The sequence below is a fragment of the Shewanella avicenniae genome (assembly GCF_017354945.1).
Taxonomy (GTDB): Bacteria; Pseudomonadota; Gammaproteobacteria; order Enterobacterales; family Shewanellaceae; genus Shewanella; species Shewanella avicenniae.
On the sequence record NZ_CP071503.1, the window covers coordinates 230,686 to 461,371 of the forward strand.

At 49.1% G+C, this 230,686-nt stretch carries 196 protein-coding genes, 4 tRNA genes, 4 rRNA genes, 1 other RNA gene and 1 riboswitch (2 of these 206 running past the window's edge); of the genes, 109 read left to right on the top strand and 96 right to left on the bottom strand.

Going from position 1 to position 230,686, the window contains the following annotated elements; all coding sequences use genetic code 11:
- The 3 genes from JYB87_RS01005 to JYB87_RS01015 form a co-directional block, all read left to right on the top strand.
- Positions 1 to 906 carry the 3' portion of a tannase/feruloyl esterase family alpha/beta hydrolase gene (locus tag JYB87_RS01005; RefSeq protein WP_207355072.1) on the top strand. Its footprint begins 840 nt before the window's first position, so 906 of the gene's 1,746 nt are visible here — the last part of the coding sequence; the start codon falls outside the window, past its left edge; it ends in the stop codon at positions 904 to 906.
- Between the two features lie 549 nt (positions 907 to 1,455).
- Positions 1,456 to 3,210 carry a tannase/feruloyl esterase family alpha/beta hydrolase gene (locus JYB87_RS01010; protein ID WP_207355073.1) on the top strand — a complete coding sequence of 585 codons (1,755 nt, stop codon included), beginning with the start codon at positions 1,456 to 1,458 and terminating at the stop codon, positions 3,208 to 3,210.
- Between the two features lie 132 nt (positions 3,211 to 3,342).
- A complete protein-coding gene (locus JYB87_RS01015; protein ID WP_207355074.1) occupies positions 3,343 to 3,621 on the top strand; it encodes a hypothetical protein in 279 nt (92 codons plus the stop codon).
- 14 nt (positions 3,622 to 3,635) lie between these two features.
- On the opposite strand, the gene JYB87_RS01020 is transcribed toward JYB87_RS01015, so the two are convergent.
- Both JYB87_RS01020 and JYB87_RS01025 read right to left on the bottom strand, forming a co-directional pair.
- A complete protein-coding gene (locus JYB87_RS01020; RefSeq protein ID WP_207355075.1) occupies positions 3,636 to 3,989 on the bottom strand; it encodes a GIY-YIG nuclease family protein in 354 nt (117 codons plus the stop codon).
- Positions 3,982 to 6,126: a S9 family peptidase gene (locus JYB87_RS01025; RefSeq protein WP_407695826.1), complete on the bottom strand. Its 2,145-nt coding sequence runs from the start codon at positions 6,124 to 6,126 to the stop codon at positions 3,982 to 3,984. Before JYB87_RS01025 ends, JYB87_RS01020 begins: the two co-directional genes overlap by 8 nt.
- A 201-nt stretch (positions 6,127 to 6,327) precedes the next feature.
- Positions 6,328 to 6,518: riboswitch (FMN riboswitch) on the top strand.
- A 125-nt stretch (positions 6,519 to 6,643) separates the two neighbouring features.
- Between JYB87_RS01025 and ribB the strand changes: the two genes are divergently transcribed.
- The 3 genes from ribB to moeB all read left to right on the top strand — a co-directional run bounded on the left by ribB (position 6,644) and on the right by moeB (position 9,557).
- The gene (gene ribB, locus JYB87_RS01030) at positions 6,644 to 7,297 is read left to right on the top strand and encodes a 3,4-dihydroxy-2-butanone-4-phosphate synthase (protein ID WP_207355076.1); all 654 of its coding nucleotides are present in this window, start codon (positions 6,644 to 6,646) and stop codon (positions 7,295 to 7,297) included.
- 243 nt (positions 7,298 to 7,540) lie between these two features.
- On the top strand, positions 7,541 to 8,785 hold the full coding sequence (moeA, locus tag JYB87_RS01035) for a molybdopterin molybdotransferase MoeA (protein ID WP_207355077.1): 1,245 nt from the start codon (positions 7,541 to 7,543) through the stop codon (positions 8,783 to 8,785).
- A 19-nt stretch (positions 8,786 to 8,804) separates the two neighbouring features.
- Complete coding sequence (moeB, locus tag JYB87_RS01040; RefSeq protein WP_207355078.1) at positions 8,805 to 9,557, top strand: molybdopterin-synthase adenylyltransferase MoeB; 753 nt, start codon at positions 8,805 to 8,807, stop codon at positions 9,555 to 9,557.
- Between the two features lie 123 nt (positions 9,558 to 9,680).
- Here the strand turns inward: moeB and JYB87_RS01045 are convergent, their stop codons facing one another.
- Positions 9,681 to 10,325, bottom strand: a complete 645-nt coding sequence (locus tag JYB87_RS01045) for a carboxymuconolactone decarboxylase family protein (RefSeq protein ID WP_207355079.1) — start codon at positions 10,323 to 10,325, stop codon at positions 9,681 to 9,683.
- 509 nt (positions 10,326 to 10,834) lie between these two features.
- Between JYB87_RS01045 and JYB87_RS01050 the strand changes: the two genes are divergently transcribed.
- Positions 10,835 to 11,758 (top strand): AraC family transcriptional regulator, encoded by a 924-nt coding sequence (locus JYB87_RS01050; protein WP_207355080.1) that lies wholly within the window; start codon positions 10,835 to 10,837, stop codon positions 11,756 to 11,758.
- Here JYB87_RS01050 and JYB87_RS01055 read toward each other — a convergent pair.
- Entirely contained in the window at positions 11,755 to 12,174 is a 420-nt protein-coding gene (locus JYB87_RS01055; RefSeq protein WP_207355081.1) for an Lrp/AsnC family transcriptional regulator, read from the bottom strand. The genes JYB87_RS01050 and JYB87_RS01055 overlap by 4 nt on opposite strands.
- A 141-nt stretch (positions 12,175 to 12,315) precedes the next feature.
- Here JYB87_RS01055 and yjeH point away from each other — a divergent pair, with 141 nt between their 5' ends.
- Positions 12,316 to 13,575: an L-methionine/branched-chain amino acid transporter gene (gene yjeH / locus JYB87_RS01060; RefSeq protein WP_207355082.1), complete on the top strand. Its 1,260-nt coding sequence runs from the start codon at positions 12,316 to 12,318 to the stop codon at positions 13,573 to 13,575.
- Between the two features lie 71 nt (positions 13,576 to 13,646).
- Positions 13,647 to 14,471 (top strand): HDOD domain-containing protein, encoded by an 825-nt coding sequence (locus tag JYB87_RS01065; protein ID WP_207355083.1) that lies wholly within the window; start codon positions 13,647 to 13,649, stop codon positions 14,469 to 14,471.
- Positions 14,472 to 14,513: 42 nt separating this feature from the next.
- Here the strand turns inward: JYB87_RS01065 and JYB87_RS01070 are convergent, their stop codons facing one another.
- Both JYB87_RS01070 and JYB87_RS01075 read right to left on the bottom strand, forming a co-directional pair.
- Positions 14,514 to 14,960, bottom strand: a complete 447-nt coding sequence (locus JYB87_RS01070; protein ID WP_207355084.1) for a tellurite resistance TerB family protein — start codon at positions 14,958 to 14,960, stop codon at positions 14,514 to 14,516.
- 65 nt (positions 14,961 to 15,025) lie between these two features.
- Positions 15,026 to 15,565 carry a DUF2780 domain-containing protein gene (locus JYB87_RS01075; protein ID WP_207355085.1) on the bottom strand — a complete coding sequence of 180 codons (540 nt, stop codon included), beginning with the start codon at positions 15,563 to 15,565 and terminating at the stop codon, positions 15,026 to 15,028.
- A 175-nt stretch (positions 15,566 to 15,740) separates the two neighbouring features.
- On the opposite strand from JYB87_RS01075, the gene JYB87_RS01080 reads away from it, so the two are divergent.
- Together JYB87_RS01080 and JYB87_RS01085 are read left to right on the top strand one after the other, a co-directional pair.
- Complete coding sequence (locus JYB87_RS01080) at positions 15,741 to 16,448, top strand: hypothetical protein (RefSeq protein WP_207355086.1); 708 nt, start codon at positions 15,741 to 15,743, stop codon at positions 16,446 to 16,448.
- 12 nt (positions 16,449 to 16,460) lie between these two features.
- A complete protein-coding gene (locus JYB87_RS01085; protein WP_207355087.1) occupies positions 16,461 to 17,861 on the top strand; it encodes a DUF4145 domain-containing protein in 1,401 nt (466 codons plus the stop codon).
- Between the two features lie 7 nt (positions 17,862 to 17,868).
- On the opposite strand, the gene JYB87_RS01090 is transcribed toward JYB87_RS01085, so the two are convergent.
- On the bottom strand, positions 17,869 to 18,171 hold the full coding sequence (locus JYB87_RS01090; protein ID WP_207355088.1) for a hypothetical protein: 303 nt from the start codon (positions 18,169 to 18,171) through the stop codon (positions 17,869 to 17,871).
- Positions 18,172 to 18,304: 133 nt separating this feature from the next.
- Between JYB87_RS01090 and JYB87_RS01095 the strand changes: the two genes are divergently transcribed.
- Positions 18,305 to 18,901, top strand: a complete 597-nt coding sequence (locus tag JYB87_RS01095; RefSeq protein WP_228729921.1) for a tRNA-uridine aminocarboxypropyltransferase — start codon at positions 18,305 to 18,307, stop codon at positions 18,899 to 18,901.
- A 6-nt stretch (positions 18,902 to 18,907) separates the two neighbouring features.
- On the opposite strand, the gene JYB87_RS01100 is transcribed toward JYB87_RS01095, so the two are convergent.
- Positions 18,908 to 21,037 carry a putative bifunctional diguanylate cyclase/phosphodiesterase gene (locus JYB87_RS01100; RefSeq protein ID WP_207355090.1) on the bottom strand — a complete coding sequence of 710 codons (2,130 nt, stop codon included), beginning with the start codon at positions 21,035 to 21,037 and terminating at the stop codon, positions 18,908 to 18,910.
- Positions 21,038 to 21,248: 211 nt separating this feature from the next.
- On the opposite strand from JYB87_RS01100, the gene JYB87_RS01105 reads away from it, so the two are divergent.
- The 3 genes from JYB87_RS01105 (at position 21,249) to JYB87_RS01115 (ending at position 24,604) form a co-directional block, all read left to right on the top strand.
- A complete protein-coding gene (locus tag JYB87_RS01105) occupies positions 21,249 to 21,611 on the top strand; it encodes a hypothetical protein (RefSeq protein ID WP_207355091.1) in 363 nt (120 codons plus the stop codon).
- Between the two features lie 228 nt (positions 21,612 to 21,839).
- Positions 21,840 to 23,168: a M16 family metallopeptidase gene (locus JYB87_RS01110; RefSeq protein ID WP_207355092.1), complete on the top strand. Its 1,329-nt coding sequence runs from the start codon at positions 21,840 to 21,842 to the stop codon at positions 23,166 to 23,168.
- Complete coding sequence (locus JYB87_RS01115) at positions 23,165 to 24,604, top strand: M16 family metallopeptidase (protein ID WP_207355093.1); 1,440 nt, start codon at positions 23,165 to 23,167, stop codon at positions 24,602 to 24,604. The genes JYB87_RS01110 and JYB87_RS01115 overlap by 4 nt, the downstream gene beginning before the upstream one ends.
- Positions 24,605 to 24,689: 85 nt before the next feature.
- On the opposite strand, the gene cowN is transcribed toward JYB87_RS01115, so the two are convergent.
- Positions 24,690 to 24,998, bottom strand: a complete 309-nt coding sequence (gene cowN / locus JYB87_RS01120; RefSeq protein ID WP_207355094.1) for a N(2)-fixation sustaining protein CowN — start codon at positions 24,996 to 24,998, stop codon at positions 24,690 to 24,692.
- 368 nt (positions 24,999 to 25,366) lie between these two features.
- Here cowN and JYB87_RS01125 point away from each other — a divergent pair, with 368 nt between their 5' ends.
- Both JYB87_RS01125 and JYB87_RS01130 read left to right on the top strand, forming a co-directional pair.
- Positions 25,367 to 26,212, top strand: coding sequence for a type 2 periplasmic-binding domain-containing protein (locus JYB87_RS01125; RefSeq protein WP_207355095.1), 846 nt, complete (start codon positions 25,367 to 25,369; stop codon positions 26,210 to 26,212).
- A gap of 226 nt (positions 26,213 to 26,438) precedes the next feature.
- On the top strand, positions 26,439 to 27,428 hold the full coding sequence (locus JYB87_RS01130; RefSeq protein WP_207355096.1) for a cytochrome-c peroxidase: 990 nt from the start codon (positions 26,439 to 26,441) through the stop codon (positions 27,426 to 27,428).
- A gap of 60 nt (positions 27,429 to 27,488) precedes the next feature.
- Here the strand turns inward: JYB87_RS01130 and JYB87_RS01135 are convergent, their stop codons facing one another.
- Both JYB87_RS01135 and JYB87_RS01140 read right to left on the bottom strand, forming a co-directional pair.
- Positions 27,489 to 29,891: a DUF2309 domain-containing protein gene (locus JYB87_RS01135; protein ID WP_207355097.1), complete on the bottom strand. Its 2,403-nt coding sequence runs from the start codon at positions 29,889 to 29,891 to the stop codon at positions 27,489 to 27,491.
- Positions 29,888 to 31,258, bottom strand: a complete 1,371-nt coding sequence (locus tag JYB87_RS01140) for an NADH-quinone oxidoreductase subunit L (RefSeq protein ID WP_207355098.1) — start codon at positions 31,256 to 31,258, stop codon at positions 29,888 to 29,890. Before JYB87_RS01140 ends, JYB87_RS01135 begins: the two co-directional genes overlap by 4 nt.
- Positions 31,259 to 31,386: 128 nt before the next feature.
- Here JYB87_RS01140 and JYB87_RS01145 point away from each other — a divergent pair, with 128 nt between their 5' ends.
- Positions 31,387 to 32,262, top strand: a complete 876-nt coding sequence (locus JYB87_RS01145; RefSeq protein WP_207355099.1) for a LysR family transcriptional regulator — start codon at positions 31,387 to 31,389, stop codon at positions 32,260 to 32,262.
- A 60-nt stretch (positions 32,263 to 32,322) separates the two neighbouring features.
- On the opposite strand, the gene JYB87_RS01150 is transcribed toward JYB87_RS01145, so the two are convergent.
- The 3 genes from JYB87_RS01150 to JYB87_RS01160 form a co-directional block, all read right to left on the bottom strand.
- Positions 32,323 to 32,787: a tRNA (cytidine(34)-2'-O)-methyltransferase gene (locus tag JYB87_RS01150; protein ID WP_207355100.1), complete on the bottom strand. Its 465-nt coding sequence runs from the start codon at positions 32,785 to 32,787 to the stop codon at positions 32,323 to 32,325.
- A gap of 67 nt (positions 32,788 to 32,854) precedes the next feature.
- Entirely contained in the window at positions 32,855 to 34,330 is a 1,476-nt protein-coding gene (locus JYB87_RS01155) for an ATP-binding protein (RefSeq protein ID WP_207355101.1), read from the bottom strand.
- Positions 34,330 to 35,016, bottom strand: coding sequence for a response regulator (locus tag JYB87_RS01160; RefSeq protein ID WP_207355102.1), 687 nt, complete (start codon positions 35,014 to 35,016; stop codon positions 34,330 to 34,332). The genes JYB87_RS01155 and JYB87_RS01160 overlap by 1 nt, the downstream gene beginning before the upstream one ends.
- A 211-nt stretch (positions 35,017 to 35,227) precedes the next feature.
- Between JYB87_RS01160 and JYB87_RS01165 the strand changes: the two genes are divergently transcribed.
- Together JYB87_RS01165 and fieF are read left to right on the top strand one after the other, a co-directional pair.
- Positions 35,228 to 35,797 carry a Spy/CpxP family protein refolding chaperone gene (locus JYB87_RS01165; protein ID WP_207355103.1) on the top strand — a complete coding sequence of 190 codons (570 nt, stop codon included), beginning with the start codon at positions 35,228 to 35,230 and terminating at the stop codon, positions 35,795 to 35,797.
- Between the two features lie 46 nt (positions 35,798 to 35,843).
- Positions 35,844 to 36,737 carry a cation efflux pump FieF gene (gene fieF / locus JYB87_RS01170; RefSeq protein ID WP_207355104.1) on the top strand — a complete coding sequence of 298 codons (894 nt, stop codon included), beginning with the start codon at positions 35,844 to 35,846 and terminating at the stop codon, positions 36,735 to 36,737.
- Between the two features lie 74 nt (positions 36,738 to 36,811).
- Here the strand turns inward: fieF and glnG are convergent, their stop codons facing one another.
- From glnG to JYB87_RS01205, 7 genes are all read right to left on the bottom strand, one after another.
- Positions 36,812 to 38,215, bottom strand: coding sequence for a nitrogen regulation protein NR(I) (glnG, locus tag JYB87_RS01175; protein WP_207355105.1), 1,404 nt, complete (start codon positions 38,213 to 38,215; stop codon positions 36,812 to 36,814).
- A gap of 15 nt (positions 38,216 to 38,230) precedes the next feature.
- Positions 38,231 to 39,301 (bottom strand): nitrogen regulation protein NR(II), encoded by a 1,071-nt coding sequence (glnL, locus tag JYB87_RS01180; RefSeq protein WP_207355106.1) that lies wholly within the window; start codon positions 39,299 to 39,301, stop codon positions 38,231 to 38,233.
- Positions 39,302 to 39,426: 125 nt separating this feature from the next.
- Positions 39,427 to 39,972: a DUF4124 domain-containing protein gene (locus tag JYB87_RS01185; RefSeq protein WP_207355107.1), complete on the bottom strand. Its 546-nt coding sequence runs from the start codon at positions 39,970 to 39,972 to the stop codon at positions 39,427 to 39,429.
- A gap of 61 nt (positions 39,973 to 40,033) precedes the next feature.
- Entirely contained in the window at positions 40,034 to 41,200 is a 1,167-nt protein-coding gene (locus JYB87_RS01190) for an iron-containing alcohol dehydrogenase (RefSeq protein ID WP_207355108.1), read from the bottom strand.
- 4 nt (positions 41,201 to 41,204) lie between these two features.
- Positions 41,205 to 43,163 carry an FUSC family protein gene (locus JYB87_RS01195; protein WP_207355109.1) on the bottom strand — a complete coding sequence of 653 codons (1,959 nt, stop codon included), beginning with the start codon at positions 43,161 to 43,163 and terminating at the stop codon, positions 41,205 to 41,207.
- A 225-nt stretch (positions 43,164 to 43,388) separates the two neighbouring features.
- On the bottom strand, positions 43,389 to 44,798 hold the full coding sequence (gene glnA / locus JYB87_RS01200; RefSeq protein WP_207355110.1) for a glutamate--ammonia ligase: 1,410 nt from the start codon (positions 44,796 to 44,798) through the stop codon (positions 43,389 to 43,391).
- Positions 44,799 to 45,383: 585 nt separating this feature from the next.
- Positions 45,384 to 47,306, bottom strand: a complete 1,923-nt coding sequence (locus JYB87_RS01205; protein WP_207355111.1) for a putative bifunctional diguanylate cyclase/phosphodiesterase — start codon at positions 47,304 to 47,306, stop codon at positions 45,384 to 45,386.
- Between the two features lie 352 nt (positions 47,307 to 47,658).
- Between JYB87_RS01205 and typA the strand changes: the two genes are divergently transcribed.
- Positions 47,659 to 49,479 (top strand): translational GTPase TypA, encoded by a 1,821-nt coding sequence (gene typA, locus JYB87_RS01210; RefSeq protein ID WP_207355112.1) that lies wholly within the window; start codon positions 47,659 to 47,661, stop codon positions 49,477 to 49,479.
- A gap of 103 nt (positions 49,480 to 49,582) precedes the next feature.
- Here typA and JYB87_RS01215 read toward each other — a convergent pair whose 3' ends face one another.
- Positions 49,583 to 49,861, bottom strand: a complete 279-nt coding sequence (locus tag JYB87_RS01215; protein WP_207355113.1) for a DUF134 domain-containing protein — start codon at positions 49,859 to 49,861, stop codon at positions 49,583 to 49,585.
- 145 nt (positions 49,862 to 50,006) lie between these two features.
- Positions 50,007 to 51,221, bottom strand: coding sequence for a 4Fe-4S binding protein (locus JYB87_RS01220; protein WP_207355114.1), 1,215 nt, complete (start codon positions 51,219 to 51,221; stop codon positions 50,007 to 50,009).
- 242 nt (positions 51,222 to 51,463) lie between these two features.
- Here JYB87_RS01220 and JYB87_RS01225 point away from each other — a divergent pair, with 242 nt between their 5' ends.
- Both JYB87_RS01225 and JYB87_RS01230 read left to right on the top strand, forming a co-directional pair.
- The gene (locus tag JYB87_RS01225) at positions 51,464 to 52,819 is read left to right on the top strand and encodes a diguanylate cyclase domain-containing protein (RefSeq protein WP_207355115.1); all 1,356 of its coding nucleotides are present in this window, start codon (positions 51,464 to 51,466) and stop codon (positions 52,817 to 52,819) included.
- Positions 52,820 to 53,056: 237 nt separating this feature from the next.
- Positions 53,057 to 54,412, top strand: a complete 1,356-nt coding sequence (locus tag JYB87_RS01230; RefSeq protein WP_207355116.1) for a diguanylate cyclase domain-containing protein — start codon at positions 53,057 to 53,059, stop codon at positions 54,410 to 54,412.
- Between the two features lie 4 nt (positions 54,413 to 54,416).
- Here the strand turns inward: JYB87_RS01230 and JYB87_RS01235 are convergent, their stop codons facing one another.
- The gene (locus JYB87_RS01235) at positions 54,417 to 55,061 is read right to left on the bottom strand and encodes a DUF2959 domain-containing protein (RefSeq protein WP_207355117.1); all 645 of its coding nucleotides are present in this window, start codon (positions 55,059 to 55,061) and stop codon (positions 54,417 to 54,419) included.
- Between the two features lie 12 nt (positions 55,062 to 55,073).
- Complete coding sequence (locus JYB87_RS01240; RefSeq protein WP_207355118.1) at positions 55,074 to 55,295, bottom strand: hypothetical protein; 222 nt, start codon at positions 55,293 to 55,295, stop codon at positions 55,074 to 55,076.
- A gap of 111 nt (positions 55,296 to 55,406) precedes the next feature.
- Here JYB87_RS01240 and JYB87_RS01245 point away from each other — a divergent pair, with 111 nt between their 5' ends.
- The 4 genes from JYB87_RS01245 (at position 55,407) to JYB87_RS01260 (ending at position 58,431) form a co-directional block, all read left to right on the top strand.
- Positions 55,407 to 56,294, top strand: a complete 888-nt coding sequence (locus JYB87_RS01245; protein ID WP_228729922.1) for a virulence factor BrkB family protein — start codon at positions 55,407 to 55,409, stop codon at positions 56,292 to 56,294.
- Positions 56,281 to 57,243, top strand: coding sequence for an alpha/beta fold hydrolase (locus JYB87_RS01250; protein ID WP_207355120.1), 963 nt, complete (start codon positions 56,281 to 56,283; stop codon positions 57,241 to 57,243). Before JYB87_RS01245 ends, JYB87_RS01250 begins: the two co-directional genes overlap by 14 nt.
- Positions 57,240 to 57,680 carry a D-aminoacyl-tRNA deacylase gene (dtd, locus tag JYB87_RS01255; RefSeq protein WP_207355121.1) on the top strand — a complete coding sequence of 147 codons (441 nt, stop codon included), beginning with the start codon at positions 57,240 to 57,242 and terminating at the stop codon, positions 57,678 to 57,680. The genes JYB87_RS01250 and dtd overlap by 4 nt, the downstream gene beginning before the upstream one ends.
- A gap of 157 nt (positions 57,681 to 57,837) precedes the next feature.
- Positions 57,838 to 58,431, top strand: a complete 594-nt coding sequence (locus tag JYB87_RS01260; protein WP_207355122.1) for an FMN-dependent NADH-azoreductase — start codon at positions 57,838 to 57,840, stop codon at positions 58,429 to 58,431.
- Between the two features lie 117 nt (positions 58,432 to 58,548).
- Here the strand turns inward: JYB87_RS01260 and JYB87_RS01265 are convergent, their stop codons facing one another.
- From JYB87_RS01265 to gmk, 26 genes are all read right to left on the bottom strand, one after another.
- Positions 58,549 to 58,902 carry a rhodanese-like domain-containing protein gene (locus JYB87_RS01265; protein WP_207355123.1) on the bottom strand — a complete coding sequence of 118 codons (354 nt, stop codon included), beginning with the start codon at positions 58,900 to 58,902 and terminating at the stop codon, positions 58,549 to 58,551.
- Positions 58,903 to 59,011: 109 nt separating this feature from the next.
- Complete coding sequence (locus JYB87_RS01270) at positions 59,012 to 60,241, bottom strand: beta-ketoacyl-ACP synthase (protein WP_207355124.1); 1,230 nt, start codon at positions 60,239 to 60,241, stop codon at positions 59,012 to 59,014.
- Positions 60,238 to 60,963: a 3-ketoacyl-ACP reductase FabG2 gene (locus tag JYB87_RS01275; RefSeq protein WP_207355125.1), complete on the bottom strand. Its 726-nt coding sequence runs from the start codon at positions 60,961 to 60,963 to the stop codon at positions 60,238 to 60,240. Before JYB87_RS01275 ends, JYB87_RS01270 begins: the two co-directional genes overlap by 4 nt.
- Before the next feature lie 12 nt (positions 60,964 to 60,975).
- Positions 60,976 to 61,452 carry an ApeP family dehydratase gene (locus JYB87_RS01280; protein WP_207355126.1) on the bottom strand — a complete coding sequence of 159 codons (477 nt, stop codon included), beginning with the start codon at positions 61,450 to 61,452 and terminating at the stop codon, positions 60,976 to 60,978.
- Positions 61,445 to 62,647 carry a beta-ketoacyl-[acyl-carrier-protein] synthase family protein gene (locus tag JYB87_RS01285; RefSeq protein ID WP_407695827.1) on the bottom strand — a complete coding sequence of 401 codons (1,203 nt, stop codon included), beginning with the start codon at positions 62,645 to 62,647 and terminating at the stop codon, positions 61,445 to 61,447. Before JYB87_RS01285 ends, JYB87_RS01280 begins: the two co-directional genes overlap by 8 nt.
- A gap of 21 nt (positions 62,648 to 62,668) precedes the next feature.
- Positions 62,669 to 63,247, bottom strand: coding sequence for a DUF3261 domain-containing protein (locus JYB87_RS01290; protein ID WP_207355127.1), 579 nt, complete (start codon positions 63,245 to 63,247; stop codon positions 62,669 to 62,671).
- Positions 63,247 to 65,574: an MMPL family transporter gene (locus tag JYB87_RS01295; RefSeq protein WP_207355128.1), complete on the bottom strand. Its 2,328-nt coding sequence runs from the start codon at positions 65,572 to 65,574 to the stop codon at positions 63,247 to 63,249. The genes JYB87_RS01290 and JYB87_RS01295 overlap by 1 nt, the downstream gene beginning before the upstream one ends.
- Positions 65,574 to 66,350, bottom strand: a complete 777-nt coding sequence (locus JYB87_RS01300) for an outer membrane lipoprotein carrier protein LolA (RefSeq protein WP_207355129.1) — start codon at positions 66,348 to 66,350, stop codon at positions 65,574 to 65,576. Before JYB87_RS01300 ends, JYB87_RS01295 begins: the two co-directional genes overlap by 1 nt.
- The gene (locus tag JYB87_RS01305; RefSeq protein ID WP_207355130.1) at positions 66,347 to 66,772 is read right to left on the bottom strand and encodes an acyl-CoA thioesterase; all 426 of its coding nucleotides are present in this window, start codon (positions 66,770 to 66,772) and stop codon (positions 66,347 to 66,349) included. Before JYB87_RS01305 ends, JYB87_RS01300 begins: the two co-directional genes overlap by 4 nt.
- On the bottom strand, positions 66,769 to 68,313 hold the full coding sequence (locus JYB87_RS01310) for an HAL/PAL/TAL family ammonia-lyase (RefSeq protein WP_207355131.1): 1,545 nt from the start codon (positions 68,311 to 68,313) through the stop codon (positions 66,769 to 66,771). Before JYB87_RS01310 ends, JYB87_RS01305 begins: the two co-directional genes overlap by 4 nt.
- Positions 68,310 to 70,013 (bottom strand): glycosyltransferase family 2 protein, encoded by a 1,704-nt coding sequence (locus JYB87_RS01315; protein ID WP_207355132.1) that lies wholly within the window; start codon positions 70,011 to 70,013, stop codon positions 68,310 to 68,312. The genes JYB87_RS01310 and JYB87_RS01315 overlap by 4 nt, the downstream gene beginning before the upstream one ends.
- Positions 70,010 to 70,372, bottom strand: coding sequence for a 3-hydroxyacyl-ACP dehydratase FabZ family protein (locus JYB87_RS01320; RefSeq protein ID WP_207355133.1), 363 nt, complete (start codon positions 70,370 to 70,372; stop codon positions 70,010 to 70,012). The genes JYB87_RS01315 and JYB87_RS01320 overlap by 4 nt, the downstream gene beginning before the upstream one ends.
- The gene (locus JYB87_RS01325) at positions 70,365 to 71,738 is read right to left on the bottom strand and encodes an AMP-binding protein (RefSeq protein ID WP_207355134.1); all 1,374 of its coding nucleotides are present in this window, start codon (positions 71,736 to 71,738) and stop codon (positions 70,365 to 70,367) included. Before JYB87_RS01325 ends, JYB87_RS01320 begins: the two co-directional genes overlap by 8 nt.
- Positions 71,739 to 71,747: 9 nt before the next feature.
- Positions 71,748 to 72,296 (bottom strand): COG4648 family protein, encoded by a 549-nt coding sequence (locus tag JYB87_RS01330; protein ID WP_207355135.1) that lies wholly within the window; start codon positions 72,294 to 72,296, stop codon positions 71,748 to 71,750.
- Positions 72,296 to 72,544 (bottom strand): acyl carrier protein, encoded by a 249-nt coding sequence (locus JYB87_RS01335; RefSeq protein WP_207356567.1) that lies wholly within the window; start codon positions 72,542 to 72,544, stop codon positions 72,296 to 72,298. The genes JYB87_RS01330 and JYB87_RS01335 overlap by 1 nt, the downstream gene beginning before the upstream one ends.
- Before the next feature lie 8 nt (positions 72,545 to 72,552).
- Complete coding sequence (locus JYB87_RS01340; RefSeq protein WP_207355136.1) at positions 72,553 to 72,807, bottom strand: phosphopantetheine-binding protein; 255 nt, start codon at positions 72,805 to 72,807, stop codon at positions 72,553 to 72,555.
- Positions 72,794 to 73,573: a lysophospholipid acyltransferase family protein gene (locus JYB87_RS01345; RefSeq protein WP_228729923.1), complete on the bottom strand. Its 780-nt coding sequence runs from the start codon at positions 73,571 to 73,573 to the stop codon at positions 72,794 to 72,796. The genes JYB87_RS01340 and JYB87_RS01345 overlap by 14 nt, the downstream gene beginning before the upstream one ends.
- Positions 73,566 to 74,300, bottom strand: coding sequence for a beta-ketoacyl synthase chain length factor (locus tag JYB87_RS01350; protein WP_207355138.1), 735 nt, complete (start codon positions 74,298 to 74,300; stop codon positions 73,566 to 73,568). Before JYB87_RS01350 ends, JYB87_RS01345 begins: the two co-directional genes overlap by 8 nt.
- A 223-nt stretch (positions 74,301 to 74,523) precedes the next feature.
- Positions 74,524 to 75,402 (bottom strand): DUF3014 domain-containing protein, encoded by an 879-nt coding sequence (locus tag JYB87_RS01355; RefSeq protein ID WP_207355139.1) that lies wholly within the window; start codon positions 75,400 to 75,402, stop codon positions 74,524 to 74,526.
- A 188-nt stretch (positions 75,403 to 75,590) separates the two neighbouring features.
- Positions 75,591 to 77,666: an ATP-dependent DNA helicase RecG gene (gene recG / locus JYB87_RS01360; RefSeq protein ID WP_207355140.1), complete on the bottom strand. Its 2,076-nt coding sequence runs from the start codon at positions 77,664 to 77,666 to the stop codon at positions 75,591 to 75,593.
- A gap of 108 nt (positions 77,667 to 77,774) precedes the next feature.
- Entirely contained in the window at positions 77,775 to 78,707 is a 933-nt protein-coding gene (locus JYB87_RS01365) for a calcium/sodium antiporter (protein ID WP_207355141.1), read from the bottom strand.
- Between the two features lie 141 nt (positions 78,708 to 78,848).
- Complete coding sequence (locus tag JYB87_RS01370; RefSeq protein ID WP_207355142.1) at positions 78,849 to 80,507, bottom strand: AMP-binding protein; 1,659 nt, start codon at positions 80,505 to 80,507, stop codon at positions 78,849 to 78,851.
- Between the two features lie 255 nt (positions 80,508 to 80,762).
- Positions 80,763 to 81,146: a RidA family protein gene (locus tag JYB87_RS01375; RefSeq protein ID WP_207355143.1), complete on the bottom strand. Its 384-nt coding sequence runs from the start codon at positions 81,144 to 81,146 to the stop codon at positions 80,763 to 80,765.
- 20 nt (positions 81,147 to 81,166) lie between these two features.
- Positions 81,167 to 83,275: a bifunctional GTP diphosphokinase/guanosine-3',5'-bis pyrophosphate 3'-pyrophosphohydrolase gene (gene spoT, locus JYB87_RS01380; protein ID WP_207355144.1), complete on the bottom strand. Its 2,109-nt coding sequence runs from the start codon at positions 83,273 to 83,275 to the stop codon at positions 81,167 to 81,169.
- A gap of 27 nt (positions 83,276 to 83,302) precedes the next feature.
- The gene (gene rpoZ / locus JYB87_RS01385) at positions 83,303 to 83,590 is read right to left on the bottom strand and encodes a DNA-directed RNA polymerase subunit omega (RefSeq protein WP_207355145.1); all 288 of its coding nucleotides are present in this window, start codon (positions 83,588 to 83,590) and stop codon (positions 83,303 to 83,305) included.
- A 58-nt stretch (positions 83,591 to 83,648) separates the two neighbouring features.
- Complete coding sequence (gene gmk, locus JYB87_RS01390; RefSeq protein WP_207355146.1) at positions 83,649 to 84,272, bottom strand: guanylate kinase; 624 nt, start codon at positions 84,270 to 84,272, stop codon at positions 83,649 to 83,651.
- Positions 84,273 to 84,437: 165 nt separating this feature from the next.
- Between gmk and JYB87_RS01395 the strand changes: the two genes are divergently transcribed.
- The 4 genes from JYB87_RS01395 to yjjG all read left to right on the top strand — a co-directional run bounded on the left by JYB87_RS01395 (position 84,438) and on the right by yjjG (position 88,873).
- Positions 84,438 to 85,523: a hypothetical protein gene (locus tag JYB87_RS01395; protein ID WP_207355147.1), complete on the top strand. Its 1,086-nt coding sequence runs from the start codon at positions 84,438 to 84,440 to the stop codon at positions 85,521 to 85,523.
- 15 nt (positions 85,524 to 85,538) lie between these two features.
- Entirely contained in the window at positions 85,539 to 86,627 is a 1,089-nt protein-coding gene (locus tag JYB87_RS01400; protein ID WP_207355148.1) for a phosphotransferase enzyme family protein, read from the top strand.
- A gap of 150 nt (positions 86,628 to 86,777) precedes the next feature.
- On the top strand, positions 86,778 to 88,148 hold the full coding sequence (locus JYB87_RS01405) for an alanine/glycine:cation symporter family protein (protein WP_207355149.1): 1,371 nt from the start codon (positions 86,778 to 86,780) through the stop codon (positions 88,146 to 88,148).
- 26 nt (positions 88,149 to 88,174) lie between these two features.
- Positions 88,175 to 88,873, top strand: a complete 699-nt coding sequence (gene yjjG / locus JYB87_RS01410; RefSeq protein ID WP_207355150.1) for a pyrimidine 5'-nucleotidase — start codon at positions 88,175 to 88,177, stop codon at positions 88,871 to 88,873.
- A 118-nt stretch (positions 88,874 to 88,991) separates the two neighbouring features.
- Here yjjG and ccmE read toward each other — a convergent pair whose 3' ends face one another.
- From ccmE to ccmA, 5 genes are read right to left on the bottom strand one after another with little or no spacing between them, the layout of a single operon-like run.
- A complete protein-coding gene (gene ccmE, locus JYB87_RS01415; RefSeq protein WP_207355151.1) occupies positions 88,992 to 89,477 on the bottom strand; it encodes a cytochrome c maturation protein CcmE in 486 nt (161 codons plus the stop codon).
- A complete protein-coding gene (ccmD, locus tag JYB87_RS01420; protein ID WP_228729924.1) occupies positions 89,474 to 89,683 on the bottom strand; it encodes a heme exporter protein CcmD in 210 nt (69 codons plus the stop codon). The genes ccmE and ccmD overlap by 4 nt, the downstream gene beginning before the upstream one ends.
- Complete coding sequence (locus JYB87_RS01425) at positions 89,680 to 90,423, bottom strand: heme ABC transporter permease (protein ID WP_207355152.1); 744 nt, start codon at positions 90,421 to 90,423, stop codon at positions 89,680 to 89,682. The genes ccmD and JYB87_RS01425 overlap by 4 nt, the downstream gene beginning before the upstream one ends.
- 1 nt (position 90,424) lies before the next feature.
- Positions 90,425 to 91,111 carry a heme exporter protein CcmB gene (ccmB, locus tag JYB87_RS01430; RefSeq protein WP_207355153.1) on the bottom strand — a complete coding sequence of 229 codons (687 nt, stop codon included), beginning with the start codon at positions 91,109 to 91,111 and terminating at the stop codon, positions 90,425 to 90,427.
- Positions 91,112 to 91,123: 12 nt separating this feature from the next.
- Positions 91,124 to 91,771, bottom strand: a complete 648-nt coding sequence (gene ccmA / locus JYB87_RS01435) for a cytochrome c biogenesis heme-transporting ATPase CcmA (protein WP_207355154.1) — start codon at positions 91,769 to 91,771, stop codon at positions 91,124 to 91,126.
- Between the two features lie 321 nt (positions 91,772 to 92,092).
- Here ccmA and JYB87_RS01440 point away from each other — a divergent pair, with 321 nt between their 5' ends.
- The 8 genes from JYB87_RS01440 (at position 92,093) to JYB87_RS01475 (ending at position 105,912) form a co-directional block, all read left to right on the top strand.
- Complete coding sequence (locus JYB87_RS01440) at positions 92,093 to 92,395, top strand: c-type cytochrome (protein WP_207355155.1); 303 nt, start codon at positions 92,093 to 92,095, stop codon at positions 92,393 to 92,395.
- A 520-nt stretch (positions 92,396 to 92,915) separates the two neighbouring features.
- On the top strand, positions 92,916 to 96,419 hold the full coding sequence (gene hsdR / locus JYB87_RS01445) for a type I restriction-modification system endonuclease (protein WP_207355156.1): 3,504 nt from the start codon (positions 92,916 to 92,918) through the stop codon (positions 96,417 to 96,419).
- Between the two features lie 139 nt (positions 96,420 to 96,558).
- Positions 96,559 to 97,674: a protein adenylyltransferase Fic gene (gene fic, locus JYB87_RS01450; RefSeq protein WP_207355157.1), complete on the top strand. Its 1,116-nt coding sequence runs from the start codon at positions 96,559 to 96,561 to the stop codon at positions 97,672 to 97,674.
- 27 nt (positions 97,675 to 97,701) lie between these two features.
- Positions 97,702 to 99,303 (top strand): class I SAM-dependent DNA methyltransferase, encoded by a 1,602-nt coding sequence (locus JYB87_RS01455; protein ID WP_207355158.1) that lies wholly within the window; start codon positions 97,702 to 97,704, stop codon positions 99,301 to 99,303.
- Positions 99,303 to 100,688 (top strand): restriction endonuclease subunit S, encoded by a 1,386-nt coding sequence (locus JYB87_RS01460; RefSeq protein ID WP_207355159.1) that lies wholly within the window; start codon positions 99,303 to 99,305, stop codon positions 100,686 to 100,688. The genes JYB87_RS01455 and JYB87_RS01460 overlap by 1 nt, the downstream gene beginning before the upstream one ends.
- A gap of 18 nt (positions 100,689 to 100,706) precedes the next feature.
- Complete coding sequence (locus tag JYB87_RS01465) at positions 100,707 to 102,137, top strand: hypothetical protein (RefSeq protein ID WP_207355160.1); 1,431 nt, start codon at positions 100,707 to 100,709, stop codon at positions 102,135 to 102,137.
- 32 nt (positions 102,138 to 102,169) lie between these two features.
- Complete coding sequence (locus tag JYB87_RS01470; protein ID WP_228729925.1) at positions 102,170 to 105,001, top strand: helicase-related protein; 2,832 nt, start codon at positions 102,170 to 102,172, stop codon at positions 104,999 to 105,001.
- Between the two features lie 56 nt (positions 105,002 to 105,057).
- Positions 105,058 to 105,912 (top strand): hypothetical protein, encoded by an 855-nt coding sequence (locus tag JYB87_RS01475; RefSeq protein WP_207355161.1) that lies wholly within the window; start codon positions 105,058 to 105,060, stop codon positions 105,910 to 105,912.
- Positions 105,913 to 106,122: 210 nt separating this feature from the next.
- Here the strand turns inward: JYB87_RS01475 and JYB87_RS01480 are convergent, their stop codons facing one another.
- Complete coding sequence (locus JYB87_RS01480; protein WP_207355162.1) at positions 106,123 to 106,827, bottom strand: hypothetical protein; 705 nt, start codon at positions 106,825 to 106,827, stop codon at positions 106,123 to 106,125.
- Between the two features lie 277 nt (positions 106,828 to 107,104).
- On the opposite strand from JYB87_RS01480, the gene JYB87_RS01485 reads away from it, so the two are divergent.
- A complete protein-coding gene (locus JYB87_RS01485; protein ID WP_207355163.1) occupies positions 107,105 to 107,770 on the top strand; it encodes a hypothetical protein in 666 nt (221 codons plus the stop codon).
- Positions 107,771 to 108,043: 273 nt separating this feature from the next.
- Here JYB87_RS01485 and JYB87_RS01490 read toward each other — a convergent pair whose 3' ends face one another.
- The 7 genes from JYB87_RS01490 to JYB87_RS01520 all read right to left on the bottom strand — a co-directional run bounded on the left by JYB87_RS01490 (position 108,044) and on the right by JYB87_RS01520 (position 113,751).
- Entirely contained in the window at positions 108,044 to 108,694 is a 651-nt protein-coding gene (locus JYB87_RS01490; RefSeq protein WP_207355164.1) for an HGGxSTG domain-containing protein, read from the bottom strand.
- Positions 108,695 to 108,919: 225 nt separating this feature from the next.
- A complete protein-coding gene (locus JYB87_RS01495; protein WP_207355165.1) occupies positions 108,920 to 109,843 on the bottom strand; it encodes a YagK/YfjJ domain-containing protein in 924 nt (307 codons plus the stop codon).
- 217 nt (positions 109,844 to 110,060) lie between these two features.
- The gene (locus JYB87_RS01500; protein WP_207355166.1) at positions 110,061 to 110,270 is read right to left on the bottom strand and encodes a helix-turn-helix transcriptional regulator; all 210 of its coding nucleotides are present in this window, start codon (positions 110,268 to 110,270) and stop codon (positions 110,061 to 110,063) included.
- Positions 110,263 to 110,490, bottom strand: a complete 228-nt coding sequence (locus tag JYB87_RS01505) for a helix-turn-helix transcriptional regulator (protein WP_207355167.1) — start codon at positions 110,488 to 110,490, stop codon at positions 110,263 to 110,265. The genes JYB87_RS01500 and JYB87_RS01505 overlap by 8 nt, the downstream gene beginning before the upstream one ends.
- Positions 110,491 to 110,640: 150 nt before the next feature.
- Complete coding sequence (locus JYB87_RS01510) at positions 110,641 to 111,456, bottom strand: hypothetical protein (protein ID WP_207355168.1); 816 nt, start codon at positions 111,454 to 111,456, stop codon at positions 110,641 to 110,643.
- Positions 111,457 to 111,472: 16 nt separating this feature from the next.
- The gene (locus JYB87_RS01515) at positions 111,473 to 112,693 is read right to left on the bottom strand and encodes a tyrosine-type recombinase/integrase (protein ID WP_207355169.1); all 1,221 of its coding nucleotides are present in this window, start codon (positions 112,691 to 112,693) and stop codon (positions 111,473 to 111,475) included.
- Between the two features lie 194 nt (positions 112,694 to 112,887).
- Entirely contained in the window at positions 112,888 to 113,751 is an 864-nt protein-coding gene (locus JYB87_RS01520) for a YicC/YloC family endoribonuclease (RefSeq protein ID WP_207355170.1), read from the bottom strand.
- A gap of 144 nt (positions 113,752 to 113,895) precedes the next feature.
- Between JYB87_RS01520 and rph the strand changes: the two genes are divergently transcribed.
- Both rph and pyrE read left to right on the top strand, forming a co-directional pair.
- The gene (rph, locus tag JYB87_RS01525) at positions 113,896 to 114,609 is read left to right on the top strand and encodes a ribonuclease PH (RefSeq protein WP_207355171.1); all 714 of its coding nucleotides are present in this window, start codon (positions 113,896 to 113,898) and stop codon (positions 114,607 to 114,609) included.
- A 27-nt stretch (positions 114,610 to 114,636) separates the two neighbouring features.
- Entirely contained in the window at positions 114,637 to 115,278 is a 642-nt protein-coding gene (gene pyrE / locus JYB87_RS01530; RefSeq protein WP_207355172.1) for an orotate phosphoribosyltransferase, read from the top strand.
- 70 nt (positions 115,279 to 115,348) lie between these two features.
- Here pyrE and folE read toward each other — a convergent pair whose 3' ends face one another.
- The 5 genes from folE to coaBC all read right to left on the bottom strand — a co-directional run bounded on the left by folE (position 115,349) and on the right by coaBC (position 120,595).
- Entirely contained in the window at positions 115,349 to 115,999 is a 651-nt protein-coding gene (gene folE, locus JYB87_RS01535; RefSeq protein ID WP_207355173.1) for a GTP cyclohydrolase I FolE, read from the bottom strand.
- A gap of 162 nt (positions 116,000 to 116,161) precedes the next feature.
- Entirely contained in the window at positions 116,162 to 118,117 is a 1,956-nt protein-coding gene (locus tag JYB87_RS01540; RefSeq protein WP_207355174.1) for an alpha/beta hydrolase family protein, read from the bottom strand.
- Between the two features lie 207 nt (positions 118,118 to 118,324).
- Positions 118,325 to 118,918, bottom strand: a complete 594-nt coding sequence (gene slmA / locus JYB87_RS01545; protein WP_207355175.1) for a nucleoid occlusion factor SlmA — start codon at positions 118,916 to 118,918, stop codon at positions 118,325 to 118,327.
- A 17-nt stretch (positions 118,919 to 118,935) separates the two neighbouring features.
- Positions 118,936 to 119,397 carry a dUTP diphosphatase gene (gene dut / locus JYB87_RS01550; protein ID WP_207355176.1) on the bottom strand — a complete coding sequence of 154 codons (462 nt, stop codon included), beginning with the start codon at positions 119,395 to 119,397 and terminating at the stop codon, positions 118,936 to 118,938.
- The gene (gene coaBC / locus JYB87_RS01555; RefSeq protein ID WP_207355177.1) at positions 119,381 to 120,595 is read right to left on the bottom strand and encodes a bifunctional phosphopantothenoylcysteine decarboxylase/phosphopantothenate--cysteine ligase CoaBC; all 1,215 of its coding nucleotides are present in this window, start codon (positions 120,593 to 120,595) and stop codon (positions 119,381 to 119,383) included. The genes dut and coaBC overlap by 17 nt, the downstream gene beginning before the upstream one ends.
- 136 nt (positions 120,596 to 120,731) lie before the next feature.
- Here coaBC and radC point away from each other — a divergent pair, with 136 nt between their 5' ends.
- From radC to JYB87_RS01580, 5 genes are all read left to right on the top strand, one after another.
- Positions 120,732 to 121,409, top strand: a complete 678-nt coding sequence (gene radC, locus JYB87_RS01560; RefSeq protein WP_207355178.1) for a RadC family protein — start codon at positions 120,732 to 120,734, stop codon at positions 121,407 to 121,409.
- Between the two features lie 122 nt (positions 121,410 to 121,531).
- Positions 121,532 to 121,768, top strand: coding sequence for a 50S ribosomal protein L28 (rpmB, locus tag JYB87_RS01565; protein WP_028769274.1), 237 nt, complete (start codon positions 121,532 to 121,534; stop codon positions 121,766 to 121,768).
- A 6-nt stretch (positions 121,769 to 121,774) separates the two neighbouring features.
- Complete coding sequence (gene rpmG / locus JYB87_RS01570) at positions 121,775 to 121,948, top strand: 50S ribosomal protein L33 (RefSeq protein ID WP_006079871.1); 174 nt, start codon at positions 121,775 to 121,777, stop codon at positions 121,946 to 121,948.
- A gap of 247 nt (positions 121,949 to 122,195) precedes the next feature.
- Positions 122,196 to 123,512 carry an amino-acid N-acetyltransferase gene (gene argA / locus JYB87_RS01575; protein ID WP_207355179.1) on the top strand — a complete coding sequence of 439 codons (1,317 nt, stop codon included), beginning with the start codon at positions 122,196 to 122,198 and terminating at the stop codon, positions 123,510 to 123,512.
- Positions 123,513 to 123,594: 82 nt separating this feature from the next.
- Positions 123,595 to 124,131, top strand: coding sequence for a PH domain-containing protein (locus JYB87_RS01580; RefSeq protein WP_207355180.1), 537 nt, complete (start codon positions 123,595 to 123,597; stop codon positions 124,129 to 124,131).
- Here JYB87_RS01580 and rarD read toward each other — a convergent pair.
- Entirely contained in the window at positions 124,102 to 124,992 is an 891-nt protein-coding gene (gene rarD, locus JYB87_RS01585) for an EamA family transporter RarD (protein ID WP_207355181.1), read from the bottom strand. The two genes, JYB87_RS01580 and rarD, sit on opposite strands and share 30 nt — an antisense overlap.
- Before the next feature lie 261 nt (positions 124,993 to 125,253).
- Here rarD and recQ point away from each other — a divergent pair, with 261 nt between their 5' ends.
- Positions 125,254 to 127,044 (top strand): DNA helicase RecQ, encoded by a 1,791-nt coding sequence (gene recQ / locus JYB87_RS01590; RefSeq protein ID WP_228729982.1) that lies wholly within the window; start codon positions 125,254 to 125,256, stop codon positions 127,042 to 127,044.
- Here recQ and JYB87_RS01595 read toward each other — a convergent pair.
- Complete coding sequence (locus tag JYB87_RS01595; protein WP_207355183.1) at positions 127,026 to 128,777, bottom strand: hypothetical protein; 1,752 nt, start codon at positions 128,775 to 128,777, stop codon at positions 127,026 to 127,028. The two genes, recQ and JYB87_RS01595, sit on opposite strands and share 19 nt — an antisense overlap.
- Before the next feature lie 484 nt (positions 128,778 to 129,261).
- Between JYB87_RS01595 and leuA the strand changes: the two genes are divergently transcribed.
- The 5 genes from leuA to JYB87_RS01620 all read left to right on the top strand — a co-directional run bounded on the left by leuA (position 129,262) and on the right by JYB87_RS01620 (position 135,830).
- Positions 129,262 to 130,830, top strand: a complete 1,569-nt coding sequence (gene leuA, locus JYB87_RS01600) for a 2-isopropylmalate synthase (protein ID WP_207355184.1) — start codon at positions 129,262 to 129,264, stop codon at positions 130,828 to 130,830.
- Positions 130,827 to 131,921, top strand: a complete 1,095-nt coding sequence (gene leuB / locus JYB87_RS01605) for a 3-isopropylmalate dehydrogenase (protein WP_207355185.1) — start codon at positions 130,827 to 130,829, stop codon at positions 131,919 to 131,921. The genes leuA and leuB overlap by 4 nt, the downstream gene beginning before the upstream one ends.
- On the top strand, positions 131,921 to 133,330 hold the full coding sequence (gene leuC, locus JYB87_RS01610) for a 3-isopropylmalate dehydratase large subunit (RefSeq protein ID WP_207355186.1): 1,410 nt from the start codon (positions 131,921 to 131,923) through the stop codon (positions 133,328 to 133,330). The genes leuB and leuC overlap by 1 nt, the downstream gene beginning before the upstream one ends.
- Before the next feature lies 1 nt (position 133,331).
- On the top strand, positions 133,332 to 133,937 hold the full coding sequence (gene leuD / locus JYB87_RS01615) for a 3-isopropylmalate dehydratase small subunit (protein ID WP_207355187.1): 606 nt from the start codon (positions 133,332 to 133,334) through the stop codon (positions 133,935 to 133,937).
- 540 nt (positions 133,938 to 134,477) lie between these two features.
- Entirely contained in the window at positions 134,478 to 135,830 is a 1,353-nt protein-coding gene (locus JYB87_RS01620) for an outer membrane protein transport protein (RefSeq protein WP_207355188.1), read from the top strand.
- Between the two features lie 90 nt (positions 135,831 to 135,920).
- Here JYB87_RS01620 and JYB87_RS01625 read toward each other — a convergent pair whose 3' ends face one another.
- The gene (locus JYB87_RS01625; RefSeq protein WP_207355189.1) at positions 135,921 to 136,211 is read right to left on the bottom strand and encodes a hypothetical protein; all 291 of its coding nucleotides are present in this window, start codon (positions 136,209 to 136,211) and stop codon (positions 135,921 to 135,923) included.
- Between the two features lie 422 nt (positions 136,212 to 136,633).
- Here JYB87_RS01625 and mraZ point away from each other — a divergent pair, with 422 nt between their 5' ends.
- The 15 genes from mraZ (at position 136,634) to lpxC (ending at position 153,549) form a co-directional block, all read left to right on the top strand.
- Positions 136,634 to 137,092: a division/cell wall cluster transcriptional repressor MraZ gene (mraZ, locus tag JYB87_RS01630; protein WP_207355190.1), complete on the top strand. Its 459-nt coding sequence runs from the start codon at positions 136,634 to 136,636 to the stop codon at positions 137,090 to 137,092.
- A 27-nt stretch (positions 137,093 to 137,119) separates the two neighbouring features.
- Positions 137,120 to 138,061, top strand: a complete 942-nt coding sequence (gene rsmH / locus JYB87_RS01635) for a 16S rRNA (cytosine(1402)-N(4))-methyltransferase RsmH (RefSeq protein ID WP_207355191.1) — start codon at positions 137,120 to 137,122, stop codon at positions 138,059 to 138,061.
- Between the two features lie 6 nt (positions 138,062 to 138,067).
- Positions 138,068 to 138,382, top strand: coding sequence for a cell division protein FtsL (ftsL, locus tag JYB87_RS01640; RefSeq protein ID WP_207355192.1), 315 nt, complete (start codon positions 138,068 to 138,070; stop codon positions 138,380 to 138,382).
- The gene (locus JYB87_RS01645) at positions 138,379 to 140,115 is read left to right on the top strand and encodes a penicillin-binding transpeptidase domain-containing protein (RefSeq protein WP_207355193.1); all 1,737 of its coding nucleotides are present in this window, start codon (positions 138,379 to 138,381) and stop codon (positions 140,113 to 140,115) included. The genes ftsL and JYB87_RS01645 overlap by 4 nt, the downstream gene beginning before the upstream one ends.
- Positions 140,112 to 141,578, top strand: a complete 1,467-nt coding sequence (murE, locus tag JYB87_RS01650) for a UDP-N-acetylmuramoyl-L-alanyl-D-glutamate--2,6-diaminopimelate ligase (protein ID WP_207355194.1) — start codon at positions 140,112 to 140,114, stop codon at positions 141,576 to 141,578. Before JYB87_RS01645 ends, murE begins: the two co-directional genes overlap by 4 nt.
- Positions 141,575 to 142,948, top strand: coding sequence for a UDP-N-acetylmuramoyl-tripeptide--D-alanyl-D-alanine ligase (locus JYB87_RS01655; RefSeq protein WP_207355195.1), 1,374 nt, complete (start codon positions 141,575 to 141,577; stop codon positions 142,946 to 142,948). Before murE ends, JYB87_RS01655 begins: the two co-directional genes overlap by 4 nt.
- Entirely contained in the window at positions 142,949 to 144,031 is a 1,083-nt protein-coding gene (mraY, locus tag JYB87_RS01660; protein WP_207355196.1) for a phospho-N-acetylmuramoyl-pentapeptide-transferase, read from the top strand.
- 4 nt (positions 144,032 to 144,035) lie between these two features.
- Entirely contained in the window at positions 144,036 to 145,355 is a 1,320-nt protein-coding gene (murD, locus tag JYB87_RS01665; RefSeq protein WP_207355197.1) for a UDP-N-acetylmuramoyl-L-alanine--D-glutamate ligase, read from the top strand.
- The gene (ftsW, locus tag JYB87_RS01670; protein ID WP_207355198.1) at positions 145,345 to 146,559 is read left to right on the top strand and encodes a cell division protein FtsW; all 1,215 of its coding nucleotides are present in this window, start codon (positions 145,345 to 145,347) and stop codon (positions 146,557 to 146,559) included. Before murD ends, ftsW begins: the two co-directional genes overlap by 11 nt.
- The gene (gene murG, locus JYB87_RS01675) at positions 146,559 to 147,650 is read left to right on the top strand and encodes an undecaprenyldiphospho-muramoylpentapeptide beta-N-acetylglucosaminyltransferase (RefSeq protein ID WP_207355199.1); all 1,092 of its coding nucleotides are present in this window, start codon (positions 146,559 to 146,561) and stop codon (positions 147,648 to 147,650) included. Before ftsW ends, murG begins: the two co-directional genes overlap by 1 nt.
- Positions 147,651 to 147,664: 14 nt before the next feature.
- Positions 147,665 to 149,128, top strand: a complete 1,464-nt coding sequence (gene murC / locus JYB87_RS01680) for a UDP-N-acetylmuramate--L-alanine ligase (protein ID WP_207355200.1) — start codon at positions 147,665 to 147,667, stop codon at positions 149,126 to 149,128.
- A gap of 99 nt (positions 149,129 to 149,227) precedes the next feature.
- Positions 149,228 to 149,992, top strand: a complete 765-nt coding sequence (locus JYB87_RS01685) for a cell division protein FtsQ/DivIB (RefSeq protein WP_207355201.1) — start codon at positions 149,228 to 149,230, stop codon at positions 149,990 to 149,992.
- Between the two features lie 3 nt (positions 149,993 to 149,995).
- Positions 149,996 to 151,231: a cell division protein FtsA gene (gene ftsA / locus JYB87_RS01690; RefSeq protein ID WP_207355202.1), complete on the top strand. Its 1,236-nt coding sequence runs from the start codon at positions 149,996 to 149,998 to the stop codon at positions 151,229 to 151,231.
- Between the two features lie 35 nt (positions 151,232 to 151,266).
- Positions 151,267 to 152,457: a cell division protein FtsZ gene (gene ftsZ, locus JYB87_RS01695; protein ID WP_207355203.1), complete on the top strand. Its 1,191-nt coding sequence runs from the start codon at positions 151,267 to 151,269 to the stop codon at positions 152,455 to 152,457.
- A 171-nt stretch (positions 152,458 to 152,628) separates the two neighbouring features.
- Positions 152,629 to 153,549: a UDP-3-O-acyl-N-acetylglucosamine deacetylase gene (gene lpxC / locus JYB87_RS01700; RefSeq protein WP_207355204.1), complete on the top strand. Its 921-nt coding sequence runs from the start codon at positions 152,629 to 152,631 to the stop codon at positions 153,547 to 153,549.
- Here the strand turns inward: lpxC and JYB87_RS01705 are convergent.
- A complete protein-coding gene (locus JYB87_RS01705) occupies positions 153,546 to 154,007 on the bottom strand; it encodes a DUF721 domain-containing protein (RefSeq protein WP_207355205.1) in 462 nt (153 codons plus the stop codon). The two genes, lpxC and JYB87_RS01705, sit on opposite strands and share 4 nt — an antisense overlap.
- A gap of 27 nt (positions 154,008 to 154,034) precedes the next feature.
- On the opposite strand from JYB87_RS01705, the gene JYB87_RS01710 reads away from it, so the two are divergent.
- From JYB87_RS01710 to JYB87_RS01760, 11 genes are all read left to right on the top strand, one after another.
- Positions 154,035 to 154,934: a M23 family metallopeptidase gene (locus JYB87_RS01710; protein ID WP_207355206.1), complete on the top strand. Its 900-nt coding sequence runs from the start codon at positions 154,035 to 154,037 to the stop codon at positions 154,932 to 154,934.
- 58 nt (positions 154,935 to 154,992) lie between these two features.
- A complete protein-coding gene (gene secA, locus JYB87_RS01715) occupies positions 154,993 to 157,716 on the top strand; it encodes a preprotein translocase subunit SecA (RefSeq protein WP_207355207.1) in 2,724 nt (907 codons plus the stop codon).
- A 578-nt stretch (positions 157,717 to 158,294) separates the two neighbouring features.
- Positions 158,295 to 159,837: ribosomal RNA gene (locus tag JYB87_RS01720) — 16S ribosomal RNA — on the top strand.
- Between the two features lie 81 nt (positions 159,838 to 159,918).
- Positions 159,919 to 159,995 (top strand) — tRNA-Ile (locus JYB87_RS01725).
- 14 nt (positions 159,996 to 160,009) lie between these two features.
- Positions 160,010 to 160,085: transfer RNA gene (locus JYB87_RS01730), tRNA-Ala, on the top strand.
- Positions 160,086 to 160,352: 267 nt separating this feature from the next.
- Positions 160,353 to 163,242 (top strand): 23S ribosomal RNA (locus tag JYB87_RS01735).
- An 89-nt stretch (positions 163,243 to 163,331) separates the two neighbouring features.
- Positions 163,332 to 163,407 (top strand) — tRNA-Val (locus JYB87_RS01740).
- 76 nt (positions 163,408 to 163,483) lie between these two features.
- A 5S ribosomal RNA gene (gene rrf / locus JYB87_RS01745) occupies positions 163,484 to 163,599 on the top strand.
- Positions 163,600 to 163,677: 78 nt separating this feature from the next.
- A tRNA-Thr gene (locus tag JYB87_RS01750) sits at positions 163,678 to 163,753 on the top strand.
- Positions 163,754 to 163,759: 6 nt separating this feature from the next.
- Positions 163,760 to 163,875, top strand: a 5S ribosomal RNA gene (gene rrf, locus JYB87_RS01755).
- Together the 16S, 23S and 5S rRNA genes with 4 tRNA genes alongside form the textbook arrangement of a ribosomal RNA operon.
- A gap of 264 nt (positions 163,876 to 164,139) precedes the next feature.
- The gene (locus JYB87_RS01760; protein WP_207355208.1) at positions 164,140 to 165,867 is read left to right on the top strand and encodes a PglL family O-oligosaccharyltransferase; all 1,728 of its coding nucleotides are present in this window, start codon (positions 164,140 to 164,142) and stop codon (positions 165,865 to 165,867) included.
- Positions 165,868 to 165,947: 80 nt separating this feature from the next.
- Here JYB87_RS01760 and mutT read toward each other — a convergent pair whose 3' ends face one another.
- The 9 genes from mutT to nadC all read right to left on the bottom strand — a co-directional run bounded on the left by mutT (position 165,948) and on the right by nadC (position 174,144).
- Positions 165,948 to 166,358: an 8-oxo-dGTP diphosphatase MutT gene (gene mutT / locus JYB87_RS01765; RefSeq protein WP_207355209.1), complete on the bottom strand. Its 411-nt coding sequence runs from the start codon at positions 166,356 to 166,358 to the stop codon at positions 165,948 to 165,950.
- Between the two features lie 26 nt (positions 166,359 to 166,384).
- Positions 166,385 to 166,594, bottom strand: coding sequence for a DNA gyrase inhibitor YacG (yacG, locus tag JYB87_RS01770; protein ID WP_207355210.1), 210 nt, complete (start codon positions 166,592 to 166,594; stop codon positions 166,385 to 166,387).
- Positions 166,595 to 166,643: 49 nt separating this feature from the next.
- On the bottom strand, positions 166,644 to 167,360 hold the full coding sequence (zapD, locus tag JYB87_RS01775; RefSeq protein ID WP_207355211.1) for a cell division protein ZapD: 717 nt from the start codon (positions 167,358 to 167,360) through the stop codon (positions 166,644 to 166,646).
- Complete coding sequence (coaE, locus tag JYB87_RS01780; RefSeq protein WP_207355212.1) at positions 167,353 to 167,973, bottom strand: dephospho-CoA kinase; 621 nt, start codon at positions 167,971 to 167,973, stop codon at positions 167,353 to 167,355. Before coaE ends, zapD begins: the two co-directional genes overlap by 8 nt.
- Positions 167,973 to 168,887 carry a prepilin peptidase gene (locus JYB87_RS01785; RefSeq protein WP_207355213.1) on the bottom strand — a complete coding sequence of 305 codons (915 nt, stop codon included), beginning with the start codon at positions 168,885 to 168,887 and terminating at the stop codon, positions 167,973 to 167,975. Before JYB87_RS01785 ends, coaE begins: the two co-directional genes overlap by 1 nt.
- 47 nt (positions 168,888 to 168,934) lie before the next feature.
- Positions 168,935 to 170,206, bottom strand: a complete 1,272-nt coding sequence (locus JYB87_RS01790; protein WP_207355214.1) for a type II secretion system F family protein — start codon at positions 170,204 to 170,206, stop codon at positions 168,935 to 168,937.
- A gap of 123 nt (positions 170,207 to 170,329) precedes the next feature.
- Positions 170,330 to 172,036 (bottom strand): type IV-A pilus assembly ATPase PilB, encoded by a 1,707-nt coding sequence (gene pilB, locus JYB87_RS01795; RefSeq protein WP_207355215.1) that lies wholly within the window; start codon positions 172,034 to 172,036, stop codon positions 170,330 to 170,332.
- A gap of 67 nt (positions 172,037 to 172,103) precedes the next feature.
- Positions 172,104 to 172,475, bottom strand: coding sequence for a type IV pilin protein (locus JYB87_RS18805; RefSeq protein WP_207355216.1), 372 nt, complete (start codon positions 172,473 to 172,475; stop codon positions 172,104 to 172,106).
- Between the two features lie 808 nt (positions 172,476 to 173,283).
- A complete protein-coding gene (nadC, locus tag JYB87_RS01805) occupies positions 173,284 to 174,144 on the bottom strand; it encodes a carboxylating nicotinate-nucleotide diphosphorylase (protein WP_207355217.1) in 861 nt (286 codons plus the stop codon).
- A 273-nt stretch (positions 174,145 to 174,417) separates the two neighbouring features.
- Here nadC and ampD point away from each other — a divergent pair, with 273 nt between their 5' ends.
- From ampD to JYB87_RS01850, 9 genes are all read left to right on the top strand, one after another.
- Positions 174,418 to 175,011, top strand: coding sequence for a 1,6-anhydro-N-acetylmuramyl-L-alanine amidase AmpD (gene ampD / locus JYB87_RS01810; RefSeq protein ID WP_207355218.1), 594 nt, complete (start codon positions 174,418 to 174,420; stop codon positions 175,009 to 175,011).
- A 28-nt stretch (positions 175,012 to 175,039) separates the two neighbouring features.
- Positions 175,040 to 175,885: a beta-lactamase regulator AmpE gene (gene ampE, locus JYB87_RS01815; RefSeq protein WP_207355219.1), complete on the top strand. Its 846-nt coding sequence runs from the start codon at positions 175,040 to 175,042 to the stop codon at positions 175,883 to 175,885.
- A 261-nt stretch (positions 175,886 to 176,146) separates the two neighbouring features.
- Positions 176,147 to 176,899, top strand: coding sequence for a pyruvate dehydrogenase complex transcriptional repressor PdhR (pdhR, locus tag JYB87_RS01820; RefSeq protein ID WP_207355220.1), 753 nt, complete (start codon positions 176,147 to 176,149; stop codon positions 176,897 to 176,899).
- A gap of 63 nt (positions 176,900 to 176,962) precedes the next feature.
- Positions 176,963 to 179,629: a pyruvate dehydrogenase (acetyl-transferring), homodimeric type gene (gene aceE / locus JYB87_RS01825; RefSeq protein ID WP_207355221.1), complete on the top strand. Its 2,667-nt coding sequence runs from the start codon at positions 176,963 to 176,965 to the stop codon at positions 179,627 to 179,629.
- A gap of 12 nt (positions 179,630 to 179,641) precedes the next feature.
- A complete protein-coding gene (gene aceF / locus JYB87_RS01830; protein WP_207355222.1) occupies positions 179,642 to 181,639 on the top strand; it encodes a dihydrolipoyllysine-residue acetyltransferase in 1,998 nt (665 codons plus the stop codon).
- A 149-nt stretch (positions 181,640 to 181,788) separates the two neighbouring features.
- Positions 181,789 to 183,219, top strand: a complete 1,431-nt coding sequence (gene lpdA, locus JYB87_RS01835) for a dihydrolipoyl dehydrogenase (protein ID WP_207355223.1) — start codon at positions 181,789 to 181,791, stop codon at positions 183,217 to 183,219.
- Between the two features lie 172 nt (positions 183,220 to 183,391).
- Entirely contained in the window at positions 183,392 to 187,834 is a 4,443-nt protein-coding gene (locus tag JYB87_RS01840; protein ID WP_207355224.1) for an EAL domain-containing protein, read from the top strand.
- A gap of 164 nt (positions 187,835 to 187,998) precedes the next feature.
- On the top strand, positions 187,999 to 190,221 hold the full coding sequence (locus JYB87_RS01845; protein WP_207355225.1) for a patatin-like phospholipase family protein: 2,223 nt from the start codon (positions 187,999 to 188,001) through the stop codon (positions 190,219 to 190,221).
- A 104-nt stretch (positions 190,222 to 190,325) separates the two neighbouring features.
- On the top strand, positions 190,326 to 192,383 hold the full coding sequence (locus tag JYB87_RS01850; protein ID WP_207355226.1) for a M13 family metallopeptidase: 2,058 nt from the start codon (positions 190,326 to 190,328) through the stop codon (positions 192,381 to 192,383).
- An 87-nt stretch (positions 192,384 to 192,470) separates the two neighbouring features.
- On the opposite strand, the gene hxpB is transcribed toward JYB87_RS01850, so the two are convergent.
- Positions 192,471 to 193,151, bottom strand: coding sequence for a hexitol phosphatase HxpB (hxpB, locus tag JYB87_RS01855; protein ID WP_207355227.1), 681 nt, complete (start codon positions 193,149 to 193,151; stop codon positions 192,471 to 192,473).
- A 355-nt stretch (positions 193,152 to 193,506) separates the two neighbouring features.
- On the opposite strand from hxpB, the gene acnB reads away from it, so the two are divergent.
- Positions 193,507 to 196,104: a bifunctional aconitate hydratase 2/2-methylisocitrate dehydratase gene (gene acnB / locus JYB87_RS01860; RefSeq protein WP_207355228.1), complete on the top strand. Its 2,598-nt coding sequence runs from the start codon at positions 193,507 to 193,509 to the stop codon at positions 196,102 to 196,104.
- A gap of 88 nt (positions 196,105 to 196,192) precedes the next feature.
- Here acnB and rsd read toward each other — a convergent pair whose 3' ends face one another.
- The gene (gene rsd, locus JYB87_RS01865) at positions 196,193 to 196,684 is read right to left on the bottom strand and encodes a sigma D regulator (RefSeq protein WP_207355229.1); all 492 of its coding nucleotides are present in this window, start codon (positions 196,682 to 196,684) and stop codon (positions 196,193 to 196,195) included.
- 495 nt (positions 196,685 to 197,179) lie between these two features.
- Here rsd and hemE point away from each other — a divergent pair, with 495 nt between their 5' ends.
- Both hemE and JYB87_RS01875 read left to right on the top strand, forming a co-directional pair.
- A complete protein-coding gene (hemE, locus tag JYB87_RS01870) occupies positions 197,180 to 198,244 on the top strand; it encodes a uroporphyrinogen decarboxylase (RefSeq protein ID WP_207355230.1) in 1,065 nt (354 codons plus the stop codon).
- Positions 198,245 to 198,491: 247 nt separating this feature from the next.
- Positions 198,492 to 201,077, top strand: coding sequence for a putative bifunctional diguanylate cyclase/phosphodiesterase (locus JYB87_RS01875; protein WP_207355231.1), 2,586 nt, complete (start codon positions 198,492 to 198,494; stop codon positions 201,075 to 201,077).
- A gap of 143 nt (positions 201,078 to 201,220) precedes the next feature.
- Here JYB87_RS01875 and purD read toward each other — a convergent pair whose 3' ends face one another.
- Complete coding sequence (purD, locus tag JYB87_RS01880; RefSeq protein ID WP_207355232.1) at positions 201,221 to 202,522, bottom strand: phosphoribosylamine--glycine ligase; 1,302 nt, start codon at positions 202,520 to 202,522, stop codon at positions 201,221 to 201,223.
- Between the two features lie 63 nt (positions 202,523 to 202,585).
- A complete protein-coding gene (gene purH, locus JYB87_RS01885) occupies positions 202,586 to 204,175 on the bottom strand; it encodes a bifunctional phosphoribosylaminoimidazolecarboxamide formyltransferase/IMP cyclohydrolase (protein ID WP_207355233.1) in 1,590 nt (529 codons plus the stop codon).
- A gap of 323 nt (positions 204,176 to 204,498) precedes the next feature.
- Between purH and zntR the strand changes: the two genes are divergently transcribed.
- Together zntR and JYB87_RS01895 are read left to right on the top strand one after the other, a co-directional pair.
- Positions 204,499 to 204,918, top strand: a complete 420-nt coding sequence (zntR, locus tag JYB87_RS01890) for a Zn(2+)-responsive transcriptional regulator (protein ID WP_207355234.1) — start codon at positions 204,499 to 204,501, stop codon at positions 204,916 to 204,918.
- Positions 204,919 to 204,959: 41 nt separating this feature from the next.
- Entirely contained in the window at positions 204,960 to 206,357 is a 1,398-nt protein-coding gene (locus JYB87_RS01895) for an SO_0444 family Cu/Zn efflux transporter (RefSeq protein ID WP_207355235.1), read from the top strand.
- 81 nt (positions 206,358 to 206,438) lie between these two features.
- Here the strand turns inward: JYB87_RS01895 and JYB87_RS18770 are convergent, their stop codons facing one another.
- Positions 206,439 to 206,573, bottom strand: a complete 135-nt coding sequence (locus JYB87_RS18770; RefSeq protein WP_267459559.1) for a hypothetical protein — start codon at positions 206,571 to 206,573, stop codon at positions 206,439 to 206,441.
- 606 nt (positions 206,574 to 207,179) lie between these two features.
- Here JYB87_RS18770 and JYB87_RS01900 point away from each other — a divergent pair.
- Positions 207,180 to 207,635: a GNAT family N-acetyltransferase gene (locus JYB87_RS01900; RefSeq protein WP_207355236.1), complete on the top strand. Its 456-nt coding sequence runs from the start codon at positions 207,180 to 207,182 to the stop codon at positions 207,633 to 207,635.
- Between the two features lie 46 nt (positions 207,636 to 207,681).
- On the opposite strand, the gene JYB87_RS01905 is transcribed toward JYB87_RS01900, so the two are convergent.
- Entirely contained in the window at positions 207,682 to 210,243 is a 2,562-nt protein-coding gene (locus tag JYB87_RS01905) for a penicillin-binding protein 1A (protein ID WP_207355237.1), read from the bottom strand.
- A gap of 178 nt (positions 210,244 to 210,421) precedes the next feature.
- On the opposite strand from JYB87_RS01905, the gene JYB87_RS01910 reads away from it, so the two are divergent.
- The 9 genes from JYB87_RS01910 (at position 210,422) to JYB87_RS01950 (ending at position 219,516) form a co-directional block, all read left to right on the top strand.
- Positions 210,422 to 211,504 carry a pilus assembly protein PilM gene (locus JYB87_RS01910; protein ID WP_207355238.1) on the top strand — a complete coding sequence of 361 codons (1,083 nt, stop codon included), beginning with the start codon at positions 210,422 to 210,424 and terminating at the stop codon, positions 211,502 to 211,504.
- Positions 211,492 to 212,076, top strand: a complete 585-nt coding sequence (locus JYB87_RS01915) for a PilN domain-containing protein (protein WP_207355239.1) — start codon at positions 211,492 to 211,494, stop codon at positions 212,074 to 212,076. The genes JYB87_RS01910 and JYB87_RS01915 overlap by 13 nt, the downstream gene beginning before the upstream one ends.
- Entirely contained in the window at positions 212,073 to 212,702 is a 630-nt protein-coding gene (locus JYB87_RS01920; RefSeq protein WP_207355240.1) for a type IV pilus inner membrane component PilO, read from the top strand. Before JYB87_RS01915 ends, JYB87_RS01920 begins: the two co-directional genes overlap by 4 nt.
- Complete coding sequence (locus tag JYB87_RS01925) at positions 212,699 to 213,214, top strand: pilus assembly protein PilP (protein ID WP_207355241.1); 516 nt, start codon at positions 212,699 to 212,701, stop codon at positions 213,212 to 213,214. The genes JYB87_RS01920 and JYB87_RS01925 overlap by 4 nt, the downstream gene beginning before the upstream one ends.
- Positions 213,215 to 213,235: 21 nt before the next feature.
- Entirely contained in the window at positions 213,236 to 215,287 is a 2,052-nt protein-coding gene (locus JYB87_RS01930) for a type IV pilus secretin PilQ (protein WP_207355242.1), read from the top strand.
- A gap of 208 nt (positions 215,288 to 215,495) precedes the next feature.
- On the top strand, positions 215,496 to 216,011 hold the full coding sequence (gene aroK, locus JYB87_RS01935; RefSeq protein ID WP_207355243.1) for a shikimate kinase AroK: 516 nt from the start codon (positions 215,496 to 215,498) through the stop codon (positions 216,009 to 216,011).
- A complete protein-coding gene (gene aroB / locus JYB87_RS01940) occupies positions 216,011 to 217,090 on the top strand; it encodes a 3-dehydroquinate synthase (protein WP_207355244.1) in 1,080 nt (359 codons plus the stop codon). The genes aroK and aroB overlap by 1 nt, the downstream gene beginning before the upstream one ends.
- Positions 217,091 to 217,109: 19 nt before the next feature.
- On the top strand, positions 217,110 to 218,618 hold the full coding sequence (locus JYB87_RS01945; protein ID WP_207355245.1) for an AAA family ATPase: 1,509 nt from the start codon (positions 217,110 to 217,112) through the stop codon (positions 218,616 to 218,618).
- 46 nt (positions 218,619 to 218,664) lie between these two features.
- Positions 218,665 to 219,516 carry a Dam family site-specific DNA-(adenine-N6)-methyltransferase gene (locus JYB87_RS01950; protein WP_207355246.1) on the top strand — a complete coding sequence of 284 codons (852 nt, stop codon included), beginning with the start codon at positions 218,665 to 218,667 and terminating at the stop codon, positions 219,514 to 219,516.
- Between the two features lie 35 nt (positions 219,517 to 219,551).
- On the opposite strand, the gene JYB87_RS01955 is transcribed toward JYB87_RS01950, so the two are convergent.
- Complete coding sequence (locus JYB87_RS01955) at positions 219,552 to 219,908, bottom strand: hypothetical protein (RefSeq protein WP_207355247.1); 357 nt, start codon at positions 219,906 to 219,908, stop codon at positions 219,552 to 219,554.
- 188 nt (positions 219,909 to 220,096) lie between these two features.
- On the opposite strand from JYB87_RS01955, the gene rpe reads away from it, so the two are divergent.
- From rpe to trpS, 3 genes are read left to right on the top strand one after another with little or no spacing between them, the layout of a single operon-like run.
- Entirely contained in the window at positions 220,097 to 220,771 is a 675-nt protein-coding gene (gene rpe / locus JYB87_RS01960) for a ribulose-phosphate 3-epimerase (RefSeq protein WP_207355248.1), read from the top strand.
- A complete protein-coding gene (locus JYB87_RS01965; protein WP_207355249.1) occupies positions 220,768 to 221,451 on the top strand; it encodes a phosphoglycolate phosphatase in 684 nt (227 codons plus the stop codon). Before rpe ends, JYB87_RS01965 begins: the two co-directional genes overlap by 4 nt.
- 17 nt (positions 221,452 to 221,468) lie before the next feature.
- On the top strand, positions 221,469 to 222,476 hold the full coding sequence (gene trpS, locus JYB87_RS01970; RefSeq protein WP_207355250.1) for a tryptophan--tRNA ligase: 1,008 nt from the start codon (positions 221,469 to 221,471) through the stop codon (positions 222,474 to 222,476).
- A 78-nt stretch (positions 222,477 to 222,554) separates the two neighbouring features.
- Here trpS and JYB87_RS01975 read toward each other — a convergent pair whose 3' ends face one another.
- The 4 genes from JYB87_RS01975 to JYB87_RS01990 form a co-directional block, all read right to left on the bottom strand.
- The gene (locus JYB87_RS01975) at positions 222,555 to 223,136 is read right to left on the bottom strand and encodes a BON domain-containing protein (RefSeq protein ID WP_207355251.1); all 582 of its coding nucleotides are present in this window, start codon (positions 223,134 to 223,136) and stop codon (positions 222,555 to 222,557) included.
- Positions 223,133 to 223,726: a phosphoheptose isomerase gene (locus JYB87_RS01980; RefSeq protein ID WP_207355252.1), complete on the bottom strand. Its 594-nt coding sequence runs from the start codon at positions 223,724 to 223,726 to the stop codon at positions 223,133 to 223,135. Before JYB87_RS01980 ends, JYB87_RS01975 begins: the two co-directional genes overlap by 4 nt.
- Positions 223,727 to 223,789: 63 nt before the next feature.
- Entirely contained in the window at positions 223,790 to 224,116 is a 327-nt protein-coding gene (locus JYB87_RS01985; protein ID WP_207355253.1) for a YraN family protein, read from the bottom strand.
- A 12-nt stretch (positions 224,117 to 224,128) separates the two neighbouring features.
- Positions 224,129 to 226,021 carry a penicillin-binding protein activator gene (locus JYB87_RS01990; RefSeq protein ID WP_228729926.1) on the bottom strand — a complete coding sequence of 631 codons (1,893 nt, stop codon included), beginning with the start codon at positions 226,019 to 226,021 and terminating at the stop codon, positions 224,129 to 224,131.
- Positions 226,022 to 226,109: 88 nt separating this feature from the next.
- Between JYB87_RS01990 and rsmI the strand changes: the two genes are divergently transcribed.
- Together rsmI and rnpB are read left to right on the top strand one after the other, a co-directional pair.
- A complete protein-coding gene (gene rsmI / locus JYB87_RS01995; RefSeq protein ID WP_207355254.1) occupies positions 226,110 to 226,952 on the top strand; it encodes a 16S rRNA (cytidine(1402)-2'-O)-methyltransferase in 843 nt (280 codons plus the stop codon).
- 41 nt (positions 226,953 to 226,993) lie between these two features.
- An RNA gene (gene rnpB, locus JYB87_RS02000) (RNase P RNA component class A) lies at positions 226,994 to 227,349 on the top strand.
- A gap of 134 nt (positions 227,350 to 227,483) precedes the next feature.
- On the opposite strand, the gene JYB87_RS02005 is transcribed toward rnpB, so the two are convergent.
- The 3 genes from JYB87_RS02005 to JYB87_RS02015 all read right to left on the bottom strand — a co-directional run bounded on the left by JYB87_RS02005 (position 227,484) and on the right by JYB87_RS02015 (position 229,779).
- Positions 227,484 to 228,455, bottom strand: coding sequence for an MBL fold metallo-hydrolase (locus JYB87_RS02005; RefSeq protein WP_207355255.1), 972 nt, complete (start codon positions 228,453 to 228,455; stop codon positions 227,484 to 227,486).
- 98 nt (positions 228,456 to 228,553) lie between these two features.
- A complete protein-coding gene (locus tag JYB87_RS02010; protein WP_207355256.1) occupies positions 228,554 to 228,844 on the bottom strand; it encodes a hypothetical protein in 291 nt (96 codons plus the stop codon).
- Positions 228,845 to 229,029: 185 nt separating this feature from the next.
- The gene (locus tag JYB87_RS02015) at positions 229,030 to 229,779 is read right to left on the bottom strand and encodes a phosphatase PAP2 family protein (protein ID WP_207355257.1); all 750 of its coding nucleotides are present in this window, start codon (positions 229,777 to 229,779) and stop codon (positions 229,030 to 229,032) included.
- A 422-nt stretch (positions 229,780 to 230,201) separates the two neighbouring features.
- Here JYB87_RS02015 and JYB87_RS02020 point away from each other — a divergent pair, with 422 nt between their 5' ends.
- On the top strand, positions 230,202 to 230,686 hold the 5' end (the start) of the coding sequence (locus tag JYB87_RS02020; protein ID WP_207355258.1) for an MFS transporter. It continues 664 nt past the right edge of the window; 485 of the gene's 1,149 nt are visible here — the first part of the coding sequence; its start codon is at positions 230,202 to 230,204; its stop codon lies beyond the right edge, outside the window.

Genomic DNA, 230,686 nt, shown 5'->3' on the forward strand with positions numbered 1-230,686 from the left:
AAAGAAGAGTTTGGTGTGGTATCTAAGGCGGTCGTCGCACAATGTGACGCGCTAGATGGTGCAGCAGATGGCATGATCAACGCCTTAGAAGCTTGCCAAATTGCCTTTGACTTTGATCGCGATGTCCCTGTGTGTTCTGGGGAACGTGATGGTACTTGTTTGACCCAAGCACAAAAAGAAGTGCTGGCAAACATTGCGGCTGGCGCGCATAACAGCGCAGGTGAAGAAATCTACACTAACTTCCCATATGATGCTGGTATGGGCACAGATGATTACTTCAACTGGGAATACTTCATGGCCATGATGCGTGACCCAGGTGCCGTCGCTTATATCTTCACAACGCCAGCAACCGTGCTGGGTAACACTGAAGCTGATGCGTATAACTTTATCATGAACTTCAGCATGGATAACGATGCGCCAAAAATCTATGCCACTGATGCCGCTAACGGTTTCACCGAAGCAGGTATGGACTTTATGCCACCGGTTGACCCAAGCGATATGAGCACTCTGCGTGCCCGCGGCGCAAAAATTCTGGCAGTACATGGTACTTCAGACCCAGTATTCTCAGTGCAAGACACCATCAACTGGTACAACGCACTGCAAGCTGAACACAGCAATCAAGCAGATGAATTTGCACGTTTGTACTTGGTGCCTGGCATGAACCACTGTGGTCGCGGTCCAACCACTGACAAATTTGATGCGTTAGATAAGTTGGTAACCTGGGTTGAAGACGGCACTGCGCCAGAAGAAATCGTGGCTTCAGTTCGTGCTAATAACGCCGAATTGCCAGCTGATTGGTCAACCTCACGTACTCGCCCATTGTGTCCATACCCACAAGTGGCAACTTACAACGGTACGGGCAGCATTGAAGATGCAGCCAACTTCAGCTGTAAAGTACCTGAGTAATCGCTGTTTGTTCTGATTGATTCTCTGCTAGTGAACAACCCTTTGGCAGCCTATTATTAGGCTGCCTTTTTTATTTTCCTGCAACAACCCTGCTAAATTACCGGCGATGAAATATTTCATAGGAATAATCAGCATTGTATTTTTATCAATTTATTTGTTGCTAATTTGTTATTTAGACTTAAGTTGACTTGTCATTTTAAATTTAATTTTCAGTTTTATATCTTTATGCAAAAGATTTTTTTAATTAATCATAAGATATATTTTTTAATTAGTTTATTTTGAATTTGATAAACATCACCTTTAACTCTTTAATATATTTTTCAGTTTGAAACTAACATTCTCAATTAGCGATGTTGATAAAAGTTGTTTTGATTTTATCTTGTTATTAATCAGTGTGTTAAAGTATTAGCCATGCTTGGCATGGTCCCTGCTATTACATCGATAAGGGAGAGGCGAGTCATTCAATGACTGCTGACTATCCCATAACAATAATAATGCTGTTGACTGGGGAAATAGCATTAATAGATAAGCAGATAAAGGACTATAGTCATGAAACACAAACATTTACTTTTGCCATTTGTTGTTACGCCATTATGTCTTGCTATGTGGGGCTGTAATGACAGCGATAATGACAAAACGGTTGAACAAAAAACTTTGCCAGTATTAACTGCGGCGCAACCTGCATCAATTAAAAGCTGTGAAGACCTAGCTGAGCAATTTAAATTCAATGAGACTTACATCACTGGCGCGACCACTGTAGCAGCTGGTGAAGTCTCTGCAGGCTTTAATGCGCCCGCTCACTGTTTAATCACAGGTTACATGAACCCTCGTAAAGGCCGTGGTGTTGATGACAAAGGCAACATCATTGAAGATGCAGACTACCAAATCGGGTTCGAAATGCGTCTGCCAGTGGATTGGAATGGCCGCTTCTATTACCAAGCCAACGGCGGTATGGACGGTTCAGTTGTGCCTGCAACCGGTAACTTTATGACCCCTAATGGCTCAGACGCTACCGCACTGCACAAAGGTTTTGCTGTTATCAGCTCTGACGCAGGTCACTCTGCAGCCCATGGTGCCGCTTTTGGTTTAGACCCTCAAGCACGCCGTGACTATGGCTACAACGCCGTTGCTGAACTGACACCAATGGCGAAATCGTTGATCGAAGCGGCTTATGGTAAGGCTCCCGATCGCTCTTACTTCGGTGGTTGCTCTAACGGTGGCCGTCACACTATGGTGGCCGCGACTCGTTATGCCGACCTATATGATGGTTTCTTAGTGGGTGACCCAGGTTTCCATCTGCCACAAGCGGCGGTATCGCAAGTGCTGGGTATTCAAAAATTCCTGACCCTGCTCGACAATGTAGATGAATCCAATGTTGAAGGTTCGTTGGCGACAGCCATCAACCGACAAGAATTGGGTGCGGTATCGAAAGCTGTTCTGCAACAATGTGATGCGTTAGATGGTGCAGCTGACGGCATGGTCAACGCGATTGAAGCGTGCCAAGTCGCCTTTGATTTGCAACGTGATGTACCAACCTGCAGCGGCGAACGTGATGGCACTTGCCTGACCACGGCTCAAAAAGATGTGCTGGCTGACTTTATGGCTGGTCCACACAACAGCGCTGGTGAAGCCTTATATACCAACATGCAGTACGATGCGGGTTTAGGTACTAACAATGTTATGGCGTGGTTCTATGGCGCAGCTTTCCACTTGTCAGTACCGTCAGTGTCAAGTGTATTTACCACGCCACCAACTTGGTTAAATGGCACGACGGCAGAGCTGTACGACTATGTTACTCACTTCTCTGCCGATACTGATGCCGCCACCATTTATGCCGAAGATGGCGATTACACCGAAGCGTCTATGACCTTTATGCCACCGGTTGATCCAAGCGATATGGGCACACTGCGTGACCGTGGCGCTAAACTGATCGCCGTACATGGCACCTCTGATCCTGTGTTCTACGCACAAGACACCATTAACTGGTACAACGATCTGCAAAAAGCTAACACCAACGAAGCGGGTGAGTTTGCGCGCTTGTACTTGGTGCCAGGCATGAACCACTGTGGTTACGGCCCTGCAACCGATAAGTTCGATGCATTAGATAAGCTGGTCACTTGGGTTGAAGAAGGTAAAGCACCAGAAGAAATTGTGGCTTCCGCCCGTGAAAACAACGCAGAACTGCCTGCGGATTGGTCGACTACACGTACTCGCCCATTGTGCCCATACCCAGAAATCGCAACTTACAACGGTACTGGCAGCATCGAAGATGCGGCGAGCTTCAGCTGTAAAGCGGCTGAGTAAGCAGCTAAGTAAGTACTTAGGTAAGTAGTAAAGTAAATTCCATCATTGTGAGTTGATGCTCCTTGGCAGTCCGCGTGCGGGCTGCCTTTTTATTTTTTCGATTTGGCCAAGTGATGCTGCTAAGTGGTGGATTTGGCTATCGCCGTTAGCGAAAGGGTTGATTTAGTGGTGGATTTGCTCGTTGCTGACCAACTGCTAATGGATAAATTGTTTAAAATCAGTAAATTAAATTTTGGCCTGATTTCTGCTTTACTCGGTGGGACTTGGTGCTTGTTCCTGAACGCAAGCAAGTGCCAAGGCTTCCCGACCGCAGGGCTCAATTTGAGCCCTGCACCTTTTCTGGCTCTCTGCCGAGTTGCTGCATTTTTCTTAGCTTCGCTTGCTGTTTTCTATCGCTTGGCTGCTTTCTAACGTTTGGCCAATTTTTAACAATTGGCTTGCTGCGCTGCAATTAATGAGAGCTTTTGTGCCCGCGTCAGCTGTTTCACCTGCCACTCACGTTGATGGGCGGTGCGTTTATCACCAATACATTCTTGATAGGCTAACTGCAGCGGCGCTCGGCCACGCAGATATTTTGCCGCCTTGGCGCCACCGGCTTGATGCTCGCTAACGCGCCGCGCCACATCGGTCGTTACTCCGGTATATAACTCGCCATCGCGGCAGCGGATCATATACAGATACCATACTTGGGTCGTTTGGCTGACGGACTGAGACGCCATGCTGTCACTCTTGCCTGCATTGTTATCAGCCACCTCAACCGTGTTTACCGCTTCAGTCATTAATGCCCAACAGTTTTAAGAAGAAGGCATATTCCAACGCGGTATCTTCATAACGGCGATAACGGCCACTCTTGCCGCCGTGGCCTGCTTCCATATCCATATTGAGTAGCAGCAGATTGTCATCGGTTTTGTAATCGCGCAGTTTCGCTACCCACTTGGCCGGTTCAAAGTACTGCACTTGTGAGTCGTGCAGGCCACTAGTCACCAACAAGTTGGGGTAGGCTTGGCGCTTAACATTGTCGTATGGAGAGTAACTCAGCATGTAATCAAAATAGCTTTGCTGATTTGGATTACCCCACTCGTCATACTCATTGGTGGTGAGCGGAATTGACTCATCCAGCATGGTGGTCACCACATCCACAAATGGTACATGGGCAGCGATGGCGAGATACAGCTCGGGCGCTTGGTTGGCGACTGCGCCCATCAACAAGCCACCGGCACTGCCACCTGCTGCCACAACTTTGCCTGCCGCAGCGTATTTCTCAGCCACTAAGCCACGGGTGACATCTTCAAAGTCATTGAAGGTGTTTTGCTTGTGCAGCAGCTTGCCGTCTTCATACCACGCCCGGCCAAGGGTTTCGCTGCCACGCACATGAGCAATCGCGTACACCACACCGCGGTCGAGCAAACTGATGACTGCATCATCAAAGTCGGGGTCGATGACGATGCCGTAAGAACCATAACCGTAGACATAGAGTGGGTTAGTGCCATCGTGGCGGAATTTATCTTTGCGATACACCAGAGTGACCGGGACTAACGTGCCATCGCGGGCGGTAATCCGCAGCCGCTCGCTTTGATAATTGCGGCGATCAAAGCCGCCCAGCACTTGGCGTTGTTTGATCAGCGTGCGTTTGCCCGGCTGGTCTAAATCGTACAGATAGGTTGAGTCTGGCGTGGTAGGGCTGGAGTAGCGCACGCGCAACTCGCGCGCATGTTGATTGAGGTTCACGCCAAGGCCGACCACATACGCTGGATCGTCAAACCGCAGTTCATAACCATTGTTCGGGTTCGCGGCAGGGTAGACCACCACATGGGTGAGGCCATTTTCGCGCGTTTGCAGAATGAGGAAGTTATCCAGCACCAGCACTTCTTCAAGCAGCACATCAGGATTGTGCGGGATCACCTCTTGCCACTTGCGCTTGTCGCTGGCATACGCGGTGTTGACCTTCATCAAGCGGAAGTTGTCCGCCTGCCAGTTGGTTAAAATATAGTAGTCATTCCCGTGCTTAACGATTTGATATTCAATTCCTTCTTCACGAGGGGTGACTACCTGAAAATTGCCGAGCGGCGCGCTGCTATCGAGCACCAGCACTTCGCTGGTGGTGGTACTTTCACAGGACAGTACGATGCGGCTTTCATCTAAACTGCTGCCAAGGCTGATGTAATAGGTATCATCTTTTTCTTCATACACCAGTTGGTCTTGGGTTTGCGGTGTGCCCAACTTGTGGCGGAACACTTGATAGCCGAGTAAGGTTTGCGGATCTTTGGCGATGTAGAACAGATAGCGATTATCTTTGCTCCATGCCAAGCCGGCTCCATCGACATTTTGCAGCACGTCGTCCAGCAACTTGCCGGAGTTCAGGTCTTTAATCTGCACTGTGTAGATGCGGCGACTGAGGGTATCTTCAGCAAAGGCCATCAGCTGTTCATTTGGGCTGAGAGTGACATCGCCTAAGGTGTAAAACTCGTGGCCTTGGGCGCGCTCATTACTGTCGAGAAGCAGTTGCGCCGGGCCATTGAGTGAATCTGCCCGTTCTAATAAGGGGTATTCTTTACCGGCTTCATAGCGACGTGAATACCAATGGCTATGCCACTTATAAGGCGCTGAACTTTCGGCCGGATTGAGCCGTGCGGTCATCTCGTCAAACAGCTTCGCTTTCAGCCCATTAAAAGGTTTGAGCTTTTCTGCGGTGTAGTTGTTTTCCTGCTTCAGGTACTCCAGCACCTTAGGATCTGAACGGCTATCATCACGCAGCCAATAGTAGTCATCAGTACGGGTCACGCCGTGAATCGTCAGCTGATGGGGAATTTTGTTGGCCACAGGTGGGACAACCGGTTGCTCTGCTTTCATGGTATTTGCACATCCACACAGCCATAAAGATAAGGCTATCAGTCCAAAGGGGCGTATCTGTTTCATGAGTTCCTTTCCGCTATCAGTGCCGATGATGTTGGCGTTTGACCGTTAGCAATTAGGCCTCTTGAACCAGACATCAGGCCATTAATCTCTATAGTGACAAGAAGCGCTACTGCATCGCAAGTGTTGCGTAATAATTGTGATTCAAGCTGTTGTTATTTATCTGCTTAAGGCGCATGATCTTCATCGAGCTGAGCTATCAGCCACTATTCTCAGGGCGGGGTGCAATTCCCCACCGGCGGTAAATTATGCGGTCAAAAAACCGCATAAAAGCCCGCGAGCGCTCGGCGTTGCCGAGGACAGCAGATCTGGTGCCATCAATTCTTGTTGATTATTCCAGAGCCGACGGTGTTGCCAATCTTTGATTGGTTCAGTCCGGATGAGAGAGAATATGACCATTGATACGCAAGTGCTGCTTGAGCCTTGCACGATCAAGGTGCTGCGATTTTGTCGCGGCATCGTGCCATCTCTTTTTAGCCCTGATTCTGTAAAAACCATGTATTTTATAAGGACTTTTACCATGAATCAGTCTCTACTTACAGCTTTTGGTAACCCGCTTGAACGGGTAGAAAACGCGCTTGCCGCATTACGTGACGGTAATGGGGTGCTGGTGGTCGACGATGAAGACCGCGAAAACGAAGGCGATATGATTTTTGCCGCCGAAACCCTGACGACCAGCCAAATGGCACTGTTAATCCGCGAAGGCAGCGGCATTGTTTGTTTGTGTTTAACCGATGAACGCGCCAACCAACTCAACTTAGCCCCGATGGTACAAGATAACTCCAGCCAATTTGGCACCCCGTTTACCGTAAGCATTGAAGCCAAACATGGGGTGACGACTGGCGTTTCTGCCACCGATCGGGTCTCCACCATCAAAACCGCGATTGCTGATAACGCCAAACCCGACGACTTAGCCCGTCCAGGCCATGTGTTCCCACTGCGCGCTCAAGCCAACGGTGTATTTGCTCGCCGTGGTCATACTGAAGCCACCATCGATTTGATGAAACTGGCGGGGCTCAAACCTGCTGGCGTACTGTGTGAAGTTACCAATGAAGATGGCACGATGGCGCGTCTGCCCGGCATTATCGCCTTTGGTGAACGCCACAATATGCCGGTACTGAGCATTGAAGATATTGTGGCTTACCGCCAATCGCTATTGGCTGCCGCTGTTTAGCTTTGTTGATTGTTATTGGTTGATTGTCATTGGCTGATGGCTATTTGATATTCGTCAGCTGCAGATAGGCTGTTATTGAGGGCGATTGAGGTTTTAGTCGCCCTCGCTCACATTGGCTTGCACGACATCAGGTTAGAAACAAACCTGATCCCAAACGAACAAATTCCTCGGGTTGTATGCGCGTTTCCGTTCAGCGTGGCATAATAGCCCGCAATTCGTCCTTCAAGCACACTGAGGTTGTTTATGTCCAAACCACAGGACCCTTGCGCTCAACCGACTTTGCTTCATCCAGATGAAGCCCTGCCAAAACTGTTACAACAAGTGACGCCGATTGAAGACACAGAAGCGGTGGCGCTGGCTGATGCTCTCGGTCGCGTACTGGCTGAAGATCTCACCAGCAGCATTGAAATGCCGCCGTTTGATAACTCAGGTATGGATGGTTACGCCTACCGCTTTGCTGATCTGCCTGAAGCGGGCACGTTAAAATTGATTGGCCGCTCGTTTGCAGGGCATCCGTTTAGCGGCGAATTTGAGCCGGGCAGTTGTATTCGCATCATGACTGGTGCTGAAGTGCCGGCAGGCTATGATACGGTGCAGATGCAGGAATATGCACAAGTTGACGGTGACCTCATCACCCTTGATCCCTGTAAGCAACGTGGTGAAAACGTGCGTCTTCGTGCCGGTGAATTGGCGATGGGTCAAAAAGTGCTGACCGCGGGCAGCTTGATCCGCGCCGCCGAAATGGGCGTTATCGCCACAATCGGTTTACCGGCGGTCAGTGTCTATCGTCGAGTTAAAGTGGCCTTTTTTAGCACCGGTGATGAGTTGCGGCCACTGGGCAGTGAGCTGCAACCGGGGCAGATTTATGATTCCAACCGCTATGCCATCAAAGGGCTATTAGAGCGTTTAGGTGTGGAGTGGATTGATCTCGGCGTGATTAAAGACGACCGCGAATCGATTCGTGATGCCTTCCGTGAAGCAGCAGCGCGGGCAGATATGGTGCTGACCTCGGGCGGCGTCTCTGTGGGGGAAGCCGACTTTACCAAGCAAGTGTTGGATGAAGAGGGCAAAATCACCTTCTGGAAGCTGGCGATGAAGCCGGGCAAACCGTTTGCAATGGGGCATATTGGTAACGCGATTTTCTGCGGCTTACCGGGTAACCCAGTGTCGACCATGGTGACTTTCTACAAATTGGTGTTGCCAATTCTGCATAAACTGCAAGGAATGCAGGCGGTAACGCCGTTGCAACTGCAAGCCACCCTCACCAGCGCCATTGGCAAAAAGCCTGGCCGTGTTGAATATCAACGGGGCATTTTAAGCCGCGCAGCGGACGGCAGTTTGAGTGTTTGTACCACAGGTTCACAAGACTCGTCGCAACTCAGTTCGATGCATTCTGCCAACTGCTTTATCGTATTGGAGCAGATGCAGGGCAGTGTTGCCGCAGGCAGTGTGGTGACGGTTGAACCCTTCACCTCCGTATTGTGTTAATCGCCAAAGGTAAAAGCGAATGGATGAGATCCTGTCTGACAGTGAACTGATGCGCTACAGCCGTCAGATCTCCCTCAAAGGAATGGACATTGACGGGCAGGAGTTGCTCAAACAGGCGCGAGTATTGATGATCGGTGCCGGTGGTCTAGGATGTACTGCGGCCTTGTATCTGACCGTTGCGGGCATCGGCCACCTTACCTTGGTAGATTTTGATACGGTTGATGTGTCTAACTTGCAACGGCAAGTGCTGCATACCGACGCGAATGTCGGTCAGGCCAAGGTGGATTCTGCCAAAGCCAGTTTGCTGCAGCATAATCCTCATTTGAGCATCGACACTATTAACGCGGTACTTGATGACCCCGAGATCGATGCCTTAGTGGCGCAGCACACTATCGTGGTGGATTGCACCGACAACCTGATGGTACGCAACCAGCTAAATCAGGCCTGCTTTAATCACAAGGTGCCGTTAGTCTCGGCGGCGGCGATCCGCATGGAAGGCTTAATCACTGTATTCAACTATCAAGCCGAACAACCTTGTTATCACTGTTTCTCCAGCTTGTTTGGTGAGCAGCAGTTAAGCTGCGTTGAAGCGGGGATTCTCGCCCCCGTGGTTGGCATGATGGGCTGCCTCGAAGCGACGGAAGCTATCAAGGTGATCACTGGCATGGGCAAACCGCTGTATGGCCGGATTTTGATGGTTGATGCGATGACTATGGAGTTTCGCGAGATGAAGCTGCCCAAGCAGCCAAATTGCGCGGTGTGTAGTCAGTAGAACGCGCGTCAGTAAATATGGATTGAACCTTGAAGGTCGCGCTCGCGGCCTTTTTGATTTGCGGTAATCGCCCAAAAACAACAGCTCCCGCAGGAGCTGTTGTTATTCGTGGCGCCAGACCGGTTATTTTTTAGCGATTGCGGCCAGTACCTGATCCAATACTGCGGCAGCATTATTGGCAACGTCGTCACCACAAGCTTTACGCATCTGCTCAACGAAGGTTTTCAGTTGTGCTGGCGTAATGCCGTTGTTCATGCTGATAAAGTAGTGGGAGCCCAATTGGCTGTTCAGGCCTTTCACGTTCGCCAGTGCGGCAATGGTGGCAATTTCACGGTCTTGCCATGACAACACACCACGCTCAAAAATATCACCGAACAGGTGCGCTTTAAGGTATTCATCAATGGCAGGAGCGAAATCAAACAGCGCGCCTTTCACTTCTTGACCGATCAATTTGGTTTGGTTGGCGCCACCAATTTCTAGGCTAGATTTACCCGTCGGGATTGGGGTGCCGGCTGTGCCTTCAGTATCGTTAATCCCTTTGCTTTTACGTTCTTCGAGCACTTTCATAAAGGTGCCGAGCGCATTTAAGCTGCGTGGAAAACCGGTGTAGGCATACATTTGTACCAACACTTCTTTAATTTCATTAACGGTCAGCCCTGCATCTAGGCCAGCATTTAAGCTCGCTTGCAGCTGTTCAATTTCCCCGTTGGCTGTGTGAGCGGCAATAGGAATAATCGCTTGTTCTCTTGGGGTAAAATCAGATTTCATGGCGTGCGCCTCCGTTACGCTGAATATGGTAATGAATAGCAAAATCAAACTGCTAAGCAACTTAGGCATCTTCATAAAATTTCCTTTTACTGCGTGGTAAACGCTGTCATGGAGACAGCCTGAGTGAAGTCTTGTCAGAGGTATCACTATACTGCGTTCACGACGACAGCGTTAGCCTATTGATGGCGAATACTTGCCTAAATTTCCAGCTGGTAAGAATGTTTGTTTTGCTGGTGGGGTTTAGTTTAAGGGAACGATAATTTTCATATATTGAATTAATCCAATGTTTTATAACAATTAAAATTTATTAATCTCAAGTTCAGTTAAAAATCACCGAACGATAACAGAATTGTAACTGAATGAAGCATGGTCAATGGATTGCTTAATAATCTTTACATCGGCTTGGGGAATATTGGACACTGATGTCATACTAAGCTGGCGTAGCAGCGGTGATTCGCCGTGGCTATGGTTGGTGTTGAACGTGATTTTAGAGTTGGGTGACTGAACAGATGGCAACTGAAACACTCGCATTTACTGCCCATAATGACAGTGCGCACACACTGGCAAACCTGATTGCGCAGCACAGCGTGGATCGGCACAACATTGAGACGCCAATTGATGGACTGTTTCTTGGCCGCTGGAGTACACCCACACCGCCAGTAAGTTATACCCACCGCTCTTGCATCTGTTTGATTGCCCAAGGCAGCAAGCAGGTGGTGCTCGGCGAACAAAGCTATGTGTATGATCCGCTGCATTGCTTGGTCTCGTCAGTCGAGTTACCCGTGGTGGCCAATATTATCGAGGCCAGTGAAGCGAAACCCTATTTGGGCTTGTCGCTCGATCTGGATCTGGCCGAGATTTCACAGCTGATCAGCGCTGGTGAATTTAGCTTTAATCACAATAAACAACCACATGCTGGCTTGTCGCTGGGCAAAATTTCCCCCGCGTTAATGGATGCCTTTATTCGCTTGGTGTCATTACTGAATGAACCCGACAGCATCAAGGTGCTTGGGCCGATGATTAAACGGGAAATCTATTTTCGGCTGTTGAACAGCGAGCAGGGCGCACGTATCAGTCAGATTGTGGCGACTGAAAGCCACAGCCATCAAATCACTCATGCGATTAACTGGCTCAAACGTCATTATTCACAACCGTTGAATATTGGCGAATTGGCGGCAGATTCCGGTATGAGCAAGTCGGCGTTTTATACCCACTTTCGCGCCATCACCTCGATGACACCGTTGCAGTTTCAGAAGAAGTTACGCCTCAGCGAAGCGCGGCGGTTGATGCTGACCGAAAACCTCGATGCGATGTCGACCAGTTTTCAGGTTGGCTATGAAAGCCCATCACAGTTCAGCCGTGAATATCGGCGTCAATTTGGTGCGCCGCCGCTGACCGATATTCGCAAACTTAAAGAAAGCGACGCGGCTTAAACAATCCACTCGCTCATCACCACATGGGTTTTGATTTTGCTAATGGCAGGATGGGCGTCGATCTGCTCGCGAATTTGATGAAGCCGCTGCATGGTTGGGGTTTTGACAAACACCAATAAATCCATCTCGCCAGAAATGCCATGACAGGTGAGTACTTCTGGCAAGGCGCGGAATAGATGGGCGATTTCAGCGCAGCTCTTGCATTGGTGTTGGATCTCGAAATAGGCACTGACGCCGTCTTTTTGCGATTCACTCAACATCACTTGATAGCCACGAATAACGCCAGTTTGTTCCAACTTTTTGATCCGTTCCGACACGGCGCTGCGAGACAAACCCACTTCGTCCGCTATGGTCGAAACGCTGCTACGCGCGTTTTGGCGGAGCGCGGCAATAATCGCTTGATCAAATTTATCCATTTGCAATCAGCATCCACTGGCAAGTTAGCTAAGGCCGACAAATCGTCGGCGTGAAGCGCAATATTCACGGCAAATTCACACGGATCGCGCTGCGCGAAACCGTTATACTGCCGGTAATTGTTATCGCACTTAATGTATCAAATGACTGCAACTTCAGGAACCATCGGCCGCTGGCAGGGCGCCGGACTTATGGCCACCACGCTCTTGGGCACAGGTGTATTTATTCTGCCGCAGATGACCATTGATATCGCGGGCGCAGGGGCGCTATTGGCCTGGGGCTTATTAACCTTGGCCATTATTCCCATCGCCCTAGTGTTTGCGCGCCTTGGCAGCAAATACGCCCATGCGGCTGGCCCAGCTTATTTTGTCGAACAGGCATTTGGCCGCTTACTTGGGCGAGCCATCGGACTGTGTTTTCTGTTGATTGTACCGATTGGCGCGCCCGCCGCTATTCTGATGACCATGCAGTTTATCAACGCCTTGGTGCCGATTTCCGGTTGGGTAGAAGTGAGTTGCGAGCTGGCAGTATTGCTGTTGCTGTTGGTGGTCAATTTGCGCGGTATTCAAGTGTCTGCTAAAGCGCAATTGCTGCTGACCTTGGCGATGGCGGCGGTGGTTATCGCCATGTGTCTATCTGGCATTATCCATCCGGCGCTTGATGGCGGTTTGCAACGCGCCGATGTTGAAATCCCGACCATGCTCAAGGCGTTTGGTATCGCCTTTTGGAGTTTTCTCGGGATTGAGGCGATGACCCATCTGTCGGCGGATTTTCGTCGTCCTGCGCAAGATCTGGTGCCGGCGATGATGACCGGCACTGTGCTGGTGGGCGCTATCTATTTGGCGTGTAGTTGGTTGCTGTTGCAAACCGACACCGATGCGCCAGTGGCGATGATGGGCGCGTTTGATACCTTGCTTGGGGGTTATGGTGCGGCAGTGATTGGCGGATTGGGGATTGCGTCTGGGCTGGCAACGGTTAACGTTTACAGCGCCAGTGTTGCGCGTTTGCTGTGCAGTTTTAGTGAGCAGGGTATTTTGCCCGGTTGGTTTAAACAGCGGAATCAATATCAAGTGCCGGTGCGCGCGTTGGCCATAGTCTTACTGGTGATGGCAGGCGTCATCGTGATCAACTATGTTGCTGATGTCAGCTTGGAGCAGCTGCTCTCATGGGCGAACGGTGTGTTTGTCGGTATCTATCTGTTGTCGATGTTAGCGGCGCTCAAGCTGCTTGATAAATCGGCTCGGCCATTAGCTTTATTCAGTAGCACTGTGTGTTTGTTGCTGGCCTATTCGCTTGGTAGTGCGATGATCTACGCCATAGTTTTGTTGGTGGTGCTGTTGGTTTTGCTGTGGTGGCAACAACGGATTAAACAACGCCGCGCCCCCACGCAACATCCTTGTTAGTGAGTTATTTTTAAACAGCGTAAAAAAGCTGACCTATAGTTAATTTCAGACCCTGCCATTGGAGAACAGTAATGGGAAGTGCGGAAATTATCAGTCGAATAGATCAGCTACCAAGATTACCAAAAGCCATTAGTGACCTGCTGGATGCGGTCAATGATGACAACGTGGAAATGGAATTGCTGGCGAAAAAGGTCTCTTGTGACGCGCTGATCAGCGCCAAAGTGTTGCGCATGGCCAACTCTGCGCGCTTTGGTCGCAGCCGTGAAATTGGCTCGATTGACGAGGCGGTGATCCGCTTAGGTCAGCAGCCAGTAAAAATTCTGGTGACCGCCTCAGCAATCTCCTCCTCCATTAAAGTGCCTGCAGGGGTCAACCCTATCGAGTTTTGGGGGCGTTCGTTTGAAGTGGCATTCTTTGCGCAAGAGCTCGCCAAGCGCGCCAAATTGCGTGCTGATACTGGCTTTACCTGCGGCTTGTTACACAACGTGGGTGAACTACTGTTGGCCTTGATGGAACCCGCGAAATGGCAACAGGTGCAAGCGGCTGTTGCTCAGGGGGCAGATTTACGTCAGCTTTGCTTACATTTGATTGGCACAGAGCCAGCGGAGGTTGCGGCCACTCTTGCGGCCGAGTGGCGCTTCTCTGATGAGTTGGTGGAAGGTTTACGCTACCAAAACAATCCAGTACTCGCTGAAAAACGCTCGCCTTACGGCAAAATAGTGTTTTTGGCGAAACTGATTATCGACAACTGGCCCGCAGGCCCTGAGCAGGAGCGTACCAGTTGGTTGGCCCAAATCTTTGATGAGTATGGTTTGCGGTTGCAGTTAGATGGCTTAGCGCTGAAATTGGAATCGCTAGTGGGTTCAGGTGAAGAGATGGCGCAGCAACTGGGATAGTTTGATCCCTGCTACCGCTGTCGTACCAAAGTTCAGGCAATGCTAGTGCGGCATTGCCTGATTTCTCAATTGGATCAGCTCTGAGTGCTTTAAGTAGAGCAGATCGGCACAGCGACGAATAATCTGATCTTCATAGCGACATAGCTCGCCATCGGCATAGGCAATTTGCCACATGGCCAATACTAATTGCTGCTTCTGTGCCACTGAAAAGTTATCGTTAATCACCGAGGTAAATTCAAATAACGAGGTTGCGTGTTGGCCACGCTGTGTTGCCTCATCCACTAAGGTTTGCGCTTCTGTGGCATCGATATCCAAAGTCTTTTGCAACAACGACGGCAATAACGCCGCTTCTGCGTTAGACATCTGCTCGTCAGCAAAGACCACTTCCATAAGCATACAGGCGGCGGCTAACTTGAGCTGCCGCGCTTCGGTTTCAGGGTCGGGTGTCGCTTGTAGTTCGCTTAAAAACTGCTTTAATTTGGCGATCATAGCGGTTCTTCCATCGCAACTCGGTGAGGTTTAGAAACACAACACCGCGTCAGAGTTCCATTAAATTACATTAATGCACTTAAGCCTTGGCCTAACAGGGCCGCAGTGCCTTCACCACTTTGTGATTGCAGATAGTTTTTCAAAATCTGCACCATCGGGGCGGCTAACTCCTTTGAAATCCCCAGTTTAGAAAAAGCGTCGTACACCATGGCGCTACCTTGCAGTGAGCTACCGAGGCTACCGGCTTTAGAGAGTAAACCGCTCATGCCTGAATTGCTGTCGAGGCTCGGCGCCGCTGCCAGCAAGCTATCAACATTAGGAATGGCATTAGAAATTTGGCCAAAGTCTGTGGTGTTCATGCTCGACTTTGCCATGGTCAACAAACTGCCTAAACCACCTTCCGCTTGCTGCTGATTCAGGTTCAGTTGCGACATGACGCTGCTGACCAGATCGCCAGAAACGGCGTCAGTGGTTGCCGTGGTTTGCGCTTGGGTTGGCGCTTGCGTAGTGGTTTGTTTCAGCTTCGATGACAGGGTATCTAACAGGCCAGCATTGGCCGCCATCGGTACAGTCAGTGCGGCCAGTAATACAACAGAGGCTTTCATTGGGGAAACTCCATTTATCCAAAAGTGGCTAATATTCTAGGCATACTTGGATTGTCGATGCACGAATTTCCTGTTAGGCCGCCACGCTAATCAATTTCAGCGATGCAATAACCACGGATTTTCGGTATTCTTGGGCTCGTCCAAAATTTACCTTTAACCACTGCTGGGAAGTTGAATGTCGCTCTCCTCCATCCTGACTGAAGCCTATTATTTTTTCCGTAATCACCTGTGGCAACTGGCCTCCTTTGCCGTACCCATTCTAGCGATAGAGATCGGCTTGCAGCTGTGGTTAGGTAACACAATTGAGCAGATGGATCAGCAAGCGCCTGAGTTTAACGGTACCCAAGTTGCCGTGGTGATGACCATTTTGCTGCTGTTTACCCTGTTGATTGCTGCGCTGACCTTGTTCATGGAACTGCGCACCGCGGGGCATCAGCCACCGGCACCGGCGCTGATCAAACACAGTTTACCTTACATTCCGGGGCTGTTATTGGCTGGAGTGTTGTCAGGGTTAGCCATCGCGGCACCCACTATGCTGCTCAGTGCTTTTGGCCCGGCGGTGGTGATTGGCTTAGGCATCAGTGCTTACCTCGGGGCGCGGCTTGCGTATGTGAATTTTATGCTGGTGGTTGAGCGCCTCTCGCCACTGCAAGCGATTCGCGAAAGCTTTATGTTCAGCCAAGCGTTTACCGGTAAAACCATCGCGGTATTGCTGTTGTATCTGCCATTTATGATGGTGGAGTCTTTGCTGGCCAGTGCCATGCCTGACGCACCCTTTATCTTCAATCTGGTGCTTAAAACCGTGATTGGATTCTTCAGCTTGTATGTCAACGTGGCCTTGTTCCGCTTGTATCGGGTCAATCGCTCGTTGAATCAGGCATAACGGAGCGCGCCGATGCTTGATGACGTGCAGTTTGTTGCGAATCTTGCGCCTGAGCTCGGCGACGAATATCGTAACACCAAGCGCTATGTGCATGATGTGCCTACCCAAGCGTTGCTGCATGTCCGCAGTTTTACCCATCGACTCACAGCATTGCTGGCCGCGCCGCATCAACTGCAGTTTGATAGTCCCAATCTGTATGACCGTATCGAGCAGTTAAACCGGCAGCGCCTGATAGACGTGCGTTTGACCCGTGCGCTGCACCGGTTACGCGCAGACGGTAACCGTGGCGCTCACCCAGAAAAATATCACCTCTCCAATGAAGCGCTGGCCAAGCTGGCGCATAAATCATTAAGCGGCTTGCTGAGTGTGGTGGCTATGGCCTATCCGCGGCTCATTGGCAGTGAAGCGCCTGAGTATCAACTGGCCGAGGCACGCGAGCTCGACAGCCGCGAATTAAGCTACCGTGCGGTAATGCAAGATGATCATCATGCGCAGTATCTGCTGGGGGTCGCCTTTAAAAACCGCGCCTTGATTCAGAAAACTGAGGGTGAGGGCGAGCTCGACGATGCCAACCGTCTGTTAGCCAAGGCGGCCTATTGGTTTGAGCAAGCCAGTGAAACCGAAGCCAGTGCTAAGTTTGAATATGGCGTGGCTTTGCTGCACGGTTATCGTGATGCGCCACAGCCGGAGCGTGGTGAGCAGTTGATTGCTGCCGCGGCCGAGCAGCAGGTGACCGATGCAATGGCGTTGCTGGGCTATTTCTATCTGGTCGGTAGTCACTGTTTCCCAGTTGATTTAGCCAAAGCCGAGCATTATCTGCATGCCGCAGCGGTGCAAGATCAAACCGAAGCGATGGCCAATCTTGGCGTGTTGTTCTATCAGCAACAGCAGCTTACTCAAGCATTTCAGTGGATTAAGCAAGCGGCGCAAAGTGGTTATCCGCATGCGCAGTATCATCTGTCATTAATGTTGGCGCGGGGTGAAGGCTGTGAGCTTGATATCGTCGCTAGTGAACAATGGTTGGCGGAAGCCGCTGAACAAGGCCAATTAGATGCCATGTTGGCGCGGGCACAGCACATGCTGAATGAGGAGCAATCCTTCGGCAGTGATCTGTCGCAAGCGGAGCATTATCTGCGAGAAGTGATCCGTTATGAGCAGCGCTCAGCAGCCATGATTGAGTTGGCGATTGCGCTGACAGATGGCAGTTTTGGCCGTATCGATGTGGTAGAAGCCGCAGCGTGGCTGAAAATGGCGAAAGGGCGAGCGAACAGCAACGAACTGGCGGTGGTCACGCCACTCATTGCCTCGCTAAAGCAGCAAACGCAAAATGTGTTGGCGGTGAGCGATAATGCAGCGGAGCGCAAGTCGCTCAGTCGAGCGCTAGAGTTGTTGAGCGAGGCAGAAGCGCAATAACCATGCGTTAATCTTGATGGTCAAATACCCGGCCGTTGCTGCGCCACTGACCATCGCGTTCAACGTGGGGTGAGTTACGGTAGATGTCGCTTTGGGATTGGCGTGGCCGATAGCTCTGCCACATCTGCTGTGCAAAACCACTCACGCGTTGGCGGCCAATAAAGAAAGAAATAGCGAACAAGGTTAAGCCAATCAGCAGGATGACTGGCAAGGCTAACAGTAAAAATCCCAAAAACAGCAGACTAAACAGCAGCCCGAGCGCGAACGTCCACAATGATGACTGATTTTGCCAAATCGAATAGCGTTGCATAAGCTTCTCTCGGGTTAACTGTTGCGGGTATCCTTGAATATGGACACCAAAGCTTAAAGTTCTATTAAACTACCCTGTTTCAGTGACTGCTAATTGTCTGTTCATCACAAAAATGCCATTAATGCCGAGCGATTTGTCAAAACGCACCTATTGCCATCATTGCGGTTACCCGCAGTCAGCCTGTGTTTGCGCGGCGGTAAAGCCGATTGCCGTGCCGCAACAACTGGTGGTGCTGCAACATCCTTCCGAGGTGAGCCACACCAAAAATAGTGTCAGATTACTGCAGTTGGCGATCCCGCAAACTCAAGTGATCGTCGGAGAAACTGCGGCGGATTTTGCTGCGTTGCGGCAGCAACTGCTGGCCACTCAGTGTGCCTTGGTCTATCCGCCAGATGATGCTCAAGCCGAAGTGACAGTGACGCAAACCTTCGCCCAAGCGATTGATACGCTGCTGTTATTGGATGGTACTTGGCGCAAAGTGCATCGGATGCTGTGTTTAAATCCGTGGCTGCTACAACTGCCGCGGCTTAGTTTGTCGTGTGACAATGGCAGTCAGTATCGGATCCGCAAAGCGAAGCGCAGCGACAGTTTGTCGACCTTAGAAGCCGCGGTGTTTGCGTTGCAGCAGTTGCAACCGAGTTTGGATATTTTGCCCTGTTTGGCCTTGTTGGATGAACTTGTCGCGCAGCGACTGGCACGGATGCCAGCCGAGGTGCGCAAGCGTTACTAATGCGGGCTAATTGCAGATTTGGGTGCTGGCCGCTGGATGGAAATGCGCCATAGCAAATTCGTTTGGATGCAGCGGGTAGCCAAACAGGAAACCTTGCGCTGAGCCTTCGCCCATTGCCAATAACATCTCTTTTTGCTTATTGGTTTCAATGCCTTCGGCAACGAAGTGTAATTCCAGTGCTTGGCTGAGCTGCACAATCGCTTGGCACAACTGTTGGCCACGACGATGGTAAAGCTCGCGGGCAAACTCGCCATCAATTTTTAGACTATCGATTGGCATATTGCCCAAGCGACTCAAGGATGAGAACCCAGTGCCAAAGTCATCAATGGCGACTTTAATCCCCATTTGGCGAATTTTGGCTAAGGTGGCGCGCGCTTGTTGCGGATGGTGCAGCAGTGCTGACTCGGTGATTTCCAGCATCAAGGCGGCTGGCGGCAGTTTGGTGTTCAACAGCACCTTTTCAATCTGCCCAATAAAATCGAGATGCTCAAGCTGCAACGGCGAGACGTTGACCGAAATAACAAAGTCCGGTGATTGTTGTTCGCGCCAGCGTGCTGCTTGAATACAGGCTTGCTCAAGCACCCAATTGCCCACCGTGACAATCAGACCGGCTTCTTCCAACAGCGGCACAAAGTCGACCGCTTCCAGCAGCTCATGGCGGGTCTTTTGCCAGCGCAGCAGCGCTTCTGCGCCCAAGAGTGTGCCGTCAGAAAGATTCACAATGGGCTGATAATACAGGCTAAACTGCCCCAGACTGAGGGCATGGCGCAGATCGCCCAACAGCTTGAGCCGATGCTCAGCCTCTTCACTCATGCTGGTATCGTAAAACATGATGTGATCGGCGCTTTGCTTGGCCACATACATGGCGGTATCGGCTTGGCTGAGCAACACAGTGGCGCTGATCGGTTCTTGGCCAAATAGGCTGATGCCGATACTGGTGCCGAGGTAAAACTTCTGCCCTTGTAGTTCAAACGGCGTATCAAACAGCGTCATGATCTGTTCGGCAAACCGCAGTACCTCTTTTTTATCATGGCAGTCGGTGATGATCAGGGTAAATTCATCGCCGCCCATACGGGCAATGTCGGCTTTTTCAATACAACCGGCTTCTAACCGCGCTGCTACCATCTGCAAAATCATGTCGCCCATGGAGTGGCCAAAGCAGTCGTTCACATGCTTAAAGCCGTTAAGATCCATAAACATCAAGGCGCCTAAGCGTGCATCGGTGCGTTGGGCGTGTTCATCGAGTGCTGCGCGTAACAGCTGCTTCATGTGGCGCCGATTTGGCAGGCCAGTGAGTGAGTCGTACATCGCCTGAGTGGTGAGGCGAGCTTCGAGCTGCTTACGGCTGCTGATATCGCTAAAGATGGTAACGAGGTAATTGCCGCCTTGTTCGTTGTTGAACCGACGACTGTTTTGCCACGCGGGAAACTGTTTGCCATCGGCACGTTGGCGCAGGACTTCGCCTTGCCAAAAATCGCGCTCAGCGAGCGCCAGTTGGCACTCCTTTAGGTGGATATCTCCTGCAACATCCAGCAATGACAGTGATTCACCCACCAGTTGCGCCGGGCTATAACCGGTTAAGCGGCACAGCGCTTTATTGACTGCGATGATATGGTGCTGTTCATCGGTAATGGCAACTGCTTCGGCGCTTTCTTCCAAAATATTGGCTAACACACTGCGCGGAATTGCATCAAACTCGCGGTTGCGTTCTTGCTCTTGTCTTGGGCGAGCGCGGCGGTTAAGCGGCTCAAAGCGGGCGAGGATCATCGGTTTGTTGTCTAAACTCACCGGATAGAGCGACAATCGGGTGGGAAGCTCTTTGCCGTTACGATGCAAGTGCAACCACTGTTGGGTTTGCGGAGCCAGTTCGGCTTCTTCAAATAGCTTGCGCGCCTGTTCGATACTGCTGTGGCCGTCGAGTTGCAGCCGGGGCGAAAAATCGTAAATGGCAGTGTCGATGATCTCGTTACTTAAACAGCCAAAGTAGGCTAAGGCGGCGTCATTGGCGGCCACAAATTTGAGGTCGTAGAACAGGGCTAATGGGATATCTTCGGCATGTTCATGCCACCAGTCCCATTGTGACTGCATCGCACTATCTATTTCTAGTCGCTGTAGTACTTTGGCCCAGTGCGCCATCAGGGGGATCTCCGTTATAGCCCCCAAGTAGGGCGAGCTCAAGCTGAGTGAAAATGGGTTAAAATATAACTAGCAAAAAATAACCAGATTTCAGGGCTATCTCAATCAAAAATTTGATTTAATGTAGAAAAATACGATTATCAACGAACTGCCACACGATTTGTGTGATTGTGCTTTGAATCTATTGATTCTTTTGTAAAAGGAACGCTAAATGAATCGATATTGGATACTGTCAATAGGGCTTGTTTTCGCTGTCGGCGTTAGCGCCGCCGAACTGGAACAAGTCGGCCGCGATGTGAGTGATAAAGCCGCAAAACAGGTCAAGCAAACGGAGCGTTTGCAACTGCTTAAAGCCAAGCAAGCCGCTGAACAAACCCAAGCACGTGAGCAAGATGTGCTCAAGCGGCAGTCCGCAAGCCCGTGGCAAGCACAGCAACAGCAAAAAGCCCATCAACAGTTTGATGAACGCAAGCAGCGCGAAGCTCAATATCTGCAAGAAGCCAAAGAGGCGGCCAACAAGCCACAGAAGATGGAAAAGCCGCAGATGAAAGTCATCAAACGCAAAACCGAGTAGCCATATTTGTTGCAAGCCTCGCTGCGTTTGTTGCACGAGTGGCGATGTTTGTGGTGCCCGCGAAAGTCTCGTTTTTGCCCGTTTAAGCGAAAAAACGGGCACAATTCTTCACATGAAACAATTTGCGTTACAAAATTCTTGCCCCAGAGCGCTGCTAAACGGTTGCCTAATCAAGTCTCACCTACCAAGATAAGCCGCAGACTTGGTCATCTTTTCAAGGAATACACGATGAAAAAGACGCTTATTGCGTTACTGGCCGCGGCTGCGCTGGCAAGCCCTTTGGCCGCGCAAGCAACGGATGCCAGTGATATTAAAAGCTTTACCCTGAACAACGGCATGAAGATTATGGTGCTGCCTGACAGCTCTATTCCTAACGCCAACATGTACCTGTTCTGGAAAGTGGGTTCACGTAACGAACATCCTGGTATTACTGGTATTTCGCACTTCTTCGAACACATGATGTTTAACGGCTCGAAAAAATTCGGTCCGAAAATGTTTGACCGCACTATGGAAGCCGCTGGTGGCGCCAACAACGCTTACACCACTGAAAACGTGACCGTATATACCGATTGGTTCCCATCAAACGCCTTGGAAACTATTTTCGATCTGGAAGCTGACCGTATCGCTCATCTTGATATCGACCCGAAAATGGTTGCCAGCGAACGTGGCGTGGTGGCATCTGAACGCACCACTGGCTTAGAAAACTCCAACTGGAGTGCGCTGCAACAGCAAGTCAAAGGGGTGGCGTTTTTAGCCCATCCTTACAGCTGGCCAGTGATTGGTCACGAGTCAGATATTCAAGCTTGGACGCAGCAAGACTTGGTGGATTACCACAAAACCTACTATGCGCCGAACAACGCAGTGGTGGTGATTTCCGGTGATGTGACCGAAGCCCAAGTGAAGCAACTTGCCGCGCAATATTTTGAGCCGATCCCCGCTCAAGCTCCGCCAGCAGCGATTCGCACCGTAGAACCTGAGCAAAAAGGCGAGCGCCGGATTTTTGTGAAGAAAGAGTCGGCCAGCACGCCAAACGTGATGTTAGCCTTCCACGTACCGGCCACCAAAGACCCAGATTATTACGCCTTAGATCTGCTGACGTCGATTCTGGGCGATGGCAACAGCTCGCGCTTATCCCGCGCTTTGGTTGATGAGCAGCTGGCCTTGGGTGTTGTGGCTTACATGCCAATGGCATTTGACCCGAACCTGTTTTACGTAATGGGCGTGGCTGCGCCAGAGGTGAGCGCCAATACCCTAACCGATGCCTTGATTGCGCAAGTGGATCTGATTGCCAAAGACGGCGTGACCCAACAAGAGTTGGATAAAGCGAAAAATATCAAGCTGATGAATTTCTATCGTGAGATGGAAACCATCAATGGCAAATCAAATACGGTCGGCACTTACGAGTTATTCTTTGGCAGCTACCAAAAGTTGTTTGATGCGCCTAAAGCCTACGACAAGGTGACCATCGCCGATATTCAACGGGTTGCACAAACCTATCTCAAACGTTCTAACCGAACTGTTGGTGTGTTAGCCGCTCAAGAGGAGTCAGATAAATGAAACACGCAACTTCCCTGAAAGCGTTAGCACTGACTATTACTGCGATCGTGGGTTTGTCTGGCTGCCAATTGACTGGCGAGCCCAAGGCACAGCAAGTGGTGGTATCGCAAGATACCGGTAAATTTGCCTTGCCAGCCTATGAAACCGTGACCTTAGCCAACGGCTTAACCCTGATGCTGATGCCGCAAAAAGAAGTGCCATTGGTCACTGTGCAAGCGGTGATTCGAGCGGGCGCTATCGATGACAGCATCGCTGGTATGGCGGAACTGACGGCGCAAGCGTCATTGCTTGGCGCTGGTGGCAAAAGCAAACAGCAACTGGAACAAGAGATCGATTTTCTCGGCGCCAGCCTTAACGGTGATGCCGGTAAAGATGGCAGCTATTTCAGTGCTGATTTTATGAATAAAGACGCCGACAGCATGCTCGGTTTGCTGGCGGATGTGATTCTGCGTCCTGCATTTGATGCGAGCGAGTATGACAAGCTGAAGCAGCGCACCATCGCGCAGTTGTCGCAAGCGAAAGAGAGCCCGAAATCGGTGATCAGTCGTTACTTTGCCAAGCAGATGTTTGCCGACAATCCCTACGGTAATGCGGCGGATAGCGATTCAGTCGCGAAAATCAGCTTGGCACAAGTGCAAACCTTCCATCGCCAAAACTACCAACCGGGCAACACCGCCATCGCGGTTGTGGGTGACTTTAACCCTGCGGAGATGAAGCAAAAACTAACCGCGCTATTTGGCAAGTGGCAAGGCGATTCAATGGGCGACACTGCGGTGCCGATGAAACCGGTTTATGGCCCAGCGAAAAACCGCGTGCTGTTGGTGAATAAATCGGATGCGATTGAAACCACCTTTTTGATCGGTGGCTTAGGTGTGCCGCGCAACAACGCCGATATGGTTGGCCTTTCGGTGGTGAATACCATTTTAGGCGGTCGTTTCACCTCATGGTTGAATGACGAACTGCGGGTCAACAGCGGCTTAACTTACGGTGCGCGCTCCGGTTTCGTGAGCTACAAAAATACGGGTTTGTTCCAAATCAGTACCTTCACCAAAGAAGCCACCACTGAGCAGGCGGTAGACTTAGCGCTGCAAACCTACCAACGTTTGTGGACCAAAGGCATTGATGAAACCACCTTGGCGTCAGCAAAAGCCTACGTAAAAGGTCAGTTCCCACCAAAGTACGAAACCAGCGGCAGCTTGGCCGGCTTGTTGGGTGACATGTACCTGTACGGCTTTGATGCGTCTTATATCAACGACTTTCAAAAGCGGGTGGATGGCTTAACTGTGGCCGAGACACAACGCTTGATTGCGCAGTATTTCCCGAAAGACAAACTGCAGTTTGTGCTGATTGGTAACGCCGCCCACATCGCGCCAATTGCGGCGAAATACGGTGACGTGACCCAAGTGGATATCAAAGACGTGGGCTTTGATGGCTAAGCTGTGTGCTTGATTGACATCACTCTAACGCCAGCAGCCTTGCTGGCGTTTTTTTAGATGTCGCCGTCATGTTTGCCAACACGCCTTAGAAAAAGTCTCGTTCCATATCGTCTAACAGCTCGATCGCCTCATAATCGTTGGCATCTTCGAGCAGGTCGCGCAGGTAGTACACATTGCTGTGCAGTAAAAATAGTGGGTCTTTCACAGGGCCAATACCAGCGCGCATTTCCTGTGCTTTTTTCTCGAAGTGCCGCCACAAGGCATTGGCTTCATTGCCATTGCGAATATGAGATAGCACCCGATCTAGCATGGCATCGCCAAGCGCCATACGGTCGCCTTCGGCGTTTTCCGAGTAGTATCGCTCAATATTATTGCTCACTTTTTCATTCATCATGACCATCCTCGTGGCTGCTGGATAAGGCTTGTGCTGAGTAGCTTGGTTGCCGAACACAGCATAAATAGTTAATAGGTCAGCAAATGCAATGCCAAGGCGGAACATTTATAACTAACTGAAAATAGGTTGCTTTAGTTTTATTGAATTGACGTAAAAAGTGCAGCTTGTCACAAAGGCAACAGCCAAATGTACGAAATAATGGCTGTGCCGCCGTACTCGGCTTAATGCTTTTTGAACGCTGCTTAGTGCTAATTAACAAATTGAAAATGAAGACATTAAAGCGTTGGTCTCTCGGCTTTTAACTGAGCTTGAGGATCTTCCGTCGATGGCACACTACACTTAGCACGCACACTCAACCGGATATGGACATGCTCAAGCCGTTAATCTTACTTATCACACTCGCCATTTGCAGTGGCGCTGCTGCTCGTGATATCCGTTATCCCAATGCGATGGGGTTGGGCGAATCGGCCTTGGGGTTTGCAGTGTTGAAGTTGGCATTGTCCAAAACCTCAGACGATTTTCAGTTGGTGTTAGAACCGCGGTTAGCCTCGGCCAAGCGGATTCTGATGATGTTAGAGCAGGGCGAGATAGATGTGGTCGACGGCGGTTTTTCTATTCGAACCATGACCCGTTTTGAACCCATCTACAAGCCGCTTGATATGGGGCTTACGGGCTGGCGCTTGCTGATTATCCATCGCGATAATGCCGAAGCCTTTGCCAAGGTGAACACCTTAGATGAGTTAAAAGCTTTTACCTTAGGGCAGGGCGATTCGTGGTTCGATACCGATATTCTCAAACATGCCGGCTTTCGGGTAATGACCAATGGCCAACTGATGAATCTGTTGCACATGGCGCGGATGAAACGGTTTGAGGCGCTGCCATTAGAAGCTCAAGGTGTGTATCGGTTTATTGATCGTCTGTCGGGCGACAGCAAACAGTTGATGGTTGAACCCAGATTGGCGCTGATCTATCCCTTTGGGCGCTTCTTCTCGGTGCGACATGAAGATAAACAGCTAAAACATGCCATTGAAGAGGGTATGGACAAGGCCTTGGCTGATGGCAGCTTGCTGGCGCTACTGAAATCTCACCCGCTGTCGCGCGATGCCTTTGAACGCGCCGACTTAGCCCACCGCATTCAGCTGCACATTGAAAACCCCAATCTCACCGACGGCTTTAAGGCCATTGACCCCAAATGGTGGTATCGGCCAGACTAGCAAGTCACTGACCAATAGGATCTTTGGATTGGATATTCGCTTGGTTAACTACGGTGCTAATCCAATCTGCCGCACAAAAGTTTGCTTGTCTGCTGGGTAAATCACAAAAAGCTTATCTAAATCAACGATAGAATCAATCGCTACTTATCGTTTAGCGTTTTATTTCATGCAGGTTAATATCGCCTTTAACCTTACAGGAAGTAAGTTTATTTAAGAGAGATGATGAATGAAAACGTCTGTGTTAATGCTTGCAATCTCGGCGCTGTGGGTAGGGTTTTCTGCCGCGGCAGAACCGATCCAAATTATCCAACCCGCTAAAATCACCGAGCCTGAAAAAGTCGAGTTGGGCAAAATGCTCTACTTTGAGCCTCGGTTGTCAAAGTCTGGCTTTATCTCCTGTAACTCCTGCCATAACTTGTCGATGGGCGGCGTGGATGCCATTCCTACCTCGATTGGTCATAACTGGCAAGAGGGGCCAATCAATGCGCCTACCGTGTTGAATGCGGATTTTATGCTGGCGCAGTTTTGGGATGGCCGTGCAAAAGACCTGCAAGAGCAAGCGGGTGGCCCGATCGCGAACCCGAAAGAGATGGGCTTTACCCACGAGTTAGCGGTGAAAACCATCGCATCCATGCCGGCCTATCGACAAAAATTTGCCAAAGTTTATGGCACTGAAACTGTTGATATCGACAAGATCACCGATGCCATTGCCGCATTTGAAAAGACCTTGGTCACCCCAAATAGCCCGTTTGATAAGTATCTTGCTGGCGATCAACAGGCAATCTCTGCCGATGCTAAAACCGGTTATGAATTGTTTAAATCTCATGGCTGCGTGGCGTGCCATAACGGCCCCGCGGTGGGCGGCACATCGTACATGAAGATGGGCTTGGTGAAGCCGTATCATACTGATAATCCAGCAGAAGGCCGCAAAGCGGTGACGGGCAAAGAGTCAGACAAAATGGTGTTCAAAGTGCCAACCCTGCGCAATATTGAGCTGACCTACCCCTACTTCCATGACGGCAGTGTTTGGTCACTGGCAGAAGCGGTCAACACCATGTCGGATCTGCAGATGGGGCAGCAGTTGACCGAGCAAGAAACCGCGCAAATGGTGGAGTTTTTGAAAACGCTGACCGGTGAGCAACCGCAGATAGTGTTGCCTATTTTGCCGCCGTCAAACGAGAGCACACCATTGCCACAACCGTTTAAACAAGGTTAATTGGCATCAAGTTGAACAGGGCTGCAAGTGCAGCCCTTTGTTGTTTGTAGCGCAGCAGCTTTAACGCGCTAACCACTCGCCGTGTTGGTATTGCCACACTTGCTGGTGCTGGTCGATTTGATAGATAAACAGCCAGCCGTTATTCACCAGCGATGCCACATCTTGATAGCGCTCGATAATGGCGGCAATGGCTGTCTGTGGCGCTTGAATGTAAGCGCTGAGTCGCAGCGGTTGATGGCGATACTGCTTGCCGTCATGTACCGATTGCTGTGACAAGCCAATGCGTAGATCGCCGCCGTTACCTTCAAACACGCCGATGTGGCCGCCCACTACATTGTGCAGCAACTTGTTACCGCTGCCGTATTTTTCCGGGGTGGTGACTGAGGCAAAATACTGCAGATTAATCCAGTTCATCACCAGCAAAGGGGCGGTCATGATTTTTGCCAATTGGCTAAATTCTGGATCTTCACTGACATGATATTCATGTAGGAAGGCGCGACCACCAAAGTCGAGTTTGCGCGTCAGTGCTCGCGGCGCGATAAATACCGCGGCGTTATTGCATAAGCCCCATTCCGGTCGCATTTGCGCCCAGTTATTAGCCCGTTGCTTAAAGAACCGTGTCGCTTCGGCGGCGTTGATATGTGGCGCATCAAATTGGGCACTGCGGTTCATACGTGCTTGTTGGCTGGCAGCATATAGCCATTCTTGCCACGGCGCAGTCGGCGCATCAAATACCGTCAGTTCGTCGGTCGTGGTGTTATGCATCGCCGCATAAAACTGGCTATCAGAAGGCACAGTTACACCATATTGCGGCATCAGCGCGCGGATGGCAGCATCGTTCAGTAACGAGGCTAACACTTTCACGTTGACCTCGCCGGTTTGGCCGCCGCAGGCACCGCAATCGAGTGATGAGGCGGTGTGGTTGTTACAGGTTTGGCTACCATGCCCAGTGAGTAAAATCGTTTTACCAAGGCGCTTGGCAATCCCCATCGCTTTGATAATGCCTGCAGCCAGCTCAGCTTTTTCATTGAGACTCAGTGGCTGTTGTTCGCGGCTTAACTGCCATTCGGCGTTGGGGCGCATATCTTGGTTAACTGGGTTGGCTGTGCCTTGCTGCAGAATGGCGCGTTTAAACAGGCTCACCAATTTCAAAAGCCCGCCTGCTTCCACCATGCCGAGGTTGGACGACGGTTTTTCTAAGCTATTTTGCCAGCCGAGTTTGGTCAGTCGTAAAATTCGTTCAGGGCGTTTGTGGGTCTGCCTGGCAATTAATGCTGGCGCCAATAAACCGGGCAATTGTGGCCGCAGTACACTGCCATCATAGGTTTGATAGGCAATCGGTACACCGAAGAAGCCAGCAAATCCTAAGGTTTCGACTTTGTCACTTTGCGATTCCAGCGCGCGGCGCATCGGCTCTGAGCGCACATCAATGCAGAAAATTGCCTGTAGTTCAGGTCGTGGCAGCTCGGTAGCTGGCGTGACAGACTTTAACTGCTTAATCCACGGCGTTTGCACGCTGAGCTCCAGCGCCCGTTGCCAAATCCACAACGGTGCAAGCTGTTGTTTCGCCAGTTGATAATATGCACTGATATGACTCGCTTGTTGCGCAATGGTGCTTTTTAGCTCCGCGGCAATCTGCGGTTGGCGTTGGCTGAGCCATTGGATCAGTACCGTATCCCACGCCAACAAAATTGCGGTTAAGCCTAGAGTATGTGGCACATCAATCGTCAGCTTGGCTAAGCCTGCTTGCCAGTCGAGCCACGCCTGCCAGCCCGCCCAACCCGAGAGTTGCTGCAGCGAGGCGCGCATAAAGGCATAGCTGCCCGCTTGGTTGCCCCAACAGCTTTGCCATTGGTGGCCAATCTGTTGCATCAAATCTTCGATATGGTGTGGCAATGCGCGAAAATACTGCAGCAGGTCAACCCCGAGTAAGGTCTTAATTCCCTTATCGCGAGCGACAACTTCCAACCAGCTTTGATAAAGGTGCTCACCGTTTTTGCCATCGGCATCAAAACGCTCTGGGTATTGGTGATACAGGGCGATAAATTGACTCACCTGCTGCACAATCTCCTGCGCCCAGCTATGACCTTGCGCGGAGGGAATGGCGTTATCCATCAGCATGGCCAGTGTTTGCCAGCGCACAGTAACGTGATGATTACCGGCCTGAATATCCTGCGCCAGCTGTGCCACCGTCAACGGCGAACGCAATTCGCTTAACGCTTGCTCAAGGTGTTGCGGCTTAATCTGCTTGCCCCATAACTCGCGAAAATAGCTTTTGCCCATTAAGCCCGTGGCGCCGGTCAGTACGGCTTGCTCGGCAAAGGTTTGCTGAATGCTGTCGTGGCGTTGCGGCCACCAAGGGTTAACCGCCACCGATTGGTCGAGCGGGAATGCGGGCGCAACGGATGCGGCAACCTGTTTTGCAATGGTGAGAAACGGCAATGACTCTTGTTTCAGCATCATAATTTTGCCTCGGCATTCAGGTGAATTTGTTCAGATTGCAATGCCAGCAGCGAGCTGCTTGGCCACAGTTTTAGAGTTAAACGCGTTGCCCATTCATCCACATAGGCACCGGCGTTAAGCCAGATAAATAGACTTTTCACCCAGCGCACATGGGGCCAGTATTGCAACGCCACCGACAGCGCAAACAAGCTGAAAAACAGTAAGGCGACCAGCGTGTCAGCATAGAGATTCAGCGGTGTATCTTGGCCAATCAAGGGCGCTAAGTGATGTTTGCTGAAGCTGTAAAGCGTGAGCAGAGCACAGGCAACCCCAAGGCTAAGGGCGATGCGTGGCAAACTGGCGATATCCCAGCGGCTCACGCTTGGCACGATCAGTGCTGCGAGGGCAAACCAGATCAGCACTGCCGCCGCCATGCTTGTCATCACGGCATATTGCCACTGTGCCAGCGCAATCAAGCCGATGGATAGCCCTAACGCCAAGCTCCAATTTCGTAGTTGAGGTTTGACTTCGCCGGCCAATTTGGCGGCGAGATAGTGATTCACCGTGTTGCCGCTATTGAGGAACGAAAAAGATTTGTAGAACGAGTGCGCGAACAGGTGCAGCAACGCCATTTCGTATAAACCAAGGGCGATTTCAACTAACATCAAGCCCATTTGTGAACTGGTGGACCAGGCCAGTTTTACTTTAATACTTATCCGAGTAGTGCTGACCAGACCGGCAATCACGGTACTGATCCCAGCAGTCACTATCAGCAGCCAGCTGGCAACTTGACTCAGTGCCAACACTGGGGCGAAGAATAACAGCAGAATGCCACCCAGATTGACAATCCCTGCATGCAGCAAGGCAGACACTGGGGTAGGCGCTTCGACTACTTGGATCAGCCAACCATGCATGGGCAACTGGGCGCATTTAATCAACGCCACCAAGGCTAACAGTACCGCGGCGATGGAGAGATTGATACTAGCGTCGCTCTGCGCAACTTGTACCAGCAGGGCGTGAATATCGCTGGTATGAAACTCGCGATAAAGCGCCAAAAACGCACCTGCTAAGAGCAATTCGCTTAAGCGAGCCAACAGGAATTTTTTGTGGGCGGCCAGTTGCGCGCGCGGGCGTTCTGGATAGAACAGAATCAAGCGATGCAAGCTCAGGCTAACACTGACCCACGCCGCCCAAAACAACAGTAAGTGGTTACTGATAATCACCAGTACCACTGCTGAAATCGTCAGTAGCAATGCTCGAATAAAGCGGCCGCGCTCGGTGTCACCCGCAAATGCTACCCAGCTATAGCGCACAACGGTAAAGCCGAGAATGGCGATGAGGCCGAGCAACATCAGTTTGAGAGGGGTCACTAAAAATAGCGAAAACATGACGAATCTCACTTGGGTGAATGTGCTGCTATTTTGAGAGCTTGTTCAAATTAAGTAAAATATATAATAAATTAGAAAACGTTCTTTTTTAGTGAATCAATTGGCCGTGTGAACTGAGGATTGGGGCAATGAGTCGACTTAACTACCATCATCTGTATTACTTCTGGCAGGTGGCGCGGCAGGGCAATTTGACCCAAACTGCCCAGCGGCTGCATATTTCCCAGTCGGCCTTGTCATCTCAAATCAAACAGTTAGAACAAGCGCTCAATGTACAGCTGTTTATTCGCGAAGGGCGCAAGCTGTCATTGACCGAAAGTGGCTATCACGCGCTCAGCTACGCCGAGGAGATTTTTAAGAACGGTGAAGAGTTAGAGCAACTGCTAAGTAGTGGCACGACCTTGCCTAGTGCGCCAATCCGTATCGGTATACTCTCGACCATCTCGCGTAACTTTATCGAGCAGTTTATTCAGCCGCTGATTAACCAAAATGACTGCAAATTCTCGCTGCAGTCGATGAGTCAAACCGGTTTGCTTAACGCCATGTCTGAATTGCAACTGGACATGGCGCTCACCAATATTCCGATCCGCAGTTCCACCTTAACCAGTTGGCAAAGCCGCGTATTAGCCCGGCAACCGGTGGCGATTATCGGCCCGCCAAACTTGGATCTGACCAATAAATTTGATGCGCGTTACCGCAAGCAGCGCTGGGTGTTGCCCTATGGCGAAAACCCATTACGTTCGGCGTTTGATGCCTTTGCGGCGCAGTATCAACTACAACCTGAAATCGTGGCTGAATCAGACGATATGGCGATGTTGCGTTTGTTGACCCGTGATACCGGCGCGTTAGCGGTAATGCCAGAGGTGGTGGTCAAAGATGAATTGGATAAAGGCGAACTGAAGAGTTATATGCTGTTGCCCAACGTATTTGAAATCTTCTATGCGGTTACCGCGGAGCGACGAGTGGTTCACCCCAAATTGGGCATGTTGTTGCGGCCGCTGATGTAATAAAACAGTGGGCGAGGCAGCGCGTTGTAAGCGCCGCCATTTGCTCAGCAACGCAGCGAGTTAGCGTGCGCCACCAAAATCTTGCTGGCGCCATGCTTCATAGCTGATGATCGCCACCGAGTTCGACAGGTTCAAACTGCGGCTGCTTTGCACCATTGGAATGCGAATACGCTGCTCTGCTGGCGTTGCTTCGATGATGTCCATCGGCAAACCGCGGGTTTCAGGGCCAAACAGCAGCACATCACCGGGTTGGTAGCTGGCTTCTGTATGGGGCCGACTGCCTTTGGTGGTACAAGCAAAAATCCGTCTGCCAGCCATCGCCGCTTGAAAGGCGTCAAAGTTGGGATAGCGTTGCACCGACGTTAGATCGCTATAATCGAGACCAGCGCGACGCAGCTTTTTTTCTTCCAAATCAAACCCTAAAGGCTCGATTAGATGCAGCTGACTGCCATTGTTGGCACAGAGTCGAATAATGTTGCCGGTATTCGGCGCGATTTCGGGTTCGTAAAGCGCGATATGAAACATGGATGATAGCCGTTGCAATTGAGGCCGCCGATTATAAAACCAAAGCGGCCTCGCTGTCAGGTCTCGATCAACGGATCGGCAGGACGATAGCGACTTCTAAGCCACCTTCAGGCTTATTGCGAGCGCTAATACGTCCATGGTGTGCGGCAACGGCCGCTTCGGTAATTGCCAATCCTAAGCCCCAACCGCCACTTTCACGATCACGCGCCGATTCAGGCCGATAGAAAGGTTTAAAAATCGCTTCCAGTTCCGCTTCATCAATGCCCTGACCATCGTCATCGATCAAGATGCACACCTCTTGACCAAGCTGCTGCGCACGAATATTGATGGTTTTATGGCTGTAACGGATGGCATTGCGCAGTAGGTTCTCAATGGCGCGGCTCAAGGGTTTAGGATGTACGGCACATTCTAAATCCTCCGGAATATCAATGTGTAACTCTTTACCACGTTGTGATGCTTCAAACTCGCCGTCGTCGAGCACTTGGCTCAGCAGTTCCTCTAGCGGCAGGGTGACTTTATTGCCATGTTGCTTGAGTTTCACCCGCGACAGCTCCAGCAGCTCGGCAATCATCTGTTCCAGTTGATCCGCTTCATAGGCGATGCGGTCAGTTTCTTCGGTGACATTGCCTTTCTTCCGCGCCAGTGCCAGCGCTAATTGCAGTCGGGTCAGTGGTGTGCGCAGTTCATGGGAGATATCGCCAATCAAGCGCTGCTGACTTTTGACCATCTGCTCCACCGCTTCCGCCATCGAGTTAAAGGCGTTGGCCAGCTGTCCCAGCTCATCATGGCGATTGGCGGTGCTGGTGGGCACGCGGCTGCTCAAGTCGCCTTTGGCCAGCGCATTGGCACTGAATTGCAGCGATTGCAGTGGTTTACCCAGATGCCAAGCTAACACGGCGCAGAGTAAACCCGAGGTGATAATCGCCAAAAATAGCGTCAGCAGCTTGTGGTCAATAAAGAAGAAAAACCACGGAATATGCCGCGGCACATGCAGCGCCCCAAACAAGCGATATTCACCATCGGGCAGGCTCACCAACACCGGGCCAAAATAGGCTTGATTGTTGATGTGCACGCTTTGCGGTTCAGTGAGTTCCAGCGAATCTTGATAGACCTGAGCCAGCATTGACGGTTGCCGCTTGGCGTTGACCACCTCGCCATTGGCATTGATGGCAAAAATGTAAAACGGCACTTTGGTTAAATCGGCACGACGCGCATCGAGCATGCTACTGGCTGGTTCGAGCAAACTGGCGTCATCGATTTCACCCTCACGAAACGCTTGGCGCATCTCTTTGCGCATCTCTTGGCGAAACCTATGTCGCTCTTTAAAAGGATTAAAGCGTTGATGCACCATCTCGGGATGTTGTTGTAGCCGTTCAGCATAGCTAAATACCGACTCTTTTATCGGCAATGGCATATCGAACTCTTCATGCAACTGTTGCAGCAGCGGCAGTGCGCCAACGCAGGCAATAATCAAGCTACTGCAAAGCCAAAAGCCGAGTAGCAATTTGATAAACAAGCGATTTGGCAAGAAAAATGCGGACATTAGGGGATCCAGATATAGCCTTTGCCACGAATGGTTTTCACCCGAGGGCGACCATCGCTGCGTTCGGGCAATTTCTTACGCAAATTAGACAGGTGCATATCTAGGCTGCGGTCGAATGGCATCAGCTTTTTGCCCAATACGGTTTCGCTGAGTTCCTCTTTGGATACCAGCTCTCCCGCTTGTTGTGCTAACGCATGCAACAGGCCAAATTCGGTGCCGGTCAACATCAGCAGTTGTTCATTACAAAAGGCCTCTTGGCGGGCAGGATCGAGTTTGAGATCGCCAAATTCTACCGCGGCGGTTTGGTGCGCGTCTTGTGGCGCGAGATTGGCGCGGCGAATAATGGCGCGAATTCGTGCCAGCAGCTCGCGGTCGTTAAACGGTTTCGGCAAGTAGTCATCGGCGCCAATTTCTAGCCCGACGACGCGATCGATCTCATCACCGCGGGCTGTGAGCATCAGTACCGGCGTGTGCTTCTTCGCCCGTAACTCCTTCAGTACTGCAAAACCGCTCAGTTTGGGCAGCATGACGTCCAGCAAAATGATGTCGAAGTCTTTTGCTAAGGCGAGATCGAGGCCGGTTTGACCATCGTGCGCCAGCGTTAATTCAAAGCCTTCGAGTTCTAGCAACTGCGCTAGCAGTTCGGCTAGTCCAAGATCATCATCAATCAATAAAATTCGACTCATTTTCGTGGCTCTCAATATTCGCTAATAGCTACAGCATAGGAGTATACCCGCTTTAGGGTCAACTGCCGTTAGCGTTTGTAAGTCTAAGTAAAGAATCGTTTTTTCATCTTGGCTATCAACTTTTACAGTGATTTACCTTGCCGATGACTTTCCTTACGTAGGGAGGATTAGACTAGATATTGAACTCACTGCTTTGCAAAAGGAGAACACTATGACACAGCAATTTAAAGCAGGGTTATTGGCACTGATGACTGCAAGCAGTTTATGGGCTGCAGCCGCGATTGCGGCACCTGAAGATGATGCACCTGCGGTGCCTTGTCAATGCCCACAGATGCAAGGACAAGGCTTTCATAAAGGCATGATGGGCAAAGGCTTTGACGGCGACGCCTATCGTGATCAGCACTTCAAAGGCCAGCACTTTAACGGCCCACACGGTATGCGCGGTGAAGGCCGTGGTGATTTTATGTCGCTGCGTGGCATCGAGTTGACCGACGAACAGCAAGCGGCGATCAGTAAACTCAAAGACGCCCACTTTGCCAAAATGAGCGAAGAGCGCAGCAAGCAACGTGACGCGATGCAAGCGCTGATGGCGGAGAAAACCTTTGATGAAGCCAAGGCGAAAAAACTGCTGGTGGCACGCGATAAGCAGCGTGAAGCGCATCAGCTGGAGCGGATGAAATTACGCCATGACGTGCTGCAACTGTTAACTGACGAACAGAAACAACAAATGCAGCAATGTTCGCAGGTGAAACGTGGACCAAAAGCGGCACAAAAACCATAATATTTGTTAACATGTCGAGCATTGATGTAACGAGAGAGCGTTCGACGTGCCACAGAAAGATTATGCGTTTTGGGTGAAGCTCGCCAGCCGAGCCGCAGTTGCAACAGCATCAACGCTGATTGTCATTAAATTAGCGGCTTGGCTGTGGTCAGGTTCGGCCAGTATGTTGGCGTCAGTGACTGATTCGGTTGCTGATGTGATGGCATCTTTGGTGAACTTTTTTGCGGTGCGCTATGCCTTAGTTCCGGCCGATGATGACCATCGCTATGGTCATGGTAAAGCAGAGCATCTAGCCTCGTTGGCGCAAGCGGCGTTTATTCTGGGAAGTGCCTTTTTCCTGTTGCTGCACGGCGGTGATCGCCTGTTAGTGCCTGAGCCAGTACAGCATGCCACCGTGGGGATTGTCGTCTCGATAGTCGCTATCGTGCTAACGCTAGCGTTGGTTATGGTGCAGAAAAAGGCGCTGGATGCGACCGATAGCAGCGTGGTGGAAGCGGATTCGCTGCACTATAAGTCAGATCTGTTTTTAAACGCCGCAGTGCTGTTTGCGCTGGTGTTGGCGGGTTATGGCTTATGGTGGGCTGATGGCCTGTTTGCGATTTTGATTGCGCTGTACATCGGTTACCAAGCGGTTGATTTGGGCTATCGCTCGATACAAGCCTTGCTTGACCGAGAGCTCGACGAAGCAACGCGGCAGCAGATTATCGATATTGCCACTGAGTGCGAGCAAGTTTACGGCGTGCATGATCTGAGGACTCGTCAGTCAGGGCAAACCCTGTTTATTCAGCTCCATTTGGAACTCAATGGCGATCTGCCCCTGAGACAAGCGCACCGAATCGCAGTTGACGCTGAAAATCGTATTGCCAAGGCATTTCCGCATGCGGAGGTGATTATTCACCAAGATCCTGAAGATGAAGTGCCAGCAACTGCGACAGCTTGAGCAGGTTTACGCCAAATAACAAAGGGATGCCATTGAGCATCCCTTTTGCTGTTAGACGTTTGAGCGCCGCAGGCTTAATCCATCGATAACTCTTTCAATTTACGCGTGAGCGTGTTGCGCCCCCAACCCAAACGTTTGGCCGCTTCCTGCTTGTGGCCTTGGGTATGTTCAAGGGCGGTTTCCAACAAGATGCGCTCAAACGCTGGTTGGATTTCCGTCAGCAGGTTACTTTCGCCCAACGACAAACGCTGATCGAGCCACAAGCGTAGCGCACTTTGCCAATCCAAGCTGTTGTTGCCTGCCACCGCAGGTGTGCTTGGCTCTTTAAACAACTCAGGGGGGAGGTCTTGCGGCAAAATCTCTTGCCCTGAAGCCATGACCGTCAACCAACGACAGGTGTTTTCTAACTGGCGTACGTTGCCGGGCCACGGCAGTTGCTGCAGTTTCACCGCAGTTTCTTTGGTCAGCACTTTGGCTTCTACACCAATCTCTTTGGCCGCAGATGCCAAAAAGTGGCGCACCAACTGGGGAATATCTTCACGGCGTTGCGACAACGGTGGCAAGTGGATGCGAATCACGTTGAGACGATGGAATAAGTCTTCTCGGAATTGGCCTTTTTGCACCAGTGTTTCTAAATCTTGGTGCGTCGCGGCAATGATCCTTACATCGACCCGCACGGGCAGATGACCGCCTACCCGATAAAATTGACCATCGGCCAACACCCGCAGTAAACGGGTTTGCACGTCGAGCGGCATATCGCCGATTTCGTCCAAAAATAGCGTGCCACCGTTGGCTTGTTCGAACCGCCCTTGGCGCACGTTGGCGGCACCGGTAAACGCGCCTTTTTCGTGGCCGAATAGCTCAGATTCAATCAAATCTTTTGGAATTGCCGCCATGTTCAAGGCGATAAATGGCTGCTCGCGGCGCGGGCTGTGTTTATGTAATGCACCGGCAACCAACTCTTTACCCGTACCGGATTGGCCGTTGATCAGCACACTGATTGACGAGCGTGACAGACGACCAATGGCGCGAAACACCTCTTGCATTGCTGGCGCTTCACCAATGATTTCAGGAGCTTTAACCTGAGATTCATCAATTTTGGGAGAATGTTCAGTTGCATGAGTCAAGGCGCGATCGACTAAGGTTATCGCTTCATCAATATCAAACGGTTTAGGCAGGTACTCAAATGCACCAGCCTGATAAGCACTGACGGCGCTGTCGAGATCTGAATGTGCCGTCATGATAATCACTGGAATATGCGGGAAATGGCTATTAATGCGTTCCAGTAAGGTCAAGCCATCGGTGCCCGGCATGCGAATGTCGGACACAATGACGCGCGGTTGTGAAATCTGTAAAGCATCCCAAAGGGATTCTGCTGCGGCAAAAGTGGCGCAGCTAATTTTGGCGCCTCGTAACGCGCGCTCTAATACCCAACGGATAGAGCTGTCGTCATCGAGAATCCACACTTGTTCACTCATTTTGCTTCCTCTCTGTTAGCCCTGTGATGCTTCCTGCTCACGATTAATTGGTAGGGTGATAGTGAATTCGGTATGACCTGGGGCTGAATTGCAATCGATGCGGCCACCGTGCAAACGCGCGATGTTATGTGCGATCGACAATCCCAAACCATTACCGTCTTTTCTGCCTGTCACCATCGGATAAAACAGGGTGTCCACCAATTCTGGCGCAATCCCTGGGCCATCATCGATGATGGATAGCACCAAGGCTAACTTGTGGCGTACGGCGCCGATGGTCACCTGATGTGCGGTACGGGTGCGGATCAAAATGTCCCCCGAGCTGCGCTGCTCCAGCGCTTGTACCGCGTTTTGCACTATGTTCAATATCGCTTGTTGCATCTGATCTTCATCGATTGGTAGATCGGGGATCGACGGATCATAATCCTGCCGCAGATGTATATGGTTCGGCAGGGTTAAATTCAGCAGGTTAATCACCTTCTGAATCACCATATGGATGTTGAGTACCTTATGTTGCGACGGCTTTTGCGGCCCGAGCAGGCGGTCAACCAAGCTGCGCAACCGATCGGCTTGCTCAATAATTAAGGTGGTAAATTCTTTTAGCTGCGCATCGGCTAACTCGCGTGAAAGCAATTGCGCAGCCCCGCGTAACCCACCCAGGGGATTTTTAATTTCATGGGCGAGGTTGCGTACCAAAAACTGGGCTGCTTGCTGTTGCGCATCTAAGGTCAGTTGTTGATGAATACGGCGTTGTTGATCTACCTGACGAAATTCCAAAATACTGCGGGCACCGCGCTCAGTAACATCGAGTGGTACCAGGGTTAAATCCACTGTGTGATGCTGCCCATCAAGGGTCATCAGTTGAGTGGTATTCACCGTTAACCCCTGATGCTCTTGAATAGCACTGCGCAGCACTTTAGCGTCAATGGCCAAAGACTGAATAAGGTCTGTCAGCGGTTGCTCGATAAGCTTGTGGCTCGACACCCCTAGCAATTGCTCTGCCGCCGCATTGGCATAGTTTGCTTGAAGATCGCTGTCGATAACCAACACTGCTGTGACCAGATGATTAAGCAGGGTATTAGTGTCCATCTGTCGTTCCTGAATCAGTTGCACCGTAATGGTGCACTAATCTGGTGCAACCCGCAAGCAGCCTTCTAGCACATATACTTTAGTCGAAATCTATATATGGTATTGATTTTTATAATATTAGATTTCTATTTTTTTACGCTAGGTGCCGCAAATGCCGGTTTTATCAGTCCAGCTTGGTGCATATAAATGGTAATAGCAGAGCTAGATGCAAGGACTTTGCCGTTTTGTTGGATTACCTTAGCTTCAATCTGGTGCTGGCCGCGCTCAATTCCATGCAATTGAAATACGGGACTGGCTTGGGCTTCGGTGGTGGCAACCCCGTCAATGTAGACTTGCAGGTAATGGCCACTGGCGAGGTTAGGGGATACCGCTACAGACACCACCATCTCGCCAGGATTGCTGCGAATAGTGGCATCATGCTCGGGGGAGGTGATTTGCACTTGATACTGGGTGGCTTCCTGCTCTGTTTTGACGCTGGTGTTGCCTAAATTGAGCGGCTTAGCTGGCGGCAGCGCGACACTGTTTTGGGTCTTTTCATTGAGCTCAACAATTTCAGCATTCGGGTGGGGCTGATCACTAAAGTGTACCTTGCCATCTTTATCCACCCATTTGTAGATGGCGGCCTGAGCACTGATCGTGATTAATGCCAACATTATCCATAAGTAACGCATTATCGAGCCCCTAGAGCGATAGCAAGTTGTTGTTCAATATAGCGCAGTTTTTCAGCAGTCCCTAGTCTGGCGCGACACTATTGAGCAGGATTTGGCGGCTGATATCGAGACTGATATTTTTGTGCTCACCCAGTGCGGTCATGCCGCTGCGTTCAAGATTGTCTACCACGGCCTGTAGCTCTGCGGCGCTAATGCCGTAATCCTGCAGATAGGTGCGAATGCCCATCTGTTCAAAGAACGCCCGCGTGCGTTCAATGGCGGCGTTGACCCGCTGCTGCTCAGTGCCTGTGGTGATCTGCCACACGCGCTCGGCATATTGCAGCAGCTTAGCGTGCTTCTGCTCGCGGAACATCTGCAACAGCGCTGGCAGGACGATGGCGAGCGTTATCGCATGGTCTAAGCCAAAGATGGCCGTCAGCTCATGGCCGATTTTGTGGGTTGCCCAATCCTGGGGCACACCGGAGCAAATTAAACCGTTATGGCACAAAGTGCAGGCCAGCATTAGGTTAGCGCGTACATCGTAATTTTCCGGTGTCGCCAAGGCTTTGGGCCCAGTATCTTTAAGCGTGGTGAGTAAGCTTTCGGCAAAGCGGTCTTGGACATCAGCGTTGACTGGAAAGGTCAGATACTGCTCGCACACATGAATAAAGGCATCAACCACACCATTGGCCAGTTGCTGCGGCGGTAAGCTGTAGGAGATCTCTGGGTCAAGAATGGCAAATTGTGGAAACACATGCGGATTACGAAACGAACGCTTGGCCTGAATACTATAGCGGCTGATCACGCTGCCGTTGTTATTCTCCGAGCTGGTCGCCGGAAAGGTCTGTACCACGCCCACAGGCAAAGCAGCCTGAATATGCTTACCGTAGGTTTCAAGAATTTCCCAAGGGTCACCGTCATAGCGGGCTGCTGCAGCGACAAATTTCGTACCATCAATCACAGAACCTCCGCCGATCGCCAGCAAAAAATCGATGTTATGCTGACGAATAAGCGTGACGGCTGGCATAAGTTGGTCATAGTCAGGATTCGCCTGAATGCCACTGAATTCATGCAGTTTGCATTGACTTAATATCTGGCGCACTTTAGCCAAGGTGCCATTCCGTTCGGCACTCTGGCCACCGTACATCAGCAGCACTCTGCTGCTTGGCGCGATCAGTTTACTCAGCTCATTCAGGCTGTCTTTGCCAAATACCAACCGTGTTGGGTTGTAGAATTGAAAGTTGTACATACTGCTATTCCGTTGGGTGTTGACGGCTGTCCGGCTCCTTTGCAAGTGAAAAAGGACGTTGCCAATTTAGCCACTGATAAAGATCGGCAATATCTTGCATCAGCCACTGATGGAGTTGATCTGTGTCGAGCTGCATCGGCGCAATGATTGACCAATGCGGATGCATCCGCTGTCTGAACAGTGGCATCCACGCGCCCAACTGTTGCGCTGCAGCGCTGAGATCGCCCCGTTGCTGCTGACGTGCGACAACGACCAGCGTACAGTGAAGTGTCAACCCAAGCCAGAGGAAACTCTGCCAATCGGCTAACTCGCGCTGCGACATATTCGGTTCGAGGCGCATGTAGCTTACTTCTTGCCCCAGTTGCCGCAGCGCGCGGTGGGCTTGCCAACGTAACGCACGATTGCGTTGTCCTTGTGCCAATTGTTGCAGCCACTGATGTTCGAGCGTAACAAAGTTGTCGACATAGCTGTCGATCCAGCGCCGTGTCCAACTTGGAATAAACAGGTGCATGGCAAGGAAGGCGATCAGCGCGCCAGTGAGCGTATCAATGGTGCGGTACAGCGCAATCAAGGGATCCGAAGGCAGTAGCAAGGTAATCGCAAACACCATCAGCACGGTCACCCAAAACACGTGGATTTCGTAGCGCGCTTTGTAATAGGTAGCAAATGCCAGAAATACCACAACGCAGGTGGCGGGCAGTAACCAAAATCCAGTGCCCAAATACCACACCAGCCCCAGCGACACTAGCGAACCAATCAAGGTGCCATAGAGCCGCCCCCAGATCCGCGCTTGCAGTTGGCCGAGGGGGGCAACCATCAGCACGATAAAGGCGGTTAAGGTGACCCAAAAGCCTTGCGGCAGTTGCAGAATCTCCACCACCAATTGGCAAATCGCCAAGGTGAACAGGATACGTAAGCCATGGTGCCATTCCCGTGAGCCTTTCTTTAGCGCTAAGCGCCATTGGCTCATAATGCTTTCGTGATCCGATGGCCAGATTAACGATAGCAGCTGGCGCCAATCACCATCGAGCGGTTTATCCAGGTCTTGAGCGCGTTGCATCTGCTGCGCGACCGTTTGCAAAATCTGCTGATACTCGGCAATCAGCGGCACTTCTGGCAGCTCGGTCCCGTCTGCGAGATAAGTGCGCCAGTGCTCGGCAAATTTCAGCAGGTATTGTTGCAGCTGAAATTTGGTCTCATCGCTAGTCATCTGCTGCACGCGGCCAATCTCTTCCATCGCTTCAATCAGCTGCAGTACAGTGCGTAATTGTTTCGCAATCTGCTCTACTTCTTCCGTATCGGGCATTTCTAGCAGCCAGTGTGATAACACTGCGATGCTGTCGTCGAGCTGTTCGCGCCTTGCTAAGCGCTGGCCGACATTACTGGCCACCGAGTGATGCAGGATGTCGCTCCAATAACCAAAGGCGATTTGCACCTTGCTCAGCAGCTGTTGGCCTTGGCGGACACTGAGCCATGGCCCCGCGATAACGGCAGAGATCATTGCCAGCCAGCTACCTACGGCGGTGGACAGTAACACCATTTGCCAGCTACTGTCGCTATCTAGCAGATGTAGCGCACAGATAAGCGAAAAGCCGGCGTTGTAAGTGAGCAGCTGAATGTAACGGCGTTGGTTAGAACACAGCCCGTACAGCAAACCAATGGCACAAAGCAATGCTACGCCCACTAAGTGGTGATATAGACTGAGTAAGGATAACACCGCGGTAACACAGCATACGGTGGCAGATTTACTGAGCAATTCGAGCCGCTTCGGATAGGCAAGGTTACGCCCTTGCACGCCGACTAACCATGCCGACACCATCGCATTAACCCCAGCGGTGGTATTTCCAATAAATGCAAAAAATAGTAGCCCGACCATTATAGGTAGGCCAATGCGCAGTCCTTCTGGCAGATCGGCGCGATCTGGCAGCCACTGGGCTAAGCGATGAAGTTTTTGTGCAAACATGTAATAGAGATGCTGAGGGCGCAAAAAGTAAGGACCACAATGGTAAGGCCTTGGCGGTTGCGGAACATTGTCACCACCAAGAAGATTTGAACTTGCTCACAGTTTTTCATTGGCAGAGCTGCCGCTTTTGCCGTTGCAAAAGTAGAGCCCCAGACCTAAATCTGGGGCTCTTTTCTTTTTATAGTCACCGGTGGCTTGACTCACCGGCGATTGCAGGGCAATCGATTACAGGCTGTAGTACAGTTCAAACTCAAGTGGGTGAACTGTGCGGTTGATTTTTTCAGCTTCTGCAGTCTTCAGTGCGATGTAAGAATCGATGAAGTCATCAGTGAAAACGCCGCCTTTGGTCAGGAACTCTCGGTCTGCATCCAGTGCAGCCAGTGCTACGTCCAGAGACTCTGCCACTTGTGGGATTGCTGCAGCTTCTTCAGCTGGCAGATCGTACAAGTCTTTGTCCATTGCATCGCCTGGGTGGATCTTGTTTTGGATACCATCCAAACCAGCCATCATCAGCGCAGAGAACGCCAAGTATGGGTTAGCCATTGGATCTGGGAAGCGAGTTTCGATACGACGTGCTTTTGGTGATGGTACCACTGGGATACGAATAGAAGCACTACGGTTACGTGCAGAGTAAGCCAACATTACTGGCGCTTCGAAGTGAGGAACCAGACGCTTGTATGAGTTGGTGCTTGGGTTGGTGAATGCGTTCAGCGCGCGAGCGTGCTTGATGATACCACCGATGTAGTACAAACAAGTTTCTGACAGACCAGCATATTTGTCACCAGCGAACAGGTTCACACCGTCTTTCGCCAGCGATTGGTGAACGTGCATACCTGAACCGTTGTCACCCATGATAGGTTTTGGCATGAAGGTAGCAGTTTTACCATATGCGTGAGCCATGTTGTGTACAACATATTTCAGGGTCAGGATTTCGTCTGCTTTAGCAGTCAGGGTGTTAAAACGAGTTGCGATTTCGTTTTGACCAGCAGTTGCCACTTCGTGGTGGTGAGCTTCAACCACTTGACCCATCTCTTCCAATACCAGACAGGTTGCACTACGCCAATCTTGTGAAGAATCAACTGGTGGTACTGGGAAGTAACCGCCTTTCACCATTGGACGGTGACCGGTGTTGCCATCTTCGTATTCGTTAGAAGAGCTCCACGCAGCTTCTTTAGCGCCAATTTTGTAAAAGTTGCCTGACATGTCTGAGCCGAAGCGTACATCGTCAAACAGGAAGAATTCTGGCTCTGGGCCAATCAATACGGTGTCAGCAATACCAGTAGATTTCAGGTATTCTTCTGCTTTTTTAGCGATAGAACGTGGATCACGCTCGTAGCCAGACATAGTTGCTGGTTCGAGGATGTCACAACGGATGATCGCAGTGGTTTCTTCGAAGAATGGGTCCAGAACAAAAGTGTTTACGTCAGGCATCAGCACCATGTCTGATTCGTTAATGCCTTTCCAGCCAGCGATTGAAGAGCCGTCAAACATTTTGCCATCTTCGAAGAAGTCGGCGTCTACTTGGTGTGCAGGTACAGATACGTGCTGTTCTTTACCTTTGGTATCGCAAAAACGCAGGTCAACAAATTTTACTTCCAACTCTTTAAGTTGTTTCAGTACCGATTCAACTGACATTCTAAAGCCTCCGGATAGGGTATAGATTCGGCCCATAGTTTACATGGTGTAAGTCTAACGACTGGCGCTATCTTCAATTTCTAGCTCTACTATGAGCCAGAATCGTGCCAGCTTTTTAACACGCTGAAATACAAGGGCATGTTCAAATTTGGGGCAGGTTTATCAACCTTATTTGCACTTCTTTGGTGCAATGATGCATCTAAATGGTGCGAAGAATGCGGTGTTGGGCTATTTTTCCGGCTGAGTGATGTTCCATCAAAACGCCAGTGTCCCTGTCATCCCCCCGTTGGCTAGAGTAGAATGGCGCGGTTACTAAATCAACAGGATCGGCAACGTAAGTTAAAATTCATTGTGGATTCTGGATCAAAACTGCCTTTTCAATTTTATGGGATATAGATCAAAGTTTTTTCGGCTGAAACGGCAGCACGCAAAAGCTATGCATTCGAGCGAGGGCGAACAGCGCCATTTTAGGGTGAAAATGGCAGCGTAGTTTGAATTGTATTACCTATCATTGCCCCAGATTGGTGATTAATGCTCCGAAAACGGCTGATATTTGCGCCGAAACAGCAAGCAGCTTGATTGCGGTTAGCTGTGAGCCTCATCTAGATATTGCAGTAAGTTAGGCCATGTCATCGGTTTCGCGTAGAGATAGCCTTGGATCAAATGTACACCCATCTGCTTGAGGGTGTCTGCTTGCCATTGATATTCAACCCCTTCAGCTACCACGTGCTGACCGAGTCGGTTGGCGATTTGAATTACGGCTTCGATGATAATCTCGCCCTTGGTATCGAGATTATCGACAAAGGATTTATCAATCTTGATGGCGTTGGTGGTCAACTCCAAAATGGAGGCGAGCGAGGAATAGCCGGTGCCGAAGTCATCAATTGACACCATAAAGCCCATCTCTTGCAGCTGTTTGATTTTGGTCAGTAGCAGATGCTTCTCTAAGCTAAAGGCGGACTCTGTGATTTCTAAATTGATGTATTCAGGTTGCGCATCAACGCTGTGCAGCAATGAGCTAATCATTTGAGTGAAATGTTCATCTTGAAACTGCAGCAGTGAGACGTTGATCCCCATGATCATCCCTGGATGGGTTTCGTTGAGTTTTTTCGAGGCAATAAACGCTTGCTGCAACACCCAAGCGCCAATCGACTTTATCAGGCCGTTCTGCTCGGCGATGGGAATGAATTCATCGGGTGGTATCAAATTGCCATCTACTCGCCAACGCAGCAGGGCTTCAAGCGACACGGGACGCCCAGTTTTGGTGGAGATTAATGGTTGATACATCAAAAACAGCTCTTGATGCTCAATCGCCCGCGCCAATTTGTTGCGCAGCCATACTTCGCGCCCCAGTTTCTCTGCGAGGGTATCGTTATAAAAGGTAACGCCTCCCGGATCGCTATGCTTGCGTTCATACATGGCGATATCAGCATGTTGAATTAACTGCTCAGCTTCTTCCCCGTGTTGTGGATAGAGAGCAATACCAACCGAGGCGCTGACATTGAGTTCACCGTCGTTCAACGGGTAGGGTTTGCCGATCATGGCGATCAGCTGTTGGGCGTATTCCGCAAGCTGCCATAACTCACGAAACGGCACTGCGATAAGAAATTCATCGCCGCCCCAGCGGCAGATACTTTTGGCATCGTAGCAAAAATCACTGATCCGTTTGGCCACCTCAATCAACACCTGATCTCCGGTACGATGGCCGATGTTGTCATTAATATCTTTAAAATGATCCAAATCGAGAAATAACAGCGCGAAATTGTTTTGCACCTTGGATTGTTTGCGGACAAGCGCGTCATTCAGTTGCACCAAAAAAGCGCTGCGATTTAACAAGCCGGTGAGTGGGTCAAGATTGGACAGCTCGTAAATCTTTTGTGTCCGTTGCTGCACTTGCTGCTCCATATCTTCGAGCAGCAGCTTATTTTCATTTTTGAAATGGATGGCATCAATGGTGAACTGGTGTGCACGCTGGCTATTCACCACAGTGGTTAGGCAAAACGCTAGCCCGACAAAACCGCTAATAAACTGCAATTGCTCGCCTTCGCTGATTAACAGCAGCGAATAGGGGACGATCAAGATAATGGGGTATGCAATAGCTGCTCGGCGGTTAGCACACAAACTAAAGGAAGCGCCGGAGGCCATCATCAGTACTATGATGGTCATCGCCGACAGTTCGTATATATCAGCGCCACGATAAAAGTAGAGGGTATAAAAACTCCACAGGCAAGCGTTAACTACAACACCCACACAAAAAAGGCGGTGCTTTCTAGACCCATGTAGCTCTTTTTGTTGATTCCAACGCAGTAAATCTATCAAGCGGATTACTGTGATGAGCACAATGGCGGCAAACCAAGCGAGCTTAGCATTTTGTACTTCTTCCCGTGCAAACCCTAAGACTAAGCAGGTGGCCGCGATCAGGTTCATAAACAACCCGGATGAAAGGCTACGGTAGAGTAATGTAGAAGTATCGAGACGAGATAGAGCCTGTAGCCGAGGGCTATTCATTCATGCATCATCCATGAAGTACAACAGAAAAGTATCTGTTACAAGCTAGCGGCTTGATGACTGAAATTCAAGAAAAGATTCATCATGCTGTTTTATAAAAGAATTATTGTAGCGCGTGCTCACGCAATTGTTATCGCTTAAGCTAAAAATCTCGTCAAATTGTCCCACAGTAAATGAGTTCTAACAGCAATTAATTGGCTAAGCAATAGACAAAGTCATATCAATGCAGCATTCCGCAGTGTATAATCGCGCGCTTTCTTCAAGAAACTCTACAACCACACGGGTTCCTCGCTCGAAGTAATCGCACTTAGCCCCCAATTTGGCTCGGTGCAACAATAGGCGTCAAGATAAAATGTCAAGTGAAATTAAGAAGTTAAGAAATATTGCGATTATCGCGCACGTCGACCACGGTAAAACTACTCTGGTTGACAAACTGCTGTCTCAATCTGGCACCCTGGAAACCAGAGGTGAAATGGCTGAGCGCGTTATGGATTCCAATGACTTGGAAAAAGAGCGTGGAATTACCATTCTGGCGAAAAACACTGCGATTCGCTGGAATGATTACCGTATTAACATCGTAGACACCCCAGGACACGCGGACTTCGGCGGCGAAGTAGAGCGTGTTATGTCTATGGTGGACTGCGTATTGCTGCTGGTTGACGCGGTTGATGGCCCAATGCCACAAACTCGTTTCGTAACCAAAAAAGCGTTCGCACAAGGCCTTAAGCCTATCGTTGTCATTAACAAGATTGACCGTCCAGGTGCTCGTCCTGACTGGGTTATCGATCAAGTATTCGATCTGTTCGACAACTTGGGTGCAACTGATGAACAGCTGGACTTCCCAATTGTTTACACCTCTGCGTTGAATGGTTTCGCGACAATGGACCCTGAAAATCAGGGCGGTGATATGACACCACTGTTTGAAACCATCATCGAAAAAGTATCGCCACCGGATGCAGATGCGAACGGCACGTTCCAAATGCAGATTTCGCAGTTGGACTACAGCTCTTACGTAGGTGTTATCGGTGTTGGCCGTATCAAGCGTGGTACCGTAAAACCGAACCAACAGGTGACTGTGGTTGGTGCTGACGGTAAAACTCGTAACGGTAAAGTTGGCCAAGTATTGGGTTACCTCGGTCTGGAACGTATCGAAACTGATGAAGGCAATGCCGGTGACATCGTGGCGATCACTGGTCTCGGTGAACTGAAAATCTCTGATACTGTTTGTGCTGTGGGTGCTGTAGATGCACTGCCACCACTAAGCGTTGATGAGCCAACCATGACCATGACCTTCCAAGTAAACACCTCTCCGTTTGCTGGTAAAGAAGGTAAGTACGTTACTTCACGTAACATTCTGGAACGTCTGCAAACTGAATTGGTTCACAACGTTGCATTGCGCGTTGAAGAAACTGACAGCCCAGACCGTTTCAAAGTATCTGGTCGCGGTGAACTGCACTTGTCGATTCTGATCGAAAACATGCGTCGTGAAGGCTACGAGCTTGCGGTATCACGTCCAGAAGTTATCGTGAAAGAGATCGACGGTGTTAAGTGTGAACCATTTGAACAGTTGACTGTTGACGTGGAAGAAGAGCACCAAGGCACAGTGATTGAAAAACTGGGTATGCGTAAAGCAGACATGCGTGACATGAACCCAGATGGCAAAGGTCGTGTCCGTATCGACTTTGTGATTCCTAGCCGTGGTCTGATTGGTTTCCAAACTGACTTCTTAACCGCGACTTCAGGTACCGGTCTGCTATACCACACATTTGACCATTATGGTCCAGTGAAGGAAGGCGACATTGGTCAACGCGCAAATGGTGTATTGATCTCTAACGCAACCGGTAAGGCACTGACTTACTCACTGTTTAACCTGCAGGACCGCGGTCGTCTGTTCGTGGGTCACGCAGCGGAAGTGTATGAAGGTCAAATCGTGGGTATTCACAGCCGCTCTAACGACCTGACAGTAAACTGTCTGAAAGGTAAGCAGCTGACCAACGTTCGTGCATCAGGTACTGACGAAGCACAAACCCTGACGCCACACATCCAGTTAACTCTGGAACAAGCGTTGGAATTTATCGATAACGATGAATTGGTTGAAGTCACGCCGAAGAGCATTCGTTTGCGTAAAAAGCATCTGACTGAAAACGACCGTAAACGCGCTAACCGCGCTTAATCGTTTACCTTCGATGAAAAACCCCAGCATGCTGGGGTTTTTTTATCCCAGCTGAAAAACGGTTATCGATTGAGACATCAAAGACACAGTTATTGGGGAACGTTTAACTTTTATGGGTCATCAGTGCTTTGCCGTTGGCGAGGCAGTCGACCATCTTTTTCCGACCAGATTTCACCAGATTCGCTAAGGTTTGCCGCGATACTTGCATCTCTACTGCGGCTTGCTGTTGTTGCATGCCTTGTAAGTCAACTAAGCGTAATGCCTCAAATTCATCAGGATGCAGTAACACTTGCTCTAGCTGTGTCATCGGAATTCCGTTGGGCTTAAAACAGCGATCGGCGGGTTGACCACAGATGATACGGGGGATTTTCGGCCGTCCCATCAACACTCCAAATTAATAGCATATGCAAACTGCAGTCAGAAATATCACAGGGTCAGGATGGGGGCAAGTGTCTGACGCCATTGAATTAGGTACTGCTATGCAACACCTAATAGCAATGGCGACAGGGTGTATTTCTACACCAAGCTTAGTGGCCGATGCGATTTACCATTTGGATCAGTTGCATACGGATCATCTCAGGGGTTTGACTATCCCAGTAACCGGCTAGATAGGCCGCAAACGGCAGCACAAACAACAGCGTCAGCGTCAGCAACATCACTGAACGTGCGCTAATGCTGCGGTTGCTGCTGATGCCAAAACCGAGCGCCTGTTTTTTCGGGCAGGCGGCAACACAACGCATACAGGCCTGGCATTCATCGCTTCGAACCGTGGTTTTGGTGTGCACAATAATGTTGGCGGGGCAGGCGCGAGTACACTTGTCGCACTTCATGCCACGGCTTTCAATCAGGCAGTGCTCACGGTTGCGGCGGATTTTCAGCGGGCTGGCAAAACTCAACAATCCTAAAATGGCGCCGTAAGGACACAGATAGCGGCAAAAGCCCTGTCTACGCCACGCCACAATCAGCAAAATTAATGCAAACGCAGCTAAAGTAACTAATCCTGGGGTGATGAAAAACAGTGCCATCTTTACATCGGCAATTTTGTGGTAGTTGCCGTTGAGATAACCGGGTATTGCCATGGTCGGCATACTAAAACAGACCAGATAGATAAACGCAGCTAACAGCAGGTATTTCACCATTCGTAATGGCCAATCAAGCCATGCTGGCGGCATCAATTCCTCTTTTATTAGCCGCTTGCGCAGCCGATAAAGCTTGTCGCCCACTAAGCCAATCGGGCACGCCCAACCACAAAATGCGCGTTTGCAGATTAATCCTGTGAGCAATACGACTGCGAGCATCACCGCGGCGGCAGGATGGTTTTGATCCCAAATGCCGGCGCTGATGCCTTTTAACTCAATGCCGCCGGCAATCGGCAAAAAGGCATCGACTACATTGGGGCGTGCTAACCAAGGCGTCATGCCCGCCTTTAGCATCAAGGTGTTGATCGTGTATTGCAGCGCTACCAACAATAGCGCTAAAAACAGCAGATGTTGAAAACCATCGCGCAGTTGGTTTATTCGCACCTCGCCTGTAATCCAAGCCGGTTTGCGCCAATAAACTAGGCTCAAGCCCACGGCGGCAACTAAGGTTGCGATCAATAAAGTGCTGCTGGCTGCAATGGCAAGCGCCACGGCGATAGAGCCAAGGGTAGCGACAAAGCCGTAATGCTTTCCAGCCCACCAAAGCTGACTGGCACCATACAGCAGCGCCAACATCAAGGTCAGAGATTCGGTAATGGTCATACAATGTAAACATGCAAAAGGAATGTGACTATTTTGAACCCAGAGTCGCAGAACCGTTTCCAGCGATAAAAGTGTTTTGTGCTCCAGATCCCTATCTGGACGGGTGCATGTTTGTAACCGTGCGGCACATCACAAGATTAAGTTTAGCTTGTCGTTTGGATCGGTCATAATTGAGCGACTTATCGCCTAAAGGCTAAGAATGTCGGTTATCGAAAGCGTATCCAAGGAGTGTGAGTTCGCTGATGAAGAGTTTGCGTCGTGCTGGAGCGGATCTGTTGTTTGGGGTGTTTGTAGTTGTCTACATCAGCACCGCTTTTTATCTGGTTGAGTATCTGCAAAAGAGCTATAGCCGCGACGTGGTTGCTGAACGCACTTATTCTCTCACTCAACAACTGGCACTGGTTCGCTCACGCTTGGAAGCGATGGTCACTTCAGAAATATTTCGCACCACCGGAATCGTTTCTTATATCGCCGTCGCGCCTAACTCTTCCGCCCAGCAATGGCTACCAATGGCAGAACAACTGCTAGCGAACGCACCACATATTCGCAATATCGCCGTTGCCCCGAATAACGTGGTTTCCTTTGTTTATCCGCAAGCAGGCAATGAGCAAGCATTTGGCTTGGATTATCGGCAGTACCCCAATCAACTGCGCACCGTGGAGGTCGCGCGTCAAACTAAACAGATCTTTGTTGCTGGCCCATTAGCGTTAGTGCAAGGCGGCATGGGGGTGATCGCGCGTATGCCCATTTTTACCGACCCGCCGCAAAACAGCCAATATTGGGGCGTCGCCAGCGTGGTATTGGATTGGGAACAGCTGCTGGAAGACTCAGGCGCATTAGCATTTCCTGCCGGTGTGCAGTTAGCTATTCGCGGCGTTGATGGCACCGGTGATTTGGGTCCGGTGTTTTACGGCAAGCTGGATACCTTTAGAACGCCGTTGCTCACCGAAAATATCAGTATGATCAGTGGTCGCTGGACCATTGCCATCAAAGCCGATGAATCACAGCTGGTGGCGTTAGGCACCAAATATCAGTTAGTTCGGCTGTTTGGTTATTCGCTGTCAGTTCTGATTTTTATCAGCATCATGGTGGTGTTGAATGCCTATCGTAATGCGCAACGTTATTCCTATCAGGATGTGCTAACCAAGCTTGGCAATCGCCGTTTTATCACCCAAGTGCTAAAGAAATTGATCAGTCGCCGCAGCCGATTTGCGATTATCAATATAGATTTAAACCAGTTCAAAATGGTCAATGACAGCTTTGGTCATCCGGTGGGCGATGCATTGCTGGTAGAAGTGGCGCATCGCTTGGAAAGTTCGTTGCGCAGTTATGATGCGCTGGCGCGTGTGGGGGGCGATGAGTTTTTATTGGTGCTGCCACGGATAACGCGACAACAAGATTTGCAAGCCATTGTGGATAAAATTCGTGAGCAAGTCTGCGGTACGCCGTTTGAGCATCAGGGGGTAACCTTGGTGGTCAGCTTGAGTATCGGTGTCGCCATCTATCCAGACGATGGTGAGGACTTAGAAGAGTTGTTTCATCGTGCAGACAGCGCCATGTATCAAGATAAGCATCGCCATCATCGCCGAACTGCCTAAGCGGTGGGAGTGTTTCAAAAAGCCGTGCGCGCCACGCTACTCAATGTCATTCATGTAAGCTAATTGGGCCACATTCTGTGCCGCTTTGCTAAAACTATTCACATCAGCTTCGCTGCGGAGAGTGCCAACTTCTATACTCAGGTAAACACGTAGTACAAGCATTACGTGTTGATCTGGCGGTCGTCGTGCTCACTGACTCGCCCGCTTCGACTGGCGTAAGGTGTTTATGTGGTGGTGATGAACTTCTCTGCAATCAAATATCTTTTGCTGCTCTGCCTGACCTGTTTTATTTTGCTGGTGACCGTTGTTGTTGAATATGTGCAGCAACAGTTGAACGACAACATCGATACAGAGGCGCATTTAGCGGCACAGCAACAGCTACAACTGGTGCGCTATCATCTGGAATCGTTATTGAGCCTAAAAGTGATTGAGGCTGGCAGTCTTGCCACGTTCATTTCGGTTAGCCCTGATTCCACTGAACCACAGTGGCGCCAAATTGCTGAAAAAATGACCGCGGATAGTCGTTATATTCGTAACATCACAGTAGCACCTAATGATGTCATTCGCTTTGTGCACCCGTTAGCCTCCAATGCGGCGGTGATTGGTTTAGATTACCGCAGCTTGCCCAATCAATGGCAAGGGGTTGAACGGGCACGACTAACCCAAACCATGCAGATTATTGGGCCATTAACCCTAATTCAGGGCGGTGAAGGTTTGATCTTACGTCTGCCAGTGTTTGCCGACCCACCTCATAACCTCGTCTATTGGGGCGGTTGCAGCGTGGTGTTTGATTGGCCCAACATGCTGGCCGACAGTGGCATTACTGCATTAGCGCAGCAATATTCGCTGGCATTGCGACGGGTTGATGATCGCGGCAATCCAAGCGACTACTTTTGGGGCGACGGCACCGCATTTGATGAGCCGTTAGCATTAGAGGTGATTAATTTCTTCTCAGGTCATTGGCAACTCGCCATGGGCGCAGCAAAACAACCACCGCTGCAGAAACGCGGCCAACAACTGGTGCGACTATTTGGCTACAGCTTAATTGCGCTGACTGTGGTGAGTGCGCTGCTGCTGTATCAGTATTTTAATAGTGTGCACCGTTACTCTTATGAAGATGTGTTGACTAAGGTGGGCAATCGCCGCCAAGCCATGATGGCGCTGCGCCAGTTGGCAGCTAGCCGCGGTCGCTTTGGGATAATTAGTGTTGATCTCAATGATTTTAAAAAGATTAACGATAATTTTGGCCATGCCGCGGGCGATCTTTTTTTACAGCAGGTGGCACAGCGCCTCAAGCAACAGCTGCGAGGAACGGATTTGGTGACCCGTTTAGGCGGCGATGAATTTTTGCTTATTATCTCGCGTTTGAAGGACTCAGAGGATCTGCAACGGGTACAGGAAAAAATTCGCCAATATGCCTGCCAAACCCCAGTGATGTGGCAGCAACATCCGCTCAACGTCTCCTTGGCCATGGGCTCAGCGCGCTATCCGACCGATGCTTCGTCAATCAATCAGTTACTGCAGTTTGCGGATAGTGCCATGTATCAAGATAAACAGCGGGTGAAACAGGCTGCGTCACCCGCGCAAAGCTAACGGTTTACTGCTCCATCGATGAGATGAATTTGTTCGATTCGGCAATCGAGCGATTCATCTCGTTAATCAAGCTAGAAATATCCGCTTGCAAGCTGCTAAATTCGCCTTTGATTGAGGCAATGGTCTGGGCATTAAGGTTGTGCTTCAGATAAAGCATATTGTCTTTCATGGCGGTTAACACGGGCGCCATTTTGCTTTCGGCGCGGCGCATGCTTTTCACCATCTGCTGATAGGCGCGTTGGGTTTGGTTCAGTTTGTTCTGGCTTTTTTGGCGCAGTGTGGCTTTGCTGATTTCGCCGATTTCGTCTTGCCACTCATCAAATAGCGCTTCCGCCACTGATTCCACTTTATCGATACGGCCACTCACATCGCTCGCCGCAGTTGACGCTGCGTCATACTCATCTTTGGCTTTGTCATAAGCGGCTTCCAGCTCACCACCATCATGATTGAGTAAGGCTTGCATCTCTTCGAGAGCTGAGCTGAATTGCTTTTGCGCGTCTTGCTGTGATTCTTTCGCGGCTTTAACCCGATCCACCATAATATCGCGTTTGTGAATGCCGACTTTCTCCATCGCGCCATAGTAGGCGGATTGACAGCCGGTCAGCATCAGCATGCAACTGATGCAGAGGGCGGTAACTATCTTTTTCATGTGAACTCCCTGTTAGGCGGCGCGGAATTTCGCCGCATCGATAATGCTCCATAGGTGGGCAATCCCCGCGATAATGGCAGGAACGACCAGCCACCACGTGGCATACCCAGCAACAGTAATGACGAAAAAAAGAATAGCGGCCAGAATACGGCCTTGTACCAGTTGGCCCAATCCCGGAATAAAAACGTTGCAGATAGCGGCAATCACGTTACCGGCAGATCCTTGTTGTGACATGAAATTCTCCTCTTTGGCAGCATTCGAACTTGACGTACCAGTATCACCTTTGTCAACAGAATGTTATTGTACGCAGATATCGACATTAGGCACAAAGGACAATGCTGCAAAGTGCACGATAATATTGATTTCAGTAAATTACGCCCGTTTCTTTTCGCCAGTTGGCGCTTTGTTCGTCATCTGCGGCTGCGGTTGCAGCGCGACCAGATCAACATCCGCGCCGGACACTTGGCGTACGTGACCTTACTGTCGCTGGTGCCTATGGTGGCAGTGATGATGTCAACGCTGTCTGCCTTCCCAGTGTTTAAAGGGGTACGCACGCAGATTGAGTCTTTCATTTACGAAAACTTTCTGCCCGCAGCCGGTGATACGGTGCAGGTCTATATCAACCAGTTTGTTGGCAATGCCTCCAAAGGTACTGCCATCGGGATTGGCGCGCTGATGGTGGTTGCGCTGCTGTTGATCAGCGCGATTGATAAGGCACTTAATTATATTTGGCGCACCACAGCGAAACGCCCCAAAGTGTTGTCGTTTTCCATGTATTGGATGATTTTGACGCTTGGGCCGATTTTGATGGGGGCCAGTCTTGCAGCTACCTCTTATGTGGTGTCCTTGCAGGTGTTTAATGATGCGGACACCTATGGCATTGGCGCCTTCTTTGTGGCGCGTTTGCCATTTATCTTTTCAGTGGCGGCATTTTTGCTGCTCTACACTGTGGTTCCCATTCAAAAAGTGCAATTTTTGCATGCGCTATTAGGCGCCGTTGTGGCGGCGTTACTGTTTGAGGCAGGCAAAAAAGCCTTCGCCTTTTACGTGACTAACTTTCCGTCCTACGAAGCCATTTATGGTGCCATGGCAACGGTGCCGATTTTGTTTGTGTGGGTGTATCTCTCTTGGATGATTGTGCTTCTTGGGGCGGAAATCACTGCGGCGATGCCAGAGTTTCTGGGCGAAAAACAACGTCCAGCCTTAGCTGAGGAGCAAGATGGCGCTAACTGAGCCGTTCGCCGAAACTTGGCTAGACACAGATGAAGGCCACATACTGCATTTGACTCAGTATGGTAATCCCGATGGTGTGCCCGTGTTGTATTTGCACGGCGGGCCGGGGGCAGGCTGTTCCGCCAATGAGGGGCAGCTGTTCGATCTCAGCAAAACTCGGCTGATTTTATTGGATCAGCGCGGTTCCGGTGACTCATTACCCCACGGCGGCCTGCAAGATAACAATCTATTGGCACTGTTGACCGATATTGAACGGATCCGCCAGTGGCTCAAGATTGAGGCTTGGTGTTTGGCGGGGGGCTCGTTTGGTGCAACCCTCGGCTTAATTTATTCAGGATTGTGTCCCAAGCGGGTCTTAGCGCAAGTTTATTGGGGGCTGTTTATTCCGTCCGATCAAGGGCGCGATTGGCTCTACGGTGGCAATGGCGCAGCGAAGCGTTTTCCTATCGATTACTTAGGCTTTGTTGGTACAGCTAAAGCGGATAACTTGTCGTTTAATACGCTGATGGCGCGTTACTATCGCGCGCTCAATGGCGGTAACCGCATGCAACAATGTATTGCTGCGTGGAATCGATGGGAGCGGGTACTGGCGCAACCTTGGGGCGTACCTTTACCCGTCGAACCAATGAAACGTGAAGAAGCTACCGCGCGTATTGAAAGCCATTACGCCATCAACCGTTACTTTGACGCCTATACCTTGATGAAAGCAGGGCGCGGTAAGTGGCCAGCACACACTGAAATCATCCAAGGCAGTCAAGATTGGGTCTGCCCAGACCATTTATTACGAGAGTTTCTGGCGCCGGTCGCCAAAGACAGTTTCAGCTACACCCATGTGTCGGGTGGATTTCATTCCATTGATGACGTTAAGATGCACACCGCCGTGTATAGCGGTTGCGCTCGCATGATTGCCAGCGCTGCCGCTCAGTTGCAGTTAGGAGAACCCCGTTGATTGCCCTAATCCAAAGAGTCAGTGAAGCCAGCGTGACGGTGGACAATGCTATTATTGGTGAAATTGGCCGTGGATTGTTGGTGTTGCTGGGGGTTGAGCAAACTGATACGGCGGAGATTGCCGAGAAGTTGGCTGCCAAGGTGATGAAGTACCGCATCTTTGGCGATGAGAACGACAAGATGAATCTTAATGTGCAGCAGGTGGATGGCCAGTTGTTAGTGGTGTCGCAATTTACCTTAGCGGCAGACACCAGCCGTGGCTTGCGTCCCAGTTTTTCCAACGGTGCTGGTCATGCACAGGCCAATGCCCTCTACCAACATTTCGTGAGTTATTGTCGCCAAGCCGGCATGACCACCGAAACAGGCCAATTTGCCGCAGACATGAAAGTGGCCTTGGTCAACGATGGCCCGGTGACTTTCTCATTGCAGGTCAATTAACCACCAATACCGCCACTTAGTTGCTCGTCATTTCTAAAAATTCGAATACATTAGCTTGTTTATTGCGCTATAAGTCCGATTAAACTGAAGTTAGACTAGCTTCATTCAGTGGCCAATCCCCCTGTACCGAATTAACTTAATCGCATTGGAGTGAATTATGAGCAACGTATTGTTAGTGAAATCCAGTATCCTCGGTGAATATTCTCAATCAGGTCTGTTGTTAGATTACTTGGCCGCTTCTTGGAAAGAGCAGGGTGCTGAGATTGCAGTACGTGATGTTGCTGCTGAACCACTGCCAATTTTAGATGGCGAGTTAGCTGGCGGTATGCGTGGTGGTGACAACCTAAACCCACGTCAACAACAAGCGTTGGCACTGTCTGACAAGCTGATCCAAGAGCTGAAAGACAACGACACCATCGTGATTGCGGCGCCAATGTACAACTTCACCATTCCGGCACAGCTGAAAACTTGGGTTGACTTGGTTGCTCGTGCTGGCGTGACATTCCGCTACACTGCAGCGGGCGCAGAAGGCCTGATCACCGGTAAAAAAGCGGTTATCGTGGCAACCTTTGGTGGTCTGCATAAAGACACTGACGAAGACTTTGTAGTGCCTTACCTGAAACGTTTCTTGAGCTTTATCGGTATTGATGCCGTTGAAGTGGTTTATGCCGAAGGCTTGAACATCAGCCCAGAGCTGAAAGAGAAAGGCATCGCTGACGCCAAACTGGCTATCGATGCGCTTGCTATCTAAGGCAAGTAACCTGCTAATCGTTTGTTTTTCATCTCACCTAAGATCAATAGGCGCGTAGATGAGTCCCCTACTCGCCTAATGGTGTTTTGCCCCGTACCCTTCGGGGCTTTTTTATGCCTAATGAATTGAAAGGCTAAAGTTTTTTGCGCAGTCGGCTGGAATGGTGCTCATCAAATCGTTCAGTGACCCGCCGTTAATCACGCAATCAAAACCATTGGCTTTTAGCTGTTCACAGGCTTGTCTTGAGCGGATCCCCGCGCCGCAATACAGCACGATCACTTCGGATTTATCTTGCACAGGCATCCAAGATTTAAAGGTTTCTAACGGCACATTTTCCGCTTGTGGCAGATGCATGACGGCATATTCAATGGCAGAGCGCACATCAATCACTCGAGCACCTTGAGTGATTAACTCCCAACAGGTTTCACTGCTGATAGGATTGGATAGTCGTGACAGTAGTGGCAACAACATAAGCACTCCATGAATAATCCTAGGTAGGGAGATGCATCATAGGATGTCGCCAGCTGTTCAGAAATTAGCCTTTGGTCGCAGCAAAAGGCGCAGTCAATGCGCCTTATGTTTAAGGCCAGCGGCGGAAGATGAGTGAGGTGTTAATGCCACCAAAAGCAAAGTTATTACTCATCACCCATTCCGTGGCTAAGTTGCGCCCATCGCCGGTGAGATAATCGAGCTCGGCACAATCATCGGCAAGGTTGTCGAGATTAAGCGTCGGCGCGAACCAGTTGTGGCGCATCATCTCAATGCTCCACCAAGCTTCTAATGCCCCGCAGGCACCTAAGGTATGGCCGGTGTAACTCTTGAGCGATGAGATCGGTGTTTGCTGACCAAATACCGCATGGGTGGCGGCCGATTCAGCTGCATCGCCGCGGTCGGTTGCCGTACCATGTGCATTCACATAACCGATAGCTTCTGCCGCTAAGTTGGCATCTTGCAGCGCGAGTCGAATCGCTTGCTCCATGGTGCTGGCATTCGGTTGAGTAATGTGGGCGCCGTCAGAGTTCGTTCCAAAACCGACAATTTCAGCATAGATATTCGCGCCGCGAGCTTTGGCGTGTTCGAGTTCTTCCAACACGAGGGTACAGGCGCCTTCACCGATCACCAAACCATCACGGTCGCGATCAAAGGGGCGCGGCGTTAATGAGGGTGCGTCATTGCGGGTGGACGTGGCAAACAGGGTGTCGAACACCACGGCTTCGGTAGCACATAGCTCCTCGGCGCCACCGGCCAGCATCAGTTGCTGTTGGCCGTATTTAATTGCTTCATAGGCGTAGCCGATTCCTTGGCTCCCCGACGTACATGCGCTGCTGGTGGGCATGATTCGCCCTTTCAGCCCGAGAAACACGCCAATATTGACCGCGGTGGTGTGGTTCATCATACGAATATAGCTGGTGGCGTCAATGCCGCTCATATCGGCGTGTTGCAGCATGTTGCCAAAGCCGACAATCGGCTGTGGACTGCCAGCAGACGAGCCATAAGCCACGCCCATGCGGCCATCTTGAATACAGCTGTCGCCCAGCAAACCCGCATCTTGCAGTGCGCGCTCACTGGCCACAGTGGCCATCTGCGCAACGCGTCCCATCGCCCGTACTTTTTTGCGTGAATAATGGCTGGGCAATTCAAAGTCGGTCACTGGTGCGGCTAAGCGGGTGTTGAGCCCTTGATAGCGATCCCATTCGGGCATTCGCTGTACCGCATTTTGTTTGGCTTGCAGTCTGGCCTGCACGCTCGGCCAGTCATGGCCTAACGAGGAGACACCGGCAATGCCGGTGATGACAACGCGGCGGCTCATAACATGCCACCGTTAACTGAGATCACTTGGCGGGTGATATAAGCCGCTTCATCTGACAGTAAAAAGTTGGCCAAACCGGCAATCTCTTCAGGTTTACCCATGCGCCGCAGTGGCACCATCTGCTTTACTAATTCGTCGGTAAAATTTTCCACCATCTCAGTGTCGATAATGCCGGGCGCAATGCAGTTGACGGTGATTTTGCGTTTTGCCACTTCCAGCGCCAACGCTTTGGTGGCACCGATAATCCCCGCTTTTGACGCGCTGTAATTCACTTGGCCACGGTTGCCCGCAAGTCCTGAAACGGATGAAAGGGTGACAATGCGGCCGCCTTGGCGGGTTTGGATCATCGGCATCAAGGCAGGATGTACCACGTTATAAAAACCATCGAGATTGGTATGGATGACGCTATCCCATTCGTCAGCGGTCATGGCAGGAAAGGCGGTGTCTTGGGCAATACCCGCGTTCAGCACCAGCCCGTAGTAGGCGCCATGATCCGCGATATTTTGCTCAATTGCGGCACGACAAGCGGCGCGGTCGGCAACATCAAAACGCAACAGGCTAACCTGTACCCCTAGGGCTTGGATTTCGGCAGCGGTTTGCTCAGCGGCATCCTGACGTGAACGGTAATGCAGGGCAATATCATGGCCAGACTGCGCTAAACGCAGTGCGATGGCTTTGCCAATACCGCGACTCGCGCCAGTGACTAAAACTCGCTTAGTCATAACTTCTCCAGATTAAAGCGACAGCTCACCGGCCAAATAGGCATCGGTTTGCTGAGGTTGAAATACATTAACGTTGGCGCTGGCAATCAGCTGTTGCTGGGCATCATGAATGCTGCAATCAAATACCGCGAGACCGGAATCCTCTTGATACAGCCGTTGCACGCTAATGTGGTAGCGTTGCCCTAAGTTATAGCCAGCCTGTGAAAAACTCAGCTTACGAGTGCCAAGCAGAAAGCCCGTGCGGATAGGCTCACCTCGTTGCTCAGCTTCAATGCCCGCCAAGGCTGCCACTGTTTGCGCCATATATTCAATACCGACATAATTCGGTACATGCCTACTGGCGCTATCGACAAAGGGCGTTTGCTCGCTGATTTCGACGCTGGCAATTAAAAAGTCAGCGCGGTACTGCTCAATGCGATCGATCAGCACCATCGGCGGCCGATGCGGAATAAAATCGCAAATGTTACGCGCCGTGTAATTGTTATTCATGTGATAAACCACGACTAAAGATCAGGCTGGCATTACTGCCGCCAAAGGCAAAAGAGTTACTCATAAGATGCTGCAGCGGCTTGGGCTGATAATCCTGGCTCACCAATGGTAATGCGGGCAGCTCGGGATCGAACTCAGCATCCCAACAATGCAGTGGTAAGCCGTTGCTGTGGTTAAATTCCGATAACAGCAACCAGCAAAATCCCGCTTCCAATGCGCCCGCGGCACCAAGGGTATGGCCAGTAAGCGGTTTGGTTGAGCTGCATGGCGGCAGTGTGCCGCCAAAAACGCGCAGCATCGCCCGAGATTCCATCGTGTCATTTTGTTGGGTCGCTGTGCCGTGCAGATTCACATAATCAATCTGATTTGCAGCTAACCCCGCTTGGGTCAGTGCTTGCTGCATGGCGTTGACGGCACCATCGCCCTGCGGATGTGGCGCTGAGATATGGTGTGCGTCGGCAGATTCTCCGCAGCCCGCTAACATTACTGGGCCGGTGCCACGCTCAAGGGTAAACAGTACCGCACCTTCACCAATATTGATGCCGCAACGATGCAGACTGAAAGGGTTACAGCGTTGATCGGCGATGGACTCTAAGGCATCAAAGCCGTTCAGCGTCAGCTGGCTCAAACTATCGACGCCGCCCACAATCACCATATCGCACAGGCCGCTATTGAGCAGACGTTGACCACTGGCAAACACTTTAGCGCTGGAAGAGCAAGCGGTAGATACCGTGTAAGCTGGTCCGGTTAACTGCAAATAATCGCGTAAAAACAGCGCACTGCTGCCCAGTTCTTGCTGCACATAGTGGTAATCATCAGGAAACTGGCCATGTTGACGATGATATTTCAGCGCCTGCTCACCTTTGGCGATGCCCGAGGTGCTGGTGCCAATCACCACCCCAATCCGCGCTGTACCGTAACGCTGTTTTGCGGTCTCAACAGCACTGGCTATTGCGGCTAATGCCTTGAGCATCAGAGCATTATTACGGCAGTCGTATTGGGCGAAACCATCGGGAAATGCGGGCAGTTCGGCGCTGACTTCGCCGACTAACGCACTGCGCCCGAACAGCAAATGGTCACGCTGCACCATATGAGAGGTGTCACCGCCGAGGAGCGCCTGCAAAATAGTGTGCGGTTCTATGCCTAGTGGCGTACAGAATCCGGCATGGGTAATCGCAATGGTCATATCCGTCATGTCTATTCTTGTTAGCCCACACTAAAGGGGAGTAATGGTCAGCATGATGTTGGCAGCTGGTAATTGCAATACCGCTTCACTGTGCCAATGATCTGCTTGCTGATAGGTCACTAGAGCGATGAGTTTACCATCTCGGTGCAGCTGCCGACACTGGCTTTGGCCACAGGGAACTTCGGTTAATTCAGCGCCGTTAATCGATGCCTGCAACAGTTCAGTTGGCCAATAGACCAACTGCAGCATTGCCAAGAGATAATCGGCACGAAACTGATTACCGAGCAACATACTCTGCTCGCTGCTCAAGCTATGGCCGTCAAAGGTTAAGCTAAACAGGGCTTGCCCCAGCGGTGCCAATCCTACAACCGTCATTGCTTGCGTTGTAAAACTAAGTGATACCGTCAGCTCTTGCTGGCTTTCGGCTCGGTTAAAGCGCACTAATTGCACGAGGTCATCCGGCGGCAAGGCGTTGGACTGCTGCCACGGCAGTGGCGCCAAACATTGTGATACTTCAGCGGTTAATGACACACAGCTGGCCGGTGCATGTCGCAGTTGTTGGCAACCTGCCAGTAGGGTGAAGGCGAACATCAATAACCAACGATGCATCATGACTCCTTAGCCGAGTGCGGCAGAGCTAATTGCAGTGCGAGCACTAAGGTAAACAAAATTCCGAGGGTCAAGGTTTGGCCAAAGGCGGCGATGGCATGGGTTTGGCTGAACCCGAGCAGCCCAAATGCGAGCAGCGTTGAGATCGCCGACAGCAATACGGCTAACAAGACTGCCGCGGTTTGCTGCTTGGCGTTAGCAAAAAACAAGCTGTAATCCACACCAATCCCAAATACGAGGATCAGCGCCAAGCTGTGGAACAAGGTCAACTCTGCCCCGAGCCAGCCTAAGCTGCCCAAGGTCATTAGCGCCGCCAATATCGGCACTAATGCAATTTTAACACCTTGGGCTGTGCCATAACGCCCGATAAATAACAGTGCGGCAACGGCTAAGGTGGCGGCCAATAGCACTAAGGTCAATACGCGGAAATGTGCCATGGTACGGGAGATATCGGCGACTTTATCCACCAGTTGCAGCTGTGAATCCTGCGCTGCTAATTGAGTCAGCGCAGGCAGATGTTGAATCCCGCCCAAGAGCACAATTGCCGCATAGCTGGGTTGATTATCTAACCATAACTGCGCCAAACCGCTTTGCTTCGCAGCTTCAGTCGCGCGCCACGCGTCAATGGTGAGGGTTGGATTGGTGCGATATTGCTGCAGCAAAGCATTTGCAAGGCTGTCATCCAAGTCCAACTGCGGCAGGATTTGCGGCAGCTGCAGATAGATTTGCCCTTGCAGTTGATGTTGCAGCTGTTGGGTTTGCGCACTCGGCACAAACCGCGACAGCGACACAAAGCTGCCCAGTTGTTGCTGCTGAACCAGTTGCTGCAGTTGGCTACTTAACCGCTCCAACTTTTGCAGCAGTTGTTCTGGCGTATCGCCACTGACCAATAAAAACTGATTGTCGGTGCCACCACTTAACAGCTGACGTAATTGCTGCTCTGGCTCGATGACACTGGCTGGGCTTTGCTGCAATTGGCGCACATCGTCGTTGCTGACTAAGCGTAAATTGCCAGCGACAAGCACCACGGCGATGATTGCCAACAGTTGCAATGGTAGTCGGCGTTGCAGCAGTTGCTGACTTAAACGCTGCGCCCAAGCTAACGCCTGACTGTGTGCGGCAAGTGGTTGATTGGCCAGTAGCGGATAGGCCAGCAGCAGTGTCAGCCAAGTAAAAATCAGACCCGAGGCGCAAAACAGTGCCACTTGGCGCATGCCCGGAAATGGCGTGAACGCCAGCGCCACATAGGCAATCACGCTGCTCAACAACGCCAAACTCAAGGTCGGCATGATCTGCGTTAAACTGCGCTGTGCTGAATTTGTTCCTGTGTCGCCATCATCTTTGGCATGTTGCAGCCGTTCGCAATAGAAGTGAAAACTGTAGTCGATGGCGATGCCGACCAAGCTGGTGCCAAACACCAGCGTAAGCAGATGTAGCTGGTGGAAGACGCTGAGGGTTACCGCGGTGGCCACCACAAAGCTGCTGGCTAAGGTTAGCAACGCAATCGACAGTGGCATCAGCGAGCGAAAACACCACAACACTAACAGCACCACGCCGAGCAGGGAAATACCGCCAATCCAACTGATCTCTTGGGTTGCGGTCTCGGTGGCTGCTGCCGCATGAAACAACGCGCCCGCCTTGAGCACGGTGATGTCAGGCAATACTGTGGCTAAGGCATGGTTTAACGCCTGCAGCTGTTGCTGCTGCGCCGCTGGATTAAACGCTGAACCAACGCCTTGAGCGCTGATAATGGCCGCCACACCGGTCGTGGTTGGTCGCAGCAAAATGCCGTCTTGTTGCTGGTATTGCTGTCCAGCCGCCAACGAGTGCAACCAGTCGGGGAATAGCAACAGTGGGTCATTCGCCAGCAGCGCGCTATTAGCCGCGCCAAACGGGTTAAACAGTTGCTGCTGCGCCTTAGCAACTAACTGATCAACATCCTGTTGTTGCAATAGTTGCTGCTGCTCTGCGGTCAACAACTGCATGCGATAGGGAAAATAGAAACTGGCCAGCGATTGCAACTGTTGCGGCGCACTGCTGACGTTGTCAAACGCGGCGCTTTGTTTGAGCGCGGCCAGCACTGGTTTGGCGGCATTTACCGCGGCAGTTTGATTGTCCGCGACCAAGGCGAGGTAGATGCGATTGGCAAACTGCTGTTCAACCCGCTCTTGAGCACGTTTGATAAGCGGGTCTTGGCTGATAGTGGGCAGCATCGCCAGAATATCTGTTTCAATGCGTGCGCCTTGCTGCCATTGCCAAATACCCACGGCGCTGATACTGCTGAGCAGCATCAGCCAAAGTGCAAAACTCAGCCGCAGCCGCAGCATTAATTCTGCGCTCCAACAGGGGGAAACAGCGCTTGTTCTGCTGTCGTCAGCGTACCTTGTTGCACGTTGAACAGTGCGATTTCACTGACGTCTTGTTGCTGCCCTAGCAGCAGAATCCGCCGTAACTCGCTGTCACCTGACAGTACTATGTGTGGCAGCAAGGCCATAAGTTGGGGATCTTGCGCGACGAGCCCCAACTGCCAATGGCTCTGGTCGCTAGGGTGTTGCAAATGCAGGCTAAAATGCTGCTGCAGAAAGTCGATGTCCGCACTGAGCAAGGCACGCATCAATTGCGGCATTAACTGACTCAATTCTGCGGGTGCTGCACTGGTGGCTTGTTGGCTGCGGTTGCCCTGACTGTCGATTTGGGTCAGCGAGTTTTGCTGCAATATCAGCGTGGTAGCAAATGGTTTGAGCTGCTGCCAATACAAACCTTGTGCAGCGGAAAACACGAACTTGCCTTGGCTTTGCAGCGGGCGTTTGAGCACCTTGAGCCAGCGAGTTTGTTGAAATTCACCGCGACTGGCGTTGCCAAGTGCGAGCGATTGCATCAATTGGCTCAGTTCATTTTGAGTGGCGGGTGCGCTAAACAGCGCTTGAAAGTCGTCTGCGTTGGTGCGAATGAGAGGGCTGTCGTCGGCAACTGCCATATTGAACAGCAATGCGCTGAGCATGCCCGTTAGCAGGTATGTCATTGCACCGAGATGCAGCAGTCGCGTGGTTCGTTCAACCAACCACTGGCGCACTACTGAGTTTGCCCTACTGCAGCGACTCATTGCGCCTCCAAGTAAGGCTGTAACCGCTCACGAAATGCCGCTGGAGTTTCAAAACACAGCTCTTTGCTTTGCATGTCGACCGCCGCCTGAATGCTGTAGCCTTTGGTGGTGCGTTCGCCGCTGGCGCAATCAAAAATCTGGTATTGGATTTTTAGTCGATTTTCCCACTCGACCAAGCTGGCTTCGACGCGAATTTTTTGCTCAAAGGTAGTCGGTTTTACATATTTGACTTGGGTATCGACAATCGGCCACATATAGCCAGACGCTTGCATCTGCCGGTAGCCATAATTGATCTGTTCCAACAGCTTACAGCGGGCGACTTCAAAATATTTGAGATAATTGCCATGCCAAGTGATCCCCATTGAGTCGACATCAAAAAAGGGCACTTCCATTTCAACTGCTACCTGCAATATGGCTTTCACTGAGGTACCTCCCATACCGCTTGTTGGATTTTGGCCAATGTATCACGCAGTGTCTGCTCTAACGGTCGGTCTTCGTCGACGAGCGGCAGTTGTTCGGCTAACTGGGTGAGTAGACTGTTAAGCGCCGGGCTCAAACTCTCGTAACTCAACTGTTGTTGCCGTACTCGCAATCGCACCCCTTGGCTCACGGCTAACAAAGCGGCGCTGGCGACTTGCTCGGTCAGAGTGAGCACGCGCAGTGCATCCCGTGCAGCAATGGTGCCCATGCTCACTTTATCTTGGTTGTGGCATTCCGTTGAGCGTGAGAACACGCTGGCGGGCATGGTCAGTTTTAGCGCTTCGGCGGTCCATGCAGAACAACCGATTTGCACCGCTTTAAAGCCGTGGTTAATCACTCGTCGAGGCCCTTCGCTGCCCGATAGATTGGCCGGCAGCCCGTGGTTGAATTTAGGGTCCATCATTAACGCCATCTGCCGATCCAATAGATCAGCCAAGTTCGCCACCGCGTTTTTCAGCGAATCCATCACAAAGGCGATATGACCACCGTAAAAATGGCCGCCATGCAGAATATGCTCACCTTCAGCATCGACAATCGGATTGTCGTTGGCGCTGTTTAATTCGATTTCAATAAACTGCCGCATAAACGGCTGAGCATCCACCAGAACCCCGATGATGTGCGGTGCGCAGCGAATCGAATATCGATCCTGCAAGCGCTCACTGTTGCGCGGATGGGTATGGTGTTGCAGGTCGTCGCGGATCCATTTGGCCACTTGCATCTGCCCCGGATGCGGTTTGGCATTAAACAGGATTTCATCAAAATGATGGCTGTTGCCTTGCAACGTAATCGACGCCAGCGCGGTAATGCGGGCACAAAGGCGCGCTAAATAATCCGCCCGTTGAAAGGCCAAGCAGGCCAGTGCGGTCATGACCGCAGTGCCGTTCATCAGCGCTAATCCCTCTTTCGGGCGTAGCACTAATGGTGTGATATCTAACTGCTGAAACACGGTCGCAGCATCTTGTTGTTCGCCATTAAACAGCACTTGTCGTTCGCCTTGCAGTACTGCTGCAAGGTAAGACAGCGGGGTGAGATCGCCACTGGCACCCACCGAACCCTCTTCGGGAATGAGTGGCACTATGTTGCGATTAAGCAGTTCCGCAAGGCGTTGCAATAAGCGATAACTGACCCCAGATTTCCCCAATGCCAGCGAATTTAAGCGGCACACCATCACGGCGCGTGCTTGCTGCTCAGTTAGGTATTGCCCCATACCGCAGCCATGAAAGCGGGTCAGATGCAGCGGCAGCTCTGCGACTAAGGCTTCATTCACCGCAACGGTGCAGGAGTCGCCATAGCCGGTGGTAACACCATAGACCACCCCCTCTTCAGCAAGCAGGCTATCAATAAATTGGGCGCCCCGCTCAATGCTGGCGATGTAGTCGGGCGCATCATTGAGCTGCACCTGCGCACCGGCGGCAACCGCCGCCACTTGGGCAATGGTTAGTGGTTGTTGGCCAACAATAATCGGGTCAGCAACACGGCTCATGCATCTTCCTCACGGCTAAGCGCACTGTCTTGGCGCCAAAAGTCATAAAAATTAAACCATTGCAGTGGCGCGCGCAGCGCCATTTGCTCTAAACGTTCAGCATAAACGCGACTGGCTTGCTGTAACCTTGCTGCACGTTCAGCGCGAGGCCCGGCTAATGGCGTATCAAACGGCTGTACTTCAACGATATAGCGGCCATGTTCGCGAATACAAAACAGGGTATACACAGGGCAATCTAACAAACCTGCCAGAATAAATGGCCCTTCAGGAAAGGCGGCAGGTTGGCCTAAAAATGGTTGATATTGCACACGGCCAATGCTGTGGCGCGAAGTGCGATCGGCGGCAATCACCACCAGTTCGCCGTTGTCTATCTTTTGCTGCAGCAACATGGCGGTCGCCGGGTTTAACTCCGACACTTGCAGCAGATCGAGTTGGCTATCGGGGTTAAGCTGCTTGATCAGCTTATTGAAATTAGCGCTGTTATCACTCATCACCATCACGTTCACCTTGATCTGGCGTTGATGGATGGAGATGGCGCGGCACAGCTCAATGTTGCCAATATGAGACACTAACAACACCGCGCCACGGCCGCGCTCAAGTTGGGCTGCAAGTTGGTCTTTACCCGGAAAATCCACTTGGCTCAGGGTAATGCGGTCACACCACGCATCAACCCGATCCAGCGCTGCGTTACCAAAACTGATGAAGTGTTTCAGACCATCGCGCCAACTGAGTTGTTGGATTAGCTGTGGATGTTGCGGCCGCAACTGTTTTACCCGGCGCAAAAAATCCATGGAGGCCTGGCGTGCATGTTTACCACTAATAAAGAAATAGCCAATCACAGGGTACATGATCAGTCGTGCCAACCAATGTCCGCCAAGACGGTAGCAGCCGAGCAAAATCTTTAGCCCGAGCAAGCTGCCGCGTTCGCTGATGCTTGACCAATGCTGCTGATTGCTGCTGGCTTTGGCGGCGCGCGCAAAACGCTGACCGGTTAACTTGCGCCATAACATGCCGAAAAACAGCCGTGTATGCATTTTGCTGATCAGCCAGTTGTCGGCAACGCCGCGAAAGTGGCTGACGCCGTTATCGGGGTAGATGACTTTTGTTGGCAGATGCACGGTGGGCACTCCGCGCCAAAACAACCGCACCATGATTTCGGTGTCGAAATCCATACGTTCACCTATGGTTTCACCACTTTGCATCAGCACATGACAGGCGGCTAACGGATAGATACGAAAGCCGCACATCGAATCTTGGATCTGCAGGCTGAGGGTTTCAATCCACACCCAAAAGTGAGTGATATAGCGGCCATATAGGCGCGCTTTGGGAATCGACTCATCGTATTGCGGTAGGCCACTGATTAACGCGTGTGGCTGCTGCTCAGCTTGTTCCATCATCAACGGAATATCTGCCAAGTTATGCTGGCCGTCAGCATCCACTTGCAGCGCATGGCTGAAGCCTGCCTGCCATGCGGCGTTTAAACCGGTCAATACAGCCGCACCTTTGCCGCGATTATAGGGATGGGTAATCAAGGTCACCCACGTATGTTGCTGCGCTAACTCGGTCAGCAAGTAGCGGGTGCTGTCGTTGGAGCCATCATCAATCAGAAAACAGTGCAAGCCCAACGGCGCCAACGCTTCTAGGGTTGCGGCGATGTAGTGGGTATGGTTGTAGTTGGGGATGACCAGCGCTAACTTCATCCGTTGGCTCCCTCACTCAAGAGGATGCGCCCCGATGCAAAGCGGCGTTCACCAGCGGTGACGCTAAACAGCAGTTTGCGCTTGGCTGCATCATGGTTGATGGTGAGGGTAAACTGGGTGTTAGGCAAAATAAGTTGCTGAAACTTCAGCACTTCAATTTGGGCTACAGCAGCGGAATAGCCAAAATGAGCACAGCCTAAGCTGACCGCCCAATCCAGCTGCACCACGCCGGGCACAATGGGGTGCTCAGGAAAGTGACCGGCAAAAGCAGGATGTTCGGCGTCGATCTGCATCAGCCAAGTGGCGCAGCTCGGTTCGCTGTGATGTTCAATTACTGTCGGAAGTGGTGGTTTAGTCATTATCAAACAGCTGCAGCATCTCTTGCAGACGAATCTTTCCTTGTGGGTCTTGCGGCAGTCGCTCGGGATAACGCCAGCGCCGCGGCAAAGTCACACGCTCAAATTGGCTAAGGAGATGACTTTTAAGCGTGTTGTTAATATGAAGTTTACCATTGTGCAGCAGTTCGGCATGACCAACATCCGACAGTTCCACCACAGCGCCTAACTGTTGGCGTTGGCCATCAAGTAGGATAAGACTGCTTTGTGCCACCCACGGATGCGCGTTGAGTAAGGCTTCCATTTGCACCAGCGATAAGCGCTTCTCTTCGATTTTTACCACGCGGTCGAGCCGACCTTCTAGGCGAAATAAGCCATCACCGAGCAAGGTAATGCTGTCATCGCAGCGTAGCTGCGCATCATCCACCAGATACGGTGAGTTCAGCAACAGTGCGCCATCGCTATCATCACGAGCGATTCGCATAGGAGCAAAGGCCTTCCACGCCGTTTCTGCACTGTGCTGGCGCCGATAAGCAATGCCGCCGGTTTCGGTGCTGCCGTAGACTTCAATCGGCAAGCTGGCAAACACTTGGCGAATGCCAAGCGCCGCTTCTAACGGCAGAGGGCCGCCGGAGCTGAAAATAAGGCTGGGTACTTGATGTTGCCGCTCAAAATTAAGCGCCTTGGGTAATCGAGTTAACTGCGCTGGGCTGCTGATCAAACACAGCTTGGGAAATAGCGCCATGTAATATCCCAGCGTTTCAGGATATTCGACGAGGTCACTCAAAAATGGCCGACTAGCCGCTAATGGCCATAGAATTTTAAACAGCAGGCCATAGATGTGCTGGTGGGTGACCGTGGCTACTACACTGCAATGTGGCAAGTGTTTGGCAAAGGTGTTTTCCAGTACCGTAACTTCGGCATCGAGCTGGCGTAGCGTTTTGCGTACTGCCTTAGGTTGGCCGCTTGAGCCTGAGGTAAATAGCAACAGCTCACCAAATTGCTGGCCTTCAGCAAGTTGCGGCCAGGGGCGATTACCTGTGCTCAGCTGTTTGCGTAGCGGCAGGTATTCGCCGTGATCACTCAAAGGTTGCTCAGCTAGCACGCCATCAAACTCGGCACTAAGTTGGCTGATACTGCCCGGTTGAGTGTTGGCTGGCAGGATGATCTGCTTTCCGGCAATCAATGCGGCACAGAGACCAACCGCAAACAGATTACTTGAATCGCTGGCCAGTAACCAACGTTTAGCGGGTGATTGCTGCAGTTTTTGGTACACGGCATCCACCTGATTGGTAAACAGGGCGCCGGTCACTATGTCATGGTGGTTAAAGCTGATCAGCTGTTGCGGCGTTGGGCCTTGCGCCAACCATGTTTTCAATAACTGTGTCATAACCGTCTCTTACGAACTTTTCAGGTAAAAGTGGCGGTACAACCATTCGCCGCCGGCCAATGTACCTATCAGCAGATAAGCAATTAAGCCATTGTAAAGTGTCCAAGTCTCAATGCTGCTCCATAACGCAGTGTACAGCGCTGCAGCGCCATTGAGCACAAATAAACCGCACCACAGCAGGGTCACCTTGCATAAATAGGGGCGGGCGCTGTCGGGCAAATCGGGTTCAGTGATACGCGCCAACCGCTCGACCATACAAGGCGTGCGCCACAACGAACCGCCAAACAGCACCAGCATGGCACCGTTGATCACCAGCGGATAAAACAGCAGCCAATCTTGCTGTTTGGCGATAGCGCTGCCAAGCGTTAGTGCTAAGCCGAGCACGATAGGTGCAATCAGCGCCTTCACCTGTTGTTTTTGCAGCATTAACCGCAGTAACAGTAAGGCGGCTAACAGCATGGCGACACTATTGGCTGGCAGATACTGCAAGCCAAAATACACTGCAAACGGATAACCCAGCAGTACGACTATGGTCAGCGTTTGCAGTATAGCGGCCATTATTCCTGAACCAATTGCTCGATGGCGTTGACGACATCGCCAACCGTACGCACGCTCTTAAAGGCTTCTGGTTGGATCTTTTTGCCGGTAATCTGCTGCAACTTGATCACCAAGTCGACCGCGTCGATGCTGTCTAGATCCAGATCTTGGTACAAGGACGCTTCTTCGCTAATATCGTCGGCATCAATTTCAAATTCGTCTTGCAGAATACGACTCAGCATCTGCAGTATCTGTTCACGATTTTGCATCATGTCTCTCACGCACGTTGTGATTCAATAAACTTGGCTAAACTGGCCACGCTGTAAAAATAGTCGCGGGTCGCAGCGGAGTTGGCTTCCAGCTTGACGTCAAACTGCTTTTTAATCGCCAACCCCAATTCAAGGGCGTCGATAGAGTCCAACCCAAGGCCTTCACCAAACAGGGGTGCGTCAGTTTCGATGTCTTCAACCGTCACATCCTCGAGGTCGAGACTATCGATAATCAACTGCTTAATTTCGTTATGTAAGCTCATAGTGTTCATTTAGTTGTTGTCGGTAATAAAATTCAAGATCGCGCGTAAGTTGCCGCGCCTGCTTAGCGTGTGTGTCATCATCTGTTAAGCCAGCGGCAGTTACCGGCGCGCCGGTCAGCACCTGCATCTCAATGGTGCGGTGTGGAATGGCGTACCACGGATCTTGCTTGGTTAACCCTGCATTGTGCACTTTTAGCACCACGGGTAACACGGGCGCAGCGCAGCGTAGGGCGATATTAGCAGCACCGCGGGCAAAGTCATTAATTACTGTGCCTTTTTGTGTGCGCGTCCCCTCAGGGAAAATCACTAAATTGGTGCCGCGTTGTAGCACCTGTTGGCAGTCTTGGAGCAATAGCTCTGCCGCGCGATTAGGAATATAGCCAGCAGCGGATAGCACGCCGCGCATAAACGGATTACGCCAAAGCCCCTGTTTGACGATGCAGCCTGCGTTTGGCATCAGGCTGATAAGCACAACCACATCAATCAATGTCGGGTGATTAGCGATCACCACCATGCTCTCAGCATTGCGTAGTTGTTCGCGGCAGCGAGCACTAACCTTGACCACTTTGGCCGCGGTAAGCATTTTTACAAAACCGCGAAACATCACATGTACCGCTTTTTGTACCCGCTTAATCCGCTGTTCTGGCGTGCCAGGCCAGTATTTGAGCAGTGGCAGCACAGTGACTGAACTTAACAGTCCGCCCACGCCAAAGGCGATATAACAGGCAATTCCTGCTAACCAGCGCAATGGATAAAGGCTAACCATGCGTTGCTCCGGCTGATAGCTGCCAATGCTGCAAGCCGATTTGTCCTTGAATCGATTGTTGATCGGCGAGCGCCTGAAGCAGTTGGCCATAACAGAGTCGTGGTAGATCAGCGCCGGCTGTCGGTGTAGTTTCAATCGTCAGTGCTACCGAGTCTGCTGTGGCTCGTGGGCTGAGTAACAGCGCCAACGCCAATGGATATTCCAGCTCATCGGTATATTGGTCATAGATGGGGGGTACTGGGTCGTCGCCATAAACTAACAGTAACGGCGCATCCTTGGTTGCGAGTTGGCTGTAAGCTTCGACCATCGCTTGAGCGAGAGTTTCACGGCCAGCGGCAATCGAGGTGGAGGCTTGTTGGTTACCGCAGACAATGCCGAATAGGCCACTGGCTGTATTGTGCACGGATTGACTAAAAGCCGTGGGTGAAAGCGGCTGTTGAGCGATGATATCTTCGAGTAACCCTATGGTGCGGTTGAGTTCGCCATGACGCGAAGCGAACACTGAGCGACATTGTGCCGGGGCTTGAGTGTCAAATGCGACATGCAACATCATTTTGCTGAGTCGACTATAACGACGGCGCTGCATGGCGGGTACTTGAGTGAGTGCTGGCGCGCTGGCATCGAGCGATTCGGTCTCACTCGCTTTTTGCCAGTGTTGCCAATTTTCACGCTGTGGATAGGCGGGTGACCAAGCACTCCAAGATACAATATTGAACTGTAACAGCACTGCTAACCTCGTCGCTTAACATCATCCATGAGGACAAAAATTAACATCTCTTACGATGTTGTCACTGATATTTACGCTCAGTGAGTGTCAGCTCCCAATGGCTGCACGGTTCAGAAGGGTTATTCTACAATGGTTGGCAAGGCGGTTTGAAGCCATTTTGTTAACGGCGCGTGTGACCGTTAACAAAATGGACAATCGATTTGAATGAGCGATTAACCTGTTATCAATTCATCGTTTCTAGCAGTCGACGCAGCACTTTTTTGACCTTGCGGGTGTTGTCTGGCCCCATGCGGATCAACAGTTTTTGCGCGCTTGGTAGCGCTTCTAACTTGGGATCAACAAACTGATAATTGACGCTGATGGTATAAAGCTCAATCGGCTGCTCAATCACGGGGGTGGCCAACAACTCCTGCATTGCTTCTCGCAAGCGGGCGTCGAAGCTCATATCGGGATAGCCAAGTTCAGCAAAAGCTTGTTCAAGCAGTGGTGACAAGCGTTTGTAGGTAGTGAGCAGTTGCTTATCATCCAACTTGCTGAGGAATTCGGCATAGACATCATAGCGATGGTAACTATCTGGATTAAGATAGGTTTTATTGGTGATGTCGGTAACGCTAAAGCTTTGTTCAGGCGCTTTTAACGGGCTTGTTTTGCGGGCTAATTGGCCTTGAGCGATGTTATCCACAAACACCACAAATTGGCGCACCATGTCGCTGTCGTTCAGCAGCGCATTGATTGCCATACCGTTGGCGATTTCAATCACTTTATCATGCACATAGCTGTCGCTTTCGTTGAGTACCGGCAATGGTTCGGCCTTAGGGGCTTCAGCAACAGGTGCCTCGACAGGTGTCGCTTCAGGCGTTGGCGCAGGTGTCACTTCGGGCTCTGGCACATTGGCTTCGGTCACCAAAGGTTGCGCGGGGGCCGGTTCCGGCAATGCCACTTCAGTACGTGCGTGTGGCTCAGGTTCGGTATCGTCGCTACTCCAGAAATAGTAGCCAGCGCCAACAGCAATTAACAGCACCACGGTGACAACCCAACCAGTATTGGCTGGGCTATTAGACTGAGCTTGCGGTGCAATTCTGTCTTCTTCGTTGACTTGCATATATATCCTTTAATTAAACGCAATAAGCCTCGTGTGACACGAAGCTTCCATTCTGCAAATATTGATTTTGTTGTCTAGCGGCCTGCGGCCCATAGCCCATATTTATTTCTGATCTGGGAGCTTGCTTGGTCGATTATGGTTGTTTGATATTTAACCATGCCTGAACAAACTTGACGTGTTGCGACGGACTATGCCTGCACATATTGTTGCCTATCTCCCAACCAGCGCTCAATGATGGCATCGACATTTTCGGGTACCTGCTGCATCACATGTAGCGCCAGTTTTTGAATATGGGGGATCAGGGCTTGGTCGCGTACCAAATCGGCCACTTTCATATCGGCCAAGCCGGTTTGCCTTGTACCTAACACTTCACCTGGGCCGCGGATCTCCAAATCTTGTTGAGCGATAACAAAACCATCGTTGCTTTCGCGCAGTACCCCAAGCCGTTTCGTGGCTGTTTTGGACAGCGGCGCTTGGTAAAGCAACACGCAATGGCTGGCAACAGCGCCACGACCAACCCGACCCCGCAGTTGGTGCAATTGAGCAAGGCCGAGTCGTTCAGGGTTTTCGATAATCATCAAACTGGCGTTGGGCACATCTACGCCCACTTCAATCACAGTGGTGGCGACCAGCAGATTCAGCTCACCTTTTTTAAAGCGTTCCATCACCGCTTGTTTGTCGGCACTTTTCATACGGCCGTGCACCAAGCCAATGTTTAATTCGGGCAAGGCTTCGCTCAGCTCTTGATAGGTATCTTCCGCGGCTTGGCATTGCAGCACTTCTGATTCGTCAATCAAGGTGCACACCCAATAGGCTTGGCGGCCATCTTCTAAAGCGGCTGAACGCACCCGATCGATAATATCCTGCCGGCGCGAATTGGCGATGGCGACTGTGGTGACTGGGGTGCGCCCGGGCGGCAGTTCGTCAATGATCGAGGTATCGAGGTCTGCGTAAGCAGTCATGGCTAAAGTGCGTGGGATTGGCGTTGCGGTCATGATCAACTGATGCGGATAAAAACCTTGCTGAATGCCTTTCTCACGTAGCCCTAAACGTTGATGGACCCCGAATCTGTGTTGCTCGTCGATGATAATTAACGCCAGCCGGTGAAACTGCACTTGCTCTTGAAAAATTGCGTGAGTACCAATCACCATTTGGGCACGGCCTTCACGAATATCTTCGAGTGATTGTTCTCGCGCTTTGCCTTTGAGCTTGCCAGCAAGCCAACCCACTTTAAGCCCGAGCGGGGTAAACCAGTTGCTGAAATTCAACGCGTGCTGCTCGGCCAGTAGCTCCGTTGGCGCCATCATCGCTACTTGATAGCCATTTTCAATCGCTTGCAAGGCGGCCATTGCCGCCACCAAGGTTTTTCCTGAGCCTACATCACCTTGCACCAAGCGCATCATCGGATGCGGTTGGCTTATATCTTGGCCAATATCGGCCACAACCCGCTGCTGTGCACCAGTTGGGCTAAACGGCAGCGAGGCTAAAAATGGCGTCAGCAGTTGCCCAGTAGATTTAAGGCTCACTGCTTTATCGCGTTCACTACGTTGCCGCAGCTTTAACATGCTGAGGTTATGTGCCAGCAGTTCCTCTTGCACCAGCCGTTGCTGGGCAGGGTGAGTGCCTTGCAGTAATTCAAACTGGTCGATGCTCGCCGGAGGTCGATGCATGATGCGAATTGCTTGCGCCAAACTCAGTTGATTCGGGCGCAACGCCGGCGGCAACAGTTCGGTGAGCGCACCTTCTTGCAATAGTTTCAGCGCTTGTTCGGTCAACTTCATCCAGCTGGCTTGTCTAAGCCCTTCGGTAGTCGGATAAACCGGTGTCAACGAATCGGTCAATTTGGCTGGCTCATCTGCCTTTAAGATTTTGTACTCGGGATGGATGATCTCTGCATGCTGACTGCCGCGGCGGATTTCACCATAAGCGCGGATCTGCAACCCCTGCTGCATGCTGTTGCGCTGTGCAGCGGAGAAATTGAAAAAACGTAAGGTGAGCGTGCCAGTTGCATCACGCACATTGCACACCAACATACGTTTGCGACCATTGATGATTTGGGTTGATTGAATCTCAGCTTCAATGGTGCCGTAATCGCCTAAATTGAGTTCCGCAATCGGATAGATGCGGGTGCGGTCTTCGTAGCGCAGCGGTAGGTGGAACAGCAGATCCTGTACTGAATGAATCCCCAACTTGTTCAGCTTTTCTGCCATTTTGGCAGCGACGCCGGTCAGTTGGTTGATGGGAAGTTGATCCAGCCGTTGCAAGGTCTGATTACCGAATTACTGTGGATTTATACATATAGTAGCAGACCGAGCGGCTTTGACAATGGTGCATTTTTCAACCACCGTCAAAGCCTTAGCGAAAATTGGCTGTTAAGCCGCCGCGTGTGTGACGAGGTAAGCCATGTAGCCGATATAGCCAGCCAGCAATGCGCAGCCCTCTTTGCGGCCGATGCGCATATTGCTCATCGCAAAAGGCAGCACCAAGATGGCCAAAATTAGCATGACGGCAAAATCCAAGAGGCTAAAACCGCTAGCCGCAACTGGATGCACCAATGCGGTTACACCTAAAATACAAAGAATATTGAAGATATTTGAACCCACGACATTCCCAATGGCGATATCGCTTTGACCTTTAAGCGCTGCGACCACAGAAGTCACTAGCTCCGGCATGCTGGTGCCAATTGCAATAATGGTCAGGCCGATTACGGCTTCGCTTATGCCAAATGCGCGCGCCATTTCAACTGCGCCATCTACAAACAGCACTCCACCGCCAACTAAGCAGCCGATCCCCGCCACAATCAGCAGACCCGATAACCAAGGGTTGCTTGGACCTGCTTCAATCTCTTCAGCATCTTCATCACTAGAGATACGGTAGCTATGCCACAAGAATGCCAGCAGCAAGGCGAACAGCACCACGCCATCAATCCACCCCAAGCCGCCATCAATAAGCAGCAGCAATAGCAGCACTGACGAGCCAATCATCAGTGGGATATCACGTTTTACGGTTTGAGATTGCACGCCAATAGGGCGAATGATTGCGGTGAGCGCCAAAATCAGGCCGATGTTGGCGATGTTAGAGCCAATCACATTCCCTAGGGCAATCCCAGAATTGCCCGAGAGCGCCGATTTTACGCTTACCGCTAACTCTGGCGCACTGGTGCCAAAGGCAACAATGGTGAGACCGATGACCAGTGGGGTTACGCCAAGCTTTAAGGCGATTGCACTGGCACCGCGGACAAGTAATTCGGCACCTGCAGTTAAAATCACAAAGCCGCCGAGAATGGCCAAAATAATGAATGTCATAACAGCTTCCGCAAGTCTTATCAGGCTTGAATGGGATCTACTGCACTGCACCCATTGGCGAGCAGTAGCTGGTTAAAGTGCGCTATTGTGACATATTGTGTCAGAAAGATCCCAGTTTTAGCTGGGATCTTTTATGCGGGATTAGAGCTCATCTTCCCAAACGACTTTGGCACCGCGTACACCTTCAACTTTGCTGGCGTAGCGTTTTTCGAGCACGTGGCGTTTGATTTTAAGGGTCGGGGTTAACGCATCATTTTCGATGGTCCACGGCGCTGTTACTACCACAATGGCATCGACCGCTTCATGAGATTCAAGATTCGGGTTAATACTGTCGAGGGTCTCTTTGAGTGATGTTCTAACTTCCTCTCTGGCTTGCAATGCAGCGCCTTCGGCCAACTGCACTAAGGCAACCGGATGCGGTAGCCCCGAACCTATGACGCAAATCAGTTCAACATGAGGATCTTGTGCTAACTTGCGCTCAATCGGTACTGGCGCCACATATTTACCTTTCGCGGTTTTAAAGTTGTCTTTCACGCGGCCAGTAATGCTGACGCAGCCATCGCTATCCACCTCGCACAAATCGCCGGTTTTAAAGTAGCCTTCAGCATCAAACGCAGCGGCGGTGGCTTCGGGGGCTTGATAGTATTCCCGCATCAAGCCCGGGCTTTTCACCAGCAGTTCACCCTCGGGTGTTTGCTTGATTTGGCAACCGAGGATTGGTTTACCCACAGTTCCGATTTTACTGGCATCAAATGGATGGTTGATGATCGAATAGGCACAGTTTTCGGTCATGCCCCAAGCTTCACAAATATCGAGGCCGATGCTGTGATACCACTCCACCAACGAAGGCGGGATCGGTGCCGAACCTGAACCGAGCAGCCGTACTTTATCCAAGCCCAAACCTTGATGGATTTTGCGTTTGACCAGCCAACCCAGCAGTGGGATTTTGAGTAAGGTTTGCAGCTTTTTGTAGCTACCGACTTTCTCAATAATGTTTTTCTGGAATAGTGTCCACAGTCGCGGCACCGAGAAAAATACCGTTGGCCGCATCCGCTGCACATCGACTACAAAGGTTTCGAGACTTTCAACAAAGGCGACGGGGCAACCGGCGTAGAACGACGAGCCTTCAATCGCGACCCGTTCGGTGATATGTGCCAGTGGCAAATAGGAGATCAGCCGGTCATTGTGGTCGGCTTTGAGATCGCGCACCACCGCCTTGCAAGTCCAGCTATAAGCACCAAAGGTTTGCACCGCGCCTTTCGGCTTGCCGGTTGAGCCTGAGGTGTAGATCAGCGTCATGACCTGATCTTCTCTGGGCGATTCGACCTCTTTCAGTGGCGCGCCAAGATTCAGCAGTTGCAGCCATTGATATTGCGCGGGCATGGTCTCGTACGGCATCGCTAAGCGCAGAATATCGCCGCCGACACCGGGCTCTTGGTCGGGCCAATGATCTAACTTGCCAACAAAAATCGCTTTCGCGCCACTGTGTTCCAGCACGTAGCGAATGGTGTCGGAATTCGCCGTTGGGTAGATGGGCACACTGATGTAACCGCCGTACATCAGCGCTAAATCTGTGATAAACCATTCGGCGCAGTTTTTTGATAGCAGCGCGATTTTATCGCCGGCATTGTAACCGAGATGGCGTAATGCCCCAGCAATCTGCTGCACTGCGCTATACACCTGTTGAAAGGTGTAGTCTTTGTATTGACCTCGAACCGGCTGGCGGAGGTAGATCTCATTACCTTGAGTAGATGCCCATTGACTCAACATATCGACCGGACTGCGGTAACTAGATGCCATAGGCGAGCCCCTTTTTTAAATTGTTATTGAGAGAAGTTAGCTGACTGACAGCATTCCCCCACAGCATGCTATCCGCCAAGAACGTTCTGTTTTTAATCAACAAAAGTTCTTCACCAAGTATGGAAGCCCAGCGCTTAGGCTGCAAATATTTATCGTGGTTTGTTCAGCTTGGAAGAGATAAAGCGGTGGGTTTGGGGCTGGATAAAAACAAAAATGGACACCGAAGTGCCCATTCTTTATTGCATCGCGTGCAGCTTACAGTGCGGCAATCGCATCCATTTCAACCTGAACATCTTTTGGCAATTGCTTAACGCCAATCGCTGCGCGGGCTGGATATGGTTGGCTGAAGTAGCGGCCCATCACTTCGTTCACTTTGGCAAAGTTGGCCAAGTCGGTCATGAAGATATTTAACTTCACGATGTCGGCCAGCGAACCACCGGCAGCTTCACACACCGCTTTGAGGTTTTCAAACACTTGCACCACTTGGGTTTCAAAGTCTTCCCCGGCGACTTCCATAGTGGCGGGCACTAATGGGATTTGACCAGAGAGGTACAAGGTTGAGCCAACTTGCACCGCTTGTGAGTAGGTACCGATAGCGGCGGGGGCTTTGTCAGTGACGATAATTTTTTTGTCTGCCATAACGCACGATTTCCTTGTTATTACCTGTTTCGAGAGATGCGCAGCACTTCAGGCAATACCCGAATGCGACGCATCACATTAGCCAGATGTACACGGTCGCTTACTGAAATCCGCAAATGGATCAGATAGACACGGCCATCGCGTTCTTCTGTACTGATATTGGAAATGTTGGAGCCTTCAGCTGCAATGATGCTGGTGACTTTAGCCAATACCCCTTGATGGTTCACAATCTCGATGCGAATGTTGGCTTGGTATTCCGCGCCTTCAACAGTATCCCATTGCACCGGAATATATTTATCGGGCTCTGCTTGGTAACCACGAATGTTGGCGCAGTTTTCCATATGCACCACCAAGCCTTTACCAGGGCTGACATAGGCGACGACCGCATCACCGGGGATCGGGCGACAGCAGTTACCAAAGGTGACCAACATGCCTTCGGCACCGCGAATTGGCATCAGTTTGCTGTCATCATCGCTGTTACGCTTAGGATCGAGGTTTTCGCCTTTTAAACGCTGCGCAATTAACAAGCCCATGGCATTGCCGAGTCCGATATCTGCCAGCAGGCCATCAAAGGTCTCATGCTTGGTATCTTTCACCACGCGAGCAATCTGCTCTTCGGTAAAGCTTTCCAGTTTGGTGTCGCCTAATGCATGGTTGAGCAAGCGTCTGCCCAGTGCGACCGCTTCATCCTGCTTGAGGAACTTAAGCACTTGGCGGATTTTGCCGCGTGCTTTACCGGTAACCACAAAGTTAAGCCAAGCGGCATTCGGCTTAGCGCCTTTAGCAGTGATGATCTCAACGGTTTGGCCAGAAATTAGCGGTTGACTCAGTGGATACGCTTGACGATTTACCCTTGCTCCCACGCAGGTATTGCCGACATCGGTATGCACTTCATAAGCAAAGTCGACCGGTGTTGCGCCCACGGGCAATTCAAGAATACGGCCATCAGGCGTGAACACGTATATTTCATGCGGGAATAGCTCGGTTTTAACGCTTTCCACAAATTCAAATGATGACGAGGCGCTTTGTTGCAGCTCCAGCAAGCTTTGCATCCACTTACGGGCACGCACTTGGGTGGTGGTGCTACCTGAGGCTTCACCGTTTTTATACATCCAGTGTGCTGCCACCCCTTTATCCGCCATTTGATCCATATCTTCGGTACGGATTTGCACTTCAACAGGCACGCCGCGCGGCCCAATCAAAGATGTATGCAGTGACTGATAGCCGTTGGCTTTGGGAATGGCAATATAATCTTTAAACCGCAGTGGCCGCGGCTTATACAAACCGTGCATGATACCGAGCACGCGATAACAAGTATCTATGCTGTCCACTATGATGCGAAACGCGTAGATATCCAGCACATCTTCAAACTTCACGTCTTTCTGACGCATCTTGTTGTAGATGGAAAACAGGTTTTTCTCGCGCCCAGTAACTCGGCACGCCACTTTGGTTTCTTCTAAGCGACTGCGGATGCCGTTTTCAATGCTTTGAATAACTTCTTTGCGATTACCACTGGCGGTGCGCACTACCTCTTTGAGGACGCGATAACGCATGGGGTAATAGGCTTGAAAACCTAAGTCTTCCAGCTCAGTTTTGATATTGTGAATACCAAGACGGTTGGCAATCGGTGCGTAAATTTCCAGTGTCTCACGGGCAATCCGGCGACGTTTATCTGGACGCAAAGCGCCAAGGGTACGCATGTTATGGGTGCGGTCAGCCAGCTTGATCAAAATGACGCGAATATCTTGCGTCATGGCCAGCATCATTTTGCGAAAGTTTTCTGCTTGCGCTTCTTTCTTATCGCGAAACTTAATTTTATCGAGCTTAGATACCCCTTCCACCAACAAGGCCACTGATTCGCCAAACAGGTTGGCAAGGTCTTCTTGGGTAACATGGGTATCTTCAATGGTGTCGTGCAGCAGCGCTGCCATCAGCGTCTCATGATCGAGACGCATATCGGCAAGTATGTGTGCTACAGCTACCGGATGGGTGATATAGGGTTCACCACTCGTACGCATCTGCCCTTCATGGGCATCACGCGCCACCTGATAGGCCTGCTTGAGTAATTCAACCTGTTCCGGCGCTAAATAGGCGGTAGCGGCTTCTCTCAGACCTTCAAACAGATACAAGTGGTACTACTCCCGATATCGTGAACCTTATAGAGAAGAAGAGTTGTGGCCTTCAGCGATTGCCGCAACCGCTGCGATTTCAGCAGCTTCACGCTCACGAACGCTTTGGCGCTCATCAGCTTCTAAAGTCTGAGCGTTAACCAGACCCAGTTCGATTTCACGCAGTGCGATCACTGTTGGCTTGTCATTTTCTTCTTCAACAAGCGGATCTTTGCCTTGAACAGCGATCTGACGTGCGCGACGTGCTGCAACCATGATCATGTCAAAACGGTTGCCGATCTGTTTAACGGCGTCTTCTACAGTTACGCGAGCCATGTGTTGGAACTCCAATGTGTTCGGTGAAAAAATGACGCAAAAGTGTACACGATGACTGTCACTCTGCCAATAGACCCTTAAGCATATCACTGTGGGTGATTGTTTGACTAGCTTGTGTGAGTCGTTGACTGCGGATTATTGCCCGCAGATCAGTTAACGCGATTTCGAAATCGTCGTTAACGATCACGAAATCATATTCATTGTAATGTGACATCTCGGATACCGCCTTATCCATTCGGGCAGCAATTACTTCGGCGCTGTCCTGACCACGGCCAGTCAAACGGCGTTGTAGCTCGTCACGCGATGGTGGCAGGATAAAGATGCCAATGGCTTCTGGCATCTGCTGTTTAATCTGCTGGGCGCCTTGCCAGTCGATATCCAAAAACACATCAATCCCTTGTGCCAGCGTCTGTTCAATCACGCGGCGCGAGGTGCCATAGTAGTTGCCAAATACTTCGGCCCATTCAAAAAAGGCTTCGTCAGCAATCAACTGTTTGAATTCTTCCACGGCGACAAAGTGGTAATGTTGGCCGTTAACTTCGCCCGGACGAGGTTGGCGAGTGGTATGAGAGACCGATACCTGCATATCCGCAGGCTTATCGCCCAGCAGTGCCGAGATCAGCGAAGATTTTCCCGCGCCACTTGGAGCGGAGACAATAAACAGGTTTCCACGACTACTCATAGTTACTCAGTCTGCGTCAGCGGCCAGCAATGGCCAGAGCGAAAAATAGGGGCGATATTATAGTGCGCTGCGCAATAGTGCGCCAGTACCGCTGACAATTGCACGTAAATTCGTTAGGCTTGCCCAGATTTTCAAGCGAAGCAGAGTTACAGAGAGGACATCGTGTTGTTGAGATCGCTTATCTGTTTGAAAGGGTATGACCAAGGGCTGCGCCATCTGGCGATTAGTCTGGCAGTGTATTTGCTGATTATACTGCTTTGGGGCATTTCGATGAGTGGCGGCTTTGCGGCTGTGGTTGCGATAGTTCTTCTGCCGATTCTGCTTGCTTCTGCGTGGCGTCGTGTGCGCGATGCCGCCTGGCCACCGCTGATGACGGCGGTGGTGGTATTGCCGTGGCTGTTAATGTTGTCGGTCACATTGACCAGCACCACCGGCACTGTGCTTTACTGCGCGCTGATATTTGCTGCATTACTGCACGCTGGTTTGGCGTATCTTCCGAATGCGGTAGCCCAAGGCGCGCGTTCTCAACGCCATTATGTGCAGGGCTATTGCGGTCCGGTAGCGCTAGTTACTGCTAAAAGCATTCAACGCGTTGAACCGACGATTGGTGGTGCGAGTACAGTGGTAATCGATGATGACACTAATGTTAGCGGATTCAACCAAGCACATGTCTCGGTCGATATTGACCCTGCTGGCGATGATAGCGTCGCGCAGTTACAGCAAAATCTGCAAGCCCTGGGGCAATGGCTGATGCGCTATCGTATCGCTGCATTGGGTAGTGTGTTGCTGTTACTGGTGTTGAGCAGCATTGTGGGCTGGTGGTTAAGTCGTGAAGATGCCCCAGCAACACAATTGCCGGAGCAGCCAAGCGTTACCGCTGAAACACAGGTCGCGCGTGAAGTGGTCAAAATGCCTGATAATTTTAGTCTGATGCTTGAAGGCGATAAGTTGATCCTGCAGTGGCTGGGTGATACCGATCAGCAAGGTCAGATGTGGCAACTGGCGATAGCTGCCGGTGACAAGCGTTGCGCTGAAATTGTGTTTAATGACGGCTCCCGCTACCGACCGATGCAGGTTGATGTTGTGGCGAATGGCGCAGTAGAAGCCAGCTTTAGTCCGCTCGATACAACCGCGATTGTAAATGATGTGGCGATGCGTGGCAGCTTTACATTGTGTGGTTATGAGTTTGGCCTCAAAGGTAGCCAAGCTGCATTGCAGTCGAACGCCAGTTTTAGCCGATTATTGAAATAGAGTGATATATCCGCCATGTTGACCGATGTGCAGCAAATCCAACAAAAAATATTGCCACATTATCTGCCTGAGTCGCAGTTGGCTTGTGCTGCGTTGACGGTTGTACCGCTAGGTAATGGCCACATCAATCAGACGTGGTTAGTGCGCACCATGCAGCAGGCGTTTGTGCTGCAGCAGATTAATACCCAGGTCTTTCCAGCGCCTTGGGCGGTGGTCGAAAATGCGGATCTGATAGCACGTCATCTGCAGCAACAGCAGCAAGTAGGCAGCTACGCACTGCAAATCACCACGCCTGTTCGTACGCTGGACAATGCCCTAGCTGTCGACGATGCCGAACTTGGTTTTTGGCGCGCAATATCGTGTATCTCTGATAGTCACAGTATTGAGCAGATGCGCAATCCCGAACAAGCGCGGCAAACGGCGTTTGCTTTTGGCAGCTTTGCGGCGGCAATGGCGGAATTTGATGCCAAGCAACTGCAAGAAACCATTGGTGATTTTCGTAATTTAGCCGCGCGGATGCGGCTGCTAACGCAACAAATTCAGCGCGATAGCCATCATCGGGTGGCGGATTGTCAGCAATGGCTGGATTTTGCCTTTTCGCAGCAGCACGTGTTGGCTGAAGTGGCGGAGATAGAAGCCAAACTGCCGCTACGCACCTGCCATAACGACACCAAAATTAACAACTTGCTGTTTGATACTCGCCAGCAACCCAGAGCGGTGGTGGATTTAGATACCTGCATGTCAGGCTATTTAATGTATGACTTCGGCGATATGGTACGTAGCTGTTGTGCTTCGGTCGCCGAGGATTCTACCTGCCTCAACGATATCAACCTTTTGCCCGACTACTTTGCCGCCATCAGCCAAGGCTGGTTACAGGCGTTAGCGCCCATGATGACCCACGTAGAGCGCGACAGTCTGTGGTTGGGAGTGAAGGTGGTGACACTGATGTTGGCGGTGCGCTTTCTCACCGATTATCTTGCCGGAGATTGTTATTTTCGTATTAGCCATGATGGTCATAATCTCGAACGTGCCATTAATCAATTTACCCTCTACCAACGCTTGTTGGAGCAAGAGTCGCAACTGCAGACGCTCATTTGTAGTTGATGAGCGCGGATTGAAAAATCGCTAACGTAATCGCTGGTTGATAAGTTTTTATGCAAAACTGGCGATTAAAAAATCGTATAAACCGATAAAAGATTGAATAACTTGGTGTGATTGATAGTCTAGAGACAGATTTTACACGGAGTTAACAATATGACGTTTGCTGAAGCGACCTCCGCGTTCGCCGCTTATGCCTGGGGCCCACACATGCTGTTTTTGCTGGTGGGCGGCGGGCTTTTTTTCCTGTTTTATTCTGGTTTTGCGCCATTTCGTTACCTAAAACACGCTATCAATATTCTGCGGGGTAAATATGATGAACCCAATGCGGAAGGGCAGATCAGCCATCTCGGGGCTTTGTCGAGTGCCATGGCGGGTACGGTCGGGATGGGCAATATTGGCGGTGTAGCCTTGGCGATGGTTGCCGGCGGACCGGGCGCGATATTTTGGATGTGGGTCAGTGCGATTGTGGGCATGGCGACCAAATTCTTTACTTGTACCTTAGCGATTATGTATCGCGGTCATGACGATCAAGGCGTGGTACGCGGTGGCCCAATGTATATCATCACCGAAGGTTTAGGCCCAAAATGGAAACCACTGGCAGTGTTCTTTGCGGTGGTGGGGATGATGGGCAACTTTCCGTTATTCAACACCAATCAGCTGGTGACCATTGTAAAAGAGTGGGTGGTGTTAGGGCCTGATAACATGGGCACTGGTGGCGCGTCAGACCACTTTTGGCTGCAGCTCGGCCTTGGTGCCATCATCATGGTGGTAGTGGGCAGCGTGGTGCTTGGTGGTATTACGCGAATTGCGGCGGTTGCCACTAAAGCGGTGCCGACCATGATTGTGATTTATGTTGGCTGTGCTGTGTATGTAATCGGTTCGCATATCGAGCAAGTGCCCGGTTATTTAGCCCAGATTGTGACCGATGCTTTCTCGATGAAATCTGTCGCAGGTGGCATTCTCGGTACCTTATTGATTGGGGTAAAGCGCGCGGCATTTTCCAATGAAGCGGGGATCGGCACTGAAGTGATGGCGCACGGCAGTGCGAAAACTGCCCAGCCGGTCAAAGAGGGCTTGGTGGCCATGTTAGGCCCTGCGATTGATACCCTACTAGTGTGTACGGCAACGGCGCTGATTATTCTGATCTCTGGCGTATGGCAACAAGGTGGCGTCGATGGCATCAGCCTGTCGAGCCGCGCCTTTGAGGAAACTATGCCGGGTGTCGGCCCTTACCTGCTGCTGTTGTGCGTGGTGTTCTTTGCGATTACCACCATCATCACCCAAGCATTTTATGGCAGTCAGTGTTTCCGCTTCCTGTGTGGCAGCCGTTATGTGCCCTTGTATCAAAGCTTCTTTTTGCTAACAATTTTGTTTGCGGCAACGACCAGTTTGAACAATGTCGTCAATCTGATTGATGGGGCTTATGCCTTGATGGCGATACCGACGATGATTTCTGCGGTATTATTGGCTCCTAAGGTAAAAGTGGCCGCTAAGCAATATTTTGCCAGCTTGAAACAGCAATGAGCGATTAGCAAAGTTATGGAGGACGGGTGAACGCACATTACAGCCAGTTTGATTGGATCGTATTTGATGCTGATGAAACGCTGTTCCATTTTGATGCGCTACGTGGCTTGCAGCTGACCTTTGCTGCCTACGGTTTTGACTTCTCCCATGCTGAATTTGACCGCTATAAAGCGGTCAATATTGCCCTATGGCAGGCCTATGAACGGGGTGAGGTGGTTGCCGCAGAAGTGCAAGTGCAACGGTTTGAATATTGGGGAAATTTGCTGAACCAACCCCCAATGAGTTTGAATCAGCACTATCTACGCACCATGGGCGAAATCTGCGAGATGCTGCCTGGTGCCGCCTCGTTACTGACCCGTTTAGCCGGTAAAGTGAGACTTGGGATTATCACCAACGGTTTTGCTTCACTGCAGCCGGTGCGACTAGAGCGGATGGGCATTACCGATATTATTGATTTGCTGGTGGTGTCTGAGCTGGTTGGGGTGGCTAAACCGGAGCAGGGCATCTTCGACTACGCGCTAAAGCAAATGGGCGATGTCGCAGCCGAGCGCGTGTTAATGGTGGGCGATAATCTCTATACCGATATTAAAGGCGGCAACAATGCAGGGATGAAGACTTGCTGGCTCAATAATGGTAATTACCCGCTACCCGATGATGTAGCGCCGACTTGGGTTGTGCCGAGTATGCACCATCTCGAGCGGTTGCTGTTTCCGGTAGAAGATTGATACCGATTTGTGCCTCTTCCTTATGTAAAAAATCATGTAAAAAGTCATGCACAAAATCAAAAGCCCCATACATCTGATGGGGCTTTTGGTATTTGGCGCTAGCAGTTAGACAGCGATATTAGCCGCCAGACTTTTGTGCTTCAGTGTACTGCATTTTCTGATGGTCTTGACCCATCGCCGCAGCAACTTCTGGTGGCATGTAGTTTTCATCATGCTTTGCCAGTACTTCGGTCGCTTCCAGTTGGCCTGGACCCACCAAAACACCTTGTGCAACAACGCCTTGCCCTTCGCGGAACAAGTCTGGCAGCAAGTCATCAAAAGTCACCGTAACTTGGCCGCCTGCTGCATCATGTACATTAAAGCTAATGTGCAGACTCTTAGGATCGCGCACCAATGAACCTTCAGTCACCATACCGCCGATACGGATACGATCGCCCACTTTTGGCTTAACACCGGTATCCACTTTACCGTTAACGATTTCAGATGGGGTGTAAAACAGGTTCAAGTTAGAGTTCAGTGCGTACAGCAACAGTGAAGCCACTGCGGCAACCCCAACAACTAATGTGCTTGCGAGCACTAATCTCTTTTTGCGTCTTGCGTTCATTCTTTCGCACTCCGATGTTGTGCCAAACGTTGCTCACGCTTAGCTTTAGCCGCAATCTCTTTTAAGACTCGACCTTTGCGAGTCATGGTAAAACCGATCAAAATTGCCAGTGCGCCGTAGGCGACACCGTAAGACAGCCAGACATAAAAGCCATAGCCACCCATATTGAAAAAGTCAGAAACAGACTGAAATTGTGCTTGCATCATTTTGCTCCCTCAGCCAATGCCAGATCTCTAACCCATGGACGCATACCATTACGGGCTAAGATTTCAGCGCGGAAACGAATCAAACTTAACGCGCCAATCATGACGCCAAAGCCAAGAATGTTAATCACTAATGGCACTAACATATCCGGCGGCATGGCCGTTTTACCGGTCATCTTGATTGAGCCTTGATGCAGCGAATTCCACCAATCAACTGAATATTTGATAATTGGAATATTAATAACACCTACTATAGATAAAATACCAGCAGCGCGTGAGGCTAAAACCTTATCTTCGAACGAAGCATAGAGCGAGATCACACCTAGGTAGAGAAATAGCAGTACTAACTCAGATGTTAGGCGTGCATCCCACACCCACCAAGTGCCCCACATTGGCTTGCCCCAGGTAGAGCCAGTAACCAACGCAATGAAGGTAATCACTGCACCAACGGGCGCAATCGACGCTGCCATCCAGTCGGCTAATTTGATTTGCCACACCAAACCAATAAACGCCGCGATCGCCATGCCTACATAAGCTGACATTGACATAGACGCTGCTGGTACGTGCACAAAGATGATGCGATAACTATCACCTTGCTGATAATCGGTAGGTGAAAATACCATGCCCCAAGTTGTGCCAGTTAACAGCATAAGGATGGCAAGAATAGACAGCCAAGGAATAAATTTCCCTGCTAACCGATAAGCCCGTTGCGGCTCAGCATAAGGATGCAACCATTTCCACATATTAGTTAGTACTCACACGTAAAGAGGCACCAATTGCAAACGGTGCCAACACCAAAGAACCGACCAGTAGCGCAGCGATAATTGCCAACTGACCATCGTAAGGCTGATTCGACGCAGCAAATTCAATCGCACCAGTAGCGAAAATCAACACTGGAATATAAAGCGGCAGGATCAACAAACTCAGCAATACGCCGCCTTTGCGTAATCCCACGGTTAATGCCACCCCAATTGCACCCAATAAACTCAAAATGGGGGTACCGAGCAGCAGGGTTTGGATCAGCGCAGGATAGGCACTGTCTTCCATGTGCAGCAGCACCGCCAATAAAGGGGCAATGATAATCAGCGGTAAACCGGTTAACAGCCAATGTGCCAGCACCTTAGCTAACACCAGCAGCTGCAGCGGCTGCGGGCTAAGCAGCATTTGCTCTAGGCTGCCATCGTTATAATCGGCCTTAAATAGACGTTCAAGGGAGAGCATTGACGCTAACAGCGCCGCTACCCAAATCACCCCAGGTGCAACGCGGCTGAGGATTTTCGCCTCGGAGCCAATCCCCAGCGGGAATAGCGTTACTACGATGATAAAAAACAGCAATGGGTTAAAGATGTCGCCGCGATGACGCACGGCAATTTTTAAATCCCGCATGAGCAGGGTTAGGAATGCCTGGGTAAAACTGATGCCTCTTTTCATTCGTTCCCTGCTCTATACAAACCGATATTCCAAGCGGATTTTGCGTAACCGCTCTTCTGAAATAATGCCCATATCTTGGTGCGTGGTGACGATGACACAGCCACCATTATCGGCATGTTGCAAAAATAACTGTTCCAATTCGGCCACGCCGCGCTTATCGATAGCGGTAAAGGGCTCATCGAGGATCCAGATCCGGCTATTGGTATGCCACAGCCTTGCCAACGCCGTGCGACGATGCTGACCTGCAGACAAATGACCTGCTAACGCGTCCTCAAAACCGGTTAAATTGACGTTGCTGAGAATATCGCGCGCATCAAACTGGTCGTAACCGCTCACTCGTAGATTAAAGTAGAGGTTTTCTTCCGCAGTTAGTTCACTTTTTACGCCAGCTAAATGACCGAGATACAACAGATCTTCATTGAACTCATCACGACAGCGAGTGATCGCCTCATCGAGATAAAGCACCTCACCCGCATATGGACGGGACAGCCCTGCAAGAATACGCAATAAGCTGGTTTTACCGGCACCGTTCGGTCCTTCGATTTGTACTATGTCACCGCTGTTAATGGTAAAGCTCAGTTCATCAAACAGAATTCGCTCTTCACGAATACAGGTGAGACCACTGGCTGACAGCAATGCTATGGAGTCTTGTTTTGTCACTTAACCCTCGATAAAACACGCACTTTAGGAAACGCGATAATCCTAACATAAAGCTATTTTGCCGTTTACAAATATGGCCAACGAAGTTTCAGCAATGCGATGTGCTTCCAATAAAAAATAACTTTTCTGAACTTATTGTTAAGTTAATCATACATTAGACTCTTCTTTATCTTTAGATGGTAAGTGATAGCAGCATGAGAGCTGGCTCACAAAAAGATGTGTTGTCATGCGGAATTGTTGTACGCTAAAGCGGCAATGGAAGCGTTCTACACAATTTACTGTGTAGGTAAGCTATGTGAACTCAAGCTAGGAATAACAGTAATGAAAAAGATGTGCGTGATAGCCGTCGTCGCGGCCAGTTTATTCTCTCTCTCAAGTTACGCTGCCGACGGTCAGGCGGTGTACAACAAATCTTGTATGTTCTGCCATGCCAGTGGCGTTGGTGGCGCACCACGTGCCCATGACGAAGCTGCCTGGAAATCGCTGATGGACAAAGGTATGCCCGCGTTGCTCAAATCAGTAAAAGAAGGCAAAGGTAATATGCCGGCCAACGCCATGTGCAGCAGCTGCAGCGAAGACGACTTTAAAGCATCTATCGACTTTATGGCGAAAAAGAAAAGCTGATCTTTTTGATGGAGTGATGCTCATAAAGACAAAAACCGGCCAAGTGCCGGTTTTTGTTTGGGAGCTCTCAATTAGCGGAGTAAAGAGGGAAAATTACTCAACGTTTTGGATCTTCTTGTTGGATTTTTTATTTAAATTAAAATAATTCAGTTAGTTACGCTTTGTTGTGAAAGCGGTTTATAGGATTAGTAACCATTTTAGTAACCGTTTGGTGATGGTCTAGGCTCTTCACTATTCAAATCAACCGACGATAAGTATGCCGCTGTGTTGATTCCTTCTTTTTGACAACTAAGGTACTGTCATCAATAAACACGCTCGGTTCTGCTTCCAATTGTACAAACTAAGCAGAAATAATACCGACGTTGTTTCTCAAAATATTAGCTCTATCTTTGCCAAGCTGTAGCTATCTGATACTGTTGAGCCATTAAAATCAAGTCCATTAGTAGTTTAGGGTGTTTGTTAACGTTCACCACTAACATAAAAAATGGACCGTTTTAGCTGAAACGGAGATTCAGGGCTGATGGCATCATCTAATGAACCCTCAAATTTTGGTTTTCTTGTCGAGCACGACCAACTGTTCGTTGATCTAGCCAATGCGGCTGAAGCTGCATTTTCTAGCGACCCTAATACTACGTTGCTAAAACTCCGTCAATTAGGTGAAGCAATGGCGCAGCACATTGCTGTTCTTGCTGGTATTGAGTTTGATGAAAAAACAAAGCAGGCAGATTTACTCTACCGTATTAATCGTGACCTAAAACTCGAACCTATGGTGCGAGAGCTATTTCATACGTTACGTATTGAAGGAAACATAGCAAACCACCAGTTTCGCACTAAGCATAAAGAAGCGATAAATGGCCTCATTGTCGCCAGAAAACTAGCGATTTGGTTTCATCAAACGTTCAGTAAAAGTAGTAAGGCATTCAAGCCCGGTCCCTTCATTCCTCCTAAAGATCCAAGTACAGAACTTTTCGCCCTTCAAGCTGAAATCGATGGGCTAAAGGCTCAGTTACAAAATGCGAATATTGAGCTTGATTCTAGTCAGCAGCTAAATGAGCTGATTCAGAAAGAAAAAGACGACTATGAAGCATTGGCTTTGGCAATGGATGAAGAGTCTAAAGCGCTGGCACTGCAAGCTGCAAAGCATGAACAAGAGCTTGAGCAAGTTAGACAAGATTATGAAGCTAAGTTAAAAGCCCACCAGCAGCACACTAAACAACAAAACGAGCAAGCGCAGCGCTCTCAGCGTAACAAGATCAGTCGCAAAGCATTTCAGGCCAGTAAAACCATTGTTGTCGATGAGCAGCTAACTCGAATATTAATAGACCAACAATTAAATGATGCCGGTTGGAAAGCCAATACTGAGGTAATGTGCTACTCCGCAAACGTACGCCCAGAAAAAGGCGTAAACAAGGCGATTGCTGAGTGGCCAACGTCTACGGGTAATGCAGATTACGTATTGTTTGCAGGCCTTACCCCTATTGCCGTGGTTGAGGCAAAAAGAGAAAACATCAATGTTGCAGGTAAAATATCCCAAGCGGAAAGATATAGTCGAGGCTTCAAATTAGCGGGCAACTTTGAGTGTCCATGGGAGTTAGCAGGCAGAAGCGTTGCATGGGCAGATGAACAAGAAGGGCACTATAAGATTCCATTTGTTTATTCTTGTAATGGCCGACCTTATGTTCCCCAACTCGCAGAGCAATGCGGAACATGGTTTAGAGATGTTCGTGACCCTAGTAATTTAAAGCGCGCTTTACCTTCATTTCATACCCCGAGTGGTTTATTAGATCTGCTCAATCGAAGCAAAGAAGCAGCGCAAGCCAAGCTACAAAAAGAGCCGTTTGGCTACCTTAAACTTCGTGACTACCAAGAAAAGGCGATTCAAAAAGTAGAAACCGTTCTTAGCCAAAATGTGCGCTCTGCGCTACTCGCTATGGCAACCGGTACAGGCAAAACCCGAACTATTATCGGGTTAATCTATCGCTTTCTTAAAGCGGAACGTTTCAAGCGCATACTATTCTTGGTGGATCGTTTTGCACTTGGCGACCAAGCTTCAAACGATTTTAAAGAGGTTCCGCTAGAGCAAAACCTCTCACTCTCTGGCATCTATAATATTGCCGAGTTAGGCGATATGGCCTCAGAGGCAGAAACGCGCATTCAGGTTTCAACTGTGCAGGCCATGGTGAAGCGTGTCTTTATGAACGATAACCCGCCACCGCTGGATCAATTTGATTGCATTATCGTCGATGAGGCTCACCGCGGTTATACACTCGACCAAGAGATGACCGAAGGGGAAATCGCCACCCGCGATGCTTCACAATATCTTTCGAGCTATCGACGCGTGTTAGATTATTTTGATGCCGTAAAAATTGCCTTAACCGCCACACCAGCCAAACATACGTCTGAGATTTTCGGTAAACCGGTTTACACCTACTCATACCGTGAAGCAGTCGCTGAAGATTGGCTTATTGATCATGAGCCGCCAATTCGTTACGAAACACTGTTGACTCAAAAAGGCATTTCATTCGCTAAGGGTGAAACCGTTAGTTCCATTAATACACAAACAGGTGAGATCGAGTCTTCTGAACTGGAAGATGAACTCAATTTTGAGGTGGATGCGTTTAACCGGCGTGTCATCAATGAGCCGTTTAACAAAGTTATTTGCGAAGAATTGGTCAAAGAACTCGACCCGTTTGGTGATGAAAAGACGCTGATTTTTTGTGCCACAGACCTGCATGCTGACATGGTAAAGCGTCTGTTAGATGAAGCGTTTAAAGATATGTATAACGGCAAATATAACCAAGCTGCCGTTGCTAAAATCACCGGCGAAAGCGATAAAGTTAACCAACTCATTAGGCAGTACAAAAACGAGCGCTACCCCAATATCGCCATAACTGTCGATCTGCTCACAACCGGTATTGATGTGCCTAAGATTTGTAACCTCGTATTTATGCGTCGTGTCAAATCGCGCATTTTGTATGAGCAAATGATAGGTCGCGCGACTCGTCGCTGTGACGAAATCGGTAAAACCGTTTTTCGTATTTACGATCCCGTTGATATCTACGCTGCATTAAGCGAGGTCAACACCATGAAGCCCCTAGTGAAAGACCCGAATATCTCCATTGAACAATTGTTCGAAGAACTGACAAACCCTGAATCATTAGACCAAGCACTTAATGCGCCCGGTGAACAACAAGGTGAAACGCAAGCGGATGTCGTTTTGAGCCAACTGGGTCAAAAAGTCATGCGCATTCTACGTAAAGCGGAAAAGAAAGCGGAAGCCAAACCCGAGTTAAAGCAAAAGCTGAACGAACTCCAAGATTTGTGGGGTGTAGAGCCTAAAAACTTACATACACATCTTCGTAAACTCGGGCCAAAAGAGGCTTCAGTGTTCATCAATCAGCATGCGGGGTTACTGAAGCAATTAGCAGAGGTTAAGCAGTTGCTAGGCACCGAGTATCAGCCAATTATCTCTGAACATGACGACGAGTTAAAAGAACGCACTCAAAGCTATGGCGCCCACCAGCGGCCTGAAGATTACCTGCAAAGCTTTAAAGAATTCATTGATCAGCAAATTAACCTCAGTACAGCATTAGCGGTTGTGGTAAATCGCCCCCGTGACTTAACCCGTGAACAGCTAAAAGAGATCAAAATGCTGTTAGATGGGGCAGGTTACTCCGAGGCCACGCTGCAAACCGCAGTGCGTAACCAAAGCAACCAAGAGATTGCGGCCAGCATTGTAGGGCACATTCGCCGAGCCGCCTTGGGCGAAGCATTAATTCCGTTCGAGCAACGGGTCAATAATGCGATGCAGGCTATTTATGCGCTACATCAGTGGACGTCAGTGCAGCGTAAATGGCTCGAGAAGCTCGCCAAGCAACTTAAAAACGAAGTCGTGCTAGACCAGCAATTTATCAATCAGCGCTTTCGTGATGATGGTGGCGTAAAAGGGGTTAACAAGCGCTTGGATGATCAGCTAGATACGGTATTGGATGAACTTAAATCCCACCTTTGGGAAGCAAGCTAATATGTTGATGATATCGACACATGCTTATCATGTGTCGATGTTTTAATCTTTTTTCGACATTAAAGTTTGATATGTCGATAGCATCGACATAAACTTCATTCTAATCACATACGTGTCGAATTTTGTAAGGGATTTAAACATGACATGGTGTCCTGACCAACCACACAACGCACTGACAGCATTGCCACCAGCGCTTGAAAGCATTGAGACGCATGCCGTATTCAAAGCCTGTATTCCCGCGCGAGCAGCCCTTGCTGAACTAAAGCAAGCGGGGGAGTTATTACCCAATCAAGGCTTGCTCATCAATCTTTTGCCTCTGCTTGAAGCAAAGGACAGTTCTGAAATTGAAAACATCGTCACGACTACCGATAAACTGTTTCAGTATTCGCAAGAAGACACCGGAGCAGATCCCGCCACTAAAGAAGCACTGCGTTACCGTAGTGCGTTAAACCAAGGCTTTCGCCAGTTGTCGCAGCGCCCATTATGCGTAAGCACTGCTTTAGAAGTTTGTAGCACGCTTAAAGATAGCGAGATGGAAATTCGCCGCATTCCCGGCACAACCATTAGCAACCAGACGACAGGCGAAGTGATTTACACGCCACCAGCAGGAGAGGCGGTGATCCGCGACCTGTTGAGCAATTGGGAAAAGTTCATTCATAGCGAAGATGATATCGACCCGCTGATAAAGATGGCGATTGCCCATTATCAGTTTGAAGCAATCCATCCATTTTATGACGGCAATGGCAGAACTGGCCGCATTCTCAATGTACTGTTTTTGATTGAACAGCAATTGCTAACATTGCCGATTTTATACCTCAGCCGTTATATCGTGCAGCATAAAGCGGACTACTATCGCCTCCTCAATCAAGTGACCCGCGAAGGCGATTGGCAAGCGTGGTTGCTGTTTATGTTGAAGGGCGTTGAGCAAATGGCCTACTGGACCTGCGGCAAAATAGCAGCCGTGCGCGAGTTAATGGAATTGACCAGCGAGCATGTAAGAACCGCTTTGCCCAAGATATACAGCCACGAGCTGGTACAAGTCATTTTTGAGCAACCTTATTGCCGTATCAGTAACTTGGTTGAACGTGACATTGCTAAACGCCAAACCGCGTCAGTGTATTTAAAACAGTTGGCAGATATCGGCGTGTTAGAAGAACTCACCGTCGGTAAAGAAAAGCTATTTGTGCATCCCAAACTAATGCAATTGATGACCCGTGATAGCAACCAAATTACGCCGTACACCATGGCAGAATAAGCCACAGCAACAAAATTAGAGAACAACATGACCCAAAACGATATCGTTCAAAAACTCTGGAACCTCTGTGACATCCTCCGTGATGACGGCATTAACTATTCAGACTATGTCACTGAGCTTGTGTTGCTGCTGTTTATTAAAATGGTGCACGAGAATACTGAAGCCGAACTGCTAGACAAGCACATTTTGCCTGAGGGTTGTCGCTGGACCGATTTAAACGGCAAGTCAGGCATTACTCTGCTTAACGATTACAAAGCCATATTATTGGCGCTGTCTACCGGCAAACGCGTGGTGCTGGACCCAAACGACCCAGAAAAAACAAAAGAAGTTCAAGTGCATGACGATGCACTCATCAGTGCCATTTATGCCGATGCACAAACCCGTTTACGTGAACCACGCCATTTAGAACAGATCATTAAAACCCTCGACCAAATTGATTGGTTTAGCGCCCAGCGCGATGGCTTGGGTGATCTGTATGAAGGGCTGTTAGAGAAAAACGCCAGCGAGACCAAATCCGGTGCTGGTCAGTACTTTACTCCGCGGGTACTGATTAACAGCATGGTGCGTTGTATCAAACCGCAACCGGGCGAATACATTCAGGACCCAGCAGCAGGTACAGCAGGCTTTTTGATTGCCGCCCATGAATATATTAAAGCGCAGCCCGAATACGACGATTTAACAGTAAAGCAAACCGATTTTCAGCGTTACAACGCCTACGTCGGCGTGGAGTTAGTACCTAACACCCGACGCTTAGCCTTAATGAACTGTTTACTGCACGGTATGGAAGGCGATGATGAAGGTGTGGTGCATCTTGGCAACTCACTCGGCAATGTCGGCCAAAGCCTGAAACCAGCCGATGTGATTTTGGCAAATCCGCCGTTTGGTACCAGCAAAGGCGGCGAAGCCAGCATTACCCGTGACGATTTAACCTTTGATACCAGCAACAAGCAGTTGGCGTTCTTACAACACATTTACCGCAACCTTAAACCCGGTGGCCGCGCCGCAGTGGTGCTGCCAGACAACGTGTTGTTTGAAGCCGGTAAGGGCACCGATATTCGCCGTGACTTGATGGACAAGTGCAACCTGCATACGATTTTGCGTTTACCCACCGGCATTTTTTACGCCCAAGGCGTCAAAACCAATGTGCTCTTTTTCACCAAAGGCTCGGCCAGCGATAAACATCAGCACGAAAACTGCACCGAAAATGTCTGGGTCTATGACCTGCGCACCAATATGCCAAGCTTTGGCAAACGCACCCCGTTTAGTGACAATCACTTAGCACCTTTTGAGCAGGTTTATGGCGAACATGCTGGTGGACTCAGTCCGCGTAATGAAGGTGAATACAGCTTTAATGCCGCAGATATTGAGGTTGATGTTACTTCTGTGGAAGAAAACCAAAACCTCGCTAGTGACAAGTTGCTCAATAGCCGCTGGCGTTGCTTTAGCCGTGACTGGATCCGCGATAGCAAACAAGACTCGCTCGATATCAGTTGGCTAAAAGACAAAAACAGTGTGGATGCCTCAAGTTTGCCGGAGCCAGATGTGTTAGCGCGAGAGGCGAAAGAGGAATTGGAAGCCGCGCTTAGTGAGTTGGATGCGTTGTTGAAGGCTTTGGAAGGGGCTGTGTGATGGTTGAGGTTAATCTGTCCAAAGGCTGGGCTTTTACAACCATTGGGTCAGTAGCTAGAGTCTCAAGTGGCGTTGGCTTTCCAATTAAATATCAGGGTAAATCAGAAGGTTTATACCCAGTTTATAAAGTTGGAGATGTCTCGAAAGCTGTTACCACCAAAAATGGAAACTTGGCTGTTGCTGGTCATTACGTGGATGAAAGAGAAGTTGCTGAATTAAAAGGGGAAGTCTTCCCTGTTGGCGCTACTTTGTTCGCAAAAATCGGCGAGGCTGTAAAGTTAAATAGAAGGGCATTTGTAAGAAAGCCCGGTTTAGCTGATAACAATGTTATGGCTGTCATCCCCGACAAATCTGATAGCAATAGATTTTTATATCATTTTTTGCGAGTGATTGATTTAACTGAAACGTCTAGGTCCACGACAGTTCCTTCAATTCGAAAAGGTGATATAGAAGAAGTTGAGTTATACCTTCCCCCTCTAGCTGAACAAAAAGTCATCGCCGATAAACTAGATACGCTACTGGCACAGGTAGAAAGCACCAAAGCCCGCCTTGAGCGTATCTCTGACATTCTAAAACACTTCCGTCAATCCGTCCTCTCTGCGGCAGTCAGCGGAAAGTTGACGGAAGAATGGCGGAAAAGAAACATCTCTCAATTCCCTTATCCAAGACTTCAACTGGGTAAAATCATTCACGAGATGCGTAATGGTCTTTCGTCTAAGCCAAATGAGCTTGGCAATGGATATCCAATCTTGCGAATAAGTTCCGTTAGACCGCTCTCACTCGATCAAAATGATGTACGTCACCTAGACGTATCGGAAACGGAGAAAGAACGTTACGCCTTAAGACCGAGAGATTTGTTATTTACTCGCTATAACGGCAGTATCGAATTCGTTGGAGTATGTGCTCAAGTAAAGTCACTCGATCACGATGTTCTTTTGTATCCGGATAAACTGATTCGTGTCCGTGTGAATAATGAACACGTAACTTCAGAGTATCTTGAATTATTCTCTGCGTGCCAAGAAGCCCGTGATTACGTGCAATCTCTCGTGAAGTCAACATCAGGTCAGAAAGGGATTTCCGGCGCCGATTTTAAAAAAATGGACGTAGCTTTACCAGCAATTATCGAACAAATCGAGATCGCCCGCCGTGTTGAAGAACTATTCACCTTTGCTGATAGCATTGAACAAAAAGCTACAGCGGCATTAGGACGGGTCAATAATCTCACTCAGTCCATTCTTGCCAAAGCTTTCCGCGGTGAACTCACTGCCGACTGGCGTGCCGCCAACCCCGATCTTATCAGCGGTGAAAACAGCGCCGAAGCTTTGTTAGCAAAAATCCAGACTGAGCGTTCAAAACTAGTCCAGAGAAAGTCTCGGCGGGCATAGGAATAAGGAGATAGCGCAATGGATGGCAATAACCTCAACGATGAGATGTTAATCCGACAAGTCAAAAGCGCTATCGCTAGTCATGATTTTAAACGTGCGAGAAAGGTGTTAGAGCACTACTTGTACGAAGAGACCGGGACGCCGCGGATCTGGGAGTTTTACGGTAACGTTTTAAAAAAACTGGGTAAACTGAACAAAGCGAGAGACGCATTTTTACGGCGTGATGAATTACGCCGTGATGACTTTGTCTTTGAACCAATTGCTGATGAATACATTGATGTAACTGACCTCGATTATCTTGATAGCCAGCAAGTTAACTATACACATGAGCAATATGTTTACGGTATGGAGGAGCAATCAGCTCCTATTGTTAAACGTGAACATTATGAGCAAATCACAGAACAGCCTCCTACATCGTCCGTCCCTGCTAATAACGTATTAATCTCGCAGGAACTCGACTCTTCAGAAGTCGTATCGCCACACAGTGGAGAACAACTGGTTGAAGATGATGCTCAAGATGAAATTTCTACTGTAGCCGAAGTTGTCGTTGATGACTCTGCCGAAATCACCCCCGATAGTGTAGTAAATGATGTAATAACTACCGACACGTTCAGCGAAGTTAATGAACTTTCGGATATTTATGACGCTGGGACAGATCCTGCCGCAGAGTTGCTATTAGATGAAGTCATTGGGCTAAATGACACCTATTTTATTGATCCTGATGATCTAATCGAAAATGAAGTCGAATCATCAGATGTCTACTCTGAAGATCAAATCACGATAGAACAACGTGCAGTCCAGCTAGCTGCGGCGTTTATTGCTCGTCATAACTGGCCCCTATCAACACTGGATTTACTAACTCATATCTTCTCGGTGAAATCCTATGGTGCAGTTGTGAAGTTTCTTAACTTCTATGCTGATGCGGGGATGCAACCTGACGTATTAAGGGCAGCGAAGTTTTTGCGTGATGCTTGGCATCAACTGTCCAAATATTGGATTAATTTTTATCGTAATGGGGATAGTGATGCTAGTTACAGCAATTTCAGCTGGGCGCAAAGTTTGCGCTTTGTGACAATTATTTCGCAGTGTCAAAATGGTTTGTCTGATGATGATGTGTTGCTGGAGAACCTAGATGGTATTTATGACCGTTGGTTCAATAGCCCATCGCTGAGGCGTTCTTACCGCGCCTTTGCAAAATACCTTAATGCTACGCTCGACCAGTTAGAAAAAGATGATGTTTTATTAGAATATGAGGCTGGCTTTGGCTCAATGAGTGCGGCGCGTGAATTAAATTTTTCTGACATTGGTGATGTTGATTTCGATGACCAACAATTGATTCGAGAATTGGAATTATATGGCTATTCAATTGAACGTAGTGAATTCAGAAGTATGCGTTTTTGCCAAGATGTTATTTATGATGATGAATATTATCAGCTAAATCGAAATTAGACTGATGATATAGCTGACAGGGAATACAGAATATGAAAAGTTGCGCTCCATCTCCTGGGTGTTGGGTTAGTCAAAAATTACCTAATGGCACTATTCGAACTGGCATAGTAGAAAAGCAAACCGTAGATGGTGAGCTGATCACGCTAAAAGTTCTCTGGGTACCCGAACGTCATGCATCATTTGTACGTCCAGAAGAGGTCAATTCAGGCTTTAAACTGGGTATGGATGTAATGTTAGCAATTGATGACCTCTATTCGTTTGGTGAAGGGGTTATCGTTCAAAGTCGGAGCGCAAATGGTATTACTCAGCATTTGGTTGAATTTCCGGAAAGTAACGAGCGACGGTGGATTCCCTATTTTGCCTTGAGACAAATCAAAGGGGTAAAACATGCTTATATCGTTGGTTCTCAATCAGAAGGTAATGTAGCTGAACGGTTACGATTGAAAACTCTGGCCCATGCGTTGCGTAACTGGAATGAAAACACTGGTGCGCTTTCAAGTTTGGAGTTTAACCCGTTACCACATCAGATTCATTTAGTGCATCGAATCTTAAATTCCGGGAGTCTAAATTGGCTAATCGCTGATGATGTTGGTTTAGGGAAAACGATTGAAACAGGCATGCTGCTGTATGCATTGCAGCAGCGAGGACAAGCCAAAAGAATTTTGTTAATTACTCCTGCAGGTCTCACTCGCCAGTGGCAGGAGGAGATGTACGATAAGTTTAGATTGGGTGATTTTCAAATATATGGTCATCATTTTCAGATTCATGAGCCTAGAGAATGGAAGATGCACGATCATGTAATAGCATCCATTGATAAGTTGAAACAAGAGTCTCACCTCGAACTGCTCCTACAGGCGGACGCTTGGGATCTGGTGGTGTTTGATGAGGCGCATCGGCTTTCTCGTCGGCAATATGGTCTGCACTATGATACTTCTGAGCGTTTTAATTTGGCGCTTAGCTTGAGAAAATCGGAAAAGGCTCGTTCGATACTGTTACTGACAGCAACACCCCATCAGGGGATGCAGGATAAGTTTATCTCTTTACTTGAGTTACTAAGACCAGATAGAAAGAATGAATTTGCTTTACTTTCATTAAAACCAGTATTGCTTCATGACATGGTGATACGGAACTACAAGGCTGATGTTACTGACTCTGAAGGAAATTTTGTATTCCATGGAAAATCAACCATTGCTTTAGAAGTACCAGTTAATCAGCAGTCTATTGACTTTGATCAGTCACTCCAAGATTACTTACGAAAAGGTTATCAAGCGGGGAAAAATAAGGGCTATTCGGGGAATGCCATTGGCTTTGTAATGACTGTGTATCGCAAGCTTGCAGCTTCAAGTGTTGCGGCTATTAGAAGGGCGCTATATCGCCGACTTAGCCGCTTAGAAAACGATGTTTTAGATGAGATTATTCAATCTAATTTTGTCGAAGATGAACGTTTTCAAGGTGAATTAGAAGAGTTTACTGTGAGCTCAAATCAGGATAATCGTGAAGAGTTTTTTGACGGTGAGATTGAACTTCTGAAATTACTGATCACCAGAGTCGAGCAGTTAATAAATCATGATGACAAACTATCGCGCTTCATGGATACGTTGTTAAAACAGCTCCTCCAAGACAATCCTAACGAAAAAATTCTAATTTTCTCAGAATACAGGGCAACCCAAGAATATATCAAAGAGGCTATCACTGCTCAGTTTGGTGAGGATAAAGTCGTGCTGTTGCACGGTGGTTTGTCCCATGATGAACGACGAGACGTTATCGGGCAGTTCGATAATGATGCACAATTCTTAATATCAACTGAGGCTGGTGGTGAAGGTATTAACTTACAGCGACACTGCCACATCATGGTCAACTATGATTTGCCGTGGAATCCAATGCGGCTTGTCCAACGAATAGGTCGTTTGTATCGATACGGTCAGCAGAAGAAAGTCGTTGTGCTGAACGTAAATTCACCGGGGACTGTGGATGAACAAATTATCGCGTTGATGTATCAGCGAATTGAACAAGTCGTCAGTGATATGGCGGCAGTACAAGGTGACGAATTTAATGAAGCTTTGAAGGACGATATTCTAGGCGAAGTCTCTAACCTTTTAGATTTAGAGGAAATTCTTGAGCAAGCATCCGCTGGTGGAATTGAACGTACTGAAGAAAGGATTAAAGAAGCACTTGAACGTGCGAAAAACGCGACAAATTTACAACGTGACCTATTTAAATACGTTTCGCGTTATAACCCAGAAGATTTGGCAAGTGAATTGGTAATCACTACAGCTCACCAACTGACCTTTATTGAAGGAATGTGTAAGCAGTTAAATATTGAAATTGTTAAGCGGATACATGATGACAAGGTCCTTCAATTGAAAATGCCAGAAAAAGTCATGAATGAGCTAGGGACTCGGTCTAGTACACTCGATATTACTGTAGATCGCGATATGGCAAGAAGTCGTAAGAATACAGTAATGATGGATATGAATGCGTCATTAATGCAGCTATTCATTCGCACTGCATGTAGTTTTAGTTTCGGTGGTAAGACAGCATCTGTATGTGCTCGAGATTTAAGTGGTAACTCATTTATTACTGCAAATTTGAGATGGCAAGATATTTATGGAAGACGAATGAAGCAAGATTTTGCAGCCTTCTTCATTCAAGGGAATCGAGTCTATCAGAATCCTAAAGTTCTGGGCGATTGGCTTTTAGAAGAAGCTGAGACCAGCAGTATAATCCCTACCAAAGATAGCAATGAGCATTGGTTTCAATTGGTTGAACGAGAAGCTCAGAAAGTACTTAACGACTCAACTGAAATCAATGTGATACCCGATCACGTGGACTGGGTGAGCGGCGCGTGGCTGAATAATGAATAGATAATATTTGTTTAGCTAAATCAACTGAGGGCGTTGAATTAATTCAAGGAAGGATAATGATTGGATTTGGAGATGTGGACGCTTTGCTCAATCTGATTGAACGATATAAAAAGTGGCGAAGTCCTACTAGAAAACAAAGCAATACAGCTGAACGTTTTATCAAACTATTTGAAGCGCATGGCGTTGCAAAAGCCCAAATCCCGCGTTTCTTTGGGCATGAGTTGAGTCTCTATCAAGTCGAAAATGAACAGGAGCTATTAAAAGCGCTGAGCCACCCAATTCTGCGAGATGCTGCTGACTTGTTCGGCGTAAAAGTTGAATGGTTAGAGGGTGCATCAGATGAGCTATATGAGTTAAAGCATTTCTATAAACAACCTCATGAATTTGGTATTTGGCTCGATCAATGTCTGCCGAATGCGGTTAAACAAGATGTCGATGGCTGGCTACTGACAACGCATCTAAATAGTGACCGATATGATGCGCTGATCTTGATGCGGGAATGTATCGGAGAACTGTCTAAGCAACCCATTTACCGATACCACTTCTGTGAGCTGTGGATATACAGCTACTGGAAGTGTCGAGCCGATTTAACCGCCTGTATAGCACAGGGATGGAAACGAAATTGCTTTATCTATGGTCGTGAACTCACGCCCTCGGTATTTGAAAAAATCGCATCACTCACAACTGTGCCCAACTCTGAATTAGAAAATACATCCATCACGGGCAAACATTTTCATCCTGAAAATTTGACCACTGAACCTGAGAGTTTTGTTGAGGGAGTATCAGAAGGGCAATTCGGTAAAACTGCCGCATTACACCGCTGGCTGTACTGGCACGAAAAAGAGCTGATGGACGCAGGATTTGGTGATTGCGGACCTAAGTTTCAGAGTTACATGGTAGATGATGGTTGAGTTTTTACAACTTACTAGGCGTTTTTAACCTCTTGGCATTTTGCTAAAAGAGCTGTGAACTAAAAACGGCGGTTTTATTCGCACATGTTTGTTTTTTTAAAGTGTATTTTTTAGATAACTCATTGGTTTTGTATATTTTACCAGTGAGTTATCTAGTCTGTATGTGTCTATTCAACTAAAGCGTTCACACCTTAATTATTATTGCGTTAGTTAATTTAAGGGGGGATTACCACTTCTATTGGCTAAAGCTGTCCATTCTTTGTGTTTATAAATGCTTTTATCGTATTGAATTGTTTGCTCGTTAAACATAGCTACAAACCCCATCCAATCATTTTGGAAGGGTCTAAGGGAGCCATTTACCATTTCGTATGCCACCTCAATACAGGGCCTTGAGGCGGTTTCTGTTCTTCTTTGCGGGATATACCTGACCAAATGCAGTAAACCTAGTTTCTCAATAGTATAGAATACATTTAGCACTTCCAGTTCTCTTGGTGTGCGCTCAACAGTCATGAGCGTTTCATATAGTTGAGAACCTGATTCCGCAACGATTAATACATTTGTTGCCGAGCGATTTGAACGGCCAGCAGTAATCTGAAAAATAATGCGTTTTATTCCAAAAGATGACTTCAGTCCTGCTATAACTGCATCTTTCCCACTATAAGTAGTGAAGCCAGTATCGATTCGCTCTACATATGAAATAAACTGATCAAATCGGTACGATTCTGTATCTGAGTGTGGTTTCGTTGCGATCCCAACTAATGTATTAAAATTAGTGAAATCGAATAGTGTGGCAAGAATATGCTCAACTTTATGTTGATCTTTACCTAGGCGAAGACCTACTGCATCGCAGCCTTTTTGTAAGTTTTCTTTTAAGTGGTTTACATCATCTTTGGATAATAATTTTAATAGCAACATTATGTTTCCTTAATTTAATTATTCCGTACATGGTCTCCCTGTTACCACTACAGAATTAAATTAGGATTACATAATCTACCTGTAGGAATTTGTGTATCGCCATAAATTGGGAGGGCAAGCTCACAAAGCTTTTTTGGCAGAGCGCATCGACCAATTAGGTAGACCTTAACACCTAATGTTTTTTTTAATCAAGAGGCATGTTGATCAGCTTTCGGATATCTTTGTACTGTTGTTAACCTATGAGCTATTGAACTCGGTTTAGGTGCTAAAGTGAAAAATGGATTTTTTTGAATATTGGAAGCCCTGCCTAGCAATAGGACTGACTAAGCACCCTGACGATCTCGTGGTGCTTGATGAGCTTAATCATGAACTACAGAAGCCCATTGATAGCGAGTTTGAATTTGGCTTACCACCGGGGCCGTTCTTTGGCCCTTTGAAAACAGCGAAAATCGTGTTGTGTTACGCCAATCCTAGCCGTGATTCTAAAACCTCTGAAGTCGTAGCTGATGTAGCTCTAAAGGAACAACTATTTGCTCAACTGGATGGTTTGCACTCTTATCCGTATCAAATACCGGGGTGGGACAAGTGGTTTAAACCTGTTGCTAATAGTCTGTTTAATGGGAATTGTGAGCAAGCGGCAAAGCATATTAGCGTGTTTAATCTGGTGCCATATGCCTCTACAAACATGGACATCGTGCAAAGCTTTGCCACCAGCTTACCCAGCGTATGGGCTGCTCAAGAGTATTTGCGGTATACGCTTATTCCCAAAGCGAAACGGAAGGAGATCTTACTTGTGATGTGCCGTTCGTCCCAGCTATGGGGGCTTCAGACATCTCATGATGCAGAGAACATCATTATTAATCGGACTCGAGTTGGCTTTACCGATGACACCAAGATGAGAGTTAAGGCTTGGTGTCATCAACTAGCTCTTGAACAATGTTAGGGCTATATATTAAATGAACCATCCCTCTCAACGATCAATCCTTGGCGAAGTTTTGTATGGCAAGATGGGCATTCAGATGTCGTCATACGTTCAACATAGCTATCGTCAAAATCATCTAGCATGCGATTTATCGACCCTCTCCGTGTTGTCCGGTATTCATGCTGACATTTAGGGCAGCGAATAGTCACGAATTCGATTGGCATGGTCATAGTTACATCCTTTTCTAAAATATTACTCCTGATCTAGTGAATCCTATTATTACCTTGAATACGGCTATTTTGTTTGTGCAATATTGCGTTTTTTGATCATATTTTTCATTTTCTTATGTGTAGTGGTGTCAGCTGAAGGGGAATAAAACATGCCCTTTTTTGCATCAGCTTTAACTAATATTTGACCCATCTGCTTTAACTCAGAGACAGAACCTAACGACGTGTCAAAATATGGCGCAGGATATACTGGCGTATAGAGATGGAACTTGAGATGTTCCGTAGCATTATCTTTGTAGTAATGATCCAGCGCAGATTGAATTAGTACTAAAGCTTCTGGCCCTTCGTTTCCCTCGATATGGTATTTCATAGTTTCTAATTCCACTCGGTATTGACGAACAATTTCAGTTGCTTTCTTACCAGTGTCTGCTGTCTTCAACTTGGTTAGATCACATAGGAGAAGATAAGCAGAAATAGCCTTTTCAATATCGTCTTTTTTGATATCACGATAAAAATGTTTATCGAAATGCCATACGAAGGCGTTAAGTAAAGCATTAACACGCAGTGCGAGTTTTCCCTCTTTTGTTTTTGCTCCAGTTGAACGACCACCATGTAATTTACAGCGTCCATTCACTTTGTTGCCGTAGCGTTGGCATGTTCCGCCACTACGAGTTTTCGCACCACAACGGGGCAATTTATCTAAGTTGAATCTTGCCATTACGGTTTCCTGTACGTACATAGTGATCCATTAGAGTGGATCACTCTGATTGGATCTACTTCGGTTCATGGGCTTTGTTTTGCAGCATGATAATTACATTGCTGTATTTCGGCTTTTTTCGAATAAGAACCCCGGCGTAAGCGCTGAACGGTTGGGTTCGCATTTGTTCAGTCTATGAATAGCCACTAATTTTCAAGGCGTTATTTTCGTTATGAGGTGATCACTTCAGCTTATCTTGAGAGATCCATTTTTCGGTTCATGGGCTGCCACTGAGTGATCTGCATATTTGGAGTGATCTCTAGATAGATACAACGAGGCATTATTCGGTTGAGTTAAGAGCTCGTTGGTCCTTGATGCCAGACACTCTTTGAATTGCAGTTCATGAGCTAAGGTTTCAAACCAGCAATGTGGGCTGGAGTGACGTTTGCTGGTAATTGCCGTTCGGGCATTTTCATTTAGGTTCATAAAATCGATTTTCTTTTTGCGCTTCATGTAGGTGATATCTGGTGCTACCAGCATGAGATCGTTACGGTGGTCGAAGTGGGCTGCTGGTGGATATTTATTGCTGATAAAGCTTTTGACTGTGCCATTTCTTTCTTTGGAGTGCTCTTTTGCGAGGTAACTAGAACGATAAATTGCAGGCCTTAGAGATGATTTGTTACCGCGATACACTAGACAAAATGGATTGTGAACTTGTGCGGCATGCCCGCCAGAGTGTCGATTCCATGCAATTCCAAGCTGTGATAGTAGTTTGTGCGCATGGCGAATTTTGTGTCCGCTCAGCATTAGTTCCACGTGATAGTGCTCGCGAGATGAGGTTTCTTGTTCTCGAGCGCAGTGATAAATGACTTTACAGCCATATTGTTTACGCAACTTTTTAACCTGCTGGTCTAAGAACTGAGTAATTGCCTCGTTAGTTGGTGAGAATGACTTAGGGTGAAGATCTATTCTTGCCACAAAGACACGACTGTAGTGACTTAGCATGATCTCGTAGTCAGCAATGATTGCTTTGACGACTTTGTTGATTAAGCCTTTGTTCTTAGGTCGGTAGACTTCATAACAATGATCTTTGTATGCATAGAGTGTGTGATTGTGGTTATTTATGCAGAATCTCTTGTTAGATGATTTGCGCTTATTGTTTTTTTCCATTGTTAGAACCAGATGCTTGCTTATTCGGTGGTGTTGCGCGGGTATATCATTTAATATCCGCTGCTGGTTGAGTCTGTTTTAGGGCGCTATCCCTTGGTTTATATGCGTTTATGCTATTGCGGAGAGACATGTTTTCGTTTCTGACGTGTTTCAATGTGTTGCAGTCGCCGCTATAAAAAAAGCAGGACTTAGCCTGCTTTTTACCAAAGTGATTTCTCTACCGTTTAACTAAAAATTCATGAATATCTGCAAAGCGCCAATAGGAACGACCGCTTTGAGTTAAAGTTGGTTTAGGGAACTTGCCGTTCTTTATCCTACGCCATAGTGTTGTTCGCTTAATTCCTAATAAATGCTCGATCTCTGGCTTTCTCACCAGTCGATTATCCTCGATATACATCTCGTAATAGTTGGGCGCTTTATTAGTCATGAACTGCACCTCCATTCACTGGTTTGCGGGAGGCTATCCACTCATTGAGTTCTGATAACAGCCAACCCATAGCTGCACTATGCGGATATAGGTGTCGACGTTTCGGGAACAGTCCTCGACGTTCTAGCTGCCAAGCTGTTGTGCGTCCGATAGCAGTGAGCTGCTTACGTTCAGGTTCACGCACAATACGGTCTTGTGTGGTTTTAGTATTTGAACTCATAAATTACTCCCGTCTTTTTAGTTGAGGTTATTTGAGGCTGTTCGGCCTCGTTTGATGGGAGCGATTTTTACGGACTTGAGATTGATTAGTAAGTCAGTGTGCACTGAACACTGACTGTTTTTTTGATATAACTAACTGAATTTATTCAATTCATGAAATTAGTTTTTTAATCCTAGAATGAGGGAATCTTTTCTTAATCTCTTCTACTAAGCGATTCTTTGTCACTTTATCGTGATTAGTTTTTGAACGTTTACTTCTATCAGGCCGGTCATTAAACCAAAATTTAATCGTGGAATACTCTGGGTATCGATTGGTAAAGCCTTTTAGCTGCTCTATGGTCGCAGAATGGTTTTTAGCGAGAGCGAAGTCTCTAAGAACTTCAGCTAACGAATTGAATAATACTTCGTCAGAATAGTAGACATCGGTGAGTTCATTGGTTAACTCTTCATCAATCAGCATACATAACGATTTTACTTGTATAGTTTTTCGGGACTTAGCTTTCCCTGCTTTTTGAGGATGTATCACTGTTGCTATAAACCCGTCATCGGTATATTTTTCAGTATTAGTCTTGTAATCGTGAGCCCCGGAATAGTAGCCAGCTAGATACAGCGCAGTGGCTAGCTTACTAAGGGTTTCGACATCCAGTTGCTTGTGCAGCAGAAGGTGCTCAAGCAATTGTTTGCTTATTTCAAGGTTGTATTCCGCTTCATTTGCTTCTGTGTTGAACTCTTGCCCTTGAAAATCAACTTGCTTCTGTACTCCAGCTTTATAGATCTTGGAAAAACGACCTTGTACACCATCCAAAAACTCAAAATTGGAATTTTGATTTTCAATTAACCATAAAAGATTCTGCTCTGCTTTTGGAGGATTAATTCCAAGCGCTTTGAGTTTGGTGGGTAACAGTTCTGGAATGATAGTTTTCAGTATCTGTTCACGCTGCTCTGTAATTGTTTTTTTAGGAAACAAAACGATATCTCCAAGTTTAAAAGTTAACTATTGGCTCTAAAAGATTTGCGACAAGGTTGTGCGCGTCGCGGCGCTCATCAAGGTAGTCGTAGCGGTCATAGATCCCTTCGACTCCTTTTAATTTGTGGTTTAGGCAGCGTTCGGCTACATGGCCGGGAACACCAAGCTCAGCGAGTAAACTGCGAAAGCTGCGGCGTAAATCGTGGATGGTGAAATGTTCGATACCTGTTTCTTCGAACGCATTTTGATAGTCACGCGTGCCGCCATTAAGTGGCTTACCAAATAACTTAGATAGCGCATGATTTAAGGTATCGGCGGATATATGTGGCCGCTTGCCACCAGCTTTACGGGTAGGGAATAGATACTCAGAACCAAAGGCCCGTTGTTTAAGCTCTGCTAACCAAGGAATAATAGCGTCAGCCAGAGGAATAGTAATCGCTGCACCTGTTTTGCTACGGCTGGTGGACAATTGCCAAAGCTGCTTTTCAAAGTCGAACTCTTCCCATTTCGCCGCAATCAATTCGTTTTTACGCACACCAAGTGCGAGCAACAGCGCGACTGCGAGATAGTTGTCACGGGTAAAAGCCGCAGGATTAGCGCGCAGGATAGTAAACAGCTTGGCGATTTCTTCACGGCTCAATGCGCGTTCTCGGCTTTTCTCAATGCCACCAGCATCACTTACATTAAACGGGCTTGCAGGGTTACTTCTAGCTAGGTCGAGTTTGCAGGCATGGTTGAATAGCTGCTTGCAGTACATCAAAGTATCGTTAGCGGTGGTTGGGCGGTCACTTTGCTGGACTTTCTGAATAATGTCCCTGATATCTCTCGCGCTCACATCTTCAATCGGATACTTACCAATGAGCGGCTTAATCTCTTTCTCGTAAATGCGCTTGGGAATATTTGGGTACTTGAGCCGCTTGGCGAGATCTTGATACCAGTCTTCAAACAACTCGTTGATGGTGTTGATCGGCGCGCGCTGGTTTTTCTGTTTTTCTACCTGTGGGTCAATGCCGTTTTTCGCTTCAACCTTCACACGCAGCGCTTCGAGTTTTGCATCCGCGAGGCTCACTTGTGGGTATTGGCCGAGTGCATAGAACTTGCGTTTGCCATGAATGGTATAGCGCACTTCCCAAGACGCTTTCCCTGCCGTCTGTATACGGATATAAAGCCCATCCCCGACGGGTTTCCTAACTATCTCACCAGACTTTATCAGTGCTCTAATTTGTTTGTCATTCATATGGTTATGATTAAAGTGGTTACTAATTTTGAGTTTTTGAGGTGTTTTTATGGTTACTAAAGAGTCTAGTAACCGTTTTAGTAACCACTTTTATCTTAACAGTCATGAACAACTATAAACAGTGGTAAATAAAAAACCCTCTTAAATCGAGGGTTTGTGGTGGTTTTTAGAACTTGGGTGAACGCCAGAAAACATCACTCGACGTTTTGGATCTGCTCGCGCATCTGTTCGATGATAACTTTAAGTTCTACCGCGGCGGCGGTGATCTCGTTAGAGATCGATTTCGAGGCTAAGGTGTTCGATTCGCGGTTGAACTCTTGCATCATAAAGTCGAGGCGACGGCCTTCTGCACCACCTTTTTTCAAAATGCGGCGGGCTTCTTTTACATGAGTTTCTAAGCGGTCCATCTCTTCCGCAACATCAAGCTTTTGTGCTTGCAATACCATCTCTTGTTCAATACGTAATGGGTCGAGTTCACCTTGAATATCTGCCAAGCGAGAGGTCAGTTTTTCACGTTGCCATTCAATCACTTTTGGCATGTGTTCACGCACGATGGCGATTTGGGCTTCCACCGCATCTAGGCGAGTCGTGAGCATTTCGGTGATTGCTGCACCTTCGCGGCTACGGGCTTCAAGAAACTGATCCAAGGCTTGGTTGAAGGCGGTCAACATCTCGTTGCCAATGGCTTCCATATCTTGCTCGGCACCCGCAACAACGCCCGGCCAACGCAGTACATCAATGATATTCAGATGACCTTCGCGGGCTTCATCTTTCACCCACTGGGCTGCTTTGAGCAGTTGATGGGCTAAGTCTTGATTAATGGTCAGCTCACTTTGGCTGGCGTTGGCGAGGTCATAGCGCAGATTCACTTCGACTTTGCCGCGATTTAGGCGCTTACGCAGTGTTTCACGCAGTGTTGGCTCAAGAAAGCGTAACTGTTCAGGCAAGCGGAAATAGGTTTCGAGGTAACGTTGATTGACTGAGCGCAGTTCCCAGGATGCTGTGCCCCAGTCGGCTTTGTGTTCGATGCGGGCATAAGCGGTCATGCTATGGATCATAGGTAATTCCTGTTACTGGCAAATAGTTAATCTCAGATTATAAACCTGCAGTGGCAGTGATTAAAGCAAGATAGTCACTGGCATAGCACTTGCCTCGTTCAACCCCTATAATACACGCTAAATTTTGAAATGAAGGAAGTCACCATGCGCCCCAGTAATCGAGCTCCTGCTCAAATCCGTCCTGTTACTATCACTCGTCAGTACACTGCCCACGCAGAAGGTTCTGTCTTGGTGGAGTTTGGTGACACCAAAGTGCTTTGTACAGCTAGTTTTACCGAAGGCGTACCGCGCTTTTTGAAAGGACAGGGGCAAGGTTGGGTGACTGCTGAATATGGCATGTTGCCACGTTCTACCCATAGCCGGATGGATCGTGAAGCTGCGCGTGGTAAGCAATCGGGCCGTACCCAAGAGATCCAACGTTTGATTGGGCGTGCGCTGCGTGCTGCGGTAGATATGAAGTTGTTGGGCGAAAACACCATCGTGATCGACTGTGATGTGATTCAAGCCGACGGTGGTACGCGTACCGCATCGATTACCGGTGCTTGTGTGGCCTTGGCTGATGCGCTGAATTGGGCGCGTGCGAAAGGCATTATTAAAGCTAATCCACTGAAGTTTTTGATTGCTGCGGTTAGCGTGGGTGTTTACGAAGGTGAGCCGATTGCTGATCTGGAATATGTCGAAGATAGCGCCGCTGAAACCGATATGAACGTGGTGATGACCGAAACCGGTAAGCTGATTGAAGTGCAGGGCACTGCTGAAGGTGAGCCGTTTAGCCATGAAGAGTTGCTGGCGATGCTAGAGCTGGCCAAGCATGGCATTCGCGAAATTATCGACGTACAAAAAGCCGCCTTAAGTTAATCCGCTAAGTAGAATTTTGGAGCGAAAGTGAAAGCTTACCAACGTGAATTTATTGAATTTGCTCTTGAACGTAACGTGTTGCGTTTTGGCGAATTTACCCTGAAATCTGGCCGCAAGAGCCCTTATTTTTTTAACGCTGGCTTGTTCAACACTGGCCGCGATTTAGCACGTTTAGGCCGTTTCTATGCCTCGGCATTGGTTGATGCAGGCATTCAGTATGATGTGTTGTTTGGCCCTGCTTATAAAGGCATCCCAATCGCCACAACAACTGCGGTTGCGTTAGCCGATCATCACGGTATCGACACGCCATACTGCTTTAACCGTAAAGAGAAAAAAGATCACGGTGAAGGTGGTACTTTGGTGGGCAGTGAGCTGAAAGGCCGCATCATGTTGGTGGATGATGTGATCACTGCAGGTACGGCGATCCGCGAATCGATGGATATCATTCAGCAAGCGGGTGCGTCGTTAGCCGGTGTGTTGATTGCGCTCGACCGACAAGAGAAAGGCAAGGCTGAATTGTCTGCGATTCAAGAAGTTGAGCGCGACTTCGGTTGCCAAGTAGTGTCGATTATCAAGCTGGCAGATTTGATTGCCTATCTTGAACAAACAGCAGGTAAAGATGCTGAACTTGCGGCGGTAAAAGGTTATCGGGAGCAGTACGGCATCTAATCTCGCTCAGTGATAGAAATTGAAAAGCCTGACTATGTCAGGCTTTTTTTTGCGGGTCTTTTGCAGTCGATTAGCGGTGCTGATTAAGAAACTCTGCACGAGTGGCTGGGTTTGACTTAAAAATCCCACCCAAGGCGGTCGTGGTGGTTGAACTGGTTGAATCCATCACGCCACGGGATTTAACGCAGTAGTGAACCGCATCGATTTTTACTGCCACATCTTTGGTTTCTAGTAAGGCTTGTAACGCCACTAACACCTGTTGGGTTAAGCGTTCCTGTACCTGCGGCCGTTGAGCAAAGAAGCGCACGATACGGTTGATTTTCGACAAGCCAATAATGTTTTTACGTGGCAAATAGGCCACAGTTGCCATGCCATCAATGGTCACCAAATGATGCTCACAAGTGCTGGTGAGGCTGATATCTTGCACCCGTACCATCTCATCAACGCCCATCTTGTTTTCAATGACAGTGATTTTCGGGAAGTTGGCATAATCGAGGCCGGAGAAAATCTCATCGACATACATCTTGGCGATGCGCTTTGGGGTTTCTGCCAGACTATCATCCGACAGATCTAGCGACATTAACTGCATGATTTCAGTAAAATGTTGCTCAATTTTCAGCTTACGTTCTTCAGCAGTTAATTCACATGGCACCATCGGGGTTTCTAACCCTTTTGCTTCAAGGGCTGAACGAACGGTAATCGCGGCTTCACTTAATGACATATCGACTCCTCCGGCTGACGGCTCCGGACTACGCAACGAGCATTGTGACTGTAGTCACAGTATAACTTGGGTGCGCAAGGATAGCGCGATTTGGGGCAAATTCACATATAAAGCTAAAAAATAACCGCCAGTAACGGCGGTTATTTCTGTAATCATCGGCACTTAGTTAAGGTGTTTTTTCAAAAAATCTGCCATTTTTTGATACAAGATTGCGCGATGCTTCGTGTCATAAAACCCATGGCCTTCGTCATCCATGATCAACTCCTGATAGGGATAATCTATTTTCTTTAATGCGTCCTCTAACGCATATAGCTGCTCAATCGGCGCGCGTTCATCATTACCACCGTGCACCAAAAAAAGTTCAGCTTTTAGCTTTCCAACGTTTTGGGTTGGTGACATTGACAGTAGTGTCTGAGGATCTTCGCCAAGTACTTTCTTAAGATAGGATGTCCCATAGTCTGTATCTTGAACGTCGCCTTCATTAAACATCATAGGAAGGTTGTAAACTCCGGCTATGCCAACCGCACACTTAAACATATCAGGCGCTAATTCAGCGCTCATAAGCGCCGAATAACCGCCAAAACTAGTTCCAACAATACAGATTTTGTCTTTATCGACGATACCTTGGTCTATGAGGGATTGTGTCGCATCAATAATGTCATATTGAATGTCACTGCCCCATTTTTTATAGCCGGCATGTTCAAATGCCAAGCCAAATCCACCTGAACCGCGGTAATTCACTTGCAGCACTGCATAGCCTTGTGAGGCTAAGAATTGATTCTGCGGGTCGAATTCCCAGTAATCTCTTGGGCCATGAGGGCCTCCGTGAGGATTGACCACCAAGGGGAGTTTTTCAGCCTTTTTATCGTTAGGCAGTGTTAGATACGTTTGAATCTCCTTTCCATCACGTACTGTCACTGGCATAGGCTTTACCTCAGCCATGAGATCAGGGTTAATACCTTCCATCACGTCAAGCAGCAAACGTAACTGATTATTCTGGGTATTGAACAGGAAATATTTGCCTGGTGTTCGGTCATTAAAAGCGAAAATTATTTTCTTATTGCTATCACGTGTCTCACTGGCAATTCGCACTTGATATCCAGGAAGCGCTGCTAATAAATCTTTCAGCAACTTAGTGTTCTCATCATCAATATTGACGAAAGCGTAGTTTGGATAACCCTTTTCAAATTCTACAGCGTAGAGTGACTTAGTGTGTGGGTTAACCCAAAAAGCGAGAGGATCTACTATCGGGTCATTTACCACGAGTTGCCGTTCACCAGTTTTAATATCCAGCTTAAAAACTGATGTCGGTTCTCCATGCTCTGTCCCGGCTGCATATATCACATTGGGATCGTTGGTGAGTGAAATGGGGGTGTAACCGCCTAAGCCTATGGTTTCAAGGTTGACCCATTTATCATCTTTTTTGACAAATATTTGTTTATCATCGTGGCGATCTAAGCCACCAATGAATCTTACTTCGCCTTCATCATCGACCAAAAACTCAGGCATTGCTATGGGGGTAGTAAATAGCTGTTTGCGCTTTCCTCGATAAACATCGACCGAATAAACTTGTTGCAGGCGCTCGGTGTCTAGATTATTTCCACCCCCCCAAGGTAGCGCATGAATAAGCATTTTTTTATCATCGTTAACCAGAGGATCAAGAATCCACGCCGTAGCGCGAAGGGGTTCTGCACCTTTTTGGATACGACTTCCGGCATTGACGCCGCCATTAGCTTCGTAACCTACTAAATACAAAGGTTTACTACCATCAGCGTTAACGGCCATTAATTCACCGTAATAGAGCGGGTGATCACTCCATCCCTTAAGGTATTCTTTCGCCAACACTATTCGTTCATCGTTAACCCACTCGTAGTCCCCAACCTGCTTATTGCCACCAAATGAAACAGCATGACTCATTTTTAGCGTTTCAGTTTCTAAGATCAGCAGCTTTTGGCGACCATCATCATCTTTCAGCTTTACACTGATAAACTCGCCGTTTGGCGAAATTTTGAGCTGAGAAAACTTGGCCCCTTTGCTGTAAAGTTCAGCAGAAGTTAACGCTAATGCAGAGCTTGAAAGGAGAGAAAACAAAACCGGAACGAGCAGGTTAAATCTCATTGTACGTCCTTGTTTTTAGAATAAAGAAGACGGTTTTTTAACGTAAATGAAACAAGAACTCAAGAAGTATTACATGGACGAAGTTCTGCTTTACAGATTAAATCTAAATTAGGATGTATGAATTTGATGATGGCTCAGCGATACGGATAGATCACTATGCGTATATAGAGAAAAGAGCATACAAGATAATATGCTCTTCAGAGGGGCTTAGCTTTGCAGTAGTTGCTTTTGAATAAACTGCCACTGCTCTTCAAAGTGGTAGGTAGGCTTTAACTTGAACTCGCTGCGCACAAATTGGGTGATGCGGCCTTCGGCAATCGCCAGCAACATATTGGCAAGAATCGATTCGTCGATATTAAATTTTTGCCCTTCGCGCAGGGTCTTTTCCCGCAGAATTTGCTTTAAGTGCGTTTCAACTTTGGCAAACAGTTGATTAATGCGATCTCTCAGTCTTTCATGCTCGCCGAGCAGTGCGTCGCCATTAAGCAACCGCGATATTCCCGGGTTTTTCTCAGCAAATACCAGCAGCAGATGCAGCATCAAATGGCAGCGACGCATGGTGTCTTTTTCTTCCGCCATGATGAGATTAATCCGCGATAGCAACGACTCTTCAATAAATTCGATGAGCCCTTCATACATGCGGGTTTTGCTGGGGAAGTGGCGATAGAGCGCTGCTTCTGACACGCCAACTTCCGAGGCCAGTTTGGCCGTTGTTATCCGTTGCCCAGGATTGGTTTCCAGCATCTGCGCTAGACACTGTAAAATGTGCTCGCGCCGATTAAATTTTTCTTTGGTGGCCATACTGCTTTTACACCTGATTAGCGAGTGCCGGAATGGCCAAAACCACCTTCACCACGCTCACTGGAATTGAATTCTTCTACCACGTTAAATTGGGCTTGGACGACAGGTACAAACACCAGCTGGGCTAGACGATCACCCGCACTGAGCGTGAAGGGTTCACTGCTGCGGTTCCAGCAAGAGACCATCAGTGGACCTTGGTAATCAGAGTCGATTAAACCGACCAAGTTACCCAGCACTATGCCGTTTTTATGGCCTAAACCTGAACGCGGCAAAATCACCGCCGCCAGCGCAGGATCGGCTACGTGAATGGCAATACCTGTAGGAATTAGAATGGTTTGCCCCGGTGCAACCGTCATTGATTCAGCGTCAATCATGGCGCGTAAATCCATACCTGCGCTGCCGCTGGTGGCATAGGCTGGCAATGGAAACTCGTTACCGATACGTTGGTCGAGAATTTTGACTTCAATTGGAGTTTTCATGGTCGTTTATCTTGTCAGCGATAAGTTTTAATAGTTGTTTTGCGAGCGATAGTTTATCGGTTGCTGGCAATTCTTCACAGTGTGAATGTGTAAATACTTTCAAGGCATTACTGTCTGAGTTAAAGCCAAGTCCTTGCTTTGACACATCATTTGCGGCAATCATGTCGAGATTTTTACGTGCCATTTTTTGTTTGGCATACTGCTCAACATTTTCGGTTTCAGCGGCAAAACCGACGGTAAACGGCCGCACGTCAAGCGCTGCAACGCTGGCGAGAATATCGGGGTTTTGTACTAAGGTCAGCTGCAGTGTTTGCTCTGCTGAGATCTTTTTCAGCTTCTGCTCGGCGGCGGTTGCGGCTCGGTAATCCGCCACGGCGGCACAACCGATAAAGATATCTTGCTGATTGATATGCTGCATTACCACATCAAACATCTGCTGTGCCGATTCCACGTCGATGCGGGTGACGTCAGCAGGCGTGGCAAGGTTCACTGGGCCACTGACAAGGATGACTTCGGCGCCCATCGCCGCAGCGGCACTGGCAATGGCAAAGCCCATTTTGCCTGAGCTATGGTTGGAGATATAGCGTACCGGATCGAGCGCTTCGCGGGTCGGACCGGCGGTCAGTAGTAGTTTCTTACCTGCCAAGATAGGTGCTTCAAAAAACTGCTCGGCTAACTCGACGATTTCATCGGGTTGCAACATACGGCCTGGGCCGACTTCACCGCAGGCTTGGCTGCCGCTGGCTGGACCCCAAATCTGCACGCCGCGTTGCTTGAGTACGCTTAGGTTCTCTTGTGTCGCGGTGTTGAGATACATCTGTTGATTCATGGCTGGGCAGATTGCCATTGGTGCAGTAGTTGCCAGAGCCAGCGTTGTCAGCAGTTCATCTGCCATGCCGGCACGCACTCGTGCAATCACGTTCGCGGTCGCAGGCGCCACAATAAACAGATCCGCCCAACGCCCTAGTTCAATATGGCTCATACCCGCTTCTGCCGCCGGGTCGAGCAATTCACTGGCGACCGGATGGCCTGACACGGCTTGCAGTGTAAGCGGCGTAATAAACTCTTTGGCACTTTGCGTCATTACTACCCGCACCTCAGCGCCCTTGTCTTTTAGACGTCTGACCAACTCGGCGCATTTATAGGCCGCAATCCCACCGCCAATACCAACCAGTATTTTTTTATTGTTCAGACTCATAGCACATAAATTGAACGAGGAAATAATGCTAAACCTTAACACAAAGCGCTGAGCGCTGGGCAGTCTGCAACTCGCAAATTATCAGCCATACTTGATCGGCTTGGAAAAAATATTCATAACGCGAAAGGAGTCGCCGATGGGAATTAAAGATTGGCCAAGCGGCGAGGGGCCGCGAGAAAAACTGTTACGCGATGGCGCCGAGGTACTGAGCGATGCTGAGCTCATCGCTGTGCTGTTACGCAATGGTCTGCCAGGGCAAAATGCGGTTGAACTGGGCCGCGCACTGTTGGCAGAGTTTGGTTCATTGCGTCAAATCCTCTCTGCACCGTTACAGCAAATCAGTCGAATTCCCGGTTTAGGACCGGTGAAGTTCGCTCAATTGCAGTCAGCTGCTGAAATTTCGCGCAGAGTGTCACGAGAAAAGCTACAAAGAGGCACTGTTTTGACAAATCCTGATTTAACTCGTGACTATTTAATGAGACAATTGGGAGACCGTGCATATGAAGTGTTTGCAATGTTATTGCTGGACAGTCAGCACAGGGTGATTCAGTTCGTAGAATTATTTCGTGGGACGCTTGATGCCGCATCAGTGTATCCGCGAGAAGTTGTCCGCCTTGCTTTGGAAAAACAGGCTGGTGCCGTAATTATTTGTCACAACCATCCATCGGGTGTGGCAGAGCCCAGCATGGCGGATAGAAGAATAACTGAGCGATTAAAATGTGCGCTGGCCACCATTGATGTTCCCCTGTTGGATCACATGGTTGTAGGGGATTTAGAGATCGTCTCCTTTGCCGAACGCGGATGGTTGAATTGATCGATAGCTTGATCTTTCTTCAATTATCCTGTATAACATGCGCCCTCTTTGTGCCTCGGGCGACGGCCATATCGGGGTACATTAATGCTCGAGCGTTAAAACTGTTTTTGGAGAAGATTGACATGTCTAGAGTATGCCAAGTTACTGGCAAGCGTCCTATGGTTGGTAACAACCGTTCGCACGCGAAAAACGCAACTCGTCGTCGTTTCTTGCCTAACCTGCAAAACCACCGTTTCTGGTTGGAAGACGAAAAGCGTTTCGTACAACTGCGCGTTTCTACTAAGGGTATGCGCATTATCGACAAGAAAGGTATCGAAGTAGTTGTTGCTGAACTTCGTGCCCGTGGCGAGAAGGTGTAATAGAAAATGGCTAAAGCTAAAGGCAATCGTGAGAAGATCAAACTGGTATCTACTGCCAAAACTGGTCACTTCTACACTACCGAAAAGAACAAACGTAACATGCCTGAGAAAATGGAAATCAAAAAATTTGATCCAGTAATTCGTCAGCACGTTATCTACAAAGAAGCCAAAATCAAGTAATCGACCCGATTACCTTTGGATTCTGAAGAGCCTCTGTTTTTACAGAGGCTTTTTTATTGGCTTTTTCATCTATTAGTCGCAAACTAACGCTATTATTCGGTAACATTTAACCGCTAACTGTGTTGGAATTACTCGCAAAAGTGAAAATAAATGCTTTTGTAGTGAATGAAAATGCATTAGCATTGCGCCTGTTTAATCGGCCGTCGTCCGTAAACGTGCCGATCTCTGCTAGAAGGTGAATCTAACGGTGCGTACCACAGAATTGGTTGACGGTTTTCGTCACTCAGCTCCTTATCTAAATGCCCATCGCGGCAAAACATTCGTCGTCATGTTGGGCGGTGAAGCGATTGAGGATGGTAACTTTCGTTCAATCGTTAACGATATTTCTCTGTTACACAGCCTCGGCATCAAAGTGGTGCTGGTCTATGGTGCTCGCCCGCAAATTGATGCGGCGTTAGAAGCCAATGCCATTGAGCCTGCGTACCACAACGGGGTGCGTATCACTGACGAAAGTAGCCTAAAAGTGATTAAACAAGTGGCCGGCGCGCTGCAGTTTGATATCACTGCGCGGTTGTCGATGAATCTTTCTAATACCCCGATGCAAGGCGCACAAATTAACGTGGTTAGTGGCAATTTTGTGATTGCACAACCGCTTGGGGTGGAAGACGGTATCGATTTTTGCCTGTCAGGTAAGGTGCGTCGTATCGACACCCAAGGGCTGAAGCAGCAGTTGGAAAAGAACAGCATCATTCTGATGGGGCCGATTGCGGCATCCGTGACGGGTGAAAGTTTAAACCTGACGGCCGAAGAGGTTGCAACGCAAGTTGCCATCAAACTCAAAGCTGATAAGGTCATCGGGTTTAGTGCTAATCATGGTGTGCATGATGAAAGCGGTAATGTGATTGCCGAGTTGATGCCAAACGATGCACAGCGGATGTTGAGTTCGCTGGCTGAACAAGAGACTGATCGCGGCACCTTGGCGTTTTTGAAAGCGGCGATTGATGCTTGTCGTGCTGGTGTGCCACGTTGTCACTTGGTGAGCTATCAAGAAGATGGCGCGCTGCTGCAAGAGTTGTTTACCCGTGACGGTATCGGCACGCAGATTGTGACTGAAAGTGCTGAACGATTACGTCGCGCTTCGATCTCCGATATCGGCGGTATCATCAACCTGATTCGCCCACTGGAAGAGCAGGGGATTTTGGTGCGCCGTTCGCGTGAACAGCTGGAGATGGAGATCGAGCAATTTATGATTATCGAGCGTGATGCGCTGGTGATCGGTTGCGCGGCGCTGTATCCGTTTGAAGAAGACAACGCCGGTGAATTCGCCTGCCTAGTAGTTCATCCAGAGTATCGCGATATGGATCGTGGTAGTTTGCTGCTGAAAAACATTGTTAACCAAGCCAAAGTGCGTGGCTATTCACGCCTGTTTGCCTTGACCACACGCAGCATTCACTGGTTCTTAGAGCATGGTTTCCAAATGGTGGATGTGGATGCACTGCCGACCAAGAAAAAGCAGCTCTACAACTATCAACGCCGTTCAAAAATCCTCGCGTTAGATCTGTAACAGATATTTTCCCAAAGCGCGGTTGACATATTATGTCAACCGCGCTCATACTTTATCCATGTTCGCTATGAGGAATATGGATATGGAACATCAAACTTCGCTATTAGCACCGCTGTCCCCGTCAGCACACTGGAGTTTTGCTGGGCTAATTGTCTTTTTAATTGTCATCATGTGGTTCGTTTACCGTAAGCCAATGCCAGCCATGGCAATGTCGGTATCTGTCGGATTAGTGATTGCGTCTGTGGGCTTCTTTGGCTGGATGTATTGGCAGGCAAACAACGCCTCAGTGGACATAGCACAGCAAAAACTGCAGCTGCATTTACCGCTCTATGGCCGCAATATTGCCCTCAGCGATTTGGAGTTAAATGCTGCGAAAGTGGTCGATATGAACAGTGATGATGCGCCAGCATTATCATGGCGCACCAATGGTGTAGGCCTGCCCGGCTACCAGTTGGGCTGGTTTCAATTAAAGCAGGATGGTAAGGCGCTGGTGGCTGTATCCGACCCGCAGCGCGTACTTTATATTCCAACGAAACTGGGCTTTAGCTTATTACTAAGTTCACCTGAGGCCACGGCGCTACTGCGGCAGTTACGCGATAGTGCGGCGTCGACGTCGTAGCATATCGAAGGTGAATACTAAGAGCGCACTCCAGATAAAGCCAAAGGTGACGCTCTTTTCCATGTCAAACGGTTCGTGGAATACCGCCACCGCCATGATAAACATAATGCTAGGCCCAACATATTGGAAAAAGCCTAGCGTGCTCAGTGGAATACGCACGGCAGCACCTGCAAAACAGAGTAATGGAATCGTCGTGATGACGCCCGCTGCCATCAACAACAGATTAAGTTGCCAACCGTTGGTAAGGATATGTGACGCCTGCTCGCCATCCGCGAACCACATCACCAGTAACGCAGGGGGCAGTAAAATTGCCGTTTCAACCACCAGCCCGGTCATGGCATCAATATTGACTTTCTTTCTCAGCAAGGCGTAAACCCCGAACGTCCCTGCTAATGCCAGTGAGACTACGGGAATTGAGCCAAACGAGATTAACTGAATCGCAACCCCCGTGGTCGCTAATGCTACCGCAACCCATTGAAATTTAGTTAAACGTTCCGATAGAAACAGCAACCCCAATACCACGTTGAGCAGCGGGTTAATAAAATAACCTAGGCTGGCGTCGAGTAGATGGTCATTATTCACTGCCCAAATAAACAGTAGCCAATTGGCAGCGACCAAAAGTGAAGTGGTGGTTAGCACCATAAGTTGCTTCGGATTCTTGAGTACCTGGCGCACTCGGCCATAACCGCCCATCACCACAATTAACACGCCCATCAACACAAAAGACCAGACGATGCGATGTACCAAGATTTGTAGCGGCGCTACGGCACTGATAAGTTTGAAGTAAAGCGGTGCGAAGCCCCAAATAATATAGGCGCTAAGCGCGAGAATGATGCCTTTGCGATATTCTGAATCGGCCATGTTAACAGTGTGATCTTAGTGAGGGGTGACGATTGTGCGGGCTAACTGACGCTTATTCAAGCAAAAGATAATATTTACACATCAGCAGCTTATTGGATTTGCAGATAATTCAATTTGCTTGACCGATATTTTACGGATGCTTAATGCGCAGCGGTTAAGTACAATGGCCGCTCCCCAAGTTGTTGTGCTGTGTTAATGGAATCTAGTCTCGAAAATTCACCTACCTCAACGCTAATAGCCGATGTCTCTGCGACGGATGCTATGTTGCGCCAGGTGTTTGGTTATCGAGAATTCCGCCAAGGTCAGCAGCAGGTGATTGAACAACTGCTGTGTGGCCAAGATTGCCTGATTATCATGCCCACTGGCGGTGGCAAGAGTTTGTGTTATCAACTTCCGGCGCTGCTGTTGCCTGGGCTGACGATTGTGGTCTCACCGCTCATCTCCTTGATGAAAGATCAGGTCGATGCACTCACGCAGATGGGCGTTAATGCTGCGTTTCTCAACTCATCGTTAACTCGTGAGCAGCAAACTCAGACGCTGCGTGGCATTCATCAAGGTGAGATTAAGCTGCTGTATATCGCCCCTGAGCGCTTGATGAGTCAGGATTTTCTTGAGCGATTACATCATCTGCCGTTGTCGATGATTGCGGTGGATGAAGCACATTGTATTAGTCAGTGGGGTCATGATTTTCGCCCCGAATACGCTCAATTAGGGCGATTGAAACAGCTGTTTCCGCATATCCCTATCGCGGCACTAACCGCAACCGCGGATGAAGCGACCCGGCTTGATATTTGTCAGCGTCTTAACATTCAACCCTTTACGTTACTTTCCAGTTTTGACCGCCCCAATATCCGTTACACTGTCGCGGAAAAGCTTAATGCGCCCAATCAGTTACGGCAGTTTGTAAAAACGCAGCAGGGCGCTGCAGGGATTGTTTACTGTGGCAGCCGCCGCCGCGTGGATGAGGTTGCGGAGCGATTGCGACTGCAGGGCATACATGCCGAAGCTTATCACGCTGGCATGAGTACCGACGAGCGAGCCAGTGTGCAGGACCGGTTTTTGAAAGAGCAGCTCGAGATCGTGGTTGCCACAGTGGCATTTGGTATGGGGATTAATAAATCCAATGTCCGCTTTGTGGTGCATTACGACCTGCCGAAAAGTATTGAAGCGTATTACCAAGAAACGGGGCGAGCCGGTCGCGATGGCATGCCATCGGAAGCGTTAATGCTGTTTGACCCTGCAGATATTTCGCGGGTGCGTCATCTGATTGAGCAAAGTGAGCCTGGCCCTCAGCAGCAGGTTGAGTTGCATAAGCTCAATACCATGGTGGCGTTTGCTGAAGCCCAAACCTGCCGCCGCCAAGTACTATTACACTACTTTGGTGAAGCCGCAGCGCCTTGTGGTAACTGTGATATCTGCCTTGACCCGCCGAAACGTTACAACGGTACCGAAGATGCGCAGAAGGTATTGTCTTGTATCTACCGTTTGCAGCAAAAGTTTGGTTTGAATTACGTGATTGAAGTGCTGCGTGGTGGACGTTCAGCACCGCTCACTGAACGTGGCCACGATAAACTATCCACATGGGGCTTAGGCAAGGATAAAAGCGCCGAGTATTGGTTGAGTGTGACGCGGCAATTGATCCACCTTGGCTTGATCAACCAAGATATCTCACGCGGGTCTAGTTTACGGTTAACCGAACCGGCTCGCCCTGTGTTACGCGGTGAAGTGGCGTTGATGTTGGCAGAGCCACGGTTAACCTTATCGCATCTGACCCATAAGCCAATGGGGGCTAAATCGAGTCATCATCGTGCGCCGCTGAACTATGATCGCCGACTATTCGCCCGTCTAAAAACCTTACGTCGCAGTATTGCCGAAGAGTACGATGTGCCGCCGTACCTTGTGTTCAACGATGCAACGCTGGCTGAAATGGCCGCTACTATGCCAACCACTGAAATTGAGATGTTAGCCGTGAGTGGCGTTGGCGAGCGTAAATGGGCGCGCTTTGGCCAGCGCTTTATTGATGAAATTGGTGACTATTTAACGGACGCTTGAGGTGTGCCACGCTCACGAGTACGCGAGAGCTGATTGACGCTCGCGCGTTTAATCAGTGATTGCAGATTGTCAGGTTGTTTCATCTCTGCCAGACCGATAAGCGCGGGTTGAACGCTAAACATGTGCAATACCGGCTCTAATTGACGTACGACTCGGCTTGCACCTTCTGCGGATGTGTGCGGCAACAACACCAATAACTCATCTACAGAATGGCGAATAATCTTGTCTTGTTCTCTGAGTCTATGGGTCGCTTCTTCAATCAATACAGGCAAATCTATCTGCTTAATATGATTGATGTTTACGATAAGCAAACTTAATGGATAGCCTGCTGTTTTCGCCGTTTCAATCATGGCTTCAACCCACTGATCACTGTCATCTGTCGTCGCTTTATTGTGTTTCGGATACCAATTCTTATAGCGGCTGATAATCCAGAAAATAGTTACCAGCAAAATTAACAGCAGTGCATAAACTATGATGTAAGCCCGCTTGAGTTTCTGGGCACTGTCACTAGTGGTTGCTTTAATCTGCTGCTGCGCCAGCGACTGTTGCTGCTCTTGTAAACTCAACTTGGCCTTGTACTGCATGAATTGGGTGTTATTAAGCTCTTCTTGTGCAAGTTGTAAAGAGGTTATGGCCTGCTGCAGTGATTGATATGCATCGTCTAGCTTTCCTTGCTGATACAGAATTGTAGATTTGAGTTGCTCAGACGCGGCATCATCAAAAGGCTGTGCTAATGATCCAGATAAAGCGAGCGAAGCACTTAGGTACACCAGTGCCTCATCAAGCTTACCTTGTTTCATCTTTATTCTGGCGGCTAATCGACTAATCCCCATCTTTCCAGTGCTAATATCTAGCTTGTCGTAAATGTCTGCTGCTAGTTGGCAGTAGTAGTCTGCCTTTTGTTGATTATCTAACAGGAGGTAGATTGCTGCGATTTGGCCGTAAGAGGGCGCTCTTTCTACTTCAGATTGGACTAAATGTAGCGTGTCGATTGCTTTTTCTAATTGGTCTTGCCCGAGTTCGTAGTTTGCTTGGTCGATAGAAACACGAGATTGCATTAAATAAAGCACATGCTTGATTTTGCCTTTCGCACTGGGATCATCTAGCGCCAAATTCAGGTAATAATCTGCTTGTTGATAATCCCCGGTTGCCTGTAACACCGACGCCATATCGGCATATACATAAGACAATGGTGGTGTTAGCCAAGTTGGCTCTTGTTTGCTTACATCGTCATAAATGTCGAGTGCTAACCTGAGATCTTCGATTGCCGCCGCGAAGTTGCTTAACTCATTTTCGGTTTGGCCTCTAAGACGTAATACGGAAAACAATAACTGATAATCACTATGACGCTTAGCGTACAACGCAGTCGTGTCAAGGAGTGGCAATGCTTGTTTGAGGTGATCGAGGCTTTGATATGCTTCTGCTTCACAGAGGTCAAAATGTGGCACAGCAATATCTAACTTGGCTTGCTTAGCGGTGGCTTGGCCGTTATGGGCAATAGTTATGGCTGTTTGCTGCTCTCCTAGTTGAATCATCAACTGACATTTGAGCAGCTGTAGCCGTAATTGTGCTGATGTTGATTGAACGCCTTGTTGCTCCAATTGGGCGATTTTACTGGCGGCTTCGGTGGGGAATTGATAAATCTGCAGCGCAAGATTATCCATATCATCGGCATGAGCCACCACTGCCAAGCTGCAGAGAAACAGGCTCAGGATCCAACTGCGAAAGTCCATTTAATCTCCGTAGGGCATGAGTATCATGACGAAACAACCGTCAGATTATATCGTTTTTTTCTGCAAAAGTTGTTGGTTAAACATTGACGAATGCGGCATTTATTACAATTGATTGATATGCAATATAATCAGTAATTCGCAAAGTTTTATTGTCTTGGGTCGGTAATGTGCAACAAAAATGGAAGATTTGACGATTTATAGCAAATTGATGTTGACAGTGACGATTATCACGGTTATTTATTGAACCACTTTGATTTCGGTGATCCACGGTCACCGCGAAAATCCTGTAAGAATATTGGCTGATTGGCATGCAAACTAACGTAACTCTTTCTCTCCTCCTCCTTACTCTCGCAGGTGCTGCGCGGAGGAGTTAAGGCTGTTTGCCAGACAGCAAGTACAACTCAAAACCCCGCGCCCAAAATCGCGGGGTTTTTTGTTACCGAAATATTAATAAAGTGAAAGTGGACCCCTACGGAGAATCCAGATGTCTGATAAAGTATTTATTTTCGATACCACGCTGCGTGATGGTGAACAAGCGCTGGCCGCGAGTTTGTCGGTAAAAGACAAGTTACAAATCGCTCTGGCGCTCGAACGTCTGGGCGTAGACATCATGGAAGTGGGTTTCCCAGTTTCATCTCCTGGTGATTTCGAATCGGTGCAAACCATTGCGCGCACCATTAAAAATTCACGCGTGTGTGCCTTGTCGCGGGCGTTGGAGAAAGATATCGATGCCGCAGCACAAGCGTTGTCGGTGGCTGAGCAGTTCCGTATTCATACCTTTATCTCAACCTCTAGCATCCATGTTGAGAGCAAGCTGAAGCGTTCATTTGACCAAGTGTTAGAGATGGCGGTCGCCGCGGTGAAGTATGCCCGTCGCTTTACTGACGATGTGGAATTTTCTTGTGAAGATGCTGGCCGTACGCCGATTGATAATCTTTGTCGTATGGTTGAAGCGGCAATTGCTGCGGGTGCGCGCACTATTAACATTCCTGACACTGTGGGCTACACCGTGCCAAACGAATTCGGTGGCATCATTCAAACGCTGTTTAACCGCGTACCGAATATCGACCAAGCGGTGATCTCAGTACACTGCCATGACGACTTAGGTTTGTCGGTCGCTAACTCGATTACCGCGGTGCAGCATGGTGCGCGTCAGATCGAATGTACCGTCAACGGTATCGGCGAGCGTGCAGGTAACTGTTCTCTGGAAGAAGTCGCGATGATCCTGTCGACCCGTAAAGATGTGATGGGTGTAGAAACCAATATCAATACCAAAGAGATTTATCGTACCTCTCAATTGGTAAGCCAGATTTGTAATATGCCCGTGCAATCCAACAAAGCGATTGTAGGTGGCAATGCCTTTACTCACTCCTCTGGTATTCACCAAGACGGTATGTTGAAGGCGAAAAACACCTACGAAATCATGACCCCAGAAAGTATCGGTTTAAACCGTAACCACCTGAACATGACATCGCGCTCTGGCCGTCATGTGATCAAGCATCGCATGCAAGAGATGGGCTACAGCGAAAGCGATTACTCACTGGATCAACTGTATGACAGCTTCTTGAAGTTGGCCGACAAGAAAGGCCAAGTGTTCGATTATGACTTGGAAGCGCTGGTGTTTATGGAAGGTAAATCTGACCGTGAACCACACTATAAGTTGGAGCAGTTGAAGATCCAATCGGACTCGATTGTTGGCGGCGCGACCGCAACCTTAAGTTTGAACATCGGTGGCAACACGGTGACCACTGAAGCCAAAGGTAATGGCCCCGTTGACGCCGCCTATAACGCCATTGCTGCAGCGAGTGGTGAACAGGTCAATATTGTCAGCTACAAACTGGGCGCGAAAGGCGAAGGCCAAAATGCGCTGGGCCAAGTAGATATTACCGCCAAATATCGTGGGCAGAATTTCCACGGGGTTGGTCTAGCGACAGATGTGGTTGAAGCATCTGCAAATGCGTTGATTTATGTTATGAACTTGGTTCATCGCGCTGACTTTGTGGCGGACCAAAAACAGAAAAAATTGGAAAAAAAGGATTTGGGGGGAGTATGAGTTACAAGGTAGCGGTTCTGGCCGGTGATGGCATTGGTCCAGAAGTGATGGTTGAAGCGCGTAAAGTGCTGGCAGAAGTTGAACAACGCTTTGGCTTGGAAATCAGCTATAGCGAATATGATGTAGGCGGTGCGGCCATTGATAACCATGGTTGTCCGCTGCCAGCAGAGACGCTGCAAGGCTGTGAAGCTGCTGACGCAATTTTATTTGGTTCCGTTGGCGGCCCAAAATGGACTCATTTGCCACCAGATGAACAACCTGAGCGTGGCGCACTGCTGCCACTGCGCGGTCACTTTGAACTGTTTTGTAACCTGCGCCCAGCCAAGTTGCACGCGGGTTTAGAAGGTTTATCGCCGCTGCGCGCTGACATATCCTCGCAAGGGTTTGATGTGGTGTGTGTGCGTGAACTGACCGGTGGCATCTACTTTGGTAAGCCGAAAGGTCGCCAAGGCGAAGGTGAAGCGGAAGAAGCGTTCGATACCATGCGCTATAGCCGCAAAGAGATCCGCCGTATAGCTAAAATCGCCTTTGAAACCGCGCAAGGCCGCCGCAAAAAAGTGACCTCAATCGATAAAGCTAACGTGCTGGCTTGCTCAGTGCTATGGCGTGAAGTTGTTGAAGAGGTTGCCAAAGATTATCCAGACGTTGAGCTGGAACATATGTACATCGACAACGCCACCATGCAGTTGCTGCGTCGCCCGTTCGATTTTGACGTCGTGCTGTGTTCAAACCTGTTTGGTGACATTCTGTCAGACGAAATTGCCATGTTGACCGGTTCAATGGGTTTGTTGTCATCCGCCTCAGTTAATGGCAGCGGTTTTGGTTTGTTTGAACCGGCTGGTGGCAGCGCGCCAGATATCGCCGGTAAAGGGATTGCTAACCCGGTAGCGCAAATTCTGTCAGCAGCACTGATGTTGCGCTTTAGTCTGCAACAAGAAGAAGCTGCATGTGCGATTGAACGCGCGGTGGGTAAAGCATTATCTGAAGGTTATCTGACCGGTGAATTGCTGGCCGCTGATCAGCGCCACAATGCGAAATCAACCAAAGAGATGGGTGATTTCATAGCACAAGCAATTCGGGAAGGTGTGTAATGGGCAAGACCTTATATGAAAAGGTGTGGGACGCCCACATCGTGGCCGAGCCAGCGGGCGAAGCACCAATTATCTATGTCGATCGTCACTTAGTGCATGAAGTGACTTCGCCACAAGCATTTAGTGGTTTGAAGATGGCGGGACGTAAACTGCGTGCGCCAGAAAAAACCTTCGCCACCATGGATCACAACACCTCCACCAAGAGTGCCAGCTTAGATGCGCTAAGCCCGATGGCGCGCACGCAGGTGGAAACCTTACAGCAAAACTGCCAAGACTTTGGTGTGCGCTTGTACGATATTCACCATCCTAATCAAGGGATTGTGCACGTGATGGGCCCCGAGCTCGGCATCACGCTGCCGGGCACTGTGATTGTCTGTGGTGACTCGCACACTGCCACCCACGGTGCGTTCGGCGCGCTGGCATTTGGTATCGGTACCTCAGAAGTTGAGCACGTACTGGCAACCCAAACCTTGCGTCAACTGAAAGCCAAAACTATGAAGATTGAAGTGCGCGGCAGCGTACAAGACGGCATTACTGCCAAAGACATCGTGCTGGCGATTATCGGTAAAATCGGCATGGATGGCGGTACTGGCTATGTGGTGGAATTCTGCGGTGAAGCGATTCGCAACCTGTCGATGGAAGGTCGCATGACCTTGTGCAACATGGCCATCGAAATGGGTGCTAAAGCCGGGATGGTCGCGCCAGATGCCACCACCTTTGAATACCTAAAAGGCCGTACTTTTGCGCCGAAAGCCAGCGATTGGGAGCAAGCGGTAGCCGATTGGTCAGCGCTGAAAACTGATGATGATGCGGTGTTTGATGCCACTGTGACGTTGGAAGCGAAAGATATTGCACCACAACTGACTTGGGGCACCAACCCCGGCCAAGTAGTGGCGATTGATAAGCCGGTGCCGAATCCTGCCGATGAAACCGATCCGGTGACCAAAGGCAGTATGGAAAAAGCGCTGCAATATATCGGCTTAGAGCCAGGCGTGCTGATGACCGATGTGGCCATCAACAAGGTGTTTATCGGCTCATGCACTAACTCGCGCATTGAAGATCTGCGCAGTGCTGCGGCGCAGATTCAAGGCCGCAAAGTGGCTTCGACTGTAAGCGCAATTGTGGTGCCGGGTTCTGGCCAAGTAAAAGCTCAAGCAGAAGCGGAAGGTTTGGATAAGCTGTTCACAGAAGCCGGTTTTGAATGGCGTTTGCCGGGCTGCTCTATGTGTTTGGCAATGAACGATGACCGTTTGGAACCGGGCGATCGCTGCGCATCGACCAGCAACCGTAACTTCGAAGGTCGCCAAGGCCGCGGTAGCCGCACCCATTTGGTCAGCCCAGCAATGGCGGCCGCTGCGGCAATTGCTGGTCACTTCGTTGACATTCGTCAGCCAGCAGAGGAGAAGTAACATGCAGGCATTTACTGTACATCAAGGGCTTGCTGTGCCGCTGGACAACGCTAACGTCGACACCGACCAGATCATTCCGAAGCAGTTTTTGTCCAAAGTGACCAAAGATGGCTTTGGCGTGCATCTGTTTCACGACTGGCGCTATCTCGATGATGCGGGTGAGCAAGCCAACCCCGCATTCGTGATGAACCAACCACGCTACCAAGGCGCGACCATTTTGCTGGCGCGGGAAAACTTTGGTTGTGGCTCGAGCCGTGAACACGCGCCGTGGGCACTGGCCGATTACGGCCTACGCACAATCATCGCCCCAAGCTTTGCTGACATCTTTTATGGCAACTCGATCAACAACGGCCTGCTGCCAGTGAAGTTGCCAGCAGATCAGGTTGAGCAGTTGTTTGTGGAAGTGAGTGCCAGCGAAGGCGCGCAGATAACCGTGGATTTGGAACAGTGCAAAGTGGTATCACCATCGGGCGCTGAGTTTCCGTTCACACTGGCAGAATCCGCCCGTCATAAACTGCTGAACGGTTTAGACGCGATTGGTCTGACCTTGGCACATGATGCTGAAATCAGCCAGTACGAGCAGACTATTCCAGCGTGGCGTGGCTAAGCGCCGTCGATAATGATTTGCTGAGATAGGGGCGCTGCGGCGCCTCTATTTTTTTGACCGTTTGGCGAGTGAAGCTGTTAATTCGCTATTCGCTAAATGCTGGTTATATGCCTTGCTAAATGCAGCTCATTTTTACTCATCTTTATTATCTACACTCATTTTTTGCTTAGCTTATGTGCGCCGGTGTTGAACCTATTTGCGGCAGTATTGTGAGCTATTCTCGCCCCCAACCCGCATTGCAAAGATGCAGTTTAGGCGAACATATGTTCGCTATAGCTAAATTTTTAACTCTATGAATCGCTTAGTAATTTAAGTTTTTACTCTAATTGGTGGGTTGCGTTAGCCCGAGTTCTGTCTCACGAATGTAACCTGTTTTGTATCAGCTTGTGAGAAAATAAATCCATATTTTCAATGTGTTATCTATCTTTGTTATTTAGAGTTTTTACTTGCAAAGATATGTAGCAAAAGTAAACTCGCTTGCCAGAAAAAGAAAAACATCACGTCGTACATCGTTTTTAAACTCACAATTAGAGAACAACAATGACTCAGAAATTCAAACTGACACTGTTATCTGCAGCGCTATTGGGGATGGGCGTGCAGTTACCGGTACAAGCTGCTGGTTTCCAATTGGCTGAATCATCAGCCACCGGTCTTGGTCGTGCCTTTGCAGGCGAAGCTGCGAGTGCTGAAAATCCATCAGTGCAAGCGCGTAACCCGGCCATGTTGAGCTACTTGAAGGGACGCCAAGTCTCCGTCGGCGCGGTGTATGTGATGCCAGAGGTGGACACTCCCGGAACACTTTCGATCAATTCACCGCTGCTGCCACAGACGATCGTAGTCGATGGCAGCGTTGATGATGTGGCCAACAATGCCGCAGTACCTAATTTCTATTACTCCAGCCAACTTAACGACCGCTGGACCTGGGGTTTGGCGCTTAACTCAAACTACGGTTTAGAGACCGAACTGCCCGCCAGTCATGCATCTGCTATTTTTGGCAACAAGACATCGGTAACGACCGTTGAGCTCAATACCAACATCGCCTACAAAATTGATCGCCACGTCACAGTGGGCGGCGGCATGCGTTTTGTTTACGGCGAAGGTGAGATTGGCGCAACCACACCGGCATGGCTGGACAACGTTAAAGCTATTCCAACGGTACCCGCCGCCATTGCTGCGCAACTGCCGGCCGCAGGCACAGAGCTGAAGCACCTCGAAGGGGATGATTTTGGTATTGGCTGGCGTGCAGGCGCGAGCTGGCAAATCGATGCGAAAAACCGTATTGGTTTGGCCTATAGCAGTTCAGTGAAACTGGACTTAGACGGTAAGGCGCGTGGCGTGATGTACACCGGTGGTTCAGCAACCGTACGAGGTTATATTCCGTTGGAGTTGCCAGCCTTTGCTGAATTGGCCTCTTACCATCAACTGACCGATGATTTTGCGCTGCAAGCCAGCATCAACTGGACTGATTGGAGCGCATTTGACGAACTGACGGTGTACTTCCCACATGAAGAGAAACCCTTGTCAGGTGTTGATGCTGACTTAGTCAAAGAAGAACACTTCAAGGATAACTGGCGTTATTCCGTCGGTGGCACTTATCAAGCCAGCAAAGCGCTGACGCTACGTGCTGGGGTTGCGTTGGATAAAACCGCCGTGGCTGATGAAAACCGCACCATCACCATTCCTGACAGTGACCGCTTGTGGTTCAGCTTGGGTGCTGGTTACGCGCTTAGCGATGCGATGACCTTAGATTTAGGCGTTACCTACATCAAGGCGCATGGCGATTCGCCAATCGATGAAACCCAATCATTACTGAATCTGGCGCAAGTGACTTACCAAGGCGAATCAGTTGGCCATGTGTGGTTAGCAGGATTGCAGTTCACTTACAAGATGTAATGCTGATTGAGTTGATAACGACAGAAGCCTCGCAATGCGGGGCTTCTTTGTGTTGGTGGCATAGCGTAACGGTTAGCTGAGGCCAGAGGATCAGACCGTGACATCCACAATCGCGCCTGCCGCTACCGAATCATGTTGCTGCTCATCGGTGTCTGGTTGACGCCGATCTGTTTGACGACGTTCGCGGGCAAACGCTTGCTGCTGTTTGCGACGATCAATACGATGACGCCGATCTTGCACCTGTGGGGTAATTGCTTTCTGTTCGTCCTGATGCTCCGGCGCCGCTTCAGCCGTTTCGCTGACCTGTTTAACCCCTTTGTCATTTCGATAGCGATTTGGCGGCGGTAATGCTTGCATCGCATAAATGGTTTCTAATCCCATAGTTCGTCCCTTAATCTGTGCCGTTACACCCGCTTGTTATTATGTTAGACCCTGTTACTTACTCTTTAACGGCAAAAATTGTACAAACTTTAATCATGTTGGCACTTGTGTGTGCACGGCGACTCACCGGAAATGCGCCAAAATTTGCCAATATGGGGCAGCGAATACCACTTTGACGCGAATGCCGCACACTTGTCTGCTTATCCCTAAGCCTTATGGGGCTGATATATAGTGACAAATTTCCACAAATCTCCACTTTTTTGACGTTGGTCTACTTTCCTGTAACACGCCGCTAACCCGCTTGGCGTCTGGATTTAAACGAGATCCGATCGCTTGACAAGCTTTATTGACTGTCCCTACACTTAGCATTCGTGGGAATTTGTGGATCAATGTGGATCTACTGTCAAAGATAGGAGAACCGGATGTTTTCCGGAGCCAGTGCCCTCAACTTGGATGCCAAAGGCCGGATCGCTATGCCAATGCGATACCGCGATCTGTTGCGCGCCGATAGTGACGGCAAGCTGGTGGTGACAGTGGATATTCAGGCGAAATGCCTGCTGATCTATCCCATTCATGAGTGGCTGGTGATTGCGGCAAAATTGCAAAAGCTGTCTGATATGCAGCCCCATGAGCGTGCGTTAAAACGGTTGATGTTGGGTTATGCACAAGAGTGCGAGCTAGACAGTAATGGTCGTATTTTGCTGACGCCGCCGCTACGTAAGTATGCAGAATTAGATAAAAAGCTGATGTTAGTCGGTCAGCTGAATAAGTTTGAATTGTGGGATGAGCAACTGTGGCAACAACAGCTGGATGCCAGCTTAGCGCTTATCCAAGAAGAAGGCATTACAGCCAGCGAACGTCTGGCTGATTTTTCGCTTTAAAAGACACTAAGTTAAAAGAAGAGACACATGAGCGAAAATTTTGCGCACCTGTCGGTTTTACTGAATGAAGCCGTAGAAGGATTAAATATTCGTCCCGATGGCATCTATGTCGATGGCACCTTTGGCCGTGGCGGTCATTCGCGTCAGGTATTGGCACGTCTTGGTGAACATGGGCGATTGATCGCGATCGATCGCGATCCACAAGCCATTGAAGCTGCAAAAGCGCTGGCTGACGACCCGCGTTTCAGCATTGTACACGGTGGCTTTGGTCAACTGGCGGACTATATCGAGCAGATGGGACTCAGCGGCAAAATTGACGGCGTGTTGCTGGATTTAGGCGTGTCATCGCCCCAGCTGGATGATGCCGAACGCGGCTTTAGCTTTTTGCGCGACGGGCCGCTGGATATGCGCATGGACAACAGCAAAGGCGAAACCGCCGCTGAGTGGATTGCCCGCGCTGAAGTAGAAGACATGGCGTGGGTGTTCAAAACCTACGGCGAAGAAAAAAATGCGCGCCATATTGCCCGTTGTATCGCTGCCGATCGTGAAAAAACGCCATTCCTGCGCACCAAAGATCTGGCCTCGTTGATTGAACGCATCACCAAAAATAAAGAGCGCAATAAACATCCTGCGACGAGGGTGTTTCAGGCCATTCGTATCTATATCAACAGCGAATTAGAGCAGATTAACCAAGCGCTTGAAGGCGCAGTGAGTGTGCTGGCTCCACGCGGTCGTTTGTCGGTGATTAGTTTTCATTCATTAGAAGATCGTTTGGTGAAGCGTTTTATCCGCAAGTTTAGCCAAGCAGAAGAAGTGCCTTACGGTTTGCCTGTGACAGAAGAGCAGCTTAATCGTAATCGTAAATTGCAGCCGATTGGCAAGGCGACAAAGCCATCGGAGCAGGAGCTTACACAAAACCCTCGAGCACGCAGCTCAGTGTTACGTGTAGCGGAAAGACTCGAGGAATAGCCGTCGATGGCGGCTAAGCAATTAAGCCTAACCCGTATTGTGATTCTGGATATCTGGCATCACAAGTGGATGTTTTTGATTGGTTTTGCCGTGATGATGAATGCGGTGGCGGTGGTATACACCAGCCATATTAGCCGTTCGCAAACCAGCCAACTGAATAATTTACAACAAGAACGCGATAGGCTAGATATCGAATGGCGAAATTTATTACTTGAAGAACAATCACTTGCAGAACATAGCCGCGTGACGCGCGTGGCAACAAAGGACTTGGATATGGAACGTCCCGAACCCGGCAAAGAGGTTATAGTGAGACTGCCATGAAAAAGCAGGCGAAAAGGATTACCAAACCTGAACCTATTCACTGGCGACTCAAGCTGGTGGTTTTTGTCGTGTTTGTGGTTTTTGGTTCACTGGTAGCGCGTGCTGCCTATATTCAAGTGATTGAGCCTGGCCGTCTGCGCCACGAAAGCGATATGCGCACCCTACGGACGACCTCCAATGAAGTTCAGCGTGGCTTGATCACTGACCGTAACGGTGAAATGTTGGCGGTGAGTGTGCCGGTGCGCGCGGTGTATGCCGACCCTAAAGTTGTGTTCGATGAAGACGGTTTTAAAGATATGCGCCGTTGGCAAGCGTTAGCAGACGTACTGCACGAGCCAATGGAAGATTTGTTGGCGCGTGTGCGCGACAACCCCAAAAAGCGGTTCACCTATCTCAAGCGTCAAATTACCCCAGAGGTGGCCAACTACATTAGCCAGTTGAAGCTGCCGGGCATCTATTTGAAAGCGGAATCGCGCCGCTATTACCCAACCGGTGAGATCACCGCGCAATTGGTGGGTATCACTAATATCGATGATGTCGGCATTGAAGGGTTAGAGAACACCTACGACAGCTGGTTAACCGGAACCCCGTCCAAGCAAAAAGTGCGTAAATCTCGCGATGGCAGCGTGGTTGAGGCGCTCGATATCATTCAGGAGGGCGAAAGCCCGAACGATCTAGTATTGAGCATCGATCAACGTATTCAACAATTGGCTTATCGTGAATTGAAGCGCGCAACTGAGATGTATCAAGCCACATCGGCTTCGCTAGTGATGATAGATGTGCGTACCGGTGAAGTGTTGGCGATGGCCAATACCCCATCTTATAACCCTAACTCCCGTGAACAGCTACAAAGCTACCGCATGCGTAACCGTGCCTTGGTAGACGCGTATGAACCAGGGTCAACCGTGAAACCCTTTGTGGTGGCCGCTGCATTACAAGCGGGCATCGTAAAACCGGATGATAGAGTGGATACCTCTCCGGGCTGGATGAGAATTGGCGGTCAGCAAGTGCGTGATTCTCGCAATTACGGCGACATGACCTTGGCGATGATTTTGAAAAAATCGTCCAATATGGGGATTAGTAAGCTGGCTTTGGAAATGCCCATTCAGCAGTTGCTGGGCACCTATCAATCGTTGGGATTAGGCAATTACACCGGAATTAACATGACTGGCGAAAGCCCAGGTTTGGTGCCTGAGCGCCATCGTTGGTCTGATTTTGAACGGGCTACGTTAGCTTTCGGTTATGGCTTGACTGCCACTCCGTTGCAATTGGCGCGCATGTACGCTGCGCTGGGCAGTGGTGGCATCGTGTATCCAACCTCGATCTTCAAGCTCAAGCAAGCGCCAGAAGGTACCCGAGTGTTGTCTGAAGCAGTTGCCAAAGACGTGCTGAAAATGCTGGTGGGCGTTACTGAAGAAGGCGGTACCGGTACAAAAGCGCACATCGATGGTTATCCTGTGGCTGGTAAATCGGGCACAAGTCGTAAAGCGGTTGCCGGTGGCTATGGTGATGATTACGTTGCATTGTTTGCCGGTGTAGCCCCAGCTAATGACCCACGTTTGGCCTTAGTCGTGGTCGTCAATGAACCGAAAGGCGATCACTACTACGGCGGTGACGTTTCTGGCCCAGTGTTTGGCAAAGTGATGTCCGGCGCATTGCAGATGCTCAACGTTGAACCCGCCAGCACGCGCGAGCTGGTGCAGTTGGCCGGTACGCCGGGAGGTCAGCAATGATGCTGCTAAAAGATCTATTAGCGCCTTGGTTTCATTATGCGGGCAACGAAGCGGTGGGCGCGCCAACGCTTGATAGCCGCAAAGTCAGTAACGGCGGCTTATTTTTAGCGGTTCCCGGCTATCGTGTTGATGGCCGCGAGTTTATTGCTGCAGCTCTGGCGAACGGTGCTGCCGCAGTAATACGTCACACCGATGTGCCGAGCGAACATGGCACGGTGCATCACGATAACGGCCTCATCATCGATTTTTTCCAATTGAATCGTCAGTTGTCAGCGCTGGCGGCACAGTTTTATCAACCAAACGGTTGGCACACTCGCGTGGTGGGTGTGACTGGCACGAACGGCAAAACCTCGGTAACTCAGTTGATTGCGCAGTGGGTGGAACTACTTGGCCAACAAGCGGCGGTCATGGGCACTATCGGCAATGGTCGTTTGCATCAATTAGTCGATACCGGCAATACCACTGCCGATGCGGTGACAGTGATAGCGCAATTAGCGGATATGGCACAGCAGCAGATCGACGTCTGTGCGATGGAAGTGTCTAGCCATGGCTTGGTACAAGGCCGGGTAGATGCCGTGCCTTATGAGATTGCCGTATTCACTAACCTCAGCCGTGATCACTTAGATTTTCACCACAGTATGGAAGCCTATGCCGCAGCGAAGCGTCGCTTAATGGCGTTTCCATCGGTCAAGCGCGCGGTGATTAATTTAGATGATGCGGTGGGCTCGCAGTGGTTTAACGAACTGAGCCAAATCGGCTTAGGATTTTCTTTACAAAATGATGCGCGCGCGCACATTCGTGCCCATTCAGCGCAGTATCATCACGCCGGCATCACCGCCCAAATTGAATGGCCTGAAGGCAAAGGCGAATTGCACAGTGTTCTGCTCGGCGAGTTTAACTTGTCGAATCTACTGGCGGCGCTGTCGACCCTTTACGCCATGGGGTATGCAATGGAAACCCTATTGGCGCTGGCGCCTAAGTTACAACCTGTGGCAGGGCGGATGGAGTGCTTTACCGCACCGCAAGGCTACTCGATTGTGGTGGATTACGCTCACACCCCAGACGGACTCGACAAAGCATTGCACGCGGCGCGTAGCCATTGCAACGGAACGCTGTGGTGTCTGTTTGGCTGTGGCGGCGATCGCGATAAAGGCAAACGACCACAGATGGGCGCAATTGCCGAACAGTTGGCAGACCGCATCATGGTGACCAGCGATAACGCCCGCAGTGAAGATCCTGCAGCGATTTTGGCTGACATTCGTGCGGGGCTGGTTCATTCCGAAGATGCCTTATTTGAGGTGGATCGTGAGTTGGCGATTAAACAAGTTGTCGCATTAGCGAAGCCAGGGGATCTTATTCTGCTGGCAGGCAAGGGACATGAAACATATCAAGAAATTAACGGCAAACGCCGTCATTACGATGAGCGCGCGGTGGCGCAGCAGCTCTGTGGAGGCCAACAATGATTGCGTTAACCCTAGCTGAGATCGCTATCGCCCTCGGTGCGCGGTTGTTGCCTTCATTAGCGCTCAATATAGGTGTTAACCGCGTCACCACCGACAGCCGCAATGCCGATGGCAGTTTATTTATCGCCTTAAAAGGCGAGCGTTTTGATGGCCATGATTATGTGCAAGACGCAATCGACAATGGTGCGATGGCGGTGTTGGTGCACCAAGAAATGCGTGTTTCAGTACCGCAATTAGTGGTGGCCGATACTCACCAAGCACTGGGTAAGCTTGGCAAATTGGTGCGTGACCGCGTGGCGCCGCATTGTGTGGCATTGACTGGTTCAAATGGTAAAACCAGTGTCAAAGAGATGGTGGCATCGATTTTATCACGGCAATTTTCAGTGCTTTACACCGCTGGCAACCTCAATAATGACATTGGCGTGCCGCTTACCGCATTACGGTTAAAGCTTTCGCACGAATATGCGGTGTTTGAGCTGGGCGCCAATCATCCCGGTGAAATTGATTACACCTCTGACATCGTGCGGCCACAGGTTGCGTTGGTCAACAACGTGGGCAGTGCGCATTTAGCTGGCTTTGGTTCCGAAGCGGGCGTGGCTAAGGCCAAGTCGGAAATATTTAACCACCTTAGCGCCGATGGTACCGCGATCATCAATGCCGATGACCGCTATGCCGATTTAATGCGCCAAGCCTCAGCTGGGCATCGGCAACTCGCATTCTCGAGCGAAACTGACGCCGATGTGATGGCAACGCAGCTAACCCATGACGCCGGTGGTCATTACCAGTTTGTTCTCAACTACAAATATCAACAGCTTGAAATTAAGTTGCCATTAGCGGGACGGCATCAGGTCAACAATGCCTTAGCCGCCGCGTCGATCTGTATTGCGCTGAATGTGCCGTTGGATCTGATCAAAACCGGACTGGAAGCGATGAAGCCAGTGAAGGGCCGCATGGTGCCATATCAGTTCGGTCGGGTGTTGTTGGTGGATGACAGTTACAACGCCAACCCTGCATCTGTGACGGTGGCCATAAACTGGCTAAAAGAATTATCAGGATTTCGTGCCTTGGTACTGGGCGACCTTGGGGAATTAGGCGACAATGCCGCGCTTTTGCACCGCGAATTGGGTGAGCAGGCAAAACAGGCAGGCTTATCGGCACTTTATTGTTGCGGTGACTTAACCCAAAACACCAGTGAAGGATTCGGCTCAGAGCATCAGCAAGATATTGAGCAACTGGTGAATAAATTAATAACAGATATCAAGCAGCAAACCGGGATGGTGACTGTATTGGTAAAAGGTTCTCGTAGTTCGCGGATGGAGCGAGTGGTTGAGGCCTTGATAGCCGCCCAAGGGCGCGGGGAGTTTGTGTAGATGCTGGTTTATCTGGCGGAATATTTAACCCAGTTTTATACCGGGTTTAACGTGTTTTCTTATGTCACTTTCAGAGCCATTTTAGGGCTGTTGACTGCACTTAGCTTTTCGCTGTGGTGGGGGCCAAAACTGATCCGAAAACTGCAGTTGCTGCAGATTGGTCAGGTGGTGCGTAACGATGGTCCCGAATCACATTTTAGTAAGCGTGGCACCCCAACCATGGGTGGCTTGCTGATACTTGCCGGCATCTTCTTGAGCGTGCTGCTGTGGGGCGATCTCGATAACCGCTATGTGTGGGTGATGTTGTTCGTATTAGGCGCCTTCGGCTTGATTGGGTTTATGGATGATTACCGCAAGGTGATCCGTAAGGACCCGAAAGGCTTGGTGGCGCGTTGGAAGTATTTTTGGCAATCGGTGTCAGCATTAGCTGTGGCGGTTTACCTGTATTACACCGCCTCCGCACCGGGTGAAACTGTGCTGGTGGTGCCGTTTTTCAAAGACGTGATGCCGCAGTTAGGCGTGTTTTTCATGGTGTTGGCGTACTTTACTGTGGTGGGCTCAAGTAACGCGGTGAACCTGACCGACGGTTTAGACGGTTTGGCCATTACCCCAACCGTAATGGTTGCTGCGGCGTTTGCCTTGATTGCCTATCTGTCAGGCCATGTGCAGTTTGCGCAATACCTGAATATTCCGCATCTGCCGGGGGCCAGTGAACTGGTAATTGTCTGTACCGCGATTGTGGGCGCCGGGTTGGGCTTTTTGTGGTTCAACACCTATCCAGCGCAAGTATTTATGGGCGATGTAGGTTCGCTGTCGCTCGGTGCCGCATTAGGCACGATTGCTGTATTAGTGCGGCAAGAAATTTTGTTGGTGATTATGGGCGGCGTGTTTGTGATGGAAACCGTGTCGGTGATTTTGCAGGTCGGTTCCTACAAATTGCGCGGTCAGCGGATTTTCCGCATGGCGCCGATTCACCATCATTACGAATTAAAAGGTTGGCCAGAGCCACGGGTGATTGTGCGTTTCTGGATTATTTCGCTGTTTTTGGTGTTGCTTGGTTTAGCAACCCTGAAACTGAGGTAGGGCTATGACGCAACGTTACTCGCATATTGTGATGGGCCTCGGCGCGACCGGTAAGTCGGTGGTGCGTTATTTGGTATCACAAGGTATTACTCCGTTGGTGATGGACAGTCGTCGTAATCCACCGGGCTTAGCCGATATCAAGCGCGAGTTTCCCCAGTTGGAATGCCGCGTCGGCGGTTTTGATTGTCGCGCCTTAGTGCAAGCCGAGCAGATCATCATCAGCCCAGGTATTCCGATGGATACCCCAGAGGTGCGGGTCGCGCTCGACATGGATATTGAAGTGATCGGCGACGTTGAGCTGTTTGCGCGTGCCATTGCTCATCGTGCGCCCTGCGTACTGGCAATTACGGGCTCCAACGGTAAGTCAACGGTGACCACGCTGGTGGGCGAAATGCTCAAAGAAGCCGGCATGAATGTGGCGATTGGTGGAAACTTGGGCGTGCCTGCGTTGGAATTGCTTGAACAGAATGCCAACTTTTACGTGCTGGAGTTGTCGAGCTTCCAATTGGAAACCACCCATAGCCTGAACTGCATCGCAGCAACCTGCTTAAACATCAGCGAAGACCATATGGATCGCTACAGCGATTTGGAAGCCTATCGTCGCGCCAAACTGCATCTGTATGACCAAACCCGACTCGCAGTCTTTAACCGCGATGACGAACAGACAGCACCGTTATCGCCAATGAACATTGTCAGCTTTGGTTTGGGGAATCCAGACGGTGACGACTGGGGCATTACCGACGGCAAAGTGGTGCACGGTAGCAGCGAGATTATGAATATTGCTGATATCGCGCTGCTCGGCAGTCATAACCACGCCAACGTGTTAGCTGCAATGGCGCTCGCCGATGCCGCAGGCGTTGATAAGGTGGCGATGGCAAATGTGGCCAAGAGCTTTACTGGCTTACGTCATCGCTGCGAACTGGTGTCGTCGAAAAATGGTGTGCGTTGGGTGAATGACTCAAAAGCCACCAATGTCGGCTCTACCTTGGCCGCGTTGAATGGCTTCAGCGACTACCTCGGTGACATCATTTTGATTGCGGGTGGTGACGGCAAAGGCGCAGATTTTTCACAGCTGGAAGATGCACTTGCTGGCGTGAGCACCTTGATCACCCTTGGCCGCGACGGTGACAAAATTGCTGCGCAGAAAAAGGGCGCAATTAAGGTGGCCAATATGGCGGAAGCGGTGGCAAAAGCCGCGGAATTGGCTAACTCGGGCGACATCGTGTTGTTATCGCCTGCCTGTGCCAGCTTAGACATGTATCCGAACTTTATGGCTCGCGGCGATGACTTCTGCGCCCGAGTGGAGGCGTTGGATGAGCAGTAATGAGAAGCAACTCAGCCTGTTTGCTGGCGGTGTTCGCTGGCCTTGGGCTGATTGGTTTCATGAACGCGAAGCACCGGGCATGCAGTTGTATGACCGGCAATTGCTGTTTGCGATTATCTCATTGATTGCATTTGGGTTTGTAATGGTGATGTCAGCGTCGATGCCAGAGGCACAGACGCTCACCCAAAATCCGTTCTATTTTGTTTGGCGCCATCTGGCCTATTTGGCGGGGTGTGTGCTGATTGCGGCAGTGGTGCTGCGCGTCAGTATGGAGCGCTGGCAGCAATTGAGCCCGTGGTTGTTACTGGGCGTGGGTTTTATGTTGATTGCGGTGTTGATTGTTGGCACCACAGTCAATGGTGCGCGGCGTTGGTTGACGATTGGCCCGATCCGGATTCAGGTGGCTGAGCTCTCGAAATTCGTGTTTACCGTGTACATGGCGGGTTATCTGGTGCGGCGTCATCAAGAGGTGCGTGAACATATGAAAGGCTTTTTAAAGCCGATCATGGTGTTCATTTTCTATGCCTTGTTGATCATTCTGCAGCCGGATTTGGGCTCGGTCATTGTGTTGTTTGTGACCACGGTGGGGCTGCTGTTTTTGGCTGGCGCTCGCATTAAAGATTTTACCTTGCTGATGGTTCTTGGTTGTACTGCGTTTGTCGCGCTGGTGGCGTTAGAGCCATATCGTATGCGGCGGGTCACCTCATTTTTGGACCCGTGGGAAGATCCGTTTGGCAGCGGCTATCAGTTGACGCAATCCTTGATGGCTTATGGTCGCGGCGATTGGTTTGGTCAGGGCTTGGGCAACAGTATTCAGAAATTGGAATATCTGCCGGAAGCGCACACTGACTTTATCTTTGCGGTGATTGGTGAAGAGTTGGGCTTTGTTGGCATCTTGGCCGTGTTGGCAGTGCTGCTGTTTGTGGCGATCCGGGCACTGAAGTTAGGCCACAAATGTGTAGAGATGGATCTGCCGTTTGAAGGTTATCTGGCATATGGCATCGGTATTTGGATCTGCTTTCAAACCGTGGTGAATGTCGGCGCCAGTATCGGCATGATGCCTACCAAAGGGTTGACGTTACCGTTTATCAGTTACGGTGGCAGTAGTTTATGGGTTATGACCGCAGCGGCCATGGTGTTGATAAGAATCGACCATGAGCGACGTCTGAGCCAAATTCAGGCGGTGCAAGGGAGAAGCAAGTAATGGTGAGCTGCGAACAAGGTAAACGCATTTTAGTGATGGCCGGTGGCACCGGCGGTCATGTATTTCCAGCGTTAGCCGTCGCGCGTTATCTGGCACAGCAGGGCTGGCAGGTAAAGTGGCTCGGCACCGCAGACCGCATGGAGGCGCGTTTAGTGCCGCAACATGGGTTTGATATAGCGTTTATCGATATCAAAGGTGTGCGCGGTAACGGCTTGCTGCGTAAATTGGCCGCGCCAATGAAATTGCTACGCGCCGTATGGCAAGCGCGGGCGGTGATCCGCGAATTTAAGCCCGATGTAGTCATGGGTATGGGCGGTTACGCCAGTGCTCCAGGTGGTTTTGCCGCCAAGATGATGGGTATTCCGTTGGTATTACATGAGCAAAACGCGATTCCAGGGTTAACCAACAAACTGTTGTCAAAAATCGCAAGTCGCACCTTGTGCGCCTTTGCAAACACCTTCACCGATGTTGATGCAGAGGTGGTCGGTAATCCGATCCGGCAAGAATTAGTGAGCTTGGGCGAGCAGCCTCGCAGTTCATCAGCCTCAGAGGCACTAAAGGTGTTAGTGGTGGGCGGCAGCCTTGGCGCAAGGGTGTTTAATGAGGTGATGCCAGAAACGGTGGCGCAGTTGAGTCGTCAATGTTCAGTAACGGTTTGGCATCAAGCGGGTAAAGGGAATCAAGCGGGTCTATTGGCGGCTTATCAGCAATTTGGTCAAGAAGACCGAGTTAAAGTGGCTGATTTTATTGATGATATGGAAGCTGCTTATCGCTGGGCGGATGTGGTGGTGTGCCGCGCCGGTGCGTTAACTGTGTCTGAGTTAGCGACCGTGGGCTTGCCATCGATTTTGGTGCCGCTGCCGTCGGCGGTGGATGATCATCAAACGCGCAATGCCATGGTATTAGTCAATGCCGATGCTGGTCGCTTGTTACCGCAAACAGAGATGACAGTCGCGTCACTTTCGCAGCAACTTCTTGCCATGGCAGAAGATCGCCAGTTGCTGATGCGAATGGGACAGAACGCGAAAAATGTCGCAATAACAAATGCAACTGCCAGAGTAGCTGCTGTGTGTCAGCAGCTGGCAGAGTAAGGACAAAACAGAATATGAATGCAGCTAAATACGCCCAATTACGTGCAACTATCCCGGAAATGCGCCGGGTGCGGCGTATTCATTTCGTCGGGATTGGTGGTGCCGGTATGGGCGGTATTGCTGAGGTGCTACTCAATGAAGGGTATCAAATCAGTGGCTCAGACATCGCAGCCAATGCAGTGACAGAGCGCTTGGCTTCATTTGGCGCCAAGATCGTGATTGGTCACACCGCCGAAGCGGTGATGAATGTGGATGTGGTGGTGGTGTCCACCGCCATCAAAGCGGATAACCCAGAATTAATTGCCGCCAAAGCCAGCCGCACGCCGATTGTGCGCCGCGCAGAAATGCTGGCGGAACTGATGCGTTATCGCCACGGGGTTGCCATTGCGGGAACTCATGGTAAAACAACTACCACCAGTTTAATTGCCAGTGTCTATGGCCAAGCGGGCCGTGACCCAACGTTTGTGATTGGCGGTTTGCTTAACAGCGCCGGCACCAATGCCCGTTTAGGTCACAGTCGTTACTTGATTGCCGAAGCGGACGAGAGCGATGCCTCGTTCCTACACCTGCAACCTATGGTGTCAGTGGTCACTAACATTGAAGCTGACCATATGGACACCTATGGCGGCGACTTTGAAAAACTGAAAACCACCTTCGTGGATTTTCTGCATAATTTGCCGTTTTATGGCGTGGCCGTGCTGTGTATCGATGACCCTGTGGTACGCGAAATTATGCCGCGTATTGGCCGACATATGGTGACCTATGGTTTTAGCGAAGATGCCGATGTGCAGGCGTTGAACTTCAGCCAAACCGTGGGGCAATGTCACTACACTCTGCGCCGTAAAGGGCGTGATGATTTAGATATCACGCTTAATTTGCCTGGCCGTCATAACGTATTGAATTCGTTAGCGGCGATTGCGGTAGCGAGTGAAGATGATATCGACGACGCGGCAATTTTGCAGGCCTTAGAAGAGTTTCAAGGCATTGGGCGTCGCTTTCAGCATTTGGGTGACTTTTCTACCCCCAATGGCGGCATCATGCTGGTGGACGACTATGGTCACCACCCCAGTGAAGTGTTGGCCACGATTAAAGCGGCGCGCGCAGGATGGCCTGATAAGCGTTTAGTGATGGCGTTTCAGCCGCACCGTTACACCCGTACCCGCGACCTGTATGAAGATTTTGTCGAGGTGCTGTCGCAAGTGGATTGTCTGTTGCTGCTTGAGGTGTATGCCGCTGGTGAAGCGCCGATTGCCGGTGCTGATAGCCGTAGCTTGTGCCGCAGTATTCGTCTGCGTGGTCAGGTAGATCCTGTGTATGTTGCCGCACCTGAACAGTTGGCTGAACTGTTGCCGGGGGTACTGCAGGATGGTGACCTGATGCTGACCCAAGGAGCAGGCAATATTGGTGCGCTATCCAAATCGTTGGCGGCCAATAAATTGGGTTTTAAAATTCAGCAAAATGCTGATGCAAACGAATAAAAAACAATCAGTTAAATCTGTTTGTACGATAAATTTTGACCGAGATTTTCGGCTCCGTATAATGGCGGTTTTTTCAGCCGTCGAGACGGAGCCTAGCAGATGGGAGTAGGGCAAAAATTGGCAGCGCTGCGGCAGCGAATGCGACAAGCAAATTGGTACCTCATCAGCGGCGTTAGCTTTTTGCTGTTGGTACTGATTGCACTGGCTTATGCCGGCTGGAAGTTGGAACTGCTGCTCAATGATGCTGAGGCCTTACCCATTCAGGCGGTGGCCGTAAAAGGTGAGCGTCGTTATACCAGCGACGAACAGATCCGCTTGGCGTTACAAGATTTAATGCAGCGTAGTTTTTTTAGCGCTGATGTGATGGAAGTACAAAAGGCATTAGAGGCCTTGCCTTGGGTGTATAAGGCCTCTGTGCGACGCGATTGGCCGGCAAAGTTAAAGGTCTATTTGCAGGAGCAAACACCGGTAGCACATTGGAATGCGACTGGATGGTTGAACGAGCACGGTGAAGTGTTCGCAGCACCGCAAGAGGAAGAGCTAGAAACTTTGCCTTGGCTTTCTGGGCCAGATGAACGCGGTTTAGACGTACTGACCGCCTACAAACAGATGGAAGAGTTATTACGCATCAATAGCTTCCACCTGCAAAAATTGCATTTAAGCCCACGGTTAGCGTGGGAGGCTGAGCTCGGTAACGGCATCGTCCTTGACCTCGGTCGTGAAGATAAAATGTCGCGGATACAACGTTTTATTAACGTATATCCGGAAATGTTAAAACAGGATAAAAGTTTAGCGCGAGTGGATTTGCGTTATGACACGGGTCTAGCCGTTGGCTGGGAAGCATCACAAAAAGAGAGTCAGTGATCGATGACCAAAAACCAAGAAAGAAATCTGATCGTGGGATTGGATATTGGCACCGCAAAAGTTGCTGTGATTATTGGTGAAGTGCTACCTGATGGTGAAATCAGCATCGTCGGCTTGGGCAATCATCCATCGCGCGGCATGGATAAAGGCGGCGTAAACGATCTCGACTCTATTGTGCGCAGCGTGCAGCGGGCATTGGATCAAGCGGAATTAATGGCAGATTGCCAAGTGTCGTCCGTGTATTTGAGTATTTCAGGCAAGCACATTGATTGCCAAAACGAAAATGGCATGGTGTCGATCAACGATGAGGAAGTGACCTCAGAAGATGTTGAAAACGTTATCCATACGGCACGCTCGGTGAAAATCCCAACGGAACGCCGCATTCTGCATGTGCTGCCGCAAGAGTATGCGATTGATGTGCAAGAGGGCATTAGAAGCCCGATTGGTATGTCAGGGATGCGGATGGAAGCCAAGGTGCATATCGTCACCTGTGCCAACGACATGGCGAAAAACATCACCAAAAGCGTTGAGCGTTGCGGCTTGAAAGTGGATGACTTGGTGTTTTCCGGTATCGCATCGGCACACGCAGTGCTGACCAATGACGAAAAAGACTTGGGCGTGTGTTTGGTCGATATCGGCGGCGGTACCACTGATATCGCAGTGTATACCAATGGCGCCTTGCGTCATTGCGCCGTGGTGCCAGTTGCGGGTAACCAGGTGACCAACGATATCGCCAAGATTTTCCGTACCCCACTGACGCACGCAGAACAGATTAAAGTGCAGTACGCCAGCGCACGCAGTGCCTTGGTGAGTCGTGAAGACAGCATTGAGGTGCCATCGGTGGGCGGGCGTCCATCGCGTACCATGAGCCGCCACACTTTAGCGGAAGTGGTTGAGCCGCGTTATCAAGAGCTGTTTGAGCTGGTGTTCAAGCAACTGAAAGATAGCGGATTAGAAGATCAAATCGCCGCCGGTATCGTGATTACCGGTGGTACAGCGTCGATTGAAGGCGCGGTTGATATTGCCGAAGCCACCTTCGGCATGCCGGTGCGGGTTGCTAAGCCGCTGCCGGTGAAGGGACTTTATGAATATGTTGACCAACCTATTTACTCCACTGGAGTTGGGTTGTTGCATTATGGCGCCGCTCGACTGATGGAACGTCAGTTGGAAAAACCAGAGCGTCAAGGGGTAACCAGTTTATGGAATCGGGTCCAAAGCTGGTTTAAAGGTGAGTTTTAAACTCAATTAACGCAGGTAGCAGGGAGAATTACACCATGTTTGAAATCATGGATACCCATTCAGACGATGCGATGAGCGATGCAGTCCTCAAAGTCGTCGGTGTAGGCGGTGGTGGCGGTAACGCTATTGAGCACATGGTTAAACACAACATCGAAGGTGTTGAGTTTATGGTCACTAACACCGACGCTCAAGCGTTGCGTAAGTCATCAGCCGGTACCACTATTCAGCTGGGCCGTGGTGTGACCAAAGGCTTGGGTGCTGGTGCAAACCCAGAAGTGGGTCGTGCCGCTGCTGAAGAAGATCGCGAAAGCATTCGTGCGGCGATTGCTGGCTCGGACATGATCTTTATTGCTGCTGGTATGGGCGGTGGTACAGGTACTGGTGCGGCGCCAGTAGTTGCACAAATTGCCAAAGAAGAAGGCATTTTGACCGTTGCTGTGGTGACTAAGCCGTTCCCATTCGAAGGCAAAAAACGCATGGCGTTTGCCGAGCAAGGTATTGCTGAACTAGCGAAAAACGTTGACTCACTGATCACCATTCCGAACGAAAAACTGCTGAAAGTATTGGGCCGTGGCACGTCACTTCTGGACGCTTTTGCTGCTGCCAACAACGTGCTGTTGGGTGCGGTGCAAGGTATTGCTGAACTGATCACTCGTCCTGGCTTGATTAACGTCGACTTTGCTGACGTACGCACTGTGATGTCAGAAATGGGCAACGCCATGATGGGTACAGGTGTGGCGCGTGGTGAAGACCGTGCTGAAGAAGCTGCTGAAGCCGCCGTCGCCAGCCCATTGCTGGAAGACATCGACTTAGCCGGTGCGCGTGGCGTGTTGGTTAACATCACCGCTGGCATGGACATGAGTATCGAAGAGTTCGAAACCGTAGGTAACCATGTGAAAGCCTATGCGTCTGACACTGCAACTGTGGTGGTGGGTGCAGTTATCGATCCAGAAATGAGCGATGAGCTGCGCGTGACCGTGGTTGCTACTGGTATTGGTGCAGAGCGTAAACCGGATATTCAACTGGTAACGACCAAAGCTGCACCGCGTGTTGAGCCAGCTGCGGAACCAAAAGTAGAGCCATATACTCCAATTGATGAGCCTATCGCTCACGTGAGTAACGGCAATGCTGCGGCGTCAGTGAAACCAGCTGCGAACCCTAATCCGCACAAAAATGAGTTGGACTATCTCGATATTCCAGCGTTTTTGCGTAAGCAAGCGGATTAATCCGCTTGCTTGAGCTGGTAACATTTTGACCAAGTGCTCATTTATTGATGCATTAGTATTTTTTTGTGTATTGCTTGGGTTATGTTAACATATCCGACCTCCTTAGCTTTTGGCTGAGGTTTTGCTGTACTGGTCGACTGATTTAACGTTGGGTTTTATACGGGTAACTAAATGATTTTTCAAAGAACTGTTGAAAATACGGTAAAAGCTACTGGGGTCGGATTGCATTCTGGCAACAAGGTGACTTTAACCATTAGACCTGCACCCGTGAACACCGGGATCGTGCTGATGCGCACTGATCTTGAGCCTGCTGTGGCGATTGCCGCGAAAGCAGATATGGTTCGTGAAACAACCATGTGTACTGCGTTAGTCAATAACGACGGGGTTCGTATCTCTACGATTGAACATCTGTTTGCAGCATTAGCAGGTTTGGGTATCGATAACGCAGTCATCGAAGTCGATGCTCCTGAAATCCCAATCATGGATGGCAGTGCAAGCCCATTCGTTTTCCTGCTGCAAAGCGCAGGAGTGAAAGAGCAAGCGGCTGCAAAAAAATATCTACGCATTAAGCAAACGGTGCGTGTAGAAGATGGTGATAAATGGGCAGAGTTGAAACCGTTCAAAGGTTTCCGTGTAAACTTTGCTATCGATTTTGCCCATCCCGAAATCGCCCGTAGCCAGCAACATATGGTAATGGATTTTTCCTCTTCAGCCTTTATCAAGGATATCAGCCGCGCCAGAACCTTCGGTTTTATGCGTGATATTGAATATCTGCGTGCGCACAATTTGGCGCTGGGCGGAAGCATGGAAAACGCCGTGGTACTTGACGAATATCGTGTTCTCAACCCCGATGGCCTGCGTTATGAGGACGAGTTCGTTAAGCACAAAATTTTGGATGCTTTTGGTGACTTATATGTTGCTGGGCATGCCATTATCGGTGAGTTCAGCGCCTATAAAACTGGTCACGCACTGAATAACACTTTGGTACGCGCCTTGTTGGCCAATGCCGATGCTTGGGAAGTGGTGAGCTTCGATAAAGAAGCCGACGCTCCGGTGAGTTTCAGCATGCCAACCTCGGTGGTGATGGCTTAATCTGACGGTTCTGAGCCTTTACGGCTGGCTAATGCAGCCAGCCGTTTTAGTTTCTGGCCCAGGGTGCCGCCAGTGGAGTCAGCCAATTCTGACAGGTGTGATGCAGCGGTTTCGCTAATTTGCCTGTGAGGTACGTTGGGTTTTGTTTCGCGAGAAATAAGCGCCGGGTTGACTTTCACCTCGATAGCGGTAAGCATTGGTAGCGCTTCCGTTTGGAGCTGCTGCAACAATTGCGCTTTTTGAAAGTTAAGTCGCGCAGCCCACACGGCAGTCGTGGTCTCAATGACCAGAATGTTTTGACGAAAATTAGCGACGGTAAGCTGTGTGCTGACTGGACCGGACAACATCCCTTTTACGGTGCGGTCCAGATATAACAAAAGCTCTGCTCTCTCAGCCAGCTCAGGTAAAACGCCTGACTGGTGAACCAGTTGACTGAGGTGTTGAGGGGGCTTTTTCATAACATAATAAGATGGCTTAACTAGGCTATGAGTGTAACAGTTTTTATTCAGGGTCGAAATGGCGTCACGCGCTGGCAGCCTGGAAAGCGTTGGCTTTTATTGCCAATGCTACTCATTGCCGCGGGTGCCGGATTGTACCAATACAATCAAGACCGATTTGAGTCGCAACAAGCCAGTGTTGACAGCGAGCGTCAAGCGCGCGAAGAGCAACAACGGCAGGTCAAGCAACTCAAAAGCGCCACCGAAAACCAACTGGCTACCTTGGTCAGTCATGTCGCAAAGATGCAAGCCAAACTCACTCGGCTTGAAGCGCTAGGGCAACAGCTCGCGCAAAACTATCAACTAGATGAACAATTTGATTTTACTGCCGAAGTTGGTGTCGGCGGTCCGAGTGATTTTGGTTCAACTATCGAATTAAATCAGCTGCTTGACGATATGGAGCAGCTGGCTGCGGGAATTGATAAAGGTAACGCTCAACTGTCACTGCTTGAAACTGTGGCAAGTAATCTCAATATAGAACAAGAGCGTTATATATCCGGGCGACCAGTCAGCAACGGCTGGCTATCCTCGCCCTACGGTTTACGAAACGATCCTTTTAGTGGCCACAGAGCGATGCATAAAGGCGTCGACTTTGCGGGTTCAGAGGGGGCCGATGTGGTTGCGACTGGTGCAGGCGTAGTGACATGGGCAGGAACTATGTTTGGTTATGGCAATTTGGTGGAGATCGATCACGGAAACGGATTGCGAACCCGCTATGGCCATAACGAAATGTTGTCAGTAGCTGTAGGTGATGTGGTTGCCAAAGGCGAGAAAATCGCCAGCATGGGCAGTACCGGCCGTTCTACCGGTCCCCATGTACATTATGAAGTACTGCGTAACGGTCAACAGATCGATCCAAAGAAATTTGTGTATCGTAACGCGGGTTAACGGAAATTGGCCGCCAGCCTTCAAAGGGATCTGGCCTACAACTTAATAAGTGATTCGAATGTTAGGTAAAGTACTGACAAAAATTTTTGGTAGCCGTAACCAACGCACACTTAAGGCTTTGGGAAAGGTTGTTAACAAAATTAATGCGCTCGAAGCTGAATACGAAAAGCTCAGTGATGAGCAACTCAAAGCCAAAACCGCTGAGTTCCGTGCCCGTCTTGAAAAAGGTGAATCGTTAGAATCTCTCACCCCAGAAGCATTTGCGACCGTTCGAGAAGCCTCAAAACGCATTTTTGAAATGCGTCATTTTGACGTCCAGCTGCTCGGTGGTTTGGTGTTGGACTCAAACCGTATCGCCGAGATGCGTACCGGTGAAGGTAAAACTCTTACGGCAACTTTGCCGGCCTATCTGAATGCCATCAGCGGTAAAGGCGTGCACGTAATTACCGTGAACGACTACTTGGCCAAGCGTGACGCGGAAACCAACCGCCCACTGTTTGAATTCTTGGGGCTGACCGTTGGTGTTAACCTGTCCGGCATGCAGCATCAAGATAAAGTCGCTGCCTACAGCGCCGATATCACCTACGGTACGAACAACGAATTTGGTTTTGACTATCTGCGCGACAATATGGCGTTTTCGCCGAATGAACGCGTACAACGTCCGCTGCACTATGCACTGATCGACGAAGTGGATTCGATTTTGATCGATGAAGCGCGTACCCCATTGATCATCTCGGGTGCCGCCGAAGATAGTTCAGAACTCTATATTAAAGTGAATGCGTTAATCCCGCATCTGATCCGTCAAGAGAAAGAAGACTCAGAAGAGTTCACCGGTGAAGGTGATTTCTCTATCGATGAAAAATCGAAGCAAGTGAACATGACCGAGCGCGGTCAAGAGAAGATCGAGTTGCTGCTGACCGAATCTGGTTTATTGGCAGAAGGCGAATCACTCTACGCTGCAGCCAACTTGTCGCTACTGCACCATGTGAATGCAGGCTTGCGGGCGCACTACCTATTTGAAAAAGATGTCGACTACGTTGTACAAAATAACGAAATCGTCATTGTTGACGAACACACCGGCCGTACTATGCCGGGCCGTCGTTGGTCAGAAGGTTTACACCAAGCGGTGGAAGCCAAAGAAGGCGTGAAGATCCAAAACGAAAACCAAACTTTGGCATCAATCACCTTCCAAAACTATTTCCGTCTGTATGAAAAACTGGCGGGTATGACGGGTACTGCGGATACCGAAGCGTTCGAATTCCAACACATTTATGGTTTGGATACCGTGGTGGTGCCAACAAACCGTCCTATGATCCGTAAGGATATGGCCGATTTGGTGTACCTCACTGCCCGTGAAAAATACGACGCGATCATCAAAGACATTGAAGATTGTCGTGAACGCGGTCAACCAGTATTGGTCGGTACCGTGTCGATTGAACAATCTGAATTGCTGTCGCATCTGCTGAAACAGAAAAAGATTCCACACCAAGTACTGAACGCCAAGTTCCATGAACATGAAGCCGAAATCGTCGCGCAAGCAGGTCGTGCAGGTACCGTTACCGTAGCAACCAACATGGCGGGTCGTGGTACTGATATCGTGTTGGGTGGTAGCTGGAAGTCTGAAATCGAAGCGTTGGAAAATCCAACCCAAGAGCAAATTGATGCCATTCGTGTCGACTGGCAACAACGTCACGATGAAGTGTTGGCCGCCGGTGGTTTGCATATTCTGGGTACCGAGCGTCACGAATCTCGTCGTATCGACAACCAGTTGCGTGGCCGTTCAGGTCGTCAAGGTGACCCAGGTTCATCACGCTTCTATCTGTCGATGGAAGATAGTTTGATGCGTATCTTCGCCTCTGACCGTGTTGCTGGCATGATGAAAAAGCTGGGCATGGAAGAAGGTGAAGCAATCGAACACCCGTGGGTATCACGCGCGATTGAAAATGCGCAACGTAAAGTTGAAGCACGTAACTTCGATATTCGTAAGCAACTGCTCGAATACGATGACGTCGCCAACGACCAACGTCAGGTAGTTTACTCACAACGTAATGCATTGATGGATGCCGAATCGATTAAAGAATCGATCGAAAGCATTCGTGAAGATGTTATCAGCGGCGTTATCGATAACTATATTCCACCACAGTCGGTAGAAGAGTTGTGGGACGTCGCCGGTCTTGAAGAACGTTTAGAGCAAGAATTTGCTCTGAAACTGACGGTACAGCAATGGCTCGATACTGAAGACGACCTGCATGAAGAAACGCTGCGGGAACGTATTGTTGAACAATGGCAGCAAGCCTATGACGCTAAAGAGCAGATGGTTGGCCCAGAAGTGCTTCGTCAGTTCGAAAAAGCCGTTATGCTGCAGACCTTAGATGGTCTGTGGAAAGAACACCTCGCGGCAATGGATTACCTGCGTCAGGGCATTCACTTGCGTGGTTACGCGCAAAAGAACCCTAAACAGGAATATAAGCGAGAATCTTTCGAGCTGTTCCAACAGATGCTCGACACCCTCAAGCATGATGTGATCAGCATTCTGTCTAAGGTACAAGTGCAAGCGCAATCTGATGTCGATGAGATGGAAGCTCGCCGTCGTGAACAAGAAGCGCGTATCGAACGTGAATTCCAACACGCCGCAGCAGAAGCCATGGTTGATAGCGCACCAGCACCAGAAGGCATGCCAACACCGCCGACTATCCGTCACGGTGATAAAGTGGGACGTAACGACCCATGCCCTTGTGGCTCAGGTAAGAAGTACAAACAGTGCCACGGTAAACTGAGTTAATCCGAAAGCACAATAAAAGGCGCCATTAGGCGCCTTTTGCTTTTTACGACAAAAATAAAGAAGAGACAAATAACCCAAGTACGGATGTATCATTAACTCATTAGCTAAATAGCGGCGCAAGCATTGGCAATAATCACCAAACGGGATTATGTCAAAAACGTACAAAATACGAGCTAAGCTACTGTTGTTGTGGATAACTCTTTGGGTAACTCGTGTGTAAATTGTGACTATCTAACTATTTTAAAAAAAATAGAAAAAAAGCGAAAAAAGGGGTTGCGCGGATTTCTGATGTCCCTATAATGCGCACCCACTGAGACGGCACAGCGCGAAAGCAAAGGCGGTTGAGGTGGTGATGAGGATGACTCATCGCAAGGCGAAAATAAGTTTGAAATCAAGCTTGACGCCTGAACGGGGAAGTGTAGAATACGCAGCCCTGACCTGAAGCGAGTTCTTCAGGCTGCTCTTTAACAAGTTATCAAGCAATCTGTGTGGGCACTCTCAGGTTGATATATCGACAACGATTTATCGACTTTATGAAGAGTGTTCATACGAACAGAATTCATTAGAGTCAAAACTTTCAATTGAAGAGTTTGATCATGGCTCAGATTGAACGCTGGCGGCAGGCCTAACACATGCAAGTCGAGCGGCAGCGGGGAGTAGCTTGCTACTCTGCCGGCGAGCGGCGGACGGGTGAGTAATGTCTGGGAACTTGCCCATTCGAGGGGGATAACAGTTGGAAACGACTGCTAATACCGCATACGCCCTACGGGGGAAAGGAGGGGCTCTTCGGACCTTCCGCGAATGGATAGGCCCAGATGGGATTAGCTAGTTGGTGAGGTAAAGGCTCACCAAGGCGACGATCTCTAGCTGGTTTGAGAGGATGATCAGCCACACTGGAACTGAGACACGGTCCAGACTCCTACGGGAGGCAGCAGTGGGGAATATTGCACAATGGGGGAAACCCTGATGCAGCCATGCCGCGTGTGTGAAGAAGGCCTTCGGGTTGTAAAGCACTTTCAGCGAGGAGGAAAGGTTAGTAGTTAATACCTGCTAGCTGTGACGTTACTCGCAGAAGAAGCACCGGCTAACTCCGTGCCAGCAGCCGCGGTAATACGGAGGGTGCGAGCGTTAATCGGAATTACTGGGCGTAAAGCGTGCGCAGGCGGTTTGTTAAGCGAGATGTGAAAGCCCCGGGCTCAACCTGGGAATTGCATTTCGAACTGGCAAGCTAGAGTCTTGTAGAGGGGGGTAGAATTCCAGGTGTAGCGGTGAAATGCGTAGAGATCTGGAGGAATACCGGTGGCGAAGGCGGCCCCCTGGACAAAGACTGACGCTCATGCACGAAAGCGTGGGGAGCAAACAGGATTAGATACCCTGGTAGTCCACGCTGTAAACGATGTCTACTCGGAGTTTGGTGTCTTGAACACTGGGCTCTCAAGCTAACGCATTAAGTAGACCGCCTGGGGAGTACGGCCGCAAGGTTAAAACTCAAATGAATTGACGGGGGCCCGCACAAGCGGTGGAGCATGTGGTTTAATTCGATGCAACGCGAAGAACCTTACCTACTCTTGACATCCACAGAATCTGGTAGAGATACCTCAGTGCCTTCGGGAACTGTGAGACAGGTGCTGCATGGCTGTCGTCAGCTCGTGTTGTGAAATGTTGGGTTAAGTCCCGCAACGAGCGCAACCCTTATCCTTACTTGCCAGCGGGTAATGCCGGGAACTTTAGGGAGACTGCCGGTGATAAACCGGAGGAAGGTGGGGACGACGTCAAGTCATCATGGCCCTTACGAGTAGGGCTACACACGTGCTACAATGGTCAGTACAGAGGGATGCGAAGCCGCGAGGTGGAGCCAATCTCTTAAAGCTGGTCGTAGTCCGGATCGGAGTCTGCAACTCGACTCCGTGAAGTCGGAATCGCTAGTAATCGCAAATCAGAATGTTGCGGTGAATACGTTCCCGGGCCTTGTACACACCGCCCGTCACACCATGGGAGTGGGTTGCACCAGAAGTAGATAGCTTAACCTTCGGGGGGGCGTTTACCACGGTGTGATTCATGACTGGGGTGAAGTCGTAACAAGGTAGCCCTAGGGGAACCTGGGGCTGGATCACCTCCTTACCTAAGCGATATACGATTTGATGAGTGTTCACACAGATTGCTTGATGAAATGTAGAGCAAGAAAACAGAGAAATCTGTAAGGGGTCTGTAGCTCAGGTGGTTAGAGCGTTCGCCTGATAAGCGAGAGGTCGGTGGTTCGAGTCCACTCAGACCCACCAATAATCTTGAAAATGGGGCTATAGCTCAGCTGGGAGAGCGCCTGCCTTGCACGCAGGAGGTCTGCGGTTCGATCCCGCATAGCTCCACCATCTTTCAAGATGAACACTTGCTCCGTGGTAACGGAAATGCCAAAGATAAGTTTCGAATTTATCTTTGGCTTTTTTAAGCCTGCTCTTTAACAATTTGGAAAGCTGATAGTAGAGATTAAATAGCGATATTTAATCGAAATTGAGTTCTCAAAATACTTCAATCAAGTGTTTTGGATATTCATGTGTTCGAAAGGACACAATCAAGGCGAAAACAAACCATATGGGTCGTGCATGCGATTCGGTCGAGGAAACTCATCCGGGTTGTATGGTTAAGCGACTAAGCGTATACGGTGGATGCCTTGGCAGTCAGAGGCGATGAAGGACGTATTAACTTGCGATAAGCTCAGATGAGGCAGTAAAAGCCGCTTGAGTCTGAGATTTCCGAATGGGGCAACCCACTTACATAAGTAAGTATCATTAAGTGAATACATAGCTTAATGAGGCAAACCGGGAGAACTGAAACATCTAAGTACCCCGAGGAAAAGAAATCAACCGAGATTCCCCTAGTAGCGGCGAGCGAACGGGGACCAGCCCTTAAGCTTTTGGGGTGTTAGTGGAATGCGTTGGAAAGCGCAACGGTACAGGGTGACAGTCCCGTACACGAAAACTAACCTTAAGTGAAAACGAGTAAGGCGGCACACGTGACATGTTGTCTGAAGATGGGGGGACCATCCTCCAAGGCTAAATACTCCTGACTGACCGATAGCGAACCAGTACCGTGAGGGAAAGGCGAAAAGAACCCCTGTGAGGGGAGTGAAATAGAACCTGAAACCGTATACGTACAAGCAGTGGAAGCGGTTCTTGAGACCGTGACTGCGTACCTTTTGTATAATGGGTCAACGACTTACATTTAGTAGCAAGGTTAAGCGAATAGCGGAGCCGTAGGGAAACCGAGTGTTAACTGCGCGTTTAGTTGCTAGGTGTAGACCCGAAACCCGGTGATCTAGCCATGGGCAGGTTGAAGGTTGAGTAACATCAACTGGAGGACCGAACACACGTCTGTTGAAAAAGACGGTGATGACCTGTGGCTGGGGGTGAAAGGCCAATCAAACCGGGAGATATCTGGTTCTCCTCGAAAGCTATTTAGGTAGCGCCTCGAGCGAATACCATTGGGGGTAGAGCACTGTTAAGGCTAGGGGGTCATCCCGACTTACCAACCCTTTGCAAACTCCGAATACCAATGAGTACTACTCGGGAGACAGACGGCGGGTGCTAACGTCCGTCGTCAAAAGGGAAACAACCCAGACCGTCAGCTAAGGTCCCAAAGTTATTGCTAAGTGGGAAACGATGTGGGAAGGCTTAGACAGCTAGGATGTTGGCTTAGAAGCAGCCATCATTTAAAGAAAGCGTAATAGCTCACTAGTCGAGTCGGCCTGCGCGGAAGATGTAACGGGGCTAAGCAATACACCGAAGCTACGGGTACATACTTTGTATGTGCGGTAGAGGAGCGTTCTGTAAGCCGTTGAAGGTGAAGGGGTAACCCACACTGGAGGTATCAGAAGTGCGAATGTTGACATGAGTAACGATAATGGGGGTGAAAAACCTCCACGCCGAAAGACCAAGGGTTCCTGTCCAACGTTAATCGGGGCAGGGTGAGTCGACCCCTAAGGCGAGGCTGAAAGGCGTAGTCGATGGGAAACGGGTTAATATTCCCGTACTTCTGCTAACTGCGATGGAGAGACGGAGAAGGCTAGGCCAGCGCGGCGTTGGTAGTCCGCGTTTAAGGTAGTAGGTGTTGTGCTTAGGCAAATCCGGGCACATTTACACTGAGAGCTGATGACGAGTCACTAAGGTGATGAAGTGGTTGATGCCAAGCTTCCAGGAAAATCTTCTAAGCTTCAGGTTAGTAGGAATCGTACCCCAAACCGACACAGGTGGTCGGGTAGAGAATACCAAGGCGCTTGAGAGAACTCGGCTGAAGGAACTAGGCAAAATGGTACCGTAACTTCGGGAGAAGGTACGCTCCTGTTGGTGATGAGACTTGCTCTCTAAGCTGACGGGAGTCGCAGATACCAGCTGGCTGCAACTGTTTATCAAAAACACAGCACTGTGCGAACTCGCAAGAGGAAGTATACGGTGTGACGCCTGCCCGGTGCCGGAAGGTTAATTGATTGGGTTATCTTCGGAGAAGCTCATGATCGAAGCCCCGGTAAACGGCGGCCGTAACTATAACGGTCCTAAGGTAGCGAAATTCCTTGTCGGGTAAGTTCCGACCTGCACGAATGGCGTAATGATGGCCAGGCTGTCTCCAGCCGAGACTCAGTGAAGTTGAAATTGCGGTGAAGATGCCGTATACCCGCGGCTAGACGGAAAGACCCCGTGAACCTTTACTATAGCTTGGCACTGAACATTGACCCTGCATGTGTAGGATAGGTGGGAGACTATGAAGTTAGGACGCTAGTCCTGATGGAGTCGACCTTGAAATACCACCCTTGCAGTGTTGGTGTTCTAACCTTGGCCCCTAATCGGGGTTAGGGACAGTGCCTGGTGGGTAGTTTGACTGGGGCGGTCTCCTCCTAAAGAGTAACGGAGGAGCACGAAGGTTGGCTAAGTACGGTCGGACATCGTACGGTTAGTGTAATGGCACAAGCCAGCTTAACTGCGAGACAGACACGTCGAGCAGGTACGAAAGTAGGTCATAGTGATCCGGTGGTTCTGAATGGAAGGGCCATCGCTCAACGGATAAAAGGTACTCCGGGGATAACAGGCTGATACCGCCCAAGAGTTCATATCGACGGCGGTGTTTGGCACCTCGATGTCGGCTCATCACATCCTGGGGCTGAAGTCGGTCCCAAGGGTATGGCTGTTCGCCATTTAAAGTGGTACGCGAGCTGGGTTCAGAACGTCGTGAGACAGTTCGGTCCCTATCTGCCGTGGGCGTTGGATGATTGAGAGGGGCTGCTCCTAGTACGAGAGGACCGGAGTGGACGAACCGCTGGTGTTCGGGTTGTCATGCCAATGGCATTGCCCGGTAGCTACGTTCGGAATCGATAACCGCTGAAAGCATCTAAGCGGGAAGCGAGCCTCAAGATGAGTCATCCCTTAGACTTTAAGTCTACTAAAGAGCCGTTCAAGACCAGGACGTAGATAGGCAGGGTGTGTAAGCGTTGTGAGGCGTTTAGCTAACCTGTACTAATGACTCGTGCGGCTTAACCATACAACCCCGATGGGTTTTGGTGAACCTTGATGAATAAAGAAATACTTGATTTGAAGTATGAGAACACAGCTTAAAAGAATTTGAAAAGGGGTCGCTTAGCTCAGCTGGGAGAGCACCTCCCTTACAAGGAGGGGGTCACTGGTTCGAACCCAGTAGCGACCACCATTTCAAACGAACTACAAAAAAGCAGCTTTCCGAATTACTTGTTTTTGCCAGAAAGGCGAGAGCAGAAAAGAATTTGTCTGGTGACAATAGCATTGTGGTCCCACCTGATCCCATCCCGAACTCAGAAGTGAAACACAATCGCGCCGATGGTAGTGTGGGGTTTCCCCATGTGAGAGTAGGTCATCGCCAGATGCCCAATTTAGGTTTCCACTTTTGAAAAGTGAAATCAAAATTAGTTAACCTGCCGATTGCAGTTAACATATTGAATTTGCTGATATGGCTCAGTCGGTAGAGCGCATCCTTGGTAAGGATGAGGTCCCCAGTTCGATTCTGGGTATCAGCACCAGTTTTACTTGGTGACAATAGCATTGTGGTCCCACCTGATCCCATCCCGAACTCAGAAGTGAAACACAATCGCGCCGATGGTAGTGTGGGGTTTCCCCATGTGAGAGTAGGTCATCGCCAAGTTCCTAATAAGTCGAGAAGGCCACCCAAGCGGGTGGCCTTTTTGCTTTTAGTCTCCATCCTGAATTAGGTTCCTATATCAAGGATGTCTCTCCTTTGAAGAATAGCACGTCTTTTTAATCGATTTTACTCTATTGAATACATCATATAAATATGCAATGTATTTATCATAGTACAGTGCATTTGAATTATGCTTTTGCTATCGTATAGTCCAATTCCTAACCCGGATTTAATTGAAAGCTGATAATTTTCCCATGGAGCATTGAAATGGATTTAACTCTTAGTAGTAATACAAAATTATGGCCGAAATTTTGTTATCTAACTCTATTCTTGATGTTCGGGGTCTTGATGCATATTCCAACGCAAAATTTAGGCAGATACGGTTTATATGTTTACTACAATGAGTTCTTTTGGATAGGTCTATTTTTTTTTGTTTTCCTGTTTTTTTCGCTCGTAAAGATTGAAAAATTTAAATTTAGCCAGTATTCTGCCGGTTTTTTGTTAATCTCTAGTCTCTTATTGATCAGGTTGATAGATGCATTTGACCTATCAAATTCTTGGCGTATACTCGTTATTTTTATTACCGCTCTTTATATTTTTATACTTGATAACTCCCCCCCTAGAGAACGATTACAATTTAATCTGACTTATTTTTTTGTTTTTTCCAGTCTTGTTGAGTCAATATTTTCTATTTTTCAATTTTATTTTTTGTTTGACACTGATTTTTATCCAAAACAATTAGTTGGTCAGCGTCCTTTTGGTGTTTTCCAACAGGTAAATATAATGGGGGTGTATGCTTCGGCTGGTTTTTTCTCGGCATTCTATTTTATAAGAAAATACCATAGTGTATTGACTGAGCATAAGCTCATGAGAGGTATGGCTTATTTAGTGATATGCATAACGCCTTTAGTATTATTTCTGACAGCATCTCGAGCTGCAATTTTGTCATTCTTAGTCGGCGTATGTTGTTTGTTACCCATCATTTTTAAAGAAAAATCTGAAAAATATTTTGAGCATATAAAAAGGTGTTTTTTAATTTCAGTCATATTGACTCTCGTGGCAGTCGTAACAAATGGTGGTGGCACAAGAAGTGTTGAATCATTGTCTGGTGCATTGAGATTACCAATGTGGGATCACACGCTGTGGATGATATCGAAACATCCGTTATTAGGTTGGGGACTTGGTAGTTTCGATACAGCCTATGTTACGAGTCTTGCTGAGCGTTACGAAGGGTTAGCAACTATACACGAACGATTTCTTTATCATCCACATAATGAAATTTTATTCTGGTTGGCAGAGGTCGGTGTCATTTTTTCTGTACCAGTTTTTGGTTTTGCTATTTATGTTTTTTATCAAATATATAAGACTAATTCGCAGCGTGATTTCTTAGTTGCACTTAGCTGTATTTTGCCATTCGCAATTCATTCGATGTTGGAGTTTCCATTCTATCAATCGATTCCTCACTGGTTTTATTTTGTTAGTTTGGTTTGGATCTTTAGTCCACAAATGTTTATCGCGACTTCTATCAAGTTGACATGGCCATCTAAATTTTTTGGTTGTGGATTATCGGTGTTGGGTGTTTTATTTATGGTTACTGCATTTTATAGCGCACACAATATCTTGCTTAGTAGAGTAGGTAAGCAGCCAGCAGCCATTTATAACGTGACTAATCCTTTCCCGTTTTATCATCATTATTTTTATTTGCTGTATTCAAATACTATGTACAGTGCACTATCAAATGGTGATTCAGTATTGGCTGCTGAAATGGTTAAAAATATTCAAGCTGAATCGAAATATATCAAAGCACCAGGTATTTACATGGATATTATTTATGCTAATCAAAAATTAGGGAAGCATGCTGAAGCTATCTATTGGTCTTCAGTTGGAAGCAAGGAATTTCCATCTGATACATTATTGAAGTCTGATCAAATTGATAATTTGATTAAGTATATAGATGGTGTTGCTGGAGAACAGTTTAATAAAGATAAAAATTAGTTTTACATTATGTTTCTTTTTTAAAAGCACAGCATGAATGCCGTGCTTTTTGTATTGCATACAACAAGCTACGGTTATTATTAAGCTAGAGTAATAGTTGAATTCTCGGTTATGCGGTCTACTATTGGTTTATTAGCATCAGGGAAGGGTAAATTTACCAGTTGTGCTACGGTAAACCAACCTATCTCTTGGCCTTCAGCACCACACTCTGTGCCAGTAAATTCAGTCACCAAGTGAATGTCGAGGTAGACCTGCTTTTCTGGATAATCGTAGCTTAAGGTCATGAACGGTGAGGTGGTGATGGCGGTAATGCCAATCTCTTCCTGTAATTCACGTACTAATGCGTCAGTAACTTTTTCTCCGGATTCTACTTTGCCGCCGGGGAATTCCCATTTCCCGCCTTGATGCAGGTGTCCGTGACGTTTGGCTAACAGTATTTGCTGATTTCTGATAATGACGCCGACGGCGACGTGTACGCGTTTTACTGACATGGCTGCTCTTTAAATTCTGCTGAAAGTTATTCTTTGAAAAAATCAGGTTCGTCATAACCGAGTTCATCAAGTAACTGGTCATTAATCGTTGGTTTGACGGGAATAGCGTGCTTCTCAGACGCCCAATCGCCCAGATCAATCAACTTACAGCGTTCAGAACAGAACGGCCGAAACTTAGATTCTGGTGCCCAGATGACTTCTTTCTGACAGGTTGGGCATTTTACAGTTGTTGGCATAGAGATAACCTAGTAAGCAGTTTATCGAAACTGGGTCATGGTAATGATTTCAATCGCAAGTTGCCAGTAAGAACTCAATCGGTTGTTGGGAGTGCTTTTGCTGATCAAACTGAACAAAGTGAATCGCAAAGCGGTTTCGATGGCCACTGATAGTGGGATAGCAACCATTGTCGATATGGAGTTTTACCCGAATTAGCGACAAAGCTTGGGTGGACTCACGCTGAAAGAAGCCGGCAGGGGCTACCTCTGGTTGATATTCGCAGCGTTCACGCGAGCTTGATAACATCAGGGTGATTGGGTTGAGCAGACAGCGGAAATGATTTACCCACTGTTCATAGTCTTGCTGGCGTTCATGCCAAGGTTTGGATAGCCAGTAATGCAGTTGTGGTAAATCGAAGTTGCAGCAGGTGCCTGGCATATTAAAGCGTTGTCGAAGTGCGCTGATAAAGCGATTTTGCTTAAGGTGAATTCCCGGTCGTTCTGCACTCAGCAGTTGTTCACGGTAGTCGAGCAGTTGGTCAATCAGTGGTGATTCAAATGCGGCTAAGTCAGAGGACTCGAGGCTCAATTGCCGGTCGATGTCTTTGAGGATTTCACTGCGAAAATCACAACGTTCAGTTAATTCGCATAGCGCAAATAACGGATAAAAGCACCGTTGCTGGTGATCCTGTTCAAGATGGGTGTCAAGTTGTTTGGCTAAATGCTCAAGTCGTAGGTAGTTACGCACCTTTTCATTGAGCGGCTGTTCAAATAATAATTCACTCATGGCTTTTCTTGGCAGTTACTGATTGATTTAAGTATTTATTATGTAGTGCCAGAATCTGAGACCTTAGCGCGTCTACATCTCCCTGATTACTAATGACATCATCTGCCTTAGCGAGTCGTTGCTCTCTGCTGATTTGGCTGGCTATGATGTTAACAACTTGTGTCTTAGACACATGATCTCGCGCAATAGTTCGCGCAATTTGTGTTTCTTCGGCGATATCAATCACTAAAGTGTGATTCACTAAGCGTTCTAAGCGGTTTTCAAACAGTAGCGGTACTACCATTAGCGCATAGGGCGACGCCGCATCGTGACATTGCTGCAACATGCGTTGGCGGATCAGCGGGTGCAATAATTGGTTGAGCCATTCGCGTTCAGCGGGGGTTTGAAAGATGCGTTCGCGTAACTTGGCGCGGTCTAATTCTTGGTTATCGGTGAGGATTTCACTGCCAAAATGTTGCACTATTTTATGCAAGCCATCGCTACCTTTGGCGACGACTTCTCTGGCAATGATATCGGCATCAACCACTGTGACGCCGAGCTCGGCAAAGATGTTAGCTACTGTGGTTTTACCGCAGCCGATACCGCCTGTGAGACCGACGATATACTCGGCCATTACAGGGTACTCAGGTACCAGCTAACGATGTCATTGCCCCACAGCATGGCAATCCAGCCTGCGAGTGCGATATAGGGGCCAAACGGGATAGGATTATTACGCCCCATGTTTTTAAACAGGATCATGCTGATGCCAATCACTGCGCCGACCAATGAGGAAAGCAGGATAATGAGTGGTAGCATTTGCCAGCCGAGCCAAGCGCCAAACAGCGCCATGAGCTTAAAGTCACCATAGCCCATACCTTCCTTGCCGGTGAGCAGCTTAAACAGCCAGAACACACTCCATAGGCTTAGGTAACCAGCAATGGCACCAACCACTGCGCTTGGTAGTTCGGTAAATACACCAAAATAGTTGGCAATGATACCCAACCATAAAAACGGCAGGGTGAGTTGATCTGGCAGCAGCATCTCATCGAGGTCGATACCGGTCATCGCGACTAAAGCAAAAGTGACAATAGCTGCTAAAGCGAATTGAATTGTTGGGCCAAAATGCCACGCAAGTAGTGCAACTAATGCACCATTGAGGAACTCAAAAATTGGGTAGCGGGATGAAATCTGTTGTTTGCAGGCGGCGCATTTACCGCCGAGCATGAGCCAGCCTAGAATTGGCAGGTTATGCCATGGCTTAATCGCGGTTTTACATTTCGGACAAGTGGAATTAGGCACAATCAGATTAAAACGCTCAGGAAACTTATCGAGCGGTTGTAATAACTGTTGCTGCTCTAACACTTGATAAGCTTTGGGCTGATACTCTTCTAAAAACTGATTACATTCCTGTTGCCATTCGCGCTTCATCATCACTGGTAAGCGAAAAATCACCACATTGATAAAACTGCCAATCACGGCAGCAAACACAAATGAAAGTGCGACAAAAATGGAAGGATATTGCTCCATCAAGCTACAAAATTGCTGCATATTATCTTTTTAATATTATTACTGTCATGAAGTTAAGTGGATGTGTTTTAGCCGCTAACAACATTGCCCAACTGGAATATCGGCAAATACATGCCGACAATTAAGCTACCGACCAAACCGCCAATAACCACCATCATCATCGGCTCAATCAGGCTGGATAGGGCATCCACGGCATCATCGACCTGCATTTCATAGATGTTAGCAATTTTATTAAGCATATTATCAAGAGAGCCAGATTCTTCACCAATCATCACCATCTGAATCAACATATCTGGGAATAGCTTAGACGTGCGCATTGCCACGTTCATTTGCATACCAGCCATCACTTCAGTGCGTACATTCATGAGAGACTTACGGTAGACGGCATTGCCTGATGCTCCTGCGGCGGAGGTTAAGCCGTCAATCAAAGGAACACCTGCCGCGAAGGTGGTTGCCAAGGTGCGAGCAAATCGTGCCATTGCACCTTTGTGCAGAATATCTCCAATGACTGGGATTTTTAATACAAGTTCATCAATCTTGTCTCTAAACTTTTGAGAATTACGATGTGCTCTGACAAATAACCAAACCGCGAGGACGATTGCTGCTAGAAATATGTACCAAGTGCTCTGTAATCCACGCGAAATATTCACAATAAGTTGGGTAAATGCGGGTAGCTCAGCGCCAAAACTGCTAAATATTTCTTCAAACTGGGGGACAACGAACAAAAGTAGCAATACGGTAACTGCGATGGCTACAACAATCACGGCCGCAGGATAAAACATTGCCTTTTTAATTTTTGATTTCAGTGCTTCCGCCTTCTCTTTATAGGTGGCGATACGGTCAAATACAATATCTAAAGAGCCAGAGTGTTCACCTGCGGCGACAAGGTCTACGTATAGATCATCGAAATAAATTCTGTGAGGGCGAAGTGAGTCAGAAAGCGGAATACCAGATTGCACATCTGACAAAATTGTCCCTAACAAGGTACGCATCTTTGGTTTTTCATGACCACGGGAAATAAGCTCAATCGAAGTCACCAAAGGCACCCCGGCAGAAAGCATAGTTGCTATTTGACGGGTCACCATTGCGATGTCCATTGCGGTGATTTTTTTATTCTCGTTGCTGAAAAGTCCTGCGGACTTTTTGGTGACAGTTTTAGGATTAATTCCTTGATTTTTTAACTGTTGCTTAATTTCTGCAACGGTCGCACCACGGAGTTCTCCCTCACTTTTTTTTCCGTCGCGATTTACACCTTTCCAAACAAAGGTATAGATAGTGGGCTGCTTTTTTTCTTTGGCTTTTGCGCCATTGCGCTTACGGGTAGAAGAGGCGGTTGCCATAACTCACATATCCTTGTTTCGCATTTACCGTTTGGTGTTTAGCGTTAGTGGCTTGCTTTCAATGTAGCCGTTACTGGCAAGAATTAACAGTTAATCTCAATTGATATCTAAAGGGATAACAAGCTAGAAGCTGGTGACCCGATTAACTTCTGCAATACTTGTGACTCCTTGAATCACTTTTAATAATCCAGAATCGCGGAGATCCCGCATCCCTTGTTGTTTAGCCATTTTGGCAATTTGCAAGGAGTTGCCACCTTCCATAATCACTCGAGCGATCTCGTCCGACATCTTCATTACTTCATAGATACCGACGCGGCCTTTGTAGCCGCCGGAGCAATGTTCACAACCTTTGGGTTTGTAGACGGTAAAGCCTTCGCTAATTTGGGATTGGGTAAACCCAAGGCGGAGCAACTCATGTTCGGGGATCTCTTCTGGCTCGCGGCAGTTAACGCATAAACGCCGTGCTAGTCGCTGGGCGATAATTAAGTTCACCGAGCTGGCGATGTTATAGCCAGGTACGCCCATATTGAGCAAACGGGTCAGGGTTTCCGATGACGAGTTGGTATGTAGGGTAGATAACACCAAGTGGCCGGTTTGCGCCGCTTTAATAGCAATTTCAGCAGTTTCGAGATCTCGGATTTCCCCCACCATCACCACATCGGGGTCTTGACGAAGGAACGAACGCAGTGCAGAGGCAAAGGTTAACCCTGCTTTGACGTTGATATGAACTTGGTTTACCCCTTCCAAGTTAATTTCCACTGGGTCTTCCGCTGTGGAAATATTACGTTCTTCGGTATTGAGGATATTGAGCCCAGTGTATAGGGAAACCGTTTTACCCGAGCCAGTCGGGCCGGTAACCAGGATCATCCCTTGAGGGCGTGCCAGCATATCTAAATAAGCTTGCTTTTGGTCTTCTTCATAACCGAGTTTTTCAATGCCGAGTTGCGCGGAAGAAGAATCCAAAATCCGCATAACAATCTTTTCGCCCCACAGCGTCGGTAGGGTAGAAACACGAAAATCGATGCTCTTACTGCGGCTGAGTTTCATTTTAATGCGTCCGTCTTGCGGCACGCGGCGCTCGGCGATGTCCAACTTGGACATCACCTTCAAACGCGCAGAAAGACGAGAGGCGAGGTTTACCGGTGGTTCGGCCACTTCATGCAGTATGCCATCGATACGAAAGCGCACCCGGTAACGTTTTTCATAAGGTTCAAAATGTAAGTCCGAGGCGCCACGGCGAATGGCATCGGTCAAAATCTTATTGATGTAAATGACAATAGGCGCGTCATCTGCACCTTCATTAGCATCTTCTTGTCGCTTATCTGTGTCGGTAACTTCAATACCAGCAAGTGCAGATTCATCAATGCCGCTGAGGTCAAGTGCAGAGATATCCTCTTCGAGGACTTTTTCTAATGCCTTGGCAAGCTTGTCTTCTTCCACCAAAATCGCTTCAGCGTGGAGTCCAGCGCTGAATTGAAACTCTTCGAGGGCTGATATATTGGTGGGATCAGAGGTAGCGATATAGAGTCGATTACCGCGCTTAAACAGCGGTAAACAACGATGCTTTTCAATCAGTTTTCGATTTAGGAATTCTTCTGGGATGCTGCTGATATCGAATTCAGCTAAATCCAGTAACGGTGTGCCGTACTCTTCATAGCAGAGTTCTGCAATTGTTCTTGCCGATAGGTAGTGGTTTAAAACTAGAGATGTTACTAATGCCGTTTTATTTTTACGAGCTAACGCTACCGCCTCGGATAACTTACTTTCATCAAGCAACCCTTTGCGGATAAATAGTGTTGATAGTCCTAGGTGTAAACTTGTGGTTGGCAACAGTTAAATCCTTGACCTTAATAAGGTAACCACCCAGAACAAAAGTGCTGGGTGATTTTTTAATCAATTAAAGTGAGCCACTTGCTGAGCAAGTGGTGGTAGCCCACTGACAAGTAATTGTCGTAGTTGACACATCTTGCGGTGTAAAAGTGCTAGTTGCGGTACTTGTAATTAGAGCAAGATTTGTCGGATATCCTGTTGGTGCAGTAGTACAAGCTTTAGGTACGTAAGTGGGTTGAGAAGTACTTGCAACAATAGCTGCTGCTTGAGCCTTAGTCCACGCTTCTGCTTCACCTAAACAAGAGTTTACTTTACTTTTAGCTACATATTCTTTGTAAGCAGGCAATGCGATTGCTGCCAGAATACCGATGATGGCCACCACGATCATCAATTCAATCAGGGTGAAGCCCTTAGCTGATTTACTCTTAATACCTTTCATTTTTAATCTCTCCAGATTTGGCAGCAAGCTACATAATACAAGCTACGCATCAGCACGGCGGTTACAATCCTTAGTCAACTTTTTACGTCGGCACCTTTGGCTTTTGCTTACAAAAGTTCAGGCTACGTCGGCAAAATCCATTTGACGCTAGAGAGAACGCTGGGTGCACCGTTACGAGCTGTCATCGACTTGCGCGCCATCAGTGTTTAGTTAACCAGTGTCGTTATATGGCAATCCGCTTAGCAAGCAACAACGTTAATATCTATCAGCCACGCAAATTGTGAGCTCATCTAATCCTGCGATGTATAAGCACCACAGAACCCTATCGCTCACTCCAACGTCACATTCTTGACCTTGCAACAGCTTACCCAAGTTTGTCAGTTGCGGGTTCATTGACGAATGTTAAAAATGTTAACGCTGATTTGTATGGAACAGAAAATCATCAAGCTGTTCACTAGAAAGAAGGCCACAGGCGGCCATCTCGCCACATGACAACGTTAGAACATTGTGATGACAATTAAAATGGCTTGCGCACACTTTTTTCAATATTTTTACTGTTTTTCGGGTGTTTGTGAGTAAATTGACCGAATTGCTAATGTCGGTTTTTTGTCATTTAAAACCGGCAAGTCAAAGAAACTGACAATGTCAAAGCAACGTCTATAGGGGTGTTATGAAATCGTTAATAGTAGTTCGCTATTTGAACTGTGCTTTTTTGTCCGAAATGCTATTAAAACGTGCTGTAGTGGGGCAACAAGCACGCCATGCTTATTACCCAACACCCATCAAAACCAACTATCAACGCCCTAGACTAACCCTTAAAACGCATCGACAGATCAAGTGCGCGAAGGTGCTTGGTTAAGGCACCGACGGAAACATAATCCACCCCTGTGTTGGCAAACTGTTGGATGGTGTCGAGGGTGACATCGCCCGATACCTCTATCTTGGCGCCCGCATCACGGGCTTTGTATTGATTATTGAGCTCAACGGCGCTGAGCATCATGGTGACATCGAAGTTGTCGAGCATGATGATATCGGCATTGGCATCGAGCGCTTGGGTCAGTTCATCAAGTGATTCGACTTCAACTTCCACAGGCTTGCTAGGGTGCAGTTGCTTCGCAGTTGTCACCGCCGCAGCTATGCTGCCACAGGCCATAATGTGGTTTTCTTTAATTAAAAAGGCATCAAACAGGCCGATACGGTGGTTTTTGCCGCCACCACAGGTGACGGCATACTTTTGCGCGGTACGCAGGCCTGGCAGGGTTTTACGGGTATCAAGCAACTGGCATTGAGTGCCTGCCAGTTTGTCGGCATAGAGTTTGGTGAGACTGGCCACGCCCGACAGAGTTTGAATAAAGTTCATTGCGGTGCGTTCGCCGGTGAGCAGAATGCGTGCAGGGCCAGAGAGTTCACACAGCTTTTGCCCAGCCACAATTAAATCGCCATCATCAACATGCCAGTGAATGGCCACTTCGCCGCCAAGCTGCTGAAACACTTGCTCTGCCCAGGCTTTACCGCAAAAAACGCCATCTTCGCGGGTGATCAGAATCGCTTCACCATGTTGTGCTGCGGGAATCAACTGCGCGGTAATATCACCTTCACTAACGCTTAAATGGCCTAAATCTTCATCCAATGCGGCCTTTACGCTGACTCTGATATCGTTTTCCAACATGATGGGTTCCTGCACACTCAAAGAAGCAAAGAAAAACTAGCTAGTAAAAGATTAGCATAAGCGACCTGCGACAGGTATAGAGGATATGCAGTTACGCAGGGTGTTTGCTAAAGTATTAACCAAGCTAATAATCAAAGCGATTCATTTAGTTGCGACTAATTTTTATGCTGTAGTTGGCGCTGACTTTCGAAGGCGGCCGTTGATGAAAACAAGGTAAGCTAAAGCAAGGTAAGCCATTGCCGCAGCCAACGCGCTATTGAGGAACATAACCTAATGGATAACGCAAACTCTGTGCCCAATAGAGGCGCTCTGATAACAACCGAATTCAACGCTTGGCAACAGGGCTGGTACCTTGGCGCGCGCCATTCAGCATCGCCGCATTTTAACCAACGCCCTGCTGACACCGATATTAGTTTGTTGGTGATCCACAATATAAGTCTGCCCGCTGGTCAGTTTGGGCTACCTTTTATAGAAGCGTTGTTTTGCGGCAGTTTAGATTGTCACGCCGATGCCAGCTTTGCCGAACTCGAGGGGTTGCAGGTGTCAGCGCATTTTCTAATCCGGCGTGATGGCGAAGTGGTGCAGTTTGTATCCTGTGATGAGCGCGCTTGGCATGCAGGCGTTTCACGGTTTGAACAGCGTAGTAACTGCAACGATTTTTCTATTGGGATCGAACTTGAAGGAACTGACACTTCTGGCTATACCGATAAGCAGTATCAACAGTTAGTGGCATTGACGCGCGCAATTCAACAAGTTTATCCGGCGATAACGCGATCACGGATTGTTGGACATAGTGATATTGCGCCGGAACGGAAAACAGATCCGGGTGATGGATTTGACTGGCAGCGTTATCTAGCGGCAATATGACGCTTAACTGTGAGGGCAGGAGCGCCAAATGGCATTGTTTTCGTTACTAATTGCGGTATTGATTGAACGATTAAAGTTCATTCCGAAGTTTATGCAGCTGGACAGCATGTTCGCTTGGTATCGGGCGCACTTTTTTACTGAGGATCTGCTGCGCAGCAAAAGTGGCATTTGGTTGGCGTTGCTGTTTCCGGCGTTGTCGGTGTTGGTGTTGCAGTGGGTGATCAGCGGTTGGTTGTTCGGTCTGCCATCTTTGTTGCTGTGGACTGTGATTGCTGCCTTGTGTTTGACCCATCAGGCGGTGCGAGAAAAGTTTAAGCAATACATGCAGGCCGCTTGTCGGGGTGATTTGGAAGCCTGTTACCTGCATGCTAAGGCGTTGGATTACCAAACCTGCTTAGATAGCGTCAGCGCCGCAGAGCTGGGGGCTCGGGTTGGCCAGTTAGCGGCGTGGCTGAACTATCGTTATTACGGTGCGATTGCGTTTTATCTGATTATTCTCGGCCCTGCAGGGGTGATGTTTTACTGTACGGCGCGTTATTTCGCGGATTTAGAGGAAGAAACACCGCTGCCCTTGCCGCCGAATCTGATGTTTGCATTAGATTGGTTGCCGTCGCGGGTCGTATCACTGGGCTATGCGCTCAGTGGCCATTTTGCTTCCGCCTTTGGTCGTTGGCGTGAGCTGGCATTTAAGTGGGACAGTATGCCAAACCGAATTGTGGCGGAAGTGGCCTTGGCCGCTGAAGCTTTACCTGAACGAAGTGGTGCGCCGGTTTGTGTGCGTTCAACCTTGGCGCTGTTAGCGCTAAGTAAGCGTAACTTTATTCTCATTTTGACAGCGTTGGCGATTCTGACCATTTTTGGATTGGTGCAGTAATTTGCCCAGATTTCTGCCGCGGGCGATGTTTGACTGGTGCGCAAAGCGGTAAGCGTGAATTGTTTGGTTGAAATTTAAGCGTTTTAACATGTTAGACTAAAGTCTGAACACTGACGTAAGTGCCAGAAAGCGGTGGCATGTTAGGCAAAAATCAGATTAAATTGACCTACATCACGCTATAGACAATAAAAATGTGATTTGTTAAAGTGCGCTCACTCAAGAATTGGTAAGACCAATTGACAACAAGGAGCTGGGTGCCAAATGGCCTATAGCAAAATCAGTCAGCCTAAAATTTCCGACGTGATCATGGAGCGTATTGAGCAGATGATCCTCGAAGGAAGTTTGAAGCCAGGTCAAAAACTCCCTCCCGAGCGTGAGTTGGCATTGCAGTTCGAAGTTTCCCGTCCATCACTCCGTGAAGCGATTCAAAAACTCGAAGCCAAAGGGCTGCTGCTGCGTCGTCAAGGCGGTGGCACCTATGTCAAAGAGCAGCTGTGGAAAAGCATGGCTGATCCTATCGTTGAATTAATGCTAAGCGACTCAGAAAGCCAGTATGACTTGCTGGAGTTCCGTCATGCCACTGAAGGCATGATGGCCTATTTTGCTGCGTTGCGTGGCACCGATGCCGATATGAAAAACCTGCAAGCGATGCTGGAGCAGGTTGAACGCGCCCACGGTATTGAGGCGATGGCCGCTGCCATTGTGAATTTCTATCGTGCCATTGCCGAGGCGTCACACAACGTCGCCATGTTGCATTTGGTACTGAGTTTAACTTCTGTGCTACACAAAAACGTAGCACAAAACCTGGAGCTTCTGAGCCGTCGTGAAGAAGCTTCATCCGAGGCTAACGAGCATCGGCGAGACCTGCTTGCCGCTATCGTTCGTCGCGATCCTGAAGCCGCACGAGAAGCATCTAACGAGCACTTGAGTTATATCGAGGAAGTGATGCTGTCGGTCCGGGAGGAAGATAGCCGGTTGCAGCGCAGTCTGCGCCGTATTAAGAGCGGTATGTAACACGGGTAGTGGTACCGATTACCGCAACGACAACATTCACCATGTATAGATAAGGACAGTGTCATGTCTGAAAATATGCTACAAGACTTGGATCCGTTGGAGACTCAGGAATGGCTGGACGCCCTGCAAGCTGTGTTAGAGCAGGAAGGCCCAGAAAGAGCGCATTTCCTGTTAGAGAAGTTGATCGAAAAGGCGCGCCGTAACGGCTCCTATCTGCCATATTCTGCAACGACTGCTTATGTGAACACTATCCCTGCGGGTCAAGAGCCACAAATTCCTGGCGACCAAGGTTTAGAGCGTCGCATTCGCGCTATCATCCGTTGGAACGCGCTGGCGATGGTTATTCGCGGCTCTAAAAAAGATTTAGAGCTGGGTGGTCATATCTCCAGTTTTGCTTCAAGCGCTACCATTTACGATGTGTGCTTTAACCATTTCTTCCGCGCACCGAATGCGAAAGACGGTGGTGACTTGGTGTACTTCCAAGGTCACATCGCGCCAGGTATCTACTCACGTTCTTTCTTGGAAGGCCGTTTGAGCGAAGAACAGCTGGCTAACTTCCGTCAAGAAGTGGATGGCAAAGGCTTGTCTTCTTATCCGCATCCTAAGCTGATGTCGGACTACTGGCAGTTTCCAACTGTGTCGATGGGCTTGGGTCCTATTCAAGCGATCTACCAAGCACGTTTCTTGAAGTACCTGACCGACCGCGGCATTAAAGATTGCTCTGAGCAAACGGTATATTGCTTCCTCGGTGATGGTGAAGTGGACGAGCCAGAAGCACTGGGTGCGATTGGTTTGGCTGCCCGTGAAGAGCTGGATAACTTGGTGTTTATCATCAACTGTAACCTGCAGCGTTTGGATGGCCCGGTACGTGGTAACGGCAAAATCATTCAAGAGCTGGAAGGCGAATTCCGCGGCGCAGGCTGGGAAGTGATCAAAGTGATTTGGGGTCGCTACTGGGATCCACTGTTGGCCCGTGACACCAGCGGTAAACTGCTGCAGTTGATGGAAGAAACCGTTGACGGTGAATACCAAAACTGTAAAGCCAAAGGCGGTGCGTGGACTCGTGAACACTTCTTCGGTAAGTACCCAGAGACTGCTGAAATGGTGGCCAATATGTCAGATGACGACATCTGGCGTTTGAACCGTGGTGGTCACGACCCTGTGAAGATCTACGCTGCACTGGATAAAGCGAAGAACACCAAAGGCCGTCCTACCGTGATCCTAGCAAAAACCGTAAAAGGTTATGGTCTGGGTGACGCTGGTGAAGGTAAGAACATCGCTCACAACGTGAAGAAAATGGATATCGAGTCTATCCGTTACTTCCGCGATCGTTTCAATATCCCTATCCCGGATGACAAACTGGAAGAAGTACCTTTCTATCATCCAGGTGAAGATTCAGAAGAGGTTAAATACCTCAAAGCCCGTCGTGAAGCCTTAGGTGGTTACCTGCCTGCACGTCGTGAGCAGTTCTCTGAAGAGTTGGACGTACCATCACTAAAGATTTTTGATGCGATTTTACAAGGCTCTAACGGCCGTGAAATCTCAACTACCATGGCATTTGTGCGCGTGCTGACAGCATTGCTGAAAGACAAAGGCGTGGGCAAAAACATTGTGCCGATTATCCCTGACGAAGCGCGTACCTTTGGTATGGAAGGCTTGTTCCGTCAAGTGGGTATTTATGCACACGAAGGCCAAAAATACGTACCGCAAGACAAAGACCAAGTGGCTTACTATCGTGAAGATAAGTCTGGCCAAGTGCTGCAAGAAGGGATTAACGAGCTGGGCGCGATGTCTTCATGGGTATCTGCCGCGACAAGCTACTCGGTGAACGATACACCGATGATCCCATTCTACATCTACTACTCAATGTTTGGTTTCCAACGTATTGGTGACTTGGCGTGGGCAGCGGGTGATATGCGTGCCCGTGGTTTCTTGGTCGGTGGTACTTCAGGCCGTACAACCCTGAACGGTGAAGGTTTGCAGCACCAAGATGGTCACAGCCATATTCTGGCGAACACCATCCCAAGCTGTATCTCTTACGACCCAACTTACGGCTACGAAATTGCCGTTATCGTGCAAGACGGTATTCGTCGTATGTATGGCGAAGGTCAAGAAGATATCTTCTACTACCTGACTACCATGAACGAAAACTACGTTCAGCCAGAAATGCCTGCCGGTGTTGAAGACGGCATCATCAAAGGTATCTACAAACTTGAGTCAGTCGCTGGCTCAGGCAAAGGTAAGGTACAGCTGATGGGCTGTGGCACTATCCTCGAAGAAGTGCGTAAAGCGGCGCAAGCCTTGGCGAAAGATTATGGCGTGACTGCAGATGTTTATAGCGTGACCAGCTTCAACGAGCTGACCCGCGATGGCCAAGAGTGCGAGCGTTACAACATGCTGCACCCAACTGCAGAAGCCAAAGTGCCTTATATCGCGACAGTGCTTGAAAAAGACTCACCAGCGATTGTAGCCACTGACTACATGAAACTTTACGGCGAACAGCTGCGCGCTTATGTCCCAACCGACTACAAAGTATTGGGTACTGACGGTTTCGGCCGCAGTGATAGCCGCGCGAACCTGCGTCACCACTTTGAAGTGGATGCCACCTTCGTGGTGATTGCCGCACTGAAAACCTTGGTTGATCGCGGTGAGATGCCAGTGGATGTGCTGACCAAAGCCATCGCTGAATACGGCATCGATGCTGACAAAATCAGCCCATTGTTCGCATAAGAGGGATAACCAATGGCAGATTTGAAAGAAGTTCTGGTTCCCGATATCGGCGGGGATGAAGTTCAAGTCATCGAAATTTGCGCCAATATTGGCGATGCGCTGGCGGAAGAGCAGTCGATTCTCACGGTTGAAAGTGACAAAGCGACCATGGATATTCCTGCGCCTTTTGCGGGTGTACTGAAAGAGCTGAAAGTGGCAGTAGGCGACAAAGTGTCTGAAGGAACCTTGATTGCACTGTTAGCTGCAGAAGGTGTGGCCGCTGCTGCACCTGCGCCAGCCGCAGCAAAAGCGCCTGAGCCTGTTGCAGTTGCTCCTGCCGCAGCGCCAGCACCGGTTGCCGCTGCTCCTGCAGCAAGTGGTTCACAGCTAATTGAAGTCACTGTGCCAGATATCGGCGATGCCACTAACGTGGATATTATCGAAGTGCTGGTAAGCGTGGGCGATACCATTAACGCCGACGATGGTTTGATCACCCTAGAAACCGACAAAGCCACCATGGACGTACCTGCACCGCAAGGCGGCGTAGTGAAATCTCTGGCGGTTAAAGTGGGCGACAAAGTGTCTGAAGGGTCACTGGTGTTGACCTTAGAAGTCGCTGGCAGTGGCGCTGCGGCTCCAGCAGCAGTTGCTGCTGCACCTGCGCCGACTGCTGCCCCAGCGGCTGCCCCGGTTGTTGCTCCAGTAGCGGCAGCGCCTGTTGCTACAGCTAGCCAAACCATTGAAGTGAAAGTGCCGGATATCGGTGATGCCAAAGACGTTGATGTGATTGAAGTGCTGGTGAAAGCTGGCGACACTATCAACGCTGATGATGGTTTGATCACCCTCGAAACTGACAAAGCGACCATGGACGTACCTGCACCACAAGGTGGGGTAGTGAAGTCGGTGGCTGTTAAAGTGGGTGACAAAGTCTCTGAAGGTTCTTTGGTGATAACCCTGGAAGTTGCCGGTAGTGCACCTGTCGCCGCCCCTGTGGTTGAAGTGCCAGTGGCAACTGCCGCGCCTGCAGCCCCAGCGGCTGCTCCAGCAGCAAGCCGTCCACCGGTGCCACATCACCCAAGTGCCGGTGTGGTGCAAACAACAGGTGTAGTGCATGCGTCACCATCGGTACGCCGTTTAGCGCGTGAATTCGGTGTTGACCTGACCCAAGTGAAAGGCTCTGGCCGTAAAGCGCGTATTCAGAAAGAAGACGTACAAGCTTACGTGCGTTACGAGCTGTCACGGCCAAAAGCCAGTGCAGCAACCGCGGTTGCTGGTGGCAATGGTGGTCTGCAAGTGATTGACGCGCCAAAAGTCGACTTCAGCAAGTTTGGTGAAGTGGTCGAAGTGCCATTGAGCCGTATTCAGAAGATTTCTGGCCCGAACCTGCATCGCAACTGGGTGACCATTCCCCATGTGACCCAATTCGATGAAGCGGATATCACTGAGTTAGAAAACTTCCGTAAAGAGCAGAACGAACTGGCGGCGAAGAAAAAGCAAGCCATCAAGTTCACTCCACTGGTGTTTATGATGAAGGCGGTTGCAAAAACACTGCAACAGTTCCCAACCTTCAACTCAAGCTTGAGTCCAGACGGCGAATCACTGATCCAGAAGAAGTACTTCCATATCGGTGTGGCGGTTGATACGCCGAACGGCTTGGTGGTACCTGTGTTCCGTGACGTCGATAAGAAATCGATCACTGAGCTGTCAATCGAGCTGATGGATATCTCTGCGAAGGCGCGTGATGGCAAGTTGAAAGCTGCTGATATGCAAGGCAGTTGCTTCACCATCTCAAGTCTGGGTGGTATTGGTGGTACAGCGTTTACCCCAATTGTGAACTATCCAGATGTGGCGATTTTGGGTGTGTCTAAGTCTGAATTCAAACCAAAATGGAACGGTAAGGAATTCGTACCACGCCTGATGTGCCCGCTGTCATTGTCATACGACCATCGGGTGATTGATGGTGCGTTGGCAGCACGCTTCAGCGTGACACTGTCCAGCTACCTGTCTGACATTCGCACATTGATTATGTAATTGCTAAGGCTGACCGTTAAGGTCAGCCTTATGTTTAATTGTGATCCCGGTCAAGCAGAGTAAAATGCCTGCAAATGCACAATTTACCCTGCTCGAACGTCCAGGATGGGCTAAGTGTCCACATGGAATGAAACAAATCAGAGGAAAACATGAGTAACGAAATTAAAACACAAGTCGTGGTATTGGGAGCGGGCCCTGCAGGTTACTCTGCTGCGTTCCGTGCAGCGGATCTGGGTCTGGACACCGTGATTGTTGAACGTTACAGCACCTTAGGTGGTGTATGTCTGAACGTCGGTTGTATCCCTTCAAAAGCGCTGTTGCATGTGGCAAAAGTGATTGAAGAAGCGAAGCACATGTCAGCTAACGGCGTGACCTTTGGTGAGCCAACCATCGATTTGGATAAGTTGCGTGGCTTCAAAGAGAAAGTGATCAGCCAACTGACCGGCGGTTTGGGCGGTATGTCCAAAATGCGTAAAGTTAACGTGGTGAACGGCTTTGGTAAGTTTAGCGGCCCTAACAGCATCGATGTTACTGCTGAAGATGGCACGGTCACTACCGTTAAGTTTGATAACGCCATCATCGCTGCAGGTTCGCGTCCAATTCAATTGCCATTTATTCCGCATGAAGACCCACGTATTTGGGACTCAACTGATGCATTGGCGTTGAAAGAAATCCCAGGCAAGTTACTGGTCATGGGCGGCGGTATTATTGGTCTGGAAATGGGTACTGTGTACGCATCTCTGGGCAGCCAAATCGACGTGGTGGAAATGTTTGACCAAGTGATTCCTGCGGCTGATAAAGACGTGGTGAAAAACTTCACTAAACAGATCAAAAAGAAATTCAACCTGATGCTGGAAACCAAAGTGACTGCAGTAGAAGCCAAAGAAGATGGCATCTATGTCAGCATGGAAGGTAAATCTGCACCAGCGGCACCAGAGCGTTATGACGCAGTGCTGGTGGCAATCGGTCGTACTCCGAACGGTAAACTGATCGATGCCGACAAAGCGGGCGTGAAAATCGACGAGCGCGGCTTTATCAACGTTGATAAGCAAATGCGCACTAACGTGCCTCACATCTTTGCGGTGGGCGACATTGTTGGCCAACCTATGTTGGCGCACAAAGGCGTACACGAAGGTCACGTAGCGGCAGAAGTTATCTCTGGCTTGAAACACTTCTTCGATCCAAAAGTGATCCCATCGATTGCGTACACTGATCCAGAAGTGGCTTGGGTTGGTTTGACTGAAAAGCAAGCTAAAGAACAAGGCATTGCCTACGAAACCGCGACCTTCCCATGGGCGGCAAGTGGCCGTGCTATCGCTTCTGAAGCGAGCGAAGGTATGACTAAGCTGATTTTCGAAAAAGAAACTCATCGTATCATCGGTGGCGCACTGGTGGGTGTGAATGCTGGTGAACTGCTGGGTGAAATTGGCTTGGCGATTGAAATGGGCTGCGATGCAGAAGATATTGCATTGACCATTCACGCTCACCCAACCTTGCATGAATCTGTTGGCTTAGCTGCTGAAATGTATGAAGGTTCGATTACTGATTTGCCTAACCCTAAGGCGAAAAAGAAAAAGTAATAGTGACCGTTGTTGATTGTTAAGAGCTCGCCTTTGGCGGGCTCTTTTTTTGCTTTTGCTGAGTGAGTAAACAGAATTACCAATTTAACTTTGTTATATAGCTGTTATAAGTCGCGAGGCGCATTATAATTATCCCATAAAACCAACAACTAACCGTCGCCACTGAGTACCGATGAAAAGAACGCTGCTGTTTTCTCTACTCTTAATGTTGCTCTGCAGCATCCTGCCTGCACGGGCAAAAGACGACTTTATTCAGCGTGTGTTTACTGCTCGTGAGGGGCTGGGCTCCTACAATATTGAGTGGATGACTCAAGATGCTGACGGTTTTGTGTGGTTGGCGACCCAAGATGGTTTGTACCGTGTCAGTAACAATGTTATTCGTCGTATCGACCGCCAAGATGGTCAATTGCTGCTCGATGATCAATTTTTCTTGTATATCAACGAAGTTGGCCGCCACAAGTTTTTAATTAGCGCCCAATATAGCGCCTATCTCTACGATGAGTTGCGTAATCAGTTTACGAAACTCGGTGCGCCGGGGTTGTTTCCACAGTTTACTGATGATTCCGTGTATTCCTCGGTGCAAGGGCCCAATGATACTTGGTTAGTGCTGTCGGATCGCGACAATGTTTGGCGCCTGAGCGATGATGCCAGCCAATTAACTCAGCTATTCAGCTTACCCACGGTAAACGATGTTCACTGGAACAAGCTGCTGCTGGTTGACGGCAAGCTATTAGCGAGCAATCGACAACAGATAAGCTTGTTTGATATGCAAGGGCAGCTGCTGCAAACCATTCCATTAGATATCGCTACGGGTGAGTCCTTTAAACTGTTTTTGGATAGCAAACAGCGGCTGTGGGCTGCTAATCGCAGTGGTTTCTATCAAGTCGATTTAGCACACGGTCAACTCAACAAAATTGAACAATTGCCCTATCACTGTCGCGATATGGTGGATGATGGTGATGGCAACTTGTGGATTGTTGCCAATTCTGGCTTAGTAAAATACTTCCCTGAAACGGGAGAGGTTCAAAACTATAAATCACAATTTAATCAAGCTACTGAGATTGAGTCAGTCGGTAAGCTGATGCTGGATAGCAATAAGCTATTGTGGATCACTGCTTCATCGCAGCCGTTGGCGATTGTCACCGATAGACCTGATTTTGTGTTAAACAAGATAGTGGTCAGAAATGACGACATCAATGCTGGATTGAGCGCGCCCTGGGCCTATCTGCATCAGCAAGATTACCTGTGGATTGGTAGCGATGGCGGATTAGTGCGCTACAACATGAAGACCGGCAATTCGGCCAAGGTCACTTTAACCTCGGTGTTGCCTAATGAGAGTGTCTACGTCATTCGTGAGTTTGATAGTCAACATCTACTGCTAGGAACCACCAATGGTTTGGTCATGGTGAATAGCAATACCTTGTCTGAAGTGTCTATGGATGAATGGCTTGCGCAGGATCAGCGTCTGCGTGGTCAATTAATTTTTGCTTTGAAGCAGCAAGATGATCGTTGGTTAACCGCATCATCCGCTGGATTTTACAGCTGGAAAGAAGGTGAGCATTCACTTACTCGTTACAATCCAGTTGCCGATGGTGGCAAGAGTATCGATACGCTTTATGGGTTTATGACGGACACTCACAATCGTTTGTGGGTGTTTGGTGAACACCATTTTGGCTACTTTGTCGGTAAGCAATATCAATCTCAGCGTGATCATTTGTCGCTGGCAGATAAATCGCCTGCCAAAGTCGGTTCGATGCTGCAACTTAGTGAGGATAAATACTGGCTAGGGTCGCGTGAAACTGGCTTACTCGAATACGATCTCAAGCAGCAGAAGAGCGTTAACCTGACCGATGTTTGGCAAGTTGATTGCCATGCCGTGTTTTTCCTCACCCAAAATGATGATTTTCGCCTTGTGGGCTGTGGCGATAAAATTATTCGCCAAAGCAAGCAAACGGGTGAGGTCATCGTGCTCGACAAAAGCGATGGTCTTATTGCCAAGGAGCTCAATGAAGGCGCGGCAATGTTAGCTCCTGAGCTTGGCCTGTTCGTAGGCACTCCCGAAGGCACGATGCTGCTGGATGTTGCCAAGATGCATAAGCGCGTACCCAAGCAAAGCACCATTCTTGAGTCCGTGGCGATTTATTATGATGATGCGGTACAGCGAGAGCTTTCACCCAAGGCTGAAATGGTGATTCGTCCTGGTGCCAAGCTGGTGAACTTCCAACTGACCAATTTTAACTATTTGCAGCAAGACAGTTTCAGTTTCAAGTACCGTCTGAATAAAGTTGGCAGTGTGGCTGAGAATAAGTACCTGCTGTTGGAAAACCAGACCCAAATTAACATTTCAGGTTTAGCCGCTGGTCATTACCAACTGGAAGTGTTGAGCAGAAATAATGGGCTGTGGGATACCCAACCCCTGCAGTTCCCATTTACCGTAAACCTCTACCTGTGGGAAACCACCTGGTTTAAGTTTGTGTTGTTGGCAGGATTACTACTGGGTTTAGTGTCCATCATTATTTACCGTAATAAGCAGATAAGCCGTTTCCAAGTAGTGAATTCGGCCCTGACTAATAGTGATGAACGCTTGCGCCAAGCATTGCGTGGCAGTGCTTCCGATTTATGGGAGTGGCATCGCGAAGACGATAGTCTCTATCTGCAAAACCATGGCAATGTGCTGTTAACGGAATTACCTGAGTTGGCCATGACTGTTGCTGAATTGCCATTGCATCCGGATGATAGGGAGCAAGTGCAAGAACAATGGTATCGCATGCTTAAGGGCGAATTACCACTATTTGATAGCGAATATCGCTATCGGACAGCATTGGGTGATTGGCGCTGGCTGAAAGTCCGTGGCCGTCCAGTGGCGTTTGATAAGGACTCCGGCGTCGTCACGAAGGTTGCGGGGATTTACAGCGATATTACCGAGACTCGTGTACTCGAAAACGAAGTCACCCTACTTGCTCGAGCCTTTGAAAATACCTCGGAAGGGGTGTTAATTCTCGATGCCAATGAATGCATTGAGGTGACCAATCAGGCCGCCGAGTCATTGCTGGAAATGAACAGTCAAGAGGTGATTGGCAGACCTATAAGCGATGTTATTAGCAGAGCAGACGGAACAAAAACCTGTTTGCTCGAACTATTGAACGGTGGCGATACATGGACCGGTGAGCGTGAAATTTATACTTATGCGCATCATTACCTACCGGTTTGGCTCAATGCCTCCACCATTCGCAACGATCGCCAACAGCTTCAATATATCGTGTTGGTATTTTCTGATATCAGTGAGCGCAAACAGTCGGAAGCGGAATTACGTCAGTTAGCCAATTTTGACGTACTGACCGGTTTGCCCAACCGCAGTTTGTTTAGTGATCGCCTTGAGCAAGCGATCATGCGTGCTGAAGATCAACAGCGTAAATTGGCGATCATGTTCCTCGATTTAGACCGCTTCAAGCAAGTGAACGACTACTACGGCCACAGCATGGGGGATGCCTTGCTGGTGGAAGCGTCCAACCGCTTGCAATCGGTACTCCACAAAGACGAAGTGTTATGCCGCTTTGGTGGCGATGAATTTGTGGTGTTGGTGCACACCGGTGATATCGACAAGATAAACCGTATTTGTGAAGCGATGCTGGAGAAAATCGCCAGTCCATTCAAGTTGTTTGGCCGCGAATTCTTTATCTCGACTAGTATCGGTATTAGCGTGTGGCCGGATGATACCCGTCAGCCAGAAATTTTGATTAAAAATGCTGACCAAGCCATGTACCACGCCAAAGATGAAGGCCGTGGTAACTTCCAATATTACTCGCGTGAGCGCAATGCTGAGGCGTTATACCATCTGCGTTTAGAAGGCGACCTGCGCAAAGCGATCGAGCAAAACGAGTTTGAGTTGCACTACCAAGGGCAGTTTGATCTGCTGCAAGACGATCGTATGACCGGTGTTGAAGCTCTGTTGCGTTGGCAACATCCGAAAGATGGCTTTGTCAGGCCGGATATTTTTATTAAGGTGGCAGAGAGTTGTGGTCTGATTATTGATATCGACCGTTGGGTATTGCGCCAAGCCTGTATCGATGGCGCGCAGTGGAGTGCTAAAGCGGAAGGTGACTTCCGCATGTCGGTGAACATCAGCGCAGTACATTTCCGTCAGCATGACTTTATCGAAACCGTGTCGCAGATTTTGCAAGAAACTGGCATGCCCGCCGATCATCTCACCTTAGAGATCACCGAAGGAGTATTGATGAAAGAGCTGCATGTGGCGCGCGAGCACCTGCAGCAATTGCGTGATATGGGTGTTGAAGTGGCGATTGATGACTTTGGTACTGGCTATTCGTCACTGGCTTATTTGCGCCATTTTGAGGTGAATACCTTGAAGATTGACCGCTCATTCCTGATCGATATTGCCATCAACAGCGCCGACCAAGCGATTGTGAGTTCGATCATTGAGATTGCGCGTAACTTGAAGCTGAAAGTGGTGGCCGAAGGCGTCGAAAGCCGCGAGCAATTAGAACAAGTGTTCAGCCGGGGTTGTTATGTGATTCAAGGCTACTACTTCTGTAAACCTATGCCGAAAGCGGTGTTAATTGACTGGTTGGCAAAACGCGCCCAATCCGTTAATTAACCGCGAGCGCGACTATGGACGGCCGCGTTTCGTTAACACTTTCACCGCACAATATCTTCGCCCTTGCTAACTGCATCGAATGTTTGCCGCAGACCAATTTGTTGAATTTTTATGGCGCGATTCTGCTACTATAGTCGCCATTCGTCCCCTGCTAACCACCCAGCATGTCTCGATTCTCTGCTGTTCTACTTAATACCTTTTTACTTTGTGCCTTGGGGCTGCTATGCCAGCCATTATTCGCTGCTGAACGGCCAAAAATCGGCTTAGTGTTAAGTGGCGGTGGTGCAAAAGGGGCGGCGCATGTTGGGGTGATTAAAGTACTCGAACAGCACCATATTCCGGTGGACTATGTCGCCGGTACCAGTATTGGCGCTTATGTTGGCGGGCTGTATGCGCTGGGCTATAGCGCTGCTGAAATCGAACAGTTGATGATGGGGCAGAATTGGGACAGTGGTTATTCCGACACCATCCCGCGTGAAGTATTAGCTTACCGCGAAAAACAACAACGCGACCGCTTTAACATCCCGATCAACATGGGCTTACGCGACGGCGAAGTGCAAACGCCACAAGGTATTCTGCTGGGGCAAACCATGTCGCGCTTATATCGCACCACCGCAGGGATGATCCCCACATTTGATAGTTTTAACCAGCTGTCAATTCCTTATCGAGCTGTGGCGACTGATCTTGAAACCAGCCGTGCGGTGGTGTTAGCCAAAGGCAGCTTGATTGAGGCGATGCAAGCCTCTGCAACAGTGCCTGGTGCGCTTCAACCGGCGCTGATTGACGGTAAGTTGCTGGTGGATGGTGGTATCGCCAACAACATGCCGGTGGATGTGGCTAAGGCGATGGGGGCAGATATCGTTATCGCCGTTGATATCGGCTCAAGTTTAGTCAACAAGCAGCAGCTCAATGGCGCGCTGGCGATCCTGAATCAGCTCTCGACTATGTTGACTAACGTCAGTACCGAGCGCCAAAAAGCCCTTCTCACAGAGGACGATATTCTGATCCGTCCGGCAGTGGATACTCTCAGCACCACAGATTTTTCGATCATGCCGATAGCGCTGAAAGCCGGGGAAGCTGCGGCTAATTTGCAATTGGCACAGTTAACCGCGTTGGCATTGCCTGAGGAACAATTTATAGCGTATCAACAGCATAAACGTCAGATCTCTATGGGCTGGCGCGATGCTTCCAAGCAGCCATTAATTGCGGTCAAATTTAGCAATGACTCCACCATCAATACCCGTTTGTTGACCAAAGTGTTGGATATCCATCCTGGCGATGTGGTGGACAAACAGCAATTGGATAACGCCATCGGCCGTCTGTATTCGCTCAACAAATTTGAACGAGTGACCGCCGAGTTTGAAGATACTGCCGACGGGCGAGTGCTGAACGTGGACGCCAAAGCCAAATCATGGGGGCCAAATTACCTGCAGTTTGGCTTTAACTGGGAAGACGATCTGTCTCTCGACTCCTCACTGACGATCGACTTCGCGCTCAATATGACCGACATCACAGCCAACGGTGGTGAATGGCGTAACGAAGTGCGGATGGGTTTTGAAAAGATGATCTCGAGTGAGTTTTATCAACCACTGGATGCCGATCAGCATATTTATAGCCGCGCTCAATACCGTTACCTCGTGAATAACTGGGAGTTTTTTGAAGGTAACTCGCTCTATTACCAACTTGAACGTGAAGCCCACGGCTTGGAGTTGGGGGTTGGTTTTAACTTCGCGTCGGTCGGCATAGTGGAGTTTGGAATTCACGGTGAAACGGGGCGGATCAGCAATCGAGCGCTGATCAATAATATTGATTTTACTAGCTATGGCAGCTACTTGCGCTTGGGCTATGACACCCTCAACAGCATCAGCTTTCCGACATCGGGTAATCGATTCCGAATCAATCTGTTCCTGCGCCATGAAGATTATTCCGGCATGCCAGATCCTGGGCAAACCTTTCAAATCGAAGCCGATTGGAAAGGGGTGGTCAGCGTCAATAGTCATTCCTTCGTGGGTAAAGCCGCTTACGCTTCGATCGATAATGACAGTGACTTCAGTGCCTACGTGACAGATCTGGGCGGCTTTTTGAATCTCTCGGGTTACCACAAAAACTCGTTGGCGGGGGCGAAAAAGGTCTTTGGTGCCTTTATTTATCAATATGATTTGGGACGCGATGTTCTGGGGATGCAAGATTATCCGCTCTACTTAGGCGCCAGTATTGAGGCCGGTAATGTGTGGAGCAATGCGGATAAAATCGAAATGAATGACCTGATCTATGGCGGCAGTATTTACCTCGGCACCAATACTGCATTTGGCCCCGCGGCCTTAGGCATCGGGCTTACCGATGATGGTGAACAAGCGATGTATTTGTTTATTGGCAAGAATTTTTAGTGGTAAACAATCTTACAAATATTGGCTTCAGGCGCGCTTGCGCTAGTGTTAAGGTGTGGCAGAAAACCGTGGTTACACCTTCAACATGAGATAATGGAACCAACATGAAAAAGCTTAGCACCCTCGCTGTCGGCATTGCCCTCAGCCTCGGACTGGTTGCTTGTAGCAGTCAGCAACAAGTGCCTCAAACTCAAGTCACCGTGAACAAAATTTCTGGCATCGAAACCGAAAACTTTGATCCAGCAGTACGCTTCCAAGATGATCTGTACTACAGCGTGAACGGTAAATGGTTGGCTAACACGCCTATTCCTGCTGATAAATCTAACTACGGTGCATTCTCTGTACTGTATGAAAAAAGCCAAGATTCTTTGAAAGAGATCATCGAAGCGGCTGCAGCCAAGCCGAACAAGGCGGTTGGTTCAACTGAGCAAAAAATCGGTGATTTTTATACCTCTTACATGGATACCGCCAAGGTCGAGCAACTGGGCGTTACCCCATTAAAAGCGCAGCTCGTGCAAATTGCCGCGCTGTCAAATCACAGCCAAGTGGCAGGTTTGATGGGGCAACTGCTGACCAGCGGTTCATCAATTCCAATGGGCTTTTACGTCAACAACGATGCCAAGAACTCATCGCAATACGGTGTGTATTTGTATCAAGCCGGTTTGACCCTGCCAGATCGTGATTACTATCTGAAAGACGACGAAAAGATGGCGGCCAATCGCTTAGCGATGCGCAAGTATGTACAGGCGTTGATGAAAGCTGCTGGCTATCCACATGCCGATGAAGCGGCAGCGAACGTGGCAAACATTGAACTGTTTATTGCGAACAGCCAATGGAGCCGCGTTGAATCCCGTGACGCTAACAAAGCCTACAACAAAATGACCATGGCTGAAGTGCAAAAGCTGTCAGGCGGTTTCGATTTTAACGCCTTTGCCGCAGGTGCTGGCTTAGCGGGCAAGACCAACGACATCATCGTACGTCAGCCATCTTACTTTGAAAAACTGGGCGCGCAGTTCAATCAATTCTCTGTATCTGCTTGGAAAGACTATCTGGCATTCCATTTGATGGATAGCTATGCCGAGTTGCTCAGCGAAAAATTCGCTAATCTGCATTTTGATTTCCACAGCAAAACCCTGATGGGCATTCAAGAGCAAAAACCACGCTGGAAGCAAGCCGTTGATGGCGCTGATGCGGTAATTGGTGAGCTGGTGGGTAAAGAGTACGTGGCACGTAACTTTAAGCCTGAAGCGAAGCAACGCATGGAGCAGATGATCAAAAACCTGATTAAAGGGTTTGAAGTCAGCATCAATGAGTTGGAGTGGATGACCCCTGACACCAAAAAAGCGGCGCAGGAAAAACTGTCTAAGTTCACTTACAAAATTGGTTATCCAGACAAGTGGAAAGACTACAGCAAACTGAGCATTAAAGCTGACGATTTGGTGGGTAACTACCAACGTTACGCGGCGTTTGAATATGACGATATGCTGGGCAAGATTGGCCAACCGGTTGATCGCACTGAGTGGCATATGACCCCACAAACAGTGAATGCTTACTACAGCCCTGTGGGTAATGAAATCGTATTCCCAGCGGCAATCCTACAACCGCCATTCTTTAATATGGATGCGGATGATGCCGTGAACTACGGTGGTATCGGCGCGGTGATCGGCCATGAAATCAGCCACGGTTTTGATGACCAAGGCGCGAAGTATGACGGTGACGGTAACCTGCGTAACTGGTGGACTGACAAAGACCGCGAAGAGTTTGAAAAACGTGGTAAAGCCTTGTCGGCACAATACAGCGCGTTTGAGCCATTGGAAGGCAAACACGTGAATGGCGACCTGACCTTAGGAGAAAACATCGGTGACTTGGGTGGTTTGACTGTGGCACTGCGCTCATATCATCTGAGCCTCAACGGTCTACCATCACCTGTGTTGGATGGTTTGACTGGCGACCAACGCTTCTTCGTCGGTTGGTCACAAGTGTGGCGTCGTAACTATCGGGATGAAGAGCTGGTGCGTCGTCTGCTGACCGATCCGCACTCACCAAGCCATTATCGTGCGATGGGTACCCCTCGTAACATCGAAGGCTTCTATAAAGCCTTTGATCTCAAGCCGACTGATAAGCAGTACTTGCCAGAAGATCAACGGGTGAAGATTTGGTAATCGCTGTGTAAGCAGGCGTTATCAAACTCAAGGCCACCGATTGCGGTGGCCTTGTTATTTTTGCGGGATTGACTTTGAGGTCAGCCGTTATTGTTTAGCTGATAGTTGGTAGTGCGCCAACACTTGCGCCATTGCGGTTAACGATTGCGCTTGATGGTGCGCAGCAGCCCAACGTGCTTCGGCTTGATGTTCAGGGGCCGGGATCACCAAAGTTTGCATACTGGCGGCGCGCGCGGCAATCAAGCCATTAAAAGAATCTTCTACCGCCAGACATTGGTTGGGATGAATGCCTAATTGTTTGGCGCATTGCAGGTAAACCTCAGGATGCGGTTTGCCAAAGGGGAGTTTCTCCGCCGATTGAGTAACATCAAACAGTGGCCGAATCGCGAGTTTGTTCAGCACTGCATCCATAATGAGTTGCGAAGATGAGGTCGCTAACCCCACAGCAAGCCCAGCAGCGCGGCACGCCGTTAACGCTGTGACCACCCCCGCCATTGCTACGCCATCTTGTTCGATGTAATCCACCACGCGTTGCACAATAAATTGCGCCATCGCTTGGCGGTCAAAATTCAAATCTGGAAAGCGCTGATACCAAAAATTGACTAATTCATCGATACGCAGGCCGGTGGTTTGGTTCATATCGGCGAAGGTGACGGGCAAACCAAAGCGAGTAAGGACTTCAAATTCGGCCTGTTGCCAGACAGGTTCTGAGTCGATTAACACACCGTCCATGTCAAAAATAACGGCGCGAATTAAAGGTGACTGCATGTGGCGAGATCCTGATGCTACTAACGTCTAAATAGTGGCTGATTATTTCATCTCCCTAAAGCAAAGCCAAACAAAATTCAAGGCTATACATCACGCTAATTATCTGTAATGTAAGAAGATGTATAATTTTCCAACTATCGTCTAATATCTTTAACGAGTTGAAGTACTTAGTGTAATCGCGTCTGAAGATCCACCGCCGGACACCCTTCATCCATGTGTGATCTGATTCATACTTTTACAAAGTTGTTGTATAATTCAGCCCGGAAAATACGGGTCTCCCCCGTAAGGGCTGCCCCAGGAACGACAGAAGGGTGGTCGTCAGAGCGCTAAGCGCCAAACAAAGAGGAATGTTGCCGTGCTAGAAGCATATCGTAAACACGTCGAGGAGCGTGCTGCAGAGGGCGTCGTCCCTAAGCCGCTAGATGCCCAACAAGTCGCCGCACTGGTCGAGTTAGTTAAAAACCCGCCAGCTGGTGAAGAACAATTCATTCTGGATCTGCTAGAAAACCGCATTCCACCAGGCGTGGATGAAGCCGCATACGTTAAGGCGGGTTTTTTGGATGCGATTGCTACTGGCACTGTAAGTTCGCCAATCTTATCTGCTGAACACGCCATTGAGCTGCTTGGCACCATGCAAGGTGGCTACAACATTGAGCCGCTGGTCAAAGCGTTGGACAACGATGCACTGGCTCCGCTGGCTGTTAAAGCACTGTCGCACACTCTGCTGATGTTTGACGCATTCCACGACGTGGTGGAAAAGATGGAAGCGGGTAACCCATTCGCGAAAACCATCGTTGAATCTTGGGCGAACGCCGAGTGGTTCCTGAGCCGTCCAAAACTGGCCGATAAGGTTTCTCTGACCGTATTTAAAGTCACCGGTGAAACCAACACCGATGACTTGTCTCCAGCACCAGATGCATGGTCTCGTCCTGACATTCCATTGCACGCGCTGGCGATGTTGAAAAACGCCCGTGATGGTATTGAACCTGATCAGCCAGGCGTTGTTGGCCCAATCAAAACCATCGATAGCCTGAAAGAAAAAGGCTTCCCACTGGTTTACGTGGGTGACGTTGTCGGTACGGGTTCTTCACGTAAATCAGCGACTAACTCAGTATTGTGGTTCATGGGTGATGATATCCCATTCGTACCAAACAAACGTGCTGGTGGATTCTGTCTCGGCGGCAAAATTGCGCCAATCTTCTTCAACACCATGGAAGACGCGGGTGCTTTGCCAATCGAATTGGATGTCAGCCAAATGGAGATGGGCGATGTTATCGACGTTTACCCATACCAAGGCAAAGTGACGCGCCACGACAGCGATGAAGTGGTGTCTGAGTTTGAGCTGAAAACCAAAGTGCTGCTTGATGAAGTGCGCGCAGGTGGTCGTATTCCATTGATCATCGGTCGCGGCCTCACTGATAAAGCGCGTGAAGTGTTGGGCTTGCCAGCATCTGACGTGTTCGTCCGTCCAGGTGCGGTTGCAGAGTCAGACAAAGGTTACACTCTGGCGCAGAAAATGGTGGGTAAGGCCTGTGGCGTTAAAGGCGTTCGTCCAAACCAATACTGCGAACCTAAAATGACCTCAGTTGGTTCACAAGATACCACCGGCCCTATGACCCGTGATGAGCTAAAAGACTTGGCTTGTTTGGGCTTCAGCGCTGACTTGGTGATGCAGTCATTCTGTCACACTGCCGCCTATCCAAAACCAGTAGACGTGAACACTCACCACACCCTGCCTGATTTCATCATGAACCGTGGTGGTGTATCACTGCGTCCAGGCGATGGTGTTATCCACTCATGGCTGAACCGTATGCTGCTGCCAGATACCGTAGGTACTGGTGGTGACTCACATACCCGTTTCCCAATCGGTATTTCATTCCCAGCTGGTTCTGGTCTGGTGGCATTTGCGGCTGCGACCGGTGTGATGCCACTGGATATGCCTGAATCTGTTTTGGTGCGTTTTAGCGGCAAGATGCAACCTGGGATCACCCTGCGTGACTTGGTTCATGCGATTCCGCATAAAGCGATTGAAATGGGTCTGCTGACCGTTGAGAAGAAAGGTAAGAAAAACATCTTCTCAGGCCGCATCCTTGAAATCGAAGGTCTGCAACACCTGAAAGTTGAGCAAGCGTTTGAATTGTCAGATGCATCTGCTGAACGTAGTGCTGCCGGCTGTACCATCAAGTTGGATAAAGAGCCAATCATCGAATACTTGAACTCCAACATCGTTATGTTGAAGTGGATGATCGCTGAAGGTTACGGTGACCGTCGTACATTGGAACGTCGTATCAAGGGCATGGAAGACTGGTTGGCGAACCCAGAGTTGATGGAAGCGGATGCTGATGCGGAATACGCAGCGGTTATCGAGATCAATCTGGATGAGATCAAAGAGCCAATCCTGTGTGCGCCAAACGACCCTGATGACGCGGTACTGTTGTCAGCCGTGGCTAACACCAAGATTGATGAAGTGTTCGTCGGTTCTTGTATGACCAACATCGGTCACTTCCGTGCTACCGGTAAAGTGTTGGATAAGTTTGCGACGACGTTGCCAACGCGTTTGTGGATTGCGCCACCAACCAAGATGGACCGCGATCAGCTGACCGAAGAAGGCTACTACAGCATTTTTGGTAAAGCAGGTGCACGTATCGAAATCCCAGGTTGTTCTCTGTGTATGGGTAACCAAGCCCGTGTGGCAGAAGGCGCAACTGTGGTATCGACCTCTACTCGTAACTTCCCGAACCGTTTAGGTACAGGTGCCAATGTTTACTTGGCTTCTGCTGAACTCGCTGCCGTTGCGGCGTTGTTGGGACGTCTACCGAGCGTAGAAGAGTATCAAGAGTATGCGAAAGAGATTGATGCGACTGCCGCTGATACCTATCGCTACCTGAACTTTGACCAGTTGCCAGCTTACACTGACAAAGCAGAGAAAGTGATCTTTCAAACTGCGGTGTAATTGAGGTAACCATTGAAAAGGCCAGCATTTTTGCTGGCCTTTTAGTTTGTCGTCGCGGCGTCTTTTAGTTTGTTATCGCTAGCGCTAATCAATCGTTAGCAACTGCTTGTTGTGGTTCGTTGCGTTGAATGCGGAAGGTATACAGCACTTGCAGTAAACGGTCTTCTAACCCTAAACGGGTTTCGAGCACGTCGACCAGCTCAGCCAAATCTTGATCGAGCGAGAGCAACATATCGTCATTGTCAGCAACGGAATATTTATCGATAAAGTCGAGCAGTTTATCGGTGGTCTCAATCACTTCAGGTAGCAAGCGGTCGGTGACTTGTTCACCTTCAGGAAAGGAGTGCATGATCTGGTTAATCACTCGAAAATGCCCTTCAGACACATAATCCACCAAGTGATCACAGAACTGATGCACCTGTTGTAGTCCCGGCAGGCTATTTTCAGGGCTGTCACTACGGGATAGCCCCGCCAGCTTAAAGTATTGCACCAACAGTTCGCGCCGCGCTTGCAGCCAGCGATCGATTAAACGACTGGTGCCACCCCATTTTTCTTCGGCTTGAGCGAGTTTTTTCAGCATGATGAGACTCCTTACCGCCATTGTTAATTAAATTTAGGCGACTTCAGCTTAGCTTGGCAACTTTATTCGCTCATTCGAGCGACTAAAGTCTATGAGAGATAGGTGATGAAGCCGGACGTTGAGTGGTCAGCGATTACTGAAAATCAGCCAATAAAAAGCCCAGCGGCAGAGTCTACAGCTGGGCGAGGAAAATTTTAACGGGCTCGATGTGACGAGCTTCTTGATTGTTCTTGCTAGCGCAGAATTTTTATACCAAAGGGAGGGAACTGGTGCAACTGTTTTTGGTCATATAACGGTTAGGCTTTAGCGACAAATCCCGCTTTTATCTCAGTCCGTGATCCGTGGCTGATAATCTAAAATTTGTCTGAAATTTCACCAGTTGCGAATATTCACTGTTGATGGTCACAGAAATACGCGATCACAGGTTACATTATCGAAGCAAATGCTAAACTAGCGCCCCAGAAAACAGCACAAACAACCTTTAGGGACAGCCAAATGGCAGAATTGAAGAATGATCGTTATTTACGTGCACTGTTGAAACAGCCAGTGGACGTAACGCCTGTGTGGATGATGCGCCAAGCTGGCCGTTATCTGCCTGAATACAAAGCAACTCGTGCGCAAGCGGGTGATTTTATGTCACTGTGCCGCAACGCTGATCTGGCTTGCGAAGTGACTTTACAACCTCTGCGTCGTTACGAGCTAGATGCTGCGATTTTGTTCTCTGACATTTTGACTGTGCCAGATGCAATGGGCTTAGGTTTGTTCTTTGAAGCTGGCGAAGGCCCACGCTTTGAACGTAAAGCGAATACCATCGACACTATCAAAGCGCTGCCAATTCCTGATCCAGAAGATGAGCTGGGTTACGTGATGAAAGCCGTGAGCACTATCCGTCGTGAACTGAAAGGTGAAGTACCGTTGATTGGCTTCTCTGGTTCACCTTGGACCTTGGCGACCTACATGGTGGAAGGCGGTTCAAGCAAAGCGTTTGAACAGATCAAACGTATGATGTACTCCGAGCCTGCTGCACTGCATATGCTGCTGGATAAACTGGCTGACTCAGTGACCCTGTACCTGAACGCGCAGATTGCCAACGGTGCACAAGCGGTCATGATTTTCGACTCATGGGGCGGTGCGCTGTCGCACGCGGCTTACCGTGAATTCTCTCTGCGTTACATGCAGAAAATCATCAGTGGTTTGACCCGCGAAAACGAAGGTCGCCGTGTACCTGTCACTCTGTTCACCAAAGGTGGTGGTTTGTGGCTGGAAGCAATGGCAGAAACTGGTGCTGATGCACTGGGACTGGACTGGACAATTGATATCGCCGATGCCCGTCGTCGCGTGGGTGATAAGGTTGCCCTGCAAGGCAACATGGATCCATCAGCCCTATATGCTCCGATTCCGCGCATTGAAGAAGAAGTGGCGAACATTCTTGCTGGTTATGGTGAAGGTTCTGGCCATGTATTCAACTTGGGCCACGGTATTCACCAACACGTTGATCCTGAACATGCGGGCGCATTCGTTAAAGCGGTGCATGAACAGTCTCGCAAGTATCACAAGTAACCGTTACGGTTGCTGATGTTGAAAAGCCTCCGCTCGGGGGCTTTTTTGATCCCATTTTTGACGTGTCGAGGACGTCAAAAGACAAACTGATGCGGTAAATCAAAGTTCGCCTAATAGATTTTGGCATGCTGCGTCACAAGCAGATTCAAATAGGGTTGTAGGGAAGAATCCTAGGGCAAGTGTCGCCCGTCTTATCAGTGAAGACCTCAGGTAACCGTGTACTGATGAAGTTGGTGGGCAGAACCGTATGTTGTTAAGCGATAAAATCCGCACCTTTATTTTGGCCTTTTGTGTGCCAGCGTTATTTGTGGTGATTTACTGCGTTCACCAATGGTTTGAATACCATATCAGTGAGCATATGCAGCATATGCGACAGCAAGAAAATCAGCGCATTCTCAAGCATTTTGACGATGATGCGCATCAGCTGTTTATGCTGGCACAACTCTATTCAGCAGAACTCAATAACCCCGTCTCACAACAGCAGTGGCAAAGCTTGTTATCTGAGCGAGATGTCGCTGTTTATCGTCTGCACGCCGAGCAACTGCAAGCGCTCGGCCAACAGGATACCGACCCGCAAATAGCGAAGGCGTTAGCCGCACTACATTCACTGGGCAAATTTGGTTGGGGCGCCATGCTTGCCACCGATCAGCCGTTAGCGGTGGGTTATCTGCGCCTTGCTGAAGATGATTTTTTGATTGCCATACGACGGCTTACCAGCAGCTACTTTACCGCGCTTGGACAGGGTGAGCTGAAGCAGCAGTTGCGCTTGGTAACGTCTGCCGATATTGCTGTGCCCGAGTTTGATTATGTGGCAGTGCGGACTGTGGCTGAGTTGCCGTTGTTGCTGCAAATCGCCCATCAGCCTGACCTATTTATGTTGCTGTCTTGGCATACCACGGTGATATTGCTGCTGATGCTCGTGGGTGGGCTATTTATTGTCTATCTGGGGTATGTGTGGTTAAAGCGGTCACTGCTTGCACCTTTTGCAAAGTTGACTGAGCAGATTGAGGCTTTAGACCCCAGTCAGTCGCAGTTAGCGACCATCGATACTCAAGGCAATCGCAAATTTAGTGCGTTAACTGACAGTATCAATAATCTGGTCAATGGTCTCGCGCGCGACCGTGCTCGTGCCAAAATCACCTTAGAAGCCATTGCCGAGGCGGTGATTGTGATGGATCGTGATGCCTTAGTGACTTATATGAATCCACAAGCTGAACAGCTGTTGCAGGTGCGTTCAGCGTCATTGTCTAGCCGTTCCATCGGCGCCTTGCTGGAGATGGACAACAGTCTCGATGCAGAGTTACAGCAGTTTATGGCATCAGGCTCGGCGCAAATTGAACATCGAAAAATCCGCTTTAACTTACCTAAACCTTTGCTGTTGGACCGCGCGCTCACCAACTTGCGTTGTGAGGTTGGCAATGTGATTGGCGCGGTGATGGTGCTGCGCGATGTGACCGCCGAGGAGCAACTGAAACAGGTGTTGCATCGTCGAGCAAATATCGATGCGTGTACCGGGTTGCTGAACCGCCACGCCTTTGAGCGTAAGTTGGCAGGGCACATTGCACATGCTCAGACCGTGGCCTTGTGTTATCTCGACCTTGAGCAATTTAAGCTGATTAATGACAACTGTGGCCATCTGACCGGCGACCATATGCTGACGCTGGTGGCGAAAGTGCTACTGCAATTTGCTGGACGCGAAGCGCTGCTCGGGCGGTTAGGAGGCGATGAATTTGGCTTAGTGATCCGCGACCAAGCAGCTGTCGAGGTCGCACGAACGCTGAAGGCGCTGACCGAACAGGTGCATCTGCAAGTGGTGCAATATGAAGGGGTTAACTATCGCGTCGGTGTCAGTATCGGCGTCGCCTTTTGTCATGGCACTAGACCCAACCCACTCGAACTACTAAAAGATGCCGATATCGCCTGTATTGCCGCTAAGCGTAAAGGTAGTAGCCAAATTCACTTCTATGATAGCCGCGACCAACAGCTGAATTATGAGCGCAACGCGCCTAAGTGGGCGCACCGCATTACTCGTGCGATTGAGTCGCAGGGATTGCTGCTATATTTCCAACCGATTCGCTCGTTGAGCGGCAAAGCAAAGCGGCAGCGGCTGGAAATTCTGCTTAGGCTTCAAGGCGAAGCGTCGCGAATTTTACCGCCCGCACAATTTATTGCAGCGGCGGAGCGATTCAAGTTGATGCCGGATGTCGACAAAGAAGTGATTCGGCAAGCCTTTGCGTGGTTGTCGCAGCAGCGCGCTATCCTCGACACAATTTGTGTTTCCATCAACCTCTCAGCCAACAGCTTGGGGGCTGAGGGGATGTTGGATTACATCGCTGAGCAATTGCAGTCTTTTGACCTGCCCAGCAGTTGCATCTGTTTTGAAATCACCGAAACCAGTGCCATGCAAAACCGCACTCGCGCGTTGCAGATGTTACAGCAGCTGCGCAAGCTAGGTTTTACTTTAGCATTGGATGATTTTGGGAGTGGCTTTGCGTCCTATGGCTATTTACGTGAAATGCCAATCGACTATGTGAAAATTGACGGTTGTTTTGTACGGCAGATTGCCACAAATGCGCGAGATTTTGCGATTGTTAAATCGATCCACGATGTCTGCCAAACCATGGGGATTGAAACGGTTGCTGAGTTTGTTGAAAGCCGTGAAATTATCGATAAGCTCAACGACATTGGCGTTAATTACGCACAAGGTTATGTGATCGGGCGGCCAAAACCATTAGCGGATTATCAACACAGTATGCGTTTAGTCGGACAGCGCAATTTGGCCGAGCACAGCAATGTGCGGCCATTGCATGTTGAGCAGGCTGTTAGTGCTTAGTACGTAGTGATCAGTGATTAATCATTAGCAAACTGTGCCTAGCCGTTATGGTTTTGAACCGAGCTTAACACCGGAAATCCGTTACAAAAAAATCGGCGCCTACTGGCGCCGATTCAATGTCGATAGCACAAATAACACCATGGCTATTTCGCTTGTTGCTCGCGGGCAATGGCACGGTAGCCGATATCGGTACGGAAGTAGACATCGTCCCAATGGATTTCATCCACCAGTGCATAAGCGGTTTTTTGTGCTTCGGTCACTGTGTTACCCAGTGCCGTGGCACACAGTACGCGGCCGCCTGCAGTCACTACGTGTTCGCCGTCAAGTTTAGTGCCGGCGTGGAACACTTTAGCGTTGTTATCACCGAGTGACAGGCCTTCAATCACATCGCCTTGGCGATATTCATCAGGATAACCACCCGCAGCCAATACCACACCAACAGCAGCGCGGTCATCGTATTCCGCGGTTACTTGATCCAACTCGCCTTTGCAGCCCGCCAAACACAGTGCCACCAAGTCAGATTTCAAACGCATCATGATAGGTTGGGTTTCTGGGTCGCCAAAGCGGCAGTTGTATTCCAGTACTTTTGCAGTGCCATCTGGTGCAATCATCAAGCCGGCATAGAGAAAACCAGTATACACGTTGCCTTCAGCAGCCATACCATCCACGGTTGGACGGATCACGTTAGCCACCACCCAATCGTGGATCTCTTGGGTGACCACTGGTGCAGGTGAGTAAGCACCCATACCGCCAGTGTTAGGGCCATTGTCAGCGTTATCGCGTGCTTTATGGTCTTGGCTGGTGGCCATTGGCAGAATGTTTTTGCCATCGACCATCACGATGAAGCTAGCTTCTTCGCCTTTAAGGAACTCTTCGATAACGACACGCGAACCGGCTTCGCCAAACTTGTTACCCGCCAGCATGTCGTCGATTGCGGCATCTGCTTCGGCTTGGTTTTGCGCGATGATCACGCCCTTACCGGCTGCTAAGCCGTCAGCTTTGATCACTACCGGAAAACCTGTTTCTGCCGCCAACTCTGCCGCGTAGGCCTTGGCTGGGGCGATTTCAGTCAGGTTTTTATAAGCAGCGGTTGGAATATTGTGACGTGCTAAAAAGTCTTTGGTAAAGGCTTTAGAGCCTTCTAATTGCGCAGCTGCTTGGGTTGGGCCAAAGATGTTCATATTGGCCGCGCGGAACGCATCGACTACGCCGATCACCAGTGGCGCTTCTGGGCCAACAATGGTCAGTTCCACTTGTTTTTCTTGGGCAAACGCTAACAGTGCCGCGACGTCAGTTGCGCTAATGTCGATGTTTTGCAATTTAGGCTCGTGGGCGGTACCCGCATTACCTGGAGCAACAAATACCACTTCCACATCGTTGTTTTGCGCCGCTTTCCACGACAATGCGTGTTCACGACCACCACCACCAATAACGAGAACTTTCATAATTTATTTCCCTTTCGAAATACGTAAGGCGCTGCCGCAGCAACGCCTTAGTCGCACTGACTGTTAGTGACGGAAATGACGCATGCCAGTGAACACCATTGCCATGCCTGCTTCGTCAGCAGCGGCAATCACTTCGTCGTCGCGGATTGAACCACCTGGTTGAATGATACAGCTGATACCAGCGGCAGCAGCAGCGTCGATACCATCGCGGAATGGGAAGAAGGCATCGGATGCCATCACTGAGCCCTCAACCACTAAACCTTCGTCAGCAGCTTTGATACCGGCGATTTTGGCGCTGTAAACGCGGCTCATTTGGCCAGCGCCGACGCCGATGGTCATGCCGTCTTTGGCATAAACAATCGCGTTAGACTTAACAAATTTAGCCACTTTCCAGCAGAACAGCAGATCTTTCAGCTCTGCAGCAGTCGGTTGACGCTTGGTGACCACTTTCAGGTCAGCTTCGGTGATCACCGCTTGGTCGCGGTCTTGTACCAACATGCCGCCGTTCACGCGTTTGTAATCAAAGCTGGTAGTTTTCGCAGCCCATTGGCCACATTCCAGCAAACGTACGTTGGCTTTCTTGGCGACTACTTCGCGTGCTTCAGCGCTGACCACTGGCGCGATAATCACTTCAACGAATTGGCGCTCAACGATAGCTGCGGCAGTTTTGCCGTCCAGCTCGCGGTTGAAGGCGATGATGCCGCCAAAGGCTGAGGTTGGGTCAGTTTTAAAGGCGCGTTCGTACGCGGCGAAGATGTCGCTATCAACGGCTACACCACATGGGTTAGCGTGTTTCACGATAACGCAGGCCGGTTCAGCAAATTCTTTCACGCATTCCAGCGCCGCATCTGTATCAGCAATGTTGTTGTAAGACAGCGCTTTACCTTGCAGTTGGATGGCAGTTGCGACTGAGGCTTCATCAGCGTTCAGGTCAACATAGAAAGCCGCGTCTTGGTGGCTGTTTTCGCCATAACGCAGGTCTTGTTTTTTCACCAACTGGGTGTTGTAAGTGCGTGGGAATTTAGAATCTTTGTTGCACTCAGCATCGCTGTGCGCTGGCACCATAGTGCCGAAGTAATTCGCGATCATGCCATCGTACGCGGCAGTGTGCTCGTATGCGGCAATCGCTAAATCAAAACGGGTGTTGTAGGTGGTTGAACCTTGGTTGGCCGCCATTTCTGCCAACACTTTATCGTAGTCAGCTGCGTTAACCACAATGGTCACGTCTTTATGGTTTTTCGCTGCCGCGCGCACCATGGTAGGGCCGCCGATATCGATGTTCTCGATAGCGTCTTCCAGGGTGCAATCAGGGTTAGCGACAGTCGCCGCAAAAGGGTACAAGTTCACTGCAACGAGGTCGATCGGGCCGATGTTGTTATCTGCCATGACCTGCTCATCAATACCACGGCGAGCCAAGATGCCGCCATGTACTTTTGGGTGCAGTGTTTTTACACGGCCGTCCATGATTTCTGGGTGACCGGTGTAGTCAGATACTTCGATAACCGGGATGCCGTTGTCTGCCAACAGGCGTGCAGTACCACCGGTAGAGAGCAATTCAACGCCTTGCGCATGCAGGGCTTGGGCAAATTCCACGATTCCGGTTTTATCAGATACGCTCAGCAGGGCGCGACGAATAGGTCTGGCAGTAGTCATTTTGGGTACAGTTTTCCAGTTTTGAGTTCAAGGATCTTTCGGAAAGCATATTTTAATCATGTGGTTATGATTATTTTATCAGTCTGCTTTACGAAAATCCCTCGAAAGATGGTAATCCCGATGCCAATATCGGGGGCGTATTCTACCGCAAAAGCGTGACGCTCAGTGTTTTTTATACGCGATTACACAATATCAAATCGTGAACAAAGCCATTTATTGAGCCGTGCTAGTGATGTTCAAAAGTTGCTTGTTTAGCTGTCGCTGGACTTGACCTTGGAGTAGACTCTAAGCTTTATACTCGCCTAACAAATCGGAGACTCAGCATGTATCGCATCGGTGAATTGGCACAGCGCCATGGCGTGAACAACGATACGCTGCGTTTCTACGAAAAGCACGGGTTGTTGCAGCCATCAGCGCGGCAAGAAAATGGTTATCGTGCTTACAGTGACGCTGATGATCGACGCTTAGCCTTCATCTTACGTGCCAAGTCAGTGGGCTTTTCATTGAGTGAAATTGCTGAGTTGTTGTCGATTGAAGTGGATAAAGCCAATCGCGTTTGCAGCGATGTTAAAGAGTTGGTCGATGACAAATTGGTCAAAGTCAGTCAAAAGATTATTGAGTTAGAGCGATTTAGACAATCGCTGCAGATATTGTCTGACGGATGTTGTGGTGGGCCGCATAGCGCTGAGCATTGCACCATTTTACAGGCGTTGGAGTCCTTTGAGGAAAATGACCCGCGCTAGTTTTACGGGACAACCGCAGTTTACAAGGTAGGACGGTTATCATGGTGATGAATCATTTTTTAGCATTGTTTATGGAGTCAGCGCCGTGGCTGTTGCTAGGGCTCATTCTGGCTGGCTTACTCAAGGTGTTCGTTCCCATGAGTTGGATGCAAAAGCATCTGGGTGGGCATGGCTTTAAAGCGACGTTCAAGGCGGCACTTTTTGGTGCGCCACTGCCACTGTGCTCTTGTGGGGTGATTCCCGCCGCAGTCGGCCTGCGTCGCAGCGGTGCATCGAAAGCATCGACCACCTCTTTTTTAGTCTCTACTCCAGAAACTGGGGTGGATTCCGTCACTGTATCTTACGTATTGCTAGGGCCGTTTATGGCGATAGTTCGCCCCATTGCTGCAGTGACCAGTGCTATTGTCGCCGGGTTATTGGTGGGGCGCGATGACAAAGCGGATGATGCGCTGAGCGCTTCGGATAGTACGGTATCGCCTAGTAACGATAGCCAAGCAAGCAGCTGTTGCAGCAGCAAAGAGAGCCGCCCGCACGTTGTATCGTCTTGTTGTAGTCAGGACAGCGAACAGGGGACGTCTGCGGCAATGAGTTATAAGCCGATGAAGGCCGCGTCGTTGATTCAGCCTGCAGCAGGCCAAATGGCGCCGTTGTTACAAGCCTCTTCAGCAACTGCCACTGCAACCCCAAAAACCAGCGAAAGCTGCTGCGGTGAAACCACAAAATCGGCAAAGAGCAATTGCTGTGAGAGTAAAGCGACAACCAGCAGTTGCTGCAGTTCAGCTGTCACTGAAGTGAAGAGTTGCTGCAGTACCGAGTCGAGTTCTGCAAGCAGTTGCTGCGGCGATACGCCGACGGCCAAGGATGCGTCAGTGGCGCAAAAATTACTGCAAGGATTCAAGTTTGCCGCAACGGATCTGATTGCCGACACCACCATTTGGTTGTTGGTCGGTTTGTTCTTTGCGGCGTTGGTGCAGACCTATGTGCCAGCGGACTTTTTAGCTAAGTGGGGCGATGGTGTTCTGGCGATGCTAGTGATGGTGTTGGTGTCGATCCCCATGTATATCTGTGCCACGGCATCTACGCCGATTGCTGCGGGTTTGCTGTTGGCGGGAGTCTCCCCAGGTGCTGTGTTGGTGTTTATGCTGGCGGGGCCTGCGACCAATATCGCGACGCTTGGCGTTGTGGCAAAAGAGATGGGCCGCCGCGCGCTTTTTGGTTATCTTGGCGGGGTGCTCAGCGTTGCGTTAGTGTTTGGTGTTGTGGTGAATTATCTGGTGGCTAATTTTGGTTTTGAAGTAACACCGCAATTAGGTGCTGAACATCGTGTCTTGCCGGATGCCGTGGTGAACTACTCAGCAATTGTTTTAGCGATCTTGATGGCTAAGGTGTTGTATGACAAGTTACCCCGCAAATCAGTAAGACGTGATTGCTGCTCATAATTCCCTGTAACTGTCATAATAAAAGGCGCTCATTGAGCGCCTTTCGTATGAAACAGACTTGAGAAACCGATAATTTTCAATTTATTTGCCTGCTTTAAGATTCTCCACCGGTGCGGTTTTCGCTTGTTTTTTGGCAGCCTTCAGCGCGCGTTTTTCTTTGGCTGAGTGTTGTGGCTGTTTTTTGGCTTCTTTGCTGTTCTTGTGCTCTTTACTCATGATGTGATTCCATCTTCATTTAGTGAGATCGGAGGACAGATTTGGCTGAACTGAATGCTGTCCGGCGATATCAAGTTCACTCACAGCTGGTGGTGGGATGTCGCCATCAAACCAGTTGTATCAGGCACCTTGCCCGATGAATTTATTTTACGCTTAGCGCAGTCATTCGGCGCGTGCGCTACATATAATAATTTACCATAAGCTGCCGTTTTTGATGCAAATTAGCGCTAACAACTGAAACTTGGTTATTGTTACGTCAGCGGGACAATTTGTTAGTTTCTGAATGGCTAATAAAGCTGGTGCAACAGTTGTATAATCTGCATCACTTTCGAATGCATTGCGTTGTGGTATCGGCCTTTCCCATCTAAGTATCGATGACCGCATCGCTGTTTTACATCTCAAGCACTTAATAACCTGTTCCGGTGGTGGCAAATTGATTGTCACGTTATTGCCGATGCGAGACGTCTGGCTGTGCTTCCCGGCGCTTTAACCCTTGCCATTAGCTCGCATCGGCGCCGGAAACTTATTCCGTTAGTGGTTGTAGTAGTGTTTTAGCGGATTTGTTACCCTTTCAGTTATTCAACATATCAATTCAGAAGAGACATTATGCAGTGGCAAAGTCTGCGTTTTGAAGAGTTGTCGACTCAGACCCTTTATGAGTTGTTACGCTTGCGGGTGGATATTTTTGTAGTTGAGCAACAATGTCCTTACCCTGAGTTAGATGGCAAGGATTACCACCCTGAAGTACGGCACCTGTTGGGCTACGATGATGCTGGCGCGTTGGTGGCTTATGCGCGGCAACTGCCACCGGGGCTTTCTTATCCCGATGCCAGTATTGGACGCGTGTTGGTTAATCCTGAGTTTCGCAAACAGCGTGCAGGTAAAGCGTTGATGCTGGAAGCAATTGCACGTTGCCAGCAATATTGGCCGCAACAGAATATTCAAATTGGTGCGCAGCTTTACTTAGCAGATTTCTATCAATCGCTAGGCTTTACGCCCGTATCAAACAGCTATCTTGAAGATGGCATTCCACATATTGATATGCTTCGTTTGCATGACTAAGTCAACAAAGCACGCTAAATCGCGTGCTTTGTGTCATTGGAAATGACTAGTGGAATAATTCGCTGGTTGCCTTAGAGTCGATGAAGATGTTGCTATCTTCATTGCTGTCTTGGGCATATTCCTTCGGCTCAGTGCCTTGAATAAAGTACTCAAACTCACTGGTGTAATCCGTTTTACGCGAGAGCTTGCCTGACTCTAAATCGATGCGCACTGAGACGATGCCTTCCGGTGGCTGAATGATCACCTCTGGCGTACCTTGCAGGGCATAATACATAAATTGGTTCCATGCGGGACCTGCAGTTTTTGCACCCGACTCGCCGCCATTGATTTGATCTTTCGGCGCATTTGGATTCCACGCGGTACGACCTAATTCACGGCTATGGTCGTCGAAACCCACCCATGAGGTGGTGACCAAGGTAGGATTAAAACCACTGAACCAGGTATCGCGCGATTCGTTGGTTGTCCCTGTTTTACCTGCTATATCGTGGCGCTTAATCAAACGTGATGCACGCCATGCAGTACCATTCCAACCTGTGCCATGATTCCAATCACCACCGCCCCAAATAACACTTTTCAGAGCATCAGTGATCAAAAACGCCACTTGCTTTGACACAACTCGTTTGGCGCGATGGGCATTCGGATGGGCGCAGTTGTATTCGCCATCCCCCAATGTGGTAGGTGCCACGGTTGGCTCGTTGTTGACTAATGCCGAGGTGCTGTCCGCAGTAATCTGGCTATTATCTGGCGTAAACATAACTGATTGTTCGTCATCGTCGCAGGCCAACGCGGGTTGAGCGCGTTCAATGGTTTTGCCGTAACCATCATCGATGTGATCGATGAAATATGGCTCAACCAGAAAACCGCCATTCGCAAAACTGGTAAAGGCAGTTACAACTTGCAGTGGCGTGACAGAAGGTGAACCGAGCGCCAATGATTCGTTGCGGCTCAAATCTTCTGGGTTAAAGCCAAATTCAGTCAGTTTATTGATGACATTGTCTAAGCCAACTTCACGCAGTGCGCGCACAGCCATCACGTTCACCGATTGCGCCAAACCTACCTTTAAACGTGTTGGACCACCATAAACGTCTGGCGAGTTTTTCGGACGCCATGCGGTACCCTGACGCAGATCGGGTTTGTTGATCGGCGCGTTGTTGATAAGGGTTGCGAGGGTGTAGCCTTTTTCAAGCGCAGCAGTGTAGATAAATGGCTTGATGTTTGAGCCTAACTGCCGCTTCGCTTGAGTGACGCGGTTGTACTGGCTCATGCTAAAGCTAAAACCGCCCACCAAGGTTTGTATCGCCCCATCTTCGGGTGCAAGCGATACCATGGCACTAGAAACTTCTGGTATTTGTGAGAGTTGCCAACGTTCACTGTTTTTACGCACCCAGACAATTTCACCCACCTTTAACACATCGCCAGCGGTTTTGGGCGCTGGGCCTTGGCGTCGGTCACTGAAAAATTTACGTGCCCAATTAATGCCCGCCCATTCAAGCGCAATCTGCTGACCGCTTGCTAACATCACGGTGGCTGCTTGCTCGGTAACTGCCATGACTGCTGCGGGTTGAATATCTTCAATAGTCGCTGTTTTTGCTAACTCGGCGAGGATCTGATCATTTGCTGGAGCACGATCCGTCCATAAGGTTGCCAGCGGACCGCGGTAGCCATGACGTTCGTCATAAGCGAAAACATTGTCTCGTACTGCTTGTTGCGCAAATTTTTGCAGGCGTGAATCAATGGTAGTGTAAACGTTGTAGCCGCCAGTATAGGCTTCCTCTTCACCGTACTTTTGCACCATGTAGTCGCGTACCATTTCGGATACGTATGGTGAGTAAAGGTCGATTTCGGCACCGTGGTAAGAGGCTGATAAAGGTTCTGCACTCGCGGTTTGGAATTCACCATCGGTAATGTAGCCCACATCATGCATCCGCATTAACACGACGTTGCGGCGGCTAAAGGCGCGTTTAGGTGAAGATATGGGATTCATAGTCGACGGTGCTTTTGGTAGTCCTGCAATCATCGCCATTTCTGATAAGGTTAACTCGCTAACATCCTTACCATAATAGACCTGAGCCGCAGCCCCCACGCCGTATGCGCGTTGACCCAAATAGATACGGTTGACATATAACTCAAGAATTTCATCTTTGCTTAGCAGCTGCTCAATGTGCAGCGCGATAAAGATCTCTTTGACTTTACGAATAAATTTCTTGTCGCGGGTCAAAAAGAAGTTACGCGCCACCTGCATCGTGATCGTACTGGCACCTTGGCGTTTTTGGCCTGTGGTGAACATCACGAGTGCTGCACGCAATACCCCAACGGGATCGACGCCTTTATGTTCATAAAAGCGCGAATCTTCTGTGGCGATAAAAGCCTGCAGCAAAGGTTTGGGGATTTGGGACAGTTCTAACGGAATGCGCCGCTTCTCGCCAAATTGCGAAATAAGCTTACCGTCCTTTGAATATATTTTGAGCGGAGTCTGCAATTGCACGTTTTTTAATGTGGCAACGTCCGGCAAATCCGGCAAAACGTAAAAATAAGTTGCAGTAACTGTGATGATTCCCAGTAGAAATAGACTGAAAAATGTTATCAGAATACGTTTTAACCACTTCACACTATAAATTTCCGCTTTTTGCTGTGACGGATTAGTATATAAGGCGACGTTGTTTGGGTGAAGTAAAAACCGATTTAAAAACACGCAAAATAATGTTAATGAAGCAGTTATAAATGATCACAAACTTGTAAAGTTTGTGCTACGCTAGGATTCAACAACAAAAAGATGGCACGGGATTATGCTTTCTAATTTCTGGAGGCGTCAGGCGCCGCAGATGGTCGGGATTGACATTGGCTCTCATGAAGCCAAAGCGATTCTGTTAGCCAAGGTTTCTGACGGATATAAAATATTGGCTCATGCTTCTGCGCCAATAAAGAAGGGAGCCGTAAATGACCACGATATCCGGGATGGAGAAGCGGTCACTGAATCTTTACGTCTGCTAAAACGCCAACTACCTAAATCTGCCAAGTTTGCGGCTGTGTCAGTATCAGGCTCAGCGGTGATGACCAAGGTCATCTACATGGATGCATCGCTCAGCGAAGTTGAAATGGAAGCGCAGATTGAAATTGAAGCAGATAATCTTATCCCATATTCCCTCGATGAAGTCAGTATCGACTTCGAAACGCTTGCCCCGAATAAAAACGATGCCACTAAGGTCGATGTACTGTTAAGTGCCTGCCGTACAGATAATATTGATGCGAGAGTTGATGCGTTAGATAGCATCGGCATGGAAGTCAAAGTGGTCGATGTGGAAGGCTATGCATTGGGCCGGGCCTATGAGTTAGTGGCCAAACAAGTGCCCGAAAGTATCCAAACAAGCGGTGTGGTGGTGCTGGTCGACATTGGCGCCAACATGACGACCTTTGCGGTCGTGGAGCAAGGCGAAACCACCTTTATTCGTGAACAAGCGTTTGGCGGTGAGTTGTTTACTCAGTCCATTCTTTCCTACTACGGCATGCCTTACGAACAGGCCGAAAAAGCTAAAATTGATGGCGACCTTCCACGTAACTATATGTTTGAAGTACTCACGCCATTCCAAACGCAATTATTGCAACAAATAAAACGTACGCTTCAGATTTATTGCACGTCTAGTGGTAAAGATAAAGTTGATTATGTGCTGTTGTGTGGTGGTACTTCTAAATTAGAAGGTATGGTCAATTTGCTTACCAATGAACTTGGCGTACAGGCGGCAATTGCAGACCCGTTTAAAGGTGCGCTTAAGGCCGATGAAAAAGTACAGCAACAACTAAAGCAAGACATCAATAAATATCTTATTGCCTGTGGTCTCGCCTTAAGGAGTTACGGTCAATGGCGAACATAAATCTGTTGCCTTGGCGTGAAGAGGCCAGGGAAAAGAAAAAGCGCGATTATTTAGGAATTCTGGGACTCGTATTTGTTGGCGCGGCACTATTAGTGTATCTCGCTATCAGCTTTATTGGTTTGATGACCGAAGATCAGCGTGAACGTAATGCCTATTTGCAGAATGAGATTCAGCAATTAGATAAACAGATTGCTGAAATTACCAAAATTAAGCAGCGTAAAGCAGATATCGAGAAGCGGACTGAGATTATTCTCAACTTGCAACAATCTCGAAACTTACCGACGCATATTTTAGATGAGCTGGTAAAAATCATTCCGCCAGGCGTTTATCTGTCGAGTGTTGAGAAAAAAGGCAGCATTATTTGGATTGAAGGACGTAGTGAGTCCAATAACAACGTGGCCAATATGATGCGTAAGATTAAAGCATCAGAATGGCTGCAAGACCCTTCCATGCAGTCTATCGTGTCGCAACAAGAAGATATTCGTGAGTTACAGCGCTTTAAGCTGAAGGTCACAGTGAAAGGTGGCATGGAAGAACTGCCCGCGGCAACGACTAAGGGGGCTGGCAAATGAAATTCGATCTTAGCCAGTTTAACGATTTAGACATGGAAAATGTCGGCGATTGGCCGGCACAGGTCAAAACCGTGTTTGCCATTGTGTTGGCGATTTTGGTGTTTGTTGGTGGTTACTATTTCTTTGTTGACGATGCTTGGGCATCATATGAGGCTGAACAGAACAAAGAAGCTCAGTTACGACAAGACTTTACAGCAAAATATCAGTTAGCTGCTAATCTAGAATTATACCGTAAGCAATTGATTGAGATGGAAGCTCAGTTTGCTGAATTGTTGAAGATGCTGCCATCGCAAAATGAGATGCCCGGTTTGTTGGATGATCTCACTTTTGTGGCGACAGATTCAGGGCTAAAAATTCGCAGTATTGACTGGGACGCGGAAAATCAACGCGAGTTTTACATCGAATATCCAATTCGAATGTCAGTCGAAGGCGGTTATCACCAATTAGGCAAGATGGTTTCAGGTGTTGCTGAATTGCCCCGTATCGTGAGCTTGCATGATTTCGTGATTAAACGCGAAGAAAAAAGCGGTCAATTGTCGATGGATTTGTTGGCAAAAACTTACCGCTTTAAAGAGGGGGCCGAAGCTGGCAGTGCAAATAGCAAGGCAAAGGGGAAAGCTAAATGAGATTTTTTCCAATTGTCTTAGTGGTAATTTTAATAAGTGGCTGTATTGGTGACAGAGCTGATTTGGAACAGTTTGTGGCGTCTACTAAGACCAATCATGTTCCGCGGATCCCACCACTAAAAGAACCTCCGAAATTTGAGCATTTTGCCTACCAAGCTGAGTTGTTGCGCAGTCCTTTTGTACCGCCAGCTCGTGAACTGACTGAAGAAGTAGTTGATACCTCGAGGGATTGTTTACAGCCTGATCTTAAACGTAGAAAAGGTCGGCTTGAAACTTACGCATTGGATAATTTGAAAATGCGCGGCACCTTAAGCCAGGACAGCGTTGTTTGGGCATTACTTGAAACCGCTGATGCGAGTGTATATCGCGTGGGCGTAGGTGATTATCTAGGATTGTATCACGGACGAATCAAGGCAATTTCTGCCAGCAGTATTGATATTAGAGAGTTAATTCCTGACGGTTCGGGATGTTGGACCGAACGGAATAGCAGTCTAGAGTTGACAGGCGAATAACCGGCGAAGGATGAGAAAATAATGAGATCTATTGTGGCGCATAACGAACCTGGAAAGACAGGCGCATGGTTGCGACTCGCATTGGGATGTGTATTGGCGGTTAGTCTCATTCCTTGCGCAATGGCAGACAATAAGCTGGTTAATGTGAAATATCACACTGTCATTGATCATCAACTTGAGCTGGAGTTGATGTTTGAAAGCCCTGTTGCAGACCCGGAAATTCAATTATCCGCTGAACCAGCGGGTATTCGTCTTAACTTTGCTGACACCACCTCTGGCCTTGAAAAAACAGAACTGCCAATCGATCAGGTTGGCGTGAACAAAGTAACTACGCGTCAGCAAGAAAAGACGCTGCAGGTTGCGGTCGATCTTGCCAAGGTCAAGCCTTACCAAGGTAAAGCTTTTGGTAATACCTATCGGTTAACTATCAATGATTCTGTGCTTGACCCTAAAAATAGCCAAGCCAACAATCCATTTGTAAACAAAATTAAAAACATCGATTTTCACCGTGCTGGCGAAGATGGTGGTGAGTTGGTTGTTGAATTGAACAATGCTGCCGTCGCTGCCAATGTGCAGCAGGTGGGCGCAAAGCTTGAAGTGCAGTTTTACAATACTGAAATTCCAGACGACATGTTGTATGTCATGGATGTACAAGACTTTGCAACGCCCGTTCGCAGCTTTGAAACCTTCCGTAATGATATGACCACACGCTTCACGATTGATGTCAAAGGTGTGTATGACTATCAATATGAACAGGATGGCAATCTGTTTAAAGTGGTCATGAAAAAGGCCACTCAAACAGCCTCAGTTGAACCAAAGAAAAAGTACAACGGCAAGAACATCTCACTGAACTTCCAAAAGATTTCGGTAAGAACTGCGCTGCAAATTATTGCTGACTATAACGATTTTAACTTGGTCACCAGTGATACCGTTGATGGCAGTATTACGTTGCGCCTTGATGATGTGCCTTGGGATCAAGCATTGGATTTGATCCTGCAAACAAAAGGGTTAGATAAACGCATCGAAGGCAATATTTTGATGGTGGCACCCGCTGAAGAACTAGCGATTCGTGAGAGCCAAGATCTGAAAAACAAGCAAGAAGTTGCCCAGTTGGCGCCGCTTTACTCGGAATATCTGCAGATAAACTATGCCAAAGCGACTGATATTGCGGCGCTGCTAAAAGGTGATGGCTCAAGTTTGTTGACTGAACGGGGTAGCGTTGCAGTTGACGAACGCACTAACACTTTGTTGGTGAAGGATACCGCGGATACATTGGAAAACGTCCATCGCTTGATCGACGCGCTGGATATTCCTATCAAGCAAGTATTGATTGAGTCCCGAATGGTTACCGTAAGTGACACCGTGGCGCAGGATTTGGGTGTGCGTTGGGGGGTCACCGATCTGCAGAATGACTATGGTACTTCTGGAACATTGGAAGGTGCATCGGGGCTAGTCTCCGGGACAACGCCAGCGCTTGCTGATCGTCTTAACGTGAATCTCCCAGCAGGTGGAAATGCGGCTAGTATCGCTTTTAGTGTGGCGAAATTGACAGATGGCACTTTGCTAGATCTTGAATTGAGCGCATTAGAGCAGGAAAACAAGGGCGAAATCATTGCGAGCCCTCGTATTACCACGTCTAACCAAAAGGCGGCTTATATCGAGCAAGGTGTGGAAATCCCCTATGTCGAATCAGCTTCTAGTGGTGCCGCTACCGTTCAGTTCAAAAAGGCGGTGTTATCACTGCGAGTAACCCCACAGATTACACCTGATAATCGTGTGATTCTGGATTTGGAAATCACTCAAGATTCACAAGGTGAGATTGTGCAAACGCCATTGGGTGAAGCGGTATCAATCAACACTCAAAAAGTGGGTACACAAGTGTTGGTGGACAATGGTGAAACCATCGTGTTGGGCGGTATCTATCAACAACAAATCATCAATGCAGTGAATAAAGTGCCGGTCTTGGGAGATATTCCAGTACTGGGTAACTTATTCAAAAGCAGCTCGGACGCTAATGAACGTCATGAACTGCTGATTTTCGTGACGCCAAAAATCGTCACTGAAGACTTCTAATTTTCCGTTATAATTCAGAAGCCAGTGCTTTATGCACTGGCTTTTTTATTGCGTAGCTAGATAATAAGTGGAAAGGGTGGCTTGCTAACTGATACCGTTAGCTGAGATAATCCCGAGTCAAGTCTCAATAGAGCAAGGTAACAATCCCGTCGATTTGTTGCCAAATCGACTTTCTGCAAACTATTCATAAGATTCAGACGTATAAGAAATGGCTGAAAAACGTAATATTTTTCTAGTAGGGCCTATGGGCGCCGGTAAGAGCACCATAGGACGTCACTTGGCGCAAATGCTACATCTTGAGTTTTACGATTCCGATCAGGAGATTGAGAGCCGTACAGGTGCGGACATCGCATGGGTATTTGACGTTGAAGGTGAAGAAGGTTTTCGACGTCGTGAAGCCCAAGTGATTGCTGACTTGACCGAAAAGCAGGGTATTGTGTTAGCCACTGGTGGTGGCTCGGTACAGAGCAAAGATATTCGTAACTTCCTGTCTGCTCGCGGTATTGTGGTTTATCTCGAAACAACCATCGATAAGCAGGTGGCGCGTACTCAACGTGATAAACGTCGTCCGCTGTTACAAGTGGATAATCCACGAGAAGTTCTCGAAGATCTGGCGGAAAAACGTAATCCTCTGTATGCGGAAATTGCTGATGTCATCGTAAAAACAGATGAACAAAGTGCCAAAGTAGTTGCTAATCAAATCATAGATAAATTGGGGTTCTAATGTCGGTTGAGCAGATCCAGGTTGAGTTAGGAGCACGAAGTTATCCCATCTTGATCGGTCAGGATCTGTTAGGCAAAAGTGCTTCATATTTATCGCAATTTTCAGGGCGCAAACTGCTCATTGTGACTAATGATGTAGTTGCGCCTTTATATCTCCAGCAAGTTTCCGATTGCCTCAGTGAGGTTGGAACTGTGCTGTCTGTCGTGTTACCTGACGGCGAAAAATTCAAAACGCTTGAACAGCTGAATAGCATTTTTACTGCATTACTTGAGCATAATTGTGGTCGAGATGTGGTGATTGTTGCGTTAGGTGGCGGCGTTATTGGTGACATGGCCGGATTTGCTGCAGCGAGTTATCAGCGCGGCGTTCAATTTGTGCAAATTCCTACAACGCTGTTATCGCAGGTCGATTCCTCGGTGGGCGGTAAGACAGCAGTGAATCACCCGCTGGGTAAAAACATGATCGGTGCTTTCTATCAACCACAAAGTGTGTTGATTGACACCCGTTGTTTGAGTACCTTGCCTGCACGAGAATTCGCGGCTGGTATGGCGGAAGTGATTAAGTACGGCATCATTTGGGACAACAGCTTTTTCGCGTGGTTAGAACAACACGTGCAAGAATTAAAAACGCTAGAATCCAGAGCACTTGCTTACGCTATTCAACGTTGTTGTGAAATCAAAGCGGAAGTGGTTGCGGAAGACGAAACCGAACAAGGCGTACGGGCACTGCTCAACCTTGGACATACCTTTGGGCATGCGATTGAGGCCGAAATGGGATATGGCAACTGGTTGCACGGTGAAGCCGTTGCCGCTGGCACAGTCCTTGCTGCGGAAACAGCAAAGCGTATGGGATTGATTGATGAGTCAATCGTTTGTCGCATTGTGGCGTTATTGGAGGCGTTTGACTTGCCAATTACTGCGCCTACAAGCATGAACTTTGACAGTTTTATTCAACATATGCGGCGCGATAAAAAAGTGCTGTCCGGTAAAATTCGGTTAGTGTTACCCACTAGCCTTGGCAGTGCCGCTGTTTTTGGCGAAGTATCCGATACTTTGTTGGAGCAAGTTATCAGCCGCTAATTGACCCTCGGGTGATCTGGTGGCGAACGAACTTCTTTTACCCTCTCAAGAAACACTTATCCAAAGGCTGTTACACCTTGCGTGTTACGGTCAACAATTGGTACTGCTAAGCGGTGCCAATGGCAGTGGTAAAACGAGCGTATTGGCGGGACTCGCTGACGAACTCGATACCCGCAATCTTGCCTTAGTCAGTTGTCCGCAGCATGTAGCAGCGCAAGAAATCCGCCGTAAAATTATCATGCAACTGCTGCCCGATCCGCTGTTTGATGATGAAGTCTCTTTAGTTGATACGCTGTTACGTTTTGTCAGTACCCTGAATAAACCACTTCACATTTTGCTAGATGATGCTGAACATTTGCCATTGGCTGTTTGGGCTGAACTATTACTTGTCACTGAGATTCAGTGCGCAGGCTATCCCATCACAGTAACCGCAACAGTTTCGACTGAATTTGCTGAGGGCTTTAGCCATCAGCTGCCTGCGCGTTTGCGCAATGTGTTGTTACCTATTGTTATTTTGCCATTGAGCCTTGCTGAACGAGAAGGTTTGTACCAAACATTGCTGACCCGTTCAAAGCAAAGCACTTTTACGCCTCGTAGCATTATCGTGCCGCAACTGCAGCGCCAAACTGGTACCCCTGCTGAAGTGGTTGAGTTAATCGAGTTAGCATTGAATGAAACCCCTGTGGTGAAGATGCAACGGGCGTGGGGTAAGTATTTTGCCGCGGGTGCATTGGCAGTATTCATGATGGGTTGCTTAGCGTGGTACGGTTATAAGGCATCTGTACCATTGCCTGAAGTCACGCTGGCGAGTCCGGTGTTAGCCGCAACAAATGTTGATATGATTGAGTTTGCTAAGGCGATTATTGAGCCCTCTGACAGTGAATCTGACATTCCTGCAGCGGCATTACATGGCTTGACGCTGCTGTCCATCACCGATTTTGCTGATGTGTCTGGTGTGACTAGCCAAGATGAGTTTTCCTCACCTCAGAACGAGTTTGCGGCGAACTTACCATCCCATGATGACGCCGACGTCAGTAGCGAACTGTTGCAAGATGCACTAAATGTCGCTGGGGTTGAAACGAGCACTATACGGCCACCTCAAGCACGTAAAGTGGAGCTATTAAGTGTTGCAGCAAAGCCAGCTTCTCATCCCACTAAACGACCAGTCGCACAATCAGACGCACAGTCATCCACGCAATCGTCAGTCATCTCAGCGTCAGCAGTCGATGCTCCAAAAGCCGCTGCTACCAAGCTGCCAATGAAGGGATTTACGCTGCAGGTGGCGAGTGTCAAACATCGTGATTCGTTAGCACCCGTGTTAGAAAAATTAAAAGGGCAACCGATTACAATTTGCCGTCACCGCGATTGGTGGGTAGTACTTGTGGGGGATTTTGCTGAACGTGCAACGGCCAGTCAAATCAGTCAACAGCTGACTGCGAAGGGATTTTCTAAGCCTTGGCTAAGAGCCTGGAAAGAGCTGGGCGATTATCAGTTGGAAAAACGGATTAGCGATGAAATTTCTTCGTAAAGCAGGTAATATTCGGCCTTTGGTTTTCAACGTTTGGCATTGATTAATGATAAAAAAACAGCGGGCGTTTCTTAAATGGGCGGGCGGTAAGTTCAAACTCGTCGATGCCATTGTGCGCCATTTGCCTGCTGGACAACGTTTGGTTGAGCCATTTGTTGGTGCTGGTTCCGTATTTCTTAATACTGATTATGCCAACTATCTTCTTTGCGATATCAATCGCGATCTGATTGATATGTATAGCATTGTGCAACGTGACCCTGAGCATTTTATCGGATTGGCTGGCGAATTGTTTATCGCGGCCAATAACGATTCAGAGTTTTACTACAATACTCGAAAACGTTTTAATGGCGCGAAAGACCCGCTAGACCGGGCGTTGGGATTTCTGTATCTCAATCGTCATGGGTTTAACGGTTTGTGCCGTTACAATCGCAAAGGGGCATTCAATGTGCCTTTTGGTTCCTACAAAAAGCCCTACTTTCCTGAAGCTGAAATTCGGGGTTTTTCTAAGAAATCGCAACGAGCAGAGTTTGTTTGTTTCGGATACGAGCAGGCATTTGAACTCTTACAGCCCAATGATGTTGTTTACTGCGACCCGCCTTATGCGCCACTCTCTAGCACTTCAAGCTTTACCACCTATGTGGGGGCAGGATTTAGCTTAGATGATCAAGCGATTCTTGCCCGTAGCTCGCGCCAAACCGCATTTGAGCGCGGTATTCCTGTGGTGATCAGCAATCACGATATTCCACTGACCCGCGAACTCTACCGTGGTGCTAAGTTGGAAGTCATTAGCGTGCAACGCAACATCAGTCAGAAAGGCGCTTCACGTAAAAAAGTGGATGAATTGATTGCGTTATATGACACCGAAACTGCCGACAATGTTATCAATCTGTGCCAGTGAGCATAAACAATATCAGCTTTAGGATGTGGTTTTAGTTAGCTTTGGGTGCTACGGCCAGAGTTTCGAGGAGAGACATCATCGATAGGTTTGCGTTGATGGCCGCTCAACAGCTCCATAAAATCGATGAAGTGAAATTGGCCAGAACGGCTTTTACCGCTTAACCAACTGCGCCAACTTAATTCTTGTTGCGGATTTGCACAGCGATTACTTGGGTGGTTAGCTGGAAGGGCTGTGTTGTACTCATTGCGAGTAGTACAGTTACCTACCAATGATTGGTCGTCAATTACCCACTGTTGAACGGAGAACGCCGCAGATACCACAACACCAGCGGCAGTAATGGTTACTGCAACCGTCTTCATGTTGGGGATAAAAGCTGCGAATTTGACGTCCATTTTCTCGTTCATAAATAATTACAACTTTTGGAGTATAGCAAACGCGCTGATAAATTAAACAGCTTTTTTGACCATGGTAGCAGAAGGATTTTTCAGCGCTGCGTGTACAATAAACCTCTTAACAAACCTAGAGCCTGTCGCTGCTGGCGGGTAGAATAGGTCTCTTTCCAACCCCTAGTGAGAAAACTATGCGTCCTTATTTAATTGCCCCCTCTATTCTTGCTGCAGATTTTGCTCGTCTTGGCGAGGAGGTCGATAAGGTGCTGGCCGCTGGCGCAGATGTAGTGCACTTTGATGTGATGGACAATCACTATGTGCCTAACTTAACGTTTGGGCCAATGATTTGCAGTGCATTGCGTAAACATGGTGTCACCGCCGAGATTGATGTGCACCTGATGGTAAAGCCGGTGGATAGCTTAGTGCCTGCGTTTGCTAAAGCCGGTGCTTCAATTATTACGTTCCATCCAGAAGCGTCCGAGCATATTGACCGCACGCTGCAATTAATCAAAGAGCATGGCTGTAAAGCGGGCTTGGTATTCAACCCTGCCACGCCATTAAGCTATTTAGATTATGTGATGGATAAGCTGGATATCATCATGTTGATGTCGGTAAATCCTGGCTTTGGTGGCCAATCGTTTATTCCACAAACTCTGCCAAAATTGGCGCAGGTGCGCAAAATCATCGATGAAAGTGGCTATGATATTCGTCTCGAAGTTGATGGCGGGGTGAAGGTCGATAACATTGCCGAAATTGCAGCAGCTGGCGCCGACATGTTCGTTGCCGGTTCAGCGATTTTTGGCCAACCAGATTATCAAGCAGTGGTTAATCAAATGCGTGAGGAACTCACAAAGGTATCAGCATGAAATTTAGTGGCATTAAGGGAATAGCGTTTGATTTGGATGGCACCTTAGTGGATAGCGTGCCAGATTTGGCGGTGGCAACTCAGCGTGCACTCGCGGAGTTAGGGCTTGCTAACGTGACTGAAGCTCAAGTTCGCAATTGGGTGGGCAACGGCGCCACTAAACTGATGGAACGTGCCATTAATGCCAGTAGCGGTGAACTTCCTACTGCTGATTATCTGAATGAAGCCATGCCGATTTTTATGCGCCACTATCAGGCATGTTTAGAGCAATACAGTGAGTTGTATGATGGCGTTGCTTATGTATTACGTCAACTGCACGCGCAGGGTTATCGTCTTGCGGTGGTAACGAATAAACCGCATAAATTTAGTGTGCCACTGCTCAACGCCTTTGGTATCGGTGAGCTATTTGAGCCGATTTTGGGCGGTGACAGCCTGCCTAAAATGAAGCCAGACCCTCTGCCATTGACTCATCTTTGCCAACATTGGCAACTCACCCCACAACAAGTGTTGATGGTGGGCGACTCAAAAAATGATATTCGCGCCGCGAAAGCCGCCGGTATTGCCTCAATCGGCTTGACCTATGGTTACAACTACGGTGAAGATATCGGACTCAGCGAGCCCGATGCGGTTTGTGAATCTTTTGAACAAATTCCGGCGTTACTTGAAAGCGCTGATAAATAAGCGGAGCAAATAAACAAATGAGCAGTAATAGTAAACCCATTGTACTGAGTGGTGCTCAGCCTTCTGGTGAATTGACCATCGGCAACTACTTAGGCGCATTGCGTCAGTGGGTGAATATGCAAGACAGTCACGACTGCCTTTACTGTGTCGTAGATTTGCACGCCATTACGGTTCGTCAGGATGCAGAAAAGCTGCGTCAGGCCTGCTTAGACACACTGGCCTTGTACCTAGCCTGTGGAGTTGACCCGAAAAAAAGTACTGTATTTATCCAATCACAAGTGCCACAACACACGCAATTGGCATGGGTTCTGAACTGCTACACCCAAATGGGTGAGCTGAGCCGTATGACGCAATACAAAGATAAGTCGCAAAAATACGCTAATAACATCAACGTTGGCTTGTTTGATTATCCGGTGTTGATGGCGGCGGATATTTTGTTGTATCAAGCAAACGAAGTACCTGTAGGACAAGATCAGAAGCAACATCTTGAACTGACCCGCGACATCGCGATTCGTTTCAACAATGCCTATGGCGACACCTTTACTGTGCCAGAGCCATTTATTCCAGAATTGGGCGCTAAAGTGATGTCACTGCAAGACCCAACAAAGAAAATGTCTAAGTCAGATGAAAACCGCAACAACGTGATCGGCTTGTTGGAAGATCCAAAAGCGGTGATGAAAAAGTTGAAAAAAGCCATGACCGACAGTGAAGAGCCACCCGTTGTGCGTTTCGATATCGAAAACAAACCGGGGGTATCTAACCTGCTGAGTTTGATGTCTGGTGTAACAGGTGAAAGCATTGCCTCACTGGAAGCTCAGTTTGAAGGCAAAATGTATGGCCATCTGAAGGGCGCTGCCGGTGAAGCGGTTGTTGGTATGTTAGAGCCGTTGCAGCAGCGCTATCGCGAGTTCCGCGAAGACCGAGCATTCTTGGATGCGGTCATGCGTGAGGGTGCTGAAAAAGCACAAGCGCGTGCAGAAGCTACCTTGAAAACCGTTTATGAACGAGTGGGCTTCTTGGTCTAATCGCTTACCTATCCAATAAAAAACCGGTCGCTTGACCGGTTTTTTGTAGCTCTACGCATAAGTAAGTCTGGTGAGTGATTAGCGATTTGCACTCGGCTCAACGTACTCAAACACTTTAATCACTTTGCGAACTCCGGCGGTTTTGCTGGCAATATCGGCCGCGAGGTCTCCCTGCTCACGGCTAACTAACCCTAGCAAGAACACTTCGCCATTTTCGGTAACCACTTTAATCTTAGTCATATCCAATACTTTATCGTTCAGCATTCGACCTTTCACTTTGGTGGTGATCCAAGAGTCGTTACTGCGGGTGGTAAAGGATATTGGGTTGCCGATGCGGATTTGGTTATGGATTTTGCCACCAAGCTTCAGCGACTGCACTATGTTAATCGCCAGATCGCGCAAGCGTGAGCTAGGGGCTTGGCCAATTAACAGCACATTGCCATTCATCGACACGCCAGTGATGTGACTTTGGCTGCGCAACTCATCGTTAGAGCGCAGTTTGCTATCAATGACAAAGTCCGTATTGGTGTCATCTAGCTGCGTCTTAATGGAGCGTTCGTCGTTGAGCATGACCGCACCCTTTACGGTGCCCGCCATCATAGCGCCGGCGCATCCCGTAAGGGTAAACATCATAAAACTCAGCAACATCAAAAACTTCATTGCGCATCATCCTGAGGAAACAGCGTTTTATCAATGTTGTCACAAAGACAGTGGATAACCAAGAGGTGCACTTCTTGAATACGCGCGGTCACGTTAGACGGTACGCGTACTTCCACATCGTTACTGCTCAACAAGCCCGCCATGGCACCGCCATCTTTGCCGGTTAACGCCACAATGGTCATATCCCGGCTGAGTGCAGCTTCCATCGCTTTAATCACGTTACGTGAGTTACCGCTGGTCGAGATGGCCAGCAAAATATCGCCCGGCTGACCTAGTGCCAATACTTGCTTTGAGAATACTTCATCATAGCTGTAGTCATTGGCAATCGCGGTTAAGGTTGAGCTGTCAGTGGTTAGCGCTAACGCAGGTAACGGTGGGCGTTCAATTTCAAAGCGATTCAGCAGCTCAGCAGAGAAATGCTGCGCATCTCCAGCACTGCCACCATTGCCGCAAGCTAGGATTTTATGACCGCTCAACAGGCAATGCACCATCATCTCTGCGGCTTTCGCAATGGAATCTGGTAGTGCTTCAGCAGCATCGATCTTGGTTTGGATCGATTCAGTGAAGCTCGCCTTAATATTATCTAACATGCAGGTTTCCTTTATCACACTGCTCGGTGTTTTGCTGTCACTGCCGAGCTAAGGTCTGGTTAACTAAAACGCCCCGCGAACCCAATCAATCTGTTGCTGGTTGATTCCCACCAGATCGAAGCGGCAAGGCGCATCAATTTTGTGTTGCTGCAAATAGCATGCAGCGGCTTGGCGAATACGTTGCATCTGTGCCTGACTTAAGGCGTGCAGCGCACCACCGAATTTGTTGCCGGAGCGAAATTTGACTTCAACAAACACCCACTGTTTCCCGTCACGCATGATTAAATCGAGTTCGCCAAAGCTGTAACGAACGTTCTGAGTGACAAACTTGAGCCCTTGTTGCTCTAAGTATTTTCGCGCCTGATTTTCAGCATCCTTGCCAATATTCAACTCGGGTTATCCTTAGTTTTGCTGCAAAATCCCGTGACGGTAATAGCCCCATTTGAGCTGACGATTAATCACGCCGTCTTTATCCACCGACAGCAGGCCTGTACGCCCACTAAATTGGTAGCCGGGAAAGGCGCGCATTTGCGCCAGCTTGTTGACCAATTGCAACGAGTCATAGCCCATTGCATACAAACGTTTTTGTGGGTTGCCCCAGGTTGGCCACAACGCTGCCAAATTACTACTGTTGCCAGTTGCTTGCATCAGCCAAGGAATGTCGCTAATGGTGATGTTGTTCAGCTCTTGCACTGCTTGGCGACTATCATCTTGGCGAGCACGGCTACTGGTGTAGAGCTTCGCTGGTTCGGCAAACACGCTGAAATTCACGTCGATAAAGGGTTTCAACAAAGTGAGGTCATGGGCGCTGCTGATCATGTAAATTGCATCGATATCGCGACGGGAACGAAAATCGGCTTTGATTTGATTACTCAGCAGTTTTTTAATTTCATCGATACGCGCTTCACTCTGATCCACGCCTAAGGCTTGCTGCACGGTCTCGCGCATTTTTTCGTTGTCGTAGTAATGGATTTCGGCGGGTTTATCCGTCAGTTTTTGCCACGTCAGACTGAAACTTTCGGCCATGCGACGACCAATGTTGTCGTTGCTCGCCAGTAGCAAAGGTAGCTCGATACCGTCTTGATACATCCGCTGCGCCGCATCTGCCGCTTCCTGCACCGGCGATAACGCAAAATAGAATTGATCGGCAGCGCCAGTCAGTTGGTCGGCATTATTGAGAAACAACTCGGGTGGTCGCTTGTTGATTACCGGCGCATTGGTCGCCACTGGCGCTGTCGTGCCATTTGCAGCTAAGGTTGCAACTGCGGGTTGGGCGAACAGTTGAGAAACTTGCTCTACTTCGTTTTGCAGTAGCGGGCCGATGATAAAGTCTGCCCCTTCGCTCACAGCCGTTTGATAGGCCGTTGCGGCGCCGTTGGCGGTATCATAAAAACGCAGCTCTACATCGGCATCAGGCTCGTCCAGATAGCTGGCAATTAGACCTTGTTTTAGCGGTACTGCAACATTGGCACGCTCACCCGATAACGGCAGTAATACCGCAATATGCTGCGGATGATAAGGCTTAGTGCTGAGCGCATGTTGCAAGTCTTCCGGCAAGGTCATGGCAGCGGGGTGGCTCGGGTTGCTACTTTGCCAGTGGCCCAGTTGACTCACCAATGAACTTGGGTCGACTGCGTAATGTTTAGCAAGATAGGCTAAGCGCAACCAACCGAGATAGACGGGTTCACCACCTTTGGCTACGTAATACTCTAAGGTGTCTTCCTGTAAGCTATTGAGTGAATTCCAAATCGTGCTATTCAAGTTCTGCACTTCAGCATCACTCAAGTAGCGGCTAAGTTGGCACAACTCGCGCACTTGCTCAACCGTACGTTTGGTTTTGGCATAAATCGAGGCGCGCATTTGGTAATAGTTGCGCCATTGCCAATCGGCTAAGCGCCAACTGGATTGGTATTGTAGCGTGGCTAAGGCATCTGCCAGCATCTGCTTATGTTCAAAAACTTTGGCTTGCAAAAACACATGCTCTGCCAGCAGTTCATCTTTTGCGACCAACTTACCTTTCAATGAGGTGAGGATCTCTGCGGCCGCTTTAATCTGATTGGTATTGAGGTAAGCATGTGCTGCTTGCAGCAATAAACGTTGGCGACTTTCGCCATCGGTCGTTTTTGAGGCCGCATCCAAATAAAAAGAGGGAGCTTGCTGCACACTGGCAAGTGAGCCGGTATTGACTTGCACCGGTTTGGCAACTTGTGGCGTAGGTTGCGAGCCACAACCCCAAAGTGCCGCCATCAGCGACACTGCTAACACTAACTTAATGCTATTCTGTCTTTTTAACACAGGACGGTACTCTGGTAAGATGCTGCCACTAGTTTAACCTTACATGTTGGCGAGTGAAAGGCCGTTAACATTTGTCCCTGAGGTAAATATGACGTTAGCCGTCGCCCTATACATTGTTCCCACTCCTATTGGCAACTTGGCGGATCTCACGCCCAGAGCGCAACAAGTGCTAAGTGAAGTCGCGTTAATCGCCTGCGAAGACACTCGCCATAGCGGCAAACTGCTGAGTCATTTTGGGATTACTACTCGTACTGTGGCGTTACATGATCATAACGAACGCGCAAAAGCCCAATGGTTTATTGAAAAATTAGCCGCCGGTGAAGCGGTTGCTTTGATTAGTGATGCGGGTACGCCACTGATTTCAGACCCTGGCTATCACTTAGTGTCGCAAGTACGTGAAGCGGGCTTTGCTGTGAGTCCGCTGCCCGGTGCCTGTGCCGCGATAACGGCATTGTCGGCTTCCGGCTTGCCGTCAGATCGGTTTTCGTTTGAGGGCTTTTTGCCAGCCAAAGAAAAAGGTCGCATCGATAAACTCATTGAGCTCAAGCAAGATCCACGCACGCTGATTTTTTATGAGTCACCGCATCGCATTTTGCCTAGTCTAGAATCACTCGAACAGGTTTTTGGCGCGGATAGACAGATGGTGATGGCACGTGAGCTCACCAAAACCTTCGAAACCTTTCTCACCGGCACCATTAGCGAAGTGCGGGCGATTGTTGCCAGCGACCCAAATCAGCAAAAAGGTGAAATCGTGTTGATGTGCCATGGCTTTACCAGTGAAGCCGACGAGGAGTTTCCGCCAAAATCCCTCGAAGCATTACAACTATTATGTGCCGAACTGCCGCTAAAAAAGGCTGCAGCGATTACCGCAGAGATCTTTGGTCTTAAGAAAAACGCCCTGTATAAATACGGTCTTGAGCAAGGCTGGTAGAAAAGTTTGGTGCTTATCGTTAGCTAAGCTATAATCCGCGCCGAGTTGGCCGGGCAGTCGCTGCGTTCGCAAGAACGGGGAGGAAAGTCCGGGCTCCATAGAGCAGGGTGCCAGATAACGTCTGGGCAGCGTGAGCTGACGACAAGTGCAACAGAGAATAGACCGCCTGCCTTCGGGCCGGTAAGGGTGAAACGGTGCGGTAAGAGCGCACCGCACGGCTGGCAACAGTTCGTGGCAAGGTAAACTCCACCCGGAGCAAGATCAAATAGGGTTCCTTATGGCGTGGCTCGCGTTGGAACCGGGTAGATTGCTTGAGCCTACGAGCGATTGTAGGCCTAGAGGAATGGCTGCCGCTCCTTCGGGAGAACAGGACCCGGCTTATAGGCCAACTCACTTTATTTAAAAAGAAACGGGTAATCACTTTGAAATTAAGCGGTTACCCGTTTTTTATGCCTTAAAAATTTTGTTTAGGACTTGCTTGGTACAAAAGTGCTACACAGAGTGAGACACAATTATGCCGTTTAAGCGCATTTACTTAGCTGCGCTAGGTTTACGATTCACATAATCGACCGGCACCCATTCATAGCCATCACCGCGTTGGCGCAAGTGACCAATCCCCGGGAATGATAAATGTGGCCCGGCAACTAATTCCCCTTCTTTGACGAACTGATCAAAGGCTGTATTACGCACTGCTTTGGCCTGCGACTGATCTTGGTCGTAAATGATCGTAACGTTAGGGTGAGCAAACTGCACAGATGCAATATGGATAATGTCACCGATAAAGGTGATGCTCTTGCCTTGGCTTTCTAACCGATAAAACGCCGAACCGGGCGTATGCCCAGGGTGCTCGGTGGCGGTGATGTTGGGCAGGATCTGTTCGCTACCGCTGAAGGTTTTGACTTTGTTGGCATCTATGTAAGGTTTGAGGGTGTTACGCGCGCCATCAAAATATCCTTGGCCGTATTGAGAGCTTTTCATCTTGGCATCATCAAAGAAAAAGTCGATGTCACCTTTGCCCAAATGTACGGTCGCATTGGGAAATACGCGCTGGCCATTTGCAATCAAACCACCCGTATGATCAGCGTGAGAATGGGTCAACAGAATATCGGTGATATCTTCGGCTTTTATGCCAAAGGTGGCTAAATCAGCGAGTACTTTACCGCCTTTATCGGGACCGAACATATGACCCGCGCCAGTATCTACTAACACTGTATGTTGAGGCAGTTGGATCAAATAAGCATTGATCGAGCCCTCTACCGGATTGTGTTGGAAGTTATGCGCTAGTTGGTTATCGATGTCCGCTTGGCTGATGTTCCGCAATAGCTTTTTGGCATCTTGTGGCACTGTGCCATCGTTTAATGCGGTGACCACAACATCACCTACTTGCAGCTGGTAACCACCGGCCTGTTGGTTGATCAGTTGTGTCTCGGCGTAACTCAGAGGTGCTTGTAACAGCGCCGTAGACAACAGTAGCGCGCACAAAGTGCGATTTAAACTTAGCATGGCATTACTCCTTGTAAATCCTGATTTGGCTGTTATTTTGCGCCGCCTAGAGGTAAATGCAAGGCTATATGCGTAATCCTTTATATATTCAAGGCTGGCTAACCTGCGAGGGGCGTCATGGCAGTGTCCCAGTGATGGGGGGTAATGCCTAACCACTCATGGGCATAGCACTGCGCATCTGCCAACGAAGCACAATGCAAGCTGGCAGTGTAAAGGCCTTTAGGGCTAATGACTAATTCAACCCCTTGGGCTGCATCGCCAATAATTTCCAGCGTGATAGCACGCTTACTGCGTGGCAATGTGGTTTGTGGGGGAGTGATTTGCCAAAAGGAGCTATTGCCGAAGATGATGGCCTGAGTAGTGGCGTACAGATGGATAGTATGACTCACGAGTGGTGCTCTCTAGTTTAAAAAATGGACATCCTTGTCCAACGCTGGGTTGCCAAGGTAGCAAAGAATGCATGGTGATGGCCTGAAACCGCTCAACCTCTGAATTGATTAGAGCAGCATTCGCGTCCGAGTGCTGTGGCAATGTGGCGATCAATTGTGGCGAAAATATGGCAATGATTGGAACGTTAGTCCCGTTCGGTGTTGGTGATGAATTTTGCCGTTAGCCAGTGCATGATGAGGTTGCTCACTAGCGTGATGACGCCGGCTAATAATGCGGATGCGAGCACATCAATAGGCCAGTGCATCCCAAGTAAAATACGCGACAGGCTCACCCACCATGCCCAGCACAGCAGTAACATCGGCAGCAATATGCGCTTTCTCTTTAATAGTGCGACACTACTGCTGAGGGCAAGCGTACAGCTAAACAAGGTGTGGCCAGAGGGAAATGAATAGCTCGTTTCAAACTGCCATTGACTCCACACATTTGCTGAAATTGGAATCGGCAGTTGATCGCGTGACAGTGCTGCTAACAGCACACTGCGCTCACTGCTATCAGCTTGATAAAATTGGCTGAGATTGAGCAAGCCATGCTGGGCAAGATATTCCACGTAGGGGCGAGGTTCGGCAAACAGTTGCTTAAGTCCATGACTGAGCAGCAGATTTAAGCCTAACGCCAGCAATAGGGTGCAAAAAATAGGCAAGCGCAGCCGAGAGGGGAGCTGAACCAATACCCATCCCAACACCACAATACTGGTCACCACTCCCCATGGCCGAGTGCCGGTCATAGTAAGTGCATAGTTCAGTTCGGCGAAACCGCTGGAAAGATCCAGCAATGGAAAAAGTGCCCGCCCTGAGAGCGTAACGAGCAGTGGCGGCAGTAATAACAGTAGCCAGCTAGTTACACCACAGAGCATGGTCGCGCGAGTGATCGGCATTGCAGTCCTTGCGATGACTTTGGCTGTCAATAGTGGCAAAGCTCCTAGCCTGATGTAAAGCGTCAGCTGGTAATCGTCTATTGCCCGAGCAGAGAGCCTTTAGGGTTGAAGCAGCTATCGTTGGTATGGTCTATTCTTCCTGGTTAATGAGTCTTAACTAGCTGAGTTTAAAGGTATTTATTGGTGTTGCATTAGTATTTATATTGGTGAAATTTTTTGTCCATAAATAACTAAATCAATCTAAGGTAAAGTAATTAAATTTGTTAAAAATCAATTACTTTATTTTTAAATAGGGATTTTTTGACGAATTTTTTTAACCATCAGTTTGCGTTGGCGCACAGCGGCAAACTTTGCCTAATTGACGGAATTTATTCCGGTGGAATAATGCGCACACTTTTCGATGTACCTACCTTCAAACATAAATGTCTACTTACACTCGACCGGTGCTGTTATTGCTCAGCGGTCTACTGCTGTTGACCCTTTCGATTGCAGTATTAAATACCCTAGTTCCCCTTTGGTTAGCGCGCGAAAGCATGGCGACATGGCAAGTTGGCATGGTCAGTTCTGCATATTTTGCCGGTAATTTGCTGGGCACGCTGCTGGCGGGGCGTTGTATTACCCGGCTTGGGTTTAATCGTAGTTATTATCTCGCGTCACTTATTTTTGCCGTTGGCTGTATCGGCTTAGGGGTTGTGGTTGAGTTTTACAGCTGGTGTCTGTGGCGGTTTATCGCTGGCGTCGGCTGTGCAATGATCTGGGTTGTGGTTGAAAGCGCGTTAATGTGCAGCGGTCATTCTCGTAATCGCGGTCGCTTATTAGCCGCTTATATGATGGTGTATTACTTCGGCACGGTAGCGGGGCAGCTGTTGCTGACAAAACTGTCGACGGAGCTGATGAGCGTGTTGCC

Coding starts and splice junctions, on each gene's coding strand:
- rsmI (WP_207355254.1), top strand. CDS start 226,110: ATGACGTTAGCCGTCGCCCTATACATTGTTCCCACTCCTATTGGCAAC.
- JYB87_RS01185 (WP_207355107.1), bottom strand. CDS start 39,972: ATGCGTTACTTATGGATAATGTTGGCATTAATCACGATCAGTGCTCAG.
- yjeH (WP_207355082.1), top strand. CDS start 12,316: ATGACTGCAACTTCAGGAACCATCGGCCGCTGGCAGGGCGCCGGACTT.
- JYB87_RS01685 (WP_207355201.1), top strand. CDS start 149,228: ATGGGAGTAGGGCAAAAATTGGCAGCGCTGCGGCAGCGAATGCGACAA.
- JYB87_RS01110 (WP_207355092.1), top strand. CDS start 21,840: ATGAAAAAGACGCTTATTGCGTTACTGGCCGCGGCTGCGCTGGCAAGC.
- JYB87_RS01295 (WP_207355128.1), bottom strand. CDS start 65,574: ATGCTGCGGCTGCGGCTGAGTTTTGCACTTTGGCTGATGCTGCTCAGC.
- JYB87_RS01370 (WP_207355142.1), bottom strand. CDS start 80,507: ATGGCATCTAGTTACCGCAGTCCGGTCGATATGTTGAGTCAATGGGCA.
- purH (WP_207355233.1), bottom strand. CDS start 204,175: ATGACTACTGCCAGACCTATTCGTCGCGCCCTGCTGAGCGTATCTGAT.
- JYB87_RS01790 (WP_207355214.1), bottom strand. CDS start 170,206: ATGGCAACCGCCTCTTCTACCCGTAAGCGCAATGGCGCAAAAGCCAAA.
- JYB87_RS01260 (WP_207355122.1), top strand. CDS start 57,838: ATGAGCAACGTATTGTTAGTGAAATCCAGTATCCTCGGTGAATATTCT.
- JYB87_RS01375 (WP_207355143.1), bottom strand. CDS start 81,146: ATGGCAGACAAAAAAATTATCGTCACTGACAAAGCCCCCGCCGCTATC.
- JYB87_RS01235 (WP_207355117.1), bottom strand. CDS start 55,061: ATGAAAAAGATAGTTACCGCCCTCTGCATCAGTTGCATGCTGATGCTG.
- JYB87_RS01275 (WP_207355125.1), bottom strand. CDS start 60,963: ATGACTAAGCGAGTTTTAGTCACTGGCGCGAGTCGCGGTATTGGCAAA.
- JYB87_RS01065 (WP_207355083.1), top strand. CDS start 13,647: ATGGGAAGTGCGGAAATTATCAGTCGAATAGATCAGCTACCAAGATTA.
- JYB87_RS18770 (WP_267459559.1), bottom strand. CDS start 206,573: ATGAGTAAAGAGCACAAGAACAGCAAAGAAGCCAAAAAACAGCCACAA.
- nadC (WP_207355217.1), bottom strand. CDS start 174,144: ATGTTGGAAAACGATATCAGAGTCAGCGTAAAGGCCGCATTGGATGAA.
- JYB87_RS01205 (WP_207355111.1), bottom strand. CDS start 47,306: ATGAATAGCCCTCGGCTACAGGCTCTATCTCGTCTCGATACTTCTACA.
- JYB87_RS01265 (WP_207355123.1), bottom strand. CDS start 58,902: ATGTTGTTGCCACTACTGTCACGACTATCCAATCCTATCAGCAGTGAA.
- JYB87_RS01070 (WP_207355084.1), bottom strand. CDS start 14,960: ATGATCGCCAAATTAAAGCAGTTTTTAAGCGAACTACAAGCGACACCC.
- JYB87_RS01475 (WP_207355161.1), top strand. CDS start 105,058: ATGATTGGATTTGGAGATGTGGACGCTTTGCTCAATCTGATTGAACGA.
- JYB87_RS01055 (WP_207355081.1), bottom strand. CDS start 12,174: ATGGATAAATTTGATCAAGCGATTATTGCCGCGCTCCGCCAAAACGCG.
- mraY (WP_207355196.1), top strand. CDS start 142,949: ATGCTGGTTTATCTGGCGGAATATTTAACCCAGTTTTATACCGGGTTT.
- JYB87_RS01495 (WP_207355165.1), bottom strand. CDS start 109,843: ATGGAAAAAAACAATAAGCGCAAATCATCTAACAAGAGATTCTGCATA.
- JYB87_RS01330 (WP_207355135.1), bottom strand. CDS start 72,296: ATGGCCGCTATACTGCAAACGCTGACCATAGTCGTACTGCTGGGTTAT.
- JYB87_RS01980 (WP_207355252.1), bottom strand. CDS start 223,726: ATGTTAGATAATATTAAGGCGAGCTTCACTGAATCGATCCAAACCAAG.
- JYB87_RS01480 (WP_207355162.1), bottom strand. CDS start 106,827: ATGTTGCTATTAAAATTATTATCCAAAGATGATGTAAACCACTTAAAA.
- gmk (WP_207355146.1), bottom strand. CDS start 84,272: ATGAGTAGTCGTGGAAACCTGTTTATTGTCTCCGCTCCAAGTGGCGCG.
- radC (WP_207355178.1), top strand. CDS start 120,732: ATGGGAATTAAAGATTGGCCAAGCGGCGAGGGGCCGCGAGAAAAACTG.
- mraZ (WP_207355190.1), top strand. CDS start 136,634: ATGTTTTCCGGAGCCAGTGCCCTCAACTTGGATGCCAAAGGCCGGATC.
- ftsL (WP_207355192.1), top strand. CDS start 138,068: ATGGCGGCTAAGCAATTAAGCCTAACCCGTATTGTGATTCTGGATATC.
- JYB87_RS01080 (WP_207355086.1), top strand. CDS start 15,741: ATGTCGCTCTCCTCCATCCTGACTGAAGCCTATTATTTTTTCCGTAAT.
- JYB87_RS01225 (WP_207355115.1), top strand. CDS start 51,464: ATGAAGAGTTTGCGTCGTGCTGGAGCGGATCTGTTGTTTGGGGTGTTT.
- ampD (WP_207355218.1), top strand. CDS start 174,418: ATGGATAACGCAAACTCTGTGCCCAATAGAGGCGCTCTGATAACAACC.
- JYB87_RS01910 (WP_207355238.1), top strand. CDS start 210,422: ATGCTTTCTAATTTCTGGAGGCGTCAGGCGCCGCAGATGGTCGGGATT.
- JYB87_RS01115 (WP_207355093.1), top strand. CDS start 23,165: ATGAAACACGCAACTTCCCTGAAAGCGTTAGCACTGACTATTACTGCG.
- ccmD (WP_228729924.1), bottom strand. CDS start 89,683: ATGATGCAAGCACAATTTCAGTCTGTTTCTGACTTTTTCAATATGGGT.
- JYB87_RS01090 (WP_207355088.1), bottom strand. CDS start 18,171: ATGCAACGCTATTCGATTTGGCAAAATCAGTCATCATTGTGGACGTTC.
- JYB87_RS01920 (WP_207355240.1), top strand. CDS start 212,073: ATGAAATTCGATCTTAGCCAGTTTAACGATTTAGACATGGAAAATGTC.
- glnL (WP_207355106.1), bottom strand. CDS start 39,301: ATGGACACTAATACCCTGCTTAATCATCTGGTCACAGCAGTGTTGGTT.
- JYB87_RS01150 (WP_207355100.1), bottom strand. CDS start 32,787: ATGTTTCATATCGCGCTTTACGAACCCGAAATCGCGCCGAATACCGGC.
- murD (WP_207355197.1), top strand. CDS start 144,036: ATGACGCAACGTTACTCGCATATTGTGATGGGCCTCGGCGCGACCGGT.
- ccmE (WP_207355151.1), bottom strand. CDS start 89,477: ATGAACGCAAGACGCAAAAAGAGATTAGTGCTCGCAAGCACATTAGTT.
- JYB87_RS01405 (WP_207355149.1), top strand. CDS start 86,778: ATGACGTTTGCTGAAGCGACCTCCGCGTTCGCCGCTTATGCCTGGGGC.
- JYB87_RS01010 (WP_207355073.1), top strand. CDS start 1,456: ATGAAACACAAACATTTACTTTTGCCATTTGTTGTTACGCCATTATGT.
- JYB87_RS01310 (WP_207355131.1), bottom strand. CDS start 68,313: ATGAGCCGTGTTGCTGACCCGATTATTGTTGGCCAACAACCACTAACC.
- recQ (WP_228729982.1), top strand. CDS start 125,254: ATGTTGCGCCAGGTGTTTGGTTATCGAGAATTCCGCCAAGGTCAGCAG.
- yacG (WP_207355210.1), bottom strand. CDS start 166,594: ATGCCAACAACTGTAAAATGCCCAACCTGTCAGAAAGAAGTCATCTGG.
- JYB87_RS01325 (WP_207355134.1), bottom strand. CDS start 71,738: ATGACACAGTTATTGAAAACATGGTTGGCGCAAGGCCCAACGCCGCAA.
- JYB87_RS01965 (WP_207355249.1), top strand. CDS start 220,768: ATGAAATTTAGTGGCATTAAGGGAATAGCGTTTGATTTGGATGGCACC.
- JYB87_RS01105 (WP_207355091.1), top strand. CDS start 21,249: ATGAATCGATATTGGATACTGTCAATAGGGCTTGTTTTCGCTGTCGGC.
- glnG (WP_207355105.1), bottom strand. CDS start 38,215: ATGAGTGAACAAGTGTGGATTCTCGATGACGACAGCTCTATCCGTTGG.
- JYB87_RS01875 (WP_207355231.1), top strand. CDS start 198,492: ATGTTGTTAAGCGATAAAATCCGCACCTTTATTTTGGCCTTTTGTGTG.
- JYB87_RS01930 (WP_207355242.1), top strand. CDS start 213,236: ATGAGATCTATTGTGGCGCATAACGAACCTGGAAAGACAGGCGCATGG.
- ampE (WP_207355219.1), top strand. CDS start 175,040: ATGGCATTGTTTTCGTTACTAATTGCGGTATTGATTGAACGATTAAAG.
- JYB87_RS01540 (WP_207355174.1), bottom strand. CDS start 118,117: ATGAGATTTAACCTGCTCGTTCCGGTTTTGTTTTCTCTCCTTTCAAGC.
- JYB87_RS01130 (WP_207355096.1), top strand. CDS start 26,439: ATGAAAACGTCTGTGTTAATGCTTGCAATCTCGGCGCTGTGGGTAGGG.
- JYB87_RS01955 (WP_207355247.1), bottom strand. CDS start 219,908: ATGGACGTCAAATTCGCAGCTTTTATCCCCAACATGAAGACGGTTGCA.
- JYB87_RS01250 (WP_207355120.1), top strand. CDS start 56,281: ATGGCGCTAACTGAGCCGTTCGCCGAAACTTGGCTAGACACAGATGAA.
- JYB87_RS01195 (WP_207355109.1), bottom strand. CDS start 43,163: ATGTTTGCACAAAAACTTCATCGCTTAGCCCAGTGGCTGCCAGATCGC.
- hemE (WP_207355230.1), top strand. CDS start 197,180: ATGGCAGAATTGAAGAATGATCGTTATTTACGTGCACTGTTGAAACAG.
- coaBC (WP_207355177.1), bottom strand. CDS start 120,595: ATGAGTCTGAACAATAAAAAAATACTGGTTGGTATTGGCGGTGGGATT.
- JYB87_RS01340 (WP_207355136.1), bottom strand. CDS start 72,807: ATGAGCTTACATAACGAAATTAAGCAGTTGATTATCGATAGTCTCGAC.
- murE (WP_207355194.1), top strand. CDS start 140,112: ATGATGCTGCTAAAAGATCTATTAGCGCCTTGGTTTCATTATGCGGGC.
- trpS (WP_207355250.1), top strand. CDS start 221,469: ATGAGCAGTAATAGTAAACCCATTGTACTGAGTGGTGCTCAGCCTTCT.
- murG (WP_207355199.1), top strand. CDS start 146,559: ATGGTGAGCTGCGAACAAGGTAAACGCATTTTAGTGATGGCCGGTGGC.
- leuB (WP_207355185.1), top strand. CDS start 130,827: ATGAGTTACAAGGTAGCGGTTCTGGCCGGTGATGGCATTGGTCCAGAA.
- JYB87_RS01085 (WP_207355087.1), top strand. CDS start 16,461: ATGCTTGATGACGTGCAGTTTGTTGCGAATCTTGCGCCTGAGCTCGGC.
- zntR (WP_207355234.1), top strand. CDS start 204,499: ATGTATCGCATCGGTGAATTGGCACAGCGCCATGGCGTGAACAACGAT.
- ftsW (WP_207355198.1), top strand. CDS start 145,345: ATGAGCAGTAATGAGAAGCAACTCAGCCTGTTTGCTGGCGGTGTTCGC.
- rsmH (WP_207355191.1), top strand. CDS start 137,120: ATGAGCGAAAATTTTGCGCACCTGTCGGTTTTACTGAATGAAGCCGTA.
- fic (WP_207355157.1), top strand. CDS start 96,559: ATGACATGGTGTCCTGACCAACCACACAACGCACTGACAGCATTGCCA.
- JYB87_RS01900 (WP_207355236.1), top strand. CDS start 207,180: ATGCAGTGGCAAAGTCTGCGTTTTGAAGAGTTGTCGACTCAGACCCTT.
- JYB87_RS01845 (WP_207355225.1), top strand. CDS start 187,999: ATGTCTCGATTCTCTGCTGTTCTACTTAATACCTTTTTACTTTGTGCC.
- JYB87_RS01620 (WP_207355188.1), top strand. CDS start 134,478: ATGACTCAGAAATTCAAACTGACACTGTTATCTGCAGCGCTATTGGGG.
- JYB87_RS01075 (WP_207355085.1), bottom strand. CDS start 15,565: ATGAAAGCCTCTGTTGTATTACTGGCCGCACTGACTGTACCGATGGCG.
- moeA (WP_207355077.1), top strand. CDS start 7,541: ATGTCCAAACCACAGGACCCTTGCGCTCAACCGACTTTGCTTCATCCA.
- JYB87_RS01145 (WP_207355099.1), top strand. CDS start 31,387: ATGAGTCGACTTAACTACCATCATCTGTATTACTTCTGGCAGGTGGCG.
- rpoZ (WP_207355145.1), bottom strand. CDS start 83,590: ATGGCTCGCGTAACTGTAGAAGACGCCGTTAAACAGATCGGCAACCGT.
- coaE (WP_207355212.1), bottom strand. CDS start 167,973: ATGGCCGAGTATATCGTCGGTCTCACAGGCGGTATCGGCTGCGGTAAA.
- JYB87_RS01155 (WP_207355101.1), bottom strand. CDS start 34,330: ATGTCCGCATTTTTCTTGCCAAATCGCTTGTTTATCAAATTGCTACTC.
- JYB87_RS01850 (WP_207355226.1), top strand. CDS start 190,326: ATGAAAAAGCTTAGCACCCTCGCTGTCGGCATTGCCCTCAGCCTCGGA.
- ftsZ (WP_207355203.1), top strand. CDS start 151,267: ATGTTTGAAATCATGGATACCCATTCAGACGATGCGATGAGCGATGCA.
- JYB87_RS01485 (WP_207355163.1), top strand. CDS start 107,105: ATGGATTTTTTTGAATATTGGAAGCCCTGCCTAGCAATAGGACTGACT.
- JYB87_RS01505 (WP_207355167.1), bottom strand. CDS start 110,490: ATGAGTTCAAATACTAAAACCACACAAGACCGTATTGTGCGTGAACCT.
- ftsA (WP_207355202.1), top strand. CDS start 149,996: ATGACCAAAAACCAAGAAAGAAATCTGATCGTGGGATTGGATATTGGC.
- JYB87_RS01490 (WP_207355164.1), bottom strand. CDS start 108,694: ATGGCAAGATTCAACTTAGATAAATTGCCCCGTTGTGGTGCGAAAACT.
- secA (WP_207355207.1), top strand. CDS start 154,993: ATGTTAGGTAAAGTACTGACAAAAATTTTTGGTAGCCGTAACCAACGC.
- pdhR (WP_207355220.1), top strand. CDS start 176,147: ATGGCCTATAGCAAAATCAGTCAGCCTAAAATTTCCGACGTGATCATG.
- JYB87_RS01975 (WP_207355251.1), bottom strand. CDS start 223,136: ATGAAGTTTTTGATGTTGCTGAGTTTTATGATGTTTACCCTTACGGGA.
- JYB87_RS01240 (WP_207355118.1), bottom strand. CDS start 55,295: ATGTCACAACAAGGATCTGCCGGTAACGTGATTGCCGCTATCTGCAAC.
- rph (WP_207355171.1), top strand. CDS start 113,896: ATGCGCCCCAGTAATCGAGCTCCTGCTCAAATCCGTCCTGTTACTATC.
- JYB87_RS01785 (WP_207355213.1), bottom strand. CDS start 168,887: ATGCAGCAATTTTGTAGCTTGATGGAGCAATATCCTTCCATTTTTGTC.
- JYB87_RS01230 (WP_207355116.1), top strand. CDS start 53,057: ATGAACTTCTCTGCAATCAAATATCTTTTGCTGCTCTGCCTGACCTGT.
- JYB87_RS01280 (WP_207355126.1), bottom strand. CDS start 61,452: ATGAATAACAATTACACGGCGCGTAACATTTGCGATTTTATTCCGCAT.
- JYB87_RS01020 (WP_207355075.1), bottom strand. CDS start 3,989: ATGACTGAAGCGGTAAACACGGTTGAGGTGGCTGATAACAATGCAGGC.
- JYB87_RS01655 (WP_207355195.1), top strand. CDS start 141,575: ATGATTGCGTTAACCCTAGCTGAGATCGCTATCGCCCTCGGTGCGCGG.
- JYB87_RS01290 (WP_207355127.1), bottom strand. CDS start 63,247: ATGCATCGTTGGTTATTGATGTTCGCCTTCACCCTACTGGCAGGTTGC.
- JYB87_RS01135 (WP_207355097.1), bottom strand. CDS start 29,891: ATGATGCTGAAACAAGAGTCATTGCCGTTTCTCACCATTGCAAAACAG.
- leuD (WP_207355187.1), top strand. CDS start 133,332: ATGCAGGCATTTACTGTACATCAAGGGCTTGCTGTGCCGCTGGACAAC.
- dut (WP_207355176.1), bottom strand. CDS start 119,397: ATGAAAACTCCAATTGAAGTCAAAATTCTCGACCAACGTATCGGTAAC.
- JYB87_RS01500 (WP_207355166.1), bottom strand. CDS start 110,270: ATGACTAATAAAGCGCCCAACTATTACGAGATGTATATCGAGGATAAT.
- leuC (WP_207355186.1), top strand. CDS start 131,921: ATGGGCAAGACCTTATATGAAAAGGTGTGGGACGCCCACATCGTGGCC.
- JYB87_RS01285 (WP_407695827.1), bottom strand. CDS start 62,647: ATGACGGATATGACCATTGCGATTACCCATGCCGGATTCTGTACGCCA.
- JYB87_RS01100 (WP_207355090.1), bottom strand. CDS start 21,037: ATGGCGCACTGGGCCAAAGTACTACAGCGACTAGAAATAGATAGTGCG.
- JYB87_RS01125 (WP_207355095.1), top strand. CDS start 25,367: ATGCTCAAGCCGTTAATCTTACTTATCACACTCGCCATTTGCAGTGGC.
- JYB87_RS01705 (WP_207355205.1), bottom strand. CDS start 154,007: ATGAAAAAGCCCCCTCAACACCTCAGTCAACTGGTTCACCAGTCAGGC.
- lpxC (WP_207355204.1), top strand. CDS start 152,629: ATGATTTTTCAAAGAACTGTTGAAAATACGGTAAAAGCTACTGGGGTC.
- JYB87_RS01625 (WP_207355189.1), bottom strand. CDS start 136,211: ATGGGATTAGAAACCATTTATGCGATGCAAGCATTACCGCCGCCAAAT.
- rsd (WP_207355229.1), bottom strand. CDS start 196,684: ATGCTGAAAAAACTCGCTCAAGCCGAAGAAAAATGGGGTGGCACCAGT.
- JYB87_RS01365 (WP_207355141.1), bottom strand. CDS start 78,707: ATGACATTCATTATTTTGGCCATTCTCGGCGGCTTTGTGATTTTAACT.
- JYB87_RS01440 (WP_207355155.1), top strand. CDS start 92,093: ATGAAAAAGATGTGCGTGATAGCCGTCGTCGCGGCCAGTTTATTCTCT.
- JYB87_RS01645 (WP_207355193.1), top strand. CDS start 138,379: ATGAAAAAGCAGGCGAAAAGGATTACCAAACCTGAACCTATTCACTGG.
- hsdR (WP_207355156.1), top strand. CDS start 92,916: ATGGCATCATCTAATGAACCCTCAAATTTTGGTTTTCTTGTCGAGCAC.
- leuA (WP_207355184.1), top strand. CDS start 129,262: ATGTCTGATAAAGTATTTATTTTCGATACCACGCTGCGTGATGGTGAA.
- aceF (WP_207355222.1), top strand. CDS start 179,642: ATGGCAGATTTGAAAGAAGTTCTGGTTCCCGATATCGGCGGGGATGAA.
- aceE (WP_207355221.1), top strand. CDS start 176,963: ATGTCTGAAAATATGCTACAAGACTTGGATCCGTTGGAGACTCAGGAA.
- moeB (WP_207355078.1), top strand. CDS start 8,805: ATGGATGAGATCCTGTCTGACAGTGAACTGATGCGCTACAGCCGTCAG.
- JYB87_RS01400 (WP_207355148.1), top strand. CDS start 85,539: ATGTTGACCGATGTGCAGCAAATCCAACAAAAAATATTGCCACATTAT.
- JYB87_RS01460 (WP_207355159.1), top strand. CDS start 99,303: ATGGTTGAGGTTAATCTGTCCAAAGGCTGGGCTTTTACAACCATTGGG.
- JYB87_RS01160 (WP_207355102.1), bottom strand. CDS start 35,016: ATGAGTCGAATTTTATTGATTGATGATGATCTTGGACTAGCCGAACTG.
- aroB (WP_207355244.1), top strand. CDS start 216,011: ATGTCGGTTGAGCAGATCCAGGTTGAGTTAGGAGCACGAAGTTATCCC.
- JYB87_RS01320 (WP_207355133.1), bottom strand. CDS start 70,372: ATGACTAAACCACCACTTCCGACAGTAATTGAACATCACAGCGAACCG.
- JYB87_RS01335 (WP_207356567.1), bottom strand. CDS start 72,544: ATGCAAAATCGTGAACAGATACTGCAGATGCTGAGTCGTATTCTGCAA.
- ccmB (WP_207355153.1), bottom strand. CDS start 91,111: ATGAAAAGAGGCATCAGTTTTACCCAGGCATTCCTAACCCTGCTCATG.
- slmA (WP_207355175.1), bottom strand. CDS start 118,918: ATGGCCACCAAAGAAAAATTTAATCGGCGCGAGCACATTTTACAGTGT.
- JYB87_RS01045 (WP_207355079.1), bottom strand. CDS start 10,325: ATGAAATCTGATTTTACCCCAAGAGAACAAGCGATTATTCCTATTGCC.
- JYB87_RS01215 (WP_207355113.1), bottom strand. CDS start 49,861: ATGGGACGGCCGAAAATCCCCCGTATCATCTGTGGTCAACCCGCCGAT.
- JYB87_RS01165 (WP_207355103.1), top strand. CDS start 35,228: ATGACACAGCAATTTAAAGCAGGGTTATTGGCACTGATGACTGCAAGC.
- rpmG (WP_006079871.1), top strand. CDS start 121,775: ATGGCTAAAGCTAAAGGCAATCGTGAGAAGATCAAACTGGTATCTACT.
- JYB87_RS01520 (WP_207355170.1), bottom strand. CDS start 113,751: ATGATCCATAGCATGACCGCTTATGCCCGCATCGAACACAAAGCCGAC.
- JYB87_RS01190 (WP_207355108.1), bottom strand. CDS start 41,200: ATGTACAACTTTCAATTCTACAACCCAACACGGTTGGTATTTGGCAAA.
- JYB87_RS01355 (WP_207355139.1), bottom strand. CDS start 75,402: ATGCAAGTCAACGAAGAAGACAGAATTGCACCGCAAGCTCAGTCTAAT.
- JYB87_RS01220 (WP_207355114.1), bottom strand. CDS start 51,221: ATGACCATTACCGAATCTCTGACCTTGATGTTGGCGCTGCTGTATGGT.
- glnA (WP_207355110.1), bottom strand. CDS start 44,798: ATGTCAGTTGAATCGGTACTGAAACAACTTAAAGAGTTGGAAGTAAAA.
- rpe (WP_207355248.1), top strand. CDS start 220,097: ATGCGTCCTTATTTAATTGCCCCCTCTATTCTTGCTGCAGATTTTGCT.
- aroK (WP_207355243.1), top strand. CDS start 215,496: ATGGCTGAAAAACGTAATATTTTTCTAGTAGGGCCTATGGGCGCCGGT.
- JYB87_RS01925 (WP_207355241.1), top strand. CDS start 212,699: ATGAGATTTTTTCCAATTGTCTTAGTGGTAATTTTAATAAGTGGCTGT.
- JYB87_RS01710 (WP_207355206.1), top strand. CDS start 154,035: ATGAGTGTAACAGTTTTTATTCAGGGTCGAAATGGCGTCACGCGCTGG.
- cowN (WP_207355094.1), bottom strand. CDS start 24,998: ATGATGAATGAAAAAGTGAGCAATAATATTGAGCGATACTACTCGGAA.
- JYB87_RS01315 (WP_207355132.1), bottom strand. CDS start 70,013: ATGAAGTTAGCGCTGGTCATCCCCAACTACAACCATACCCACTACATC.
- JYB87_RS01465 (WP_207355160.1), top strand. CDS start 100,707: ATGGATGGCAATAACCTCAACGATGAGATGTTAATCCGACAAGTCAAA.
- JYB87_RS18805 (WP_207355216.1), bottom strand. CDS start 172,475: ATGAAAGGTATTAAGAGTAAATCAGCTAAGGGCTTCACCCTGATTGAA.
- JYB87_RS01455 (WP_207355158.1), top strand. CDS start 97,702: ATGACCCAAAACGATATCGTTCAAAAACTCTGGAACCTCTGTGACATC.
- JYB87_RS01050 (WP_207355080.1), top strand. CDS start 10,835: ATGGCAACTGAAACACTCGCATTTACTGCCCATAATGACAGTGCGCAC.
- JYB87_RS01895 (WP_207355235.1), top strand. CDS start 204,960: ATGGTGATGAATCATTTTTTAGCATTGTTTATGGAGTCAGCGCCGTGG.
- JYB87_RS01595 (WP_207355183.1), bottom strand. CDS start 128,777: ATGGACTTTCGCAGTTGGATCCTGAGCCTGTTTCTCTGCAGCTTGGCA.
- hxpB (WP_207355227.1), bottom strand. CDS start 193,151: ATGCAGTCACCTTTAATTCGCGCCGTTATTTTTGACATGGACGGTGTG.
- JYB87_RS01140 (WP_207355098.1), bottom strand. CDS start 31,258: ATGTTTTCGCTATTTTTAGTGACCCCTCTCAAACTGATGTTGCTCGGC.
- JYB87_RS02015 (WP_207355257.1), bottom strand. CDS start 229,779: ATGCCGATCACTCGCGCGACCATGCTCTGTGGTGTAACTAGCTGGCTA.
- JYB87_RS01025 (WP_407695826.1), bottom strand. CDS start 6,126: ATGAAACAGATACGCCCCTTTGGACTGATAGCCTTATCTTTATGGCTG.
- purD (WP_207355232.1), bottom strand. CDS start 202,522: ATGAAAGTTCTCGTTATTGGTGGTGGTGGTCGTGAACACGCATTGTCG.
- JYB87_RS01470 (WP_228729925.1), top strand. CDS start 102,170: ATGAAAAGTTGCGCTCCATCTCCTGGGTGTTGGGTTAGTCAAAAATTA.
- JYB87_RS02005 (WP_207355255.1), bottom strand. CDS start 228,455: ATGCTAAGTTTAAATCGCACTTTGTGCGCGCTACTGTTGTCTACGGCG.
- mutT (WP_207355209.1), bottom strand. CDS start 166,358: ATGTCAGTAAAACGCGTACACGTCGCCGTCGGCGTCATTATCAGAAAT.
- rarD (WP_207355181.1), bottom strand. CDS start 124,992: ATGGCCGATTCAGAATATCGCAAAGGCATCATTCTCGCGCTTAGCGCC.
- typA (WP_207355112.1), top strand. CDS start 47,659: ATGTCAAGTGAAATTAAGAAGTTAAGAAATATTGCGATTATCGCGCAC.
- JYB87_RS01300 (WP_207355129.1), bottom strand. CDS start 66,350: ATGAGTCGCTGCAGTAGGGCAAACTCAGTAGTGCGCCAGTGGTTGGTT.
- ribB (WP_207355076.1), top strand. CDS start 6,644: ATGAATCAGTCTCTACTTACAGCTTTTGGTAACCCGCTTGAACGGGTA.
- rpmB (WP_028769274.1), top strand. CDS start 121,532: ATGTCTAGAGTATGCCAAGTTACTGGCAAGCGTCCTATGGTTGGTAAC.
- JYB87_RS01840 (WP_207355224.1), top strand. CDS start 183,392: ATGAAAAGAACGCTGCTGTTTTCTCTACTCTTAATGTTGCTCTGCAGC.
- JYB87_RS01580 (WP_207355180.1), top strand. CDS start 123,595: ATGGAACATCAAACTTCGCTATTAGCACCGCTGTCCCCGTCAGCACAC.
- JYB87_RS01270 (WP_207355124.1), bottom strand. CDS start 60,241: ATGAGCCGCCGCGTTGTCATCACCGGCATTGCCGGTGTCTCCTCGTTA.
- JYB87_RS01760 (WP_207355208.1), top strand. CDS start 164,140: ATGGATTTAACTCTTAGTAGTAATACAAAATTATGGCCGAAATTTTGT.
- JYB87_RS01950 (WP_207355246.1), top strand. CDS start 218,665: ATGATAAAAAAACAGCGGGCGTTTCTTAAATGGGCGGGCGGTAAGTTC.
- JYB87_RS01915 (WP_207355239.1), top strand. CDS start 211,492: ATGGCGAACATAAATCTGTTGCCTTGGCGTGAAGAGGCCAGGGAAAAG.
- folE (WP_207355173.1), bottom strand. CDS start 115,999: ATGTCATTAAGTGAAGCCGCGATTACCGTTCGTTCAGCCCTTGAAGCA.
- JYB87_RS01425 (WP_207355152.1), bottom strand. CDS start 90,423: ATGTGGAAATGGTTGCATCCTTATGCTGAGCCGCAACGGGCTTATCGG.
- JYB87_RS01345 (WP_228729923.1), bottom strand. CDS start 73,573: ATGGTTAGCCTTTATCCATTGCGCTGGTTAGCAGGAATTGCCTGTTAT.
- JYB87_RS01515 (WP_207355169.1), bottom strand. CDS start 112,693: ATGAATGACAAACAAATTAGAGCACTGATAAAGTCTGGTGAGATAGTT.
- lpdA (WP_207355223.1), top strand. CDS start 181,789: ATGAGTAACGAAATTAAAACACAAGTCGTGGTATTGGGAGCGGGCCCT.
- zapD (WP_207355211.1), bottom strand. CDS start 167,360: ATGAGTGAATTATTATTTGAACAGCCGCTCAATGAAAAGGTGCGTAAC.
- murC (WP_207355200.1), top strand. CDS start 147,665: ATGAATGCAGCTAAATACGCCCAATTACGTGCAACTATCCCGGAAATG.